Genomic DNA, 220547 nt, shown 5'->3' with positions numbered 1-220547 from the left:
GTGATGGCAGCCACGCCGGCACCGGCCTCACGCCGCACATGCTCAAACTCGATGCCGCGACAACCATCTATGGCTGCAGCTGTGGCAGCAGCAACACCAAACCCTTCTGCGATGGCAGCCACGCGCGCTGATCGCTGCTTTCCTTCGCCACAACCATCCTCCATTCATCACCCTCCGGCGAGCTGAACACCATGGTCAGCACTATTCATCCTGCCCAGCAACCAACAGCAACCACCCCCAATCTGCTCATCCGCCCGGCGGCCGAGCGGTTCCACAGCCGCCACGGCTGGCTCGACAGCTGGCACAGCTTCAGCTTCGCCTCCCACTATGACCCTCGCTGGATGGAATTCGGGCCGCTGCGTGTGATCAACGACGACATCTTCGGGGCCGGAGGTGGATTCGGCATGCACCCGCACCGCGACATGGAAATCATCACGGTGATGGTGGAGGGAGCGCTGAAGCATCAGGATTCGATGGGCCACACCGGCCATCTGCGCGCTGGCGAGGTGCAACGGATGACCGCAGGCACCGGCGTGATTCACAGCGAGATCAACGACAGCAGCGAGCCCTGCCGTCTGCTGCAGATCTGGCTGGAGCCACAGGAGCGTGGCCTCAGGCCCGAGTACGAGCAACGCCTGTTCACGGTCGCGTCGGAATGGACACCGCTGATTCATCCCGAGCGCATCGATGGCGCCATGGCGATCCGGCAGAACGCCGCGCTCTGGCGCGCCCGCCCGGCAGCAGGGGAGACGCTGCAGCTCCCCGCAACGCCATCAGCACAGCGCTGGATCCAGATGATCGATGGTGCAATGGAGCTCGACCTCACCGGCAGCGACGCCCGCACGCTGCTGCGCAAGGGCGACGGCATGGGCATCACAGGCCCTGCGAACGGCTCGCTCGCAGCGGGGCCCGAAGGAGCAGATCTGCTCCTGTTTGATCTCGGTTGACGCCACCACCCTCTCCGACTCCCATGGCCATGACGGCTTCGATCCATTCCTGGCCCGAGTTGTCCTATCGCCGGCACCGGGACACCTACGACACCGTTCATCTCTGGACGCAGATCGTGGGGAAGATCCGCCTGGCGCTCACGCCCTGGCTGAACCACTCCTGGCATGTTCCCCTCTACGTGAGTGCCACCGGCCTGACCACATCCCTGATCACGCATCACGAGCAGGGCTTCGAGATCCGCTTCGATTTCATCGACCATCGCCTGTGGCTCCACAGTTCATCCGGAGCGCATCAGTCCTTCGCGCTGGAACCGATGTCCGTGGCGACCTTCTACCGCCGGACCATGGAGGCCCTCGCCCAGCTGGGACTGCAACCGGCGATCACTCCGACACCGGTGGAACTGCCGGACCCCGTGCTTCCCCTCCCCAGTGATGAGGAGCATGCGTCCTATGACGCTGCGGCCATGACGCGACTGTTTCAGGCGCTGCTGCAGAGCCATCGCGTGCTGACGCTGTTCCGTTCACGCTTCCTCGGCAAGGCCAGCCCGGTGCATTTTTTCTGGGGGGCATTCGATCTGGCCGCGACCCGCTTCTCGGGCCGGCCGGCGCCACTGCATCCCGGCGGCAGCCCCCACTGCGCCGACTGGATCATGCAGGAGGCCTACTCACACGAGGTCTGCAGTGCCGGCTTCTGGCCCGGCGCGGGGCTGGGGGAGGCCGCCTTCTATGCCTACGCCTACCCGGAGCCGACCGGCTTCAGCGCATGGCCGGTGGAACCGGCACCGGCGACCTACAACACGAGTCTGGGGGAGTTCATCCTTCCCTACGAGGCGGTGCGCTGTTCGGCCGACCCCGATGCAACGCTGCTCCGCTTTCTGGAGAGCACCTACGCCGGAGCCGCCACTCTGGCGGATTGGGATCGCCAGGCCCTGGAGCGGGCTGAGAGTCCCGGGCTCGACCGGGGCTGAGGCCATCAGGCTGATGGCACGGCCGCCAGATAGGGCTCGAGAAACGCGAGGGGCTGGTGCATCGTTTCGGAGAAGCCGAGGATGCCCCGATCGCGATGCTGGTACAGAAGGGTGTCGTCGGCATCGAGCAGGAAGGTGCCTCCCCGCTGGGTGAGGTGGTCGTCCCGCGGCACGTAGGTGCGCCAGTGGCGCAGCACCTCGTTCATGTTGCGCAGGCGAACCGTGGCCAGCTCGAAGGGCCTCTGGAAGCCGCCACCACCGGCATTGCGGAACATCGCCCCGCGAATCGGCGGCAGCACGCCGGTTCGGATCGTCTCGTCGTCGGCGATGCGCTGGGGCGCCCGGCGATCGCCGGTGTAGCCGCGGAGCACTTCCCCCAGGGTGCCGGGCGACCCGATCCCCGCGCACATCAGCAGCAGTGCCGGCCAGGGACCGCCGGGGGTCTCCAGCCCGCTGTAGAGACCCAGCGACCGATGCAGCGCTGCATCCGGCACCACCTCGAGGCTGGCCCTGGGAAAGCCCGTGAAGCCGCAGAAGCGATCCGCTCCGCTCGAATCTCCGATGCCGATGGCGAGCAGGCCGATCGCCGCGGCTTCCAGCTGGGGCAGCACAGACACCAGAGCCTGGGCGTACTCGAGAGAATCGAAATCGCCCAGCTGCCCGAAGAGCAGCACCAGGCGCCGGCGGCCGGGCGCCATCGATGGCCGCCCGGAGAGGGTGTCGAGCAGTTCAGCCGGCGCTTGCATGGCGCAACCCTACCGATCGCAACGGCCAGGCCCGGCCCCCGCGGCCGGCTAGACAGTGAGCTGTGGAAGCGATCGAGCAGTGTCGCCCGCTGGATCGCGTCCATCGCGATGCTCACCCTCACGGTCCATGGATGAGCGCGACACACTCCCCGACGACCGCCAGGCCTTCCTGGACCGGTATCGAGATTCCGCCCGAGCTCTGCTGCTGTGCGCACTGAGGAAGGTGCTGATCTTCGGGCAGCTGACGCCGGATGAGATGGACCGCGTGCTCAGTGAGGCCGAAGCCGGCACCTTCAACCTCCCCCGGGATCTGCAGCCGGCCGAGATGACAGCGGCTCAGGCCCTGATGGCGGAAGTGGTGGGCGATGCGGTGGATCGCATCACCAATGAGCTGCTGAGCCGCGGACGGAAGCCCCGGCTGCCGGAAGGCTGAGGAGGACGTCGACCCCAGACCCCTTCGAACCTCATGCCTTGACACTCACAGGCGTCTGATCGGCTGGTCAGGCGCGTGGGATGACCGGAAACAAGAGCGCACATACCCTTGGGGTCTGGGGGGTGACGCTCGGAGTGAAGCATGAGGGAGCATCAGGGAACCCTTGGTCCCTACGCATCGGACATTGTGATCTCGCGTCAGGGAGTCGGGAGTTTCAAGGTCGTGAGCTGCTTTGGCAGTGTCATCAGAGACATCCTGCTTGAACATGGCATCGACCTGGATTCAGAACGAGAATGGTTCCCTTTCCAGGATTACCTGGACGCCATCTGGGAGGTTCGAGACCGCTTCGGCGATGCCACCATGTTTTCCATCGGTTGCAATGTGTCGAGTGAAGCCCTCTGGCCAGCTGGCATTGACTCGCTAGGGGCTGCACTCGCGTCGATCGATGCGGCCTACCACCTCAATCACAGAGGCGATGCCGACATCGGCTTCTACGCCGCCAGACAGCTTTCGCCGGATCACCATGAACTGACCTGCCACACTCCCTATCCGCCCTATCTGGATCTGGGGATCATCAGGGGAATCTGCAAGACGTTCGCCCCGGAGAACGAGCCCTGGGCGATCAGCCAGCCGTCTCCTGATGACAGCGGTGACTGCCCCCATCGGTTCGTGGTTGGTGTCAGCACGAGCAATGGGGCCAAACCCCGTCATGCGTGGATGAACAGCGAATCAGCCCTGTTGCAAGCTGTTCTCGAGGAAGCCTACAGCGTCATGAATGATGTCGCCGAGACGCTGACTCAGCGAACCATCGAGATGCAGGGCTCAAGAGATCAATACAAGCGTCTCATCAACAATCTCGGCGAACGCTTCGCCGTATTCAGCGAGAGCCTGGAGACCAGAGAGCTCCTGTATATCAGCTCAGGTTGCGAGCAGATCTTTGACCTCCCTTCCTCGTCCGCCCTGGCGCATCGCCTGGAGGACGTCATCCGCTGGAGCGACGACAGCAGGCGGCTCATGCGAGAGAATCACAGGAAGACGACAAGCGGGGAGGCGTCTCATCAATGCCACGAATACAGCTTTCATCATTCCAGCGGCCACCTGCGGCACGTCGAGATCACGAGTCGCATCGCCAGAGATCTGGACGGCTCACTGGTGAATGAGGGTATCATTCAGAACATCACCTATCGAAAGGAACTGGAGCTGGAGCTCCAACAGGCCGCAACTCACGACCCACTGACGTCACTGCTCAATCGAGGCGAGTTTGAACGGCGTTACAGCAATGAATACCAGCGCTCACAACGCTACAAACGCCCTCTTTCAGTGATCATGTTGGATCTTGATCACTTCAAGCTGATGAATGATGCGCATGGCCATCAGGCCGGCGATGCCGTCCTCAGAGCCGTTGCAGACATCGTCCTCTCGGAGACACGCCAGTCTGATGTCTGCGGTCGCTACGGCGGCGAAGAAATTGTGATGGCACTCCCCGATGCGCCGCCCGCGGATGCGGAGCGATTCGCAGAACGTGTTCGCCAGCGCATCCAGGGCCAGAGGATCCCTTACGGACAACAGATGCTGCAACTCACCGCGAGCCTTGGCGTGGCCACATCCGATCCAACGTGCCCGTCTGCAGCTGCGCTGATCTCATGGGCTGACCAGGCTCTGTATGCATCCAAGGCAGCGGGTCGCAACTGCACGACCGTTCACCGCCCGGCCAGGCATGACGCCGCGTCCGAGCGACCAGAGCGGTCAGGCGAAGACCGCCTGAGCCATTTGGCCTGATGGGTGTGCCGATGAGGCTCAACGCTGAACGACGCTCAGCAAGGAGGTGGGGCGCAACCCTGATCAGGCGCGTCAGAAACGCTGATCCGGCACACAGCCACAGAACAGCGCTCGTGACCTGAGGCCCATCACAAAGCCGCGCTGCAAGGCCCGGCTGGATTGAGAAGCAGGTTGGTGGTGAATGCGAGGAGCTCTGGCCAAGGCGCATGCCCGGCCAGAGCCACGGGCGAATGGGACTCTGTGAGATGAGTCAGAGGAAGGTGATGGGATTGGCAGCCTCGAAGGCTGCCAGGCTCACATCGAGCAGGGTCGTGGTTCCGAAGCCATCTCGGATGATCTCAAGGTCGCTTCCGACCTGGTTGAGCCTGAACTCCTGACCGCTCACGATGGCGATGAGGTCTCCTTCAGCGAAGCTGAAATCGGTGATCACATCGTTGCCCTTGCTCAGGCGGAACTGGTCAGCGCCGGCACCGCCGGTAAGACTATCGGCACCGACATTGCCGTTGAGGATGTCGTCACCATCACCGCCGATGACACTATCGGAGCCGAGGTCGCCGAGGAGCTGGTCGTCACCGGAGTTGCCGGTCACCACATCTCGACCCTGACCACCTCGAACGAAGTCGTTGCCACCTCCGCCGTCCAGGTTGTCGTCACCGGAATTGCCACGGATGTCATCATCCGATCCACCGCCAGTGATGGCGTCGTTGCCAGCACCACCACCAAGGAAGCTGCTCTCGACACCACCAGCGATCGTGTCATCGCCGGAACCAGCGACGATGCTGTTGGCGATGCCTGGAATCGGGCTGTTCGCCGGAGGGCCGCTGGGTGAGCTGTCGTCCGGAGCGGACACCTCGCCACCACCACTGCTGCTGTCGTCACCACCGCCGGTTGGGGGTGTCAACGGGGGTGCTGGCGGGAAGACGCTGTCGGTGCTGAACTCCAGGTTCTGGATGCGCTCATCAGAATCAGGTCCCACATCCTCCTGATCGAAGGCATTGGCTGAATCAGGGAAGTTGTCGAGGAGGAATTCAGCGAGGGCATCCTGCTCGGTGCCGTCGTCGGCAAAGGTGGCATCCCCGGTCTGCACACCCTCCTGTTCAAGCGCCACCGGATCGATGCGGTCCAGATCCTCCTGAGAGGCCACCTCTCCAAGGCTGGGATCGGTGTTGAAGTTGGGGAGGGGATAACCGTCACCGGCGCCGATGAAGGCACCATTGTCGTCAAACCGGGGGCGGGCGAGAAAGTCGAGGGTGACGATCCGGAAGGCCTGCTCGGGATCACCCACCAGCTCGCCCGATTGAACCAGCGGCGTGACGATGGCACCGTTCTCATCGACGATGACCGCACTCTCGATGCGATCACCATCCGCCTGGGCCGGATCAAAGGAAAACTCGACACCCGCGATCTGCGGGAAGCGACCGGAGACATCGGGGAGAGCACTCACGCCGTGCTCAAGCGCGGCAACGAGCTCCTCCTTGGTCAGGGTCAGCAGGGTGAGACCGTTGTTGAAGGCCAGGGTGGTCTGGATATCAGTCTGGGAGATGCCGCCCTCGGGTTTGATCACAATGCCGTCGCCATCGACCAACTCGGGGTTGGGTTGGCGAACGGCCTCGCTGCCACCGGGCGGCACCACCGTTTCTCCGATGGAGGCGCGGATGCCACCACCGTTCTTGAGGGAGACGACAACCGTGTCGTCGATCGCCTGAGCGGCAGCCAGATTCGCATCAGCAGTGAGGTTGCCCAGGTTGGTCTCCTGGGTGCGCACACCGTCGGGATCGTCGGCAGCAAAGGTGCCGGAGCGGTTGCCATTGAGGAACACATCGCTCACACCGAGAACGTTGCCCTCGGTGGCGATGATCTCAGCCTCAATACGATCAACGATATCCTGGACTTCGGGATCGACCAGCCCCGATGCATTGAGGTCGGCGACACCCTGATCATCGGTGGCATACGCACCGGACACATCAGGGTCGTACGACTGGGGCACGATGTTGCCATCGGCGTCGAAGTCGATCACGAGGCGGCCCACATACTTGTAGGAACCATCCGTGTTCACCACGGCTGTCTGGCTGCCACCAGCATTGGTGATGAAGGTGGGGTACTCACCCTGAGCGCTGTCACCATCGCGCAGACGGTCGTTCTCATCAACGAGGCGCGTGTTGGAGCCACCCGCCACGATGATGTCGACCTTCTCAAGGCGTGCAGCCAGGGCCTCCTCGATCGCGATCTGCTGCATGTGGCCAAGCAGCACAATCTTGTTGAGGGAGGGATTCACGCTCAGCAGAGCGTCCACCTCGCTCTGGATCTCAGCAGCCAGCGCATCCAGCTGCGCGTCGGTAAGGTTGGGGTCGAAGGGTGTGGGACTGATGCCGACCTGACCGGGGCTGGAGATGGATGCCAGGGTGGGGGTGGTGGCACCAACCACGCCGATGGTCTCGCCGTTGACGTCGATCAGCGTGGAGGAGGTGACCACATTGCCCTGAGGAGCCTGACCACCGGCTGTTTCCAGAGGAGCAAGGTTGGGGTCGCTGGAAAAGTCGAGGTTGGTGGCGAGGTAAGGGAAGTCGGTGCCGTCGAATCCAGCAGCGGCCGAGCCATCGATCAGACCGGCCAGGAACTCGGTGCCGAGGTCAAACTCGTGATTGCCCAGCGCGATGGCCTGGAAGCCGAGTTCGTTCTGAATCTCGATGTCAGCCACACCGGCCGCACCGAAAACGGCCTCGGAGGCATCGAAGAACACCCCGGGAATGAAAGCATCACCAGACGACAGGGTCAGGGTGTTGTCGACCAGGCCGTCGTTGCCGAGATCCTCATTCCGGAGGGCGTTCAGAACGGCAGAGAGGTTGGGGGCGTCAACGATGGCATCACTGCCGGCCTCCTGGTCCGTGACGTGCAGGAGCTCCAGGGTGAAGGGAGCCGCCGGTGTGTCGTCATCAGCTGAGGGGAAAGAGAAGAAATCGAGCGTGCCACTGTCCTCATTGGCCACCATCAGGAATCCGGGTTCCCCGTTGCTGCCAGGAAGGAACTCAAGGCCTTCAGGTCGCTCGGAGTCGGTGCTGATGAACACGTCCTCCAGAGTCACGTTGTAGGGGTCGGTCACGTTGAAGGCGACCGACACGGCATCGGTGCGCTCAAGCCCGACGAAAGCGAACGTCTGGGCGTCGTCCCCTTCTCCGATCACTGTGGTGGCCACACCCTCGGGTTCGGTGCCCTTGTCGTCGCTGCGGCCATCGCTGTACAGACCGGCTGAAATGGCCACCTGCGCCAACAGATCGCCGGAGTCGTACACAACGTTGCCGTTGGAGTCATAGATGGTGATCGAGCGGCCGCCGAAGCCGTAGAGACGGTCCGCCGTGTTGAGATCGGCGATGGTCTTGAGGCGCCCCTCACCGTCGGCGCTCACGATGGGATTGTCGGAAGGCTCGTCGAGCTTGCCAGCTCTGACTTCATCGCTGTAGAAGTCGTCGTCGGCCACAGGGCCGTACTTCAGCGTGACGAAGAATTCGTCTTCTTCTTCTGCCTCGAAGGATGTGGAGCCCGCCACCTCCATATCGGTGATGAACACCGTGCTGGTCCCGTCGAGTGGATCGGTGAACTGCTTAAGGATGGCCGCCTCATCCACAGGAGCCGTGGTGCCGTAGTAGTAAGTCCCATCTGCCGGGGCCTCGAAGTTCACCTCATCCGGCCGCACACGTCCGTCACCTTCGTTGGCCGTGACCGTGAACACCTCGCCATCAGCCACGAAGGTGGCAATGGAATCGGGCATGCGCAGGCCGTAGAAATCGCGCGGACCGGGATTGATCGCGCCATCGCGATCGGACGTGTCGACCTCCAACGGATCGAAGCGGATCACACTCAGCTGGTTGTCGGGCCGCCCATCGGCCCGCAGGAAGTCGTTGTCGTAGCCGACCACCAGACTGCCGTCGGGCAGCAGAGCCAGACCCTCCGGCTTGTCAAACGCGGGGTTCGCGCCGATGGAGGGAAGGTTGAACAGGTCGAGCTGGGCCACCGGATTAATGCCGGCGGCGTCCAGAGCCTGCGAGAGCTCCTCCGGGCTGCCGAACAGCTCGGGCTGCGCCGCGCCGATGGCATCGGTCCAGCCATCTCCTGTGGTGAGCGGCAGCACATCGGTGGCGCTGGAGAAATCCAGCTCCAGCACCGACTTATTGGAAGTGCGAGCGGTGCCACTGTCGCGGTCGATTGCGTAAAAGACACCGCGCTCGGCGTCATACACCGCATCACCGATCTTGTCCTGATTGGAGGCGCCCACCTGCACATACACGTACTCAGCCTGGGGTGTCCCACTCAGCGGGTCGATCGCCAGAACACGGCGCACTTCACTCTGAGTCCGGCTCCCGCCCACCGACATCGGGCTCTGGATGAAGGCGTAGAGCAGCCCATCGTCGCTGTTGTAGACCATGCCTTCGAAGCCCCGGTTCCCGCGGCGCTCGGAGTACACCTCCGGAAGGGTGGTGAGGGTGAAATCGGCCACATCACCACGGCCGGCTTCATAGTCGATGGCGGAATAATCCGTGCCCATGGGCACGATGCGCTGCACCAGGTTCCCGGTTTCCGCATCGAAGAAGGCCACCTGGGGGCGGTATTCATCGGAAACAGCGAAGACCGGGTTGCCCTCATTGAGCCCCTCAATGCTCAGGCGCAGCACCGATTCGGTATCGAGGCCAAAGGCATCGGGGCTGACGGGAACATAGCCACCGCTGCCATCGGGAGTGAAGGCGGCATCATCAGGGCCGCTGATCGTGCCATTGACCGGATCGATCGTGAACAACTGACCGATGCCGGTGCTGGGACGGAAGCCACCACTGCCATCCGGCACGTTCAGAACGATGGAATCCGTCTGCTCAAGGCCATCGCCGTTGCGGGTCAGCTCATAGATGGTGATCGGGTACTCAGGGTCGTTGAAGACCTTCTCCCCTTCAAAGGCGAAGCCCTGACCCTCTGGGATGTCCTGGGCCTGTGGTCCCCGGTCACTGATGGTGTAGTAGCTGCCGGCGCCGGGGTCGTACCAGAGACCGGAGAGGCCACCTGCGATGATCACGTCATCCGGAAAGTTCGGATCCGCGAGCTGCGTCGGGGCCTCAACACCGCTTTCCCCGGGGTAGGTGATGGAGAAATCGATGTTCTCAACTGTTGGAGTGCCGCGGAACCAGTCCTTGATGCCGAGGCTCCGGATCTCCGAAATCGTGTTGGTCTGCAGATCGACAACGACCACAGCGTTGTTCTCCTGCAGCGTCACGAAGGCCTGATCCCCGTAGATGGCCACGTACTCGGGCTCCAGATCGGTGGAGGCATCCGTGCCATCCACACCACTGATCCGAACGCCGCGGGCCTGCAGCCATGCGGTCTGGGCCGCATCGAAACCGAGGTTCGTCACCAGGGAGTTGGCCGGCGTGGTTCGGTCCACATCGATCACCGAGATCGATCCGGGCGGATCCACCCCGTCGTCGGTGCCGTAGAAGTCGTTGGGCTCGCCTTCGTTGGCCACCACCACCTTGCTGCCGTCGGCGTTGAAGGCGAGGGAATCGGGAAGGTTGCCCACCTGCACCGACCCGGCCGATTCCAGGGTTGTGTCCCCGCCGCTTCCGGCCAGACGGAAGAACTCCACCGTGCCGGGCTCGGTGCGGGCATCGTCGGGGTTGGCCACGGCCACGGCCGCCAGGTCACTGGCCACATCCACGCTCTGGGCATCGCCCGGCAGGGTCTGCTCCTGGTCGGTGAGCTCGACCGGAGCGGTGGGGTCACTGATGTCCACCACCTTGAGGGTCTCACCACCGGTGATCACCAGCGCCGCGTCGTGATCCGGTGAGTTGACGGCGATTTCGGCTCCACCGAGATCGATGCTGGAGTCGGGAGAAGCGGCCATGGGGAAGGCTGAAGGAGAGGTGGCAGGGCCTGGAACGCGCCTTGGAGGCGTGATCCAGGCCCGGGCGCCATCACCCTGACGAGTTCCGTGCATCCGGTCGGTTCCCCGCATCACGTGCGGGCGTGCGCTCCGACACACGGCCATCGCCATGGAAGCCCGACGCGCCGAATGTGATGGACGGAACAAGAGCCGCAGGGCAGACCCCGAGCAAGGGTTCCAGCGGAGATCCAATCAGCGCGATGGACACCATCAGGCGCCAATCAGGCCTCTACACAGCAACACCAGAATCTGGTTCCATCAGAGAGTGAAGCCAGTCATCATGGCGATGTGTCCTTGACACCGGCCGGTTGACAGACGACAACATGGTCCCCGCCGTTGCGTCATGGCTCGCCTGGAATGGACCACTCGACAGGTGCTCGAACACGCGGGCCAGGTTGTGGAGGCTGCGGAGGATACGGCTGCAGCCTTCCTGGCTCTGAAGAACGCCACGACAGCTGAGCAACGGGCCGACATTCGCAAGGCTCATCCACTGCTGCCTGATCTGCTGAATGCGGCTGCAACCCTGCAGACAGTGCTGGACTCTGATGAGCAGAAAGGTCCAGTCTGAAGGCAATCCTCAGCCTCACCTCAAATGCTGACAGCCAGCGCTTCGGGCCCATCAATGGCGCACCCTTGCTCAGATACACTGCTCGATATGCAGACAACGATCAGCAGGTCATCAGCAAGAAACCTAATCAACGAGTCGGGCCGCAACAATCCAAGCCACAAGATCTCTAGCCTCCTGATTCTCGAAACGGCACGGGACGGCGGCACGCGGGCGTCTCGCAAGGCAAGCTCAAGTTGCACTCTTCTGATTCTGTGGCCATAATCAACTCAACTCAGCCACGAGATGGATCTTACCAACTACATCCCAAGGGTTCCGCGACTCCTGGACGATGTTGACGACATCCTGGGAGCATCAACCATCGTGATGTGCTTTGGTCACCTCAAGTGGCTTGGCGGGTTCATGTGCATTCCCCCGATCACCAAGCGACTGACCGGAGCCGCCACAACCGAAGACGAGGGCTTCATCAGGGTTGAGCAGTCGCGTCCCGACCTCCTGATCTCCAGTCAGTTTCTGGAAGCAGGCTCGGGACTCTCTCTGCTGAAACAAGCGAAGGCGACCAACCGACGGATCAAGACGATCCTGGTCGTGGAGAATGACGACATCTTGACAGCCGAAGAGGCTCTCAGGCTTGGCTGCGACGGCATTTGTCGCATGACAGACAACCTGACGTATGCCATTCGCGTCGTCATGGGCGGAGGCGTCTATTACTCCGGCAAAGTGAAAGGGACCACATGGTCCGAGAGCGACGAGGAACACATCGGCGCCATCAACGGCCTGGACGAGATTGAGCTTGAAGCACTCAGAGGGATGATGCTGGGTCTGCCGAAGGCGACTGTGGCCGCCAGGCTGGGGATCTCATTCGACGCTCTGACAACAACCGAGGCACAAGTGCTGGCCAAACTCGGGGCCACGACTCAGACCCAGGCTCTCCGCAAAGCCATGCAGGCTGGAATTCTGACCATGGCCTCCGCGATCACCGGCCGCATGAAGGATGAGGATGGCTACTCCATCGCCGCACGGACGAATGGGTCGAGGGGTCTGGCTTGACCAGGAGAGGGTGAAGTGATCCCTACCAGTGCCCATCGGCTCTGATGTCACGATCGCGACGCGTCACTGCCTCCGGGCGTGCCTGAGTCCTGTCCATATCATCCAGCAGCTCAATGAGCTTGCTGGCCGTCAGCGAGAGGCCCTCATCACGCAGCTCTTCCACAGCCGGCTGCAGATGGCGGCAGCGCATGTCGACCAGAGGCTCCCCTCCAGGTCCATTCGCCCGGATCCATGCCGCTCCGCCGCGGCGATCCGGGGTGTCCCACATCAGGAAGCAACAGCCTGCGCACGTTGGGCGTCCATCGGAATCCGGTTCAAGCGGTGGTGTTGACCAATGACTGATCCAGGGGTTTCTGGCCACCAGCCTTGGGAGATCCTCACGGATCAGTCTGGCCATGGCTGTGCTGGTCGGTTCGTTCTTCGTCTCTCGGTCTGCCTTGTCAGGTGGGGGCAGTGATGGCTCAGTCGTGGGGGTCTGGTCCGGGGGAGAGAAGGGCGGCAGTTCATGGCCGAGGGCGCGCACGATGGCGACCGCCTCATCCGTCTGCTCAGGGCTGAGCTGGAAGTAATCGCTGCCGGGAAGCTGCTGATCCTGGTAGCGCTCGTGCAGCTCAGCCTCGAGCTCCAGCATGTCCCCGACCGTCACCGCCGCCAGCTGATCCGTGCTGAGACCCACCTTGAGAGCCTTGGCACGAAGGAGCCACAGCCCAGCGGAGCCGATCTTGACCATGCCGGAGTCGCGGTGACGAATCACGTAGACGGTGCCTTTCATCAGAGTCCTCAATCCTGCGACGGATCCACCCCTGTCCTGGTGTGGCTTGGGGGACCCGCCCGCCCCAAGGGCTGCTCAGCTCCCCAGGCCTCGCGATCACCCTCACACCTAGTCCATCCAGGGCGGTTGAGGTTGATGCGGATTCCTCCGGCCTCTCCACTGGCCGAGCACGTCACGGCAGATGTGGTCGGCAGATCCCAGCCGATGCGAGAGGTCGTCGCTGGTGTCTGAACGTGACCCGCCTCCCCTGTTTGCCCTCTGCAGCGAGGCAGACAACGGAGCGGTCCGCGTTCTGCTGGGAACGGGTGGTGACGCCGCGCTGATCGTGCTGGGCCTGAACCCCAGCACGGCCGATCAGCACCGCAGCGATCCCACGGTGCGGAGAGTGGCGGCCGTGGCGACCGGCAACGGCTTCAACGGCTTCGTTCTCGCCAACCTTTACCCGCTCCGGGCCACCGATCCCCGGGATCTGCCGCAGCAGGCGGATCCGCGCCTGCTCGCGCACAACCAGCACTGCATCGACGCGCTCGTGCGCGCGAACCGGGAGCGGGTGATCTGGGCGGCCTGGGGAGAAGGGATCGCATTGCGCCGCTATCTGGCCGACTCCCTCGCAGCACTCGCCTGCCGGCTCAGGCCTTTGAGCTGCCGCTGGATCCACCATGGCCCGATCACGCGCCACGGCCACCCCAGACACCCGGCCCGCCTGGCCTACCGCTGGGCCTTCTCCCCGTTCAACGTCCAGAGCTACGTGGAGCATCTCGGCCGCAATCGATCCGCCGGCGGCCCCGGTGACACCCCTTAGCGTCCAGCCACTGGGCCCGCTTCCTCATGCTTTCGATCGGTTCCGCTGCGGTGCAACGGATCGGCTACGGCGCCATGGGCCTGGAGGGCTACTACGGTCCCTCGGACAGGGACACAGCCCTGGAGACCCTGATCGGTGAGGCCATCCGGCAGAGCGGGCGCGACGCCTGCGTGGCCACCAAGCTGGGCATCGTGTTCGAGCCGGATCAGAGCGGCAGCCAGCTGGACACGGGCTGGGGCTTCCCGCTCACCATCAATGGCAGCACCGCCTACGTGAGCAGGGCGATCGACAACAGCCTGCAGCGGCTGCGCCTGGAGGCCATCGATCTGCTCTACGCCCACGATCCGGACCCCGGCACACCGCTCGAGGAAACGGTGGCCGCGATGGGGGCAGCGGTGGCCGCCGGCAAGGTCAAGGCGATCGGCCTCTCCAACGTCACCGCCGAGCAGGTGCTGCAGGCCCATGCCGTGCACCCGATCGCAGCGGTTCAGTACGAGTACTCCCTGTTCCGCCGCGAAGCGGAGCAGAGCCTGCTGCCGGCCATCCGCAGCATCAGTGCCCTGATGGTGTGCTGGTCTCCCCTGGGAGCCGGCGTCCTCACAGGGCAGCTGCCCGAACTGACGTCAGAGGACTTCCGCCGCTTCAACCCGAAACTGCAGGACGAGAACCTGTCGGCGAATCGGGAGCGGCTGGAGGGGATCCAGGCGTTGGCCCGCAGGCTGGCGATCACTCCCGCCCAGCTGGCCCTGGCCTGGCTGCTGGCTCAGGGCGACACGATCCTGCCGATCCCGGGAACCCGGCACGCCTCCCGGATCGACGAGAACCTGGCTGCTCTCACCGTGCAGCTCTCCGAGGCTGATCTGAGGGAACTGGATGCACTCGCGCCGGTCGGCGCCTTCCGGGGGGCCACGCTGGTATGAGCAAGACCGCATCCGATCCGGAAGCCATGGACCCGACGGCGCTGCTGGTGGATCTGTACCGGGGTCAGGAGCGTCTCGGCCCCGGTGGGGTGGAGGAGAGCCGCCTGGCCCTGGAGCTCTCCGGCATCCTCCGCGCCACGGCCCAGCCGCTTCAGGTGGCCGACATCGGCTGCGGCACCGGCGCATCCACTCTGCTGCTGGCGCGCCTGCTCAATGCACAGATCACCGCCGTGGACCTGATGCCACCGTTCCTGCGGGAACTGGAGCAGCGGGCCGAGGCCCGGGGGCTGCGCGAGCGCATCACCACGCTGTGCGGTTCGATGGATGCTCTGGAAATCGAAGCCGGCACGCTGGATCTGATCTGGTCGGAGGGCGCCCTCTACAGCGTCGGTTTTTCCAGAGCCGTGGCCGCCCTCCGGCCCTGCCTCAGGCCCGGCGGAGTGCTGGTCGCCTCCGAGCTGAGCTGGACCACGGCCAGGCGCCCGCCGGAGATCCAGGAGCACTGGGAGCGGGAGTACCCGGAGGTGGCCTGCACCTCCAGCAAGCTGGCGGTGCTCGAGCAGAACGCCTTTCAACCGATCGCCACGTTTCTGCTGCCGGCGCGGTGCTGGCTGGAGAACTACTACCGCCCCCTGCAGGCCGGCTTCGCCGCTTTCCTGGAGCGCCACGATCACAGCGAAGCAGCCCGGGACATCGTGGCCGAAACGGAGGAGGAGATCCGGCTGTATGAAACCTACGGCGATGTGTTCGGCTACGTCATGTACATCGCCCGGGCGGTGGAGCCCACGCTCTGATGCTCAGGGCGGCCACGCTGCGGATGGGTCAGTCGCGCGTCACATGATCTGAGAGAACACGAAGTCCGCCCATCAACCGCTCCATCGCCTCGGTGAACTCGCGCATCGTCAGAATTCCGTAGCTGACGCGAAAGCTGCTGGAAGCGATGCCGAAGCTGGCGCCGCTCACCACTCCCACGCCGAAGGATTGAACCAGGGTTGTCATCAACCAGTCCGGATCCTCACCCGCGAGCCGGGCGGACGGATCGCGCAGACCGATCAGGCCGTAGAAGGCTCCGTCACAGTCACACAGCAACTGCCAGGGGGTGTCCGCTCGCCCGATCAGCTCGCGCAGGTGGCGTCGCTTCGGTTCGAGCGTCTGCACCTGCTGCGCCACCCAGGCCTGGGGCACCTGCGCTGCGGCGAGGGCTGCGCGCTGCAGCGGCCGGCTGGGGCAGATGAGGATCGTGTCCTGCACCTTGGCCAGCGCCGGCAGGAGCTGCTCGGGAGCGGCCAGATAGCCCAGCCGCCAGCCCGCCAGGCCGTGGCTCTTCGAGAACGAGCCGAGCGTGACGGTGTGCCGACCGCTGCCCGCCAGCGAGCCGGGGCTCCAGTGCGGTGTGGCGCCATGGCAGAAGGCGGCATAGGCCTCGTCGTGAATGTGAAACAGCCCGTGGGCCGCGCAGAGGCGGTTGATGGCCTCCAGCCGCGCGGCCGGTTGCACGGCCCCGCTGGGATTGCCGGGCGAGATGGTCACAATCGCCCGGGTGCGCGGCGTGATCGCGGCCGCCAGCCGCTCGGGGTCGAGAATCAGACCCGCATCGATGGCCCGCGGCTGGCCCCCGGCCAGCTGCACCGCCATCACGTGATTGAAGTAGTAAGGCTTCGGCAGGATCACCTCATCGCCGGGATCGCAGATCACCTGGGCGATGGCGTTGAAGGCCATGTTGCTGCCGGCGGTGGCCAGCACGCCGCTGCCATCGAGATCGAGGCCGTGCCGGCCGCGCAGCAGAGCCCTCAGGCCCTCCAGCACCTCGGGATCCCCGGCCATCGGGCCGTAGCGATCGCAGGCGCCGGGCTGCAGACACGCCTCCGTCAGGGCCGTGCGCACCCCCGCCGGCGGGCCCCACGACACCATCCCCTGACCCAGAGAGAGCGCCTCGGGGTGCGCCGCCAGCAGATGGCCCAGGCGGGGGATCACCGGATCGAGCACCCGGCCCAGACGCGCAGCGGCGGCAGGTGGTTCCATCAGCAGGGGGCCTTGAGAAGGGAGTGGCCAAAGCGATCGACAGCGCTCACCGCCTCGGCCCGGTTGCCCGCTTCGCTGAGGCCGGAGCGCCGGCTGGGCTTGAAGCTGTGATCGCCATCCGTGATCCAGTGCAGCGTGACCCGATCGCTGAGTCCGTAGGCCTCCACCTCCGAGCGCCGGCCCATGCCGTCACGCTCGCCCTGCACGATCAGGGTGGGGGTGCGCAGCGGCTGCAGATGCTCCAGGCGGGTCTGCTGGGGCTTGCCGATCGGGTGAAACGGGTAGCCCAGACAGCAGCAGCCGAGCACCCCGGCGCCGACCGCCAGCTCATCGGCCAGCAGGCTGGCGACCCGCCCGCCCATCGACTTGCCGCCGATGATCAGCGGCGCGCCCCCCTGCTCCAGTGCGACCTGCTGGCGGAAGGCCTCCATCAGCTTCGGCATGCGATCCGGTGCCGCCCGCCGGCCGCTGAGCCGCTGCCGCGTCATGTAGGGGAACTCGAAGCGCACCACCCTCCAGCCGAGGCCCGCCAGGCCCTCGGCCATGCCCGCCATGAAGGGGCTGTCCATCGGAGCGCCGGCGCCATGCGCCAGCAGGAGAGTGGCGGGGGCCTGCTCGGGGCCATCCACCAGACGGGAGGCCGTCAACTGGCCGGGTTCAGTCATCGGCCCATTCTCAACAGCCTCAACGCGCGCGATCGGGAGGAACACCTTCCAGCCAATGGCGGCTCAGCTCGTCGATGGTGCCGTCGAGACGGCGCAGCTCGATCCAGGCATTGACCGCCCGCAGCAGGTCGGGATCGTCGCCGGCGACCGTCCAGCCCACGGGGACCTGAATCAGCGGCCGGGGGATGGCCATGCTGAACCTCGGATCGAGCACGGTGAGCGACGCCCCGCTTTCGGCGGCGGTGAGCAGCGCATCGAGCCGGCCGCTCTTCACCTGCTCCATCAGTTCGGCCACGCTCTCGCTCTCCACGAAGCGGGCATTGGGCAGCAGGTGGCCCATCCGCTGCAGGCCGAAGCGGCTGGCGTTCACCAGTCCGATGCGCAGCGGCCCGCTGGCGGCCAGCGCAGCAATCGAACTGAACCGCCCCACCTCCTGATCGGTGACCAGAAACGCCACGGTTTCCTTCCGCAACGGCCTGGACATGCGACGGGCCGCAGCCCGCTCGGGCGTGATCACCAGCGAGATCGCCTCCACAGCGCAGGGTGCCTTCGCCGCTGCCGGCCCCGGGTGCAGGAGCAGCGGCCGGCCCAGGTCGGCGGCCATCAGACGCGCCAGCTCCACATCCAGGCCCACCCGTTCCCCGGCACGGTTGCGATACGACAGGGGCACGCTCTCCTCCTCCAGGCAGACCCGCAGGGGAGCGGTGAGCACGCCGGAAGCCTCGGCAGGAGGCGTGGTCAGCACGGGCGCCAGCTCGCCCGGCGCCAACGCGAAGCCCCGGCCAGCCAGTTCCTCGCCCTTGATGTAGGGGTCGCTGGCCAGACGCTGAAAGCCCTCGCGGGTGGCCAGGATCACCGAGAGCAGCAGCAGCACGCTCAGGCCGATGAACCGGGCCAGATGCCGTCCGGGCCGGCGGCAGGTGCCCCGGATGGCGCTGGTACCGAGAAGGGCCAGCGTCACGGTGGACATGCCCGCCAGAAGTGTGCCGAATCGTGCGGCGGAGACCTGATCGATGGTGATGTAGAGCTCCACCAGATCGGCCGGCATCGAAAGGATGCCGAGCAGATAGCGCATGGCGAGGATGCCATCGCCGAAGAAACTCGCCAGACCGGTGATCAGAAACACCGGCACACTCTCCGGCGGCAACGTCTGGCCGGTCGTCCAGGCTGCGTAGGGGATGAACGCCAGCGACAGAAGCTTCCCCATCGTGGGAAACACGAACGACAGGGGGATCAGCAGCTCCACCGGTGCGGCGATCGCTGCCCGTCGCGCCCCCGGGTCCTGCTCCTCACTGCCGCTCCCCGGGTCGGGCAGCTCCTCCAGCAGGAGGATGCAGCGATCCGCCAGCAGCGGCAACACAATCAGCAGGTTGCCGGTGGCGAAGGCGGTGAGCAGGGGTGCCCGGAACGCCCTCAGCAACAGCCCGTAGCGCAACCGTGTGAACGTGGCGACCGCCGCGGGAAGCACCCACAGACTCAGGCTGAGGGCCAGCAGGGCCTGCAGCACCACATAGACCTGAATCCGACCGAAGGCCTCCGTGGGCAGGGTGCCCACGGCTCGGGCCACGATCGCGAACACACCGACCGGAGTGAACCGGGCCACCACCTGGGTCACCTTGAGCAGCGCGTCCCCCGTGCGCCGCAGCACCTCGATGGTGGTGTCCTTGCCCTCCACACCGATCAGTGCCACGCCGACGGCGATCGAGAACAGCACCACGGAGGGCACCACCGCCTCCGCCAGGGCGTTGAAGGGATTCACCGGAATGAACAGCTCCACCAGATCCAGATCCGGTGGCGGCTCCAGCTGACTGCTGCTGAAATACGTGGCGGATTGCCAGTCCGGGAAGGCGGCAGGAACAGCCACCACCAGCAGCAGGCTCACGGCCCACATGCCGAGCAGCACCCCGACGCTGCCGAGGAAGGTGGCACGGGCCTGCTGCCGCTCGAGCCTGCCGATGCTGCAGATGATCGACACCACGATGTAGGGGATCACGGGCATCTGGAACAGCCGCAGGAAGGCGTTCCCGATCGGCGCCAGTGCGTCGGCCCGTTCCCGCAGCAGCAGGCCCGCGATCACTCCCGAAACGATGCCGATGAGGATCTTGCTGCTCAGAGGAGCGGCGGAGTAGCGATGCCAGAGCGAACGGATCACAGGGCCGGGCAGGACAGAGGTGCAGCTGAAGCGGACTCATGCTTCCAGACCTTCAGCACCGGTTCCGTCACCCACGCGTAAGGTCTGGCTCGACCGTTCTCAGGCGCATTCCATGGCTCGGACCTCCGGCATCCGGCACCAGGCCCTCTGGGGCCTCGCCCTGGCTGCAACAGCCGGCGTGCTGCTCTCCCTGGTGAAGGGCGGATCAAGCCCCGCCGAAGCGCGTGGCGGCACACCTTCCGAGAACAGCACCAGCAGCCTGGGAGAGGCGCTCAACCCCTCCACTCCGGAGCAGAAGGCGCTGGTGGAGCACCTGCGCAAGAGCGGCGCTCTGTTCTATGGGGCCTGGTGGTGCCCAGCCTGCTTTCAGCAGAAGAATCTCTTCGGCAAGGAGGCCGGCAACAGGCTCCCCTACGTGGAATGCGACAAGACGGATGCAGGCCGCGAGCGCTGCCGTGAGGCCGAGATCCGCGCGTTCCCGACCTGGATCCTGAGCAATGGAGAGCGGCTTGTGGGTGTGCAGTCCCTCGAGGATCTGATGCAGGCAACGGGCTTCCAGGGCAACTGAGGCCCTTCGAGGAGCCTCTGGCCGTTCAGGCCGCAGGGCCGCCGGTGGCCCTGTGCTGCACGCGTTGACATGCCTCCTCCGCCAGCCGCTGCCGGTCGAACTTGCCGGTGAGGTTGCGGGGCAGATCATCCCGGATCAGCAGGGCCACCGGATGACGGTCGGCCGCCAGGCGTGAGCGGAAGTGCGGCTCGAGTTGCTCCAGAGTGGGGGGATCGGCGGGATCGGCCGGCACCACCCAGGCCACCGGCACCGCCCCATCCCTGGGATGGGGCACACCCACCACCACCGACGCATGGATGGCGGGATGGTCGTCGAGCACCTCCTCCACCTCCGCCGGGGCGATGTTGGAGCCGCGGCGCACGATCATCAGCTTGGAGCGGCCCACGAACCAGAGAAAGCCGTCGGCGTCCCGGCGGGCCAGATCGCCGGTGAGCAGCCAGCCGTCGCTGAGGCTGGCTTCGGTGGCATCAGGGTCCTGCCAGTAGCCGAGAAAGAGGGACTCGCTCTGCACCGCCACCTGGCCGGCGGCCTGGGATCCATCGGGCTCGCCCGCCAGGTCGACTCCGCTCGCATCGAGAAGGCGCACACGGGTCCCCGGCGTGGGCCGGCCGATCGAGCCGAAGCGGCGTGGACCCTCCAGGGGCTGCATGGCGTAGTAGCCACCCACCTCGGTCATCCCGCAACCCTCGAGCGCGGGCCAGCCGAACCGCGCCTGGAACCGCTCCTGCAACTCATGGGGAACGCTGTCGCCCGAACCGATCACGGTGCGGAGGCTCGGCAGCCGGGTTTCCGTGACCTCCAGGTGGTCGACGAAATCGAGCAGGTCACTGGCGAGAAGGCCGTACTCGCTCACCTGATGGCGCTGGATCAGAGCCACCGCCTCGGCCGGACTGGGCCGCATGGTCAGCACCACCCGGGCACCGGCCATGAGTGCCGGCAGCAACTGGGTCTGCAGCCCGCCGGCGTGGGACAGGGGCTTGCCCACCAGAACCACGTCCTCCTCAGTGAACCCGAGGGCCTGCCGGCTAGTGTCGATCGAGGTCCAGCAGCTCCTGTGGCTGTGCAGCACGCCCTTGGGCTGCCCGGTGCTGCCCGAGGTGAACAGCAGCAGAGCGGGATGATCCGGCGGAACGTCGGCGGCCGCCCAGCGGCGCTCCGACCGCTGGGCCTCTGCGATCAGCGCATCGGCATCGATCACCGCCGAGGCGGGCAGGGAGAGCAGCGGGCTGAGGACCTGCCGGCGCTCCGGGGGCACCAGCACCAGAGCCGGCTGGACCCGCTTCACGATGGCGGCGATCTCCACCGCCGTGAGCCGTGTGGCCACCGGCACCGCCACCGCTCCGAGGCGATGGCAGGCCAGGGACAGCAGCAGCGCCGGATGACCATTCACAAGGCTCCAGAGCACCCGGTCCCCGGGCATCACGCCGCGTTGGCTCAGCCCGGCTGCGACGCCATCCGCGAGCCGGTCGAGCTCCGCGAAGGTCCAGCAGCCCTGGTTGGTGCGCAGCGCTTCCCGGTCCGGGCTGTGGTTGAGCCCGTTCTGGAGCAGATCCTGCAGCTGCGTGCTCATTCCAGCTGCAGCACGTCGCGGGTACGGGCGCGCCGGATGGCGTCCTGCTGCTGATACGCCGTCAGGCAGCCGTCCTGCAGCACCAGCAGGCAGTTCACGTAGTCGGCGCCATCGATCAGAGCCGCACGGATGGCCTTGGCCGCCGGGGTGCGGTTCGCCTCGCTCGAGGATTCCTCGTAACTGAAGGTGGCCGCGGCACCAAGGGCATAGGCCCCGGTTCCCGATGCCCGCGTGAGGCCGCCGACCAGGCCGGCGAGGGGAAGCAGGGAGCCGCCCGAGTCCTTCTCCTTGGCGGTGCTGGTGGCCCTCCCCTCCACAGTCCGGGCGCCCACCACCTCGCCGGTGCTGGCATCCACCACCCGCAGATCCATCGAGACGTAAGCCTTCGCCTCCGACACGGTTTTGGAGCCACCGAAGCCCAGGAAGCGCAGGCCGCTGCCCGACTGCTTCTGCTCCACACCCTCCTCATAGCCGTTGATGCGGCCGAGAATGATGTACTGGGCGCCGGTCATCTGGCCCGACTGAGCCGCTGCCCCATCGGGGCGAACGATTCCCAGCTCCGCCAGCTCCTGCTCCGAGAGCACCTCCTTGAGGTTCTGGCGTTCCACCACCCGCAGCCCGCCGGCATTGGTCAGCTCGTTGGAGAGGGCATCGGCCAGCTGTCGGCTCACCCGGGGGCTCCACCAGACCAGGCTGCCCACCTCATTTTTGAAATCGGGGACCGAGACGCTGGGGCTCGCCAGGGCCGGCATCGGCAGCAGCGCCGCTGCCACGAGAAGGGCATGACGCCAGCGACTCGATCGCCGGCACGCCGATCGCCCCGATCGCCCCGATCGTCCCGAGGCGGAAGCACGTGGAGGAAGCAGGCGCATGACGCTGACGGTGGACCGAAATCTGCCGGAGAGTATGGGTGCTTCATCCAGGTGATCCAACCCTCACCTCCCCCGTCGCTCAGACGTTGTCGCGATGCCCGACGCCCTGAACGCCTTTCCGGAAGGGAAGGGACCGGAGCCGGCCGAACCGGCCTTTCTGAAGGTGCGCGTCGGCGACACGGTGCGCATCGCCGGGGCCGAGCGTTCCAGCTGGCTGGGCACGGTGCTGCACACCGAGGGCGGGGCCCGCGGGCCGGAGGTCAGCTTTCTGCAGGTGGCCTGCCAGGACACGGGGATCGTCCACACCCTCAGTGCCGACGCGGTGCTGGACATCCTTCCCGGCTGAGCCGGTTCTCTCGGCGGCCGGCAAGCGCCATGGCTGGGTTGGAAGGAGGTTTCTAGCCTGAACAGTGAAGACTGCTTGCGCTGCCATGGGCGCATCGTGCGGCAAGAGTGCCGGCACCCTGCCGGAAGCCGGAGAGAGTCACAGAGCCCTGATCCGGCTGCTGGAGCGGCGCCATGCCCTGCTGGCCGAACGCCTGAACGGGCTGATGCCGGAGTTGCTGGCCCCCCCTCCGAAAACGGCTGAGAGCGAACAACTGGAGGCCGATCGTCATGCCGTGCACCAGTTCCGCACCAGCCTGCGTCGGCTGCGATCGATGGCGGAGGCCTTCCCCAATCACTGGCACTGGGCCGGAGCATCCCGGCTCGGACGGATGGCCAGGCTGGCCGGTGCGGTGCGCGACCTCGACGTCCTGCTGGAAGAGCTGGAGACCTGCCGAACCACCAACGGCACCGCCATGGCCGACGCCGAGCGGAGCCGGCTGGACAGGCTGCTGCGCACGCTTGGGAAGCGGCGTCGGCGGGCCAGGCGCCGGCTGGCCAGGCATCTGCAGCGGCCACCCGCCTGGTGGAGCCGGCTGCTGCAGAGCGACACCACTCCAACCATGCCCGGTGATCTGGCCCCGTCCGTTCCGCTGCTGCAGGCGGCCCTGATGGCCCAGATGGCCCGCATCCGGCTCGCCAGCGGCTGGGGCGACGGCCAGCGGCCGGCCCCCGGCAGCCCGGAGGAGCTGGCCCTGCATGAGCTGCGCAAGGCGTTCAAGCGGCTGCGCTATCAGCTGGAGATGTGGGAGGCGGTACGGCCCGATCTGCGGGACCGACTGCTGCGGCTCAAGCGGGTTCAGGACGCACTCGGAACCCTGCAGGACCTCGTGATCTGGAAGGAGCTGCTCGAAGGCAGCCAGGGCCAGCGGGCCGATCCACGCCCGCTGGCCTCACGCTGTCCGACGTTGATCGGGCTCTGGCAGGAGCGCCTCGATCTGGCCTGGGCGGACTGGTGCGACCAGCGGCATCTGTGGCTCGAAACGGACTCCGGCTTCCCCGAGTGGTGGCGCTGGTGCTTGCAGAACCCGGGCGGCGTCGCCACGCTGCAGCCATGAGCATCGCCTTGTTGCTTCTGACCCTGCTGGCCGCGGCGCCGGCCGTGGCGGACACGCCACAGCCGCGCCCGAAGCGGGCGATCAGCAGCGAGGAGCTGGAGGAGCTGATCCGCAACCAGAGCGACGCCGATCTCGATGCCACGATCCGGCGGGAGTTCGAGGCCAGCGAGCGCAGCCTGCGCCAGCTGGGGATCGCCGAACCCACCACCGAATCGATCATCCGCGAGTGGCAGGGCCAGCAGAGCGGCAGCACCGCTCCCACAGCAGGACCGTGATTCCCCTCCTCTCAGACGCCATGCGATCGGCAGCACCCGTCCAGGTCCCGCACCCTTTTCTCTCCAGGGAGGCCTGCCGCATCGGTGCGCTGGCGGCGGCTCTGCTCACAGGCCTGCTCACTGGGCCGGGCGCCACGGCTCAGGAACGCCCCATTCCACCGCCGCCCAACCCGGAGGGCTCAGGCTCCTACACGATCCGGACCCGCTCCACCTCACCCGGAGCGGGCGCTGTGGAGATGCAGGACGACCAGGGCCACGGTGAGCGCTGCCGTTTCCGCCTGGGAGACGGCACCCGTTCCAGGATGGACTGCATTCAGCAGTAGCCCTCATGCCCGCCTCGTCAGGCTCCACTGTCATGGTGACCGGGGCCAACCGGGGCATCGGCCTGGAGCTCTGCCGGCAGCTCAGCGCCCGCGGTGACCGGGTGGTGGCGATCTGCCGGCGGAGCAGCCCGGAGCTCAGGGATCTGGGCGTGACGCGCATCGAGAGCGTGGATGTGAGCAGCGACGCGGGCGTGGCCGCCCTGCCGGCGGCGCTCTCCTCAGCCGGGATCCAGTCGGTCGACCTGCTGATCAACAACGCCGGACTGCTCGAGTCGGATGCCTGGCCCGGGATCGACAGCGCCAGCCTCCTTCGCCAGTTCGAGGTCAACGCCATCGGCCCGCTGCGCGTGACCGAAGCCCTGATGCCGCTGCTGCGCCGCGGCGCGAAGGTGGGCCTGATCACGAGCCGCATGGGCTCGATCGCCGACAACGGCAGCGGGGGCTACTACGGCTACCGGATGTCGAAGGCGGCGCTGTGCATGGCCGGCAAGTCCCTGTCGATCGACCTGAAGGGGAAGGGCATCGCGGTGGCGATCCTGCATCCGGGCATGGTGCGCACCGAAATGATCGGCTTCAGCCCGAGCGGCATCCCGCCGGCACAGGCCGCTGAAGGCCTGCTGGCCCGGCTCGATGCCCTCACCCTCGCCAGCAGCGGCCGCTTCTGGCACGCCAACGGCGAGGAGCTGCCCTGGTGACTGCTGGAGCCAATTCCACCGTCCGTAGCAAGCGCTGCCAGGCAGAGGAGGCTCCCGTGATAACGGGATGTGTTGTGCTGCTAAGAGCCTGAGCTGCCGCCGTTCACTGGTGGTATGACGAGATCAGAGGTTCGGAGGCAGCCATGTTTCATGTGTCCTTTCATGGCGTGGACCTGAAGGAGGTCACCCTGGATGCCAAGGAAGAGCAACAGGCGGTCTGCCAGGCCGTGACCCAGGGCGGGCGCACCCTGCACCAGATGCCCACGCTCACCGGCCGCTCGCCCACCGGCGCGGAATGCTGGTATCGCATCAGCCTCGAACCGGATGCCGCCCATCGACCGGCGTCAGCCGCGGCCACCGCCGCAGCCACCGGCCAGGCTCACGTGCGGGTGATCTGACGCACCAACCTGATCGACTCTGACTCCGGTCCGACTGACAACCAACCCATCCGCGTCTGCCAGGAGGTCCCGGACAGAACGAATGGGTTGGCTTCTCACAAGCAGCCGCAGGCGGCTCCCGCGTCAGCCAGCCACCTGGACAGCCACGGATGTCACGGACTGGGCCTTGGGAGCCACAACCGTGAGCACACCATCGCGATAGATGGCGCTGATCCCATCGCGCTGGATCGCCTGCGGGAAGCGGAAGCTGCGGCCCCATGTGCCGTAGCGGAACTCGCTGAGAATCACGGCGTCCTGTCCTGCGGCCTGGCCCTTGCCCGGCTCGCAGGCGGCCTCGGTGTCTGATGGATTGCGACGCTCGGCGCTCACCACCAGGCTGCGGTCGGTGGCCTGGACATCGATGGCATCGCGCTGCACACCGGGCAGTTCCAGCATCAGCTCATAACGCTCACCGTCTTCACGCAGCTCGGCGGCCGGCAGACGCTCGGCACTCTGGAGTTGGTGCTGGAGCTGCTGCTCGAGCCGATCAAAGATGGCGATCGGCGATGTGGATCGAAGACTCATCATGGTGGGATCAACGGGTCAGTGAAACGACCAGGGATCAACCCCGGTGCAGACACTCTCCCTGCTGCATTCCTGCGCTGGAAAGGGGAGAACCGACCGGATCGATTCGGCCCTCACCACTCCATTCGGCATACCGGAATGCCCGTTAGTGAAAACCGATTCATCATGGAATCGAACGGCCGCACCGCTCCACCATGGCTTCGATCGGTTCACCATCACCCCATCGGCACCGGCTCCTGCACCGCAGGCTGGCCGGTCTGGTCGTGCTGGGCCTGCTGTTCCCCGCTGCCGCGCCGGGCCTGGCGGAGGGCAGCGGCACGGTGACCCGTGAATCCAACGGCCCGAAATCCCTGGCGGTGACACGGGCCCGCTCCGCGGTGCCCCGCGGCTCCACGGTCGATCGCGTCACCTGCCAGACCGTGGATGTGGGCTGGGGCAACACCCGCTACCGCTGCACCGCCCACTACACGACCGGCGCTCCCGCTCCATCGGCCGAAGCGATGGACGACGCACCCGCCGCTGAGCCGGCTCCGGACTCCTGAGGCTGGCGATTGAACGCGGCAGGCCTTCAGCCTTCCTCCGGGCACGTGGGAGACATCCTCCAGAACCCCTCCGCCGCCTGGATCAGGGTCGGCTCCCGCCGCAAGCGCTGATCGCCCCGATACCAGAGGGCACTGCCCAGCCCGGTGATCAGCAGCCGATCGGCGGCCGGGCCGGGGGAGGGGAGGCTGCGCAGGGGCTCCGGCCCGCGGAACCAGACCACGCGGTCGCCGCGGCCCTCCGACTGCGGTGTGAGGCCCCACCAGCTGGTCCCGTAGCCCAGGGAGGTGCCCACCTCAAAACCGCTGACGCGCCGGCGGCGGAAGAAGAGCTCCCCCCGCCTCAGGCCGGGCTGGGTCTGGGGCTGAAAGCGAATCAGGGCCTCCGGGCTCACCTCACTGGTCCAGATGCAGGGACCCGGACCGAGCTCGGCGGCCCTCAGCCCGCCGGGAGCGAACCCGGACACCGCGACGGCAGCCGCCGCGGCCAGCAGTGCGGGACGCCGTCCGCCCCTTCCGGCCTGAGCGGCATCCTCCCTCGGCTGACAACGGGACATGGGAACCGGCACACAACCCGCTCCAGTCTCCCCGGCACCGGCGCGGGCCCCAGGGATCAAGCCTGGGCGCGAACGCTGCCGCTGGCTTCCAGCGCAGCGGTGGCCGGAGCGGAGCCACCGGCCACCACCACGGCGGCGATCACCAGGCCCGTGCCCAGCAGCACCGGCAGGCCGAGGGGCTCTCCCAGAAGCAGGGCGGCACTGAAGACCGACACGGCGATCGAGAGGGATCCCACGATCGACACGCGCGCGACGCTGAAACGGCGATAGGCGAGCCGCAGGCTCCATTCGCTGCCGAGCACCAGGGTGATGGCGTAGAGCCCGATCACCCCCGCCACCCACCAGAGCTGCAGGTGCACGAAGTGCTCAGCGCCGAAGAGCACCAGCCCGATCACCAGAAACACCAGGGCCCCCAGCAGCGAGGGCAGGCCGCTGGTGAGGCCGATGCCCAGACCCTGCTGGCCGAGCAGACGGGCGGTGACGGCGCTGGCCGCGAACCCCAGAACGCCCACCGCACCCCAGAGCAGGCCGGCCAGACGGTGCATTCCTCCGGCGGCCTCGCCCCCCAGGGCCACCAGCAGCAGACCGACGGCGATCAGCAGGCAGGTGAGGCCGAAGCGACGCGGCAAGGGCTCCCGCAGCCAGAGCCGGGCCATCCCGGCAGCGGCCGGGAGCACCAGGCTGAAGACCAGGGTCTTCTCGATCACCGAGAGCGACTCGATCGCCATGTAGCTGCCCAGGGGGCCGAGCAGGCTGCCGCTGAGGCTGTCGAGCAGGAGCAGCAGCAGCTGCCGGGGACCCAGCCGCGGCAGCTCTCGTCGCAGCGCCGTCCGGTCCGCCAGCACCAGGCTCAGGCCCACCACCAGCAGGGCGAAGAAGAACAGGTTGCAAGCACTGATGGGATTGAGCCCATCCACCGGATGGCTCATGCCGAAGCGTTGCAACCCCCGCACGCTGGTGTTCTCCAGCCCCTTGAGCAGCACGTAGGCCAGCAGCGGCAGCAGAGCCATGCCGATCACCCTCAGGCGAGAAAGAGGATGGCGGCGAACAGGCCGCAGCCCGCAAGAAACGACCGGTAGCAGGTGTGATTCGCTTCGGGCAGTTCACGGCGCAGCACATTGAGAATCACGCTGCCGGCGAGAAAGGACCACACCACCGTCAGCAGCGCACTGTCCGGCGGTGCCAGCAGACCCAGCAGCGAGCCCAGCAGCACCGCCCCCGCCAGCAGCCAGCGGCCGTAGCGGTGGAACAGGCGCGCATCCACCTCCTGAACGGAGGTGTCGATCACGAAGAAGTGCAGCACCACCGCCAGCACGAAGAGCCCGCAGCTCAGCAGGCTCAGGTGACTGACCTCATCGAGCAGCGCCCCAAAGATCAGATTGAGCACCGCGAAGGCCGTGATGCGGATCCAGAACGTCGCGCGCACCACGGTTCCCTCCGGGACCACCTGACCCGCCGCGGCCTCGGCCCGCCGCTGGCGGAGGCGGAAGATGTCGAGCGAGTAGAAGCTCACCAGGCCGGCGAGGGCCATCAGATAGGTGTGGTTCTCGAGGAAGCCCGGCGCCAGCCCGCTCTCCAGCAGATGGGCCTGATGGGCCGCCAGTTCCGGAAACACCTCGAGGAACACGTAGGCGAGCGACACGCCGCCGGCGAAGGAGGTCCAGCGGTGCAGGGGCACCACGCGGAACAGGGGCAGTCGCGTTCCCACCAGATGCACCAGGGCCAGGATCAGCGCCAGCAGGAGGATCGTGCCCGGGCTCGTCACGGCGGCGGCGTGGGCTCCAGCAGCGTGGGCTCCAGCGGCAACCACTGCCGGCAGGTCGATCAGAGGCATGGGGCGGTCACTCAGGCCCGGTGCTCGGGATTGGCACGGCCGGCGTGGCAGCCGGCGTCCCACTGGGACGGCACGTTGCCATGGGCGGGGTAGCCACCGGCATCCTTCAGGAGCCGGGCCAGGTGCAGGCAATTCCAGGCCAGGAAGGTGGTGTTGCGGTTGGTGAAATCGTTCTCCGGTCCGCCCGAGCCCGGGTCCATGTAGGAGGGGCCCGGCCCGGCCTCTCCGACCCAGCCCGCATCGGCCTGGGGAGGCACCGTATAGCCGATGTGCGACAGGGAGAAGAGGATGTTCATGGCGCAGTGCTTGATGCCATCCTCATTTCCCGTGATCAGGGTGGCTCCCACCTTGCCGTAGTCGCGGTACTGGCCCTTGCTGTTCACCAGGTGGGTGTAGCCGTACATGCGCTCAAGCACGCGATTGCACACCGAGGTTTTCTCTCCCAGCCACACCGATGTGCAGAGGAGCAGGATGTCGCAGGCATCGATCCTGGCCTGGATCTGCGGCCAGTCATCCCGATCCCATTCCGGTGTTGCACTCATGTCGGTGCCCAGGCCGGCCGGAATCTCAAAATCCACCGGCCGGATCAGCTCACAGCTGGCGCCCACCGATTCGAACACCTTCAGAGCCAGGTGGATCACACCTTCGGTGTGGGAGAGCACAGGTGTGCGGTTGAGGGTGCAATTGAGCGCCAGAACCTTCAGGTCGCCGTACCGCTCCGGTGCGGATCCGCTCAGCTGATCAATCAGGCCGGAACACTGCGCGCTGCTCATGACCGGGACGGCATCACGCTGTCAGCCTAGGTGTCACCTCCCACCGGGGGCAGCGCCTGAGACCGGGGCCACGTCCAGAGATCTCGCTGACACCATCCGCTTGCACTTCAGTAGCGCCGGCAGACGATCCGCGCTCCCGTACTGCGCAGATGCGCAGGAAAGTCGAAGACGAACACGACCACACCTCGGGCATTGGTGAACGATTCACCCTGGCACTCCACAGGCCCGGGACTGTTGAAGCGCTGTGAGACGAAGAAGCGGATCCCCGGCCAACGGTCTCCACACCGCTGCCGCCGGCCGCTGCTGCCGGACACGGGATTGGTCAGTGCCACGCCCGAGCCATCGCGATCGCCCAGGTTCAGCACGGCACATTCCTTGGCCACAGAAATCGTCTCCGCCACCTTCGCCTTCCGGTCGGAACGATCGACCACACCCAGGTACTGGGGAATCGCCACGGCCGAAAGAACGCCGAGGATGGCCACCGTCACCACCAGTTCCACCAGGGTGAACGCCTGCTGCTTGCCGCGGCTGTCGTGGCCCAAGCCCACTGAAGTGGCGCGTCTGAAGCGATCCATCACCCACCTCCTGCAGTTGGCCGCAAGCCGGTGACGACCAGCGGCATCCGTCCTTCACCCCAGCCTTAGCCAGGCCTTCGCACGGTGTCCATGGGACTCCACGCTGGCACTCCCGCAGGGAAGGGGCCTCGTCACGAGGCCCGGCAGAGCAGTCGTGTTCGGAAATGTCGCTGGGTGTTCCGATCGTTCATCACAAAGATCAGCACACCTCTGGCATTGGCGAATGCTTCACCCATGCAGGTCACAGGGCCAGGCGAATTGAAGCGCTCCGAGATGAAGAACTGAAAACCCCGCGGGGTGGTTCCGCCACACGTCTGGAATGGAGTGTTGTATCCCCGGAAGGGATTGACCAACGCCACCTGCCTGCCTGCTGGCCCCCCAGCATTCAGCGCGGCGCATTCCTTGGCCACAGCCACCGTCTCCGCCACCTTTGCCTTGCGGTCAGACCGGTCCATCACTCCCAGATACTGGGGAATCGCCACGGCCGAGAGAATGCCGAGGATGGCCACCGTCACCACCAGTTCCACGAGGGTGAACCCCTCTGGCTTGCTGCCGTGGCTGTGGCCGGAGCCCGTCCGGCTGCAGCGGGTCGAACCCGCTGCAAGGAAACCTGTGAAGCGATCCATCACCCACCTCCTGCAGTACACCGGAGCTCGGAACCGGCCCACGGCATCCGTTCATCACCCCAGCGGTAGCCACGACCGGGGTCACCGTCCAGGAGCCGATCCGGGTCAGGCAGCCGCAGGCGACTGGGCCGCCTGACAAGCAATGCTCAGCTGATGCTCCAGATGGGCGACAGCACCGATGCCCGATCGCAGGTTCCCTGAGACCGGAGCCGTGAGGCGGGAGCAGGGGGCTGCCACCAGGGCGATGTGACGGTCGGCCACCGCCAGGCCATGGGTGGGGTCATAGCCCCGCCAACCGCCCCCGGGGAGATACACCTCCACCCAGGCATGGAGGTGGCGGTATTCCCAATCGGGGTCTCCTTCCTGGTAGCCGCTCACGAAACGACAGGCCAGGCCCATGGCCCGGCACACGTCCATGAAGAGCACCGCCATGTCGCGGCAGGAGCCCTGGCGGGAGCTCCAGGTGACGGAGGGGGGATAGGGGTCCCCCTGGTGGCGAACCTCATGGCTGCAGCGATCAAAGATGCGCTGGTTCAGTTGCCAGAGGAAGGCCAGGGGGTCAGCGGCCGTCTCGTGCCAGAGCTCATGAGCCAGTTGCACCGCCACCGGGTCCAGCGCTGGAAAGTTCGCCGCCCCCCCCCGAGATACGGCAGCAGTTGCTGCTGCAGGGGGGCCGAGGCCTGCAACGGCAGGCGTGTGGCCCAGGGCTCCAGAAGGAAATCGAATGGATTGCTGCGCAGGGTTTCCACCTCACAGCGCATCTGCACCCGCAGGCTGGTGAGCGGTGTGTCGGGGAAGAGAACACGCGTGACGGTGTTGCCATCGAGATCGATGGTCTCGATGCAGCGGGTGGGCGAAGGATCCAGCGTCAGCAATGCGTTGAGGACCCGCTGGGTCGGGTCCGTGCGGGGCTGCAGCCTGAGCAGGTGGGGCGACAGGGTGACCGGCCGGTCGTAGCGGTAGGTGGTGACGTGATCAATCTGAAACCGCACGGGTTCTGGCCTGAAACGGATGAGTGCCGCGAGAGGTCTGGCCGCACTCTGCACCACACGATCGTATCGGGATGCGGCCGTGGACCCGGATGCTGATGAGGGCGGAGACATCCGCAGCATCGAGCCGCCGTACTCACGCCGCAGCGAACCCGGAGCCCCGGCCTCAGGCAGAGCGGAGATGGGCCGTTGATTGATGACCACGGCGGTCGATCACGTCTCAATGCTTGAGAGAGATCCAAGCGACGCGATCACCACACCATCCAGATGCCGCCTACAGCCCATGGTGCTGCACTGCCAGCTCAACATCACCTGGCTGATGTCCTTCGCTGAATCGCGACAGGACGCCGTGATGGCACCGCGACCGGAACGAACGACTGCCCGGCGCCGTTGCCCATGAAGGAATCGCTCAGACCCATTGGGGGTTGAGCCACAACGTTCCTAGGTTTCAGACAGGCGAAGGATGACGTCATGATCGAACTGATGCAGGATCTGCCGGGGGGAACGCTCGGCTTCGTGTTCAGCGGCGAGGTTCGCGGTGAGGACTACGACACCGTGCTGGTGCCGGCCCTCGAAACGGCATTGCACGAGCACGACCGGGTGCGGATGCTCATGTGCTTTCCCGACGATTTCCAGGGCTACGCCCTTGGCGCGGTCTGGGACGACATGAAAACTGCCGTGCACCACTGGCGCGGCTTCGAGCGGATCGCCGTGGTCACCGATGTGGGCTGGTTGAAGACAGCGACGCAGGCCATGGCCGCGCTGATGCCCTGCCCGATGCACTGCTTCCCCACCGACCAGGCAACGGATGCCCGGCGCTGGCTGGCGGAATCCCTGGGCACGATCCATCTGGACAGCAGCGACGGCGTGGTGCGACTCCGCCTGATCGGCCAGCTCGAGAGCAGCAGCTACCAGCGCATCGACCGTGAGCTGGCCGCCGAGTTCAGCCACACCGAGCCGGTTCGGCTGCTGATCGATCTGCGGGAGTTCGATGGCTGGTTCGGACTGGGCGCCATGGCGGACCACCTCAGCCTGTTCCGTGAACACCGGCACATCCCAAGGGCCGTGGCGGTGGTGGGGTCCCGGCGCTGGCAGAAGGGTCTGGAGCGCCTTCTCTCCCGCTTCACCGAGGCGGACACGCGCTTCTTCGAGGAGGCCGATGTCGCATCGGCCGATCAGTGGCTGCATCGGACTGTTCCCGACTCCAGCGCTGCCCGGGGTTGAACAGAGATCTGCTCGCATCCGGGTCCATCACTTGAGCCACGGCTCTCAGGGGGACAGTGCAACCACAGTCGATCGAGGGCGCGAGGCACGGCATCCATGTCCTGCGATGCCGGCCTCTCGGTCAATCTGGAGCGCCATGATGGAGCCCAACGCGTTGCGACGCTCTGCAACAGGATGGTGGGCATTGCGCTATCCAACGTCGGTTCCGTGGTGCTGCGACGCACCGATCCCAACAGCCTGATCAGCTCGACGGCAGGTCGTTCTGATGCATGGGCCTGTCATCGATGGAGCGCATGAATGCGCTGACGCACGAGTTGCATCGCATTGATCAGTGTGCGTTGCAGTGCGTCAGGCGCCGGGACCTCCTCGGGGCCGACGGGTCGGGAGCCTGCTGAAGAAGGCGCCAGGTTCAGCAACTCCACCATCAACGCCCTGGAACGCCTCTCCGATTCACTGAAGCTTGCGGTGGCTTGCATCGATGAAAGAACCTGAACGGTGAGAGTCTCAAGAACGGTCGGGCTCGGCCATCGAGAGACGGCCGCGGTCTTCCGGTCCTCAGGGCCCTCACGCGTCTGAGAGGCGTCTCGCTCCGGGGAGGGGTCGGATTGAGGTTCGGCTGTCTCGGCAGAAGCGCCAGAACGCGTGGAGGACGGCGCTGGAGCAGCCCTTCCCGGCTGGCTCTGCGTTGCCTGCGGGTCCAGTTCGGGCTCGGCGAGGGCGAGCTCGCTGGTACCGAGTTGCAGCGACAACGGCGGGGCCACCGGACGCTCAACCGCAGTCCTTCTCGCGGCGACCCTGGGCCCAGGCGGAGTCCCGGGATCGGCCGTCGGTCTGTTGAGGGATCGTGGTCTGCTCTGGGTTTCCGCCAAGGCTCCCCGCGTGACTGCCTCACCAACCCCTTGTGGCTTCGACCGCGGGGGCTGTTGTGGAACAGGCCCGGAAGGTCGCTCGTCCCTGCCTGCAGGACGAAACCGCGGTCCTCCTGACCGATCTGCGGCATTCATGGTCCGACGGGGAAGCCTGCCTCCCGGAGTCGGCGACGACCTGTTGTCCGATTCCCTTGTGGGTTGCGTGGAGCCTCCATCTACGCCAGAGCCTGCGCCGTCAACGAGATCGGGACGACCGAAGCCTGGTGAAGGAGGGAGAGGTGGCTGAGCTGGCCCCCCGGGAGAATCACCTTCCTGCGGCGGCCTCTGAGTCATTCCCGCCAATGGCGCCGGAGGGGGAACGGGGCTGGGTGGAGAGGGGGTGGGAGGGCTGCCGTTCTCGGGAGCCACGAGCAGAACGAGCGACCGGGGTGCGGCCTGAGGACGCAGTTGGCTGGAGAGGCCCGCAGGCAGGGACTGCGACGACCACTCACCGCGTACGCCTCCACCGCTGTTCAGAACGACGAACTGATCGCCCTCCTGCGGCTGATAGCCCTTGGCCAGAGACACCGAAAGCTCGCCTGAAAGGGTGGCATGCCCTCCCACAACAACTCGATCGGAGGCGCCTTCCGACGTGCCGCCAAGATCAAGCTGCAGTGTCCCAGAAGGGCTCTGCACGTAGTGCCCTCTCAGACTCAGGGTGCCAATGGCACCGGTTTCCACTCGACGTGGTGGCCCGGGAGAAAGAACTCCATGGTTCAGGAGTGTTCCTCCCTGCAGATCCAGGCGACCTGTACCGACGATGGTCCCGGAATTGGTAAAGCCTCCACTGACCAGACGCGCAGCGGCACCGATGAGCTCCACTCGCCCCGCCTGGGTGAACCGCGTGCCTGAGCCGATGGTGACCGGTCCCGAATGAATCGAGATCGTTCCCTCCTTGATCACCACCTCAAGCTCGTGGAGATCCCCAAGCAAGAGATCACCCGCTCCCCGTTTCTGAAGAGTCCCGTGGACCAGCACCCTGCCGCGAGATCCCCTCTCATGGCGGATCGTCGTGATCTGGCTCTCTGCCACCTCTGCAATGAGCTCGGCGCCAGGCTCGATCCGGAACAAAGCATTGCCGTCAAGGGTGAGAGAAGCTCCGGACGCCATCACAGACCCCCCAGACCGATCCGCATGGCTGAGCTGGACACCATCGAGGCGGTTCGTGCCGGAGATGGAGAGCGGTCCATCCACATCAATCGTCGCCACTCCTTCCAGGACGAGATCTGAGAAGGCCGTTGGACCATTGAGACGAATCAGGCCCTCTCCACCAATGGTCGCGGCCTCTGCCACAAAGGTCCCGGAGTTGGCGTACTCCCCGTCAACACGCAGGCTGGCCTTCAGGAGTTCAGTTGAGGCCGCCTTCACTGTTGTGCCGCTGGCGACGGCAGCCTGGCCTGCCCAGATCCGGACGTCTCCGCTGGGCTCAGCCGTCAGGCCATTGAACACACGGGCCTCGCCGCCTCTGAGATCAAGAACGGCATCCCCCCATCGAAGCCCGGCAGGACCGCGCGGGCTGTTATCGGCATTGGTGGTGAATGCCACCTGCAGCGGCGAGCCCGTGGAACGGATATCAGCATCAAGATGAATCAGGCCATCCGCGATGAAGACCAAGTCAGCACCATCCTGACCGGATGACGTGACAATCGGAGCTGAGATAATGATATCACCGCTCTGAAGGCCTGATCCGATCGTATCGATCACCACTCGACCGCCGGCATCCAGCGAACGAGAGAGTTCAGCAGCACTGATCAGACTGGGGGAGGCCGTGGCGTTCACCACCTGATTCCCGTTGCCATCGACACCAGTACGCACATTCGAATTGACTCGATCAGCAATAATGATGTCGTAGGGATCAATGAGCCATGTACCTGCATTGCCGTTGGCGGCTGATGTATCCGGTGCCTGGGTGACACTGAGGAGTCCGGCGGAGGTTTCAATGAAGCCGCCGTCACCGGAGTCGGCACCGCCTGTGGCGGAGAGCTGCGCATCGATGGAGGCGACGTCTGAGGCATAGAGGATCAGCTCACCGCCATCGCCAGCGGTTGTGGCCTCAACGCTGATGGTGGTGTCGGCACTGGCCGTGAGGGTGGAGGCATTGCGGATGGAGGTGTCCTCACCGCGCCGTCCGCCACCGATCTGGATGTGGCCACCACCGGTGGTGCCACTGGCATCGATGGAGCTGGCGGCCAGGGCGATGGCGTCTGCTTCCAGGAGGATCGAGCCGCCGCGGGCCTGGGGCCCTGAGCCGCTGGCGGTGAGGGTGGCGCCGGTGAGGGTGAGGGTGTCTGCGGCCTGGAGGGTGATGTCACCACCGCCGGGCAGCGGTTGGGGTGCCGCCATGGCTGCGGCGGGCGTCGGTGCTGCCGCTGCTGCTGTTGTTGTTGTGGTTGTTTCGTCTGAGCCGGCCGGCTGGGCAGCGGGCGGGGTTGCCGGGTCTGAGCTGGCTGCAGTGGCAGTGGCAGTGACTGGAGCGTCTGGTGCAGGTGAGGCGGTCTGCTGCTGCGAGGGTGCTGCCGGCATGGCGTCACCACCGACCAGGGTGTCTGCAGTGAGGGGCTCTGCCGCGGCGGGATCGGGCACTGCGGGACGGGCGTCCTGCTGGCTGAGGGCCTGATCCATCTGGCTGACCAGACCGGTGCTCTGGAGCGATCGGCTCCAGCTGCCGGCGGTTGTGGTGTCGGTGCGGACGGCGCCGCTGCCGGTGCTGCTGGTGCCGGCGGTGGCGCCGGAGGCGTCGAGGCGTCCGCCGGAGATGGTGATGTCAGCGGCAGCGATGGCGATGGATCCACCCGGCGCGGAGGCGGTGGCCGGGGGCGCGGCGGTCGCAGGAGCGGCAGCAGAGCCGGTTCCGCTGCCGGGGTTGTGTCCAGCCTCTGCGGTGAGGCCCATCCCGTCTGCAGCGTCTGCAGATGCTGCGGCAGCGGCTGAGGAGAGCTGAGCGGAGTCCGCGGCGCCCGGGTTGGTCTCTGGCTGTGTCTGAGCGTCTGCCGCTGGCTGTGGGATCTCGGCACGCTCTGCTGCGGCGGGGTCCCCACCCCCGGTCGTTGTCGCCGCGGTGGGTTCCACGGCCAGCGCATCGTTCTCTGTCGCCTGTGCCGGATTGGCGACGAGAGGTTCTGCGGTGTCCGGTGCCGCCCCTCCTGCCGGTTGCCCGCCGCTGCTGCCCTCTCCACCACTGCCATCCCCTCCGATGGCGGTCAGATCGGAATCGCTGAGGTTGACGCTGCCCGTGGCGGCGATGGAGATGGAGCCGCCGGCGGTGGCGCCACTGGCGTTGATGGAGCTGGAGGCGATGACGATGTCAGCCGCATCGATCGACACCAATCCACCGCTGCCGATGTCATTGCTGACATCGAGGCTGGAGGACTCGAGCGAGACGGAGCGTCCGGCCAGGGCGATCGTTCCGCCGTCTGCGGAGAGGCTGCTGGCGTTAAGGAGGAGATGACCGCCCTGTGAATCGAGGAGGAGGGAGTGATCAACGGTGAGCAGGCCATCGTCGATGGTCAGGTCTCCGTTGGCCGAGAGGCCGATGGCGGAAAGGCTGGCGGGATCGGTGCTCAGGCCAGGTGAGCCTGGGATGGGGATGCCGCGGAGACCGGCGACCTGTGAGGCGGTGCTGCCGTAGACGTCAAAGAAACCGGAGCCGACGGCGAGTGTGGTGGCGGTGCTGAGCTGGAGTGTGGCGACGTTGGTGAAGCCGCCACCGGCGGTGAGGGAGATGCCGCCGGGAGAGAGCCAGAAGAGATTGCCCTTGCTGGAGAGGGCGACCATCTTGTTGATGAAGCTGCCGGCGGGATCGATGACGCCGACGATGACGTTGGAGAAGGAATCGTTGTTGATCGAGGCACCGCTGATGGCGCCGCGTGTGTCGAATTTTTCGAAACGGTGAAAGAGGTTGCTGCCGGCGCCGGTGCCACCGGTGATGGAGCAGTGACCGGCGGTGCAGGAGCCGTTGCGGATGCCGTTGATGACCGAGCCGAGACTCTGGAGGCCGGAGGCACCCTTGATCTCACCGGCCCGGGCGACACCGCTGCCGAGGCTGGCGGCCAGGAGCAGGGGCGCGAGACCAACGGGGATGGCCAGGCGCTGCAGGGTCTGCCGGCTGGCCAGAATCAGCATCGCCTCACCAGCGGCAGGGTGGAGGCCCGGGCGATCGCAACAAGAGCCGACACGACCAAGTCGACGGTGGGCATGATTCTCGACATCCCAACGGGCGCGGAAGGCTGAGCCACGTGACGTGCTGACGCCAGCCCTAAAAAGAGATCAAGCGACATGTCGAGATGGGAACTGGTACGTCACAATCCGCTGCAGCACTGGCGCCATTCACATCAGGAGCGTCAATGAGGCATTTTTGCACTGCCGAAACGGAGTTCACCCACCTCCTATCGCCGAAGCAGCAATACAATACAGATGATTGGCCAGCGCCACATAAGATGATGAAAACAGAGTTCAATCACGCGCCACCAGCCTGAGTCGTAGGGATTAGATCAGATAGAGTCAATCCATCAAGCGATTCCCGCTCCACTCTTGCGCTCTTGAAACAGGAAGCCCCTCATCCGTAGGATGGCCAGGCAAGCACAAATCCTTGCAGTCATTGGTCCACCCGACCCGAGTCTTCACTCCATGACGCTCGTTCAGCATCACGACGACCTGATCGCAACCGCTGCGGCCATCGCCTTGCCGGGGAAGGGACTTCTGGCGGCGGATGAATCCACACCCACCATCGGCAAGCGGCTGGCCGGGGTGGGCGTGGAGAACAACGAGGCGATGCGGCGGGCCTATCGCTCCCTGCTGGTGACCACGGACGGCCTGGCCGACTTCATCAGCGGCGTGATTCTCTACGAAGAAACCCTGTTTCAGGATGCTGATGACGGGCTCCCGATGGTGGAGCACCTGCAGAAGCGGGGCCTGATTCCCGGCATCAAGGTGGACATGGGCGTGCAGCCCCTGGCCGGTGGTTGTGCGGGAGAAACCTGGTGCACGGGTCTGGCCGGTCTGCAGGATCGGGCCGCCCGGTACTACGCCCGAGGTGCCCGTTTCGCGAAGTGGCGGGCCGTGCTGCGGATCAGCGAGGCCGGGGCGCCATCGGAGCTGGCCATCCGTGAGAACGCCTGGGGCCTGGCCCGCTATGCGCGTACCGTGCAGGAGGAAGGGCTGGTTCCGATCGTGGAACCCGAGATCCTGATGGATGGTGATCACGCGATCGAAACCACGGCGGCCCGGCAGGAAGCCGTGCTGAAGGCGGTGTATGCGGCTCTGGCGGAGAACGGCGTTCTTCTGGAAGGCAGCCTGCTCAAGCCCTCCATGACCACGGCCGGAGCCTCCCATCACGCCCTGCAGAGCCCCCGGCAGGTGGGGCGGATCACGGTCCAGACCCTGAAGCGGGCCGTGCCGGCGGCGGTGCCCGGCATCCTGTTTCTCTCGGGCGGGCTGGGCGAGGAAGAGGCCAGCGTCTACCTCGATGCCATCAACCGGGAGGGCAGGCGCAGCCCCTGGCACCTGGGCTTCTCCTATGGCCGTGCACTGCAGCAGTCCTGCCTCAAGCACTGGCACGGCAGCGACGTGGCCGCGGGGCAGGCAGCCCTGCTCGCCCGGGCGCGCGCCAACTCCGAGGCCAGCCTCGGTGCCTACCAGCCCGGCTCCCAGCCATCAGATGGGGACAGCCTTTTCGTGGCGGGCTACAGCTACTGACAGGCGAACCCGGGCGACTGGTTGACCGGCTCCAGGTAGCGGGAGAGCGTCTCCTTCTCGGCGTCGAACCAGGCGCGCGCCTTCCCGCTCCAGCCGGTGCCGGCGCAATAGGGGAAGGATGGTTCGATCACGTCGGCGACAAACCGCCGGCGCAGGGGAACCTCCCCCTGCTGCAGGGTCTGGTGGATCTCTCCGCTGCCGACGGGGATGGTGAAGCCATCCATCGCCAGCAGCGGGGCTCCGACACGCTCCGGAACCGTGGAGGCGCTCACGCGGAAGCCGGCAGCGAGGCTTCCCTGGCCAACCGAGGCCTCGAACGCGAACACCTGCTCGAGGAAGGCCATGTCCCCGGCCCGGTCCTGCACCAGATCTCTGAGCTGCCGGGTCCCGGCCTGGGAGGGAAGAGGGGCAGGGCGTCCCAGAACGAGTCCCGCCCAGGTCCCGTTGACGATCAGGGCACCGTCCCGATGGGTCACGGCACCGGTGCGCAGGTCGGTTTCATCCAGCAGGCGCAGGCCCAGCAGGGGCCCCGGCTCGCGGGAGAGCAGGCGCCAGTCCTCCACATAGGCGGAACTCGGGGCGAACTCGATCATGCAGTCGCCAACGCGCCGCAACTGGGCCGGCTCGGGCCAGCGATCGTGCAGCTGGAACGAGGCTCCGAGCGACCAGCTCAGGCTGCTGCCGCTCCAGTGGCTGGCGGCAGACCAGCCTTCGACATTGGCCCGGCAGCGCAACGCTTCCGGCGAGCATCCCGCCAGGGAGAACTCCCCGGGCTGATCCGCGTCAGCGGGCAGCCGCAGATCAATGGTGAGATTGCGGCACTGCAACCAGACCACGCGGGTGCGGCCATCGGTGAGGCCGCTGGCGAAGGTGATCGATCGCCGCCGGAAGCAACCCACCATCCAGTCGGGAACTGACTCCTGCGGCGTGGTCGGGCACGCCTCAATCAGCTCGCGCAGGTGCATGCGCCCTGGTCATCTGCGTCCAGGCTGACCGACTGTGGGGCGACTGACCGCGCTGCGGCAGGGGCAGCCCAGATCGTGCCGGGCGGCGCGTCAGGAGCCGCAGCTGCAGCCGCAGCCCTGGCCGCCATGACAGGGCTCGTGGTTGGGGTGACCGGTGGCACAGGCCTCGGAGCAGTAGGCGCGTCCATCGCGGCTCACGGCCGTCGCCGGATCGACATCACAGCTGCACTTGGCGCAGGCGCACTTGACCAATGTTGCAGGCATCACCAGACATTCATCTCCTTCCGTTCTACTTGAGCCAGGTGATCTCGACAAGGACACCGACAGCATCCGGATCGAAGTCGAGAGTCGTTCTCACTATCAGAGTCAGCAACAGCTGCACTCCTGCTTTCTACATTCCGCCGTCGCTTCACACCGCCTGCCTTCATCCCGCGCCCAGACCTGGTCCTCCCAGCCACCGACCGTCGACAGCCTCCCCCAGATGCTGACCGTGCGTCGGCCGAGCTCTGCAGCGAACCCGGCCCGGGCGTCCTGTGGCTGACAACCCGCCGGCCCACAAGGCACAATGAGAATCGTTCTCGGAGGGTTCAGATCGTGCCGTCGCCGGCTGCTCAGGTGAGCCGTCCCACGAGTCCGGTGCCCGTCACCGTGCTCACGGGCTTCCTCGGCTCGGGCAAGACGACCCTGCTGAACCACATTCTCAGCAATCAGCAGGGCCTGCGCAGCGCTGTTCTGGTGAATGAATTCGGCGAGGTCGGCATCGACAACGAGTTGGTTGTCTCCACCAGCGACACGATGGTGGAACTGAGCAATGGCTGCATCTGCTGCTCGATCAATGGAGAACTCCAGGATGCGGTCCAGCAGGTGCTGGCCCGGCCCGATCCCATCGACATGATCGTCGTGGAGACCACCGGGCTGGCGGATCCCCTGCCCGTGGCGATGACATTCTGCGCCGGCGATCTGCGCGATCGTCTGCGACTGGATTCGATCATCACCCTGATCGATGCGGAACACTTCAATGCCATCGCGCTGGAGAGTCCGATTGCACGCGCTCAGGTTCTCTACGGCGACATCCTTCTGCTCAACAAGTGCGATCTCGTCGACGAGGCTCGCCTGGATGAGGTGGAGGCCAGTCTGCGGGCAGTGAAGAACGAAGCCCGCATCCTGCGGGCCGATCACGGGGTGGCGCCTCTGGGCCTGCTGCTCAGTGTCGGGCTGTTCGAAACCGATCGGCTGGCAGCCCTAAGGGAAGAGGCCAAAGACAGGCCGGCATCAGAACACGATCATGCCCATGGTCATGACCACCATCACCACCACGGGCATGATCACGGCCACGATGGACATCACCATCACAGCCATGACCACACCCCCGAGATGGAGGGCTACAGCTCGGTGAGTCTTGCCGTGAAGGCACCCTTCGACCTCAGGCGCTTCCAGTTCTTCCTCGACAACCAATTGCCCGAGTCGGTGTTTCGCGCCAAGGGGGTGCTCTGGTTCCGGGAAAGCGAGCGGCGCCATCTCTTCCACCTCTGCGGCAAACGGTTCACCATCGATGCCTCCGACTGGCCGGAGGACGGCGAACGGCACACCAAGGTCGTGGCCATCGGCAAGGAGCTCGACGAGCCCACCCTGAAGGCGCAACTGGAAGCCTGCGTGGCAGACGGATGACGCGGACCGTCCTCATCACCGGGCCACCCGGCTGCGGCAAGACGACCTGGATCCTCCAGCAGCTGCGCAGCCACACCGGATCCCGCGGCTACATCCGCCTGGAGGGAACCCAGGAGGACGACCGACCGATCCATGCCGACGACGGCGGCATCGATCTCGCCGTTCTGCAGGACCAGTGCGACGGACTGCGTGATGGCAGCCAGGCCGATCCGGGCGCAACGGCCGGGACCGACTCGCTCCTGGTGCTGATCGAACGGCCTCAGTTCCAGCGCCCCTCCGCACCCGGCCTGGACGGTATGGATCCCCAGCTGCGGAGCCAACTGCAGGAGCTGGGTCTTGTGCCCGATCAGCACCTCCATTTCGGGCGCGACCCCGAGCTTCCGGCTCAGGACACACTGGATTTCACGGAGCTGGACACCTGGAGCCACGATCTGAGCGGTTGTGTCTGGGACGCCAGCAGCCTGAGCAGCTTCTGGTTCGAGCTGGTCAACGGCGCCTATGGCGATGTGTACCGGGCCAAGGCGCTGATGAACCTGCCCGATGGCCGCGGCTTCTTCTTCAACTGGATGGTGAGCCAGAACGGCTCCCAGTACCTGCCCCTGGAGAGCGTGGCCCCACCCCATGGCCGACCCGGGCGGCTCTCCCGGCTCGTGGTTCAGGGCAGGGGACTCGATCCACCGGCCATCACAGCCACGATTGAGGACTGCCTGCTCAGTGATGCCGCGCTGGAGCTCCAGCAGGCCCCGCTCCGAGACACGCCCTCACGCGCCACGCCGTCCACCTGATCCATGCCCCACGCCGTCATCTCCTGTCTGCACGCCAACCTGGCGGCGGTTGAAGCCGTCCTGGCGGACATCGATCGCCTCGGCATCGACACCATCACCTGCCTGGGCGATCTGGTGGGCTACGGCCCCCAGCCCAATGAGGTGGTGGAGCTGGTGCGGGAGCGGGGCATCCCCAGCTGTCAGGGCTGCTGGGACGAGGACATCATCGAAGGCCTGAACGCCTGCGAGTGCAGCTATCCCTCCCAGCTGGCCGAGCGTCGCGGGCACCTCGCCCACCACTGGACCGCCGCCCAGCTGACTGACGAGAACAAGGACTTCCTGGCCAGCCTGCCCACCTCGCTGCGGCGGGATCGCTCACTGTTCGTGCACGGCAGTCCGAACAGCCAGCACGAGTACCTACTGCCGGACATGGATGCCTTCGCGGCGCTGGAGCGCGTGGAAACCGCCGGCGCCGACACCCTGTTCTGCGGCCACACCCACAGGCCCTACGTGCGGGATCTGAGCAACGGCAGCATCCGGGTGCGCGTGCGCGGGCCGCAGGGCTCAAGCCAGCCACAGCAGGAGCGGCAGATGCAGCTGCCCATGCGCCGCATCATCAACGCCGGATCTGTCGGCGAACCGCGCCACGGCAGCACCAGGGCGACCTACGTCGTTCACGATGCGGAGTCGGGTGCCGTGGACATCCGCGACGTGCCCTACGACGTGGAGCGCACCTGTCAGGCCATCCTGGAAGCCGGCCTGCCGCCGATCTTCGCCTGGCGCCTCAGCCACGGATTCGAGTACGCCGAACGGGCGGACGATGCCAGCCACGTGTGTGAGCGCTGAGCATGGTGTGGGCACTGATCAGTGGGCTGCGCGGCGATCTGGAGGCCTACGACGCCGTTCAGAAGGATCTGCGCCGCCAGCGCGATGTGGATTCTCTCTTCGTGCTCGGCGATTGCATCGGCCCGGAGCGTGACTGCAATCCCCTGCTGGACCGGCTGCAGTATCCGCGTCGCGGCGAACTGACGGCGGATTGCATCTATGGCTGGTGGGAGGAGCAGCTCCTCGCCGAGCACGGGTTCCGCGGCGAGCGCCGTGCGGACGTGGAGGCGATGGAGAACGGGCAGGCGACGGTGACGGCACTGATGAACGCCGTGGACCCGATCCATCTGAGCTGGCTGGCCACGCTTCAGTTCGGAATCATCGAGCTCGACTGCGCGCTGCTGCATGGCAGCTCCACCGATGTGGGAGATCATCTCAGCGCCGACAGTTCACCGCTGCTGCTGCTCGATCGCCTCACGCGCATGGACGTCAACCGACTGTTCACGGCCCGCAGCGGCGAGCAGTTCTGCGCCGAACTCTGCGGTGGCGGCATCGACTCCCGCGTGCGCGATCTGGAGGGCGAGCAGGACCGCCGGCAGAGCGTGCCCCAGCGCAAGGTGATCGGGGTGGGCGCCGGCGTGCATTACACCCTCTACGACCCCGGAACCGACAGAACTGTGTTCTGCAACGCCGGGACGGCCCATCAGCGCGCGGGACGAGGGTTCGGCTGAGAGGCCCTCCACCGCCGCTCGGCAGCGCGAGAACAGCGTGCACGGGAGGGGAGGCGGCTGAGCTCCTCCCGGACACCGGCCACACGCCCGTAGCAAGCGCAACAGATCTCTGAATCCGGACTGGGCACCGCCGCAAACGGTCGCATGGGAGACAAACGCGGGGAACCTCAGCAGGCGAGGGTGATTATCGTTCTCGTTCTCAGTTCATGGCCAGCACAGGCAGCGTCAGCTCGTGGGATGAATCCTTGCTCGTTGCAATGATTCAATACCCCGTTCCGGTCATCAATGGTCCGGCGGACATCCAGACGCAGGTCGACCAGATCTGCAAAGCCGTCGCAACAACAAAAGCCGGTTACCCGGAAGCCGATCTCATCGTGATGCCCGAGTACTCCACTCAAGGGCTGAACACCAAGATCTGGACCTATGACGAGATGCTCCTGCGGATCGACTCACCAGAGATTGATCGCTTCCGCAACGCCTGCAAGGAGAACGACGTCTGGGGCGTTTTCTCTCTGATGGAGCAGAACGATGATCCGAGCCTGCCACCATTCAACTCGGCCATCGTCATCAACTCAGATGGCGAGATCGCGCTTCATTATCGCAAGCTTCAGCCGTGGGTCCCGATCGAGCCCTGGTCTCCGGGGAACTACGGCATGCCGGTCTGCGATGGCCCCAAAGGCTCGAAACTCGCTGTCTGCATCTGTCATGACGGCATGTTCCCGGAGCTGGCACGTGAGGCTGCCTACAAGGGCGCGAACGTCTACATCCGCATCTCGGGTTATTCAACGCAGGTCAACGACCAGTGGATCTGGACCAATCGGACCAACGCCTGGCAGAATCTCATGTATACGATTTCTGTCAACCTGGCCGGCTACGATGGAGTTTTCTACTACTTCGGAGAAGGAACGGTCTGCAACTACGACGGCAACGTCATCCAGCAGGGACACAGGAACCCCTGGGAGATTGTTACGGCTGAACTCTTCCCGCGCCTCGTGGACAAAGCACGCGAGAACTGGGCCCTTGAAAACAACATCTTCAATCTTGGCTGCAGGGCCTATGTCGGCAAGCCTGGTGGGGAAAAGGAGAACTATCTCACCTGGGTCAGGGATCTTGCCAACGGCGAATACAAGCTGCCCTGGGACAGCAGCATTCGTGTGCGTGACGGCTGGAAGTACTACCCCGATGGTGTGAAGCTGGGACCCATGCCATCCAACGGCGTCACCGCAGCGGCGCCAGTGACCACGACCGTGTGACTCGGGCCCTCGCCAGCTGACGAGGACTGATCAGTCTGAGTCGCTGCCGGAGCAGGAGCCATCCCGCTCCCGCTCCGGCACCTCCACCGGCCACAGCCACCAGCGGCCCCGGGCATCGCCAGCCGCCAGGTGCCAGCCATCCGGACGCCAGGCCAGGGCCTGGAAGGCCGCGTCCTGCCCCTCAAGGGGTTCGAGCAGATCGCCCGTCCCGTCCCAGAGCGCCACGGTGCCATCGCTGGAGGCACTGGCCAGCAGGGTGCTGCCAGGCGAGAAGGCGAGTGCGTTGACCCGCTGCTCGTGCCAGAGCAGCGGTTCCGGCTTCCAGGCACTGGAGCCTTGATTGGTCTGCGTCCAGAGGATCACCACCTCGGCGGAGGCGCTGGCCAGCAGCGGCGCCAGCGGCCCCGGCCGATCACTCCAGGCCAGGTGCCGGACCTTGGCGGGAAATCCGTTGAACTGCCACGGGGGGCCATGGCAGTCGCGGGGCCAGACCAGCAGGGAGCGATCCAGCAGCCCGCAGGCGAGATGGCCGCCGGGGCCGGAGAAGACCAGCCCAAGCCCGGCCGAGAGCAGGCTTTCCCTGCGGGGAAGCGGTACCGGATATCCCAGGCCGGGCTCCCAGATGGCCAGCTCGCCGTGGCAGCCGGCAGCCAGCCGTGTGCCATCCGCACTCCAGGCCAGGGACTGAATCGTGCCGGGATGCTCCAGCGGCGCCTCAGTCCACTGGCGGCTGGCGCTGTTCCAGAGGTGCAGCTGCCGCCCGGCGGCCACCGCGAGGAACGGCCCGCCCGGCTGCCAGGCCGCCGCATCGATCCAGCCACCACCGAGATCCACGGGATCCATGGCCAGCGGCCGCATGCCGCTGTCTCCGAGCTCCCAGAGCAGCAGCTCGCCGGTCTGACCAGCGGCCATCAGAAACTGGCCGTCGTTGCTGAAACCCACCACATCCAGGCTGCTGTCGCGATCACCGCGCAGCAGGTCCTGAGCACCGGCGCGGAAATCCAGCAGCAGCAGTTCACCTCCGGCACTGGCCATCGCCAGGAACTCACCATCCGCTGACCAGGCCAGAGCCGTGATCGCCTGCTGGAGATCGCCGCAGAGCTGCTCGCGGACGAGGGAGCCGGGCTCAGCCCCTTCCATCTCAGGCGACGCAGGCGGAGAAGCCGGCCTGCAGGGCGTCCGCATCAAGGTTGCGGCCGATGATCACGAATTCCGTGCGGGGACATTCATCCTCCAGCCAGGGACGATCGAAATCGCCATCGAGCAGCATGTGCACCGACTGGAAGACATAACGCGACTGTTCACCAGCCAGGTTGAGAATTCCCTTCATCCGGAACAGGTCGGGGCCACGTTCGGCCACCAGATCCGACAACCAGATGCCGATCTTGTCGAGGTCGATCGGACGATCCTCCACCAGAGCGAGCGCGCGAACGGGATCCCTGTGGGTGTGCTGGTGCTGCTTGGTGAGGAAGGTCGGATGCAGGTTCAGGGCCCGTTCCAGCTCGAAGGCCTCAAGGCCGAGCACCGACTCGAGCGGCACCTGTGCCCGCGTGCTGGTGAGGATGGTCGCCACAGGGTTGATGGCGCGCACACGCTCCTCAATCGCCCGTCGTTCGCTGTCGTCCACCAGATCGGCCTTGTTGAGCAGCAGCACATCGGCCATGGCCAGCTGCTGCTGCAGCTCCACGGCGTCCCAGTGCTGCTCCACATGGCGCAGGTCCACCAGGGTGACCACAGCATCGAGAAGGAGCTCATCCCTGAGGTCATCGTCCATGAAGAAGGTCTGAACGACGGGTGATGGGTTGGCCACGCCGGTGGTTTCGATCACCAGATGGTCAAAGCGGTCGCGCCGCTTCATCAGGTTGCCGATGATGCGAATGAGATCACCACGAACAGTGCAACAGATGCAGCCGTTGTTCATCTGGAAGATCTCTTCATCGGTCTCAACCACCAGCTGGTTGTCGATGCCGATCTCGCCGAATTCGTTCACGATCACCGCCACCCTCAGGCCGTGATCCTGGGTGAGGATGTGGTTGAGCAACGTGGTTTTGCCCGCGCCGAGAAAGCCGGTCAGCACGGTCACCGGCAGACGCTCAGCGGCAGGCACCGGACTCGTGAACACCATGACCGAACGGCACGGAACTCCGACCCAAGCCTATGTGAGAATGGTTCTCGTTTCAGGGAGAATCCCGCGCGGGATCCGCAGCCGTGCCGACCGCCAGCCCTGCCAGCACCGAGAGGCCGCGGCCTCCGGCGGATGTGGTGATCGCCGGGGCCGGCCCTCAGGCCCTCACCCTCGCCTGCCTGCTGCTGCAGAAGCGGCCGCGCTGTCGCCGCCATCTGCGCGTGTTCGATCCCAGCGGCACCTGGCTGCACGGCTGGCATCGCCAGATGGAGCGCCTGGGCATCCCCCAGCTGCGCTCGCCGTCACCGCACCATCCCCACCCCAACCCGAACGCGCTGCGGACCTACGCCCAGGAGCATCAGCGCAGCCGTGAGCTGGAGGGCCCCTACCTGATCCCGCACACCGCTCTGTTCCAGGCCTTCTGCCGGAGCGTGGTGCAGGAGTTTGAGCTCACCGACCGGGTGCAGGCCGCCTCTCTGGAGACGGTTGAGCTGCGGGGGGAGCCATCCGACGGACTGAATCTGGGCCTGAGCGACGGTTCCCGGCTCCAGGCCCGGCGGCTGGTGATCGCCACCGGCAGCGGAACACCCCAGCTGCCGCCGTGGGTGGAACGGATCGGTGGCCCCTATCCCAGCCACGCCCTGGCCCACAGTCAGACCATCGATCTGGCCAACTGCCGGGACCTGGCCGACCGGCACGTGCTGATCGTGGGCGGCGGCCTCACCAGCGCCCATCTGGCCGTCGGCGCCATCCGGCGCGGCGCCAGGGTGACATTGCTCTGCCGGCGCCACCTGCGCAGCAAGCTGTTCGATGCCGATCCGGGCTGGCTGGGGCCGAAATACCTGAAGGCGTTCCAGAGCGAGCCCTGCTGGCAGCGGCGGCGGCACCAGGTGCTGGCAGCGCGCGACGGCGGTTCGATCACCCCTCAGCTGGCCATGACCCTGCAATGGGAGCGTCAGCACGGGACCCTGCAGATCCAGGAGCAGTGCGAGGTGAGCGATGCGCACTGGTGCGATGGCCACTGGCAGGTGCGCTGCCGCACTGGCAGCGCCCTGGTGGCCGATCGCATCTGGCTGGCCACCGGTCATCAGCTCGGTGTGAGCCACCACCCGCTGCTGCGGCAGCTCCGTCGCCAGACCCCACTCGAACTGGTGGACGACTGGCCCGTGCTCACGTCCGACCTGCGCCTGCCGGGAACGGCGGTGCACGTGATGGGTGGACTGGCCTCTCTGCGCCTCGGACCGGCGGCCCGCAACCTCTATGGCGGCCGTGCCGCGGCACGGGAGATCAGCCGGGCCCTGATCAAGGGCTGAAGGATGGAAAGGGCCCTTCCAGGCCCCATGGGTCATTTGGGTGATAAGGCTGACCTCACCCCATCTCCCTTAGAAGGTCAGGCCAGCACAGGGGCGGGCTGACGGGAGAAACGAACGATGTTGTTCGCTGTTACGGGTTTGCTCTCACCGAGCAGGCTTCAGTCACCCTCCTCATGCCCCGTCGAAACCATGGCAGCCCCGGGATGGCCCTGGATCGGGCCGGAGAATGGAGCTGAGCGGAATCGAACCGCTGTCCGAAACACTGGTGTGGATCACCTAGTCCACCACTGGTGGACGTATTCATTCTGACAGAGCTGCCCGCTGGTTGGCTCCTCACCGCATGATCAACGCCGTTGCTGTGGTGCCTCCCGGCCTGGAGCCGGTGGCCGCTGAGGAACTGGAGGAGCTGGGCGGCAGCGCCATCCGGGTGCGACCGCAGGCGCTGGCCTTTCAGACTGATCTGGCCGGGCTCTACCGGCTGCATCTGAGGGCACGGCTGCCCTTCCGCATCCTGCGGGAACTGGCCCGCTTTCCCTGCGCTGGCCGGGCCGATCTGCGAGAGGGAATTCAGCGTTCGGTGGACTGGGGCCGCTGGCTGCCGCCGGAACTGAGTCTGCGTGTGGATGTGAGCGGCCAGGCCCCGGGCCTCAACCACAGCCACGTCACCGCGCTCCAGGTGAAGAACGCCGTGGTGGAGGAGCAGATGCGGCTCCGGGGCCGGCGCTCCAACGTGGATCTGAGCCAACCCGACTGCGGCCTGCACCTGCACCTGAGCCACGGCACGGCGGTGCTCAGCCTCGATGGCTCCTGCGGCAGCCTGCATCGCCGCGGCTGGCGCCAGGCCGTGGGCAAGGCGCCCCTGAAGGAGAACCTGGCGGCCGGCCTGATCGACCTGACCGGCTGGGACGGGTCCTGTCCCCTGGTGGATCCGCTCTGCGGTTCGGGCACGCTGCTGCTCGAGGCCGCCTGCCGCCACTGGGGACGCGCCGCCGGACTGCTGCGGCAGAGCGGGCTGCAGCACTGGGCGGATTTCGATGCGGCGCTCTGGCAGCGGGAGCGGCAGGAGGCGGAAGCCATGGCGCGGGCGATCGAGCCCGGCCGCCCGCCGCTCATCGGCCTGGACCGCGATCCCGACGTGCTGGCGCAGGCCGAAGCGAATGCGCAGCGGGCCGGCGTGGCGGAGGCCATCTCCTGGCGCGCGGCTGACCTCGAGCAGTTCGTTCCACCCCGGGAGAGCGGTGTGCTGGTCTGCAATCCCCCATGGGGCGCCCGGCTCGGAGCAGACGACGGCGAAGCCCTTGAGAAGCTCTACGACCGTCTGGGCCGGGTGGTGCGCGAGCGCTGCGGTGGCTGGCAGCTCTGGCTGCTGAGCGGCAACGCCGGTCTGACGCGGGCCCTGCGGCTCAAGGCAACCCGACGGATCCCCGTGAGCGCCGGCGGGATCGACTGCCGCTGGCTGCACTACGCGATCCGCTGAAGCGGAAGCGGCCTCAGTCGCGGCCCAGCAGAACCTTGGAGGTGCGGGCCAGCCCGGCTGTGGTTTCGGGCAGGTAGGGACCGCTGAGGTAGGCCCCACCCACCCGAAGCATCAGCCCCGCCAGGACAAGGTCTCCGACCGCCAGGGCCAGCGACGCCTGCAGCCAGCTCCAGCCCCAGCTCTGACGCATCCAGAGCAGCAGCGCCAGCTCGGCGGCCACCAGTGCCAGAAGCATCAGCGTGCCACCGGTGGCCAGCAGCAGGGCGCCGCTGATCAGGCGGCGTTTTTCCCGGTCCACCTCCTGCAGCGCCAGACGCACATGCAGGTCCATCACCGAGCCCATCAGGGCGGCCACCCGGCCCATCGCCTTGCGCGCCATCGCCATGGACGTCAGGAGGAGCGGCGCCGGGCCGGCGACAGCAGCAGTCCGGCCACGAAGCCGGCGCCGGCGGCCAGGGCCACGGCCAGGAGCGGGCGACTGCGCACGGGTCGCTCGATACGGGGGCGCAGGGTGCTGTTCAGCTCATCGAGCAGCTGCTCGAGCTGACGCTCCAGCGGCTCCAGATTGCCGGCTAGGTCCCTGGAGCCACTGGCTGCCGACTGGAGCAGGTCATGCAGTTGGCCGCGGATGCGACCGGCCTGATCGCCCGTGCGACCTGCGATCAGACCCGCCACCTCATCCAGGCTGCCGCGGGTGGCCTCCAGGGCCTCGCGGGCCACACCGGGCCAGCGCTCCTGAATCGTGGGCAGGAGAGCACTGAACTGCTCACGGAACCGGCCGGCCAGGCCGCCATCACGGCCCTGTTCGGCCGCGCGTGAGCCCGCATCGGAACCGGGGCTGGCCTCAGCGGGAGCATCGGCCGCTGCCGCCGACCCGGGCGGCGCCGCATGGGAATCGTCGGCCATGGCTGGAGCTGCAGCAAAGGAGTGGTTTCAACGTAGGGAGGGCCCTTGTGGCGCGTCACGCTTCCGCTACATTTCGCCGGCACGTCTCAGAAGACCTGCGGTGCGCATCGACCGGGTCGAGCTGAGACAGTTCAAATCCTTCGGCGGAAGCGTCGCTATTCCGCTGGAGCCCGGCTTCACCGTGGTGACCGGCCCCAACGGCTCCGGCAAGAGCAACATCCTCGACGGCATCCTCTTCTGCCTCGGCCTGGCCACCAGCCGCGGCATGCGGGCCGAGCGGCTGCCGGATCTGATCAACAGCGGAGCGACCCGCCAGGGCAAGGGCTCGGAAACGGAGGTGAGCGTCCGTTTCGATCTGAGCGGCTGGCAGCCGGACGCCGCCGAGGAGGGTCTGGAGCGGCCGGCGGAGGGACCCTGGATCGCCAGGGATCAGACCAGCTGGACCGTGAGCCGGCGCCTGCGCCTGGCACCCGGGGGCACCTACAGCAGCACCTACAGCGCCGATGGCGTGCCCTGCACGCTGCCCCAGCTGCAGGCTCAGCTCAGGCGGCTGCGGGTGGATCCGGAAGGCAGCAACGTGGTGATGCAGGGCGATGTGACCCGCATCGTCTCGATGGGGTCGCGGGAACGGCGCGGTCTGATCGACGAACTGGCGGGGGTGGCTCTGTTTGATGCCCGCATCGAACAGAGCCGGGGCAAGCTCGATGAGGTGCAGGAGCGGCAGGACCGCTGCCGCATCGTGGAGCAGGAGCTGCTCAGCGCCCGCCAGCGGCTCGAGCGAGACTGTGCCAAGGCCCGCAGCTACCAGGCTCTGCGCGAGCAGCTGCAGGAGGGCCGGCTCCAGGAGCAGCTCCTGAGCTACGAGCAGGCCTGCCGGGAACTGGAGCAGCTCGTCCAGCGCCGGCAGACCATCGCGACCGACGTCGAGCAGCTCGGCCGCGGCATGGAGGAGCGCCGGCAGCGGATCACGGAGGCCGCCGCAGCCCTGCAGCAGCTGCAGGCGGAGGTGCGCGCCCTGGGCGAGGAGCAGCTGCTGGCCGTTCAGGGCGAGATCGCCGGGCTCGATGCGAGCGAACGGGAGGTGGGCCGGCGCAGCGCGCAGCTGCAGCAGCGCGGCCATGGCCTGGCGGGTGACAGGCAGCGCTGGCAGACGGAACGGCAGCGGCGTCTCGAGGAGCGCCGGCGGCTGGAGGAAGTGGATGACGGCCCCCTGCTGGAGCAGGCGGAAGCGACCTGCCGAACCAGGGCGTCGGAGGTGGACCTGGCCCGGCGGCGGCTGAGCGACGTGGCCGGGCGCTCCGAGGCCTGGCTGGAGGAGATCCAGGAGCGGGCCGCCCGCCGCGACGCGCTGCAGTCGCGCATCACCCCCCTGCAGCAGGAGCAGGAGCGCCTCGATGAGCGGCTCAGCCAGACGCGGCAGCGGATGGAGGATCTTCAGGGTCAGGCGCGTGACCAGCAGGGGCGCGGGCAGCGCACGGACACGCGGCTGCAGGAACTGGAGCAGCAGCTCTCGAGCTGCCTCAGCCAGATCACGGCCGGGCAGAAGCGGTTCCAGGAGGCGGCCGCTGAGCTGGATCTGCAGCAGCGCACGCGCCAGCGGCTCGAACGGGAGCAGCAGGGGCTGGAGCAGCAGATCGCACGGGCGGAATCGCGCCGCGCCACCCTGCAGGAGCAGCGGGGGACCAACGCCCTGCGGACCCTGCTGGCCTCCGGCCTGGAGGGGGTGCACGGTCCGGTGGCCCAGCTGGCGGAGGTGGAGGAGTCGCTGCGACTCGCTCTCGAGGTGGCCGCCGGAGGACGCCTGGCCCAGGTGGTGGTGGACGACGACGGCATCGCCGCCCGGGCGATCGAACTGCTGAAGAGCCGCCGTGCCGGCCGGCTGACCTTCCTGCCGCTCAACAAGCTGCGGGCCCGCAGCGGCGGCGATGTGCTCGCCCGCGGCGCCCTGAGCCGGGGCACCGCCCAGGGCCCGGACGGGCTGGTCGGACGGGCGGTCGATCTGATCCGGTGCGAAGCGGTCTACGAGGCCGTGTTCCAGCACGTATTCGGTGACACGCAGGTGTACCGGGATCTGGCCAGTGCCCGCCGCCAGCTCGGGCGGGTGCGGGCCGTGACCCTGGAGGGGGAGCTGCTCGAGCGCAGCGGCGCCATGACCGGCGGCAGCCTGGCCCCCCGATCGGACCGACTCAGCTTCGGCAGCCGCTCCGACGAGGACAACGCCGAGCCCCTGCGTCGACGGCTGCTGGAGCTGGGCGAGGCGCTTGTGGCGGGACGTCAGAAGGAGCATCGGCTCTCGGAGCTGGTCGACACGCTCCGGCCCCGGCTGCAGGAGCTGGAGCGGACCACCGCCGCTCTCGAAGCGGAGCGCAGCGCCCTGAAACGCGATCAGGCCCCGGCGGATGCCCGCACCCAAGCGCTGGCCGATCAGCTCACGGCCCTGGCCGCCGACCGGCAGCGGGGCGAGAGCCGGCTGGCGGAGATCGCTGCAGGCCTGGCGCCCCTCCTGGAGGAGATGGGAGCCCTGGATCAGCGGATCCAGCAGGACCGGGAGCGGGATCGCACCCAGCCCTGGACCGTGTTCCAGGAGGAGCTGGAACGGGCGGATCAGGCGCTGGAGACCTCACGTCAGCAGCGCGATGCGCTCCTCTCCCGTCGCCGCGAGCGGCAGCTGGCCCTGGACGGGCTCAGCACACAGGATCAGCAGCAGCAACAGGAGCTGCACCGCCTTGAGCAGGCAACCGCCGCCCTGGCCGCGGAGCAGGCGGAGGCGGCCGAGGAGCTCGAGCGCATCGACACCCAGCGCCGCAGCCTGACGGCGCAGCGCGATGCCCTTCAGACCCGCTTCGGCGAACAGCGGCGGGCCAGGGATCAGGCGGAGGCCCACCTCGCTGGACTGAACCAGCAGCAGCAGCAGGACCAGTGGAACCTGGAGCGGCTGAAAGAGGAGGACCGGGCCCTGGAGCAGGAGGGCGACGCGCGCCGGAGCCGATTGCTGGAACTGGAGCGGGCGCTGCCCGACCCCCGGCCCGTCGTCCCCGAGGAGCGCCGCCAGGCGGGGCTGGCCGCCCTGGTGGCCGAGCTGGGCCAGATCCAGCGCCGCATGGAAGCCCTGGAACCGGTGAACATGCTGGCCCTGCAGGAACTGGAGGAACTGGAGGAGCGCCTGCAGGGCCTGGCGGATCGCCTGGAGGTGCTGGGCCATGAACGGGAGGAACTGATGCTGCGCATCGAGACCGTGGCCACCCTCCGTCAGGAGGCCTTCATGGAGGCCTTCCAGGCGGTGGATGGCCATTTCCGGGAGATCTTCGCCGCGCTATCCGACGGCGATGGCCATCTGCAGCTCGACACCCCGGAAGATCCGCTGGCGGGGGGTCTGACCCTGGTGGCCCATCCCCGGGGCAAGAGCGTGCGGCGGCTGGCCTCCATGTCGGGGGGGGAGAAGTCCCTCACCGCCCTCAGCTTCCTGTTCGCCCTGCAGCGCTTCCGGCCCTCACCCTTCTATGCCCTCGATGAGGTGGACTCCTTTCTCGATGGCGTGAACGTGGAGCGTCTGGCGGGCCTGATCCAGCGCCAGGCCTGCGAGGCGCAGTTCCTGGTGGTGAGCCACAGGCGTCCCATGATCGGGGCCGCGGAGCGCACCATCGGTGTGACCCAGGCCCGTGGCGCCCACACCCAGGTGGTGGGGCTGCCGGCGGCGGCGTGATGCGCCAACAGCCCCGCCCCGCACGGGTGCCTTGCGTCACAATGACCCCCAATTCCTGACCCCTCGGCCGGCCGCGCTTGCCCTCCTCCCCCGCCACTGACCCTGCCCCCGCGACGCCGCCCGATCGGCTCTGGCTGCGCTCGGAACTGATGGGGACCCAGGTGATCACCCGCGACACGGGCCGGCGACTGGGCGTGGTGGGGGAAGTGGTGGTGGATGTGGACCACCGGGAGGTGGTGGCCCTGGGTCTGCGCGACAACCCGCTCACCCGCTTTCTGCCCGGACTGCCGCGCTGGATGCGCCTCGATCGCATCCGTCAGGTGGGCGATGTGATCCTGGTCGACACGGCCGATGCCCTCGACGAGGGCTTCAACCCCGAGCGCTACAACCGGATCATCAACTGCCAGGTGATCACCGAATCCGGTCAGCAGCTCGGCCGGGTGCTCGGCTTCAGCTTCGACATCGAGACCGGCGAACTCGTCACCCTGGTGCTCGGATCCCTCGGGGTGCCCCTGCTGGGCGAGGGCGTGCTCAGCACCTACGAGCTGCCGGTCGACGAGGTGGTGAGCAGCGGGCCCGACCGGATCATCGTCTACGAGGGAGCCGAGGACAAACTCCGCCAGCTCGGCAGCGGCCTGCTCGAGAAGCTCGGGGTCGGAGGCCCCAGCTGGGAGGAGGAGGAGCGTGAGCGCTACCGCATCAACATGGTGCCGGTGGAGAACCAGCTGCCCGCCGGCACCGCCTCCGCGCCGGAGAAGCGCCGCATCGCCCCGGCCACGACGCAGCGGTTCGAGGCGGAGGAGGACATGGAGTATGTGGAGCTGGAGGAGCGGCGCCAGGCCCCCATGCGCCGGCAGCGTTACCTGGATGAGGACGAGGAACCGGAGCGGCCCCGCTGGCGGGACGAACCACTCGACGATCCCCGTGACGAGCGGTTCGAGGAGGTCAGACCCGCAACGCGCCGCCCGGCCTCCCGCAGCCGCGATCCGCTCGATGTGGAGCCGTTGCCCTCATCGAGGGGACGGCGGGAGAACTGGAGCGCGTCGGAGCCGATCGGCGGCGGCCATCAGTCGGGTTCGCGTCCCCTTGGCCGGGCCGGCAGCGAGCCGATCCCGGACGTCGGGGCCGACGATCTCGACGACCCCTGGTCCTGAGGGGGAACCTCAGCCGGCCGTGCTCGCTGAGGAGCCACCCGCAGGGATGAAGTCGAGCGAGGCGCTGTTCACGCAGTAGCGCAGGCCGGTGGGACGCGGCCCGTCGCTGAAGACGTGACCGAGATGGGCATCACAGCGGGCACAGCGGATCTCGGTGCGGCTCATGCCGTGGCTGCTGTCGGTGTGGGTCGTGATGGCCTCGGGCTTCACCCCTTCCCAGAAGCTGGGCCAGCCGGTGCCGGAATCGAATTTGGCCGATGCGTCGAACAGTTCGGCGCCACAGCACACGCAGCTGTAGGAGCCGGCCTGCTTGTTGTTCCAGTAGGCGCCGGTGAAGGCGCGCTCGGTGCCCCCCTGGCGGGTGACCAGGTACTGCTCGGGGCTGAGCTGCTCGCGCCATTCCGCATCGCTGCGGCTGACGCGATCGTCTCCGGCGACGCTGGAGGGGGCCGACTGGCTCATGGCAAACGAACGGACAATCAGGTCCTGAACGCTAGGGACCGGCCGCAGCCGGCGGCAGAAGCTCCAGCACCATCTGCCGAAGGGCCGCCACGGCGCCCGGCTGCCCCCTCAGGCTGCGCAGGTCATCGCGCATGCCCTGAAGTCGGGCTGGTGCGGAGAGCCAGTCATCGGCTTCGGCTGCGATCTGTTCCGGAGTGATGGCCCCGACCCGCTCCGGCACGACCATGCGCCCGGCGGAGATGTTGGGCCAGGCCAGGAGCCCGCGATGGCGCATCCGCCAGGCGGTGAGGGCCACTCCCAGCAGTCGCCGCAGCAGAGGCAGGCGGGCGATCAGCCCCAGCCAGCCATCCCAGGCCTGCATCACCTCCAGATGCTGGGTCGGGACCAGCACCAGCATCGGCACCCCCAGCGCCCCCAGCTCAGCGGTGTTGGCGCCGACCGTGGTCAGGGCCAGGGCACACTGGCTGAGGGAGGCATGGGCCGGATGGCTCCGGATCACGTGCACCGTGGTGCCCGCGGCCGTGCGCAGGAGCAGGCACCAGGGCATCGCTCCATCCGGCTGCAGCGGACCGGTCCCATAGGCGCGGGCGATCGGGTTGGAGGGGCCGGCCTGCTCGAGCAGGTCCTCCACTGCCACCGTGGGCGCCAGAGGCAGGAGAAAGCGGCAGCCCGGCCGGCGGGCAGCGAGCCGGTCGGCGGTCTCCATCAGGAAGGGCACGCCGACCCGGAGCTTGGCTCGCTTGGAACCGGGGAGCAGGGCCACCCATTCCCCCTCGGGCAGGGGCTGGGAGCGACGGGCCGAAGCCGGCAGATCCGCCATCAGATCACCCACCACCGTGCAGCGGTTCCGCCAGCGCGGCGGCAGTCGCTGCTGCGCCTGGCTGCTCATGGCCGCGATGCGGTCGTTCCAGCGGGGCCAGCGGGCGATCCATTCCGCGTAGGTGAGGTGGCGGTAGCCGAGCCGGGCCGAGAGGAGCACGGTCCAGAACTGGTCACCACCGAGGAACACCACCACTCCATGCCGGGGCCAGGGTCCCCAGCGGCCGGGGCGGCAGAGAAGCCGCCAGAACACACGCGCCGGCGTCACACGCCGGAAGAGGCCCATGTCTGACGCCACATGGTGCTCCCTCCCCGTGGCATTGGGACAGGGCACCAGCACCAGATCCAGGGCCAGGGAAGCCTGCTCAGCGCGCGGCCGAAGGGGCATGGCCTCATGCAGCGCCTCGGCCAGGGGCCGCACCCAGGTGCTCAGCTCGCCAGGGCCGTTGCAGACCAGGCAGACCGAGCCTCCGGGAGGAAGTGTCGACAAAGCGCTGGCGGCGGAACCACTCACAACGCTCGTCTGGGATGAAACCAAAGTGCGGATGGCGAGACTTGAACTCGCAAGACCGAAGTCACACGCCCCTCAAACGTGCGTGTCTACCAATTCCACCACATCCGCGTGGGGCGACCGTGCTCAGCAACACCCGCCGCGACAGATCATACCGACGCACAGACTCGCTCTCCCAGGCCGCCGGCGGGGCCCGGCAGCGCTGATACAGTCCGCAGCGGCCTGCTGCGCGACTGGATGCCTATCAGCAAGTTGCTGATCGCCAACCGCGGCGAAATCGCCCTCCGCATCCTTCGCACCTGCCGTGAACTCGGCATTGCGACCGTCGCCGTGCACAGCACCGTGGATGCCGACGCGCTGCACGTGCAGCTGGCGGACGAAGCGGTGTGCGTGGGCGAGGGCCCCAGCAACCGCAGCTACCTGAACATTCCCAACATCCTCGCGGCAGCCACCTCGCGGGGAGCCGACGCCATCCATCCCGGCTACGGGTTCCTGGCGGAGAACGATCGCTTTGCGGAGATCTGCACCGCCCACGGCATCACCTTCGTCGGCCCATCGGCGGACTCGATCCGCTCCATGGGAGACAAGGCCACCGCCAAGGCCACCATGCAGTCGGTCGGTGTGCCGACCATCCCCGGCAGCGAGGGCCTGCTCGACGGCGTTGCGGAGGCCGAGGCCCTCGCCCGCAGCATCGGCTTTCCGGTGATGATCAAAGCCACCGCGGGGGAGGAGGCCGCGGCATGAGGCTGGTGCGCCACGCCGATGAGCTCCCCTCCCTGTTCCGGGCCGCCCAGGGCGAGGCGGAGGCCGCCTTCGGCAATGCGGGCCTCTACATGGAGAAATTCATCGAGCGGCCCCGCCACGTCGAGGTGCAGATTCTGGCCGACCGGCACGGCAAGGTGGTGCACCTGGGCGAACGGGACTGCTCCATTCAGCGGCGCCACCAGAAGCTGCTGGAGGAGGCCCCGAGTCCGGTCCTGACCGAGAGCATCCGGGAGCGGATGGGTGAGGCCGCCATCGCCGCCGCCCGCAGCATCGGCTACGAGGGTGCGGGCACGGTGGAGTTTCTGCTCGACCGCAGCGGCGCCTTCTATTTCATGGAGATGAACACCCGCATCCAGGTCGAACACCCGGTCACCGAGATGGTGACCGGCATCGATCTGATCGCCGAACAGCTCCGCATCGCCGGTGGTGAGCGGCTGGCCCTGCGTCAGGACGCGATCCGCCTGCACGGGCATGCGATCGAGTGCCGCATCAACGCCGAGGACCCGCGCCACGGCTTTCGTCCCGCACCCGGTCGGATCACGGGCTGGCTGCCGCCGGGTGGCCCCGGCGTGCGCATCGACAGCCACGTGTACACCGGCTACGAGATCCCACCCTTCTACGACTCACTGATCGGCAAGGTGATCGTGTGGGGGCCCGACCGTGAGGCGGCCATCGCACGCATGCAGCGCGCCCTCGAGGAGTGTGCCGTGACCGGGATCGCCACCACGATCGGGTTTCACCTCTCCCTGCTGCAGCGGCGGGAATTTCGCTGCGGCGAGGTGCACACCAAGTTCGTCGAGCAGGAAATGCTGGCGGCGCCGGCTCCGGCTCGCAAGACTCAGCCGGCCGGCGAGCCTGCCGCCAGAGTCGCTCCGATGCGCAGCTGAACGATCAGCCCCTGCTGCCCGACGAGCACCTCCCTGAGCAGGCTGACCAGACCGACCCAGATCACCGGGGTCACGTCGACCCCTCCGATCGGCGCCACCCAGCGACGGGTCGGCGCGAGCAACGGTTCGGTGCAGCCATTCACCACGGCCAGCGGCCCGCGCGTGCGATCCACGGCGGGGTACCAGGTGAGGACGATGCGGCAGAGGAACATCAGCGTCCAGACCGCCAGAGCCAGTGCGAGGCCCCGTTCGAGCCAGATGAGCAGCGGCGCGAGCGCGGTGGGTGACAGCACGAGGGGAGACGAGGAATGAGCTGAAGCGGTGAAGGCCGCTACAAAACCCTACGGCGAGGGTCCGGGGAGCTGCCGTTCCTCCGGCCACGACTAGGATCGTGTCTCCTCAGTGACCGCCCGGACGAAACCGTCATGACGTCTTCCCTCTCCAACTTCCTGAGCAGCCTGGCCTGGGGAGCGGTGATCGTCGTGGTGCCCGCCACCATCGCCCTGATCTTCGTGAGCCAGGCCGACCGGGTCGACCGCAAGCTCTGACGCCTTCCGGCTTGCACTCTCAAAGGCCAGATCCAGCCGGAGCCCGGGTGGCTTGATCGCCTCCGGGCTCTTTAAACTGGCCCGATGTCCTGGCGGGTCGCGGCAGCGTCTCGCCTTCGCTGCCGGGAGCCGTGGTCAACGCAAGTCTCAACTGGGCCAGCATCGTCGGCATTGTGCTGGCCGTCGGTGGTGCGCTGCTCTATTTCATGCGCAGCTTCCGGCCGGCACTGGCCCGCGATTACGACGTCTTCTTCGCGGCGGTCGGTCTGCTGTGCGGCGGCATCCTCTTCTTCCAGGGCTGGCGCCTGGACCCGATCCTCCAGTTCGGCCAGTTTCTTCTCGCCGGGACCACCGTCTTCTTCGCCTACGAAAGCGTGCGCCTGCGGGGGGTCGCCACCGAGCAGGCGCGTCGGGTCTCTTTCTTCGAGGAGGAGGAGTCCCCCATGGGTCCGCGTCCCGGACTCGGAGGATCCCGGCGCGACTGGGATGAGCGCGACCGATTCGATGAACCCAGGCCCCTGCGTCGCCGGCTCAGCAATCGTTACGACGACGACGACCGCTACGACGAACCGCCCGAGCGTGAAGACGAGGGCCGCGTCCGCAGACCGACCCGGGCCATTCCCGAGCGTGCGGCCAGCCGTCGCTTCCGCGACGCCGACGACGGCTGGGACAGCCCGGATTCTTCCCGGCCGGATGGAGCTCGCCCCGATCTGCGCCGCCGGCGTCCCGATCTGAGGGCCGGCTCCGGTGAGACCTCGCCGGCAGAAGCGTCCCGGTTCGGGACACGCCGCAATCAACGGGCCGACGCCCGCCGTGGCAGCCGGCCTGTGGGACGCGCTTCGGACCGCAGTGCCCCAGCGGCCTCGATCGACGTCGAACCCCTCGGGGAGAGCGGCCCTGTCGGTCGCCGCACCACCGAGCGGGCCGCAGGGTCCTCCACCGTGGAATCAGAAGCACCCGCCCCTGACTCGGGCAGCAGCTACTCCCTCAGCGGCTCGTCCGGCAGGTCCCGATCCGGTCCATCCAGCCGCGACAACTCCTCCCGGTTCGACGACTGAGCGCCGGCACCGACCCGCCGACCTCCAGAGCAGCGTGGTTCCTCGCCCTGCCGCTGCTGACGTCGCTGTTCCTGCTGCCGGGCTGCAGCCTCTCGAGGCGATCCGCCACCGCCGAGCTGCCTCCCGGCACCTCTCAGCGCCAGCCGGCGCTCAGCGGTAACGGCCGTTACCTGGCCAGCGTGGTGGATCTCCAGGGCAGGCCGAGTGTGGCGCTGCAGGATCTCGATCAGGGCCGGCGGGTGCCCCTGCCGCTGTTGCGGCGTCACCGGCCTCACAGCTCACCGTCTCTGAGCTGGAACGGCCGCTACCTGGCCCTGATCACCCAGCAGGGCAGGGGCCGGCTCGCCCTGGTGCATGACCGTCGCACCCGCCGGCTGCATCCCCTCCGCCTGCCCCCGGCGCACGAGCCGGTGAGCCTCAGCCTGGCCCCGGATGCCGGCAGCGTCGCGCTGCAGACCCTCCATCGCGGTCGCTTTTCGGTGCTGCTTCTCGATCTCAGCACCCTCCTGGAGCCGGACCGACCACCCGGCAGCCGTCTGGGCCTCCCGGAGGGCACGGCCGGCACGTCACCATGAGCAGGCGACGGCCGGGATGGTTGGCGGGAGCCGCCGCCCTGCTGCTGAGTCTTCTGCCACTGACGGCCGGATGCCGCCTCGGCGGCAGCATGCCGCGGAGCGCTGAGCTGCGGGCCGCGTTCGCCGGCACGGACAGTCAACGGGACCCGTCGCTCGGGGGCAACTGGCTGGCGGCGATCGTGCAGCGCCGGGGACGGGACGCCGTGGTGCTGCTGAATCTGAAGGACCGCCGACCAGTGCCCCTGCCGGGCCTCAACCGGCCCGACGCCCAGCCGGTCGCCGTGGCCGTGGATGCGCGGGGCTCCCGTCTGGCCCTGATCCGTCGGCGTCAGGGTCGGACCGAAGTGGTGCTCTACCGGCGGGAGGCGGCGGCAGCCGTACCGATCGCGCTGGAGCCAGACGGTGTGCCTCGGGCCCTGAGCCTCAGGGCGGATGGCCGGCAGCTGGCAGTGCAGGTCAGCCGGGGCGGGCGCTGGCAGGTGGATCTGATTGCGCTCCCCTGAGGCCGTGAGCGGAGCCAGCGGAGGGCATCGGTCCTCGTTGCCCTCCCGGCCCTCAGCCGGGAACGAGGCCGGCCCAGTGCAGGAAGGTCTGACCGCTGAGCCCCTCGATCAGCAGGATGGCGGCGAAGCCGACCATGGCGAAGCGGCCGTTGACCCGCTCGGCGTAGGCGCTCCAGCCGAAGTCGGGCACATCGCCGGTGGTGGCACTGGTGCTTGGGGACGGCGGTGCAGAGCTCATCGACGGCGCTCAGGTGGTTTCAAAGTCATAGCTGGCGGCCGGAAGCAGACGCCAGCCGCCATCCCCCACCAGTTCGAGCACGGTGTGGTGGAAGCTCACCAGGGTGGGGCGGTGTCCGACGCTGATGAAGGCCATCTCCCGCTGGCGCAGGAGACCGTAGAGATGGCGTTCCGTGGCCACGTCGAGGGCACTGGTGGCCTCATCGAGCACCACGAACTTGGGAGAATTCAGCAACAGGCGCGCAAAGGCCAGGCGCTGCTGCTCCCCCAGGGAGAGCAGCCGGGGCCAGTCCTGCTTCACATCCAGATCGGGATAGCGCTGGACCAGATCCGGCAGACACACCTGCTCAAGCACGGAGCGAAGATGCTCATCGCTGAAGCGATGGGGCTGCTGGGGATAGCAGAGCTGCTCCCGCAGGCTGCCCAGGATCATGTAGGGCTTCTGCGGAATGAACAGCAGCTCGCCCACCGCCGGTCGCTGCACATCGCCTGAGCTGACCGGCCAGAGGCCGCTGACCATGCGCAGGAATGAGGTCTTGCCGCAGCCGCTCGGGCCCACCACCAGCAGCCGGTCGTGGCTGTCGAGCGAGAGGCTGAGGTCCCGGATCAGCAGGCGCTCGCTCTCCGGTGGGGTGAGATTCACGTGGCGCACCACGATCGCATCGCCGCTTGCGGCTGGGCTCTCGGCCGGAGGGAGCTGCTCGACCTGGCTGCGGCCGATTCCATCGACGCGCCCCTGGAAGCCCTCGAGACGGCTGATGCTGGCGGAGAAGGCCGCCAGACGGTCGATGTTGTTGACGATGTAACTGACCGAGAACAGCACCTGGGAGAAAGCGATGCTCGACTGACCGAAGACGCCAAAGTCAACCTCCCGTGCGAAGTAGATCGGTGCGATCACCAGCCAGGGCAGAAAGCGTGAGAAGTAGTCGTAGGAGCGCTGGATCACACTGATCATCGCCTCCCAGATGATCAGCCGGTCGTAGTTGCGGATCGCGCCGTCCAGGCGACGCTCCGCCTCCTTCGACTCCTGCCGCTCACCTCGGTAGAAAGCGATCGATTCGGCGTTGTCGCGAATGTGGACCAGGCCATAGCGGAAGTCGGCCTCCAGCTTGAGCTGCTGGTAGTTGAGCGCCACCAGACGGCGACTGGCAAAGACGATCAGACCCGTTCCGATCACGGAGTAGGCAAGCAGCAGCAATGCGAGGCGGCCGTTGATGTTCCAGAGAACGATGATGAAACTGAAGAAGGTCAGCAGCGCCGCGATCACCTCCACCAGCACCGACAGACTCGTTCCGGTGAAGCTGCGGGTATCGTCCGAGATCCGCTGGTCGGGGTTATCGATGTCCGATGAGGACTCGTCGTTCGGGTTGAGGATGTAGTAGGCCCGATTGGACATGTAGCGGGCCAGCAGCCGCCCGCTGAGCCATTCCCGCCACAACAGGCCGAGTTTGGGGATCAGATAACTCTGAAGCGCTCGGATCGGCAGCGCCAGGACGAGACAGAAGGCATAGATCGCCACAATCTTCCAGAAGCCCTCCTCGTCAAAGGCCACCAGGGTGTTATCAACGTTCCGCGCAATGAAGCTGATGCCCACATTGATGCCGTTGATCACCAGGATCAGCAGCGTGATCACGCCCATCAGCAGCCAGGGCAGCCAGCGGCCCTGACGCAATTTGGTGCGCATGGACAGGAAGGCCACGAACCCGCCGGCCATCAGCGCCATCAGCACCAGCCCGAGGGGAGAGCCCCAGAGGGAGGAGATCCGATCCGGGATGCCGGGCAGGAACCGGGCACTCAGAACGGGCAGGAAGCGGCCCGCCGCCGCCACCGATGCGGTGAGGATCAGAACGGTCACCCCCACCACGATCGCGAGCAGGGAGAGAACGAGAAGGAAGAACTGGGCGCCGCTGGTCTCCTCAATCGGGAGGAAGTAGGGCTGAGCCAGTCGCTGCAGCTTGCCGAGCTGGTTGCGGAAAGCCGTCAGGGGGCCCATGGGGTTCAGCGGAAGCGGGCATTCTCGCGCTTCAGCCCGGTGGCCACGCGAGCGATCGGCCACCGATCACATGCACATGCAGATGAAAGACGCTCTGGCCGGCCTCGGCGCCGTTGTTGATCACCGTGCGCCAGGCCGTGAGCCCCTCCTGACGCGCCACCCGGGCCGCCACCAGCAGCAGATGCCCCAGCAGCGGCGCATCGGCGTCCTCCGCCTCATTCAGGTTCACGATCGGGCGGCGGGGGATCACCAGCACATGCACGGGCGCCTGGGGCTGGATGTCCCGGAAGGCCAGGCAGCGCTCATCGCCGTAGACCTCATCACAGGGAATCTCCCCGCGCAGGATGCGGGAGAAGATCGTCTCGTCAGCAGGCATGGCTCGCCGGGGAAGAGCAGGGGTCGGGCGAGCGTGACAGGGGTGGCATGAACCGATGGCACCCGCCTGAGATCGATGCTGGCACGCTGCCGAAGTGCCTCCCTGCTGGGCCTGGAGGCCGCACCTGTTCTGGTGGAGGTGGATCTGGCGCCCGGCCTGCCGGGCCTTCAGCTGGTGGGCCTTCCCGATGCCGCCGTTCAGGAAGCGCGGGAGCGAGTCCGGGCGGCACTGCGCAACAGCGGCTTCTCCCCCCCTCTGGTGCGGGTGGTGGTCAACCTCGCGCCCGCCGACCTGCGCAAGGAGGGGCCGTCCTTCGACCTGCCGATCGCCCTGGCCCTGTTGGCCGCCAGCGGACAGGTGCCGATGGAGGCCCTGCAGGGTCTGTGGTGCGTGGGGGAACTGGGGCTGGATGGAAGCGTCAGGGCGGTGCGCGGCGCCCTGGCGGTGGCCATCGCCGCACGAGAGCACGGGGCCGATCGGCTTCTGGTGCCTGAGGCCAACGCCGCCGAGGCGGCACTCGTTGGGGATCTGCCCATCGCCGGCGCCCTGAGCCTGCGGCAGGTGGTGGAGGTCCTGACCGGGCTGAAGTGCTGGCCGAGCCCGGGCCGCACCGGATCCGTCGACCTCAGAGCCGATGAGGAAGGGGCGCCGGATCTCGCGGATGTGAACGGTCAGGCCATGGGCCGCCGCGCCCTGGAGGTCGCGGCGGCGGGCGGGCACCACATGCTGCTGGTGGGTCCACCGGGATGCGGCAAGACCATGCTCGCGCGGCGGCTCGCCGGTCTGCTGCCGCCACTGGGAAGGGAGGAGGCGCTGGAGATCACCCGCATCCACTCCGTGGCGGGCCTGCTCAGCGGAGATGGAGGGCTGATGCGGCGGCGTCCCTTCCGCGCCCCGCATCACAGCGCCACAGCCCGATCCCTGCTCGGCGGGGGTGCGGTTCCCAGGCCGGGGGAGATTTCACTGGCCCATGGCGGTGTGCTGTTCCTCGATGAGCTGGCTGAATTTCCCCGCAGCGTTCTCGATCAGCTGCGCCAGCCGCTGGAGGACGGGCGGATCGCCATCTGCCGGGCCCGCCACCGCTTCAGCTTCCCCTGCCGAATGGCCCTGATCGCGGCCACCAATCCTTGCCCCTGTGGCTGGTACGGAGATGGCCAGCGTCCCTGTCGCTGCGGCCAGGCGCAGCGGGAGCGGTACTGGTCGCGCCTCTCCGGGCCGCTGCTGGACCGGATCGATCTGCAGGTGGTTCTGCGTCGACTGCCGGCTGAGGCCCTCACCCTCGCAGCGCCACATCCGGACCTGTCCGGAGACATCCGGCCGAACGGAACAACCGTCCGCAACGGCCCTGTCGTCTGCGACGGACACGACACAGCGACTGCTGCAGACCGGGTGAGCCGGGCCAGGGCACGGATGGTGGCACGCAACCCCGGCGGTGTGGCCAATGCCCAGATCGAAGACCGCCATCTCCAGGGTCTGGCCGGCCTCAGCAGTGAGGCCGGCCGGCTCTGGAGCCTGAGTGTGCAGCGCCGGGCGATGAGCGCACGCTCGGCGACCCGGCTGCTCCGGGTGGCGCGCACCCTGGCGGACCTCGATGATGCCTCAACCGTGGAGGGTCACCACATCGCCGAGGCTCTGAGCTTCCGGAGCTTCGATCTGCCGATGGACGGCTGAACGAGGCCAGCGGCGTCAGGCTTTGTGGGGATGGTCGGGATAGGGCTGGGCGCCGACAGCGGGGGGCTGGTGCGCTTTCTCCTCGCGGGGATTGCCGAGTGCGTGGCTGAGGCTGTCGCCGAGCCAACGCAGGAACGAACTGAGCCTGGCGGACATGGGAACCTCCCTTGGGCCTGCTTCCATCATTGGGAGCATCGCGGCCACGGGGAGGCCCCAAACACAAGCCGTAACGACTCGGTAGCCCTTGTTACACAGCGCTTCCGGAGGCGCTCAGCGGCGGCGGCGGCGCTGCTGCTGCTTGCGCTTGTACTTCTCAACCGGAGTCTCGTGATGACGCAGGCGCTTGAGATCGGCGAAGATGCCGGCCTTCGACACCTGGCGCTTGAACCGGCGCAGTGCCGATTCAATGCCTTCGTTCTCACCGACGGTGACCTGGGTCATCAAGCGCGGGGCCAATCACAGCCCACCACCTTACCAATCCCCCCTCAACCACCGGCTGGCGGCTCAACCGCGCCAGCCGGCCAGTCGTCCCGGTACACGTAGATGTGGCCGAGGGCACGATCGCCGTAGGTGCGGCGCATCAGCTTCCAGCCCGGCTCCAGCTGAAGCTGCAGGAAGCCGGGAGCCTGCCCGCCTGTGCGGGCCACCACCGCCTCCGCCGTGGCCGCCCCACCGGAGGGAACCGCCAGCAGTTGCATGTCGCCGCCGCGCCGGACGACGCTGAGGCGGTAGCGGGTGCCGAAGTCGCTGCCACCGATGCGAAGGGAGTAGCCGTTGCCATCGATGTAGCGGCTGCAGACCCCGGTGAAATTGAAGGTGGCCAGCAGGGGGTCCACGATGCCTGGGTTGGCACCGGAGACGGCGAAGCAGGGGCGCTGATCGCCGCGCTGCTCGTAGATGTTGAGCTGGTAGCGCTCACCGCTGCCGATGGGGGCAGCCACCATCAGGAAGCGGCTGGCATCCACCTCCTGGGTCCCGAACAGGGAGGCCTGGGCCGGGACCGCTGAAGAGGCGGCCAGGAGGGCGGCGCTGCCGGCGAGCAGGGAGGGCGCAACCGTTCGGAGAAGCATGCTGACGCTCGGGTGGACCCGGATCGTAGAAGCCCGTTCCGGGGGAGGCTCGGGCTTTCAGGAGGGCTTGTTGAAGCGAATCGCGACCAGAAGTGACACGACCGTGCCCGGAAGAGACAGGCCCAGGATCAGGCGCGTCAGGCCGACGCCCAGGTCGGGCTCGCCGTAAGCGAGCTCGAAGACCGAACCGGTGGCGGCGATTCCAAGAACACAGGCCAGGGCCAGGAAAACCCCTGCCAGCGGGTGCATCGGCATCGGTCAGCCCACCGCCCGGACGGCGGCCCGATCGAAACCGTGCTCGCGGAGTTCCTCGTTCAGGGCCAGTTCATCGGTGACCCGGTCCACGAACAGAACGCCGCGCAGATGGTCCATCTCGTGCTGGACGCAGCGGGCGAGCAGACCATCGGCCTTGCGTTTGCGCGGGCGGCCGAACTCGTCGCGGTAGCTCAGCTCGATTGTGGTGGGGCGCACCACATTCAGGTAGACGCCGGGAATGCTGAGGCAGCCCTCCTCGTAGGTGTCGACGGAGGCTCCGCTGGCGGTGATCTCGGGGTTGATCAGCACCAGTGGAGGCGTGGCGGCGTTCTCCGGGTCGAGGTCGATCACCAGCAGCTGCTTGTGAATCCCCACCTGAGGGGCGGCCAGGCCGATCCCACGGGCGCTGTACATCGAGCGCAGCATGTCGCGGGCCAGATCGCGCACGCTTTCATCAACCCTGGCGATGCGCCGGGCCGGGGTGCGCAGCACCTGATCGCCGAGGGTGTGAATCTCCAGCGGCGGGTCGCTCTGGGGCTGCTTGGACACCTGAACGGCGCTGTTGGTGCGCTCGGCCGTCCGTGCCAGTTGGGCGAAGCTGCGAGCCAAGTGCACCATGCAAATCTGCATCGAGCTTAGGGGCGACGCCCTGATGGAAGGCCTGCCGATGTCCGCCCCCACCCCTCCTCCTGCGACGGGGCCCGACCCGCTGGACAGCGCCCTGGCCACGGGCCGCTGGCCATCGATCCGCGAACCGCGTCTGCTGGCCTCGCGCCTCTACTGGCTCGAGCAGCGCCCCGGGGAAGGGGGCCGCACCACCCTGATGGCCCTGCCGCTGGCCTCGGTACCGGTCGGTGACGGGCGCCGGCTGGATCAGCTGCCCGCCCAGGAGATCACTCCCGCCCCCTGCGATCTGCGCAGCCGGGTGCACGACTACGGCGGCGGCGTGGTGGCACTCCACCAGAACGGAGCCGGCACCACCGTGGTCTGGGTCGACGACCGCGACGGCTGCCTCTGGAGCAGGACGCTGGAGTGGCCGGTCGGATCAGGTCCCTGCAGGCCCGGCGACGAACGGCGCCTGTGCGAGCCGGCGGCACGGCAGTTCGCCGATGGCCTGATCGACGACCGGCGGCAGCGCTGGATCGGTGTGATGGAAGCCGGCGGCAGCGATGCCCTGGTCAGCGTGCCGCTCAGCGGCGGCGAACCCGAGCTTCTGAAACGGGGCGAGGCCTTTCTGGGCTACGCCGCTCTCAGCCCGGATGGCAGCCGGCTCTGCTGGGTCGAGTGGGCATCGGATGCCATGCCGTGGGAACGGAGTCGGCTGCACCTGGCCCGCATCGGCAGGGACGGTCGGCTGGAGGGCGACTGTGTGATCGCCGGCGATCAGGCCGCTCCCTGCTCCCTGTTCCAGCCCCTCTGGCTGGGGAGCGGGGATCTGGTGGTGGCCTCGGACCGCTCGGGCTTCTGGAATCTGGAGCGCCTCGAGGGTGCCCAGAACTGGAGTCCCATCGGCGACTCCGACGGCACCAGCGGAACGACCTGGCAACCCCTGATGCCGGCGGAGGAGGAGTTCGCCATGCCCCAGTGGGCCTATGGCATGCGCACCACCGCCTGGGACGGCGAGCAGCTGATCAGTGCCTCGTGCCGGCAGGGACGCTGGCGACTGGGGGCGATTGCGGCACCGAGCCAGTGGCGGGAGCTGGCCACGCCCTTCGATGACCTGGCCTGGCTGGACGGGGAGAACGGATCGGTGGTGGCGGTGGCGGCCTCCGCCCGCACCGCGCCGGGGCTGCTGCATCTGCGCACCCGGAACGGAACGCCAGGATCCCCTGCCGGCCGCTGGACCCATCTCCCCTGCGCCGATCTGCCCGTGGCCGCCGCCGCGATCCGGGAGCCGGAGGTCCTCTGGTTTTCGGGCGCCAGCGGGGCCCGGACGCAGGCCTGGTACCACCCGCCGGCCACTCCGGCCACAGGTCCCGCCCCTCTGCTGGTGAAGGTCCACAGCGGCCCCACCTCCATGGCCCGTCCCTCCTTCAGCCCCCTGATCCGCTTCTGGACCAGCCGCGGCTGGGGGGTGGTGGATGTGAACTACGGCGGTTCCACCGGGTTCGGTCGCGCCTACCGGGAGCGGCTCGATGGCGGCTGGGGCGTGGTGGATGTGGCGGACTGCGCCGCCGCCGCCCGGGCTCTGATCGACGCCGGCCGGGCCCATCCGGAGCGGATCGCCATGGAGGGTGGCAGCGCCGGCGGTTTCACCACCCTGGCCTGCCTTGCCTTCACCGGCCTGTTCCAGGCGGGGGCCTGTCGCTATCCCGTCTGCGATCCGGCGTTGCTCGCCCAGGCCACCCACCGCTTCGAGGCGCACTACCTCGATCGGCTGATCGGGCCCTGGCCGGAGGCCCGCTCAATCTATGAAGCCCGCTCACCCCTGCACCAGGTGGAGCGGATCACAGCGCCGGTGATCCTCTTCCAGGGGCTGAGGGACCGGGTGGTGCCGCCCGAGCACAGCGAGCGGATGGCCGCAGCCCTGCGGCAGCGAGGTGTGCCGGTGGAGCTGCACACGTTTGCCGATGAGGGTCACGGCTTTCGCGACAGCCGGGTGCAGCAGCAGGTGCTGGAGGCCACGGAAGCCTTCTTCCGGCATCACCTTGGCCTGGACGGCTGATCCCCGCGGGCGGCGCTGCGGCGGCAGTGCTCAGCCGCGGAGCATGGCGATGGTGCCCTGAAGCTCCTCGGCGAAGCGGTCGATATCGGCCGGGGTGGTGGTGAAGCTGAGGCTGGCGCGTGCGCTGGCCGGCAGACCCAGGAGCCGGTGCAATGGCTGGGTGCAGTGGTGACCGCTGCGGATGCAGATGCCCTGCACATCCAGCAGTTCGGCGATGTCGTTGGCGTGGAGACCCTCCACGACAAAGGCGGCCAGGGCCCCCCGGTGGGGCTGCTGAGCCGGGCTCGGGCCGAGGACCGTCAGGCCGTCGATCGCCTCGAGACGCTCGAACAGGTGAGCGGTGAGCTGCTGCTCCCAGAGGTGAATCCGCTCGAGGCCCAGAGCCGAGAGGTAATCGATGGCCGCCGCCATACCGATGGCCTCGCCGATGGCCGGGGTGCCGGCCTCGAACTTGTGGGGCAGCCCGGCCCAGGTGCTGTGATCGAGGAACACCTCATCGATCATCTCGCCGCCGCCCAGGAAGGGCGGCATGCTCTCGAGCAGCGCCTCGCGGCCCCAGAGGAAGCCCATGCCGGTGGGGCCGCAGAGCTTGTGGGAGGAGCCGACGAGGAAGTCGACATCGAGCTCCGTCACGGTCACGGGCTGGTGGGGAAGGCTCTGGCAGGCATCCGCCAGCACCAGTGCCCCGGCCCGGTGGGCCATGTCGGCGATCTCCGAGATGGGATTGCAGGTGCCGAGGGTGTTGCTCACGTGCACCAGGCTCACGAGCCGGGTGCGGGGGCCGAGCAGGGAGCGGAACTCGGCGAGATTGAGCCGGCCGCTGGCGTCGATGCCCACCGGCCGGAGCACGCAGCCGGTGCGCTGGGCCAGAAGCTGCCAGGGAACGAGGTTGCTGTGGTGCTCCATGACGGAGACCACCACCTCGTCGCCGGGCTGAAGGCTGGCATCACCCCAGGTGCGGGCCACCAGGTTGATGGCCTCGCTGGCGTTGCGGGTGAAGACGATTTCCCGTGGTCCGCCGGCCCCGATGAAGCGGCTGACGGTGGAGCGGGCGTTCTCGAAGCCTTCCGTGGCGCGGGCGCTCAGCTGGTGCGCGCCCCTGTGCACATTGGCGTTGTCGTTGGCGTAGTAGGCCGAGATGGCCTCCAGCACCTGACGGGGCTTCTGGCTCGTGGCGGCGTGATCGAGGTAGAGCAGGGGCCGGCCGTCGGCGGTGGTCTGCTCAAGGATCGGGAAATCCGGCCGGGTGCGATCGGCCAGGGTCAGGGATGAACTGGCCGGCGCAGCGACGGTGTCGGCCGGGATCGCGTTCAGGATCGACATCCGCTCGGGCGGGAGGGAACAGGGGGATCAGGCGGGGAGCGTGATCGGTGAGCCGGCGCTGAGCACACGCTCCAGGGGTTGCCATGCTGCCGCGGCCGCGGGGAGGTCGGAGAGGATCTCCTGGCAGTAGCCGCGCCGAAGCAGACGACTGGCGGTGGCCGCATCAATGCCGCGGCTGCGGAGATAGAAGAGCTCCTCCTGACGCAGGCTGCTCACGGTGGCGCCGTGGGTGCAGCGCACGTCGTCGGCGACGATCTCCAGCTGCGGCTTGGTGTCGATGCGGGCCCGCGACGACAGCAGCAGGCTGCGGCTCAGCTGGGCGGCATCGGTGCGCTGCGCGGCACGGGGCACCTGAACGGCACCGTTGAAGATCGAATGACCCCGATCGTCAGCCAGGGCCTTGTGCAGTTGGTCCAGTCGCCCATCGGGTCCACCGAACTGCATCTGGGCGTGGGTGTCGATCTCGTTGTCGGCGTCCGCCACCTGCAGGCCCCGCAGCACGGTTTCGGCCGCACCCGACACCTGGGTGACCCTGGGCTCGAACCGGGCCAGGCCCCAGCCCCTCAGGGCCGAGACGCCCCGGTAGACGCTGCCCGGGTCCTGTTCCACGGCCACATCCGCGAGCAGCGCGGACTCCGCCTCCCCCAGAGCCAGCAGGGAGTGATCCAGCCGGGCCTCCCGGCCGAGATGGGCCTCCACCACAACGCTGGTGAGACCGGCGCCCCGGCCGATGACCACCTGAAGCACGCTGAGGTGAGCTCCCTTGCCGAGAAGCAGCAGGAGCCTGGGAGCACGCAGGGCGCCGCCGCCGGAGACGGTGATCAGCTCCAGCGTGGGAGCCACAGGGCCGGTGACCCGCAGGGCCAGGCAGTGAGAGGCCACCGCGTGGTTGAGCTCAACGGGCCAGTGGTGCTCGCAGCCCGTGCTGGCCAGGGTGTGGCCCAGGGCCTGATGAACCTCGGCATCGGTGAGCAGCTCAAGCCCGTCCGGAAGGGGCCCTGGCGAAACCGGCCGGCCATCACCGCTGAGGATGAGGCGATGGGTGCCGGGCGAGGCCGGCGGCACCACCGCGTCCGGCAAAGCGTCGTCCGCTGCCTGCCCGGAAGGGGAGGAGAGGGTCTCCAGCAACCGCTTCAGCCTGGGCACATCGGTGAAACGCCAGGGCTCCAGGCCGGAATGCGGCACCGGCAGATCCAGCAGGGCTTCACGACCCCGGCGCTGCACCTCGGCCAGGGGACCTGAGGCCGGCGGCAGCGATTCGATCAGTCGCAGAGTCATGCTGAGGCCTGCTCCAGAAGGGCCAGCTCCTTGTCGACCCAGTCGTAGCCGGAGCGTTCCAGCTCGAGCGCCAGGCTGCGGTCGCCCGTGCGCAGGATGCGACCCGCCGCCATCACATGCACGAAGTCCGGTGTGATCTCATCCAGCAGACGCTGGTAATGGGTGATCAGGAGCATGGCGTTGTCCGGACCGGCCAGCTGATTCACGCCGGCGGCCACAACGCGCAGCGCATCGATGTCGAGGCCGGAATCGGTTTCATCGAGGATGGCGAGATGGGGCTGCAGCAGGGCCATCTGGAGAATCTCGTTCCGCTTCTTCTCACCACCTGAAAAGCCCTCGTTCACGCTGCGCTCGAGGAATGCCGGATCCATCTGCACCACCTCCAGCCGTTCCTGGATGTGATCCTCGAAGGAGAACGTGTCCAGCTCATCCAGGCCCTGCTGAGCGCGGCGGGCATTGGTGGCCACTCTCAGGAACTCGAGATTGCTGACCCCGGGAACCTCGACGGGATACTGAAAACCAAGAAAGACCCCGATCCTGGCCCTCTCCTCGGGCTCCATCTCCAGCAGATCCTCCCCCTGGTAGCGCACGGTGCCGGAGGTGACCGTGTAGGCGGGATGGCCGGCCAGCACCTTGGACAGGGTGCTCTTGCCGCTGCCGTTGCGACCCATCACGGCATGGATTTCGCCGCGGTGCAGCGTCAGCGTCACCCCCTTGAGGATGGGCTGGCCGTCGACACTGGCATGGAGATCGTGGATGTCGAGAAGAGGAACGGCGTCGGTTCGGGTCACGGACTGGGGCAGGGAAGACGGCAGGACAGGCCGGGCGCACCGCGCCGGCGGATGGGAAACGGAGACGGAAGGCCAGGGAGAACTCAGCCCACCGATCCCTCGAGCTTGAGGGCGAGCAGCTTGTCGGCCTCGGCGGCGAACTCCATGGGCAGCTGATTGAACACATCGCGGCAGAAGCCGCTGACCATCATCGAGACGGCCTCCTCGAAGGCGATGCCGCGGCTCTGCAGATAGAAGAGTTGATTCTCCGAGAGCCGGCAGGTGCTGGCCTCGTGTTCGATGTTGGCGTCGGGCTGCTGAGAGCGGATGTAGGGGAAGGTGTTGGCGGCGGCACGATCCCCGATCAGCATCGAATCGCACTGGCTGTAGTTGCGTGCCCCGGTGGCCTTGGGTCCAACCTGCACCAGACCGCGATAGCTGTTGGCGGAGCGGCCGGCGCTGATGCCCTTGCTGACGATGGTGGAGCGGGTGTTCGGCCCGACGTGAATCATCTTGGTGCCGGTGTCGGCCTGCTGGCAGTTGTTGGTGAGCGCCACCGAGTAGAACTCGCCGACGGAGGACTCACCCTGCAACACACAGCTGGGGTACTTCCAGGTGATCGCCGAGCCGGTTTCCACCTGGGTCCAGCTGATGTGGCTGCGGGCGCCGCGGCAGAGGCCGCGCTTGGTGACGAAGTTGTAGATGCCTCCGCGACCTTCCTCGTCACCGGCATACCAGTTCTGAACGGTGGAGTACTTGATCGACGCATCATCAAGAGCGACCAGTTCCACCACAGCGGCGTGCAGCTGGTTGGTGTCGAACATCGGCGCTGTGCAGCCCTCGAGGTAGCTCACCGATGAGGACTCCTCGGCGATGATCAGGGTGCGCTCGAACTGGCCCGTGTCGCCGGAATTGATGCGGAAATAGGTGGAGAGCTCCATCGGGCACTCCACGCCTTTGGGGATGTAGACGAAGGAGCCGTCGCTGAAGACCGCGGAGTTCAGGGCTGCGAAGTAGTTGTCGCTGATCGGTACCACGCTGCCGAGATAGCGCTCGATCAACTCCGGGTGCTCCTTCACCGCCTCACTGATCGAGCAGAAGACAACGCCGTGCTCAGCCAGCTTCTCCTTGTAGGTGGTGGCCACGGAAACGCTGTCGAAGACGGCGTCCACAGCCACGTTGGTCAGCCGCTTCTGCTCGTTGAGGGGGATGCCGAGCTTGTCAAACGTCTCCAGGAGCTTGGGATCCACCTCGTCAAGGCTTGCTTTCTTGCCCTCGGGCTGCCTGGGCGCCGCGTAGTAGACGATGTCCTGATAGTCGATGCGGGGATAGCCGAGGGCAGCCCAGTCGGGCTCGCGCATGGTCTGCCAGTGCCGGAAGGCCCGCAGCCGGAACTCCAGCAGGAAGCTGGGCTCCTCCTTCTTGGCCGAGATCCAGCGCACCACGTCCTCGCTCAGACCCTTGGCGATCTTGTCGGTCTCGATGTCGGTGACGAAGCCGTACTTGTAGGGCTGACTGACAAGGTCTCCAACAGCGGGGGTGGCAGTCATGAAGAGGGGCTCGGGATCGGAGTGGACGGCGAAGCCTGGCGCCGCCTGGCTGGCCGGGTTGCGAAACAGATTGGTTTCGTTACCAGACCTTAGATGACTGTTCCCTGTCAGCGGCGAGCAGGCGGCGCGCGCCCTTCGTCAGCAACCGGAGGAACGTGGCATGGTGTGGAAACTCTTAGGAGCGTATGGCCACCACCGCTCAGCCAGCAACACGGGATGCAGTCCTGGCCGTGCTGCTTCGGCTGGGTGAGTGCAGTGCGGCGGATCTCGCCAGCGAGTTGGGCCTGTCTGTTCAGATCCTGCGCCGCCACCTGCGCAGCCTGCAGGAGTCCGGCCTTGTGGAGAGCACCCCGACCCCGACCGGTCCTGGCCGTCCCTGCAACCGCTGGACCCTGACCCGTCAGGGTCGCAGCCGCTTTCCGGATGCCAGCGAAGCCTTCGCCCTCGACCTGCTCGATTCACTGGTCCAGCACCTGCCGAAGTCCACGCTGCAGGGTCTGCTGGAACAGCAGCTGCACGACAAGGCCCTCCACTACAGCCGGGCCATCCCGAGTGGTGATCTCGAATCCCGCGTCCAGCAGCTTGTGCACCTGCGCCGGCAGGAGGGACATCTCTCCGAAGCCAGCCCGGAACCCGATGGCCCCGGCTGGCGCATCAGTGAGATGCACTGTTCGGTGGCCCGCATCGCCGAGCAGCACCCGATCATCTGCGACCTGGAGCTGAAGCTGATCCGGGCCCTCTTTCCCGACTGCCGGGTCGAGCGCGTGCACTGGCGGCTTCAGGAGGGCCATTCCTGCGGCTTCCGCCTCACCCCGTCAGCCCCGGTTGCGGCTGATGCCAGCCTCTGATTCCGGCGCCTCCGCCGGCGGCGGACCTCTCGATGCGGCCAGTGTGCAGAGGCTGGACGCCACCCTGCTGCCGGCTGTTCAGCGTCACGCCCTCAGGGTGCTGGCCCACAGCCTGGCCACGTTTCAGCAGATGGCGGATTCGGAGAGCGCTGGCACGCTGCCGGATGACGGCCGTCGCCTGGAGTGGTGCCGGAACCAGCCTGTGCTGCGGGAGGACCCGGCCTTCACCCGGCAGTTCCTCGATCAGCTCGCGGTGGCCGGACGCCAGCTGGAGCGACTGGCCGATCAGCGCGGGCTGCAGCCCCTGGAGCTCAGCCTGGACGTGCTGATCGAGGATGCCGAAACCACAGCGCGGGCACTCATCGAAGCGCCAGAGCCACCCCCGTGACCGACAGCAGCGAGGCCAGCACCCCCTCCCGTCGCGGCGCGTCCCCCTCGCGATGCGCCACCGCCAGAGCCATCACGGGCGCCGTGCTCAGCAGGGTCACCCCCGGACCGACGGCAAGCTGCTGAAACACCACCTGCTGCAGAAGGATCCCGAGATTGGTACCCAGAAAGGTGGCCAGACCCACCTGCAGCCAGCGGCGCTGGCCGGCACCGGCCCTGCGCCCGCGCCGCAGGGCTGAGCCACACCAGGGCAGGAGCAGCACCAGTCCGCCGAGCAGGCGGATGGCAGAGGTCTGAAGCGGAGCCAGATCTCCGCCGGCGAGCACCGCCCGCGAGAGGCCCGCCCCGATCAGGCCGCAGACCACGGCCATCAGCGAACAGGCCAGGCCCCACAGGCGGGAGCGCGGCGACGCGGGAAGACCGCCGCCCGGACTGCCGCCGGCCTGGGAGGCCACCAGCACCACCGCGGCGGTGACCATGGCCGCCCCCAGCCAGGCGGAGCCGGAGACCGGCTCGCCCATCAGCCAGAGGCCGCCGACGCTGGCCAGCAGGGGGGCCAGAGCCTCCACGGTGAGGGTGCGGCGGGTGCCGAGCCGCCGCAGGGCCGCGAGATAGAAGCTGTCGCCCAGGCTGATGCCCACGACGCCGCTGAGCAGCAGCAGAGCGATCGAGGCGGACTGATCCCGCCAGGGCAGCGCCAGCAGAACGGGCAGCAGCAGCAGCGTGGCCAGGCCGTTCTTGAGGGCATTGAGCTGGATCGCCGAGAGCGACGTGCTCAGGGTGCGCCAGATGCTGCTGGCCAGAGTCCAGGAGAGGGCGGCGCCCAGCGCGGCCACGACACCCACCAACGGACCGGTTCCGGCGACTGCCATCATCGCCGCATCGGAATCTGTGCCGTGAGTCTCTCGATCCCGGACGCCCTGAGCTTCTTCCAGCTGAGCTGCGGCCGCTGGCGCTCCCAGCGCAGCAGCCATCACCTGCTGCACCGGCGGGCTGAGGCGGGCGGCTCGCTGATCGTGGTGGACCCGCTCGAGCGCGGCGGCGAGCTGCTGCGGCGGGTGGCGGAGATCCATGGCCAGGACCCCGAAAGGGTGGTGGGGGGCTGCCGGGTGCGCTGGAGCGGATCGATGGCCTGGGATCAGGCCGGCGAGGCCCACGAGGGGGAATCGGTGTTCGGCCTGATCCCGACCGATGAGCGTGGCCGGGAAGGCCTGTTGCTGCGGGATCGGGGCTACGCCGAAACCGCCCCGGTGGCCGGACGGTTCCGCATGGACGATCGGGACGGCCTGGTGCTCAGCACGGCCTACGAAATGATGGAGAGCCTTGAGCGGTTCTGGTTCCGGGGACCCGACGTGCGGCTGCGCACCAGCACGGTGGAGGGTCTCTCCAACACCGCCTCCTTCTGCATGGAGACCCGCTGCGTGGCGGACGCGCGGGCTGCTGTGGAGTCACCGGCGGAGCAGGACGTCGCATCGGCAGCGAGCGCCGGTGCAGGCCTCTCGAGCTTCGGCTGGTGAACGGTCGCGAACGTTACGGACTGTGATCGGTGGGCCACCCCGTTCAGTGCGGCGATGGCCTCACTTCTACGATCCAGACCGTCGGATGCTGAAGCTCGAGTGGCTCTTCCCCTTCTGAAGTACGCCCCCACCACCCAGAACTCCCGGGTGGCTCCTCTGCGCGTGGGCTCGGATGAGGACCCGAAGGCCGCTTCCATGGACAAGGCCATGGATCGCGAGGACCAGAACTTCGTGATCGAGGCGGCCTACCGCCAGATCTTCTTCCATGCCTTCAAGGTGGACCGGGACCGGACGCTGGAATCCCAGCTGAGGGACGGCCAGCTGACGGTGCGGGACTTCATCCGCTCCCTGTGTCTGTCGGACACGTTCACCCGCAGCTTCTACAACCTCAACAGCAACTACAAGGTTGCCCGCCACCTGGTGGAGAAGCTGCTCGGCCGCCAGACCTACGGCAAGTCCGAGGAGATCGCCTGGTCCGCCGTGCTCATGACCCGCGGCGTCAAGGGAATGGTGGATGACATCCTCGACAGCGAGGAGTACCTCAACGCCTTCGGCTACGACACCGTGCCGTACCACCGCAACCGTGTGGTCGGCTCCCGGGAGGTGGGAGAAACGCCGTTCAACATCACCTCGCCCCGCTACGACGCCTACTACCGGGGCATCCTGGGCTTCCCCCAGATCGTCTTCACCGGCCAGGCCCGCACCCTGCCGGAGCGCGCCAGCCAGCGTCGCGGCGGCTTCCCTCAGGACTACCTGCCCTGGGTCCGGAGCCTTCCCGCCCTGCGCAGCGCACCGGTGCTGGGCAACGCGAGCATGGATTACCTCAGCAAGGTTCCCTACCGGAGCGTCGGTCGCTGAGGCGTTCGACACCGCAGCGCCGCTGCGGCCGTTCCGATGACGCGGCGGTGATCCCGCCGCTTTTTCATGCGTCCCAGTGCTGTCCGTGGTTCCTGACGACAGACCGGATCGGGGACTCGGGGGCAGGATTTGCCAGCAAACTGATCCCGAAGAAAAACGGGAACGTTCGACTGTGAGCAAGGCTCTCTCCTCTCTGGCCCGCCTGACCCTGCGCCAGCTCCGCCAGATCGCGAGCGATCTTGGAGTCACGCTCTACAGCCGCAAGTCCAAGGAGGACCTGGTCAGCGCGATCGAGAGCGAGCAGCAGCAGACCGGGGCCGACATGCTGGCTGTGGAGGCCGAGCTCACCCCCGCGCCTGTCGAACCCGACGCCCCCACCCGGGTGGTGTTCCTGCCCCGGGATCCCCAGTGGGCCTACGTGTTCTGGGAGATCTCCGAGAGTGAGCGCAGCGAGGCTCAGCAGAGCGGTGCGACCCAGCTCTGCCTGCGCGTGGCCGACGTGACCGGCCTTCAGGACGGCTCGGCCCACCCCCACACCCTGCAGGAGATCCCGGTGGAGAGCCACGCCACCGAGTGGTACCTGCCCGTGCCCCTGAGCGATCGGGACTACCGGGTTGAACTGGGCTACCGCAGTAACCAGAAGGGCTGGATCTCCCTGGCCTTCTCCTCCGTGGCACGGGTGCCCGCGCTGCACCCCAGCGATCAGATTCTCGACCAGTTCGTGCCCTTCTCCCTCGAGACCGCCCCCGCTCCCGCCCCGGCACCGGAAGCCTCGGTTCCCGCGGCCGCCCCTCCGAGCGACACGGGCCTGCACGAGCGCCTGTACCAGACGGCCACCAACCGCTGGCGGCGCATCGGCCGTGGGTCGGAGGCCTTCCACGAACTTGAGGATTCCGCACAGGGCGGCCTCAGCGAGGGCTTCAGCGATTCGGCCCAGGGCCTCTGGGCCAGTGGCCGCAACGAATCCGGCATCGGTGGCGTGGCCCCGCGCCAGCGCTCCTTCTGGCTCGTGGCGGATGCCGAGCTGATCGTCTACGGCGCCACCGATCCCTCGGCACGCCTGACCATCGGCGGTGAGGATGTGCCCCTCTCCAGCGATGGCACCTTCCGCATCCAGGTGCCGTTCCGCGATGGCCAGCAGCTCTATCCGATCGAAGCCGTGGCTGCCGACGGCGAGCAGAAGCGCAACATCACCCTCCGTTTCGAGCGGGTCACCCCGGAAGACAACAGCAACCCCAGCCACGAAGCCGTGGCCGAATGGTTCTGATGGCCGCTGAGCCCTCCACCAGGGTCCGCACACTGCGTGCCCTGGTGGCCTTCACGCCGCTGCTGGGCACGATGCTGGTGCCCCTCGTCGTCCCTCTCACCATGAAGCACATCGGCATCGCCACCGGTGTGGGAGTGGCCCTCCTGGTGAGCACCCTCTGGTTCGCGGTGATGCTGCGAACCTCCGAGATGCCGGAGCCCGAAGGCGAGTCCGGCCACTGATCGCCAGCCTCCGGACCGGGGAATCCTGCTGGGGTTGATCCCCTCCCCGACGCATGGCCCGACGCCCGGAACCAGGAGCGGTGTGGCCGCGGTTCCAACCCCGGTGGACCGGGCCTCTGGCGGCCGCCATGAGCGCGGCTCTTCTCAGCGCCTGCGCCCAGCCGGGCCGGATTCTCGGCACTGCTCAGGGCGATCTGGCCCTGCCCGAGGGCTTCGAGGTGGCCTTCAACCACCGCAGCGACCGCCGCTACCGGAGCCCGCTGACGGGGCAGCAGCGCCCCGGCGATGACCTTGAAGCCTTTCTGCGCAAGGCCCTGCTGGAGGCCCGGCAGGAGGTGCTGATGGCGGTTCAGGAGCTGGCGTTGCCTGATCTGGCCGACACGCTGATTGCCCTGCACCGGCGCGGGGTCACGGTGAAGGTGATCCTGGAGAACACCTACAGCACCCCCTGGAGCCGCACCCATGCCGCGGACCTCTCCGAGCATGGCCGCAGGAGGCTCGATCAGCTGCGCCGGCTCGCGGACCGCGACGGCGACGGGCAACTGAGCCTGGAGGAGCGGCGCCGGGGGGATGCGGTGGCACTGCTGCAGCGGGCGGGCGTGCCCCTGATCGACGACACCGCGGACGGCAGTCGCGGCAGCGGTCTGATGCACCACAAGTTCGTGGTGATCGATGGCCGGATCGTGGTGACCGGCAGCGCGAACCTCACCGCCTCGGGGCTGCATGGGGACGCCGGGGCCCCGCGCAGCCGGGGCAACGTGAATCACCTGCTGCAGATCCACTCGGCGGAGCTGGCCGGCCTGTTCGCCGAGGAGTTCGCCCTGATGTGGGGGGATGGCCCGGGTGGAGCCAGCGACAGCCGCTTCGGCAGGGGCAAGCCGGAACGACCGGCGCGGCGGGTGATGGTGCACGGCACCCCGGTGGAGGTGCTCTTCGCGCCCCACTCGCCGCGGGGGGAGCGCCATGGCCTCGCGCTGATCGGTACGACCCTCGCCGCCGCCGAGAAGGAGATCGACATGGCACTGTTCGTGTTCTCGGCCCAGTCGCTGACCGAGGTGATCGCCGAGCGGGTGAGCCGCGGCGTGCGGGTGCGGCTGGTGGCGGATCCCGGCTTCGCCACCCGCAGCTTCTCGGAGGTGCTCGACCTTCTGGGGGTGGCTCTGCCGGACCGGCGCTGCGCGATCGAGGCCGGCAATGCGCCGCTGCAGCGTGGGCTGCAGGGGGTGGGCACGCCCAGGCTGGCCCGCGGCGACAAGCTGCACCACAAGGTCGCCGTGGTGGACGGGAGCCGCGTGATCAGCGGCAGCTTCAACTGGTCTCCCGCAGCGGCGCACACCAACGACGAGACCCTGCTGGTGATCCACAGCCCGCTCCTGGCGGCGCACTTCACCCGCGAGATGAACCGCCTCTGGAGTGGCGCCGATCTGGGCATCTCAGCAGCGCTCCGCCGCCGGATGGACCGCGATCGCCGCCGCTGCGGCAACGCCGGCGCACCCTGAAGGTCGGCGATGATGGCAGGACCGGTTCATGGTTCATGGCAGCGCTCCTCCAGCAGGTCTCCCGTGTTCGGGTGAGCGGCCGCCTCGCCGCCGCCCTGCTGGGGGGGAGCCTGCTGACGGGGGGCTGGCTGGCGGATGGCCTCGTCCCTGCCGTCCGCGCCGGCCAGGAGCCGCCGCGCTTCCCCACCCCGGCTCAATGGCGTGAGCTGCAGCTGCAGGCGCTGGCCTGCTCCCGCGAGAACAGCGACGCGCCCTGCCTCGAGACGCGCCGCACCGCCGACGATCATCTCGACAACATCCTGTTGACCAGCTCCTGCAAGGACGTGCTCTGGGAGCTGACCCAGGTGGCCACAGTCCAGGCGAACAACAGCTTCCAGCGGCGCGACCGCATCGACGCCGCCGCCGCCCGGCTCCCACTGGTCTGCCGGCAACCGGACAAGCGGCGACAGCAGCCGCCCCGACGACCCAGCGGGCCGGCCCAACCCGGCGCCCTCAATCCGGCCGCCGGCTGATCGCCACAGGCTGGGGGGAGTCGGAGAAGCCGCGGGCTCAGGGGGCGCTGATGCCGAGAATCTCCTCCGCCCGGGCGTCCATTTCATTCAGGCTGAGGGGCTGCAGACGCACCGCGAGGGAATCGGCCAGCTGGCAGAGCGGCGTGGCTTCGCCGGAGGCCTCGCAGCTTGCCGACATCAGCAGCATGGCGTTGCTCAGCTTGCCCCGCAGGCAGGCCTCGTCACCGGAGCGGGCCAGCACCGCTTCAGCGGCCTGACGGGCCTCCTGCACGGCCTCGCCGTAGGGCACCCGTTTCGGACCGCCCTGTGTGGAACAGGCGGCATCGGCGCGCGGGGCGTCCGCCAGCAGCAGCAGCGGCGATGCCGCGAACAGAGCGATCAGCGAAGCGAGGCGCACGGGAGGGCAGCGCAGTGGAAGGCAGGCTAGGCGGGTCGAGCGAACGGGCCGGCGCCGTTTGCCAGGACCAGGACCAGCCATCGGTAACTTGGCCAGGCGCACACAGGAGTCCACCTCATGAGCAGCGGTGCCCCGGTGATCACGATTCCCCTGTCCAGTCCGTTCCAGGATCAGAAGCCTGGCACCTCAGGCCTGCGCAAGAGCAGCCGTCGCTTCGCCGAGCCCCACTACCTGGAGAGCTTCATCGAGGCGGTGCTGCGCACGCTCCCGGGAGTGGCCGGAGGCACCCTCGTGGTGGGCGGCGACGGCCGCTACGGCAATCAGCGCGCCATCGAGGTGATTGCCCGCATGGGAGCCGCCCATGGTCTGGCCCGGATGGTCACCACCACCGGCGGCATTCTCTCCACACCGGCCGCGTCGCATCTGATCCGCCAGCGACAGGCCATCGGCGGCATCATCCTCTCCGCCAGCCACAACCCCGGCGGACCGGAGGGCGACTTCGGGGTGAAGGTGAACGGCAGCAACGGCGGCCCGGCCCCCGAATCGCTCACCTCCGCCATCCACGCCTGCACCCTCACGCTGGATGGCTACCGGATTCTCGAAGCGGGCGCGGGCGCAGCCGGCGTGAGCCTGGCCGCCCCGGGCATGCAGACCATGGCGGGGCTGACGGTGGAGGTGATCGACGGCGTGAGCGACTACCTCGCGCTGATGGAGAAGCTGTTCGATCTCGATCGCATCGCGGAGCTGCTTCGCAGCGATTTCCCCGTGGTCTTCGATGCGCTGCACGCGGTGACGGGCCCCTACGCCACGCAGCTGCTGGAACAGCGGCTGGGGGCGCCGGCCGGAACGGTGCACAACGGCATCCCCCTCGAGGACTTCGGCGGCGGTCACCCCGACCCGAACCTCACGTATGCCCACGAGCTGGCGGCCCTGCTGCTGGATGGTGATCGCTACGCCTTCGGCGCCGCCTGCGACGGGGACGGCGACCGCAACATGATCCTGGGGCGCGGCTGTTTCGTGAATCCCAGCGACAGCCTGGCCGTGCTCACCGCCAACGCCTCGGTGGCACCGGCCTATGCCGGAGGGCTGGCCGGCGTGGCCCGCTCGATGCCCACCAGCGCCGCGGTGGATGTGGTGGCGAAGGAGCTGGGCCTGACCTGCTTCGAGACGCCCACGGGCTGGAAATTCTTCGGCAACCTGCTCGATGCCGGCCGCATCACCCTCTGCGGCGAGGAGAGCTTCGGCACCGGCAGCGACCACGTGCGCGAGAAGGATGGTCTCTGGGCGGTGCTGTTCTGGCTCCAGATCCTGGCTGAGCGGCGCTGCTCCGTGGGCGAGGTGATGGCGGGCCACTGGGCCCGCTTCGGGCGCCACTACTACTCCCGCCACGACTACGAAGCCATCCCCAGCGAGGCCGCCCACGGCCTCTACGACCGGATGCAGGGGATGCTCGCAACCCTGAGCGGGGAGGCCTTCGCCGGCCGCCGCATCGCCACCGCCGATGACTTCCGCTACGCGGATCCGGTGGATGGCTCCGTGAGCGAGCACCAGGGCCTGCGTCTGCTGCTCGACGACGGCAGTCGCGTGGTGCTGCGCCTGTCGGGCACCGGTACCCAGGGCGCCACCCTGCGGGTGTATCTGGAGCGCTACGAGCCGGCCAGCGGCCAGCTCGGCCTCGATCCACAGGCGGCCCTCGGCGATCTGATCGCAGCCATCAACGCCCTGGCGGAGATCCCGGCGCGCACAGGCATGGACCGTCCGACGGTGATCACCTGAGTCTGGGTGATCAGTGGATCAGGGTGATCGGTTGAATCAGGATCCGGGTCCGGGCCGAGTGGGATCCGGATCCGACTCCGGCTCCACCTGAGCGGAGGGCTTCCCCCCGCTTCCGAGGCGGGAGCGGTAGCGATGGGTCATGAACGTGTCGTGCTCGTAGCCCTGGCTTCGCTCGAGCTGCTTCATCGACTGGGTCGCCACACCCCAGAGGGCGCCGACGCCGCCCAGGAGCACAAACCACCAGTAGTAGGTGCTGGTCCGGACCACGGCCGGGGTGTTACGGATCAGAGCCCGCAGGAAGAAGGCCACGCCGAGGCCCACCGCCCCACCGATCAGGCCGGACAGGGTGACAGCAGCTCCGTTGAATCGGGCACGCATGGCTCAGCTCGCGGGCAGCGCCGGGGTGCTGGGGTCTTCTCCGCCCGGACCGGGATCTCCGGTGCCGCCCTGCGGTGGAGCTGAGCTGAAGAACTGCTTCATCACCACATAGAAGACGGGCACCACGAACAGGGAGAGGAAGGTGGCCACCAGGAGGCCGCCGAACACCACGGTTCCCAGCGACGACTGGCTGCGGGCCCCGGCGCCGGAGGCCAGCACCAGCGGCAGGAAACCGAACAGTGAGGAGATCGCCGTCATCAGGATCGGCCGCAGGCGTGACTGGGCCGCGTCACGGGCCGCGGCGATGGCCGTCGCCCCTTCCGCCATGCGCTGATTGGCCAGGTCAACGATCAGGATTCCGTTCTTGGCCGCCAGGCCGATCAGCATCACCAGACCCACCTGGGCATAGATGTTGAGCACCTCGCCCCGGATGGCCAGGAAGATCAGGGCCCCGAGCATGGCGGTGGGCACCGTCATCAGGATGATCAGGGGGTCGGTGTAGCTCTCGTACTGGGCTGAGAGCACCAGGAACACCACGAGGATCCCGAGGGCGAAGATCACGATCGCCAGTGCACCGGCCTTCACCTCCTCGCGTGAGATCCCGGTCCAGTCAAAGCCGAGGCCGGGGACGTTCAATTTGTCGAACTGGGCCTGAATGCCCTTGATCGCATCACCGGAACTGCGGCCCTGGGCCGCTGAACCCTCGATCTTGATCGAGCGGTAGAGGTTGAAGCGGGGGATGATCGAGGGACCGGAGGTGGTGTTGACGGTGAAGATCTCCGAGAGGGGCACCTGTTCGCCGCTGCCGTTGCGCACATAGAGCTCGGTCAGATCTTCCGGCGTGGAGCGGAAGGCGTCATCGGCCTGGATGTAGACGCGGCGCACCTTGCCTTCATCGAAGGTGTCATTCACGTAGGACCCACCGAAGTAGAAGCTGAAGGTGCTCATCGCATCGCCGTAATCGATGCCGAGCGCCGCCATGCGATCCCGATCCACGAGCACCTCCAGCTGGGGGCCCTCGGGCGAGAACTGGGTGAAGACCTGGCTGAAGATGCCGGTATCGAGAGCATTGCGGATCAGGGCGCCGGCCTGTTCGGCCAGCTGGGGAAGGGTGAAGGCCCCGCCGCTCTGGTCCAGCAACTGGAACTCGAAGCCGCCGCCGGTTCCATAACCGGGAATGGCAGGAGGCTCCACCACGAAGATCCGGGCACCCTCCACGGCCTGCAGCTTGCGGTTGAGCCGGGCCACGATCGCCCCGACGCTGCGTTCGGGGTCCTCACGCTCGCTCCAGTTCTCGGTGCCGAAGAAGAAGAGGCCCTTGTTGGGGGAGTTTCCATCGAGGCTGGCACCGCTGAAGATGGCGGCATTGCGGAGGCCGTTCTCCTTCTCGGAGCGGAGCACTTCGGCCACCTCGAGGTTGATGGCTTCGGTCCGCTCCAGTGACACCCCATCGGGGGCCTGAACGAAGCCGATGCCATAACCCTGATCCTCGATCGGCACGAAGCCGGAGGGCATCGAGTTGAAGGCGAAGCCCGTGAGCACGATGCCTCCAGCCAGCACCCCCATCACGATGGACCGGTGGCCGAGCACCCAGCTCAGCATCGATTCATAGCCGGTCTCAACGCGCGCGTAGCCACGGTTGAACACGGCGAAGATGCGCTCAAGGAAGAAGCCCACCACCAGACCGATGGCAGTGAAGATCAGCACCGGCCAGGGATTGGGCACATCCGCGAAGATCAGGCCCGCCGCGGCGCCCGCCAGCGCGAATGGAAGCCGCAATGGCAGCCGAGTGACCAGCTTCAGGCCGTAACCGATGAGCAGACCCGCCAGAGTGGCCAGGAGCACCGGCACGGCTCCGCCGCCGGCCGAGAGCAGGCCGTAGACGAATCCGACGCAACCGCCAGCGATGAAGTACACCCGCTGCGACGGTTGTCGGGTGTCCATGCTCAGCAGCAGGCCGGAGAGCATGGGCGAGAAGGTGAGGGCGTTGAAGGTGGAGACCGAGATCGAGAAGATGATCGTGGCCGCGAACTGCTTGTAGATCGTTCCCGTGGCCCCTGGGAAGAACAGCACCGGCACGAACACCGCGAACAGCACCAGGGAGGTGGCGATCACAGCGGAGAACAGCTCGTCCATGGTGGCCTTGGCCGCCTCGATCGCCGTCAATCCCTCACCTTTTTTGGTGGAGGTGTCCTCAATCACAGTGATGGCATCGTCCACCACCAGACCCGTGGCCAGAACCAGGCCGAACAGGGTGAGCTGATTGAGCGAGAAGCCGGCAGCCAGAACACCGGCAAAGGTGCCGATCAGGGCAACGGGGATGGCGATGCCGGGAACCAGGGTCGACTTCCAGTCCTGCAGGAACAGGAAGAGGATGAGCACCACGAGAACCACCGCATCACGCAGGGCATTGGCCACACCCTCGATCGAGGCATTGATGAAATCGGTGGTGTCGTAGATCTTCTCGACCTTGACCCCCGGTGGCAGGGTTGTGATGAAGTCATCGATCACTTTCTTGACCCCGTCCGACACCTCCACCGCGTTGCTCCCGCTCAGCTGATAGAGAGCCATGCCCACGGAGGGCACGCCATTGAGATCGGTGGCGGCGATGTTGAAGGTCTCACCACCGAGCGTCACCCGTCCCACATCACCGAGGCGGATGAGCGAGCCGTCATCCATGCGACGCAGGATGAGGTTCTCGAACTCCTCAACCGTGCGCAGACGGCCCTGAAGCTGCACCGTGAAGGTGAACACCTGGCCCTCGGGCGAGGGCTCACCGCCGACCTGGCCGGCGGGCACAAGGCGGTTCTGGCTCTGAAGGGCGGCGCGAACGTCGGCCGAGGTGAGCCCGGAGGCTGTCAGACGGTCGGGATCCAGCCAGAGGCGGAAGGCGAGTTTGCGATTGCCGAAGTAGGTGAGCTTGCCGACGCCGGTGACGCGTCGGATCGGGTCGGTGAGGCGCTGATCGAGAAGACCGGAGAGGAACTCGACGCTGTAGGGGTTGTCCGGGTCCTCGGAGGTGAAGTTGTAGACGAGCAGGACCGAGTTGGAGGCCTTCTCGACCGTGATGCCGGTCTGCCTCACCTCCTGCGGCAGCTTCGGCTCGGCGAGGGAGACCTTGTTCTGAACGTTGACCTGGTTGATGTCGCCGTCGGTGCCGCTGTAGAAGGACACCGTGATGTTCGAAACCCCGTCAGCCGAGCTGTTCGAGGTCATGAACTCCATGTCCTGTACCCCGTTGATCTCCTGTTCGAGAACCGAGGTGACGCCCTCCTCGACGGAAATCGCATCAGCGCCGGTGTAGGTGGCCCGCACGGTCACGGTGGGCGGGGCGATATCGGGCAGGTTCTCAACCGGGAGCACCGGGATCGCGATCAGACCGACGATCACGATCAGCAGACTGCAGACCGTGGTGAGGACCGGTCTGGAGATGAAGTTATTGGAGGGAGACATCGATCAGAACCTCACTTCACCTCGACCGGCGTGCCGTGCCGAAGTTTGAGCAGGTTGGTGGTGATCACCTGTTCGCCGCTGCTCACGCCCTTGATCACCGGATAACTGTCGCCCTGCACGAAGCCGAGCTGCACGGGTGTCTGCAGCGCGAAGGTGCCGTCTGCAGGGAGCTGGGCCAGTTGCTCCTCGCTGAGCTGGCCCGGCTGGGCCCTGAGGTCCTCCAGGCTTCCCAGCCGGAAGATGAAGCTCTGGCCCGAGGTCTGGATGACGGAATTGAAGGGGACAGCAAGCTGCTCGCGCGTGTCGAACACGAGTCGGGTGCGGAGCCGCATGCCGTTGCGCAGGTCCTGACCAGGGTTCGGGAATTCGCTCATCACGAGCAGGCCCTGGGTGTCGGCCACCACGTTGGGGTCCACGAAGCTGACGCGCCCCGAGGCCAGGGTGCCGCCGCCGCCGGGCGACTGGATGTCCACCGTCTGACCGATCCGCACCCGGGGCGCGTACACCGCCGGCACGTCCACGCGGGCCTGAAGCCGGTCGTTGCGGATCAGGCGTGTGAAGGGGGTGCCCTCACTGATCACATCGCCCACCTTCACGTCCACGTCGCTGACCACGCCGCTGATCGGGGCGCGCAGATCCTTGAAGGCCAGGTCGGCCTCGCTGGCGCGCACCTGCTCGCGCGACTGGATGAAGGCCTCCCGGAAGCGGTCGCGCTGGAAGTCGCTGGCGGCACCCTGCTGGGCCAGCCACTGGAAGCGTTTGTAGTCGAGCTTGTTCTGCTCCATCGTGGCCCGCGCCGCCGCCAGCTGGGCCTGGGTCTGGGTCTGATCGAGCACCACCAGCAGCTGTCCCTGCTGCACCGCATCGCCCTCCTGGACCAGGATGCGTTCGATGCGGCCGCCGGCACGGGCAGCCAGAGCCACCTTCTCCACCGATTCCAGGGTGCTGACGGTGTTCAGCTCCTCGGTGAAGCGCTCTTCCGCCACGACTGTGGCTTCCACCGGCAGGGCCGCCGGGGCCTGGGCCGTGCCCGAATCACCGCAGGCCACCAGCGCCGGGACCAGAGAGGCCGTGATCGAGAGGGCGGCAACCCGTTGAATCAGCACGCAGGATCGGCAGACCCGGCCATTTTGATCACCGCCGCGGACGATGGCGACCCCTTCCCGGCCAAGCTTGACCCCGCGGTGCCGATCGGCGGATGAGCGATCTGTTCAGCCAGCAGGCGGAGGCGCGCCGGGCCGCCCTGGCCCCCCTGGCGGATCGCCTGCGGCCACGCAACCTGGAGGAGTTCGTGGGCCAGGGCGGGATCCTCGAACCGGGCCGGCTGCTGCGGCGCGCCATCGTGGCCGACCGGGTGGGCAACCTCATCCTTCACGGCCCGCCGGGCGTGGGCAAGACGACCCTGGCCCGGATCATCGCCAACACCACCCGGGCCCGCTTCCGCAGCATCAACGCCGTGCTCGCCGGTGTGAAGGATCTGCGGGCGGAAGTGGAGCAGGCGCGCGAGCGTCTGGGCCAGCACGGCCTGCGAACGATCCTGTTCATCGATGAGGTGCACCGCTTCAACGCCGCCCAGCAGGACGCCCTGCTGCCCTGGGTGGAGAACGGCACCCTCACCCTGATCGGGGCCACCACGGAGAACCCCTACTTCGAGGTGAACAAGGCACTGTTGAGCCGATCACGCCTGTTCCGCCTCCAGCCGCTGCTCCCATCCGAACTGCGCCGGGTGCTGCAGCAGGCCCTGCAAGACCCGGAGCGGGGCTACGGCCAGCGCCGGGTGGAGGTGAGCGAGGCCGCGGCGGACCACTGGATCCAGACCGCGGCGGGGGATGCCCGCTGCCTGCTCAACGCCCTGGAGCTGGCGGTGGAGAGCACCCCGAGCGATGCCGCGGGAGCGGTGCGGATCGATCTGGCCATCGCCGAGGATTCGATCCAGGAGCGGGCGGTGCTCTACGACAAGCAGGGCGACGCCCACTACGACACGATCAGCGCCTTCATCAAGTCGCTGCGGGGCTCGGACCCGGATGCGGCCCTGTTCTGGCTGGCTCGCATGGTGGAGGCGGGAGAGAACCCACGCTTCATCTTCCGCCGCATGCTGATCGCCGCCGGGGAGGACGTGGGGCTGGCCGATCCGATGGCGGTGGTGGTGGTGGAGGCCTGCGCCGGAGCCTTCGAGCGGGTCGGCCTGCCGGAAGGGCTCTTTCCCCTGGCCCAGGCCGCTCTCTATCTGGCGGGCGCCGAGAAGAGCAACAGCGCTCTGGGAGTGTTCGACGCGCTCAAGGCGGTGCGGCAGGCGAGCGATCAGGAGGTGCCCTCGCCGCTGCGGGACGCGAACCGCGACAGAGAGGGCTTCGGGGATGGCGTGGGCTACCGCTATCCGCACGCCTACACCGATCACTGGGTGGCGCAGCGCTATCTGCCGGCCGGACTGGCCGAGGAGGTGTTCTGGCAGCCGGGCCGCCTCGGCTGGGAGGGCCAGCTGCGTGATCGCCTGCAGGAACGGCGCGCCGCCCAGCTCGCCACCACCACGGAGCTGGAGGCCGAACAGCCCCTGCTGCTCAGCCACGGCCCCGAGGATCCCGGCATCCTGCGCTGGATCAGCCGCCAGCTGGCCAGTGAGGGCGACCGGTTGATCCGCCTGAAGGAGCGCCTGTGGCAAGGAGCCCGCTGGCGGCGGCACGACCGGGTGCTGATCGTGAACAGCCCCTCCCTGCTCTGGGCCCTCGACCCCCTGGCCCACACGCCCGAGGGCGGCGTGACCATCGGCTGCGCCGACGCGGCCGGCCGAGAGCGGCTCCGGGATCAGATCAGCCTGCTCGACCCCCTGCAGCAGCCGGCCCTGATGCTGATGGAGGCCCGCTCTGCCGGAGTGCCCGGCTTCTCTCCGGCCCTGGATCCGGGCACCCGGTTCGAGTGGCTGGCGGGGCGTCAGCTGCTGGTGGATCCTGCGGCGATCGGGCAGACGCCGCCCCTGAACGGACTGAGAGACCTGGCCGCGCCCGACGCGGAACTGCGGCTGCTGGACAGTGCGGCGGTGCTCGGCCCGGCGCAGGCCCTGCTGCAGGAGACAGCTCCTCTGCAGGCCACAGCGCATCTGAGCCGCGATCACCTGGAGGTCATCGCCGCCATCGAAGCGGACTGGCTGAGCCGGCGGCGGCCAGCACCGGAACGGATGGGGCTGCTGGAGCAGGAGGGCTGGGAGCTGCAGCAGGAGGAATGGAGCGAGACCCTGCGCCTGCCGATCGAAGGGGCACTGCTGCGCCGCTGGTTCCAGCCGGGCAGCACCTACCGCCACCTGCTGGAGAGCCACGGCATCGCCGCCGAAACGGTGAGCGCACTGAGGGATCAGCTCAGGGACCGGCAGGGTCAGAGCCTGCGGCAGGAGCTTCGGCACTGGCTCACCCGCGCCAGGCTCAGGTCTCCTCAGGCATGAGAAAACCCCCGGGGTGACCCGGGGGTTGCAGGGTCCGCCGCGGTTGGGCGGCAGCGCCGGATCACCAGAGGCCGCGGATCGGCATCGGGGCCGGAGCGGGGGCGGGAGCCGGACGGGGGGCGGGCTCGGCCATCGCCACCTGGTTGGCCTGGATGCAGGCCGGCAGGAAGACGTACCAGGACAGCAGGGAGGTGCACTGGGCGTCGCCGGAGCACTGGCCCTCAGCGCAGACATTCTGGGCGCCGGTGTAGGTGCCGCAGGTGTCGGCCAGGCGGAAGTTCACCGGCAGGTTGGACATGATGCCGGCGGAGGAGATGCTGCCGTCGGCGGCGTCAGCGATGATCGCCGAACGCAGGGCCACGACGGAGGTGTCCGTCATCGCCCAGTAGGGGAAGTAGCTGGTGGTCTGGTTCTTGAGGAACTTCACCCCCTCATCGGAGTAGAGGAAGCGTGAGACACCGATGAGATCCACGTCGTAGGTCTTGCTCAGACCGGAGCGGACTTCCTCGTGGCTCCAGCCGGAATTGTTGAGGCCGGAGAGGAGGGCGCGGTCTTCGATGTCGCCGGTTTCCAGGAAGGTGGCGAAGTCATCCATGCTGGTGGACCAGACCGCACCGCCGGTGTTCCAGCGAACGGGGTACTCAGCAGGCATCAGGGGACCAGCCATGGCGGAGGCGCCAATAGCCGAAATAGCTGCACCGGCAAAGGCGCCGGCAGCGAGACGGGTCAACACGGACGGCGAAAAAAAGACGTCAACTCCAACCTAGTCACCGGGGTCACATCCGCACACATTCGTGTCACAGGTGCGAAACCGGACAGGACCTCAATCGAATGCAACTGTGTCGCATCTTGCGACATGAACAATGTGTCTCAGCTCGCGACAGTCAGGCTCTGTTGATTCGCCCGCCGGGAGAGTGTCGGCTCCTCCGTCGCGCTGCACAAGCGCCGCTCAGGAGCCCGCCACCTGAAGCGCAGCCTCCTCGAAGGGCTCCCAACCGGCCGGGCAGCCCGGCTCATCCAGGCCCGACTCCCAGCCATCGGCGCTTCCGGCCTCGAGGGAGCGCCGGCACAGCACCACCGAGGTGCGCTCGTTGACCCGCTGCACCTTGCCCAGGTAGCGGCTCGAGCCGGCATCCGGCAGCACGGTCAGCTCGGCCGTGATGGGGGAGGTGCGCAACTGAGGCTGCAGATCCCTGTGCTGGGCGATGTCGAGGGTCTCCAGGCTGCTCACCCAGGTTCCCCAGTACTGACTCACCAGCTGGGCCCCGGCGAAGCGATCCAGAAGCTCAGCCACCCGCCTCTGCTGATCGGCCTGTCGCTCCAGGGCGTCCGCCGTTTCCAGCTCAGCGGCCCCGGAGACCGGACCGGGAGGTGCCGGCGCCATCGTCGGGGCACGGTGGAACCAGCCCGTCAGACCGATGGCCGCCAGCGGAATCCACACCAGCAGGCGCGGCAGCAGGGATGCAGGCAGGGCAGGCGCCACGGGGACCGGAAACGGCGTCCCCATGCTGGCGGAGAACCGTTCCCGGCCGTCAGCTCACTCCTACGCTGAGTCCTCCTGTCACACCGCACCGATGGAGCTGCAGATCGGCGATCCGGCACCGGCTTTCAGCCTGCCCGATCAGAGCGGCACGGCCATCAGCCTTGAATCGCTGAAAGGCCAGCGTGTGGTGATCTACTTCTATCCGAAGGACGACACCCCCGGCTGCACCAAGGAAGCCTGCAATTTCCGCGATCAGTGGGGCCTGTTCGAACGCCATGGCATCGCGGTGCTGGGCATCAGCAAGGACGGCGCCGCCAGCCACGAGAAGTTCATCAACAAGTACGACCTGCCCTTCACCCTCCTCAGCGACCCGGAGCCCTGCCCGGTGGCCACGGCCTACGGCAGCTACGGCCTGAAGAAGTTCATGGGCCGTGAGTTCATGGGGATGATGCGCCACACCTTCGTGATCGATGCCGACGGAGCGATCGAGCGCATCTACCGCAAGGTGAAGGCCGCCGAGATGGCCGATCAGATCCTCAGCGACCTCGGCCTGAGCTGAGAGCGGTCAGCCCCGCAAGCCACAACACGGACGCAGCCGGATCAGACCCTCCATCACCAGGTGATCCGCCCGGATCAGCCAACCCGGAACCGCGCCGTCAGGGCCGCCGAGCAGCGGTGCGATCCATGCGGCATCGCCGCCGGTGAGCCAGAGGCGGCAGGTGCTGTCCTGCCGGCGGGCGCGCTGGTGGGCGGCCTGCACGGCTCCTGCCAGGCCCCGGAGAACCCCCTGCAGCATGGCGTCCGCCGTCCGCACGGGCCACTCGTGAGCAGCCAGAGGCTCCTCTGCTGCCGGCCCCTGCACCAGCGGCAGCCCGGCGGTGCCGTGGCCGAGGGCCCGGAGCTGCATCCGCAGCCCGGCCTGGATCAGCCCCCCGGCGAAATGCCCCTCGCCCTGCACACGCGTGAGGCTGAGGGCCGAGCCGGCATCCGCCACAAGCAGCGATCGGGCGGGCGATGGAACAGGGCCCGCCCCGGGATCCGCGACCTCACGCTCCAGCGTGCGCCGCCAGGCCTCCCAGGCGGCCAGAGCCCGGTCCACCCCGATCCAGGGCGGCAGCTGCTGCAGCGGCACGTCCCCGGTGCTGACCCGATGGGCCGGGGGCAGCGGTGTGGCGGCAGGCAGAGGGCCCACCGCGGCCCAGGCCGTGAGGGCCCGGGGTGAGCTCCCATCGGGCCAGACGCCTGGCAAGCCATGCCAGAAGCGGGTCGTGTCGCCACCCTGACGGGCCCAGTGCCAGCGGCTGTTGCCGATCAGAAGGTGGCTGGCGGCCCGGGGCTGATCCCTCAGATGCCGTCTCCCATCTCACCGGGAAGGTGGATGCCGCACTCCTGCTTGAGCCCACCGAAACGGGTGTCGCGACCGCTCGCCGTACCGGTGTCCGGCCCGCTGGAGTGCCAGTCGCCGACGGTGGAATAGCCCTTCTCGAACAGGGGATGCTGGGGCAGACCGTGACGCTCCATGTAGTAGTAGACGTCGCGATTGCTCCAGTCGAGCAGGGGGCGCAGCGACCATCGGCCCCGCACACGGTCCAACGGCTTCATCGCGCTGCGGTGATCGGTCTGTCCGCCGCGCACCCCGCTGGCCCAGCAGCGCAGATCGAGCCGCTGGAGCAGACCGTCCAGGGGTTCGACCTTGCGCATGCGGTGGTACTCCTCAAGGTCCTCCACCCGGCCTGTGGCCCAGAGCCTGCCGTGCAGGGCCTCCATCCGGGCCGGGCTCACGGAGCTCTGAGCGACCTCGAGCCGGAAGCCCAGCTTCTGCCGGAGGGTCTCGGCGTAGCGGTAGGTCTCAGGGGGCAGGTAGCCGGTGTCGACCCAGAGCACGGGAACATCGAGCTCCAGGCTGCTGGCCATGTGGAGCGACACGGCCGACTGGATGCCGAAGCTGGTGGTGATGGCGAAGCGGCCGGCGAAGGTGCTGGCGCCCCAGCGCAGGCGTTCCTCGGCCGGGAGCCCCAGGAGATGCTCGCAGGCCGCGCGGAGATTGCCGAGCTCACCCAGCCCGGGCTCATCCGTGGCGCGAAGCGATGCGGGCTCCAGGGAGGTCTGGCTCATCCCGTCATTCTCCATCCGCCCGCTGCCCGCTCGATGCAACCGGAGCGGTCTGGGTAGGGTTCGGACACAGCATCGTCCCGGGCGAACCCCCATCTGATGAGCCCACATCCTGACTCCGAAGCGGCGCTGGTGGTGGTCGGGGGGGGCTTCGCCGGCCTGTTCACCGCACTGCAGGCCGCACGCCAGGACGCGGGCTCGCGCGTGGTGCTGGTGGAACCCAACCCCAGCTTCGTCTTTCTGCCCCTGCTCTACGAGCTGCTCAGCGGTGAGCTGGGCGCCTGGCAGGTGGCACCCGGCATCGCCTCGCTCCTGGCCGGCAGCGGCGTGGTGCACCTGCGCGAGCGCGTCACGACCATCGACCACCGGCGCCGGCGCGTGAGCCTCAGCGGCGGCGGCAGCCTGGGCTTCGGCACCTGCGTGATCGCCACCGGGTCCGTGCCCCATCACTACGGCATCCCGGGTCTGCCGCAGCACGGCCTCGGCTTCCACACCCTCAGCGATGTGGCGGTCCTGCAGCAGAAGCTGCATGAGCTCAGGGCCGAGCGGCCCATCCATCCCCGGCTGGTGGTGGTGGGCGGCGGCCCCACCGGCGTGGAACTCAGCTGCAAGCTGGCCGATCTACTGGACGGGGCGGCGGAGCTCGAACTGATCGAGATGGGCGACGACATCCTGCCCCGGGGCAAGGCCTTCAACCGGGAACAGGCCCGCTCCGCGCTGCAGCGGCGGGATGTGAGGGTCCGCCTGCAGACGCGCGTGCTGGAGGCTCTGCCGGGAGCCGTGCGGGTGAGCAGCCGTGTGGATGACAGCCACCGCAGGGAGGAGACCCTGCCGCACCACGGACTGATCTGGGTCGCCGGAGTCAGGCCGCGCCCCCCCGTCCTGCAGCCGCCGCTCCCCCTGGATGGCCAGGGGCGTCTGTGCTGCGGCGCCGATCTGGCCGTGCAGGGGACGGACGATCTCTTCGCCCTCGGTGACGTGGCCACGATCAGCTCGGACGACGAACCGCCGCCGCCCGCCACTGCCCAGGTGGCCTTCCAGCAGGCCGCCCTGATGGCCAGGAACCTGCAGCACCGCGCTGCGGGCGAGCCCACCCGCGCCTTCCGCTGGAACGATCTCGGCGAAATGATCAGCCTCGGCATCGGCGATGCCGCCATCACCGGGCTGGGTCTGACCCTGGCCGGTCCGCGGGCCTTCCAGCTGCGGCGCCTGGCCTACCTGACCCGCCTGCCCGGCCTGCCGCTGCAGCTGCGCGCCGCCGCCGGCTGGCTCAGCTCGGCCGTGGCGAGCCGTTGAAGCAGGGCTGCCTGGCGGGGCGCGTCCGGGGCCTGCGCCCGTCGGAGTCGCGCCGCCTCGAGCGCCTGCTGCACCAGCGGCACCCCCAGATTGACGGCCTGTCCTGCGGATGCCTGGAGCGGCTGGCGGAGCTGTGCCGAGACCTCGGCACTCCGCTGCATCTGGTCATCGATGGCCGCGGCCTGAGCCGGCTGCTCTGGGTCGGCCCCCTGGACCGCTCGGGCCAGCTGCTGGAGCGGCTGCCCGGGTCCCGTCGCACGGAGGCCCAGGACTGGCGCATGGTGAGCTGCCTCAGCGCCGGAGCGGGCGCGGACCTCTCACCGCGCGGGGGCGAGGGCCTGGTCGCCCATGATCTGCATCCCGACCACTGGCTCCGCTTCACGGCCACAGCCGCTGCCGGCGGCGGCTGGCGCGCTGCCCTCTACACCCCGGACTGGAGTGCGGGCGGGGGCTGGCAGCTGCACGCGGAGGGACAGCTGCTGGATCTGTGCGACAGCGGAGCATGGGCCGCTGCACGGGGTGAGCCGCCTGCGGGAGCCGGACGCCCGCCGGCCGGAGGCACGCAGCCCGAACGGGTGCTGCTGCTGACCATGGCTTCGGAGGACGGCACGGCGTCCGCCCGGGCCCTCGCGGAACTGGAGGGGCTGGTGCGCAGCGCCGGAGGCCTGCCGGTCGGCGTGGTGAGTCAGCGGCAGCGGCAGATCCATGCCCAGACCCTCTGGGGCATGGGGAAGCTGAGGGAGGCGGGCCTGGAGGCACGACGCCTGCAGGCCTCGCTGGTGGTGACCGACCGGGAACTGACGCCGGTGCAGTGCCGCAACCTGGAGCGCGCTGTGGACCGGCCGGTGAGCGACCGCAGCGAGCTGATCCTCGACATCTTCGCCCAGCGCGCCGGCAGCGCCGCGGGCCGGCTCCAGGTGGAACTGGCGCAGTTGCGCTACCGGCTGCCCAGGCTCCAGGGCCGCGGTCAGGCCCTCTCCCGGCAGGGGGGAGGCATCGGCACACGGGGGCCGGGGGAAACCCAGCTGGAACGGGATCGCCGCGTGATCAGCCGGCGCATCGGTCGGCTGCAGCAGCAGGTGCGACAGCTGGGTGAGCACCGCGGGCGCCTGCGCCGGCAGCGTCAGACCTGCTGGAGGGTGGCCCTCGTCGGGTACACCAACGCCGGCAAATCGTCCCTGCTCAACGCCCTCTGCGCCACGGACCCGGATCGGCGGATCGCCGCGCGGGACCGGCTGTTCGAAACGCTCGATCCCACCACGCGGCGGCTTCCGGCGGCGTCAGCGGATGGTGTGTCGATCCTGGTCACCGACACGGTGGGGTTCATCCGCGATCTGCCTCCGGATCTGATCGAGGCCTTCCGCTCGACCCTGGAGGAGGCCCTGGCCGCGGATCTGCTGCTGCTGGTGGTGAATCTGGCCGATCCGGCCTGGAGTGATCAGCTCCGCGCCGTGCATGAGGTGCTCGATCAGCTGGGCAGCACCGTGCCCCGCCGGGTGGTGGCCAATCAGATCGATCGCTGCCCCGCGCCGGCCCTGGATGAGGCCGCAGCCCTCACGCCGCCGCCGCTGTTCGTGTCCGCCACCTGCGGCGACGGCCTGAAGCGGCTGCGACGGCATCTGGAGGAGCATGCCGCGGCCCCTACAGTCCGCCGATGAGCCACCGGTCTCCAGGTCGTCGCATGGCAGGTCCGGGCAGGTCGTGAGCCGCAACCCCATGAGCAGCGCGGCCGCCGCACCGCTGGTGCGCACCGCCCTGCCCGGATGGCACCGCAATCTCACCGTTCCCCAGTTCACGGTGATCACCGGTCTGCTGGTGATCCTGCTGGGCACGGCACTGCTGGCCACACCGCTCTGCTCCAGCAGCAGCGTGGGGCTGTGGGAGGCCCTGTTCACCGCCACCTCGGCCCTCACCGTCACCGGTCTGTCGATCATCGACATCGGGCGGGATCTCACGGGCGTCGGCCAGCTGGTGCTGGCGGTGCTGATCCTGATCGGCGGCCTGGGCCTGATGGCCATCACCACCTTTCTCCAGGGTTTCGTGCAGCGGGGGGCCTCCCTCCGCCGCCGGCTGGACCGGGGTCGGACCCTCGATGAATTCGGCGTCGGGGGCATCGGGCGCACCTTCCGGGGCATCGCCCTCACCGCCGCCCTCGTGATCCTGGCGGGGGCGGGGCTGCTCTACGCCTTCGGCCTCACCGACATCGACGACGGGCGGGAGCGGCTCTGGGCGGCCCTGTTCCACAGCATCAGCGCCTACAACAACGCCGGCTTCAGCCTCTGGAGCGACAGCCTGGTCTCCTACCGCAGCAACGGCGTCGTCAACCTGGTGATCATGGCCCTGATTCTGCTGGGAGGGCTGGGCTGGCGGGTCACCAACGACCTCTGGATCCACCGCTCGCGGCCACGCCTGAGGCGTCTGAGTCTCCACACCCGCCTGGTGCTCCGCACCAGTGCCGTGCTGGTGCTCGTCGGCGCGCTGGGCCTGCTGCTCACCGAGCACCTCTCACCAGGTGGGGTGATCAGCGGCTACGGCTGGCTTGAGCGGTTCCAGACCGTGCTGTTCCAGTCGGTCACGGCCCGCACCGCGGGCTTCAGCACGATCCCCCTCTCCCTGGAGCAGCTCTCCGATTCCGGGTTGCTGCTGATCATGGCCCTGATGTTCGTCGGTGCCTCCCCGGGCGGAACCGGCGGTGGCATCAAGACCACCACCCTCGCGGCCCTGATGGCCGCCACCCGCTCGACGCTGCGGGGCCAGGAGGATGTGGTGATCCGGGATCGGCGGATCGACGACAAGGTGGTGCTGCGGGCCGTCGCCATCACCCTGTCGTCGCTGCTGTTCGTGCTGCTGATGGCCCTCCTGCTGGAGCTGGAGCCCGCACAGAGCAGCGGCGGCGGTGCCTCCCTCGCCGACGTCAGCTTTCTCGAGATGCTGTTCACCTGCATCTCCGCCTTCGCCACCGTGGGGCTGGATGTGGGGGTCACCGCCGGCCTCAGCCGGCTCGGGCAGAGCGTTCTGCTCGTGGGAATGTTCGTGGGTCGCCTCGGCATCCTGCTGCTGCTGAGCGCGTTCTGGGAAACCCTCAGGGCCGGCCGGCCACCCCGGCACAATCGCATCGGATACCCGCGCGAGGATCTCTATGTGTGATGCGGTGGCGCCGTGAGCCAGTGGTGGCAATGGCAGCAGCAGGGGTCCCGCCTGGAGCGCAGCTTCGGTGTGGTGGGCGTGGGTCGCTTCGGCACCGCGGTCTGCCGCGAGCTGATCAAGAAGGACAACGTCGAGGTGCTGGCGGTCGACCGCAAGGAACGGGCGATCGAGGAGCTGCGTCAGATCGATCCCTCGATCGAGGCCCGCGTGGTCGACTGCACCGAGGAGGACTCCCTGCGGGCGGCCGGCATCCTCGAGATGGCCACGGTGGTGGTGGCCATCAGTGAGCCGATCGAGGCCAGCATCACCGCCACCCTGATCGCCAAGGACGCCGAGGACAGCCGCGTGGAGCGGGTGATCGCCCGGGCCACCAGCGACCTGCACGAAAAGATGCTCAAGCGGGTCGGCGCCGACAAGGTGATCTTCCCCTCACGCATGCAGGGTGAGCGCCTGGGCAGTGAACTGGTGCGCCCCAACCTGCTCGAGCGCCTGCAGCTGGATGCCCACAACTGCATTGAGGAGATCACCGTGCCGAACCGGTTCGTCGGCAGCTCCCTGCGTGAGCTCAACCTGCGCAAGGACAAGCGGGTGAGCGTGCTGGCCGCCGGGCCCGCCCGTGCCCTCGTGGTGAACCCTCCGGCCACCTACCGCCTCGAGGAGGGGCACGTGCTGGTGGTCATGGGCCTGGCGGAGGACCTGCGCGAGCTCACCACCCAATGAATCGCCCGGTGCTGGGCCTCATGAGCGGCACCAGTGCCGACGGGGTGGATGCGGTGCTCGCGGTCTTCCGCGGTGCTCCCTCGCGGCCGCGCTGGCAACTGCTGCACCGGGCCGAGCTGCCCTATCCCCGGGCCCTGCGCAGCGCCCTGATCGAGCTGGGCCAGGGGGCAGCCATGCGGGCCGAGCGGATTCTGGAGCTGGCCGACGCCCTCACCCGCGTCCAGGCGGAGGCGGCCCGCCGCTGTGATCCCGGGGGTCAGGCCGTGCTGGTGGGCTGCCATGGACAGACCATCTGGCACCGCCCGCCCCTGGGAGAGCGGGGAGGTCTGAGCTGGCAGCTGCTGCAGGCACCCCTGCTGGCCCATCTGCTGGAGCGGCCGGTGGTGCATGACTTCCGGGCGGCGGATCTGGCGCTGGGCGGCCAGGGGGCACCCCTGGTGCCCGCCACGGACCTGGCCCTGCTGGGCCGCATCGGCGGCTGGAGGGCGCTGCTGAACCTGGGCGGGATCGCCAATCTGACCGTCCTGCCGCCCCGCAGCGGACCGGAGCGCCGGGCCGCACTGACGGGCTGGGATTGCGGGCCGGGCAACACCCTGCTGGATCTGGCGGTGAACCGCTTCAGCGACGGGCGGCTGAGCTGCGACGAGAACGGGGCCTGGGCCGCGCGGGGGACGCCCTGTGAGCCCCTGATCCGCCGCTGGCTGCAGGAGCCCTACTTCGCCTCGGAGCCACCCAAGTCGACGGGGCGTGAGCTCTTCGGCAGCGCCGACCTGGAGCGACGGCTGAGGGATCTGCGGGAGGCGGCGGATGCGGGGGTGGACCAGGGGCGATGGGAAGCGGATGCCCTGGCCACGCTCACGGCCTTCACGGCGGCGGCGGTCGCCGCCGATCTGGAACGGGGCACCCGGCCCGTGGAGCTGGTCGTGGCCGGCGGAGGCGGCCGCAACGCGACCCTGATGACCCAGCTGCGCCGTCGCTGTCTGGGCATGCGGCTGCGCACCAGCTCGGAGCTCGGACTGGACCCTCAGGCGCGGGAGGCCCTGGCCATGGCGTTGCTGGCCTGGTGGCATCAGCGGCGTCATCCCGGCTCGGTGATCTCGGTCACCGGTGCCAGCCGGCCCAGTGTGCTGGGAACCCGGGTGGAGCCTCCCGGTGCGGGCTGCCGCGGAGCGGTTCAGGGCCGCGGCCGCTGAAGCCGCAGCCGCCTCGGGGCGCCACGGAGCCGGCCGGTGGGCTGGCGCTCCAGCGTGCTGCGCACGGACTCGGGATCCCGCCGCTGCTCCAGGCCCTGCTTGATCAGCACCATCGCCATGTTGCTGACGGTGCGCGACTCGGCAGCCGCCAGCTCGGCCAGCCCCCGGCAGAGGGCTTCGGGCAGCACCACCTGAATTCTCGGGGACTTGGGCCGGCCGCTGCTTGAGGTCTGACGGGTGGGCACAGCGACGGATCGCCCCGGGTCACACCGAATATAGACAGATCGTTCCGGATAGTATCCAGCACTATGGTTGATGGATGGGTCCACTCGGTTCGCACCCGGCCGGACCCGACGCGAGACCGTCAGAGATCTCGCGAACTCCCGTCGCCCGCTGAAGCCATGCCGCGCGCCTCGCGATCGCCCTCCCGCCGTCCCGGCCCCCGCAGTGCCGCCGTCCATCGGGGCGAGAGCAGCGATGTGCAGGTCTCGGCGGTCATCAGCACCTACCTGCTCACCCACCTGCACCACGTGCTGCAGCGGGCGGAATACGGCGCCGCCAAAGACGGGCGGACCTCCCTCGCCGCCAACTACGCCCAGCTGCGGAAGGTGCTCTGCATGGAGGCCCGCAGCCTTGAGGGACCGGCCGCGACGGGGGCCGGCGACCACGACCCCCCCTGCGCGGCCTGAGCGGCGGCCGACTGCGCAGCCCGGGCGTCCCGGGACCCGGCCGGCGGCATAAGGTCAGATCCGGCACTCCTGCCCGGTTCGTCGTCCCCAGCCCACCATGTCCTCCAGCGCCAGCCCCGACGCCAGCGGCGGCACGAATGCCTCCCGCCTCTATGAGCGGATCAGCGCCGATGCCCCGCTGACCCAGGAACTGTTCCGCCGAGCGCTGCAGGATCCCAAGGGAGCCATGGACCAGATCTGCGCAATCGGCGATGAGCTGGGCCTGCCGGTGACCGCCGAGGAGGTGCGCCTCCACATCGACAGCCTGGAGGACATGGACACCAAGCGCTGGATCAACAAGGCGCGCGGCGGTCTGTAGAGCCATCCGCCGCAGTCATCGGGCCGATGGCCGCCCTGTCGCGCCGGTCGCGGGCCGGAGGGGGGGTTCCCTCCACTCCGGCCCAGCTGAAGAACAGCCAGTAGCTCACGATGGCCAGGCCTGCGGCCACCACCAGCGCGGCGACCTGCTCAAGACGACGAACCATGGACTGCCCTGGCTGAACCGCCAGTCTGGTGGGTGGGAGCGCCGCGAAACGTTACATTTGCCAGTGGACCCTTCCCGGTCTCACCGATCTTTCTTTCCGGGCGTCCGTCTCCTCTCACGTGTGGTCGGCGTTCCAGGTCCCGGCCCGTGAGGCCAGCGCGGCCTCAAGGCCCAGCGCTGGAGCTCCGCCCACGCCCGACCGTCTCCAACCGCCGTGCTCCGACTCGACCGTGTGTCCAAGGTCTACCCGACCGGCGAGGTGCTCAGGGATGTGAGCTGGGAACTCCTGCCGGGCGATCGGATCGGTCTGGTGGGGGTGAACGGGGCGGGCAAATCCACCCAGCTGCGTCTGATCTGCGGGGAGGAGGAGCCCAGCTCGGGCTCCATCGTGCGCCAGGGCGACCCGGCCATCGCCTACCTGCGCCAGGAATGCGATGTGGACCCCTCCCGCACGGTGCGGGAGGAGCTCTTCCAGGCCTTCGGGGAAGCCGCGGCGGTGCTGGCCCAGCAGCGGGAGCTGGAGATCGCCATGGGGAGCGAGCGGGCCAGCGAGGACCCGGACCATCTCGATGCGCTCATCCACCAGCTCGGACAGCTGCACAACCGCTTCGAAGCGCTGCACGGCTACGAACTCGATTCACGGATCGAACGCCTGCTTCCGGACATCGGGTTCAGCCTCGAGGAGGCCGACCGTGCGGTGGGCGACTATTCCGGTGGCTGGCAGATGCGTCTCGCCCTGGGCAAGATCCTGCTCCAGGAACCGGATGTGCTGCTGCTGGACGAGCCGACCAACCATCTCGACATGGCCACGATCGAGTGGCTTGAGGGCTATCTGAAGGGGCTCACGATTCCGATGGTGGTGATCAGCCACGACCGCACGTTTCTCGATCGCATCTGCACCAAGATCGTGGAGACCGAGCGCGGGCAGGCCCGCACCTATCTGGGCAACTACTCGCAGCACCTGGAGCAGAAGGCGCTGGAGCGTTCCGCCACGGCTGCGGCCTTCGAACGTCAGCAGAAGGAGCTCAGCGCCCAGCAGGCCTACATCGATCGCTTCCGCGCCAGCGCCACCCGCAGCACCCAGGCCAAGAGCCGGGAGAAGCAGCTGCAGCGGGTCGAGCGGATCGAGGCTCCGCTGGAGTCAGCCAGCGGGCCACGCTTCCGCTTTCCCCCCGCACCCCGCTCCGGCCGACAGGTGGCCCTGATCGAGGACCTGAGCCACAGCTACGGCGATCGCATCCTGTTTCTGGGCGCCAGCCTGGAGATCGAGCGCGGCGATCGCATCGCCTTCCTCGGGCCCAATGGCGCGGGCAAGTCGACCCTGCTGCGCCTGCTCCTCGGCATGGAGCAACCCGATGACGGGGTGGCCCGGCTCGGGGACCACAACGTGCTGCCGGGGTACTTCCAGCAGAACCAGGCGGAGGCCCTCGATCTGGAGCGAGCGGTGATCGACACCCTCTTCGAGGTGGTGCCCGACTGGACCCAGACCCAGGTGCGCTCCCTGCTCGGCCAGTTCTGCTTCAGCAACGATGCGGTCTTCAAACAGGTGGGGCAGCTGAGCGGAGGTGAGAAGGCCCGCCTCGCCCTGGCCTGCATGCTGCTGCGCCCCTGCAACCTGCTGGTGCTCGATGAACCCACCAACCATCTCGACATCCCTGCCAAGCAGACCCTGGAGGCGGCCCTGAAGGAGTACGACGGGGCCGCTCTGCTCATCTCGCACGACCGCTACTTCCTGGCGGAGGTGGCCAACAAGATCGTCGAGTTGCGCGATGGCGAGCTGCGGCTCTACCGCGGCGACTACTCGTATTACCTGGAGCGGCGCGCCGAGGAGGAGGAGCAGCGTCGCGAGGCCGAACTGGAGCGCCTCCGGCAGGACAAGCGCCAGGCGAAACGACGCAAGGAGACGGAGCGCCGCCAGCGCAGAGCGAAGGCCGCCTGATCGGCACGCCCCCGGGCCCGCCGACACGGAACTTCACCAGTCCTTAGGCAGGACCACTCATTCCAGTGGTGTCAAGCGTTTGATCTCCATAAGCTGACACCACCAGCTCCCGAGGCCAGCGCCATGAGTCCCTCCCTCGCCCACCACCCCGCATCCGGCCACACCGCGCAGACCGGAAGCCCTGGTGAGAGCACGGCTGTCTCCGGTGCCGCCGAGTGGATGGAGACCAGCCATGAGCAGAGCTGGGATTCGGTGGAGAGCTACTTCGAGTGCATCACGACCTGCTCCCTCGATGACGGCGAGTGCATCACCCGCTGCGTGGAGGAACTGCGGGAACAGCACTGAGGTCCGGGCAGCGAGTCGCGGCGGAAGGGCTGGACAGCCGGCCGTGACGGCGATCTACGGACAGTGGGGCGGCACTGTCCGCCATTGCTGACGCATATACCTTTTGTGCCTTCCGCTACGTGACGTCCCGAAACATTCCGTAGCTTTTGGCCAGTTCGCGCCAATCACGATGTCGTCGGATGCCATCGCCCTCACGCTGGGCCAGAAATTCGAGGTGGAGCGGATGACCCGCGCCATCGACGCGACACTGGATGCCAACCGCCTGCAGGAGATCGCCAAGCAACTGCTGATGGCCTGGCAGACCCAGAAGGCCGCCACCCAGTGGGTGGTGCAGCAGCAGCTGGGCTCGGGCCCCGCGATGAGCGGCGAGGCCATCAGCAAGCTGGGTGACCCTCAGGGCCTGGCCTGACGAGCCTGACGGCGCACAGCGCCGAGGTCCCTCGGGGTGACGGCCACCTCGAGGGAGCGTCCGGAGCGGATCAGGCGGAGGGTGATCGGTGTGCCGACCCCATGGTCTTCGATCCGGCTCACCAGTGCGCCGGGGTCCGCCACAGCAACGCCACCGGCGGCCACCACCACATCACCCGGCTGAATCCCGGCACCGGCGGCGGGGCTGCCGGGCAGCACCTGGGCCACCAGGGCCCCGGAGGTGGTGCCGTTCTCTTCGCCGGCCCGCGTGAGGCTGATGCCGATCACCGGATGCACCACCCGGCCCCGGTCGATCAGCTGGGAGGCGATGGATCGGGCCCTGTTGATCGGAATCGCGAAGCCCAGCCCGGCGCCCGGTCCTGAACGCACAAGGGTGTTGATGCCCACCACGGCGCCGTCGGCATTGAGGAGAGGGCCTCCCGAGTTGCCGGGGTTGATGGCGGCATCGGTCTGGATCAGATCGAGCCGCTTGTCCGAGATCCCCAGCTGGGACACGTTGCGGTTGAGGTTGCTGACGATTCCGAGCGTCACCGTGTTCTCCAGGCCGAAGGGGTTCCCCACGGCGATCGCCCAGTCACCGACGCGGAGGCGATCGGAATCACCCAGCGGAGCCAGTGGCAGCCCATCACTCGCCTGGATCCGCACCACCGCAAGATCCGTGAGGCTGTCGAGCCCGACCACGTCGCCCTGCAGGCGGCGACCATCCCGAAGCCCGACGGTGACCTGATCGCTCTTCTCCACCACATGGGCATTGGTGAGCACGAAGCCCTGATCGCCCTTCACCTCGACGATCACGCCACTGCCCTGGCCCCGCTCGGTGCGGCGGCGCGATGGTGAGCCCGACTGGGGCAGCCCGAAGAACTGCCGGAAGAACGGGTCACGCATCAGCCCCGGGGGGAGGCCACCGCCGCGGACATTGACCGTGCGCTCGGTGTCGATGGTGACCACCGCCGGGCCGGACCGGGCCACGGCCTCGGCCACGAAGCTCTGACGGGAGAGGAGGGCACCGGCCGCACCGCTGCCGCTGGAGGAGGGGCGGGCCCGCACCAGGGCCGGCAGCGAGGAGCCGATGGGGATCAGGGCCAGCGCCGCCAGAACGGCGGCCAGGCGGGCGGATCGTGGAGCGGACGAGGAGATGACCATCACTGACGGAGCGGAACGGGGCTGGAGGGGATGGAGCTGGGCAGTGCCAGGAAGCTACGCAGATGGAAGGCTGCGGGCGAGTGCGGCGATGCCGCCAGATGCGCACGGATGTGTCCCGTCGCCAAGCCAGACACACTCGCTATGGTTTGAAAAGTTTTATTGCAGGCAATGGACACCTCTGCTCTCCTGATCGCCTTCCTCGCCTTCGGCGCCGCCTGCAGCAGCATCTGGGCCTACCGGCTCTCCACCTCTGCTCAGCAGGGGCGATGATGGGCTAGGCCCGAGCCGCAGCTGAGATGGTCCTGCTCGCCACGCGTTTGTTTCCGCTCCTCTACGGCCTCTGCTTCGCCTTCCTGCTCTGGCAGGCCTTCCGGGTCATGGCCCGAGGATTCCGGGCCGCCTCGCAGGAGAATTCGCGTCAACGTCCGGATGCCATGTCGATCGAGGCGCGGGGCGACCGCACCGGACAGGTGACCGTTCACCCGGAACTGCTCGACTCGGAGGGGCGCCTGACCAAGGAGGATCTGCTCACCGTGCGCTTCGGCGGTGACGAGGGGAGCGAAGCACGGCCCGAGCCCCCGGAGACCGCATCCTGAGCGAACGGCGGGGGCTGCGCCATACCGTGGTTCCAGTCACACGAACCGGCCCAGGATGGAGGTCATGGATCCACGCACCCGCATCGTCGCCGCCGTCCTCAAGGCCACCAAGCTGCCTCCCCGTTTCCGTCTGCGTCTGGTGAAGGAGGACCCGGTCCGACTCGAACTCAGCATCACCCCCTCCTACGGCAAGCAGCCCATCCTGGTCGGCCTGGTGGAGTCACAGGACCTGGTGGCACGTCGGGACCGCGAGGGACGCATCCCCAGGGACCTGCAGGGGACATGGGACTGGACCGTGCGGCACGGCAAGGTGAGCACCGGCGGCTGGAACCCCTACCTGAAGGAGGCTCTTCAGACCATGTTCGAGACCGGGCTGCCGGCGATCGTCTACGAGGAGACGACCGGCGAGCTGTATCACCCTGTGGACGGCGTTCGTCATGTCCGCTGAGGCCGGTCCGGGCGGACCGATGACGTCCAACGTCCTGTGGGCGGGTGCCCACAGGAGATGCGAAGAGGTGCGAAGCACAACAGTTCTGACGGGACGCTGCCGCTAGAACGAGAACACCGACCTCTTCAGGTTTTCTTTATGTTTGCCCCGTCCGGGGCCTTCGGCCCTCTGGTACAGATGCTGCTGGGCCTGGGTCTGCTGAGTTCGCTTCTGCTGGTCACCTGTCTGAACTTCCTCGCCTGAGCCTGCCGATCGATCCGCTCCTGCCACGGATCGTGAACAACCTCGGGCCCGGAGCCGTGATGCTCCTGGAAGCCCCGCCCGGCGCCGGAAAAACCACGAGGGTGCCGCCCGCGCTGCTGGAGTCCATGGGCAGACGGGATGGCTCGGTGCTGATGATCGAGCCGCGCCGCATCGCCGCCCGTTCCGCCGCCGCCCGGATGGCCGGCGAACGGCAGGAGAGCGTGGGCGGCACCATCGGCTACAGCATCCGCCACGAGCGCCGCATCAGCAGCGACACCCGCATCGAAGTGGTGACCGACGGGGTGTTCCTGCGGCGGCTCCAGAACGACCCGGCCCTTGAGGGTGTGGGCTGCGTGATCGTCGATGAAGTGCACGAGCGCCGCCGCGACAGCGATCTCGCCCTGGCCCTGCTGCAGGAGGCGCGCCGGGAGCTGAGGCCGGACCTCCGCCTGATGCTGATGTCGGCGACGCTGGACCAGGAAAGCCTCAGCGAGGTCCTGCCGGAAGCCACCGTCCTGCGCAGCCCGGGTCGCTGCCATCCGGTCGAGACCATCCATCAGCCGCCGCGGCGGGACGAGTCCATCGAGCGTCAGGTGCTGCGGGCTCTGGACAGCGAGCGCGACACCATGGGAGCCGGCGGCACGGCGCTGGTCTTTCTTCCCGGTCTGGGTGAGATCCGGCGGGTGCAGCGGTGGCTGGAGAGCAGTGCCGGCATGGAGGGCTGGGAGGTGGTCCCCCTGCATGGCCAGCTGAGCCTGGAGGCCCAGCGGCGCGCCCTCGCACCGGCGAAGCGGGACTGTGAGGGAAAAGTGGTGCTGGCCAGCGCGATCGCCGAGAGCTCACTCACGATCGAGAACGTCAGGCTGGTGATCGACAGCGGCCTGGCCCGGCGGCAGCGCCACGACAGGGCCACCGGCATGGATGGCCTGTTCACCGAGCCCTGCAGCCTGGCCAGCGCCGACCAGAGGCGCGGTCGGGCGGGCCGGCAGGGGCCGGGGCGATGCGTTCGGCTGTGGTCGGCCGCTGATCACGGGCGACGTCAGGCCCATGCCCCACCCGAGCTGCTGGAGGCCGACCCCCTCCCGCTCGCCCTGAATCTGGCCGAATGGGGGGCCGGTCTCGGCGAGACCCTCCGCTGGCTCACCCCGCCCCCCCGGCAGGCACTCGAGGAAGCCAGTCGGCTGCTGGAGGCGCTCGACGCTCTCGATGGCGAGGGCCGGATCACAGCCCATGGACGCAGCATGGCGCGCCTGGGCCTTCACCCCCGGCTGGCCCACATGCTGCTCAGCGTCCGCAGGCCGGAGGACACCCCGAAAGCCTGCGCGATCGCCGCCCTGCTCAGCGAACGCGACCCGTTGTCCCACGCGGAGGCCGGCTCGGATCTCGACGCGCGGCTCCAGTGGCTGGCGGCATCGGCGCGGGATCTTAGAGCCCAGTCCATCCGGCGCCTGGCCGGGCAGCTTCGCCGGCAGCTCGCAGTGCTCAGCCGGGGTGAGCACACCAGCCCGGGACTCGGGCTCCCCCCGGATCCTGCCACCGGCGAGCTGGTGGCCCTCGCCTATCCGGAACGGGTGGCTCTGCGGCGTGAGGGACATCCGCCGCGCTTCCTGATGCGGCAGGGGCGCGGCGCCCGGCTGACGCCGCAGGATCCGCTCGCCTCCTGCGAGGCCCTGGCCATCGCCGCAGCCGATCTGGGCCAGGCGGAGGCCCGCGTTCTCCTGGCGGCGCCGCTGAGCCGCCGTGACCTCCAGGCCATCGGCGAACGCGAGGGCCAGCTGGAGCAGACCGTGCATTGGGACGCAGCGCTCGGGCGGGTGCGGGCGGAACAGCAGCGCCATCTGGGGGCCATCCCACTGGACAGCCAACCCTGGCCGGACCCACCGGCCGAGCGGGTGGCGACCGCACTGCTCGAGGCGATCCGCGCCAGCGGGATGACCCTGCTGCCATGGGATCGATCCACCCGGGCGCTGCAGGCCAGGCTCGGGTTCCTGCACCGCCGCCTCGGGTCGCCTTGGCCGGATCGGAGCGACCCAGCCCTGCTGGCAGATCTGGAGCTGTGGCTGCTGCCGATGCTGCACGGGCTGCGGAGGCCGGCGGACCTGGAGGCCCAGATGCTGCGCGAGGCGCTCTGGAGCGGACTGCCCTGGAGCCTGCGGGAGCAGCTCGACCAGCTGGCTCCGGCGCGGTTGCGGCTGCCGGGCGGGCGCGAACACCGCCTCGAGTACGCCAGCGGCGAACCCGTGCTGGCGGTGAAGCTGCAGGATCTGTTCGGCTGGCAGGACGGCCCCAGGGTGCTGGGCGGCCGGGAGAGCGTGACCCTGCATCTGCTCTCACCGGCCGGCCGCCCCCTGCAGATCACGCGGGATCTCAGGGGGTTCTGGCTGGGGAGCTACCGGCAGGTGCGGCAGGAGATGCGGGGGCGCTACCCCCGGCACCAGTGGCCCGAGCACCCGCTGGAGGCGGAAGCGGTCAGCCGAACAGGGGGCCGAACCCGAAATGGTGCAGGCCCTCGATGATGCCGGCGCAGCCCTCACCCGCCGCCACGTAGACGTTCTTCCGGCCCTGCAGTCGCTCCAGCAGCGCCGCCTCGGCGTTGCCGACGGCCACGCCACGCAGGCCCGTGCGGAACATCGAGTAATCGTTGAGCGTGTCGCCGGCTGTCACCACCCGCTCATGCGGATGACCGAGCCGCTCGAGCAGATCGAGCAGGGTGCTGCCCTTGTTCACCCCGGCGGGCAGCACATCCAGGTAGCGGTTGTCGGAGAGGAGGCAGTCGGCCCCCGCCGCCTCGATCGCCTCGACCAGAGAGGCCTCCACCTGTTCGGGGTCGTAGTAGTAGGCCAGACGCCGGGTGGTCTCCAGCGGCTGCGACGTGATGCCCGGCCGCCCGTTCAGCACGGGTGCCAGCCGTTCGGCCACGCCGTCCCAGGCCGCCTCGATGCGCGCCAGGGCGGCGGGCAGGGGCCTGAGGCTTTCGCCGCAGGCCACGGTGCAGCCCACGTCGCAGATCACGAGATGGGGCGCACGCAGGCCGATGGCTGCGTCCTGCTCCAGCTGGCGGGCGACGGAGTCGAGGCTCCGTCCCGTGCAGAAGACATGCAGCACCCGATCCCGCCGGTCGTTCAGCCAGGCGTAGAACCGGCGGCGAACCTCGAGGGTGCCGGCCAGCAGCGTCCCGTCGAGATCTGTGACCAGGATCAGGTCCGGATCGTCAGGCAGCTCGGCCCTCACCTCGAGCCTCAGGCCGGAAGCCGGCGATGGGGGTGCCTCGGTCATCGGGATCTCGGCCGCGGGATTGCACCGCGACACGGCTGCGGGGCGCCCACTCTGTCGCAGCTCCGCGATCAGCAGCCGTGCAGAGTGGGCCCCATGCCAGAACCCCCCGCTGCGGAATCCGTTCACCGGCCGGCCCGGGGTCCACGGAAACCGGCGCTGTTCCCCTCCAACCGCAGGGATGGCGCACGCCTGCTGAGCACGGCGGTGATCGTTCTGGTGTCCGCGCTGGTGCGCTGCGACACCCTGGCCGGCAGGATCCTGGCGATGCTCAGCGCACCGATCGCCCTCTACTGGTGGATCTGCTACCGGCGCCTTGACCACTGACTCCCCTCCCGGCCGCCGCCGCAGCGAAGCGGGCATCCAGCGCTATTCCGTCTCGGAGCTGAACCGGGCCATCGGCGCGCTGCTGGAGCGCGGGTTCACGCCCCGCTTTCTCCTGGACGCCACGGTGACGCGTCCACAGCTCAAGAAGGGCCACCTCTGGATGACCCTCGGTGACGGGGACTCGAGCATCGGCGCTGTGGCCTGGGCCTCCAGGCTGGCGCGGCTGACCTACCGCCCCGCGGATGGGGATGGCGTCACAGTGGTCGGCAGCCTCAATTTCTGGGCGGCGCGCGCCAGCCTGACGGTCCAGATTCTCGACATCCGCCCGAGCCTGACGACGGTGCTGCGGCGCTTCGAGCGGGTCCGCGCCCTGCTGGAACCGGAGGGCCTCTTTGCGGCAGAACGCAAGCGACCGCTGCCCCCTTATCCACGGACGGTGGCCGTCCTCACCAGCGCACCGAGCTCCGCCCTGGCGGACATGGAGCGCACGGCGGCGGAACGCTGGCCGCTCGCCCGCCTGCTGGTGGTGGCCATTCCCGTTCAGGGAGAAGGTGAGCGGCAGATCTGCGATCGCCTCGAATGGCTCAGCGCCCGCGCGGAGGATCTGGAGCTCGAGGCCCTGATCCTGGCCCGCGGGGGCGGCAACCGGGAGGACCTGGCCCTGTTCGATGGCGAGCGCCTGGCCCGCTGCCTGGCCCGCGTCCCCGTGCCCGTGGTGACGGGCATCGGCCATGAAGACGACACCACCATCTGTGATCTGGTCGCCGATCACCGGGCCGCCACACCCACCGGCGCGGTGGTGGCGCTGCTGCCGGACAGGGCGGCGGAAGCTCTGCATCTCAGCCAGTGCCGCGAGCGACTGCAGCAGCGGGTGCGCTGGCGGCTCCAGATGGAACGGCAGCAGCTGACGGCCCAGCGGAGCCACCTCGTACGACTCGATCCGGGCATTCTGCTGGCCCGCGAGCGGGAGCGGCTGAGGCAGCAGCGGCAGGTGCTTGCCGCACTGTCCCCGACCCGGGTGCTGCGCCGCGGCTTCAGCCTCGTCCGCGACGAGCAGGGTCGGATCGTTCGCTCCGCTCAGGGCCTGAACCCGGGCCAGCTGCTGAGGCTGCAGCTGGCGGATGGCGCCGCGGAGGTCCACGTGGCGCCCGGAAGCTGACGGGCGGGGCGGAGGGAGCGGATCGGTAGGGTCGACACCCTGCCGGCAGGCCGGAATCTGCTCGTTGTACCCCACAGCTCCGCATGGCGCGCAAGAGACCAGCCGAGAAACGGGAGCCGGACCCAGCCACCAGCGCCGAGGGGCTGCGCTACGCCGAGTGCCGCACGGCCCTGGAGCTGACGCTCACGGCCCTGCAGTCCGAGGATCTGGAAGTGGAGGACATGGCTGCTCTCCATCGGCAGGCCACGATCTATGCCGATCACTGCGAGGCGATCCTGCAGTCGGTCGAGCAGGAGATCCTCACCCTCGACGCGGAAGACGCCCAAGACGCCGAAGCTCCGGAGCATCCTGAGGCCCCAGATGACCGGGACGCCGGCAGGGATGCATCCTCGGGGTCCTGAATCAGCACCATGCCCATGACGCCTCCACCCGAATCCGTCAGCGCCGGCACCCCTGAGGGACGGTTCAACGGCAGTGTGTTTCGCCAGATCACCTACCTGGTTCTCTGCGTCGCCGGACTGATCCTGCCCTGGAAAGCCAACCTGGAGTTCATCCAGGAGTACGGAGCGGCCTTCGACATCACCCTGTTCATCAGCCTGGCCAACGTCAACGCAGCGGCGCGATCGCTCAGCAGCGATCTGCTGGTCGGTTCATCAGCGGTGCTGATCTGGATCGTGCACGAGGGCCGGCGACTGAAGATGCGCTCATTGCCGTTGGTGCTGCTGAGCGCCGTGACCATCGCCTTCGCCTTCGCAGCCCCACTGTTTCTGTTCCTGCGGGAGCGACGGCTGCAACAGTTGGCCAGTGGCGAGGAACCAGCGCAACAGGCCACCTGAATCAGGCTGTGCGGCCGCAGCCGTTGGCCCCCTTCAGCGGCCACTCAGCCATCGCTGATGTCCTGCGCGTCGACTTCAACGGTGGCCCTGCTGGCATCCACGGGCACAGGCCCCGGGGTGGTGGCGTTGGAGGCGCCGGCGAGGTTGTGGCCGCAGACCACACACACCGTTGAGCCAAGATTGAGCGCGCCGCAGCTCGGGCACACCGATGTGCGCCTCCGGAACGAGCGCCAGGCGAGCAGACCTCCGATGGCGGCCAGCACCCCCAGAAGCAGCAGAAGGAGGCCGAGAGCCCCGATCAGTTGCCCCACAAAGCGGATGGTCGGCCCCGGCGCCACGACCAGCAGTAGGACCAGTGCGATCCAGGCCCATGGCACTCGCTGCCGTTGCATCTGGGGAGGTCCGGCAGCGGGCCAGGCGGGAAGGCCTCCGGAAGGCCCTTTCGGTCCCGGTGGAGGTCCGATATTCATCGCCGAAAGCGGGGATCCCGCTCAAGCCATCGCTCAAGGGCGGCCAGCCCTTCGATCCCGGCCCAGATGGACACTCCGAGCAGCAGCAGTCCGCCAACCACCAACCCGATCGAGAGGACCATCGGGATCGCGGCCAGCAGAATCAGGGGGATGACCACCACCAGTCCGATGGCCGCCAGGACAAGCACCGGTGCCATCACCGCGGGAGGCGGTCCCGGACGGGCGGGCTGAATGGAACCTCGGGGCAGCACCGGCACGGACATCGTCCCAATCTGAATCCATCCTGCCGCGTCCTTGATGAGGGTGATCACCGGGCTCATTCAGCCTGACTTCAGGGCGCTGGACGCGCATCAACGCCTGGTATCTCAGCAGCGGCCTGGTCAGGTCCGCGAGGCAGGGCCAGCGCCACGCTCAGGCACTGACCGAAATACACCGCCAGCCCCAGGATCCAGACCCAGAGCGTGAGGACCAGCACCCCACCCACAACGCCGTAGGCCTGGAAACGGGTCCCGAGAGAGAGGAGGCTGCGGGTGAGGGCACTGTTGAGGATGCTGATCGAGAGCCCGATGAACAGAGCTCCCGGCACAAGTGGACGCCAGCGCACGGTTCTTGACGGCAGAAGGCGCATCAGGAGAAGCATCAGAAGCGAATAGCCGAGGCCACTGCTGAAGGCCGACACTCCAGGCGCGAGCAGAGCGAGGTCCGCGAGCCATGGCTGGTTGCGCAGGGTCTCCGCCAACCAGCTCGCTCCACTGAAACGCCTGAGATTGGCCAGCAGCTGATCCGCCACCACCAGAACACCGAGCACGGCCACAACGGCAAACGCTTCGAGGCGCGCAGCCAGGAAGGCCCGGATGTGACGCCGTACCGGCAGCTGACGGCTTCGTCGAGGGAGGGCTGAGCTCCAGAGACGGTCAGCACCGCGCTGCAGGCTTAGATAAGCATTGGTGGCTGAGATCGACAGGAAGAACAAGCCAAACAGGCCGGCACCCTTGCCCTGACGGACGAGGTCGCGAAGAGTGCTTTCGACCAGCCCGAGAACGGATGGAGGCAGCACAGATTTCAGAACAGCCAGGATTTCATCCACACGATCCGCTTCCTGGCCAAGCAGCTGCGATGCCATGGCCAGAGCAATCAGCAGGATGGGGAAGAAAGACTGAAGCGTGTGATAAGCGAAGGCCGCACTCAGATCGACACAATCGTGTTCACCCCAGAGCTGTGCAGCCCGGACGATCACACGCACGACTCGCCAGCGCCTGGGCTCCTTGCGGACGAGATCGCTGCCAGACCCGTCTGAATGCGCCCTCACGCGTTAAAAGCACCGAGATTGATGCCATGGACACGAGAGCATCACATCAATGGACACATCAATGGAATGCTAGCCGCCGCTTCGATCCAGATCCAGGACACCCCCGGCCCCCACCGGCGGATCGAACGCCTCGATCAGCTGCTGCTCATGCCATGACCGGTGCGACCCCTCGGGCCAGCACAACGGCAGGCAGGTAGGCAGGCAGGGGCGACCATGAAAAAAGCCGCCTCGAAAGGCGGCTTTCTCATCACTCAAATCAAGAGGTTTAACCTGGCATCGAGCTATTTTCTCAGGGGGCTACCCCCCAACTATCGTCGCCGCTGCTGCGTTTCACAACCGAGTTCGGGATGGATCGGTGTGGGGCCACAGCGCCATGGACACCAGGTAAAAACCAACTTGTCTGAGGATCAGGTCGGAAACCAACAGACGCATCCATTGGCTTCAGAACCCTGAAAGCTGCATAGGTATGAACCAACCGTCTGGGTTCCACCAGAAGGAATGGTTTCTCGCCTGAAAACAAGCTCTCACGTGCTTGCGTCACGTCCCCATTGGGGATTGGTCAAGCCCTCGGTCTATTAGTACTCCTCCGCTTCACTTGTTGCCAAGCTTCCACGTAGAGCCTATCAACGGGTGTTCTTCCCGTGACCTTACTGGCTTATGCCATGAGAACACTCATCTTGAGGTGGGCTTCCCACTTAGATGCTTTCAGCGGTTATCCGCTCCACACATGGCTACCCAGCGTTTACCGTTGGCACGATAACTGGTACACCAGAGGTGTGTTCCTCCCGGTCCTCTCGTACTAGGGAGAAATCCTCTCAATGTTCTTGCGCATGCACCGGATATGGACCGAACTGTCTCACGACGTTCTGAACCCAGCTCGCGTACCGCTTTAATGGGCGAACAGCCCAACCCTTGGGACCGACTTCAGCCCCAGGTTGCGATGAGCCGACATCGAGGTGCCAAACCTCCCCGTCGATGTGAACTCTTGGGGGAGATCAGCCTGTTATCCCTAGAGTAACTTTTATCCGTTGAGCGACGGCCCTTCCACTCAGAACCGTCGGATCACTAAGGCCGACTTTCGTCCCTGTTCGACTTGTAGGTCTCACAGTCAAGCTCCCTTCTGCCTTTGCACTCGTCGGCTGATTTCCAACCAGCCTGAGGGAACCTTTGCGCGCCTCCGTTACCTTTTAGGAGGCGACCGCCCCAGTCAAACTGCCCACCAGATACTGTCCCCTTCCCGGATAACGGGTAAGGGTTAGAACCCTAGCTCTGAAAGAGTGGTATCTCACCAGTGACTCACCATCACCCACAAGCAATGGTTCAACGTCTCCCACCTATCCTGCGCATTCAGAGCCCGGGCACAATACCAAGCTACAGTAAAGCTTCATAGGGTCTTTCTGTCCGGGTGCACGTAGTCCGCATCTTCACAGACAATTCTATTTCGCCGAGCCTCTCTCCGAGACAGCGCCCAAATCGTTACGCCTTTCGTGCGGGTCGGAACTTACCCGACAAGGAATTTCGCTACCTTAGGACCGTTATAGTTACGGCCGCCGTTCACCGGGGCTTCAGTCGCTCGCTTCGCTTACGCTGACAAGCTTCCTTAACCTTCCGGCACTGGGCAGGCGTCAGCCCCCATACATCGTCTTGCGACTTAGCGGAGACCTGTGTTTTTGGTAAACAGTCGCTTGGGCCTCTTCACTGCGACCAGCTCTCGCTGGCACCCCTTCTCCCGAAGTTACGGGGCCATTTTGCCGAGTTCCTTAGAGAGAGTTACCTCGCGCCCCTCGGTATTCTCTACCACCCCACCTGTGTCGGTTTCGGGTACTGGCAGTTATGCCTTAACGGGTATAGGGCTTTTCTTGGAAGCTTGACATCACCAACTTCGCTGCCGTAGCAGCTCGTACTCACGCCTCAGCTCAGAGTGTTTTCTCCACTCCTCAACGCCTCGAACGCTTGAACCAGTAACCAACATCTGGCTTGGCTAGCCTTCTCCGTCCCCCTTCCCAAAACATAACCGGTACAGGAATATTAACCTGTTGTCCATCGACTACGCCTTTCGGCCTCGCCTTAGGTCCAGACTAACCCTCCGCGGACGAGCCTGCCGGAGGAACCCTTAGGGTTTCGGGGCATGGGATTCTCACCCATGTTTTCGCTACTCAAGCCGACATTCTCACTTCCATGCTGTCCACGCCCGCTTACGCTAACGCTTCACCCTACATGGAACGCTCCCCTACCATTCAATGAATCCGCAGCTTCGGTAGAACACTTAGCCCCGTTCATTTTCGGCGCAGGATCGCTCGACCAGTGAGCTATTACGCACTCCTTTGAGGATGGCTGCTTCTAGGCAAACCTCCTGGTTGTCTGTGCAATCCCACCTCCTTTATCACTTAGTGTTCATTTAGGGACCTTAGCTGGCGGTCTGGGCTGTTTCCCTTTCGACCATGGAGCTTATCCCCCACAGTCTGACTGCCTGGCTTCACACAGGGTATTCAGAGTTCGTCTCGATTTGGTACCGCTCTCGCAGCCCGCACCGAAACGGTGGCTTTACCCCCCTGCTGGAGCACCAGACGCTACGCCTCAACGTATTTCGGGGAGAACCAGCTAGCTCCGGGTTCGATTGGCATTTCACCCCTAACCACAGCTCATCCGCTGATTTTTCAACATCAGTCGGTTCGGACCTCCACTTGGTATCACCCAAGCTTCATCCTGGCCATGGTTAGATCACCCGGGTTCGGGTCTATAAACACTGACTAACGCCCTATTCAGACTCGCTTTCGCTTTGGCTCCACCATTTTCGGTTTAACCTGCCAGTGCCTATAAGTCGCCGGCTCATTCTTCAACAGGCACACGGTCACCCGATCAGTCGGGCTCCCATTGCTTGTAAGCTCACGGTTTCATGTTCTATTTCACTCCCCTCCCGGGGTTCTTTTCACCTTTCCCTCGCGGTACTGTTGCGCTATCGGTCACACAGGAGTACTTAGCCTTACGAGGTGGTCCTCGCTGATTCACACGGAATTCCACGTGCTCCGTGCTACTCGGGATCCAGCTAGGCCTGTTCGGTTTTCGCGTACGGGGCTTTCACCCTCTCTGGCGCGCCTTTCAAACGCTTCCACTAACCTCCCAGGTCCATGTCGCTGTCCCACAACCCCAATGCTCGAAAGCATTGGTTTAGGCTCTTCCCCGTTCGCTCGCCGCTACTGAGGGAGTCGTTTTTACTTTCCTTTCCTCCGGCTACTAAGATGTTTCAGTTCGCCGGGTTGGCTCGTTCCACCCTATGGATTCAGATGGTCGTACTAGGGGTTGCCCCATTCGGAAATTCCCGGATCAAAGCGTACTTCCAGCTCCCCGAGACTTATCGCAGGTAATCACGTCCTTCATCGCCTCTGTGTGCCTAGGTATCCACCGTGAGCCCTTTGTAGCTTGACCATTCCGCTCCATCATCTCTGATGAAGCTCATGGAGACTCAACTCAAGAATTTGATGCTCCGTTCTCAACTTTAGAAACTTTGATCAGCGAATTGCTTCGCTGATCGCTATCCCCCAAGCCGTCAACAGAACACCTTCCATGAGATGCTTGTTTCCAGACTCACCTATGCAGTTGTCAAGGTTCCGCTGAACTAAACTCTGATCGCTTGCGCAACCAGGCAGAGTCCAGCATTCTTCCAACCCTCTCAGGCATGGAACAATGCTGAATTCCTTCTCAGCTGTCCACCTGTCTCGTCACCCTACGTTTCCTCCACACTCACGCGCGGCGGTCAAGCGTCAGTGGAGGTTAGCGGACTCGAACCGCTGACATCCTGCTTGCAAAGCAGGCGCTCTACCAACTGAGCTAAACCCCCAATCACGAATGGGCCATCCTGGACTTGAACCAGGGACCTCACCCTTATCAGGGGTGCGCTCTAACCACCTGAGCTAATGGCCCAGGAGGACCCGTTGCGGGGTGACCTAGACGAAGTTCAGGAACTGATCATGACTCACTCATGCAAGTCATGCTGAGGTACCGATCGACCTAAGGTGACACGATCATGGTCAGTACAAAAACGACTGACATCACGATCTTGTTTGTCTCCCTGTTAGGAGGTGATCCAGCCGCACCTTCCGGTACGGCTACCTTGTTACGACTTCACCCCAGTCATCAGCCCCACCTTCGGCGTCCTCCTCCACAAGGGTTGGAGTAACGACTTCGGGCGTGGCCAACTTCCATGGTGTGACGGGCGGTGTGTACAAGGCCCGGGAACGTATTCACCGCAGTATGCTGACCTGCGATTACTAGCGATTCCTCCTTCACGTAGGCGAGTTGCAGCCTACGATCTGAACTGAGCCACGGTTTATGGGATTTGCTGACTCTCGCGAGTTCGCTGCCCTTTGTCCGTAGCATTGTAGTACGTGTGTAGCCCAGGACGTAAGGGGCATGATGACTTGACGTCATCCACACCTTCCTCCGGTTTATCACCGGCGGTCTCTCTAGAGTGCCCAACTGAATGCTGGCAACTAAAGACGTGGGTTGCGCTCGTTGCGGGACTTAACCCAACATCTCACGACACGAGCTGACGACAGCCATGCACCACCTGTCACTGCGTTCCCGAAGGCACCCTCCGGTTTCCCAGAGGTTCGCAGGATGTCAAGCCCTGGTAAGGTTCTTCGCGTTGCATCGAATTAAACCACATACTCCACCGCTTGTGCGGGCCCCCGTCAATTCCTTTGAGTTTCACACTTGCGTGCGTACTCCCCAGGCGGAACACTTAACGCGTTGGCTACGACACCGAGGGGGTCGATTCCCCCGACACCTAGTGTTCATCGTTTACGGCCAGGACTACAGGGGTATCTAATCCCTTTCGCTCCCCTGGCTTTCGTCCATGAGCGTCAGTTATGGCCCAGCAGAGCGCTTTCGCCACTGGTGTTCTTCCCGATATCTACGCATTTCACCGCTACACCGGGAATTCCCTCTGCCCCTACCACACTCAAGCCCAACAGTTTCCACTGCCATGATGGAGTTAAGCTCCACGTTTTAACAGCAGACTTGAAAGGCCGCCTGCGGACGCTTTACGCCCAATAATTCCGGATAACGCTTGCCACTCCCGTATTACCGCGGCTGCTGGCACGGAATTAGCCGTGGCTTATTCCTCAAGTACCGTCAGATCTTCTTCCTTGAGAAAAGAGGTTTACAGCCCAGAGGCCTTCTTCCCTCACGCGGCGTTGCTCCGTCAGGCTTTCGCCCATTGCGGAAAATTCCCCACTGCTGCCTCCCGTAGGAGTCTGGGCCGTGTCTCAGTCCCAGTGTGGCTGATCATCCTCTCAGACCAGCTACTGATCGATGCCTTGGTGCGCTCTTACCACACCAACTAGCTAATCAGACGCGGGCTCATCCTCAGGCGAAATTCATTTCACCTCGCGGCATATGGGGTATTAGCAGTCGTTTCCAACTGTTATCCCCCTCCTGAGGGCAGATTCCCACGCGTTACTCACCCGTCCGCCACTAACCCGAAGGTTCGTTCGACTTGCATGTGTTAAGCACGCCGCCAGCGTTCATCCTGAGCCAGGATCAAACTCTCCGTTGTAAACTCACATCCCTGCACCAAATTCAACCAATCACTCACTCAGCCTTTCGGCTCAATCAGTGCTCGATCAACCTCGGCTCGATGTGGCCGGCCTTCCACCCATCACGGCTGCTCCAAAAAGCAACATGATAGTTGTCGCCTAAACTCTCCATCATTATTCTCATAACAATGGCTACAACAGCATTCCAACCAGTTCAACTCTCGCTCAACTGATCATGCTTGACCCGGATCTCAGATCCGGTTTGATACCTCCGCCTCGCACCATTATCTCGCTACCGACTGATCGTGAGAACCAGCTCAGCAGCAGGTGCAACGCGGCAATATCGCGTTTCTTTCTTGACGGGACCTCACACCTCCACCGCATTCTCATCACAGCTCCCTCACCACACAGGTCAGAGGCCATGACGCGGTAGAAGCGTCAGTTCCTAAACTTCTTGGTTGTCCAGGTGCGCCACGCTCGCCTGCTCTCCAGGCTCCCGTGGCTCGGACCGGTCATCCCGGTCGCTTGTAGAACCTACAACACCGTCGCGCTCGCTCTCGCTCGCTTGTCCGGCTCGCAGGCCCAGGAGCACAACCGAACCGCCCTCACAGGCCATTCCATCGGCTCCCGTCTCCCAGAACCGCTCGCAACGCTCCTCCGCCTCTCAGCGGTCACCGTCACTCACAATCCAGAGAGCTGCTCTCAAGCTCAGAACCTCGCGGCTCCTCGCTCTCGCGCAGACCCAAGAACATAACACCATCACCCCCGCTACCGCAACAACACACACCCCCACATGCCCCGGGACAAGTCAGATGGCAGCAATACCTCCGGCTGGAAGGCTGGCCTGGGTAGCAGCCCTGGGACCGGGACGGGGTCAGCCGCTCAGGGCGTTCGCCCAGGGAAGGAAGCGCTGCTCGACCTCTGCGGTCCTGGAGACCAGCACGGGGTAATCGCCGGCCCCGACGTCCTCTCCCTGCCGCTCCTGTCCCGGGACCCGTGAGAGCCATCGCACCTGGCATCCCACCTCCAGCAGCACCAGCCAGGCCGCAGCGATGTCCCACAGCCTTGGCGACGCCTCGAGAGCCGCGACCGTCTGGCCCATGGCCACGCTCACCATGTTGAGGCTGGCCACTCCAAGGAGCCGGATCTTGCCGGGGAAGCGCCGCTCCGGAAGCGCCTGCAGCACCCGGATGGAACGGCTGCAGAGCGACGCGCAGGCGGTGCCGGAGGGCGTCAGGCCCGGTCTGGGGATGGGTTTGCCGTTCCGCCAGGCGCCCTCACCACGGATCGCCACGATCCGCTGGCGCAGGGGCGGGATGTCGAGCACGGCCTCAACCGGCACGCCATCGCAGAAGCGGGCGAGGGAGATCGCCCAGTAGGGAATGCCCGCGGCGAAGTTGGTGGTCCCATCCAACGGGTCCACAACCCAGTAGCAGTCACTGCCGGGGATGGTGTGCTCACCCTCCTCACTGAGCACCCCCTCGCCGGGATGCAGGCGCCGCAATCCCTCCACCAGGGTCTGATCACTCCAGCGATCGCAGGCCGTGATCAAGGTCCCATCCGGCTTGACCTCCGAGACCAGGTGGCCGAAGTCCTGGCGCTGACGATCACCGACCCGGTCGAGCAGGGCGTGCAGAGGGTCCGACGGTCCGCTGCGGGTTGGTGAGACGGTGGTCATCCCAGCTCGTGGCTCAGCACTGTGCCAAGGCTGGCAGATGCGTCCGAGCGGAACCGGGACAGGCTGAGCCGGGCCAGAACCGCCAGAGCCAGACAGCCCATCAGAGCAGCGAGCCCGAGCACGAAGCCGTAGGCCACCACAGGCGCGGCACCGGGAAACAGCGCCCGTCCCACATCCAGCATCGAACCTCCGGCCAGCTTCGCCCCGGCCCGGGCGTAGGCCTGGCCGAGCCCCCAGACGCCGACGAAGGTGCCGGCCGCAGCCGGCAGGGTGAAATCGAGCATCAGGGTGAGGGCACTGCTGGTGGCCACACCCACCGCCAGACCGAAGCTCACGATCGAGGCGTAGAGCAGGGGCACCTGAACGAAGAGCCCGGCCGCGATCAGGAGCACCAGGCTGGCGACGATCGCGCGACAGCCCAGGCGCGCCGCAGCGAACTTGCCGAGCCAGGGGATGAGCCAGAACCCGCTCAGAAGAAGACCGGCCAGGGTCGCCAGGCCCCAGTAGGCATTGAGGCTGGCCGTGGCCGGGATGGACAGGCCGAAGACCTCGGCGCCGAAGCTCTCGAGGATGGGGTCCTGCAGGAACACCGCCAGGGTGAACAGCACCAGGAAGGCAAAGAAGGTGAGCACCTGGGCACTGGAGCGGATCAGCCTCCAGGCGGCAGGCAGGGTCATGGAATCCTCCCGGTCCTGCGAGCGGCTCAGCTGCGAGCGGCTGGGCTCCATGCCCCAGGTGGCCAGCAGCGTGAGCAGGACCACGCCCACGGCGACACGCTGCATGAAGCGGCTGAGCACCGGTTCCAGCAGTGCGGGGTCGCTGACCCCGACCAGAGACCTCAGGGTGAGGTTGATCGTGATGGCGCCGACGACGATCCCAACGGTGAGCATCGACCAGATCAGTCCGACGGCACGGGACCGTTCCCGTTCTCCGGTGCGGTCGATCACGAGCGCCAGATAGGGGGTGGAGGCCATCGAGATGGCCAGGCCGTAGAGGGCGAACAGGGAGCAGAGGGCGGTCACGGCCACAACCCTGGTGGCGAAGGGGCCGCCCTGAAGAGTGCTGTGGACCCGGAACGTGAGGGGAACCACGAGCGAGGTGAGCAGGGCGAAGGCCGCGGTTCCGATCCAGATGTAGGGGAGCCTGTGCAGGCCGGCGAGGGGCCGGCTGTCCGACAGACGTCCGAACAGGATCCGGCTGGCGGCGACCAGCTGCTCAAAGGCCAGGGCACCGCCGACCAGCCAGCCGGGGAACGAGAGCTCCGTCAGCATGACCCGGTTGAGCATGCCGGCGTAGACGACCGCCAGAAAACCCAGGCAGCCCTGGAACAGGCCCAGACGGAGGACCGCGACGGTCCCCAGACCGGGCCGCTCAGTGATGGCTGCGGAGGAACTCAGAACGGCTGGGCAGCGAGCTGGCAGGCGGGCTGCAGCGGCCTGGGTTCAACGGGAACGGTGTCGGCCTCATCCACCACGGGGCGCTCAGCCGGCAGGTTCTGGGGCACGCAGAGCTGGATCTGATCCAGGCCGGTGCGGCGACGCAGCTCGGCAAGACTGATGTTGTAGGAGGCAACGGCGTTGGCATACCGAACCTCGGCCTGGGTGAGGTCGCGCTGGTTGTCGACCACCTCTCTCTGGGTGGTCACCCCGGCCTGGAAGCGCAGACGGGCCAGTCGGAGGGACTCACGCGCCGAGGTGACCTCACGGGCCGCGGTGGCGATGTCTTCGGTGTTCTGCTTGAGCGTGAAGAAGCTCGTTTCCACCTGCTGCCGGATCGAGTCGCGCTGCGTGGCGAAGTTGAAGGTGCTTTCCTCGGCCGCATACTTGCTGGCCCGGTAGAGAGCCCGTGCCCGTCCGCCGTCGAAGATGTTCCAGCTCAGCTGCAAACCCACAGTGTTCTGGGCGGACCAGGTGTACGGGGCGTAATCGATCGTGTCGCGGGTGGTGTTGGACTGACCGACGGATCGGCTGGAGGAGAAGGTGTTGACGATGGTCAGGAAGGGCTGGACCGCACCGATCGCCGAGTTGGCGTTGCTGTTGGCGATCGAGATGTCGAGGATGGCCTGGTTGAGCTCTTCGCGGAAGGCATAGGCGGCAATGATGCTCTCCTGCAGCGAGGGCATCCAGGCGCCGACCACCTTGGAGGGCTCCTTGGCAGTGGGGGTCACGTTCGACGGCAGATCGAGCAGACCGGCCAGGCTGCGGCGGCTGATGCTCTGGGCGGCCTCCGCATTGGTGAGCAGCTGCTGGTCCCGGGCCAGCTGGGTCTCGGCCTCCAGCACCTCGAGCTTGGTGGCCACGCCGGCCTGGAAGCGGGCCCGGGCATCCTTGAGGCTCACGAGTGAGGCCCGCACGGACTGCTGGCCGATGCGGACCTGCTCATCGGCCTGCTGCAGTTCGAAGTAGGCCTGATTGGCCTGCAGACGCAGCTCCCTCAGGGCGATCAGGTAGGCATTGCGCGAACGTTCGAAGCTGTCACGGGCCGCCGCGATCTGAGGCACACGCTGAGGGTTGATCAGATCCCAGTCGACCTGAACACCCACGCCGATGTCATAGGTGCCGGTACGGGTGTAAGTCTCGGTGTTGGTGGTGGTGGGAAGCCCGGTGAAGGGGTTGCTGTCGATCCCCGCCGGGGCGAAGGTGAAGGCATCGCCCCGCGTGTAGGAGGGGAGGCTGTCGGAAAAGATGTTGACCTGGGGATACCAGGCGGCCTCGGAAGCTCTCAGTTCAGAGCGGGCCTGCTCCACCTGGGCGGCCACGGCCTTGAGGTTGGGGTTGTTGACCTCGGCCAGGCGCTCCACCTCGATCAGGCCCAGAGGACGGAGTTCGGTGATGGTGACCTGGTCCGGGCTCGTGGGCAGGGCCAGCGATGGCGGGGAATTGAGTCCCTCAAGGGCGGGGGTGAGGTCCGTCGCCGCCGGAGGCAGCAGGGAGGGGTCGGCCTGGGGGCGCTCGCCCTTCACCTCCGGGGCCAGGGGAACACGGGTCGGGACCGATACGGCGTCCTCAGGCGCCGCCTCGGCACTGTCGGTTTCCGGGGGCGTCGAACCGGCAGGAATCACATCCAGCGGTTCGGCGGACTGGGCGAGCTGACTCTGCTCGGCCGGGGAGTGGGAAGGGCTCGTGCTCGCAGGGAGTTCCTCGGCCCTGACCGGGGCAACGGCGCAGAGGAGCCCAGCCGCAGCCAGCCATGCGAGGGATGGTTTCCCCACGAAATCAACTTCCAGATCGCGCTGAGCTTAGTCAGCTCAGCGGGTTTGACCACTGCAGGCGGACACGATCTCAGCCGCCCCACCCACAACCTCGATCGGCACCGACAGCTCCGCCTGCACATCGCTCAGGGTGCGGTCGTCGAGGAACACCGGATCGCCATGACGGAGCATCACCGACGGCAGCAGCAGCGCGTCGCCGAGATCCCGGCCCCGCAGGCCCTCGATCAGATCGCTGCCGGTGAGCAGGCCGGTCACCACCTGATCCTGTCCCCAGTACGGGCTCGGCAACCCGTGCAGGATCAGCTCCAGCCCATCAACGGCATTGAGGCGATCCACCACCGGCTGAAGCGCTTCGGCCACCAGGCGTCCCACCACCCAGCTGCGGCGCCGGGGGGCCGGCAGCCTTCCGGGCAGATCGGTGGTGGCCGCGTCGAGCTGCTCCAGAAAGGCGCGGATGCTGCCCACCCCGTTCTCCTGCTGGGGCAGATCCTCATAGGCGCGCCGCTCGGGCAGTGGCTGGCCGGCGATCAGGTACCACTCATCCGAGAGCCAGGCGAAGCGCGTGTCCAACGAGCGTTCGAACCGGGCCTGCAGCCGCTCCACCCGCTCGATGGTGCGCCGGGCGCAGGCCGGATCCACCGGCAGCAGCCCGTCATCGGACGGGCGGAAGCGGGTCAGGCCGACGGGCACGACGGCGGCCGACAGCACAGCCGGCCACTCCCCTCCCGCGAAGGCCGCCAGGTCGGTGAGGGTGCGTTCCAGGTGGTCCTCATCGTTGAGCCCGGGGCACACCACCACCTGGGCGTGGATCTGGAGGCGCCGCTCGCGGAACCATCGCAGCTGGTCCAGCAGGGCGCCGGCGCGGGGATTCTTCAGCAGCCTGCTGCGCAGTTCCGGCTCCGTGGCATGCACTGAGACAAAGAGAGGTGAAAGGCGCTGCGCCTCGATGCGGCGCCAGTCGGACGGATTGAGATTGGTGAGGGTGAGGTAGGAGCCGTAGAGAAAGCTGAGTCGGTAGTCGTCGTCCTTGAGGTAGAGGCTTCCCCGGCGCCCCGGCGGTTGCTGGTCGATGAAGCAGAAGGGGCAGCGGTTGTTGCACTGCCGCAGACCATCGAACAGCGCTTCGCTGAAGGCCAGACCCAGTCCATCGTCGATCTCCTTCTCGAGGGCCACCCGATGCAGGGCTCCGGAGGCGTCCTGCACCTCGAGTTCCAGCTCATCGGTGCCGATGAGCAGGCGGAAATCGATCAGATCCCTGGGGCGGACGCCGTTGATGCTCAGCAGACGATCGCCGGGTTCGAACCCCAGGTCCTCGCCGATGGAACCGGGTTCGACGGAAGACACCAATGCCGGCTGGGGCAGGCGCTCAGCGCCGTCGCTGAGAACGGCCACGCCCGCCGGGGGTTCACGCCACACCGGGGGGAGAGAGGTTGAACAGTCCTGCCATCATCGCGGCGCGCGCGCCGCGGCGGCCAGAACCACGATCCCGAAGAGCAGCCGGTAGATCACGAAGACCCAGGTGGAGTGGCGCTGCAGGTAGCGGAGCAACCAGTCGATCGCGATCCAGGAGACCACCGCCGCGGAGAGCACCCCCACCAGCATCGGCAGCATCCCGTCGCCGCTGGGGCTGGCGATCAGTTCGCGCAGTTCCACCAGTCCGGCCAGGGTGATGGCGGGGATGCCCAGGAGGAACGAGAACCGGGCGGCATCGGACCGCGTCCATCCGGCAAGCAGAGACGCCGTCAGCGTGCTGCCGGAGCGGGACACTCCCGGGATGATCGCCAGGGCCTGAGCCAGTCCAACCACCAGACCATCGCCCCCGCTCACCTGGCTCAGCTTCCGCACCCTCGGGCCGAGCCACTCGGCCAGGGCCAGCAGCAGGGCCATCACCATCGAAACGATGGCGATGGAGGTCAGGCTCCGCAGCGGCGAGGTGTCGTAACCCGGCCAGAACAGCTTGATGGCCATGCCCGCGATCACGATCGGCAGGGTGCCGAGGGCCACCGCGAAGCCCAGGCGCGCCTCGGGATCCGACCAGCGGCCCTGTCGGATCGCTCTGGACACACCCCGGATGACGCCGCGCAGGTCACTGCGGAAATAGGCCACCACAGCCGCGATGCTTCCCAGCTGGATCACCGCGGTGGCCGAGACGCCGGGGTCACCCCAGCCCAGCCAGACCGGAACCACCTTGAGGTGGGCGGTGCTGCTGATGGGGAGGAATTCCGTCAGACCCTGGACGGCACCGAGGACCAGCTGCCGCCAGCACGCTTCCATCAGATCGGCGGCGGGTCGGCCGCCCCCTGCTGCGATCTCGGCCAGGGGTTGAGGCAGCATCAGTGGGTCGGGTGGGGCCGTGACCCCCTGCAGACTGAAGCCCACGCTCCCACAGCCGGCAAGCCTAAGGTCGGAGCCCTCCCAGTGGCCTCGGCGTGATCGGTGTTCCCTCGACGAACCTCCGCAGCGCCACTCTCGACACCAGTCTGAGCAGCCGAATCAGCGCGGCGGCCATCGAGACCCCGGTCATCGGTCTCAGCGCTGCTCTGGTGAGCATCCCCGTTTTTCTGGAGGCCCCCCTGGTGCGGCTGTCTCCGGCAGGGGCGGTCGCTCTGACCGTTCCGCTCGTGGCTGCTGCCCTGCTCCTGGCACGGCGCAGCGATGCCATCGGCTCCGTTCTCGCTCCTCTGTTGCTCGGCTTCAGCGGCAGCTGGCTGGCGGGGGCCGTGTTCTGGGGCTGGTTCCGCATGGCTCCCATCTGGCATCTGCCGATCGAAGCCTTCGCCCTGCCTCTGGCGATCGCCGGGCTCGGAACCCGCTGGCGTCTGGCGGGGGCTTTCTACCTGGCTTCCCTGGTGGGCACCGCCTGCACGGACGGTGCCATGGCCCTGGCCGGCGTGATGCCGCACTGGCCCGCTGTTCTCGGCGCGCCCAGCGCGGAACTGCCCCAGCGCCTGAGCGATGCCGCGGCCGCCTGCCTGCAGCTGCGGGGGCTGCTGAGCATCGCCTTCGGCGCCACGGTGCTGATCAACGCCAGCGATCGGCTTCTGGCACGGCGCAGCACGGCCACCGCCGTGGCGGGTGCCGCCCTGATGACCACCATCGCCGTCGACGGTCTGTTTCTGCTGCTGGCAGCCCTCAGCCCCAGACTGAGCGGACTGATCTGAGAATCACCGGCGGCGGAGTGAAACGATCTGCAAAACGCCAGCGCTGGCGGGGGTTCTGGTGCGCCTGCGAGCTGTAGGTTGGCTCGCAACACATCACGGCTTCACCGTCTCTGTCTGTGTCTCCCTCCCTGCATTGCCCGCTGCTCCGCTCCTCCACAACGGCCTCGCAGCATGGCCGGGCTGGGGCCGGAGCGTGGACGAGCGCACTGATGGGCCGCGTCGCACGGCTGGCCCTCGGGCTGGTGCTGGTGCTGGTGCTCTGGTTCCCGGGCGCGGCGCTCGCTGACGCACCGAGGAACATCGCCGACGACAAGATCGCCGAGCGGGGAGGGAAGGTGGACCTCAACAATTCCTCAGTGCGTCGCTTTCAGCAGTTCCCGGGGATGTACCCGACCCTGGCGGGCAAGATCGTGCTGGGCGGCCCCTACGACAGTGTCGATGACGTGCTCAAGCTGGATCTGAGCGAGCGTCAGAAGGAGCTGTTCGAGACCTACCGCGATTCCTTCATCGTGACGGAGCCGGAGATCGCCCTCAACGAGGGCTTCGACCGCATCAACGACGGTCAGTACCGCTGAGCCTCGCTCCCCTGGCCCTCCTCTCAGCATCCCCGGCCGGAGCCCAGGAGGCTTCTGAGTCGGCCTGATCCCCGGCGATGGTCGCCCCTGCCCCAGCCCCCGTGCTCGACGACAGCTGGGATGTGATCGTGGTCGGCGGGGGGCCGCCGGGCTGATGAGCTGCCTGGAACTGCCGCAGGGGCTCAGAGTTCTGCTGCTCAACAAGGACGCGGGACCGAGGTCCTCCAGCCGCTGGGCCCAGGGGGGAATCGCGGCCGTGACCCGCCCGGAAGACAGCCTCGCGAGCCATCGCGACGACACCTTCCGCGCCGGTGCGGGGCTCTGCGACCCCAGCGCGGTGGAGCTGCTGGTGCGTGAGGCACCGGGCTGCGTGCAACGCCTGCTGGCGCTGGGCATGGAGTTCGACCGTTCCGGGACGGGCCTGAGCACGACCCTGGAGGCCGCCCACAGCCACCACCGTGTCCTGCACGTTCAGGACCGGACCGGCAAGGCCCTGGTTCAGGCGCTGGCCGAGCGCGTCCGCGCCCGCCCACTGCTGACGCGGGGCAATGGCGTGCTGGCGCTGCGGCTCTGGCAGGACGGCGGGTGCTGCCGGGGCCTGCTGGTGCTGGAGGGTGAGCGACTGCGCTGGCTGAGCGCCAGAGCCGTGGTGCTGGCCACGGGGGGTGGGGCCCACCTGTTCGCCAACAGCACCAACCCACCGTCCTCCAGCGGCGACGGCATCGCCATGGCCCACCAGCTCGGTGCCGGCATCAGCGATCTCGAATTCGTGCAGTTTCACCCCACGGCTCTGATGGTGCCGGGTGCGCCCCATTTCCTCATCTCCGAGGCGGTGCGGGGGGAGGGAGGGCGCCTGCGTCACCCGGACGGCACCAGCCCGGTGGCCTCACTTCCCGGCGGCGATCTGGCTCCCCGGGACCAGGTGAGCCGGGCCCTCGTGCGTGCGATCCGGCGCTCCGAACGCCTGGCGATCGGCCTCGATCTTGGGGGCATCGAGGACGACCGCCTGCAGCGGCGCTTCCCCACGATCCTGCGTCGCTGCCGGGAGTACGGCGTCGACCCGACCCGCCAACCGATCCCGGTGGCCCCGGCGGCCCACTACTGGATGGGTGGGGTGCGCACCGATCTGCGGGCCGCCACCTCCGTACCCGGGCTCTACGCGGTGGGCGAGGTGGCCTGCACCGGGGTGCACGGCGCCAACCGATTGGCCAGCAACTCCCTGATGGAGTGTCTGGTCTTCGCCAGAGCGCTCAGGAGGATCGACCTGCTGCCGGCGGCCGCCCCTCCCTGGCAGGCGCGGCAGGAACAGTGTGATGCCGGCACCCTCCAGCTGCACCCAGGAGACTGGGAGGCCCCGGAGCAGGTGCTGAACCGGATCGAGGATCTGCGGCAGCTCTGCTGGCAGGTGGCCGGTGTGGAGCGGAGCGGACGGGATCTGCAGCGGGCGCTGCCCCGGCTCGCCCGACTGCAGGAGCAATGGAACGCCAGGCCGTTGCCGGCGCTGGTGGCGGCGCTGCCGGTCGGGCGGGATGTGGCCCTGCCGGCGGACGTCGCGGTGTCCCTGGCGGTGAGCGTGGACTACAGCCACCGCTTGACGGTGAGCCGGCTGCTGCTGGAGGCCTGCGCCTTCCGGGCTGAGAGCCGGGGCGGTCACTTCCGCGAGGACGCCCCGGGGACGCAGCCGCACTGGCAGCGGCACAGTCTTCAGAGACGAGGGCGGCCCATCAGCACCCTGGCCATCGACCCGCCGAAGGTGCCGGGACCTAGCGGAACTCCCTCGATCCCTCGTAGCCGCTGAGGTCGGAGAGCGTCTCGAGGGACTTCACGCCGGAATCGAGCGTGCCGTTGATCTCCCAGCTGGGAAAGCCCAGCAGCCCCTTGCTCTCGCACAGCTCGCGCTGGCTGTTGAGGCCGTCCTCGGCACACTCGATGATCGTCAGCCGGCTCGTGGCCTCCGTGCCGAACAGTTCCTTCTGGTCGTGGCAGTGGGGGCACCAATAGGCCGAGTACATCACCGCCCCCTGCTCCTGCAGATGGTCCGCCAGGGCGATCGAGGCCGGGGTGCTGGTGCTGGTGACCGGTGGTGGGCTGTTGGGGGGCCTGGAGAGCTGGGGCGATCGCGCCGGATCCACGGCGCTGGCCCAGGCGGCGCCCACCAGTCCCACGGCGATGGCGGTGATGAGAGCCCGGAAGACCACCGGCCCGGGCTCGCTCCAGCCGCCACCCAGCAGCGTGAGCACCAGCAGGGCAATCGAGAGCAGGGCCGAGAGGACGCAGAAGAAGCAGAAGGCCTGGATCTTGAACACCAGCAGCCCCATCAGCAGCAGGCTGAACACCGCCATGCCGGCGCTGATCAGCAGCAAAGCCATCCAGCTCAGTTCGGAGGCCCGCCTGCGGGACTCCGCCGGCAGCACCAGCGGCAGCAGCGCGAGCACGAGCACCGCCCCGTAGGCCAGGAGGCCGAGCAGAGAGAGCGGCTGTCCCAGGACGCTGCCCCAGGCGCTGTTGAGAACCCTGTCGCAACCGCCTTCGCTGCCGCCCGGGCAGCTGAGGCTTCCGATCCAGCCCCAGCGAGTGAGGGTGATCGCGCCGGTGTCGATGACCCCGATGGTGGCCAGCACGGCCATGCTCACCCTGGCCCAGCGCTTACCGGGATCACTGCGGCGGCGACTGCCGAGTCGGCTGGTGCTCACCCTGACGATGCTGCTGGGGCGATTGTGGCAGCTGAAGACGGAGCCGTTCCATAGGGTGGAGGCCCACGGATTGATGGACTCGGCTTCCGTCACCGGAACGGCCAGAGACCCATGACATCCGCCACAACAGCACGGCCCACGGTGGCCTTCGCCCACCTGGGCTGCGAGAAGAACCGGGTGGACACCGAACACATGCTCGGCCTGCTGGCCGAGGCCGGCTACGGCATCAGCGCCGATGAGCGCGATGCCGCCCTGGTGGTCGTCAACACCTGCAGCTTCATCCAGGACGCCCGGGAGGAGTCCGTGCGCACCCTGGTGGGTCTGGCGGAACAGGGCAAGGAGCTGATCATCGCCGGCTGCCTCGCCCAGCACTTCCAGAGCGAGCTGCTGGAGGCGCTGCCGGAAGCCCGGGCCGTGGTGGGAACCGGTGACTACCAGCACATCGTGGAGGTGCTGCAGCGGGTGGAGGCCGGCGAGCGGGTCGAGCGGGTGAGCAGCGTGCCGACCTTCGTCGGCGACCACACCCTGCCCCGCTACCGCACCACGCCGGAGCCGGTGGCCTACCTGAAGGTGGCCGAGGGATGCGACTACCGCTGCGCCTTCTGCATCATTCCGAGCCTGCGGGGCAACCAGCGCTCGCGGCCGATCGAGTCGATCGTGAGCGAGGCCCACGAGCTGGCCGCCCAGGGGGTGAAGGAGCTGATCCTGATCAGCCAGATCACCACCAACTACGGACTGGATCTCTACGGTCGCCCCCGGCTGGCCGATCTGCTGCGCGCCCTCGGGGAGGTGGCCATTCCCTGGATCCGGGTGCACTACGCCTACCCCACCGGTCTGACCGATGAGGTGCTGGCGGCCTTCCGGGACGTTCCGAACGTGCTCCCCTACCTGGACCTGCCGCTGCAGCACAGCCATCCGGAGATCCTCCGGGCGATGAACCGGCCCTGGCAGCGGGATGTGACGTCGGCGGTTCTGGATCGGATCCGCGAGCAGCTGCCCGACGCGGTGCTCCGCACCACGCTGATCGTGGGCTTCCCCGGTGAGCGCGACCACCATTTCGATCACCTGCAGGAGTTCCTGCGGCGGCAGCGCTTCGATCACGTCGGCGTGTTCGCCTTCTCTCCCGAGGAGGGCACCGCCGCGGCATCCCTGAGCGACCCTGTGGACTCCGCCATCGCCGCCGAGCGCCGCGATGCCCTGATGCGCCTGCAGCAACCCATCGCCGCCGAGCGCAACAGCGCCTGGGTGGGCCGCACGGTGGATGTGCTGGTGGAGCAGGAGAACCCCGTCAGCGGCGCGATGATCGGTCGCTGCGCCCGCTTCGCGCCGGATGTGGACGGTCTGGTGCGCCTGAGCCCCCGGACCGGAGCGCCGGGCGCGGCTCCGGGCTCGATGGTGCCGGCACGGATCACCGCCGCCGATGTCTACGACCTGGAGGCCGAGCTGCTGACGGACGAGCGGTTGACAGGCGTGCGGCTGACGGGCGAAGGGCGGACGCCCGGAACGGACTCCGCCCATTGACGGCGCCATCTCGACCCCTTCTCACGCCGCTGCGACAGCGACAGCTGTTCCTGCTGGTGTCCGGGCTGAGCACGGCGGGGTCCTTCGCCGGCCTGACGGCGAAGGGATGGGTGCTGATGGAGGGCACCGACAACGCCTTCGTTCTGGCGCTCCACTTCGGGGCCCTGGCTCTGCCCTCGCTCCTGGTGAGCGGGCCGGCCGGCGTGCGCACCGATCGGCTCGGCTGCGAACGCGTGCTGATCCAGGCGCAGTGGGCACTGCTGGCGGCGGGTCTGCTGGCGGCCCTCGCGATCCCCCTGCTGACGGGTCGGCCCCAGGTGATCCTGCTGCTGGCCTCCACCCTGATGGTGGGCATTGCCGGGGCCTTCGAGCTCAGTGCGCGCAACAAGTACTGCTCGCTGCTGGTGGAGTCGCCCGAGCAGCTTCCCGGATACCTCACCAGCTTCTCGGTGGTGTTCAACGTGGGCAAGCTGATCGGGCCGCCGGTGGGAGGCTGGCTGGTGGCGGCTCTCGGTCCCGCGACCGCCCTCAGCCTGGACGCGGCCAGCTATCTGCTGCCGATCATCAGTGTGATCTGGCTGCTCACTCCCCGGCGTGAGCTGGAGCGACGCAGTGCGGCCGGGTCCGCCGGAACGCTCGGAGCCGCCTGGATCCTCTGCGGCGCTCCGATGCGCCACGTGCTCCGCTTCACCGGTCTGATCTGCCTGGTGGGGTTCTTCCACCCGGGCCTGACCCCCCTGATCGCGCGGGAGGTGATCGGGCCGGGGCCACAGGACCTCGGACTCTTCACCAGCGTGCTGGCCGCCGGCAGCATCGCCGGTGGGCTGGTGCTGCAGCGTCAGAGCCAGCGCTTCAGCCGCTGGCCGATGCGGACGCTCGCCGGCTTCGCGATGGTCACGGCCATCGGCCAGCTGGGCATGACCGCCGGTGGCCAGGGTGGCCTGCACTGGCCGATGACGCTGCTGATCGGCGCCGGCACGGCCGGGATGATCGCCAGCTGCAACGTGATCACCCAGGTCGGATCGGATCAGGCGCTGCGGGGGCGGATGGCCGGACTGAGCCAGATCGCCGTCCTGGGGGCGGTGGCCTGAGCGGATTGCTCGCCGCGAGCCTGGTGAGTGCGATGGGTCTTCCCCTGACCTTCGCGGTGACAGGAGGCCTGGGATCCCTGCTGGCCGGCTGGGAACTGGTCCGGAGGGGCTCAGTTCGCCTGCCCAGCGCCAGGCCGGCCTCGGTCTGACACGAGGTGTGGAGCCGACGCGGGCTTTCAGATCAGCTTGATGCCCCTGAGAAGGGTGGTGAGCACGAAGGCGGCGACCAGGCCGGCGGCGACCAGAGCGAAGTAGATCGCGATGCCCATGCAGCTCCAGGAGGTGGCCACCATTACAGCAGAGCCGGGGGCAGAGAGGCCCTGATGCCCTTAAGGTTCACCCAACTCCATTGTTCGCCGGTCCCCTCCCTTCCATCCACCTGCCAGCCGATCGCGGCTTTCGAACGCCGGACACGTCCGGCCGCGTGATGCGGACCGAGGTCCAGCTTTCCTTCTCTCCTCCTTCCCGCTCACCATGCGTGCCCTGTTCGTCTACCCCGAATTTCCCAAGACCTTCTGGAGCTACGAGAAGATCCTGGAGCTGGTGAACCGCAAGGTGCTCCTGCCGCCCCTGGGCATGGTCACGGTGGCGGCGATGCTGCCGGAGAGCTGGGACATCCGCCTGGTGGACCGCAACGTGCGCGAGGTCACCGAGGAGGAATGGCAGTGGGCCGAGCTGGTGGTGATCTCCGGCATGATCGTCCAGAAGGACGACATGCAGCGGCAGATCAGCGTTGCCAAGGCGCACAACCTGCCTGTGATGGTGGGCGGCCCGTTCGCAACCTCCACACCGCACGCGCCGGAGATCGCCGAGGCGGATTACAAGGTCCTCGATGAAGGGGAGATCACCCTGCCGATGTTCCTGGAGGCGCTCGAGCGCGGCGAATCCTCCGGCACCTTCCGCTCGGGTGGCGACAAGCCGGATGTCACGGCCACGCCGATCCCCCGCTTCGATCTGCTGGAGCTGGATGCCTACGACTCGATGTCGGTGCAGTTCTCACGCGGCTGCCCGTTCAACTGCGAGTTCTGCGACATCATCGTTCTCTACGGCCGCAAACCCCGCACCAAGAGTCCCGAGCAGCTGATCGCCGAACTGCAGGCCCTCTACGACCTGGGCTGGCGGCGTTCCATCTTCCTGGTGGACGACAACTTCATCGGCAACAAGCGCAACGCCAAGCTGCTGCTCCCGGCCATCCGGGCCTGGCAGGAGGAGAGGGGCTATCCGTTCAGCTTCAGCACCGAGGCGTCGGTGGATCTCGCCTCAGACGAGGAGATGATGCGGATGATGCACGATGCGCGCTTTGAAAGCGTGTTCCTCGGCATCGAAACTCCGGACGAATCCAGCCTGGAGACGGCCCGAAAGGTTCAGAACACGCGCAACCCCCTCGATGAGGCGGTGGACCGGATCACAGCCAACGGCCTGCGCGTGATGGCCGGATTCATCATCGGCTTCGATGGCGAGAAGAGCGGCGCCGGTGACCGGATCGTCGACTTCGTGACCCGTACCGGCATCCCGGCCGCGATGATGGGCATGCTGCAGGCTCTGCCCAACACCGCTCTCTGGCATCGACTGGAGAAGGAGGGCCGGCTGATCCAGGACAAGGAAGCGGCCAAGGGGGTCAATCAGACCAACCTGCTGAATTTCGTTCCCACCCGGCCGATTCGCGAAATCGCCACGGAGTACGTGGACGCCTTCTGCGCCCTCTACGAGCCGCGGGCCTACATGGACCGCGTCTACAGCTACTACCTCAAGATCGGTGCACCGCGCTGGAAGGCGAAGGCCAAGCTGCCCAGCTTCACCGACATCCGTGCCCTGGCCATCGTGACCTGGCGTCAGGGGATCAAGCGCAACACCCGCTCCCGGTTCTGGCGCTACATGTGGGGCATGGCCAGACAGAATCCGGCCATGCTGGAGCAGTTTCTGGTGGTGCTGGCCCACAACGAGCACTTCCTCGAATACCGCGGCATCGTCCAGCAGGAGATCCGCGATCAGCTGGCGACCCTGGAGAAGGAGGAGCAGCGCCTGGAGCAGGAGAAGCGCACCGCCGCTGAACCCGAACTGATGACGGCCTGAGTCGCTCGTCCCTTCCGCAGCGGCTCCCGGCCCGGGGGCCGTTAGTCCTGGATGTAGCGGCGCCCCTCACGCAGACAGTGCTCGGCCCGCTGCAGCTCTCGGCCGAGGTACACGGCGTGGTCGAGGCAACTGATCGGGTGGGGCCCCTCGCCCTCGGAGATCTGGATGCCCACCTCCTTGGCGGTGCGTCCGCGGTAGGTGCGGACCGGCGTGCGGGGCCCGGCACCGCTGCAGCGGAGCACCTCTCCGGTCTCCGGATCAGTGGCACGGCCCCGCTCGTCGATGCCGTTGCTGTAGTGCTCGAGAACGAGATCCCCCGCCTCGCCGTCCACACGGATCAGGAAGTAGCCGAGGGGGTCGAGGGCGATGAACCGCTGGGACAGGCGAGCGTCCAGCGCATCAAGAGCCGCCAGTCGGTCGCTGGCGAGGGGCGCGAGGGTCTCCAGGTGCTGTCCTTCCGGTCTGCGGAGCGAATCTAACCAGCACCACCGGGGGCTCCCCCGGCGCTGAGATCCGGCAGCTGGGCGCGGTAGGGGAGCTCCTGGTTCACCGCTTCGATCTCCTCGAGCATCAGGGCATTCGCCCTGGGCAGCCACTGGCGCACCAGCCGATCGAAGCCCGGGTCGTACCAGCGATGCAGACTGGCGTGAGGATGGGCGAGGAAGCCCCGGCGACGCTTGTGGCCACCCCCGGCACCGGGATCGAAGCAGCGGATGCCCCGCTCGATCGCCCAGGTGATGGGGGCGTAGTAACACACCTCGAAATGAAGGCAGTCGACCTCCTCATCGCTGCCCCAGTAGCGCCCCCAGAGATGCTGGGCATCGTGCACGCACAGCGACATGGCCACGGGGTCGCACGGGTCACCGCGATGGGCGCTGAACAGCACCACATGGCGCCGCAGCTCGGGTTCGGCCAGATGGGAGAAGAAGGCCTCGCTGAGGTACTTGCTGCCCCAGGGGCCCCAGCGGGAGCAGTGATCGGCGTAGAAGCGGTGCATGCGGCTGAGCAGGGCCGGGTCGAGGGCGTCACCGCTGAGGGGCGTCACGCTGAGGCCGGCCTTGCTCACCGCCTTGCGTTCGCGCCGGATGTTGCGCCGCTGGTTCGCGTTGAAGCGCTCCAGGTAGGCCTCGAAGCTGTCCAGATCCTCGCCATGCCAGAGGCTCTGCTGATTGAGCCAGGTGGCGCACCCCGCCGCTTCGGCCAGCGGCTGCCAGTCGCGATCGACATAGAGAAAGTTGCAGCTCAGAATTCCGTGCTCGCGGCAGAAGCGATCGATCTCCGCCATCAGCAGGGCCGTGATGCGCGCGGGGTCCTCACCGTCGGCGATGAGAAAGCGGTAGCCCCGGACCGGGCTCACCGGGCTCATCCCCAGCAGCTTGGGGTAGTAGCGGAGGCCCAGATCGGAGGCGAGTCGGGCGAAGCTCTGATCAAAGACGAACTCCCCGTAGCTGTGCCCCTTGAGGTACAGCGGGGCCAGGCCCAGCAGGGCATCGCCCCGCCAGAGAGCCAGGTGGAGGGGCTGCCAGCCCTGACGACCCGTGGTGCTGCCGGAGCGCTCCAGGGCCTCCAGCCAGCGCCAGCGGTAGAAGGGGATCGCATCGGCTCCGACCAGGGCCTCCCAGGCGTCAGCCGGAATTTCCGCAATGCTCTGATGCCAGCGGCAGGTGAGGGTGGTCACGTCGCGGCAGGGCGCAGGCCTGGTGCGGAACGCTAACCAGCCCGGTGCCTCCGGCAGGCTTTGCCAGAGTGTCCCCCTTGCAGTGGCGCTTCCGCAGCACGGCGATGGAGAACGGCCGACGTGGAGCATCGATGCGGACGCTCGCGCTGGGCGCGACGCCGCTGATCGCTCTGGCGACCCTCGCCGCACCCGCCGCCCGGGCCAGCCTCCTGGCTCCCGTGCTGCAGCTGATGCGGCCGCGCCTGGAGCGGCATCTCAGCGAGCAATGCACCCGTCTGGTGAGCGATGGCGATGCGGCGATCGGTGAGGCCGCAGCCGAACCCTGCCGGGCTCTGGCGCGGCCGGCGAGCGAATGCCTGATCCGCCAGACCAGCCGCAGCGGTCGGGAGCTGGGGGTGATGCGTGAGCTGATGGCCGGGCGCATCGGCGACGACACCGAGGCGGTGATCAAGCTCTGCGCGGCGGAGCTGCTGGGCCTGCCGGCCGAGTCGCTGCAGGCCCTGCCCCTGGATCAGCTGCTGCCCCGGGATCGGCGATAGCGCAGCAGCACCTCCCCCTCCCCCAGCGCGCGGGCCGTCTCCAGCTGCCAGTGCTCCGGGAGCAGATGTCCCGCGGGCATCCAAAGGTGCGGCCCGCCCAGCAGGCGGGGGCACACCGTGAGCTGCAGCGTGTCGAGCAGATCCTCGGCCAGAAGGGTGGCGGCGAGCTGCGCGCCCCCGAGCACCAGCAGCCGGCTCAGGCCGCGCTGCCTGAGGACCCGGAGGGTCTCGGGCCAGGGCGACCAGGGCAGACGCTCATCGAAGCCCGGCAGCGGCGCTGCGGACGGGTCACCCCCCGGCGGTTCCTGTCGGTCGAGCCACCAGCGCTGCAGGGGCTGGTGGAAGAAGGGCAGGTCGGGCGGAATCCGTCCGCTGCGGCTCACCACGAGGGCCGGGGGCTGGGGGGAGCGGCCGCCGCGGAAGCGTTCGTCGAGCAGATCGGGCCGCCGGATCAGGGCCGTGCCGCCATGCAGGCGAAGCGTGGTGGCACCGATCAGGGCAGCATCGGCCCAGGCGAGGGCCTGCTCCAGCACCACGCGGTCGGGTGCACCGCCGATGCTGGCCGCCCCGCCAGCAGAGGGGGCCAGACGGCCATCGATGCTGACGGCGAGAACGAGGCGGACCTCGGGTCTCACCGATGCGGCGTCAGGAGACAGCCAGAGCCTCCAGAGCCCGGGCCGGGGACATCTCGAGCTGAGGGGTCTCGGCGTAGACCTCGGCGGCGTTGTTGGGGCTCTCCTGCAGGCGGATCTTGTGGAGCGTGGCCCCGATGGCCCGGATGGGCGTGCTCAACCGATCGGCGATGTGAAGGGCGATGTTCTCCGCTGTGGGAACGCAGTCGGCGAAGTGGGGGACGTCCTTGTTGAGGAAGGTGTGATCGAAGGGTTCGACCACCAGATCGTCCACCAGGCTCTGCAGGGCGGCCAGGTCGCAGACCATGCCGGTGCGGGGATCGATCGGGCCGCGCACCGTCACATCCACGAGGTAGTTGTGGCCGTGGCCGTGGGGCCGGGCGCACTTGCCGTAGATGCGCTCGTTCTCCTCCTGACTGAGCTCCGGGCGGGCCAGTCGGTGGGCAGCCGCGAAATGGGTGCGGATGGTCAGGAAGGCATCCATGGTGTGTCCGAGGTAGTCGGCCCAGAGCTTGGGGTGTTCGTAGAGACGCAGCGCCACCAGGGGAAGGTGGGACTGCAGGCGCTGCCAGATGACACGCACCAGCGCTTCGGTGGTGGGCAGGCAGCCGTCGGGGCGGGAGACATCGAACTCCGGCCAGGCGCTGTTGAGGAAGCGGTAGGCGAGCTGGTCGGTGACCTGGTCGCGGATGGCGTGCTTGACCTCGGAGAGGTTCAGCACCATGCCGTCCTCATCCAGAGGGCCGCCCATGGCCACCACGAGCTCGTAGTTGTGACCGTGACCCGGCTCCAGGGAGCAGGCTCCGAAGCGGGCGGCGTTCTCATCGGCGTCCAGCTCGGGGAGCCAGTAACGATGGGAGGCGCTGAACTCGGCCCGGCGGGTGATCACACAGCCGCGGCCGCGTCCGTGGGGCGCTGTCGTGCTGGCGACGATCATGGGTTGCGTCAACTGGTGACATCCTAAAGAAATGCAGCAGGTCAGCGCTCTGCGGTCCCGACTGGGGGGGCGCAACCTGTATCTGGTCGGAATGATGGGCGCTGGCAAGAGCACGGTGGGGCGTCCCCTGGCCGAGCAGCTCGGCTACGGCTTCGTGGATGCCGACAGCACGATCGAGGCCTGCAGCGGCCGCAGCATCAGCGCGATCTTCGCCGAGGACGGAGAGCGGGGCTTCCGCGCCATCGAGACCGCCGTGCTCAATCAGATCGCCTGCCGCCACTCCCTGGTGGTGGCCACCGGAGGCGGGATCGTCACCGAAGCGGTGAACTGGGGCCACATGCACCAGGGCCTGGTGCTCTGGCTCGATCCCGACCGCAATGTGCTGCTGCAGCGGCTGCGGGAGCAGCCCGGGGGGCGGCCGCTGCTGGCGGGGGAGGGGGATCCGGCCGCGCGTCTCGATGCCCTGCTGGAGGCCCGGCGTCCGCTCTACGCCCAGGCGGACGTGCACCTGGCGATCACGCAGGAGACGCCGGAGCAGGTGGTGAGCGCGCTGCTGGAGGCCATCGCGGCGCGGCTTCAGGCACCGGGGCTGGGAGGTTCCAGCCGCACGGCGAACCACTGAACACTGGCTCCGCCCGGCAGGGCCAGCTCACAGGCCGTCTCGAGCAGCCGCAGCGCCCGGCTCCGCTCATCCGGGCAGTGCCGCAGATCCTCCGGCGGCTCCGGCAGGGCCGCGAGCACCCCGCAGAGCCACTCCAGCGTTTCGGCGGCGCTGAGGATCCGCTCGCCGCGGCCGGCCTCGAGCACCACGTAATGATCGAGCTCGCGGATCAGGGGATCGGACATGGCGGCGCTGGCACTGGCCTGGCTGACGGGGATTCTGCTGCTGCTACCGCAGGAGGCGCTCGCCGCACCGCCGGACCTGGCGGCCCGCGCCGCAGCCTGGCCGGACTGGCAGCTGCCGGCACCGCTGCAGCAGCCCGGCCAGTCCGATCTGGTCTATCCCGACTGGCTGGCGGGCGAGTGGCAGCGCTGCCCGGCCGGACCATCGGATCCCTGCCAGCGGTTGCGGTTCCGGCGCGACAACCGGGAGCGGGTGGTGGGCGATCGGGCCTTCAATGCCCTGATGGCCGGCCGGGCGGTGCTGGGGGAGGATCTGCTCTCGGTGAGCACGGATCCGGCCAACCCCAACCGCCAGCTGGCCCGGCTCCGGGGCGAGGTGCGGCTGGAGTCCAGCGTGATCGGCCGGGCCAGCCGGAACCTGCCCGCAGGCCGCTTTCTCTGCGACGAGCTGGCCCTGCAGGTGCTGCACCCGCCCCCGGCTGCCGGCGGGGATGGCACCGCACCCCGGGTCAGCCGGGTGGAGACCCTGACCCGGCTCACTCCCACGCCGGTGGATGGGGAGAGCGGTGCCGGCGGGGTTGCCGGGCCGGTGCAGACGGTGCTGGTGGAGCAGTGGCAGGCCACCTATCCATCGCCGTCGGAGGGCCTGGCGGCGGTGGCGATGCGGAGCGAGCACGAGAGCTTCACCCTCGAGCGACTCACATCGGAGCCTGGTCCGGGTCCGGCGTGAGCGAGGCCTCGATGGCGTCGCGCCACTCGAACAGCGGCTGGAGCTGGGGGTGGTCGTGCAGACCGGGGACACCGCGGCCGGCGAGTGAGGCTCCGGCGGAGGCCGGGAAGCGCAGCAGAGAGAGCTGGGCGGCCACCGCCAGATCCGCCAGGGAGAGGGTCGCCCCCACCAGATGGGCGCGCCGGGCGGTCAGCGCCGCCAGCTGCTCGAGGCTTTCCATCAGCAGCTGCCGCTCGCGGGCCGCCACCACGTCACCCAGATCGGAGGCCCACCCGGCGGGGATCGCCCCCACCGCCCGACGCAGTGGCTCGGGTGTGACCTCGGGCAGCAGCGCCTCGCGCAACACCGGATCGCGGCCCATGGTCTGCAGCAGAGCCAGCCGCGCCCGCTGGGCCAGGGTGGTGTCGGCCCAGTCCTCCAGGAGGAGCACCTCGGCGCGCTGAGCCGGGTCGGCGGGCAGCAGCGGTGGCTCCGGCACCGTCTCCTCCAGGTGCAGGGCGATGGTGGTGGAATCGCTGATCACCCTCTCGCCGTCCACCAGCACGGGCACCTGGCGCTGACCCGAGAGGCGGAACAGGTCGAGCTGACCGAGTCCGGGCGTGACCTCGACCACGCTGAAACTGAGCCTCTTGGCGCGCAGCACCAGGCGCACCTTCTCGCAGAAGGCGGAGTGGCGGAACTGATGGAGCTCCAGCATCGGCGGGGCCGCCCGTCAGCCGGCAGAGTACTTCCATCACCCATGCACCGGTCTGCTGATGCGGGAGTTTCTGATCAACGTCACCCGTTATCCGCGCTACTTGGTGGCGTTCAGCCTCGGCGTGATCGAATCGGTGGTGGGTCCGATGGCCCGGCGCCGCAGCAATCCCGTCACGGCGGTGGCGCTGGTGGGGGCCCTGATCAGCGGCGGGGTCAGCCTGACCCTGGTGCTGCGGGCGATGGTCACCGCTCCGGTCAGCTGAGCATGGCTCCCCAGCGACGCAGCCAGAGGGTGGCGGCCCTGATCCGCCGTGAGGTGAGCGACATGCTGATCAACGGCATCCGCGACGACCGGGTCCGGCAGGGCATGGTCAGCCTCACGGACGTGCAGGTGGCCGGGGATCTGCAGCACTGCCGCATCCACGTGAGCATCTACGGCGACGGTGCCGACCGGGAGGCGGTGATGGAGGGGCTGCGCTCAGCCGCCGGCTACGTGAGGGGGGAGCTGGGACGCCGCCTGCAGCTGAGGCGGGCTCCGGAGGTGGTGTTCCGCCTCGATCGCGGCCTGGAGCAGGGCTCCGATGTGCTGGGTCTGCTCGGCCGGCTGGAACGGGAGCGCGACGAGAAAGCGGGCGCCCCCGCCGCCGCGGAGCCCGAACCGGCTGAGCCGGACCCCGGGAGCTGACGGGCGGCAGTGGAGAGGCTGAGCCTGCGAGAGCGCATCGCCCGACTGCTGGTGGTGCGGGCCAGCGGTCATCTGGCCGACGGCCAGCGCCGCTATCCCCGCTGGGAGCTGGACAACGGCGAACTGCAGCAGCTGCTCGAGCTCGGGGTGGGCGGCGTGATCCTGCTGGGAGGCAGTGCCGCCGAGCTGGCGCTGCGCTGCCGGATGCTGCGCCGCTGGGCCGGCGGCCGGCGGCTGCTGCTCTGCGCCGACGTGGAGGAGGGCGTGGGTCAGCGGTTCGAGGGAGCCACCTGGCTGCCGCCGCCCCTCGGTCTCGAGCGGCTCTGGCAGAGCGCTGCCGGCGAGGAAGCCCGGGAACTGGCCGCACGCTACGGAGCCTGCACCGCCCGGCAGGCCCGTGCGGTGGGGCTGAACTGGCTTCTGGCACCGGTGTGCGACGTCAACAACAACCCGGCCAATCCCGTCATCAACGTGCGGGCCTGGGGCAGCAGCAGCGCCTGCAGCGCCGAGCTGACCAGTGCCTTCATCCGCGCGGCCCAGGCCGGGGGCGTGCTGTGCTGCGCCAAGCATTTCCCGGGCCACGGCGACAGCGACGTGGACTCCCACCTGGATCTGCCGGTGCTCCCCCACGACCTCGCCCGACTCGAGGCGGTGGAGCTGCCGCCCTTCCGCCGGGCGATCGCAAGCGGTGTCGCCAGCGTGATGACAGCCCACCTGAGCCTTCCCGCCCTCGATCCGGAGCAGCCCGCCACCCTCTCCCGGGCGGTGCTGCACGACCTGCTGCGGCAGCGCCTGGGCTTCCAGGGGCTGGTGGTGACCGATGCCCTGGTGATGGAGGCCATCAGCGCCCGCCATGGCCCGGGGGAAGCCGCCGTGCGGGCCTTCGCCGCCGGCTCCGACCTGCTGTTGATGCCGGCCGATGCCGGCGCCGCCCTGGAGGCCCTCGAAACGGCCTTCCTGACTGGCCGCCTCTCGACGGACGACCTGGAGGCGAGCCTGCAGCGGCGGCAGCGGGCCCTTGAGCAGCTGCCGCACGAAGATGACGACGGGCCGGACCCGGAGCGCCTGGCGACCCTGGAGCAGGGGGAGGACCGGGCGCTGCGGCAGAGCCTGCTGCTGCGGAGCCTGGAGCAGAGCGGCTCGAGCGGTCCCGCCCGCGGGCCGGGGCTGAATCTGATCCGCGTCGACTCGACGCTGCAGTGCCCGCCCCTGGCCGGACTGGCCCCGGCCGTGATCTGGCCCGAGCGCGACGGCTGGACCACGCGGATCATCGATGGGCGCAGCCCCGATCCCTGGACCGACCGCGAGGAGCGGCCCCTGGCGAGCGAGCGTCTGCCGGAGGGGCCGGTGCTGCTGCAGCTCTTCATCCGGGGCAATCCCTTCCGCGGCCGCAGCGACGCGCAGCGGCGCTGGAGTGCCGTGGTGCGGCAGCTGCAGCAGGAGCAGCGACTGGCGGCTCTGATCGTCTACGGCAGCCCCTACCTCTGGCAGGCGCTCAGGCAGGAGCTGGCGGAGGGGGTGGCCGGCGTGTTCAGCCCGGGCCAGATGCCTGACGCCCAGGCCCTCTGCCTGCAGCGGCTGGGCTGGAGCAGCGCAGCGGGACCCGACGCCGGCTTCACCGACTGACTCCGGCGTGGCGGGATCGCTCCTCCGGTCCGCCTTCTACCCTCCCCGCAGCGGAGCCGGGCCGGATGCTGAGCCTCTCGATGATCGTGCGCGATGAGGCGGAGCGACTGGAGGGCTGCCTGCAGTCGGTGCAGGGCGTGGTGGACGAGATGGTGGTGGTGGACACCGGCTCGCGCGATGCAACCGTGGCCATCGCCCGTGCCGCCGGCGCCACGGTGCACACCATCGCCTGGCCCGGGGATTTCGCTCCGGCCCGCAACCAGGCCCTGCAGTGGGTCCACGGCGACTGGGTGCTGGTGCTCGATGCCGATGAACGCCTCCGGCCCGAGGTGGTGCCCGCCCTGCGGGCCCTGATGGCCGAGCCCGATCTGCTGCTGATCAACCTGATCCGCGTCGAACTGGGGGCGCGGCAGTCGCCCTACTCAAGCGTCAGCCGCCTGTTCCGGCGCCATCCGGAGCTGGCCTGGAGCCGCCCGTACCACTCGATGGTGGACGACAGCGTCCGTGCCTTGATCGAACGGGAACCCCACTGGCGGGTTGCTGACTGCCCGGAACCGGCGCTCCTGCACGACGGCTACAGCCCGGAGCAGCTGGCGGACGGCGCCAAGGCGGCCCGGCTGCGCGACGCGATGCAGGCCGAACTGCAGCAGACCCCAGCCGATCCCTACGCCAGCGCCAAGCTGGCCGGGCTCGAGATCAGCGCCGGCCGCATCCAGCAGGCCCTCGAGCTGATCCGAGCGGCACTGGAGCACTGCCCCCGGGAGCGGAGCAGCGAGCGCTACGAACTGCTCTTCCACCGCGGCCTGGCCCTGGCGGAACGGGATCCCGCCGCTGCCGCCGCCAGCTACGCCGAAGCCATCGACCTGCCGGTGCCGGCGCGGGTCAGTGTCGGGGCCAGGCTCAACCTCACGGCCCTGCTGCTCCGCAACGGCGACAGCCGGCAGGCGATGGCGATCGCCGAGGAGACGAGCCGCGTCGCTCCTGACCTGGGGCTGGCCTGGTTCAATCTCGGGCTGATCCGACGCCAGGCCGGCGATCTCAGCGGCGCGACCGCCGCCTACACCCGGGCCGCCGCATGCGACCCGGAGCATGCCGAGACCCACCAGAACCTGGCCGTGGCCCAGCTCCTCAGCGGCGAGATCCAGGGCGCCCGGCGCGGCTTTGCCACCGCCATCGCTCTGCTCGAGGCCCAGGGCCGCAACGGGGAGGCCCATGCCCTGCGCCAACGGCTGGAGGGTCTGGTGAAGGTGGCGCCATGACCCGCCCCCTGATCGGTGTCACACGGGCGGCCGGCCAGCTGTCCCAGGCGCGGCGGCTGTTCGAGGCCGCCGGCGCCGATGTGCTGGATCTGCCGGCCCTCGAGATCGGCCCGCCCGACAGCTGGGGCCCGCTCGATGACGCCCTGGCCGAGTGGGATCAGTTCCACTGGATTCTCTTCTCCAGTGCCAACGGCGTGGAGGCGGTGGAAGCCCGTCTGGCGCGGCAGGGGCGGAGCCTGAGCCGCCGGCCCCGGGGGCTGCGCCTGGCGGCGGTGGGTCGCCGCACCGCCGAGGTGCTCGAGGCGCAGGGGGCCGCCGCCGATTTCGTGCCGGCCGATTTCGTGGCCGACAGCCTGATCGACACCTTCCCGGTGTCGGGCTTCGGGCTGCGGATGCTGCTGCCACGCGTGCAGAGCGGCGGCCGCACCCTTCTGGCCGAGGCGTTCGGTGAGGCCGGCGCCCGGGTGGTGGAGGTGGCGGCCTACGAATCGCGCTGTCCCCGGGCCTGGCCCGAAGCGACGGTGACGGTCCTGAGGGAGGGGGCGCTGGCGGCGATCACCTTCAGCAGCGGCAAGACGGTGCGCCACAGCGTCGCCCTGCTGCAGCAGCACTTCGGCGAGCACTGGCGGGAGCCGCTGCGGGACACGGCGCTGGTGTCGATCGGCCCCCAGACCAGCCGGACCTGCCGGGAGCTGCTCGGGGAACCGGACGCGGAGGCCGACCCCCACGATCTGAACGGACTGCTGGCCGCCTGCCGGCGGGCCACGCCGCACCGGGACTGGGGCTCAGCTGCGGGCGGCGGGGGCTGACCCCCTCTCGACCAGATCGCGGAAGCGGTTGAGATTGGCCTGGAGCTCACGGTTGACGATGCCGCCGAGAGCCTTCGGCTCCATCAGCGGGGCCAGGATCCCGGGCAACTCGTAGGAGACGGTGAGCTTGACCGCTGTCCGCTGCGGCGTCATCGAATAGAAGCGGACGGCGCCGCGGGTGGGCAGACCGCCCACGGAATGCCACTGGAGCCGCTGGGCCTCCACCCGATCGCTGATCCGGGCCTTCCAGGAGAAGCGGAACCCCTGAGCCGCCAGATGCCACTCGGTCAGATCGGGATCCTCAAGGGTGGTGACCGATTCGATCCAGCGCATCCAGCGGGGCATCGCCTCGAGGTCGCTCCACACGGCCCAGACCTGCTCCAGAGGAGCCTGAACCTCGGTGGTGACCGTGTGTTCCAGCCAGCGTCCCATGGGCGTTCAGGCCGCGGCGGCGTTGCGGGCCAGCTGGGCCTCGCGGCCGAGAATGGCAGCGGCGGCGAGACGTCCGCTCATCGTGGCTCCTTCCATCGAGTCGATGTAGTCCTGGCGGGTGTAGCTGCCGGCGAGGAAGAGGTTGGGCACCGGAGTGGCCTGTGCAGGACGGTAGGGCTCCATCCCCGGGGCCTCTCGATAGAGGGACTGGGCCAGCTTCACCACGTTGCTCCAGGTGAGGGTGAGATCCCGGGCCGAGGGGAAGAGCTCACGCACCTGGGCATCGGTGTGGGCCACGATCTCCTCCTTGCCGCGACTGATCCAGGGGTCTCCGGGGGTCAGCACGCACTGAAGCAGAGAGCCCTGACCGGGGCGGCGGTAATCGACCGGGCTGGCCAGCGCCAGATCCGCGAAGCAGCTGAAATCGGCATCCGCGGTGTACAGGAGGTTGTCGAGCCCGGCCGGTCGGTCCAGGTCACGCCGCCGCTGGCCCGAGGCGGCATCGTCGCCCAGTTCCGTGACCCAGCCGTCGTATCGGAGCTGCACCGTGGCCACCGGCACGGCCTCCAGCTCATGAATCCTCTGGAACTGGGGATAGCGGTTCCACTCCGGCGGCAGGACCCGCTGAATTCCGGGCACATCGCAGGCGAGCAGGTAGCGATCGGCGGCGATCTCCCGGTCGCCCTCCGGAGTGCCGAGGGTCAGGCCCACGACCGTCGGCGCGTCGCTGCCCTTGTCGTCCTCGTGCCGCAGCTGCTTGAGGCGGTGGCGGAGGTGCAGCCGTCCGCCGCGGGCCTGGATGTAGTCGAGGATCGGGCCGGTGAGCCAGCGGTGCGGCGAACCCTGCAGCAGGTTCAGGCGGGAGGCTTCGGTGCGTGCCGCGAACATCATGAAGATGGTGAGCATGCAGCGGGCCGAGATGGTCGCGCAGTCGATGAAACCCAGTGCGTAGGCGATCGGGTTCCACAGACGCTCGATGCTGCGCTCGCTGCCGCCATGGCTGAGAAACCACTGGCGGAAGCTGACGGAATCAAGCCTGCGGATCGTCCCCATGGCGCCCTCGTAATCGACCAGACCGCGCACGATCGGGGAGGTGCCCAGGGCCAGGGCGTTGCGCAACTTGTCCACCCAGCTCAGCTGAGCGGTGGTGAAGAAGGCCTTGAGGCCGTTGAACGGCGCCCCGACGGGGAAACGGAAATCAAGGGCGCGCACATCGGCCCCCTTGTTGACGAAGAGGTGGTGGTGCTCCTTGGGTAGCAGGTGATCGCGAGCCCCCACCTTCTCCATCAGCGCGAAGAGGTTGGCGTAGTTGTAGAAGAAGACGTGCAACCCCATTTCGATGTGGTTGCCCTGGGGGTCCTCCCAGCTGCCCACCTTGCCTCCGGGAAACGGACGGGCTTCGTAGAGGTCCACCTCATGACCGTTGTCCACCAGATCAACGGCCGCGGCGAGGCCCGCCAGACCGGCACCAATGATCGCGACGTGCACGCTGACACCCGACAGTGACGGAACTCTATGGAGCCGTGCCGGCAGGGCGCGACGCCGGGGGAGGGCGGATGTTGCGGCAGGCTCCGTTCACGCTGCATAGGATCGTCCCAGCACGATCCGCTCCGTCGGATCACTCACCAATCCCTGCCCGCCATGGCGACTCAGAGTCCTGAAGCCGCGCCGTCCGCCCTGACGGGCGAAGCCAAAGCGCAGGCCCCCGCAGCGGCCGGCCACACCGGCACCGACGGCAAGGGGATCCTGATCACCGACGCCGCCATGCAGCAGCTCGCCCGCCTCTGCAGCGAGCAGGGCGAGAACAGCGTTCTCAGGGTCGGGGTTCGCTCCGGAGGCTGCAGCGGCATGAGCTACACGATGGATTTCGTGTCCGAAAGCTCGATCCAGTCCGGCAGCGACGAGGTGTACAGCTACGCCACGGCCGACGGTCAGCAGTTCCGCGTGGTGAGCGATCCCAAGAGCCTGCTCTACATCTACGGCCTGCAGCTCGACTTCTCATCCGCCCTGATCGGCGGTGGCTTCAACTTCACCAATCCCAATGCGAGCCAGACCTGCGGCTGCGGGTCCAGCTTCGCGGTCTGAGGAGCGGGCAACGGACGCCATGGGAGGCTGACCCCCACACCCGCCGGCCGCCATGCCCACCAGCTGCGACTCGCTCTTCGAGCAGGCGCTTGAGCGCTACCGCAACGGCGCCGAGGCCTCTGCGCTTCTGCCCGATTTCGAAGCCATCACCAGCCAGGCCCCCCGCCAGGCCTCGGGCTGGATCTGCCTGGCGTGGCTGCAGCTGCTCACCGGCGATGGCGAGGACGCCCTGCGCTCGGCCCGCACCGGCGTCCGGCTCAGTCCCCAGGATCCCCAGGCGCGCATCAACCTGGCGCTGGCCCTCCTGGCCACCGGTGCGGCCGGCGTGCGCGATCAGATCCAGGTGGTGCAGCGCATCCTGTCCATGGCCCCCGATCTGGGCACTGAGCTGCGGGAGTCCATTGAGGACGGCCTGAAGCGGCGCCCCGACTGGAAGGAGCTGATCAAGGTGAAAACCTGGCTGGACCTTTGAGCGCCATCCTGCTGCTGAGCAACGGTCACGGAGAGGACCTCAGCGGCAGCCTGATCGGCGCGGAACTCCAGGGGATGGGCCATCGCGTCTCGGCCCTGCCCCTGGTGGGCACCGGTGAGCCCTACCGGCGCGCCGGACTGGCGGTGCTGGGCCGGCCCCGCTCCTTCAGCACGGGCGGGCTCGGCTACACGAGCTGGCGCGGCCGCCTGACCGAGCTGCGTCAGGGCCAGGTGTTTCACCTGCTCGACCAGGCCCTGCTCCTCCTGCGCCGGCGCCACGCCTTCGCGCTGGTGGTGGTGGTGGGGGATGTGATCCCGGTGGTGCTGGCCTGGCTGAGCGGCAGGCCCGTGGCCACCTACCTGGTCGCCTACTCCAGCCATTACGAAGGCCGGCTGCGGCTGCCGTGGCCCTGCGCCCCCTGCCTGCGCAGCCGGCGGGTGGCGCGCCTCTTCTGCCGCGACGCCCTGACGGCGGACGATTTGAGTGGGCAGCTGAGGCGCCGCTGCGATTTCCTGGGCAATCCCTTTCTCGATCCCGTCTGCCCGCCGGCCGCTGCGGCGGTCACCGCGCGCCCGGGCCGTCTGGGCCTGCTGCCGGGCAGCCGGCTGCCCGAGGCCGGCGCCAACCTGATGGAACTGCTGGCGGTGCTCGAGCACCTGCCGGCTGAACGCTCCTCGCAACTGGAGATCGAAGCCGCCCTGGTGGGCGATCTCACGGGGGCCTCGCTCGCGGCTCCGGCGGCGGATCGGGGCTGGCAACTCCGGCAGGACGCCACGGGGACCCAGCTGGAGCGCCCGGGCTGCCGGGTGCATCTGCGCTGGGGGGCGTTCAGCGACGTGCTGGGCCGCAGCACACTCCTGCTGGCGATGACCGGAACGGCCAGCGAGCAGGCCGTGGGACTGGGCCGGCCGGTGCTCCAGGTGCTCGGTCATGGCCCCCAGTTCACCGCCGCGTTCGCCGACGCGCAGCGACGCCTGCTCGGCCCCACCGTGGTCTGCGCCGCAGGAGAGGCTGGCAGCGACGGGCATCACCGGGCGAGCGCCCAGCTGCTGCTGTCGCTGCTGGACGCGCTGTCAGGGGAGAAATCCGGTGCACTGCAGCAGCGCTGCCGCAGCATGGCGGCGCAGCGGATCGGCCCCCCCGGCGGCAGCCGCAGAATGGCCGAGGCGATTCACTCCCTGCTGGCTGAGCCTGCCGACCATGCCTGACGACACGTCCCCCGGGCCCCTGACCGTCGCCCGCACGCTGCTGGACCGCGTGCTGGTGGCGGATGTGTTTCTGGTGCTGGGCGGGGCGGTCTGGTTCCTGATCGCGGTGCTGCTCCACGCCCGCGCGATCGATGCGCCCCTGACCCTGTTCAAGAGCCTCTGGGAACCGCTGTTCACCCCGGCGATCGGGCTGCTGATGGCGGCCAGCCTGATCAGCGGTGCTCTGGGCTGGTGGCAGCGGCGAGGGCCTGGTCGATCCCGGGAAAGCGGAAGCTGAAACCGGTCTCCGGCAGCCGCTCGGAGGCCACCTGCTGCCCTTCCAGAACCACCCGGGCGCCATCCCCCAGCAGAATCCTGAGGATCGGGGCCGGAACCGGCAGCAGGCTCGGGCGCGAGAGGGCTGCCCCCAGCCGGCGAGAGAGGGTGGCCATGGTCACCGGATCGGGGGCCACGGCGTTGTACACCCCCCGGAAGATGTCCTCCTTCAGGGCGGCGATGATCAGGCGGCAGAGATCCGTGCGGTGGATCCAGCTCATCCACTGGGATCCGTCGCCCACCGGTCCGCCGAAGCCGGCCCGGAACACCGGCAGCATCTTGCCCAGCGCCCCCCCGTCGGGCCCCAGAACGATGCCGATGCGCAGCAGCACGACCCGCGTGGCCTCGGGGGCGGCCGTGGCGGCGGCCTCCCAGCGGCTGCAGAGGTCGGCGAGGAAGTCGCCCCCCGCTGGGCTGGATTCAACGAACCGCTGCTCGGGATCGGTGCCGTAGAAGCCCACTGCCGAGGCGTTCACGAGCACAGCGGGCGGGGTCTCCAGCGAGGCCATCGCCCGGCAGAGGCCGGCGGTGGTGCGCAGGCGGCTGTCCTGAAGGCGCTGCCGGTGGGCCGGCGTCCAGCGCTGCTCGGCGATCGGTTCACCGGCCAGATTCACCACCCCCTCGGCCTCCGCCAGGGCGCTCTGGAGGCGCGGATCACTCCAGCTGGCCTCCTCCGCCGGGTCCAGCTGCAGGCAGCGCAGGCCGGGGTGCTCCAGACCGGCGGGATGGCCGCTCCGCCGGCTGATCAGGGTGATCGTGTCACCCGCCTCCAGCAGCATCGGCACCAGCTCACGGCCCACGAAACCGCTGCAGCCGATCAGGAGAAGACGCATGGGGGCAGCCAGACAGGCCCAACGCTAGGGGTGGGGTGGTTCCGGCCGGGGTTGCGGCAGCGGCGCGGCCAGCCCGAGCCATTCGGCCAGGGGGACCAGGGTGAACCCCTGGATCAGCAGCCCGAACAGCACGACCGTGAGGGCCAGGGCGGGCATCCAGGCTCCCCAGGGAATCGAGCTGTCGGCGGCCTGGATCGCCACGGCGATCGGCACCGCACCCCGCAGGCCCACGCAGCAGGCGAAGTGGCGCTCCGGCACGGAAAAGCCGGCCCCCATCAGGAGTCCATGCACCATCACCAGGCGCACCAGCAGCAGGAGCACGAACAGCCCCAGGCCCATGGGCAGCAGCCGCACCACATCCGGGGGGGCCACCACCAGCCCCATGCAGAGGAACAGCAGCAGCTCGGCCATCTTGGCGAAGCCCGCGTGGGCCTCCTCGAGCACCCCCCGGTCCAGCCGGCTGCTGTTGCCGATCACCAGGCCGGCGATGTAGGCCGCCAGCAGTCCGCTGCCGCCCAGCGCCTCGGTGCCACCGGCGATCAGCATCAGCAGCGCCAGGCTCACCACCGCCAGCAGGGATGAGTCGCTGATGGAGGGGCGGCTCAGCAGAAGCTGGTGGGCCAGGGTTCCGCCGAGGAAGCCGAGCAGGATCCCGAGCAGGAACTGGCGCAGCACCGCTGCCACCAGCACCGCCGGCTCGGCCGAATCGCCGCCGGCCAAGGCCAGCGCCAGGCCGGCCAGCACCACGGCCATCGGATCGTTGAAGGCCGATTCGGCTTCGATCAGATCAAGCAGGCGCTTGGGCAGGCGATCGGTGAGGGGCCGCAGCAGGGCGAGCACCGCGGAGGCATCGGTGCTGCAGAGCATGGCCCCCACGAACAGGGCCAGGGGCAGATTGACCGGTCTCGAGAGCAGGGGGCTCTCCATGGCCGCCAGGATCACCACGGTGATCAGCAGAGCCGTGAGCAGGGCGCCGGCTGTGGCCAGCCGGCTGGCGGGCCGCAGCACCGAGCGCATCTGGCGCCAGTTGGTGGTGAGCCCACCGAAGAACAGAACCAGCACCAGGGCCACCTGGGTGATCTCCTGAGCGTGGGCGAGGGTGAGCAGGGGCTCCACCGGACTGGGCTCCGCCGCTGTGTGAGGAACCGCCAGATCCACGCGGTTGTCCACCAGCAGGCCGAGCACCAGCACCATCAGGATCCCGGGCAGGCGGATGCGGGCGGCGATGTCATCCAGGAACACCGCCACCACCAGCAGGGCACCGAAGGTGGCCAGGAACAGGGCCAGGGTTGCGTCCACGGGCGCCGCTTCGATGGGTGGGTTCTAGCCTGCCGCTGCCGCGAGAACCCGTCATGGCCGATCCCGCCCCCGCCAAAGCCCCGGCCCTGCGCAAGGGAGCCCTGGTGCGGGTGAATCGCGAGGCCTACAACGGCAGCATCGAGGCCCGGGCCAGTGATCCCATCCCGCCGGCCTACATCTTCGAGGGGCCGGGCGAAGTGCTGGTGGTGAAGGGTCCCCACGCCCAGGTGCGCTGGCGCCTGCCGGTGCCCGACGTGTGGCTGCCGGTGGCTCAGCTGGAGGCCTGCCCGGCCGCCTGAGTCGGCCGGGCCGCCGGTTGCGGGTCCGTTTCACCCGCAAGGGCGCGCTCCACCGAGGCCGCCGCTTCGGGGATGGCGCGGCGGGCCTGGGGCAGGCGCCAGAGCCGACCGCTCAGCACCGCAGACAGCTCCCGCAGTCCGCGCAGCACCGGCTCGTCCGGGGCCTGGCGGCTGCCGCGATCCGCGGTGGCCAGCGCACGCCAGGGGTTCCAGTCGGCCAGGGCCACCACAGCGCCGTAGGCGCTGGGCCAGGGGGAGGTCCTCTCAATGGCCTCCAACCGGGCGAAGGCCGCGCCGGCTGCGGTGGGGCGGTTGTCGAGCACGGCCAGAAGGGCCAGCTGCCAGAGCGCATCGCGATCGGCCGGATCCCGCTCCAGGCGGGCACGGGCCGACTCACGCACCGCTTCGCGGTAGGTCCTGTGGCCATCGACCATGTGCTCGACGGCCACTTCTGCGAACACGGGCTCCAGACCCGCCGGCCCGGCAGCCATGCCGGCGGCCAGTCCGCGGAAGCGCTCCGCGAAGACCGGCGGGTCCGGTGCCTCATCGCGGCGGTGCCAGAGCTCGTAGGCCCCGCCCTCCGGCCGCGGCCATCGGCCCTGCAGCTCGAACAGGCCGCTCTCGCGCACAGCCCGGCTCAGCTCCAGGGCGGCCTCGGAGACCGATCCCTGGTCGCCTTCGGCCAGCACCAGCCATGTGCTGCGCTCCAGCGCCGGAGCGATCTCGCCCTGATGGCTGCCCAGCTGACGACCGACCAGCCGCCCGCCGGAGCGGCGACCGAAGTAGCTGACGTTGTGCTGGTTCAGATCCGGCGTGCTCGGCACGACAATCAGGGTCCGCGGCGGCCGCTGCGGATCCGCTCCGCCGGCCGCCGCCACGATCGCTTCCAGCGGTCCGCGGGGCCGGTCCTCGAGCCGCACGAGCTGGTTGCGGAGGCCGGTCCAGGCGGACGCCAGCAGGGCCGCCGCCAGGGCCAGGACCGGCAGAGGCCGGCCGAGCCGGCGAAGCGGCGGGCCCCAGGCCCACCAGCCGCGGGCCAGCAGGATGACGACCAGCGGCAGCAGGGGTGCGATGTAGCGGTCGCTCTTGTTGGGGCTGAGGGTGGTGAGCAGCCAGCCACCGGCGAGGCAGCCCAGCAGCCACCACCAGGGCGAGTCTCGATCGGGAACCACGGCGCACAGCCGCCCCAGGACTCCCTCGAGGCCGGATCGACGCCAGCGGATCAGGCCCAGGCCGATCAGGCCCGCGAGGCCCACCAGGAGCATGGAGACGCCCACCTGCTCCGGCAGCAGACGGGCGTACCAGAGCCAGCTCTCCAGCGAGAGCAGGGAAGGGTCACCCTCCCGCGCCGCCGACTCGATCACCGCTCGGTTGGTGCCGCCGAGCGTGGTGATCCAGTTGTGATGGAGCCAGGGAACGAGCGCCGCGAGCACCAGCAGCAGGCCGGCGGCGATCTGGCGCCGGCCGGCGGGCCGACGGGCGGCTGCGGTGCAGGACCAGAGCAGGGCCGGCAGCAGGGGCAGGAGGGCGCTCTGCTTCACCAGCAGCGCCGCCGCGACCGCCGCGGCCGCCGGCAGCGCCTGGTGCCAGCGGCCGCCGGAGAGCGGTGACCACCACGCCCCGAGGCGCCAGAGGGCCAGCACCACCAGCGCCGTGAGCGGGATCTCCAGGACGTAGTCGCTGCGGAGGGCCAGCAGCGCCGGGGTGAGGGCCACCAGGGCGGTGGCCAGCAGGGCGAAGGCCCGGCCGGCCAGGGCCCGGCTCCAGCCGGCCACCACCACCAGCAGCAGGGCGTTCCAGAGGCTCAGGCTCCAGGCCGCCTGGGAAGGGTGATCGCCGGCCGCCGCCATCACACCGGCGTTCACCAGCGAGGCCAGGGGGGGATCTTCGGGGAGAGATCCAGGAGCGCATCCCACCCCTGCCAGCCACCGCCGGGCAGCCAGCCCAGCGCCCGGCCGTGATCCAGGGCACTGTTGAGGTAGTCGGCCTGATCCCAGGCCGGCAGTCCGGTGCTGGCCTGCCACCAGAGGCGATCGGCGGCCGTGGCGATCAGCACGATCGCCATCACGGCGAGCGGGAAGGCCCATGGGCGCTGGGAGCGGACCCGGTCGGGGGTGGATCGCGGGGAGGTGCTGCGCATGGATGGTTCCGCTCCGCCTCAGGCGCCCTGCAGACGGCGGCGCTCGGCCTTGAGCTCACGGCGGCGGCGGCCGGCCTCGCGCAGCATCTCGCGACCATCGCGCAGGTAGCTGTCCACGTAGCCCATCGTGTAGCGGTCCAGCTCCACCAGGGCGTCCTTCACCTGGGCGAGGCAGTGGTACAGGCTCAGCCCGAATCCGCGCGCCGCCGGGGGCGTGGGTGTGGAGCGGAACAGGGTCTCCACGGTCTCCAGCTTGCGCTGGCTCTGCTCCAGGTAGCTGCAGAAGGTCTCCATCAGTCCGTCGTCGTAGGGATCGGCGGCCAGGTCCCGCAGGTGAGCGGGGAAGGGATTGATCACCTGGCCCAGCAGGCGATCGATCGGGGCGTACACCACCCGCAGCCAGCGGACCAGGTCCGCATCCTGCTCCGCCCGGGCGCGCGGACGGCTCCGGACGGACGCTCCGGCGGCGCCGGCGGGAGCATCAGCACGGGACACGGCGCCGGCGGGCGCCGAACGGCGGTCGTAGGCCCGGCGGCGGTCGCCATCGCCGAGCACCTCCCAGGCGGCGTTGATGGCGAGCATGCGCTGCTCATCACCGCCGGCATCGGGATGATGGCGCTTCACCAGCGACCGGTAGGCGGCCTTGATCGCCGCGCCGCTGGCGCTGCGGGGCACACCCAGCACGCGATAGGGATCGGGCAGCGGCGCCGGGGCCATCAGAGCAACGCTCCCGCCGCAGGGCTCAATGGAGCGTCGCTGAACATCGGCGTGGAGAGATAGCGCTCCCCGAAGCTGGCGAGAATCACCACGATGCGGCGACCCTCCATGCCCTCACGGCAGCCCACGGCCAGGGCCGCCGCCACGGCGGCACCGCTGCTGATGCCGCTCAGCAGCCCCTCCTCCCGGGCCAGTCGGCGTCCGATCTCCATCGCCCGCTCATCGCTGACGGTCACGATCTCATCGATCAGGCTCCGGTCGAGCACCGGCGGAACAAAACCGGCGCCGATGCCCTGAATGCGATGGGGACCGGCCGGGCCACCGGAGAGCACGGCGCTGGCCTCCGGCTCCACCGCCACCATGTGCAGCGCTGGACGGCGCGCTCGCAGCACGCCGGCGCAGCCGGTCAGGGTGCCGCCGGTGCCCACGCCCGCCACCAGGGCATCGAGCTGCCCGTCGCAGTCGGCCCAGATCTCCTCGGCGGTGGTGGCCGCGTGCACGGCCGGATTGGCGGGATTGGTGAACTGCTCCAGCTGCACGGCTCCCGGGATCGACTCCACCAGCTCGCGGGCCCGCTCGATCGCGCCGGCCATGCCGTCCTGGCCGGGCGTGAGCTGCAGCTCGGCTCCGTAGGCCCGCAGCATGGCCCGCCGCTCCACGCTCATCGTGTCGGGCATGGTGAGAATGAGCCGGTAGCCCCGCGCGGCGGCCACCATGGCCAGAGCAATGCCGGTGTTGCCGCTGGTGGGCTCCACCAGCACGGAATGACCCGGCAGGAGTCGTCCCTCCCGCTCCGCCGCCTCCACCATCGCCCCGGCGATGCGGTCCTTCACCGAGGCGGTGGGATTGAAGCTCTCCAGCTTGGCCACCAGTTCGGCCCGGCAGCCTTCGGCGGCGGGAATCCGGTTGAGGCGCACCAGCGGCGTGCGGCCCACCAGAGCCGTGATGTCGGAGGCGATGGCCATGGTCGGGTCGTGCGGGACACCGGGGGAATAGCGGTGGGGCCGGAGGAACGGGGACCGGGCGATCAGAACCGGAAGACGGTCTGCACCAGGCCCCCGAACACCGAGAAGCGGTTCCGGCCGGCCGGTCCGGTCAGATTGCCCTGCGGACGGCTCAGATAGAAGAGGGCCGGTGTGAGCGAGATGGCATCGGAGATCTGGATCTGGTACCAGAGCTCCCAGGCGGTGTTGCCATCGAAGGGCGTGCCGCCCCCCTTCAGCCGGGTCACGAACTGAGGCTGGCCCACGGCGAGCCCCAGATCGTTGCCGCTGGCGAGCACATCCCGCCACTGCAGGCCGACCATCCAGCTCTGGAACTGAGCCGGCACCCGCCCTTCGAGATCGGAGCTGGACAGTGTCGTGCGGCGTCCGTTCAGATTGAGGATTTAGCGATCCTCCTGGAGGTCCAGCTGCCGCCCGGAGAGCGAGGCCAGGGCCCAGCCGGCGCTGACGGAGGGGATCCAGCCGGCCCGTTCCGGCTGCCAGTACGCGTTCAGCGCCACGCTGTTGGATCGGGCGCCACTGCGGCCCTCACGCTGCAGCGCCTGCACTGTGCCGTCGGCAGCGATGGCGAGGTCGGTGATCGTCCGGCAGTCCTGCCAGAAGCTGTTGGCCGCGGCGAAGTCGGTGCCGGTGCGGAACGACGACTCGCACTGGCCGTGGCGGTAGCCGGCCGCGATGCCCCAGCGGCTGCCCCCGTAGGCCAGCTGCGCCAGCAGGGAGGCCGCCGCGTTCTCGCTGAGAACCCCTCCAGAGCCGGACTCCCCCCGGCTGGCGCGGTTGCTCGGCGTCACGACATTGGCCGACAGACTCCAGCCCGGCTGGCCTGCGGTGACGGGCTGCTCCCAGCTGAGGCCGATCAGGGCACCGGTCGCCTTGTTGTAGACCGCAGGCGCCCCCCAGACTCCGCCGAAGAAGTCGAGAATCCTCTCTCCGTTCTTGCCATAGACGGACGGAATCAGGGCGATCGATTCGGTGTTGCGGGCCCGGGCACCGACATAAGCGGTGAGCGTGTCGTTGAGGGGCACGGTGTAGTGCAGGCGGTTCACCTTCACCACACCCTCGGTGTCATCCGAGACCACCAGATTCGTGAGCCGGCCGGGCAGCCCCCGACCGTTGAAAGCGTTGTTGAAGTTGTTGGCGTGCATGCGGAAGAGGAGCCGGTCCCTTCCGCTGAAGCTCGTGGTCTGCGTGATGCTCAGGTCGGTGCTGAACACCAGCGCACCCTCCTCCGCGTTGTAGGCCGAGGCCCCCAGGGCCGGGAACAGCTCCGATGGCACGCTCCCGGCCGGCAGCGCGCTGTCGAGTCGACCCCGGGGGTCGTCGCCCGACGCCGACACCGCCCCGAGCACGCCGCTGGTCGAAGCATTGAGAACAGTGGTGGTGGAGAACCGGCTCGCCTCCAGTTCACCCAGGCGCGCGTCGAGACCGTCCGCCCGGCCCCTGAGGATCGCCAGTTCCGGCTCGAACGCACGGATCAGGGGCCTGAGGTCGTCCGACACCGCGGCGATCTGAGGCAGGCAGACGTTGAGGACGGCCGCGGCCTCGAAGCGGGTCAGGGCACGGCCATCCCGGCCGGGGCCATCCGGGAGGCGGGCCGCGCAGCCACTGCGCTCGATCAGGCGGGTGAGGGCCTGCTCGTCCGAGGCGCTCAGCCGCCGCTCGCCGGAAGTGCGGGAGGCCGCATCCGGCTCCGGAGGCCCGGCATACGTCTCGATGGCACTCAGGTTGAGCTCCCTGGCCCCAGCCTGCGGCAACAGGGCCAGAGCCAGCACGGCACCAGCCCACAGAGGACGGATGGGACCAGGCAGACCCGGGCCCGCAGCCGCTGCATCGGGGACGGCGCCTGCCGCTGTCATGGCACGCCTGGCCAGAACTCGGGCCCATGCTGCGCCACGTGCCTGGAGGGCGCCAAGAAAAAGCCCCTCCACGAGGGAGGGGCCGGTGTGTGTGAGGAGGGTTCAGGAACCGCGCTTCAGAACTTGAAGGTGGTCTGAACCAGGCCGCCGAAGACGGAGAAGTTGTTGTCGTAGGTGGGGCCGGTGAGGTTGCCCTGCGGGCGGCTCAGGTAGAACAGCGCCGGAGTGATGGCGATGTTGTCGGTCACCTGGAACTGATACCAGAGCTCCCAGGCGTAGTTGCCATCGAAGGGGGTGTCACCGCCCTTGAGCGAGGTCACGAACTGGGGCTGACCCACGGCGAAGCCGAGGTCGTTGCCTTCGATGAACACGTCGCGCCACTGCAGGCCGACCATCCAGCTCTGGAACTCGTTGGGCACGCGATCCTCGATGTCATCGGCATCCACCGTGTAGCTGGTGCCGTTGAGGATGTAGGTATAGCTGTCGGAATCCAGATCCACCTGCTTGCCGTTGAGCGAGGAGATGGCCCAGCCGACGCTGATGGAGGGAATCCAGCCGGCCTCCTTCGGCTGCCAGTAGGCGTTCACCGCGAAGCTGTGGGAATCGGCGTCGCTGCGGCCGCCCCGCTCGAAGCCATCGAAGTTGCCGTCGGCATCCACCGTGATGTCGGTGATCTTCTCGCAGTCCTGCCAGAAGCTGTTGGCCGCCACGAAGTCGGTGCCGTTGCGGAACTTCGCCTGGCACTGGCCGTAGCGATAGCCCAGGGCCAGGCCCCACTGCTTGTTGCCGTAACCCAGCTGGGCAAGGATGTTGCCCTCGGAGTTATCGGTCATGAAGCCGCCGGTGTTGGGGTTGCCGTCGCTGGCTTCACCGCTGTCGGCCACGTAGTTGACCGACACGCTGAAGGCAGGATCTCCCTTGTCGACCTTCTGCTTCCAGTAGGCACCGATCAGGCCACCGGTCTCCTTGTTGTAGACACCGGGGGTGCCCCAGGTGCCACCGAAGAAATCAAGGATCTTGTCGCCCTTCTTGCCGTAGACCGACGGCTTCATGGCCAGGGATTCCGTGTTCCGGGCCACCGGGCCGACGATGGCCGTGAAGGAATCGCCAAGCGGGAACTTGTAGTATAGACGGTTGATCTTGACGGTATTGCTGGTGTCGTCCGCGATGTCCAGCTTGGTCAGGTTGCCGGCCAGACCGTCGCCGTTGAAGGCGTTGTCGAAGTTGTTGGCGCGCAGGCGGGTGAACAGCAGGTCCTTGCCGGTGAAGCTGGTCTTCAGCTCGATGCGGGCGTCGTAGCTGAAGGTGAAGGCGCCTTCCTCCGCGTTGTACTCATCCGAGCCCACCGCAGGGAAGAGTTCCTCCTGGCGGCCACCGGCCAGCAGGTAGCTGTCGAGGGTGCCATCGGGGTTGTCGCCCGAGCCGTTCACCGCACCCATCACAAAGGTGTTCTTGCCCTTGAGCACGGTGGTGGTGGAGAACTGGGTGGCCTCCAGCTCACCCACGCGGGCCTCGAGGCCGTCGACGCGGCCCTTGAGGATGGCGAGTTCCTTCTCGAACTCCTTCATCAGGCGCTTGAGTTCGTCGGTCACCTCAGTGATCCGATCCAGGCAGGCGTTCAGCAGTGCCGCCGCCTCGAAGCGGGTCATGGCACGGCCGCCGCGGTAGGTGCCGTCCGGATAGCCGGCCACGCAGCCGTAGCGCTCGATCAGGTTCGAGAGCGCCTGGTAGGCCCAGTCGGTCGGGTAGACGTCCGAAAACTGGGAGATGCTGGTGACCTGGTCGTATTCCAGATCCTCCTCGTCAACACTGTAAGCACTGACTCCATCGAGGTTCAGCTCACCGGCGGAAGCGGCACTGGGCAGCCCGGCCGCCACGGGAGCCAGCAGGCCCAGGGCAGCGGGAGCAACCAGCAGACGCTGGAAGAGTTTCATTGGGTCCTCACACCAATTGAAGATTGCGGGCAAAAATGCCCGCCAACACCTTATCTGGAATAACAAAGATTGCAGGCATTCCAGCTGAGACTGCGTCCATCAAGAACGCACAAACTCATCTTTAACTGGCCTTAACTTCTGATTCCTTGAAGTCTGCCACGTGCCGCAGACTGTCAACTGAAGCAGACTCAGAATGGAGCCAAACAGCAAGGTCGTCAAGCCGCCCAGGCTCAACGCAAGCAACAGACTGGGCATTCGATCCAGGCCAACAGAAAAGCCCGGCGATTGCCGGGCTCATAGTTGATCGAACGGTGATCAAGAGCAGGGCAATGCTGCTCTTGGTCCGGTGATGATCAGAACTTGAAGGTTGCCTTCACAAGGCCACCGAAGTTGTTGAAGGTGTCGTCGCGATCACCGTCAATGGTGCCGTTGGTCAGCTGACCGTAGGGGCGGCTGAGGTAGTAGATGGCGGGGGTGAGCGAGATGTTGTCGGTCACCTGGAACTTGTACCACCACTCCCAGGCGTAGTTGCCGTCGCCAGCCCAGTCGGTGAGGACATCGTCGAAGTCGTCGTCAACTTCGAGGTTGGTGACGAAGGTGGCCTGACCCACAGCCATGCCAAGGGTGTTGCCCTTGAGGAAGGCATCCTTCCACTGGAGACCCACGTACCAGGACTGGGACGTACCACTGTCGATGATGGTACCGAACGCGGTGTCGTCGTTGGTGTCGACACTGTTCAGACCCCAGCCTGCGCTGATGCCAGGGATCCAGCCCGGGTTCTCGGGCTCCCACCAGGCGCTCACACCAACGGCATTGGTGCGGCCAGCGGCCGAAAGGGTGTTGGCCAGAGGAGTGCCGTTGCCTGCGTAGATGCCGGCGCCATTGTCGCCGGAGCTGTAGGTGTAGGCCGCAGCCAGTCCCCAGTTGCTGGGTGCATAGGCCAGCTGAACGGTACCGGTGCTGGCAGCGCCGTCCGTGGCGATACCGCCGGTGTTGGGGTTGCCGTCGTCGGCGTTACCCGACACATACAGGGCGCTGATGCTGAAGTCGCCGCTCTCCCACCAGAGACCACCGCCTCCGCCGAGGGTCAGGTTGTAGGCACCCGGAGCACCGGCGTAGGTGAAGATGTCGAGGATGGTGTCATCGGGGTAAGCCGAAGGCCACACAGCCAGCATGTCGTCCTGACGGACACGAGCACCGGCCGTCACCGTCCAGTTCTCACCGACGGGGAACTGGTAGAAGAGGCGGTTGATGTTGACGGTGTCGTCGCCGTCTTCCTCAAACGCAACCTCCATGCCGGTCAGGCCCACATAGCCGCCGCCACCGAAGGGAGAGTCGCCGAAGTTGCCGGCGCGCAGACGGGTCCGCAGCAGGTCCTTACCGGTGAAGCTGGTGTCCAGATCGATCCGGAGGTCGTAGTTGAAGACCGTGCCACCGGAGGCAGCAGCGGCAGCCTCAGCACGATCGGAACCAAAGCCTTTGGTCACGAAACCACCATCGCCATCAGAGGCGTTGGTGCCGAGGACGAGATCTCGCGCGCCTTGCTCAGCGTCACCGCCGAAGCTGTTGGCGCCGATCACCATGTAGGCGACACCATTGAGTTTGGTGGTGGTGGAGAACTGGTTGGCCTCCAGCTCACCCACGCGGGCCTCGAGGCCATCGACGCGGCCCTTGAGGATGGCGAGTTCCTTCTCGAACTCCTTCATCAGGCGCTTGAGTTCGTCGGTCACCTCGGTGATCCGATCCAGGCAGGCGTTCAGCAGTGCCGCCGCCTCGAAGCGGGTCATGGCACGGCCGCCGCGGTAGGTGCCGTCCGGATAGCCGGCCACGCAGCCGTAGCGCTCGATCAGGTTCGAGAGCGCCTGGTAGGCCCAGTCGGTCGGGTAGACGTCCGAGAACTGGGAGATGCTGGTGACCTGCTCACGGGAGCTGGAGTAGTCGCCGACGCCGTCCAGGTTCAGCTCGGAGGCGTTGGCGCTGCCGGCCACACCGGCGGCCACAGGAGCCAGAAGGCCCAGGGCCGCAGGTGCCACCAGCAGTCGCTGGAAGAGTTTCATGGGGTCCTCACACAGAAGTGGCGCATGGCGCCGACACAAATGTTGCGGACGGAGACCCGGGTCGGCAGAGGGTCTGTGCCACTAGGCACCTTGGCCGGTCGTCAAAGGCACACCCCCGGGTGCAGGCCCCGGGCGAGAGAAGCTGGGGCCCTTCCGTACCCGAGCCGTGGCCGTGGCGAGCGCTGAACCAGCCCAGCCGGCCTGCTCGCTGGTCCCGGGCCTCCTGCTGCTGTGGGTCGTGGGCTGCCTGCTGGCGCTGCCGGGCCTGGGGGATCCGCCGCTGCGCGACTGGGACGAGGCCACCGTGGCGCGGGTGGCGCTGGAGCTGAGCCGCACCGAGGGCACGGCGGTGCTGTTGCCCACCCTCTGGGACCAGCCCTACCTCAACAAGCCCCCGGGCCTGCACGGACTGATTGCCCTGCTGCTGCGGGCCTGGCCGGGCCTGGAACCGCCGCCGGAGGGATGGGTGCGGCTGATCCCGGCCCTGCTCTCAACCCTGGTGGTGCCGCTGGGCGGCCTGATCCAGTGGCGGCTGCGCCCCGGTGAGCGAGCAGCGGCACTGGCCACGGCCGCGATCCTGCTCACCCTGCTGCCGCTGGCCCGCCACGGCCGGCTGGCCATGCTCGACGGCACGCAGCTGAGCCTGATCGGACTGCTCTGGTGGCAGCTGCTGAGCATCGATCGCTCGCGGGCGGACCGGCGGCGCGCCCTGACGGCCGGCCTCGCGGGCAGCGGCATGCTGCTGCTCAAGGCACCGCTGCTGCTTCCGGTGGCCGTCGCCGCGGCCCTGCCCCTGCTGGCCAGCGGTGAGGAGCGCCGCCGCTGGCGGCCGCAGGGGCTCGGCTGGCTGGGCGCCGGGCTGCTGCCCGGGCTGGCCTGGCACCTCTGGCATGGAGCGGTGCGGGGGGGCGATGCCCTCTGGCTCTGGGGCGGCGACGGGGCCGGCCGGGTGCTGCTGGATGCCGGTGAGGGCAGCGACCTGGGCTGGCGCGTGCCGCTCACCGAACTGCTGGAGGGCGGCTGGCCCTGGCTGCTGCTCTGGCCCGTCGCTCTGGCCTGGGCCTGGCAGCAGCGAAACAGCCGCTGGGGCCGCTGGGCCCTCGCGCTGCAGATGGTGCTGGCGGCGTCGATCCTGCCCCTGAAGACCCAGCTGCCCTGGTACAGCCATCCCCTCTGGCTCCCCTTCGCAGTCCTCTGCGGCCCTGTGCTGGCCTGGCTGATCGAGCAGCCACATCCACCGGCGGCTCCGCCCTGGCGCGGACTGCTGCTGCAGGTGCCAAAGGTGTGGCTGGGCCTGGGCGTGCTGCTGCTGCTGGCCGCCGCAGGCACAGGCCTGGGCTGGATCCCACTGCCGGGTGAGCTGGTCGGCGTGGCCCTGGCCTGCGGCCTGGGCTGGAGTTCCGGCGGCCTGCTGCTGCTGGCCAACCGCCTCAGCCGTCGCCGCATCGGCGCCGCCGCCCTGACGGGTGGCAGCGTGCTGGGGCTGGCGGTGCTGCTGCAGGGGCCGCTGTGGCTCTGGGAACTGCAGGAGACCTGGCCGGTGCAGGCTCCGGCGGCGCTGGCCCTCAGCGTGAAGGAACCGGTGGCCCTGCTGGGCCACGATGAGCGCCCGAGCCTCAACTGGTATGCCGGACAACGGATCCGCCGCCACCGTCAGAGCGAACCGGCGGCCTGGCTGCTGATGGGGCCGGCCGGCACCGATGAGGATCCCCCGAAGACTGCCTGCCGGTGGCCAGCTCGGGCGGGTGGGAGCTGCTGAGCTGCGAGGGTGCCACCGCTCCCCCGCTGCCCTGAGGCCATGGCCCCTTCGGATCCAGGCGTTGGAACGCGGGTATCGATCGTGCTGCCCACCTACAACGAGCGGGCCAACGTGGCCCCGATCGTTGAGGCCCTGGCCTACCTGCGGCGGCGCTGGCAGCTGGAGCTGATCTTCGTCGACGACGATTCCAGCGACGGCACTGCCGATCTGGTGCGCCGCATCGCCCATGACGACGACCGTGTGCGGCTGGTGCTGCGGCTGGGCCGCAGCGGCCTGGCGGGGGCGATCAAGGAGGGCCTGCTCAACGCCAGCGGTGACTGGCTGGTGGTGATGGACTGCGACGGTCAGCATGAGCCGGCGGCGGTGGAGCAGGCTCTGGACGCCCTGATCAGGGGCGGGCCGGAATCGGCCGCACCCGATCTGGTGGTGGGAAGCCGCTTCCATCCCCGGGCCAGCCTGCAGGGGCTGAGCCGGCAGCGACAGGCCAACTCACGGCTGGCGAACCGGGCCGCCCGCTGGACCCTGCCGGCCTACAGCGGCGTCTCTGATGCCATGAGCGGGTTCTTCGCGCTGCGGCCGTCCCTGTTGCCGCTGGTGCGGCGGGTGGACGTGCAGGGATTCAAGTTCCTCTATGAGCTGCTGGCGGTGAGCGGCGGCCGGCTGCGGGTTGAGGAGATTCCGCTTCAGTTCGCCCCGCGGCAGGAGGGGGTCTCCAAGCTCGACAACGCCGTGGTCTGGGATCTGGCCGTGTCGATGGTCCACAGCCTCTGCCTGCGGCTGATTCCGCGCCGGGCGGTGAGCTTCGGACTGGTGGGTCTCAGCGGTGTCGCCGTGCACCTGCTGATCTTCGGCCTCGTCTACGGCCAGGTGCAGCAGAGCGGCCAAAGCAGCGTGCATGGGGCCTTCCTCACGGCTCAGATCTCGGCGGTGATCGCCGCCGCCAGCTCCAACTACCTGATCAACAACGCGCTCACGTTCCGGCGCCTGCGCCTGAAAGGACGAGGGCTGCTGATCGGACTGCTGAAGTTCCTGCTGGTGAGCTCGCTTGGCATGATCGCCAACATCAGTGTGGCCAGCGTGGTGTTCGAACGCTTCAGCGGTGCGGCCCTGCTGGCGCTGCTGGCCGGGATCACGGTGGATTTCGTCTGGAAGTACGCCGCCTCCTCCCGCTTTGTCTGGCACCAGCCATGAGCCCCGCGTCCCGAGGCACCGCGCCGCCGCTGTGGATCCCGCTCGGTCTCGGCCTGGCGCTGCGGCTGGTGAACCTGCAGGCGCCGATCCTCGGCGTGCACAGCTGGCGGCAGGCCGACACCGCCGCCATCGCCCGCAACTATCTCGAGCAGGGCATGGCGCTGTGGCTGCCCCGTGTCGACTGGAGCGGAGCCGGGCCGGGATTCGCCGAAACCGATTTCCCCATCTACTCGTGGGCGGTGGCCCTGCTGTACCAGCTGAGCGGCGTGCAGGTCTGGCTGGCCCGGGGGCTCTCGGTGCTGGCCAGTGTGCTCACGATCGTTCTGGTGGCGCGGATCGGGGAGCGCCTGCTGGGGGCACGGGCCGGCTGGTGGGGTGCCCTGAGCTATGCGTTCCTGCCGATCCCGGTGTTTTACGGACGCACCGTGCAGCCGGAGGCCACCCTGATGCTGCTGGCGGCCTGGTGCCTGGAGCGGGCGCTGGCCTGGAGGGATCGGGGCCGGCGCCGCGATCTGCTGTTCTGCTGGCTGGGCTTCAGCGGCTGCCTGCTGGTCAAGCTGCTGCCCGTGGTCTGGCTGGGGCTGCCTCTGCTGCTGTTGCTCAGCTGGGATGCGCCCTCCTGGCGCCGCATCCCGCTGCGGCCGCTCCCCTGGCTGTTCGGTCTGAGCGCCGCCCTCGTCACCGCCGCCTGGTATGCCCATGCCCACCAGCTGGGGCAGAGCACGGGCCTGAGCTTCGGGTTCTGGGGCGCCGAGGCGAACCGCTACAGCTGGATCGATTTAGCGTCGCCTCGCTACTGGGGGGACCTGCTTCTGCGGATAACGGTGCGCAACCTCGCCGTGATCGGCCTTCCCCTGCTGGGGCGGGGATCCTGGCTCCCCTGAGGCCGCTGGGCCCGGGGATCGGAGCGTCGGGATCGCGGGAGGCCAGGCGGCTGCTGCTGGCCGGGATGGCGGCGGTACTGGCCGCCGGGGCCCTGGCACCCGAATCCAGCGCTGTGCATGAGTACTACCAGCTCCCGCTGATGCTGTTCGCCTGCCCCCTGATCGGCCTCGGCTGGCTGCGCTGGCAGGCGCTGGCGGCCGCACGGGGTTTACGCCGCGGCCCGGCGCTGCTGCTGGGGGTCTGGCTGCTGATCAGCCTCACCATCCTGACCATCGACTACTGGCGGGTGGAAGCACCCCAGCGGCAGCCCGTCTGGCACAGCGCAGAGCTGATCCAACACCACACCGCCCCCGACGAGCGGATCGTGAGCGTGACCGGCAGCGATCCCACGTTGCTGTACCTCGCTCACCGCAAGGGCTGGCTGACCCGGGCGGGCCGGGTCAGCCCCGACCGACTGCAGGAGTGGCAAGAGGCCGGCGCCACCCACATCGCCGGCAGCTGGGAGGTGCAGGAAAGCCATGCCCCTCTCGACTCCGGCCAGCGCAGTGAGCTGCGGGACCTGCTCTGCCCGGAGGGCGCCGCAGCACCGGGTTGCGCGGCGGAGGACCGCAGCTACGTGATCCCTCTGGCGGCGGCGGGTCGGCCATGAGGGACCCGGCGACCGGGACCGGGCTGGAACGGCAGCGCGAACGACGACGGGTCTGGCTGGTGGCGGCCCTCTTCGCGATCACGGCCCTGGCTCTGCACTGGTGGCGGCTGCAGGTGCTCACGGCCAGCTACGACCAGGGCATCTTCCTCCAGGTGCTCTGGAACACGGCCCGGGGCCACTGGTTCGAGAGCACGCTCTCGTCCCAGCTCTCGACACCGGTGGTTCACGACGGAGCCCTGCCTGTGCTGGGCTACCGGAGGCTTGGCCAGCACTTCACACCGATGCTGGCGCTCTGGGCGCCGCTGGTGGCGCTGCTGGGGGCCTGGGCCCTGCCGCTGGTGCAGGTGGGTCTGATCACCGGGGCGGGCCTGGTGCTGCACCGGCTGGCCGAAATCCTGTTGGCCCCTGTCCTGGCCCGCCTCGTGGCCTGGTCGTACTTCGGCGCCAACGCCCTGATCGGGCCCACCCTCGGCAACTTCACCGACCTCTGCCAGTTGCCGCTGGCCTTCTTCGCCCTGATGCTGGGCCTGCGCCAGCAGCGCACCTGGCTCATCGCCATCGCAGCGCTGGTGATCCCTCTGATCCGGGAGGACACCGGCGTGCTGCTGGTGGCCGTCGCCATCTGGATGCTGGTGCGGCAGCGCGAGCGCTGGCGGCTGGCTCTCCTGCTCGCCCTCTACGGAGGTGGCTGGGTGCTGCTCTGCACCACGGTGCTGATGCCCCTGTTCAGCGAAGACAGCTCGCGCCGCTTCATGGTCGAGAACTTCGGCCAGTACCTGGGCGAAAGGGATCAGGCCAGCAGCCTGGAGGTGCTGGGCCACGTGCTGGCACAGCCGGTGCTGGTGCTGCGGGAGCTGGTGTCGCCGCCGCTGCAGACCCTGCTCTATCTGCTGGGCCAGAGCCTGCCGCTGGCGCTGGTGCCGCTCGTGTCGATCGACAGCTGGCTGCTGGCCGGCCCCAGCTTGCTGGGGCTGTTCCTGGCCCAGGGGGACAACGACCCCCTCTCGATCAACATCCGCTACACCCTGCTGGTGGTGCCCGGCCTGTTCAGCGGCACGGTGTTCTGGTGGCACCGCCGCGGCGGCAGGGTCCCGGCCCGGCGCTGGCGTTCGCTGTGGCTCGGCTGCATCGTTCTCTCGCTGCTCTTCACCCTCACCAGCAACCCGAACCGCAGCCTCTCGTTTCTGATCCCCGACAGCATCCAGCCCTGGGTCTACAGCTCACCGGCGCGCCAGTGGCAGCACGGCCGGGCGGCACAGCGGGCCCTGGCGGTGATCCCGCCGGACGCCTCTGTTTCGGCGAACACGCCGCTGGTGCCCTGGCTGGCGCAACGGCCGGCCCTGGTGCGCTTTCCCCGTGGACACCGCTATCGCGACCGGCAGGGCATCGAGCGGGAGGTGGACTGGATCGCCGTGGATCTGGGCTGGCTGCGCCATTACGGCCGGGCCTTCCCCAGCGACCGACGCAAGCTGGAGAGGGCGATCCGCACCCTTGTCGAGTTGAGCGACCGTTACCGGCCGCTGCGCGTCGAGGACGGCGTGGTGGTGCTGCAGCACCGCCGCCATCCGCCGGACGACGCCGAAGCCGGGCAGGCGGACGCGGATCTGAAGCGATTGCTCTCTCGGCTTCAGGCGGAGGTCTGATCCCCGCTGCAGCGTGAACGGCTCACAGCGAGACGGCCCGGCAGCAAGCCTCTGGGAATCGGCGGTTGACCTCAGGGGACGTCAATCGGTCGAACCACTGCCCCCTGATCAGCCAAAACGATGCCCCCTGATCCAGAGGACCAGGGGGCTCTCGCCGGGTCCGCTATGGCACGGAACCGAATGATCGAAGGACTCGATGCCGTGGTCAGACGGCGTTCTCCGCGATCAGCAGACCCTGCTTGCAACAACTGTGACTCACGGGCACCTCCTCCAGATTGGGAATGAATGACAGCCGGCGGAGCGTGCGATCAGGCCCCGGGGGGTCGGATCACTCCACTGCTGACGGAACCCGCTCAATGTAACGGAAGTGGCCGTAGGGCGCGTCAGGTGCCGGGTGGGGCCAGCGCCCGGTCAAGGCAGGTGGCGGGCGGCGGATCAGACACCGGTTCCCGGCTCAGCACCAGGGCACCGTCCTTGCAGTAGGCCAGCTGATAGTCACCATCCCTGAGCGCTGCGCGAATCCGCTCGCCGATGCGCTTGAAGGCCTGGGTTTCGTCTCGGAACAGGGGCATGTAAGGCCTGTAGAAGCCGGGAAACGCCACCACCCAGTCCACATAGTGAGGCACGCCCTCACGGTCGCGATAGCGGGTGAACTTCGGGAACCGAATCGCCACTTCGCGTTGCGCCAGCAGCGGCAACAGCGGCGTATCGGCCGAAACGCTGGCCTGCCGGGGGATCGTGGCCACCGCGTCAAGCGCAGCAGCGCGCCGTTGGAGCATGTCGGCCGGCGTGATGTGCACCCAGGGCGAAAAACTGTCCGGAACCAGGGCAGAGAAGCTTCGATTGGGGTTCCCGACCACCGTCAGAACCAGCCCAAGGGAGAGGAGCCCGGTCCAGCAGCGGCGGATCCAGCGCCGGGACCAGAGCGCACGATGGCGCTGCCACCAGAGGATGGCGCCGAGATAGAGCCCCGGCACCACGGCCATCACGTACCGCAGCGTCGGAGACAGGGCCGAACGCCCCTGCGACACCAGAGCAATGAACAGCGGGGCCGCCACAAGCAATGCCGAATCGATCGAGAGCAGCGGGATGAACAGCAGCGGCAGGGTCAGCGCGAGAAGGAAAGCGAGCGTCGCCCCGGGCGGGGAGCCCAGGGTCTTCAGCAGAGCCAGAGGGTTCCGAACCATGCCGAGCAGCACCGAGAGGGTGCCGCCCGACACGTCCTCCACCAGATGCCCGAACTTCTCCTGAAGGAAGCGATCAGACAGCGAGGAATCGACCATCGGCTGGATCCAGCCCGTGACCAGCACCACCCAGAGAAAGGCCGCCACCATCAGGCTCATTCCCATCCGGCGCTCCCCCGGCTGACGCACCAGAGCCCAGAGCCCAATGGAGAACAGCACCAGGCCGCTGTCTTCCCGCACCAACAGAAGCAGCAGCGCGCTGATGACCACCTGCCGGTGCTTCCGTTCCAGCAACCCCTCCACCACAAGGAAACCGAACAGAGGCAGCCAGATGAGATCGTGGAAGTTCTCGATCGCCGGACCGATCACCGCTCCGCTGAGGAAATAGGCGGCCGTGATCCAGAGGGCAAGCGATTCAGGCAACCGCCTGGCAGCGATCCGCCAGAGCACCAATCCTGACGCCGTCAGCACGGTCACCTGCGTCAACGGCAGCGCCCAGGCACCGAGCACCACCACCAGCGGCGCCACCAGCAGCGTGAGGACGTTGGAGTGCTGGCCCAGGTGGAGGTAGCCAACCCAGGGAAGATCACCACCAAGCTTCACCGGTGCCGACAGCACGGATGACAGGGTGCTCTCAAAGGGACGCCCCTGGGCTGTGGACCAGAGTTCCTGCAGGAATAGCGCCTGGTCGTAGGTGGCCGTGAGGCTCTCAAGACGCCAGATCTGAATCGCAAGGCAAAGCAGAAAGAACGCTCCCGCCATGGCCATCACTGGAGCAGGCAGGCGCCAACGCCGGTTCACTCCTGATGGGCTGGGGTCGTTCATGCAGACCTGACTCAAGGTCCGAGCAGGATAGGGATGGTCTGGAACGGACTTGGTTGGACATCGGCTCAACAGGCTCGAGGCGAGTGTGGAAGCACAGCAGCAACGACAGGCAAGCGAATGAGGCGATACGACGTCATCTCGTCTACGCGGTGACGTGCTGAGGCTGCATCGGGACGATTGCTGTGACAGCTCGAGAGAGCGAGAAAGCGCGTTGGCATCACGCAGCGAGCCCAGCTGCAGTTTCCTCCAGCGCTTGGTCAGGAACGATCCAAGCTCCATGACCATCTCTGTCGCCGTCGTCTTGCTCTCAGGCGAGAGGCATACCCATCAAGTCTAGGATCAGTAAGCGCCTACCGTTCTGACTCCAGAGCTGGGAATCATGGCACTCTCTGATCCAGGTTGCCCCGATGATCAGGGCGATCACCCGGAGAAACTGGCAACAGACCTGATCTCGATCATTGTGCCATGCTTCAACGAATCCAGGAATCTGCCCCACTTGTTCCAGCGGCTGAAAGCGGCCTGCGCCTTGGTGGACGACTGTCGCTGGAGGCTGCTTGTGATCAGCGATGGAAGCACGGACGATACGTATTCTGAAGCCATCCGCCTGTTTGCCCTTCATCACGCATGGTGCGAGGGAACCGCCCTTGAACTCTCCAGGAACTTCGGCAAGGAGGCGGCACTGCTTGCCGGGTTGGACAGAGCATTCGACGACGCCTGCATTCTTATTGACGCCGACCTTCAGGATCCACCTGAGATCATCCCCGCAATGGTGTCCATGTGGAGACAGGGGACGCAGGTCGTCAATTGCGTGCGCTCCAACCGGGAATCGGACACTTGGCTGAAGCAGCTGACGGCAAAGATCTTTTATCGACTCTTCCGATCGACCTCGAAGCTCAGCATTCAGCTTGACTCCAGCGACTTTCGCCTGCTGGACAATCGAGCCGTCCAGGCGATCCGCTCGTGTCGCGAGAGTGTTCGCTTCTCAAAGGGCTTCTTCGCATGGTCTGGCTTCAGGCAGGACCCTCTCTATTACAAAAGAGACCACCGAGCCCATGGATCAGGAAAGTGGGCGTACTGGAAGCTGTGGAACTACGCTCTTGACGGACTGTTTGGCTTCTCGACGTCAGCACTGAGAGTATGGAGCTATATCGGCCTCCTGTTCACGGTCATCTCGTTCACCCTTGGCCTGAATGTCACCATCCAGACGCTGCTGAGTGGGCGCGATGTTCCGGGCTACGCCTCAGTGTTCACAGCGGTCACTTTTCTAGGGGGACTTCAGCTTCTGGGGATTGGCATCCTGGGAGAATATGTTGGCAGAATATTCATCGAAGTCAAGCAACGCCCTCACTACGTCATCAGCCAGGCCTTCCCGGAGGCTGAAGGATTTCGCCCAAGCGCCAGCGACAGACGATGACACTGCCCTGCGAGTTTGACGCAGTGAGACGTGCTGAGCGCCCCTGCACAACAATGAGAGCCGTCGGCTGGAGATGACTCACTTAGTGGTGCGTTGACAGCGCCTGCCATGAGCCGTGTTGCTGGCATACCAGCCGGTTGTGCAATGGCCAAGGCCTGATGCCTCACCTGGAACTGCACTCACTCAGCGGACCGATTCATCCCACCCAACAAGATGTAGCCTCGAAGAGAGGCCAATGCGAGCACAAGATAAAAGACCAACTCGGCCCACTCCTGATCACGATTAAAGATGATTGTTGGCGCGCCTTTACTGGCGACGAACAGGGAGATCAGGACTGACACCAGGCCAAGCGGCCAGAAGTAGCGTGGAGGCAAAAGGAGAGCACCCACGGCTTTGGGACTGAGACCATCCTGAGACGTCGGGTATGAACCGAAAGGCTGAACCACGATGACAATCAGGAGCGCAAGCATCAACAGAAAAAAGGAGACGTCCAGGGACGACTGAAAGACGTCAAGATTATGGAATGTTGTTTGATTCTGCGCATTGACATTGGCGATTCCCTCCGGAGTCTGCCAGCCAAACAAGACTTGCCCCCATGCCAGCTCCTCCATCACGAGAAAAGCAAGGCCAAACGATGCAACGGCGCTGGCCGTCCCCAAGGCCCGCAAGCCAAGTCGGCGGAAACAGTCTTTGGCAATGAGAGCGGTGCACCAGGCTGACGCAGCCAGCAGAAGAACCTGGCCGTACTCAATCAAGCCGCCCTCGCCAAGCAGGCGCTTGTATCGAGAGACACTGCCAACAGAGAGCTTCATGCCAACCATGCATGCCACCAAAGCCACCGCGACCACCGCGACCACGAAGGCCCTTCTCTTGCGCGCCCGCCTGCTCAGGCCCCCAAGCAACAGCGCCAGCTGTCGTGATCGGCCTGCACCGATCCCCAGCGACACGACCACCGTTCCGGCGATCGCGAGGGGAACTTCTCCGGTCCAGGGAAGGCCCTGCGTGATCGACAACATCGCTTTCACGCCAGAGGCCACAACAAGAGCGCTGCCACCGAAGCACAGAACCAAGCCGATCAGACGCTGAACGAGTCGCTGCCGCCGGATCAACTCCCCGGGAGCAGCAGATCGCTCCGGCGGCTGGCTGGAGCCGTAGACATCGAGCATGGGAGGCTCACCCAATCAAGCAGTACAGGCTGTTCTCGGACGCTACTGCAAACGGCCTTGTTCACCCTGGAGCGATTTCCGGGGTGCACGTCACCCCGATTTGGATCAGCCAACAAATAAGCCCCCTTACGGGGGCCGAGAGAACGGAGTTGGACACTCTCTGGTGATCAGAGGGCGTTACCGCGGGGCAGAACCTCTTCAGGGAAGACGAAGTTTTCGTGCGGTTGGTCCGCTGGTGCCATCCAGGCACGCAGACCTTCATTCAGCAGAATGTTCTTGGTGTAGAACGTCTCGAACTCAGGATCCTCTGCTGCACGGATCTCCTGCGACACGAAGTCATACGCACGCAGGTTCAGCGCCAGACCGATGATCCCGATCGAGCTCGTCCACAGGCCCATCACAGGCACGAACAGCATGAAGAAGTGCAGCCAGCGCTTGTTCGAGAACGCAATCCCGAAAATCTGGCTCCAGAAACGGTTGGCCGTCACCATCGAGTAGGTCTCCTCCTCCTGCGTCGGCTCGAACGCCTTGAAGGTGTTGGCCTGCTCGCCGTCCTCGAACAGCGTGTTCTCCACCGTGGCTCCGTGGATCGCGCACAACAGCGCGCCACCCAGAATGCCGGCCACGCCCATCATGTGGAACGGGTTCAGCGTCCAGTTGTGGAAGCCCTGCAGGAACAGCAGGAAGCGGAAAATCGCCGCCACGCCGAAGCTCGGCGCGAAGAACCAGCTGCTCTGGCCCAGCGGATACATCAGGAACACGCTCACGAACACCGCGATCGGGCCTGAGAAGGCAATCGCGTTGTACGGGCGGATGCCCACCAGACGGGCAATCTCGAACTGACGCAGCATGAAGCCGATCAGCGCGAAGGCGCCGTGCAGCGCCACGAAGGCCCACAGGCCTCCCAGCTGGCACCAGCGCACAAAATCGCCCTGGGCCTCAGGGCCCCAGAGCAGCAGCAGGCTGTGGCCCATCGCGTCGGCCGGTGTGCTCACCGCCGCGGTCAGGAAGTTGCAACCCTCCAGGTACGACGACGCAATTCCGTGCGTGTACCAGGAGGTCACGAAGGTCGTGCCGGTCAGCCAGCCGCCGATCGCCAGGTAGGCGGTCGGGAACAGCAGGATGCCGGACCAGCCGACAAAAACAAAGCGGTCGCGCTTCAACCAGTCATCGAGGACGTCAAACCATCCCCGCTGTGGCGCGCGCCCTACAGCGATCGTCATGAGTGAGCTTCATGAAGCTTTACAGCGGTGATACTAGAGAGCTGAGCGGGGCCGTGCAGGGCTGCCGCCCTTCCGCCGGCCCCGATGAGCAGAAGTACTCAGCCGGCTTCCCGCGCGATGGCCTGCCGGTGATTCGCCAGAGTGGGCGCCCCCTGCCGTGGACGCACCGTGTACGTCATCGAGATGAGCCTGAAGCTCAGTCCCATGCCCTTCTCGGTGCAGCGCAAGGAGCGGGACGCCGCCGAGGGGCTGTTCGCCGAGGTCCGCCAGGCCCTCGAGAACCAGCAGCCCCGCCTGCTGAACCTCAGCTGCGAGAAGGACGAGGAGAAACGGGTCTGCCTGCTCAGCAGCGAGATCGTGGCGGTTCAGATGTACGAGAAATCCAGCACCGGTGGCGGTGTGCGCCGGCCCGGCTTCAGCCTCGACAGCTGAACCGTTGACCTCAGCCGCAACCGCTCCGCTCGTACTGGAGTCGGTGACGTTCCACTGGCCATCGGGTCGGCCCGCCCTCTCCGGCTGCAGCACCCGCCTGCCCGGCCCCGGCCTCTGGATGATCGTGGGCCGCAACGGCTGCGGCAAGAGCACGCTGTTCCGGGTGATCGCCGGCCTGATCAGCCCCGATGCGGGCACGGTCCACTCCACAGGCAAGCCCGCTCTCGTCTTCCAGAATCCCGATCACCAGCTCCTGCTCCCCACCTGCAGCAGCGACCTGCAGCTGGGCATGCCAGCCACGCTTTCAAGACATGAGACGGAGGCCCGGGTGAGCCGGGCCCTGGCGGATGTGGGCCTGGCCGGCTTCGAGGAGCGACCGATCCACACCCTCAGCGGCGGGCAGAAGCAGAGGCTCGCCATCGCCGGAGCCCTGGCCGGGGATGGCGATCTGCTGCTGCTCGACGAGCCGACCGCCCTGCTTGACCCGGAGCACCAGGGCGATGTGCTCGATGTGATCCTGGGCCTGTGTGAACGGGGGGACCACCCGATCACGGCCCTCTGGATCACCCATCGCCTGGAGGAGCTGGACCGCTGCCACGGGGCGGCACTGATGGAGTCGGGACGGCTGGGGCCATGGCGAAGCGGCGCCGCGCTGCGGAGCGGCCTGAAGCGCCCGGGGGGCTGAGCCCACGGGCTGGAGGCGCACCGCCAGGAGGTATCATTGGCCACGCTGATTCCTCGGTAGCTCAGCGGTAGAGCGGTCGACTGTTAATCGATTGGTCGCAGGTTCGAATCCCGCCCGGGGAGTTGCAGTTGCAGGCCACGGCTCCGCCGTGGCTTTTTTCTTGGGCGAGCCCGGCGAGCGTCGGCGGAGCGCGGCCCGCACGTTTCAGGTCGCTGCAGGATCGGGCTGAAGCGAAGAGAATGAAGGGGTTTGCCAGACCCCCCGGCCAGGGGCATCAGCCATGAAGCCCTCGATTCTGCTGATCGAAGACGACAAGGACATGCTGGAGCTGGTCTCGGGCCATCTGCAGCACAGCGGTTTCGACGTGCAGAAGGCCGATGACGGCATCAAGGGGCAGGCCCTGGCGCTGCAGTTCACCCCGGATCTGATCCTGCTCGACCTCATGCTGCCCAAGGTCGACGGGCTCACCCTGTGTCAGCGGCTGCGGCGCGACGAACGCACATCACGGATTCCGATCCTGATGCTGACCGCCCTCGGGGGAACGAAGGACAAGGTGAGCGGCTTCAATTCCGGTGCGGACGACTATCTGACCAAGCCCTTTGATCTCGAGGAGCTGCATGTGCGGATCAAGGCGCTGCTGCGCCGCAGCGAACACGCCCCCCTGGCCGCCAGCCACAGCGAGATCCTCAGCTACGGGCCTCTGACGCTGGTACCCGAGCGGTTCGAGGCCATCTGGTTCGACGCCCCGGTGCGTCTCACCCACCTGGAATTCGAGCTGCTGCACTGCCTGCTGCAGCGCCATGGTCAGACGGTGGCCCCCTCCCTGATCCTGAAGGAGGTGTGGGGCTACGAGCCGGACGACGACATCGAGACGATCCGGGTTCATGTGCGGCATCTGCGCACGAAGCTGGAGCCCGAACCGCGCAAGCCCCGCTTCATCAAGACCGTCTACGGCGCCGGCTACTGCCTCGAGCTCCCCACGGGAGAGGCCCTGATCAGACAGGCCGAGGCGGTGCAGCGGCAGCGCCTGGAGAACACGAAGGCCAGCGCCTGATCAGGGCGGCCACCTCGAGCGCTGCCACCTCCCAGGCCAGCCGGGGCTGCACGTAGGCCCTCAGGTGACGCTGCAGCCGCTGCAGGCGGAGCTGCACGGCCGGATCGGCCTGGCGCGTCCAGAGCCACCAGCGCCACCACTCCACCAGCCAGAGCTGGGACTCCACATCCAGGGCATCGCTCACCGCCGCCGCCAGCCTCAGGGCATCGCTCCGGCTGGCGCCGAGAGCGCAGAGCCCCGTCACCAGCTCGGGGGGCAGCTCATGCCAGTGCTGCCGGTGGGCGAGCAGGGCCCCGGGGGAACCGGCCGCCATCCGCTCCAGCAGATCCCGGTGGAGGTCGGCATCCTCCCCGCTCGCCTGGTCTGAAGCAGGGTCACCATCGGGCATCGGCAGGCGATCCAGCACCGCCTGGAAGCTGGCCCGGTCCAGCGGCCGGAAGGGAATCGCCTGGCAGCGGGAGCGGATCGTGCTGAGCAGCTGATCCGGCGCCGCGCAGATCAGCAGAAGACAGGCCGAGCCGGGCTCCTCCAGCGTCTTGAGCAGCGCATTGGCCGCCGCCTCCGCCATCGCCTCGGCCCCCTCGAGCACCACCAGCGAGCGTGCAGCCTCCAGCGGCGGCCGGGCCACCGCTGCAGTGATCTGCCGCACCTGCTCCAGGCGGACCTGGGGCTCGGCCCTGCGGCTCACACCCTCCTCGAGGGCCCGGGAGCGCGGGATCAGCCGTCCCTGAACCTGGTAGGTGGGTTCGACCCAGAGCAGGTCGGGATGGTTGCGGGCCCGCAGGCGGCGGCGGACGCGGGGGTCCTCCTGCCCGCCGGTGACGATGCCTTCCAGGAATCGCTCCGCCGCGAGCGTGCGCCCCACGCCCTCCGGCCCCTGGAAGAGGTAGGCCGGGGCCAGCCGTCCGCTGCGGAGGGCGGAGGTGAGCAGGGAGACGGCCAGAGGCTGGCCGAGCAGGTCACGGAACAGGCTCATCAGCGGCTGGGGATGCCGGGGCCAGCACGCGGCGCAGGACGGCCCTGGCCGCCTCCTGAACCCGGTCGGGGGATGCGCCGGCATCGAGACGCTGCCAGCGATGTTCACGGCTCAGGGCCTCGAAGCCCTCGCAGACCCGCGCCAGAAAGGCCCGGCCGCTGGCCTCCATGCGATCGGGCTCACCGGACCTGCGGCCGCGCCGCTCCAGAGCCGCCTCCAGCGGCAGATCCAGCCAGAGGGTCACATCGGCCCCGAGCCCCTCGGTGGCGATCGCCTGGAGCTGGCGGATGTGATCGATCGCCAGACCCCGTCCCCAGCCCTGATAGGCCAGTGTGGAGCCGGTGTAGCGATCGCACAGCACCCAGTCGCCGCGCTCGAGGGCCGGCCGGATCAGACCGTTCACGTGCTGGGCGCGATCGGCGGCGTAGAGCAGCAGCTCAGTGGACGGGGCGGGGGCCTGATCGGCCGGGGGGTGCAGGAGCAGCTCCCGCAGCCGCACACCCAGCGCGGTACCGCCCGGTTCGCGGGTGAGCACCAGGCGGGCTCCCGCTGGCATCAGACCGCTGCCCGGCAGCCAGCGGTTCAGTGCGTCGATCTGGGTGGTCTTGCCGGCCCCGTCCACACCCTCGACCACCAGAAAGCAGCCGCGACGGGTGCTGGGCGGGTCGCCGGCAGAGTCGATCACACTGCGCGCCTCTGCGGCGGAGCCGCGAGGCTGAGGGCATTGAGCACCACGGTGATCGAGCTGAAGGCCATCAGCAGGGCCGCCAGCGGGGGCGAGAGCAGCACACCGGCCCCGGGCAACAGCACACCGGCCGCCAGGGGGATGGCGATCAGGTTGTAGCCGAAGGCCCACCACAGGTTCTGGCGGATCCGCCCCATCGCGCGGCGCGCCAGGCCGATCAGTTCGGGCAGATCGGCCAGCCGGTCCCCCAACACCACCACATCGGAGCTGTCCTGGGCGATCTGGGTGCCGGTGCCGACCGCGATCCCCACCTGTGCCCGGGCCAGGGCGGGGGCGTCATTGATGCCGTCGCCGACCATCGCAACGGTCTGCCGCTGCTGAAACCGCTCGATGGCCGTGAGCTTGTCCTCGGGGCGGAGCTCCCAGGCCAGTTGGTCGGGGTCCAGGCCGATGGCCGCCCCCAGCCGTTCCACCGAAGCCTGCCGGTCGCCGCTGAGGACACCGGAGGCCAGCCCCATGCGCCGCAGGCTGGCCACGGTCTCCGGCGCATCCGGCCGCAGGGTGTCCTCGACAGCGATCAGCCCGATCAGGCTGGGGCCGGCGGACACGGCCAGGGTGCTTACACCCCGCTGGTCCCAGAGATCAAGTGAGGCGCGCCAGGCCGGGTCCACCGGCACGCCCTGCTCCTGCAGCCAGTCGAGCCGGCCCACCCGGATCGGAAGCGAGGGCTGGGAGGGGAGCCGGCCGATCACCCCGCACCCGGCGATGGTCTGCACCTCGCTCGGAGCCTCCAGCGACAGATCACGGCTGCGCGCCTCCTGAATCAGGGCGTGGGCGAGGGGATGGCGGCTCTGCTGCTCGAGGCTGGCGGCAAGCCCGAGCAGGTGCCGCTCCTCACGCGCGATGGTCGCGGCGTCGGAGCCGGGGACCAGGGACCCGGCGGTGGCCAGCGCGCTCACCAGCGGCCGGCCCCGGGTGAGGGTGCCGGTCTTGTCAAAGAGCACCCGGTCCACCGTTGCGGTGGCCTCGATCACATCGCCGCCGCGGAACAGCCAGCCCCGCCGCGCCGCCAGGCCGGAGGCCACGGTGATCACGGTGGGGGTGGCGAGTCCGAGCGCGCAGGGGCAGGCCACCACGAGCACGGCGATCGCCAGCTGCAGCGCCAGGGCGATCGGGGTGTCGGCCGCAGCGCCCAGGGGGACATGGCCGCCGTGGGCGTGAGCGGACGGTGCCATCTGCAGCACCTGCGGCCACCAGCGACTGCCGAGCTGCCACCAGAACAGGAATGTGGCCAGGGCCAGGGCCAGCACCACCACGCAGAAGCGCCCCGAGACCCGATCCGCCAGGCCCTGGATGGGGGCCTTGCGGGCCTGGGCTTCCTCCACCATGCGGATGATCCGGGCCATGGCGGTGGCCGAACCGGTGCGCTCCACAGCCAGCACCAGGGTGCCGCTCAGATTCAGGCATCCGGCCGACAGGGGAGCCGCGACGGCCACCTCCACGGGCATCGGCTCGCCGGTGAGGCTGGACATGTCGATGGAGGACGTGCCCTCCAGAACCACGCCATCCACCGGAATCCGGTCGCCGGCCAGCAGCTGGATGCGATCCCCGGGCCGGAGGCCTCCGGGACGGACGCTGCGCACGCTGCCATCGGCCATCAGCAGGCGGGCGGTGTCGGGCTGCAGGCGGGCCAGCTGCTCGAGCGCCGAACCGGTGCGGCGGCGGGCCCGGTCCTCGAGGAAGCGGCCCAGCAGCACGAAGCCCAGCAGCATCACCGGCTCGTTGAAGAAGCACTGCCAGCCCACCGCGGGCCAGATCCAGGCCACCACGCTGGCGAGATAGGCACTGCCGACCCCCAGCCCCACCAGGGTGTCCATGCTGGGCATGCCCGCCAGGGCCGCCCTGACCCCACGAACCAGGATCGGGCGGCCGGGGCCGGCCAGAGCGACTGTGGCCAGCAGCGCGTGGAAGCTCAGCGACCCCAGAGGACCGGCAGGACTCAGATGACCGGCGCCGGAGAGAAGCAGCAGCACCAGGGCCACCACCAGCTGCCGCCAGCTGCTCCACCAGCCGGGGGGCGAAGCGGAGGCGTGGGCGGGAGCCTGGCCATCGGCTTCGCTGCGGGCGCTGGCGCGGAAGCCGAGGCCGGCCAGAGCATCCAGCAGGCCCTGCACGTGGTCGGAGGGAGGTGGAGCGGGGTCCTGCCCATCGGCTGCCGGCTCCAGCCCCACCCAGGCCGTGCGGGTGAGCAGGTTCACGCTCGCCTCACGCACCCCGGGCTGCTGCAGCAGGGTCCGTTCCGCGGCCCGCACGCAGCCGGCGCACTTCAGACCATCGATGTCGAGCAGCAGCGGCTGCACCGGACGGGGGGCCCCGGCGTGAGCGGCTGGACCGTCGCTCGCCGTCGCAGGGGGCGCGGATGGTGGGGTCATGGCGGCAAGGCTAGGTGCGCCCAAGTCGGGCGCACCTCGGCAGGATGGACCGCAAGACTTCCGAGCAGGACCCGACGGTGCCGCGCAGCCAACGCAACGACAACTTCATCGACAAGAGCTTCACGGTGATGGCGGACCTGATCGTCAAGCTGCTGCCGATCGATGCCAAGGCCAAGGAGGCCTACGTGTACTACCGCGATGGTCTCTCGGCCCAGAACGACGGCGACTACGCCGAAGCGCTGGAGAACTATGAGGAGAGCCTGAGGCTCGAGGCCAATCCGATCGACCGGGGCGAGACCCTCAAGAACATGGCGATCATCTACATGAGCAACGGCGAGGAGCAGCGGGCGCTCGACACCTACGCGCGGGCTCTGGAGGAGAACCCGAATCAGCCCTCCTGCCTGAAGAACATGGGGCTGATCTACGAGAAGTGGGGCCGGCTGGCCGAGGAGAGCGGCGAGCGGGACGAAGCCGATCGCTGGTTCGATCAGGCCGCCCAGGTCTGGACCCGGGCGGTGCGGCAGAACCCCGGCGGCTACCTCGACATCGAGAACTGGCTCAAGGCGAGCGGCCGCAGCAACGTGGACGTCTACTTCTGATCCCAGTCCGCCGGGGCAGGGGCCAGATCCGAAGCCTCGACCTCCAGCGCCGCCACCATCGCCTCCGCCAGGGTGCGCACCGGCAGGCAGGCGAGGCCGTCGACGGATGAGATGGCCGTGGCGGTGCCGGCGCGGGGGATGATCGCCCGGCGGAAACCGAGCCGTGCGGCCTCCTGGAGCCTGAGTTCGAGCTGGCTGACCGGCCGGATCTGGCCGCCCAGGCCCAGCTCGCCGATCAGCACCGTTCCAGCCGGCAGGGTGAACGTCCTGCAGCTGGCCAGAACCGCCGCGGCCACACCCAGATCGGAGGCGGGTTCCTCCACCGCCAGGCCGGCGGCCACCGCCAGATAGCAGTCGTAGCGCGAGAGGGGCAGGCCGAGATGGCGCTCCAGCACGGCCAGGATCTGGTGGAGCCGATTGGTGCCGATGCCGGTGGCGGTTCGGCGGGGGCTGGCATAGGCCGTGGTGTTGACCAGCGCCTGCAGCTCCACCACCAGCGGCCGCGTGCCCTCGCAGGCCACGATCGTCGCCACCCCACAGGCGGCGCTGTCGTCGCTGAGGAAGAGCTCGCTGGGGTTGCTCACCTCCTCAAGACCACCGGAGCGCATCTCGAACACACCCAGCTCATGGGTGGCGCCGTAGCGGTTCTTGACCGCCCGCAGCAGGCGGTGGCTGGCGAACCGATCGCCCTCGAAGGTCAGCACGGCATCCACCAGGTGCTCCAGCACCTTGGGCCCCGCCAGAACACCGTCCTTGGTGACGTGACCCACCAGCAGGAGCGCCGTGCCCTGACGCTTGGCCAGGCGCTGCAGGGCCGAGGCGCACTCCCGCACCTGGGCCACCGAGCCCGGGGCACTGCTCAGAGCTTCGTCGCACAGGGCCTGGATGCTGTCGATGATCGCCACGGAGGGTCGGAGGCTCTGAAGCTCCTCGAGCACGCGGTCGAGATCGGTCTCCGCCAGCAGGCGCAGCCGGTCGCCGGCCGCGTCCGGATCCGGGCCGCCATCACCTGCGGGGCGCTCGTCGGCTGGACGCTCCATCAGGCGGCGCCAGCGCAGGCGCACCTGCTGGGCCGACTCCTCGGCGCTCACATAGAGCACCGGATGGCCGGCGGCCATGGCCGTGGCGCTCTGAAGCAGCAGGGTCGACTTGCCGATGCCGGGATCCCCCCCGACGAGCACCAGGGATCCCGGCACGACACCGCCGCCGAGAACCCGGTCGAACTCACTGCTGCCGCTGCTCAGCCTCGAGAGCGGCGGACCCGCCACCAGGTTGATCGCCTCGGAGTGGCGGGGACGGGGCTCAGCCGCAGGCCCGCTCGCAGCGGGCTGCCCGCGCGGTCCCGACCGCTCCTCCACCAGGCTGTTCCACGCCCCGCAGGAGGGACAGCGGCCGAAGAACTGACGGGCCTGGGCGCCGCATTCCCTGCAGCTGTAGACGGTGACAGGACGCGGCACGCAGATTTATAAAGAATGGTGGCTTTCGGTGAACCAATGGCCCCTCCGGCCTTTTCGATGGTCGGGCTTCGTAGCACTCGCCACCGTTGGTGATGACGGCTTCCGCCCCCGCGAAAGAATCGATCCTGGTCGTCGATGACGAGGCCAGCATCCGCCGGATCCTGGAGACGCGGCTCTCGATGATCGGCTACCAGGTGGTGACCGCCAGTGACGGTGAGGAGGCGCTGGAGGCGTTCCATCGCGCTCCACCCGACCTGGTGGTGCTGGACGTGATGATGCCGAAGCTCGATGGCTACGGCGTCTGCCAGGAGCTCCGCAAGGAGTCCGACGTCCCGATCGTGATGCTCACCGCCCTGGGCGATGTGGCCGATCGCATCACGGGTCTGGAGCTCGGCGCCGATGACTACGTCGTCAAGCCCTTCAGCCCGAAGGAGCTGGAGGCCCGCATCCGCTGCGTGCTGCGTCGGGTCGACAAGGACACCCCCGCCGGCATCCCCAACTCGGGTGTGATCCAGGTGGCTGATCTGCGCATCGACACCAACAAACGCCAGGTGTTCCGCGGTGATGACCGCATCCGCCTCACCGGCATGGAGTTCTCGCTGCTGGAGCTCCTGGTCAGCCGCTCGGGTGAGCCGTTCAGCCGCAGCGAGATTCTCAAGGAGGTCTGGGGCTACACACCCGAGCGCCACGTCGACACCCGGGTGGTGGACGTTCACATCTCCAGGCTCCGGTCCAAACTGGAGGACGATCCGGCCAATCCGGAGCTGATCCTCACGGCTCGCGGCACCGGTTACCTGTTCCAACGCATCGTCGACGCCGTTGCCTCCGAAGGATCCTGACGCCAGAGCCGGCTCGCTCCGGCGGCCCCGCTCCAGCCGGGCCATCCGGCGTCTGGTGATCTGGTATCGCCGCAATGCGGCCGTCACCAGCCTGGTCGGGACGGCCACCAGCTCGGCCACGGCTGCGGGGTCCATGGCGGGTTCGGTGCTGCAGCCTCTCGTGCTCGATCCCCTGCGCCGGCTTCAGGGGGAGGGGGTGGACGACGCGGCCGCAATCGATCCGGCGGAGCGCGTCTGGGTGGCGGTGGACGGCATGGGCGGGGACCACGCCCCGGGCCCGATCCTCGAAGGCTGCCTGCTGGCCGTGAAGCGGCTGCCGCTGCGCATCCGCTTCCTCGCGGAACCGGAGGTGCTGCAGCGGGCCGTGCGCGAGCTCGATCTGGCCGACGGCCTCGAGGACGCCCAACGGGAGGGACTGCTGGAGCTGGTGGACAGCGGCCCGTCCGTCGGCATGCACGAGGAGCCCACCGCGGTGCGGCGCAAGCGCTCCGCCAGCATCAACATGGCCATGGACCTGGTCAAGCGAGGCGAGGCGAAGGCGGTGTACTCGGCCGGGAACTCGGGCGCCGTGATGGCCTCCGCGATCTTCCGCCTGGGCCGACTGCCCGGCATCGAGCGGCCCGCCATCGGAGCGCTCTTCCCGACCAAGGACCAGGGACGGCAGGTGCTGGTGCTCGACGTCGGGGCGAACACCGACTGCAAACCCGCCTGGCTGCATCAGTTCGCCCTGCTCGGCAACATCTACAGCCGCGATGTGCTGGAGGTGGATCGGCCGCGGGTCGGCCTGCTCAACATCGGCGAGGAGACCTGCAAGGGCAACGACCTGGCCCTGAAGACCCACCCGCTCCTGGCGGCCGACGATCGCTTTCACTTCGCGGGCAACTGCGAGGGCCGCGACGTGCTCTCGGGTGCGTTCGATGTGGTGGTCTGCGATGGCTTCACCGGCAACGTCCTGCTCAAGTTCCTCGAATCGGTCGGGACCGTTCTGCTCGGCGTTCTCCGGGCCGAGCTGCCCCGCGGACGCCGGGGCAAGGTGGGATCCGCGTTTCTGCGCAGCAATCTGGTTCGGATCAAGAAGCGGCTTGACCATGCCGAGCACGGCGGGGCGCTGCTGCTGGGCGTGAACGGGATCTGCGTCATCGGCCACGGCAGCAGCCGGGCGCTCTCCGTGGTGAGCGCTCTGCGCCTGGCCCACACCGCCGCCAGCCACGATGTGATGGGCGATCTGGCCCGGCTGAACCCGACCCACGAAGCCGGCGGCGCCATGGCTCCGGTCGGCTAGCTGCCGCCCCGGAGACGCACCTGTGATTGACTGAGCCCCCGTGATCGAGGCTGGTGCACGTGAGCCTTGGCGCCATCAAGTCGGGGCTCCCGCTCGCCGGTGTTGCGCTGCGAGGCTGCGGCAGCGCCCTGCCATCCCAGAGCCTGAGCAATGACCAGCTCAGCGGACGGGTCGACACCTCGGACGAGTGGATCCGCAGCCGCACGGGCATCCGGCGCCGCCGGGTGCTGGGGGCCGGCGAACCGCTCCAGGGACTGGCCGCCGCCGCCGGTCGCGCCGCGATCGCGCATGCCGGCTGGTCGGCGGACAGTCTCGACCTGGTGCTGGTGGCCACCTCCAGCCCCGATGATCTCTTCGGAATGGCTCCGGCCGTCCAGGCGGGAATCGGTGCCGACCGGGCCGTGGCCTTCGACCTCACCGCCGCCTGCAGCGGCTTCCTCTTCGCCCTGGTGACCGCGGCCCAGTACCTGCGCAGCGGTGCCATGCGCCGGGCGCTGGTGGTGGGAGCCGATCAGCTCAGCAGCTGGGTGGACTGGGATGACCGGCGCACCTGCGTGCTCTTCGGCGACGGCGCGGCGGCGATCGCCATCGAGGCCTGCGAGCCGGAGCAGGACGGGCTGTGCGGATTCCGGATGCGATCCGACGGCCGGCGCGGTGCCGTGCTGCAGCTGCCGCGTCAGAGCGGGGACGAGCCGCTGGTGGCAGGGGCACGCTGGCAGCCGGGCGGGTTCAGCCCGATTCACATGAACGGCCAGGAGGTCTACAAGTTCGCGGTGCGGGATGTGCCCGCGCTGCTCAGGGAGCTGCTCGAGGAGACGGGCACGGATGCGGCGTCCGTGGACTGGCTGGTGCTTCATCAGGCCAACCAGCGCATCCTCGACGCCGTGGCCGAACGGCTGGGCATCCCCACGGATCGTGCCCTGAGCAATCTGGCCGAGTACGGCAACACCTCAGCGGCCACGATTCCCCTCATGCTCGACGAGGCGGTGCGGGATGGCCGGATCCGCTCCGGCCACCTGATCGCCAGCGCCGGCTTCGGAGCGGGGCTCAGCTGGGGCGCCGCTCTGATGCGCTGGCAGGGTCCCGGGAACGTGCCCGCCTGACCGCCGAGGCGTACGCTCCAGCCTCGCCGCATCAGCTGTCATGGCCGTCGCCTGGGTGTTTCCGGGACAGGGTTCCCAGCATCCCGGCATGGCTGATGGAGTGCTCGCCTGCCGCGACGCCAGGGAGCGCTTCAGCCGGGTCTCCGAACTGCTGGGCCGCGATCTGCTGGCGATCTGCAGCGGCGAGGCCGCGTCGGAGACCTCTCCCTCCGATCTCAACGACACGCGCAACACCCAGCCGGCCCTGTTCACCGTCGAGAGCCTCCTGGTGGATGCCCTGCTGGAGCAGGGTCGCCAGCCGGCGCTGGTGGCGGGCCACAGCCTGGGGGAACTGGTGGCGCTCTACGCGGCGGGTGTGCTCGACCTGGAGAGCTCACTGCAGCTGGTGCACCGTCGCAGCGAGCTGATGGCCGCCGCCGGCGAGGGCGGCATGTGTGCGGTGATGGGCTTCGAGCGGGAGCGGCTGGAGCAGTTGGTGGCCCAGCAGGAAGATGTGGTGATCGCCAACGACAACAGCGCGGCCCAGGTGGTGCTCTCCGGTTCCAGAGCGGGCCTGGAGGCGCTCTGCGAGGCCCTCAGCCCGCGCCGGAACGTCACGCTTCCGGTCTCCGGTGCATTCCACTCCCCCCGGATGGCGACCCCGGCGGCCGCGCTGAGCGAGCTGCTGGACAGCCTGGAGTTCCGTCCCGCCCGGTTCCCGGTCATCAGCAACAGCGACCCCACACCGAGCAGCGATGCCGCCGTGCTGCGCGAGCGCCTGAGGCAGCAGATGTGCTGCGGTGTGCGCTGGCGGGAAACCATGCAGGCGATGGAGCAGGCCGGCATCTCCACCGTGGTGGAGGTGGGGCCCGGCAAGGTGCTGAGCGGCCTGGTCAAGCGGAGCATGGAGGATGTGACCCTCTCCCAGATCTCCGGACACAGCGATCTGGGCCTCTGAACCGGGCGGATGCCAGCAGCCAGCGAACCGGGCGGGCCTCTCCTGCTCACACCGAAGCCGAGCCTGACCTACCGGATGATCAGTGGTCTGCTCGTCTTCCCCGTCTACCGCCTGCTGTTCCGGGGCTGCACGATCGGTGTGGAGCGTGTGCCGTCAACGGGCCCCCTGGTGGTGGTGGCCAACCATGGGTCCGATCTGGATCCGCCTCTGCTGGGCCATGCCCTCGGCCGGCCCGTGGCGTTCATGGCGAAGGAGGAGCTCTTCCGCATTCCCCTGCTGGGCCGCCTCATCCGCGCCTGCGGGGCCTATCCGGTGCGACGGGGCGCCAGCGACCGCGAAGCGATCCGCACCGCAAGCGAGCGGCTGCAGCGCGGCTGGGCAACGGGTGTGTTTCTCGATGGCACCCGCCAGAGCGATGGCCGGGTGAACGATCCCAAGCCCGGCGCCGCCCTCCTGGCGGCCCGCACCGGAGCCCCCCTGCTGCCGGTGGCGATCGTGAACAGCCACCGAGCCCTGGGCCTGGGACGACGCTGGCCGCGCTGGGTCCCGATCCAGATCCGCATCGGCGAGGCGATCCCGCCACCGGCCAACCGGTCCCGCGGGGATCTCGACCGGGTGACCCGGCTCTGCGGGGAGCGCATCAACGCCATGCTTGATGCAGGGAGCGGGGACTGAGGGCCTTGAGGTCCCGGCCCGACAGCAGCCAGATCGCGGCCCGCAGGCCGTCTCCCCAGATCTTGAGCCGGCGTTCCGGCTGACAGTCGGGGTCACAGGGCACCGGAACCGGTGACAGGCGGATGCCGCGGCTGCCGGCCACGAGACGTCCCACGAGCAGAGCTCTCGGCATGTGATCCGTGCTGGTGACCAGGAGGGCATGGCGCACCCGGGCCCGCTGCAGCTCATCGACGACGGAGGTGAAGTTGCCCAGGGTGTCGCGGGCGCGATAGTCGAGCTTCAGCTGATCGTGGGGAACGCCGGCGCGCCGGAACAGCCAGCGGGCGTATTCGGGGTTGCTGCCGCCGCTCACCAGCACGGGCAGGCGGTGGTTCCGGGCCAGACGGGCGGCATGCTCCTCCCGGGCGATGTCCCCACCCAGCACCAGGATCAGCTGCGCCGGTGCCGGCGCGAACCCTCCGGTGCGGACCCACCAGATCCCGCCGACTCCGGCCACAGACAGCAGGGAGACCAGCAGCAGCCGCCGGACCAGCGGCATCAGAGGCCGCCGACAGGGCTGGTGGGGTAGATCGGCAGCACAGGGCCCCAGGCAGCCGGCTGCCCGCCCTGATGCGCCCGGCGTGCCCGTTGCAGCAGGCACGTCACATCACGGGGCACCGCATCCAGGAAGGGGTGGACCGGCTCGCCATGGTCCCGCCAACCGGCCTCCTGCTCCAGGGGAACCAGATGTGGCACCGATAGTTCCACGGGATCCTCGCCCCCATCAGGACAGCCGTACCGTCCCACCACGAAGCCGCGGCGGGGCAGCTCCTGCCGGATCCAGAACGGTCCGGGGCCGGAGCGGCCCTCGGCGATGAGGCGGTGGGCCATCAGGAGGAAGCTGCTGATGCCATTGAGCGGGCAGCCGAGCTGCTGCGCCAGGGTGCGCGCCATCACAACCGTCAGCCGCGTCCCCGTGAATCCCCCGGGCCCGGTGGCGACCGCCAGCCGGACCAGCCGCGGCCAGCGGCCGGCCGGCAGCACCTCCTCCACGCAGTGCAGCAGGGACGTGCTCAGGGCTCGCCCCAGCGGGAAACAGCGCACCCGCTCCCCGCCCTCTGGCGGCCAGGCCTCTGCGCAGGCCACGCCGAGGCTGCTGCTGCTGCTGTGCAGCGCCAGGATCAGGCCATCCGGTGCCGGCGCCGCAGCGGAGGGGGTCATGCCGGAACCGCCTGGCCAGGCCGCAGCCGACGCCAGCGGCCCCACTCCGGCCGGTAGCTGCCGCAGCCGCGCACATCCCATTCGATCCCCACCTGACCGGCGGAGAGATCGATCACCTGCACATGGATGCGGGGAGAGGCGGGCCGGAAGTCAGGGCTCGCGCAGAGGTGCGGCACGCCGTGCTGCCGCTCCACCGCGTGATAGGCCTGACAACGGTCCACCCAGGTGCAGTCCACGCAGATGCACATGCTCTCCCGATCGTGGGGCGCTCCATTGTGACGACCACCCTGGCCCGTGAACTCTGGAGTCGTCTGAGGCCCGGCCAGTGGCCGGTACCGCCCGAGGCCTTCCCGGCAGGCAGCGCCCTGGTGGGCGGGGCCGTTCGCGACGCCCTGCTGGAGCGGCGCCTGGAGCGGCCCGATCTCGATGTCGTGGTGCCGGTGGAGGCGGTGGCCCTCTGCCGCGGCCTGGCCCGGGACTGGGGCGGCACGGCCGTGGTGCTGGACGCCAGCCGGAGCATGGCCCGGCTCGTGCTGGGCGACTGGACGATCGACATGGCCCGGCAGGAGGGGCCCTCCCTGGAGCATGACCTGCGTCGACGCGATTACAGCGTCAATGCGATCGCCGTGCGGCTGCCGCCTTCCCAGCTGAGTGTGGTGGACCCCTGCAACGGACTGCAGGACGGGCAGGCCCAGCGACTCCGGGCCGTCAGCCAGGCGAACCTGATGGACGACCCGCTCCGCCTGCTGCGCGGCCTCCGGCTTGCCGCTGAGCTGAGCTTTTCGATCGAGACCCGCACCTGGCGCTGGATCCGGATGGGCGCCTGCCACCTGCGGCGCACCGCACCCGAGCGGGTGCTGATGGAACTGCAGCGCCTGGTGGCCGCGCCCCTGCCCGCCTCCGGCATCGGCCTGCTGATCCGTTCGGGTCTGCTGCGGCCCTGGGAGCGGCGGCACACCCTCGCGATGGCCGGCCGGCTTGATGCAGCCGGGGCGCTCGAGCGCGGTCTGCAGCCGGTGGAGATCGCCTCAGCCCTGCCCCTGGCGCGGCTGGCTCTGATGCTGAGCGGGGAAGGGCTGAGCCGGTTGAAGGCCTCGCGGCGGCTCCAGCAGCGCTGCCGGGCACTGCAGCGGTGGCTTCCCTCACGGGAGGCTGACGCCTGGAGCACGGGGCTCGAAACCGACCTGGCCGGCTGGGAGGACCAGCGGCGCCTGAGGCTGCAGCGCGAGCTGGAGCAGGATCTCCCCGCCTGGCTGCTGCTGGCCCCGACAGCGATGGCGCGCCGCTGGATGGAGCGCTGGCGGGACGCCGGCGACCCCCTGTTCCACCCCGGCTCACCGCTCGACGGCCGTTCCCTCCAGGCGAGCCTCGGCCTGGAACCCTCACCACGCCTGGGCCAGGTGCTGGACCATCTCACGTTGGAACGGGCCTTCGGCCGCATCCGCGAACCGGCGGAGGCCCTGCTGGAAGCGCAACGCTTTCTGGACCGGCAGAGCGGGAGCACACCCGCCGCGGGGTGACCCCACCGGAGCGTTATGGTTTACTTCATGTTGCATCAGCGGCTACAGGCCAGCTGATTGACCTGCAGCGCAGTCGAATCAACCGAGTTTCAGGGGCGAGGACGCAGCCAAGTGAGGTCCTTCCCGTTCCACTCACCGACCTCCCGCAGGAGACATGTCTTTTCTTCCTGACCCCTCACCATGAGCGCACGTCTGTACGTCGGCAACCTGCCGCAGAGCTTCGAGACCAGTGACCTCGATGCCCTGTTCGCCAGCGTTGCCGAAGGCCTCCGCTTCAAGCCGGTCATGGACCGCGACACGGGTGCCTCCCGCGGCTTCGGCTTCATGACCGTGAACGACGAGGCCGTGGCCGACGCCATCATCGAGCAGCTCAACGGCGTTGAGTTCGGCGGCAACAGCCTCCGGATCGAACGCTCCGAGCGCCGTGACAGTCGCGATGCCGGCCAGCGGCGCCCCCAGTCCGCCTCGGCGGGTCGTCGCCCGAGTGTCCAGAAGGTCGTCCACAGCGACGCCAACGATCAGGAGGCCCCGGACCCCCGCTGGGCCGGTGAGCTGGCCAAGCTCAAGCAGCTGCTCGACGGTCAGAAGGCCGCCGTCTGATCCAGGGCCTGCACTGCATCAGGAGGCGTCCACGGTGTCGCCTCCCTCCTGCAGCCGTTCTGTCCATGGTTGCAGGAAGCCGGGTCAACGCATCTGACTGACCAGGTATGAGAAGGGCAGATCCAGCAGTTTTCTGGCTCTGGGAACGTAGGCGCGCTTGTTGAAGACGTCGTAATCCAGCGCCTCGATCCGATCGAGAATGCCCCGATACAGCCGCAGGGATGCCCAGACGGGCCAGCGGGCGTCGGCGGACAGCCAGCGCACGCCTGCTTCCGAGCGAGCGAACCAGTCGCGGGCGCGCTGGAGCTGGAAGCGCATCAACGCCGTCCAGCGTTCATTGAGCGAGCCGGCCATCAGATCCGCCTCGCTGTAGTCGAACCGTTCGAGATCCTCCTGGGGCAGATAGATGCGGCCCCGGGCACGGTCCTCTCCCACATCCCGCAGGATGTTGGTGAGCTGATTGGCGATCCCGAGCGCCACGGCGGCTTCGCTCGGGTCAGGAGCGGCGCTCCAGGGCGCCGAGGTGTAGGCCGGATCGACGCCCATCACCTCCTGGCTCATCAGGCCGACAGTGCCGGCGACCCGATAGCAATAGAGCTGGAGCTGGTCGAACGTGGCATAGCGGTGCTGGGTGAGATCCATCCGCTGCCCCTCGATCATGTCGAGGTAGGGCTGGATCGGCTGAGAAAAGCGCTCGATCGTGTCAGCCAGCACCAGATCGAGTGCGGTCCGCACCTGGCCGCCGAAGAGGGCGCGCGTGTGCTCCTCCCAGGAATCCAGGCGCCGGGCCAGGGCGTCGCCTGGCAGCGCTTCGGCCTCGGGACTGTCCATGAGTTCGTCGGTCCGGCGGCACCAGACGTAGATGGCCCAGATGGCGCGCCGCTTGGCCGGCGGCATCAGCAGGGTGCCGAGGTAGAAGGTTTTGGCCCACCGCTCAGTCTCCCGCCGGCAGGCTTCGAAGGCCGCATCGAGGTCGGGGAGAGAGCCGAGGACAGGCCGGGTGATCGAGAGGGCCATCCCGGCGTCAGGCGGCGACGCCGCCCGAGACCACCGGTCGATCGGCTCCTTCAGCAGCCACTGCAGCACCGGGTTGAACTCCTGCTCGGCTGCCATCGACGGTGGCGGCACAGAGCTTGCCGCTGAGCACGGCTCCCTCCATCGAGGCCAGATAGCGCTGCATGGTGTAGTCGCCGGCCAGGAAGAAGTTCCGGATCGGCGTGGCCTGAGATGGACGCAGCTGCTGGCAGCCCGGAGTGGTCTTGTAGACGGAAAGAGGGGTCTTCACCACCTTCGCCTTCCTCAGCAGGGCGGGGTCCGGCCCTTCGAAATGATTGGGGAAGAGCTTGCGGAGTTCACCCATGGTGGCTTCGATGATGGCGTCGTCGCTGCGACCGATCCAGTCCTTGGCCGGGGCAAAGACCAGCTCCAGCATCGAGCGGTTCGGATCCTCGTACTCACGGCAGGTGTTGCTCATGTCGGCATAGACACTGAGCAGGTCGGAACGGCTGAACAGGAGATGGTCGATGTCGGTGAGTTTGCGATCGAACCAGAGGTGGATGTTGATCACCGGGACTCCGCGCAGACCATCCAGCTTCTTGAAGAAGGGCATGGCTGACCAGGACTCCGGCAGGAGCAGCTTGAAGGGATCCACCGGCAGAGCACTGACGTAGGCATCGGCCTCGATCACACAGCTGCCCGCATCGGCAGCCCCACCATCACCCAGTTCAGCGATGCGGAACCCCGCCACGCTTCCGTCGTCCGCCAGGAGGATCTCCCGCAGTGGCCGGCGCAGATGCACCTCACCGCCCCGTTGGCGAACGGAATCCACGATCGGCTGACAGAGGCGTTCGGGGGGTGCACCATCGAGGAAGGCCATGCGGGAGCCGTCCTTCTCCTGCAGGAAGCGATTGAGGGCCGTGAGCACAACCGTGGCGGAGATCTCATCGGGATCGATGAAATTGAGCGCCTTGCTCATGGCGATGAACACCTCATCGTTCACACGCTCGGGGATGTTGTGCAGCTTCAGCCATTCGGTCCAGGAATACTGATCACACTCCTCCACATAGGGCTGACCCCTGAGCATGGCCGGCACGAGCCCGAGGCCGAAAGCGATCTTCTCGCCCCAGGTCAACATGTCGTTGTTGCCGAGAATGGCTGCAACACCGTTCAGCGGGGCCGGCAGATCGGGAAAGTCGAAACGGCTGTAGGTGCCCGGCTCATCCGGCTGATTGAAGATCATCGAGTGGCTCTTCCACTGCAGCCGGTCCAATAGGCCCAGCTCGCCCATCAGCTGCAGCATGTTCGGATAGGCGCCGAAGAAGATGTGCAGACCGGTTTCATACCAGTCGCCGTCCTCATCCTTCCAGGCGGCCACCTTGCCCCCGAGCACATCGCGGGCTTCGAGCACGATCGGCGTGTGTCCGGCGTCGGCGAGGTACTTGGCACAGGACAGGCCGGCCAGACCGGCTCCTGCGATGGCGACGCGCATGGACTCAGACAAACCAGAAGCAACCTTAAGAGAGCTGACCGCCGCGGGAGACCGTCGCACCCGTACGGCTTCCTACAGTCGGGTCCGACCAGCGCAGCGCTGCCGTCATGGCCGAGACCCTGCTCAAATCCACCACCCGTCACATCCGCCTGTTCACCGCGCGGGTGGAGGGAGATGATCTGGTGGCCGATCGCAGCCGCCTCACGCTCGATGTGGACCCGGACAACGAGTTCATCTGGGATGAGGCCTGCCTGCGTGAGGTGCAGGACCATTTCCGCCGCCTGGTGGCGGACCATGCCGGGGCCGACCTCAGCGAGTACAACCTGAGACGGATCGGCTCCGACCTGGAAGGCACGATCCGACAGCTGCTGCAGCAGGGACGGCTCCGATACAACCCTCAGGCCAGGGTGCAGAACTTCTCCATGGGGCTGCCCAGGACCCCGGAACTCCTATGAGCCGTAACGACTGGAGCCGCTCCCGTCCCCCGCGCCGACCACGCTCCTACAGCGAGCGGGCCTACAGCGAGCGGGAGGCCTATCCGCATCGGGACGCCCGACAGGCCACCTACGACGATCGCGGCCGCGAGTCCCGTCCACCGGGCCGTGGCAACGGAGCCGGCCGCGGCAATGGTGGCGGTCCGGATGGCGGCCAGGGCGGTTTCCAGTTCAATCTGGCCACCGCGTCGGTTCTCGCCGGAGTCCTGATCCTCGGCATCGGCATCGGCACCAGCCTCTCGAGCAACCGACCGGGCGATCAGGGCAACATCGCCAGCAGCCAGCAGCTCGACCTGGCCGTGCCCGATCCGGAGTTCTGCAAGCAGTGGGGCGCCAGTGCCTTCGTGATGGACGTGGAGATGTACACCACGCTGAACCCGAGCACCAGTTTCGTGACGCAGCCCAAGCTGCAGCCGGGCTGCGTGATCCGTCGCGAGAACTGGTCGGTTCTGCAGAAGGAGGGCGCGATCACCGCTGCGCAGATGCGGGAGTGCAAGCAGCGCATGAACACCTTTGCCTACATCGGTTCGGTCCGCGACAACCCGATCGTCCGCTGCGTCTACCAGACCGACATCAGCGAGAACAAGTTCCTCACCCCGGGCGTGGCCGACGACAGTGTCGGCATCACCCCCGAAGGTGATCGCTTCTGATGATCAGGCGCCGGCGCCGAGGCGCTGGGTCTGGCGCAGGGGACTGTCGGGACTGGCGAAGACCGGCAGCACCTCGCGGCGGAAGGCCTCGGCCGCCCGCGAGCAGTAGCGCGCCGGGTGGCTGATCAGCTTGAGCTGGCGGCGCACCTGCAGATCGGCCAGCAGCGGCCGATGCACGGAACCGGCGGCGAGTTCGCGCTCGATCGAGACCACCGGCACGAAGGCCGCGCCGAGGCCGGCCTGCACGGCATTCTTGATCGCTTCGAAGGAGTTCAGCTCCATCTCGATCCGCAGGCGCTGCACATCGAGGCCGGATCGGGCCAGGAGGTGGTCCACCATCTTGCGGGTGGTCGACTGGGCGTCGAGGCAGACGAAGCCCAGGCGATAGAGATCCTCCTTGGAGAGCTCCACCAGTCGGGAGAGGGGATGCTTGACCGGCATCACCAGCGCCAGTTCGTCGTTGGCATAGGGCACCACCTGCAGCAGATCATTGAGATCCGCCGGCAGCTCGCCGCCGATGATCGCCAGATCCACCTGACCGTTGGCCACGCTCCAGCCGGTGCGGCGGGTGCTGTGCACCTGCAGCTGCACCGCGACGTTCGGATACTTCTGGCGGAAGAGCCCGATCATCCGGGGCATCAGGTAGGTGCCGGTGGTCTGGGAGGCACCGACGACCAGTGAGCCGCCCTTGAGGTTGTGCAGATCATCGAGCGCCCGGCAGGCCTCCTGGCACTGGCTCAGGATCCGGTCGCAGTAGCTGAGCAGCAGGTGGCCGGCCTCGGTCAGCTGGGCCTTTCGGCCGCCACGGTCGAACAGGGAAACCTCCAGCTGCTTCTCCAGGTTCTGGATCTGGAGGCTGACCGCCGGCTGGGTGACGTACAGGCTGTCGGCGGCCTTCTTGAAGCTGCCTTCACTCGCGATCGCCCGCAGGATGCGCAGCTGATCAAGGGTGAACGGCAGGTCTGCCATGGATCGCCCTGCGGCTGCGGACTGCGTGGCCTGGGGACTCTAGGCCGGTGCGGGGAGCCGCCCACCGAGCAGCCGGCTGGGCAGAATCGCCCCTGCCTCACCGCTGCGGTTGCCCGTCCTCCCGTCCAGCTCCCCCCACCACAGCAGCGCCGTGATGGCTCTGCTGCTGCTCGGATTCGCAGTCCTTCACAGCGGCGGGGCCTCGCTGCGCAGCTGGGGGGAAGCCCGCATCGGCGCCAGAGCCTGGCGGCTCCTGTTCGCGGCCCTGAGCATTCCGGCCGCCACCCTGCTGATCGGCTACTTCATCAGCCATCGCCACGACGGCGTGCGGCTCTGGAACCTTCAGGGGGTTCCCGGAATGGTGCCCCTGGTGTGGGCGGGGACGGCCGTGAGCTTCCTGTTTCTCTACCCCGCCACCTACAACCTTTTGGAGATCCCGGCGGTCCAGAAACCGCAGGTGCGGCTGTACACCACCGGCATCATCCGGGTCAGCCGACACCCGCAGGCGGTGGGCCAGGTGCTGTGGTGCACGACTCACCTCCTCTGGATCGGCACCAGCTTCATGGTCGTGACCTGCGTGGGTCTGATCGCCCACCATCTCTTCGCGGTCTGGAACGGCGACCGGCGACTCAGGCAACGGTTCGGAGCAGCCTTCGAGGATCTCGCTTCCCAGACCTCCGTGCTCCCCTTCGCGGCGATTGCCCGGGGACAGCAGACCCTGGTGTGGCGCGAGTTTCTCCGGCCGTCCCAGCTGGGCATCCTGATCGCCATCGGGGTGCTCTGGTGGAGCCATCGCTGGATTCCTCTGGCGGCGGCAGGGTTCCGGGCGAGCGCCATCGAGCGATTTCTCGCCTGAACGCACAGCGGTCCCGACCGTGCTGCCTACACTCCCTGAGCTCGCCCGCCCAAGTCTCGGATGATCGCGGCTGCCGACCTCGCCTGGCTGATCCCGGTGCTTCCCCTTGCCGGAGCCTGCCTCACCGGACTCGGCCTGATCAGCTTCAACCGCACCGTCAACCGCCTCAGACGGCCCGTGGCGGCGCTCCTGCTGACCTGCATCGGAGCCGCTGCGGTGCTCAGCCTGGCGGTGCTGCGCGAGCAGCTGGCCGGTGCCCCTCCGGTGGAGCATCTGTTCACCTGGGCCAGTGCCGGCAGCTTCAACCTGCAGATGGGCTACACGGTGGACCCTCTGGGTTCCGTGATGCTGGTGGTGGTCACGGTGGTGGCCCTGCTGGTGATGCTCTATTCGGATGGCTACATGGCCCACGACAAGGGCTATGTGCGCTTCTTCACCTACCTCGCGCTGTTCAGCAGCTCGATGCTCGGGCTCGTGCTCAGCCCGAATCTGCTTGAGATCTACGTCTTCTGGGAGCTCGTGGGCATGTGCTCCTACCTGCTGATCGGCTTCTGGTACGACCGCGACAGCGCGGCCCATGCGGCCCAGAAGGCCTTCGTGGTGAACCGGGTCGGGGATTTCGGCCTGCTGCTGGGCATTCTCGGTCTGTTCTGGGCCACCGGCAGCTTCGATTTCCAGACCATCGCCTCCCGCCTCGGCCAGGGGCTGGCGGACGGCAGCATCGCGGGCTGGGCTGCCCTGATGCTCTGCGTGCTGGTGTTCCTGGGCCCCATGGCGAAGTCGGCCCAGTTCCCGCTGCACGTCTGGCTGCCCGATGCCATGGAGGGCCCCACGCCGATCTCGGCCCTGATCCACGCCGCGACCATGGTGGCCGCGGGCGTGTTTCTGGTGGCCCGCCTGCAACCGCTCTACGAGCAGTTCCCCGCCATGCAGGTGGTGGTGGCCGTCGTCGGCACGATCACGCTGTTCATGGGTGCCTCCATCGCCCTGACACAGATGGATCTGAAGAAGGGTCTGGCCTACAGCACCGTTTCCCAGCTCGGCTACATGATGCTGGCCATGGGCTGCGGCGCCCCGTTGGCCGGGATCTTCCACCTGGTGACCCATGCCTTCTTCAAGGCGATGCTCTTCCTGGGCTCAGGCTCGGTGATCCATGCCATGGAGGAGGTGGTCGGTCACGACCCCCTTCTTGCCCAGGACATGCGCCTGATGGGAGGCCTGCGACGCAAGATGCCCATCACATCCACCACCTTCCTGATCGGCTGCATCGCCATCAGCGGCATCCCCCCCCTGGCCGGCTTCTGGAGCAAGGACGAGATCCTCGGCCAGGCCTTCGGCAGCTTCCCGGTTCTGTGGTTCGTCGGCTTCCTCACGGCCGGCATGACCGCCTTCTACATGTTCCGGCTCTACTTCCTGACTTTCGAAGGGGAGTTCCGCGGTCATGACAGCGCGATCCGCAGCCAGGTGCTGGCGAGTGCCGGCCGCAGCGACGATGAGCACGGCCACGAGGGCGGGCATCTGCACGAGTCGGTCTGGACGATGACCACCCCCCTCGCCGTTCTGGCGGTTCCCTCGGTTCTGATCGGCCTGCTCGGCATGCCATGGAACAGCCGCTTCGCGGCCCTGCTGGACCCGGAGGAAGCCGCGAAGATGGCCCACCATTTCTCCTGGTCCGAGTTCCTGCCTCTGGCCGGGGCCTCGGTGGCCGTCTCGACCGCGGGCATCACGCTGGCGGTGCTGGCCTACGCATTGAAGAAGATTGATCTGGCCACAGCCGTGGCTCAACGATTCAGCAGCATCAATGCCTTCCTCGCCAACAAGTGGTATCTCGATGTGCTGAACGAGAAGCTGTTTGTTCGCGGCAGCCGCCGGTTGGCCCGGGAGGTGCTGGAGGTGGACGCGAAGGTCGTCGACGGGATCGTGAATCTCACTGGACTCCTCACCCTCGGCAGCGGCGAGGGATTGAAATACTTTGAAACCGGGCGAGCCCAGTTCTACGCCCTTGTTGTGTTCGGCGGCGTGATTGTGCTGGTGGTTCTGTTCGGCAGTCTCTGAACAGCCGGGAATCCAGGCTCCTGAGGGACGTCAGCGAATGCGCGCTTCCGCGCCGGCTGTGTGACAACACCGACCGGATGCGGGCCTCACGCGGCACGATTTCTACACTTCCTCTGTGGTGATCCGGCTGCCGTGGCATTCCCCTGGCTGAGCGCGTCCATCCTGTTTCCGATCGGGGCGGCGCTGTTCATACCCTTCATTCCCGATCCGGGCAATGGCCGCCAGGTTCGCTGGTTCGCCCTCGGGGTGGCGCTCACCACCTTTCTGATCACCGTCGGGGCCTATCTGAACGGCTACGACCCCGGCTCCAGCGAGCTGCAGCTCGTGGAGCGCGTCTCCTGGCTGCCGGACGTGGGCCTGGCCTGGTCCGTCGGAGCCGATGGCCTCTCGATGCCGCTCATCCTGCTGACGAGCTTCATCACAGCCCTGGCGGTGCTGGCCGCCTGGCCGGTCACCTTCAAACCGCGCCTGTTCTATTTCCTGATCCTGGCCATGGATGGTGGCCAGATCGCGGTCTTCGCCGTTCAGGACATGCTGCTCTTCTTCCTGGCCTGGGAGCTGGAGCTGCTGCCGGTGTATCTCCTCCTCGCCATCTGGGGCGGCAAGAAACGCCAGTACGCCGCAACCAAGTTCATTCTCTACACGGCAGGCAGCTCGCTCTTCATCCTTCTGGTGGCCCTGGCCATGGGTTTCTTCGGCGGCGGCACCCCGAGCTTCGAGTACACCGAGCTGGCCGTGAAGAGCTTCGGCCGAGGCTTCCAGGTGCTCTGTTACGCCGGACTCCTGATTGCCTTCGGGGTCAAGCTTCCGATCGTGCCGCTGCACACCTGGCTGCCGGATGCCCACGGCGAGGCGACCGCTCCGGTTCACATGTTGCTGGCCGGCATCCTGCTGAAGATGGGGGGTTATGCCCTGCTTCGCTTCAACGCTCAGCTTCTGCCTGAGGCGCACGCCCAGTTCGCCCCACTGCTGGTGGTGCTCGGCGTGGTGAACATCATCTACGCCGCACTCACCTCTTTCGCCCAGCGAAATCTCAAACGCAAGATCGCCTACAGCTCCATCAGCCACATGGGCTTCGTGCTGATCGGGATCGGCAGCTTCAGTGACCTCGGCACCAGCGGCGCGATGCTGCAGATGATCAGCCACGGCCTGATCGGCGCCAGCCTCTTCTTCCTTGTCGGGGCCACCTACGACCGCACCCACACCCTCCAACTCGATGAGATGGGCGGCGTGGGCCAGAAGATGCGCATCATGTTCGCGCTCTGGACGGTGTGCGCCCTGGCGTCGCTCGCCCTTCCCGGCATGAGCGGCTTCGTGTCCGAGCTGATGGTGTTCGCCGGATTCGCCACCAGCGAGGCCTACAGCCTGAGCTTCCGGGTTGTGATGGCCATCCTGGCGGCTGTGGGAGTCATTCTGACCCCGATCTATCTGCTCTCCATGCTGCGGGAGATCTTCTTCGGCCGGGAGAATGCCGAACTGGCCTCGCACACCAACCTGGTCGATGCCGAGCCGCGTGAGGTGTACGTCATCAGCTGTCTGCTGGTGCCGATCATCGGCATCGGTCTCTATCCACGTCTGATGACCGACAGTTACAAGGCGTCGATCGAGGCTCTGGTGGCGCGCGATCGGATCGCCTACGCCCAGGTCGCTCCCGGGGCGGCCCCGGGGCTGATCCGGCCGGCGGCGCCGCTGCAGGCTCCCGCGCTGAGCTGAGCGAGGGGCAGTGGCCGTCGCCGGGCCTGGCTGCTCGGCGTACGCTCGTGGGCTGAAGGCCGTCGATCCAGCGATCGTCACCCAACCATGCGCCAGATCAACTTTCTGCTGATCTTCAGCTTCGCGCTCGCCGCGGTGATGTTCGCCCTCGAGAACAGTGAACCCACCACGGTGACGCTGCTGCCGGGGGTGAGCTTCACCCTGCCGCTTGCGGTCATGCTGCTGGTGGTGATGGGTGTGGGGGCCACGGCCGCCTGGATCTTCGCCGTCTGGACGATGGTGGTGAGCCGGGTCGAGACCGCTCGGCAGGCCGACGGCGAGCAGGCCTCCCAGGTGCGGATCGAGGAACTGGAACGCGATCTCGATCGCTACCGGGCCACGGTCGATGCCCAGCTGGGGCTGCTGCCGGCCGTGGGAGGCACAACGGCGGGCAGCGAGGCCTCACCGAATCCGGCCGCAGCGGCGTCCACCGACTGATCGCAGCAGCGGAGACTGGCCCAGGCCAGGACGGCCGACTGGACCGTTGAGGATGCCACCGGTACCGTGCGGCCAGAGGTGAGAACGGCTTGGCGGAGGCTGGCAGCGACTCCGGGGCACGGCTGGCCATCCGAATGCTGCAGGAGGCGGTGGAGCGCGGTGAGCTCGACCCCTGGGAGATCGACGTGATCGCCGTGGTGGACGGTTTTCTGGACCGTCTCCAGCAGCGCTGCCGGTTGCCGCAGGATCGGCCGGCCGGCAGCGGTCCCGCCCGGGGAGGGCGATACGAGCAGGATCTTGCCGAGGCCAGCGAAGCCTTCCTGGCCGCTTCCGTGCTGGTGTCGATCAAGGCGGAGGTGCTGGAGGCCAGCACCCTGCCGCCGGCGCCGATCGAGCCGGAGGACTGGGAGCCCGATGCCGACGAGCTCGGCGGTGCCGGTCTGCTGGTGCTGCCGGCCCGCCCCGAACGCCACCTGCTGCGGCGGCCGGTGGCCCCTCCTCCCCTGCGGCGCAGTGTGAGCCTGGGCGAGCTGATCCAGCACCTGGAGGACATCGCCGATCGACTGGAGGCGCAGGAGCGCCACCTGCGTCAGGGCCAGCGGGCCAGGCGCTACAGCCAGAGCGCCGCCATCGCTCAGGTCCGCCATCTCGCGCACCGGGAATCCCTGCCGGAAACCACCGCCGCTCTGCGGGCCTTCGTGGCGGAGCGGATGGAGCTGGACTGCTGGCTCGACTTCGAGGAGCTCGTGACGGCCTGGGCCCGCGAAGCCCCCAGCCACCTGGATCAGGATCGGGTGGGGGTGTTCTGGGCGCTGCTGTTTCTCTGCTCCCAGGGCAGTGTGGCTCTGGAGCAGCCCGATGGCCTGCACAGGCCGCTGCGGCTCTGCCGGCTGCCGGCCCCGGGCGGATCATCGGCCCAGCCCACACCGCTCCATGCGCCGGCGACCCTTGTGGCGGCCGCCTGACGCACGGGGGCAGAGGGCATGAGCCGACACCGAGAGTGGGGCCTGCCTGGGATAAAATCCCGCCCATGAAGGCAATGATCCTCGCGGCAGGGAAAGGAACACGTGTGCGCCCGATCACGCACATGATCCCGAAGCCGATGATTCCGATCCTGCAGAAGCCGGTGATGGAATTCCTGCTCGAGCTGCTGCGCGAGCACGGCTTCACCGAGATCATGGTCAACGTGTCTCATCTCGCCGAAGAGATCGAGAATTACTTCCGCGATGGCCAGCGCTTCGGCGTTGAAATCGCCTACAGCTTCGAGGGCCGGATCGAGGATGGCGAGCTGGTCGGGGACGCGGTGGGTTCAGCCGGCGGTCTGAAGAAGATCCAGACCTTCCAGCCCTTCTTCGATGACACCTTCGTGGTGCTCTGCGGTGATGCACTGATCGATCTCAATCTCAGTGAGGCGGTGCGCCGCCACAAGGAGAAAGGGGCGATGGCCTCCCTGATCACCAAGCGTGTCCCCCTCGATCAGGTGAGCAGCTACGGCGTCGTGGTCACCGATTCCGAGGACCGTGTTCTCGAGTTCCAGGAGAAGCCGTCGGTGGAGGAGGCGCACAGCGACATGATCAACACCGGCATCTACATCTTCGAGCCGGAGGTGCTCAAGTTCGTGCCCGAGGGCCAGTCCTTTGACATCGGCAGCGATCTGTTCCCCAGGCTGGCTGAGGCCGGAGCCCCGTTCTACGCGCTGCCGATGGAATTCGAATGGGTGGACATCGGCAAGGTGCCGGACTACTGGCAGGCGATCCGCAGTGTGCTGCAGGGTCAGGTACGCCAGGTGCCCATCCCCGGCAAGGAGGTGCGTCCTGGTGTGTACACGGGCCTGAATGTGGCCGCCAACTGGGACCGGATCACCGTGGAAGGGCCGATCTACGTCGGCGGGATGACCCGCATCGAAGACGGCGCCACACTCATCGGTCCCTCGATGATCGGGCCCAGCTGCCAGATCGGCGCCAACGCCACCATCGACAATTCGATCATCTTTGACTACTCCCGCATCGGACCGGGGGTGCAGCTGGTCGAAAAGCTGGTCTTCGGCCGCTACTGCGTCGATCGGAACGGCGATCACTTCGACCTGCAGGAGGCCGAGCTCGACTGGCTGATCACCGATGCCCGCCGGCAGGACTTCTCCGAACCCTCGCCCCAGCAGAAGGCCATGGCCCAGCTTCTGGGCAGCGATCTGGCCCGTTCAGGCCGCGAGGCAGGCCGCTGAGCCCTCACCACCACCCAGCTGACCACTGGAGCTGATCGGTTCCACCCCGGCCCGATCCAGGATGGCCGGAATGCGCTGCTCAGCCTTCACCGCCATCACGTGCACGCCGCGCACGATCCTCAGGAAGCTGCGCACCTGCTCCGAGGCGATGGCAATGCCCTCGTCCGCCGGGTCGGCGGCAGCAGAGAGGCGGTCGATGATCGCCTGGGGGATGCAGGCACCGGGCACCACCCGATTGATGAAGGCCGCATTGCGGGCCGATTTGAGCAGAAACACCCCGGCGAGCACCGGGAGCCCGAGGGGGCTCGCGATCTCCTCCTGGAACCGGCGCAGCACGGCCGCGTCCATGACCATCTGGGTCTGAATGAAGCGGGCACCGGCCTGCTGCTTGCGGCGCAGCCTGGACCGCAGCCCCGACCAGCTCGGGGAGTGGGGATCGGCCGCCGCCCCCGCCAGCAGATGGGTCCCGCCATCCGGCAGCTCTCCCTGAATCGGATCCGCCCCGCGGTTGAAGGCGGAGACCTGCTGCAGCAGGCGCACCGAATCGAGATCGTGCACCGGGCGGGCCCCCGGCTGATCCCCGGCCCGGACGGGATCTCCGGTGAGGCAGAGCACATTGCGAATGCCGAGGGCATGGGCGCCGAGCAGATCCGCCTGCAGGGCGATGCGGTTGCGATCGCGGCAGGCCAGCTGCAGCACTGGCTCGTGACCACGGTCCAGCAGCAGCCGGGCCACGGCGAGGCTGCTCATCCGCATCACGGCACGGCTGCCATCCGTCACATTGATGGCGTGCACGCGGCCGCGCAGCCGTTCCGCATGCTCCAGGGTGAGGGCCGCATCACTGCCGCGCGGCGGCATCACCTCGGCGGTGATCACCGGGGTCCCCGCCTCCAGCGCCTGCAGCAGCCTCACTCACACCGTCCGGAAGGACGACCATCATCCGTGATCGTGGCCACGGAACCCGCCTATGCTGCCATCCATGGAGCCGTTGCCTGATGTCGGCAAGCACAGAGCCTCCCTCCACACGGATTGCCCTGTCGGAGCGTGAGATCGAGATCATTGAGCTGGTGGCCCTCGGGCTCACCAATCAGGAGATCGCCGAACGTCTCACCATCAGCAAGCGCACGGTCGACAACCACGTCAGCAACGTCTTCAGCAAAACGGGAGCCAAGAACCGTGTCGCCCTGCTCAACTGGGCCATGGACAACGGCAAGATCTGCCGCGACGGCTTCAACTGCTGCTCCCTGAACGAGTCGGACGATCCAGAGCCGTCGCTCCGCTCTCCTGCATGACGGACCAGCTGCCCGGCGCCAGCCCGAAGAGGCTGGCATAGGCCTCACAGGCTTCCCCGTCGCTCCCGAGGCAGCGAAGCAAGCCGTGCTGGTCGTACAGGGCGTAGAGCGGAGCAGCGCCCATGGGCAGCGGGGACGCAAAAGGCGAAGAAATCCTAAACCCTGTCCTGTTCCGTCGGGATCGCTACGGCACGGCGCTGCTCTTCCGTCCACGACTTCAGCGGATGCTCAGCCAGCGCCGCATTGCTCAGGTCGCGGCGGCCGCTGATCTCCGGGCCGCACCATTCGGGAAGGGTCAGCGGCGCCCGCGGGTCCTCCGGCTCCACCTCGCACAGGATCAGGGGCGCATTCGCCCCGAGGAACTCGTCCACAACCCACTCGCCCCCAGGCCAGGCCAAGGTGTGGCGCACCTTCTCAAGGCGGCAGGAACTCAGCTCGAGCAGATCCGCCGCATCGGCCGCGGGGATGGTGTATTCGAATTCCTGGCGCGCCAGGGCGGTTCCGAAGGCCGATCGCTCGGCATCGCCGCCGGAGAAGCGGGCCTTGATCGTGAGCCAGGCGCGGCCGGCATCCCCCAGCCGCACCCTTAGGCTCACGGGTTCGCGCACCAGATAGCCCTGGTGCAGGTGGTCCCGGTGCCGGACGTGGGCTCTCCAGCCATCGGAGCGGACCAGAAAGCGGCGTTCGATCTCAACGGCCATGACGGTGATCAGTTGTGGGCGTGTTCTCCGAAGGCCAGGCTCCCCGCCCAGTGCAGCTTGCGCCGCAGAACGCGGTAGTAGGAGGGGCGCTGCTCCAGGACCACGAAACGGGCATCGCAGGGAGCACGCTCAACGACGCATCGGTCACCGGGATCAAAGACGCTGGCTCCCGCGCCATCGGTCCAGAGCTTCACCCGGCGGCGGGGATCGCCGAGCGCCCACACCACCAGCCGCGCCCTCGGCGGGACCACCAGAGGGCGACTCGACAGGCTCATCGGACAGATGGGTGACACCAGAATGGCGTCCAGCCCGGGGTGGAGGATCGGCCCGCCCGCCGCCATGGCATAGGCGGTGGAGCCCGTGGGGCTGGCCATGATCAGGCCATCGCCCCGGTAGTGGTCCACCACCTCACCATCGATCTCCAGTTCCAGTTCGCAGGTGGGCGAGGTGTTCTCCAGATAGGCGCGCAGATAGAGATCATTCAGGGCCAGGTGCGGCCCATCGCCCCCCTCCACGGTGGCCTGGAGCATCATGCGCCGCTCCACGGCGTAGCGGTCCTGAAGCAGCCGCTCCCAGAGGGTCGAGCCCTCCCCCTCACCCTCGGCGGACGGGTCATCGCGGAGCATGGTGCGGTCGTGGGCGAGAAAGCCCAGGTGGCCGCCCACGTTGAAGGCCAGGATCGGGATGCGCAGCGGAGCCAGGTGTCGGGCCGCACCCAGGACCGAGCCGTCCCCGCCGAAGACCACCGCCAGATCGGGGCGGCTGCCCTCGCAGGCCAGCAATCCCGGATAGGGGTTGGTGGACGCACCGGCCATGGCCAGCACGACATGGGCCCCCAACGAGCGAAGGGCCTCGGCACTGGCCCGGGCCTGATGCTGGGCGGCCCGACTGCCGTCCCGATGGATCAGCCAGACGTGGTCAAGCCGCATGGGGTGCGCTCACCAGCGCAGGAGGTTGAAGCGCTCCATGTCCACGGTCTGGCGGTTGCGGTAGAGCGACAGCAGGATCGCCAGCCCCACAGCCGCCTCAGCGGCGGCAACCGTGATCACGAAGATGGCGAACACCTGGCCGCGGATCAGATCGCCATCGAGGAAATTGGAGAAGGCCATGAGGTTGATGTTCACGGCATTGAGCATCAACTCGATGCTCATCAGCACCCGCACGGCATTGCGGCTGTTGATCAGACCCCACACCCCGATGCAGAACAGCACAGCCGCCAGAACCAGGTAGCTCTGCAGGCTCGTCGCCAGGCTCATGACCGGCAGGGGAAGATCGATCGGCATCGGCGGCAGCGTGCGAACGGAGGTGCTCTGGGTCGGCGTGGGGAGGGATCAGACGCCGGAACGATCCACCAGCAGGGGGGTGCGCTCCTTTTCGATCAGGCCCTGATCGGCGGGCTGACCGGTGATCACATCCTCGCTGAACACGTCCCGGCGGGCCAGGACGATGGCCCCGATCATGGCCATCAGGAGAAGGACCGATGCCAGTTCGAAGGGAAGCAGGTAATCGGTGAAGAGGTGCTCCCCGATCCGCAGCGTGGCCTCCTCACCCACGGGAACAGGACCCGGCGTCACCCAGGGGGTGGTGACGGCGACACGCAGCAGCAGCAGAAACAAACCGGCACACACACCGCCCGAGAGCAGCCGCCTGACGATCAGGCCGCTCACATCGGGCATGGGCTCGCGCTTGTTGACGAGCATGATCGCGAACAGGATCAGGACGTTGACCGCGCCCACGTAAACAAGCACCTGGGCGGCGGCCACGAAACTGGCGTTGAGGAGCAGGTAGAGCCCGGCCACCGAGAGAAACACCCCTCCCAGCAGGAAGGCGGAGTACACGATGCTGGGCAGCAGCACCACGCCCAGAGCTCCGAGCACGAGGGCCGCTGAGAGGGCGAGGAAGCAGACGGTCTGGGTGGTGGTGGCGATGCTCATGCAGCCCCGTCCTCACGTGCAGCGGAATCTGACGGGGATTCTCCCGCAGACCCGGAACCCGCGGATCCGGACGCGGCCGCCTCCGACTCGGCGAGCACCTCCGAGGGAAGGCGGCCGGCCCGGGGGCGATCCGCGGCCACGCCGTGGGGATCCATCTCTCCCTTGGGCAGGTAGGCCAGCTCCCGCAGGGGCTGGACGGAGGGATCGGTGGTGACGCTCGTCGGCAGACGACCGAGCGCGACGTTGTCGTAATTGAGGCTGTGGCGGTCGAAGGCCGCCAGCTCGTATTCCTCAGTCATCGACAGGCAGTTGGTGGGGCAGTACTCCACACAGTTGCCACAGAAGATGCACACACCGAAATCGATCGAGTAGTTGCGCAGCTCCTTCTTCTTGGTCTCCTTGTTCATCACCCAGTCCACCACCGGCAGGTTGATGGGGCAGACCCGCACACACACCTCGCAGGCGATGCACTTGTCGAACTCGTAGTGGATGCGGCCCCGGTAGCGCTCCGATGGGATGAGCTTCTCGTAGGGGTACTGCACCGTGACCGGTCGGCGCTGGAGGTGGTCGAATGTGACCGCCAGGCCCTGGGTGATCCCCTTGGCCGCGTCAACCGCGTCGCGGGTGTAGTCACCGACCTGCTTGAGGAAGCCGAACATCGGATGGGGTGGGTTGGGACGGAACGTGAGGGGCCAATGATGGCCCGGATCGTGATCAGCCGCCGAAGACGGCCGGGAACGCCAGCTTGAGCGCGGCGGTGACCAGAAGATTGACCAGGGAGATGGGCAGGAGGAATTTCCAGCCCAGGTCCAGCAGTTGGTCGATGCGCACCCTCGGCACGGTCCAGCGCAGCAGGATGGCGAGGAAGACCAGCAGGTAGGCCTTGAGCACCGTCATGACGATGCCGACGGAGCCGGTGATCACCTGCACCAGGGGAGCATCGACCGACTGACCGAGCAGCGAGGCCAGCCATTCGACCGGCACCGGGAAGCCCCAACCGCCGAGGAAGAGCACCACCACCAGAAGGGCGGAGAGCACGAGGTTGATGTAGCTGCCCAGGTAGAAGAGGGCGAACTTCATGCCCGCGTATTCGGTCTGGTAGCCCGCCACCAGCTCCTCCTCCGCCTCCGGCAGATCGAAAGGCAGGCGTTCGCACTCGGCCAGGGCACAGATCCAGAAGATCAGAAAGCCCACGGGCTGGCGCCAGATGTTCCAGCTCAGAATGCCGGCACCGGTCTGCTGCTCGACGATGTCGACGGTGCTGAGGGAGTTGCTCATCATCACCACCGCCAGCACCGAGAGAGCGAGGGGGATCTCGTAGCTGATCGACTGGGCCGCGGCCCGCAGCCCGCCGAGCAGCGAATATTTGTTATTGCTGGCATAGCCACTCATCAGCAGACCGATTGGCTGGATGCTGCTGAGGGCGATCCAGAGGAAGATGCCCAGCCCCACGTTGCTGATCAGCAGGTTCTGGCCGAAGGGCACCACCAGCCAGGAGAGGATCACCGGGATCACCACCAGCACCGGACCGAGCGTGAACAGCAGGCTGTCCGCCCTGGCGGGGATCACATCCTCCTTGGTGAGCAGTTTGAGGCCGTCGGCCAGCGGCTGAAGCACCCCGAGCGCACCGGCGTATTCTGGACCGATGCGCTGCTGCACGGCGGCGGAGATCTTGCGCTCCAGCCACACGGTGACCAGCACGCCCACCACAGCGGCCACCAGCACCAGCAGCATGGGAAGCGGCAGCCAGAGCAGGTGGGCCGCTCCGGGGCTCAGACCGAGGCCCTGGAGCACTTCGGTGAAACCGAGTTCCAGATCGAGGCCGGGGCTCACCACCGCGAGATCGGGCATGGGGAGGTCGTGGATGGGGAAAACTTAGGTGGCCGCAGCGGCGGAGCGATCATGCAGCGGCCGCCAGTGGCGCCCGGAGCGGCCGGTGTAGATCTGGGTCGGACGGTAGATGCGGTTGGCGCCGAGCTGCTCCCGCCAGTGGGCGAGCCAGCCGGCCACACGGGCGATGGCGAAGAGGGGCGTGAACAGATCCCTCGGAATGCCCAGCTTGCGGTACACCAGGCCGGAATAGAAATCCACGTTCGGATAGATGCCCTTGGGGCCGAGCCGGACCGCCGCCACCTCCTCCAGCCTGCGGGCCACGTCGTACATCTCGTCGGCACCGAACTCATCGAAGAGCCGCTCGGCCAGCCCCTGCAGGATCACCGCCCGGGGGTCCTTCACCTTGTACTCCCGGTGACCGAAGCCCATCACCTTGCGCTTCTGGGCGATCGCCTCATCCAGGAAGGCCTCGGCCCGATCGGGAGTGCCGATCGCCTCCAGCATCGAGAGCACGTCCTCGTTCGCGCCGCCGTGCAGGGGACCGGCCAGGGTGCCCACGGCCGACGCCACCACGGCATAGGGGTCGGTGAGGGTGCTGGCGGTCACCCGCGCGCTGAAGGTGCTGGCGTTGAGGCTGTGCTCGGCGTGAAGGATCAGGCACACGTCGAGGATGTGGGCGGCGAGCGGGTCCGGCTCCCGCTCGGTCAGCATGTAGAGGAAGTTGGCGGAGTAGGCCAGATCGTCTCTGGGCTGGATGGGGTCCTGGCCTTTGCGGATCAGCTGAAAGGCCGCCACCATCGTGGGGATCTTCGCCAGCAGGCGCACGACCGCTCCGTAGATGTACTGGGGGTCGTCGATCGCACGCCGCGAATAGAAGAGCCCGAGCGAGGCGGCGCTCGACTGGAGGGCATCCATGGGATGCCCTCCCGAGGGAAAGCACTTCATCATGTCGCGCACTCGGAAACTGACCCGCCGGTGCATCTGCACCTCGTGCTCGAAATGGCGCAGCTGGTCCGGGGTGGGCAGCTCGCCCCAGATCAGCAGGTAGGTGGTCTCGAGAAAGCTGCTGTGGGCCGCCAGGTCCTCCAGGGGGTAGCCGCGATAGCTCAGGCATCCCCGCAGGCCATCGATGTCGCAGATGGCGGACTGGGTGGCCGGCACCCCTTCCAGTCCGGGGCGAAAGGGAACCGTGCCGGGGGCCGCTGGGCCGGTCGCTGTGCTCTGGGGATCCGCCATGGCTGGCCTGCTGCCGCTCGCCAGGCAACCTAGTGGTCCTCTCCGGGGCGTCTGTGTTCAGGGCAGCAGGATGCGTGGTGGAACCAGCGCCTGCAGACTCGCGCGGGCGCAGGACTCCACGCCGGCCGGGCCGGCAGGCGACGCGCCGCCCGGCAGGGGGGTGAGCGCAAGCAGGATCACACCCGCCTTGCGCAGGTCGATGGCACCCGGCGGAGCGCCGAGCAAGCGGGCGGCCAGCCCGCTGAGGTCGGGTTCATGGCCCACGAGCCCGATCCGCATCGGAGAACCCGGCCGCAGAGCCGTGATCAGCGCCAGAAGCAGGGGCCAGGGATCGCTGCCGGGCCTGAGGGCATCGCAGGGGCGCAACTCCGGCGCCAGCCCTTCCCGGACGGCGATCTCGGCGGTCTGATGCGCCCGCAGCAGTGGACTGGCGAGCAGAGAGTCGCAGACCAGGCCGAGCCGGCGCAGGCGGCGGCACACCTTGCGGGTGCGGCGCCGGCCCGCCTCGGTGAGGGAGCGCTCCGGGTCGGGGCGGAGGCCGCCGCGCTCCTCGGCGATGCCGTGGCGCAGCAGCAGCAGCGAGCAGGCCGGGCCGGCAGCGTCCGTCATCCGCTGAACCGGAGTCGGGCCTGCAGTTCAGCCAGCGGCCGCTCAGCGGCGTCCGGCTCCAGAGGTTCGAGCACCAGATCGAGGCCCTCCACCACCGGGGCCAGCGGCTGGGCCGCCAGTCCCTGAAGCAGGGTCCAGGGGAGCCAGCGGCTCAGCAGGCTGGTGGCGACGGGGTTGGCCAGGGTCAGAGCGACGGGGGCGCGCTCGGCATCCAGCGCCTGGAGACGACGGACCTCAGGCCCGGGCTGGGAGGGCTGGAGGCGGTGATCCCGCAGCAGTTCGAGCCGGTTGCTCCACCAGGCCTGACGCCCCTCGCCCTCAAGCCGTGCGCCCACGAGGCTGGCATCGAGTTCGCCCAGGCGGCCGGAACGGCCGGGAGCCGCCGCAAGGCGGCTCCAGATGCGCAGCGGCACCTCGTCGAGGACGAGCGGCGATTCCGCCAGTCCGTCCAGACGTAGCCGTTCCGAGAGTTCAGCCAGGGGCGGCTGGTCCCTGTCGGTGCCCACCAGCCAGCCGTCCTGCCGCCAGGCGAGCAGCAGCGGTCCGGCATCGGCCCGGGCCAGGCGCTGCAGCAGCGGGCCGGCCTCGCGATCGAGCACACCACGCAGAATCGGCCCCAGCCCCTGCACCCATGGGGAGGGCACCCCGGGGCGGCCGTCCGGGTCTCCTGCGGCGGTGGCCTGGAGGAGGGCCGCTGGCTGGTCGATCAGGGCCAGGGCATCAAATCCCCGCCCGGCTCGCTCCAGCAGCTCCGCCGAGGTCACCATCGTGGCGGCCGGCTTCGTGGCTGGAGCGGCGGAGGGGGACGGGCTGAGCGCCGGGGAGGGCTGTGCCGGCCAGGGCAGCAGGACCCGGGCGGCCAGCGTCCGGTCCTGCGGCTGGATGGCCGCCACCAGGGACGCCTGCGGGCCGCGGTCGCTCAGCGTGGAGGGAACGGCCAGCCAGCGATCCAGGCCCCCACCACGGGCCGTGAGCAGGCCGACACCACTGCCGAGCCGCTCGACCGCGGCGCCGAGATCGGGGTCGGCGGCGAGGTTGAGCTCATCGATCTGGGAGACATCCAGGGCCTCCTCCAGAACACCGCGCCCGGAGGCGATCAGCACCAGCCGGTCGTTGATCAGAGCGGTGGCCAGGGGCCGGGGGGGAGAGCCCAGCAGGGAGCCCCGACCGCTGATCAGCCCCATGCCCCGGTAGCTGCTCACCGTGAGATCGGCCCCGGCGAGGCTGCGGATCTGCCAGAAGCGCTGCAGGAAGCGACGGGCCCCCTCCTCATCCCGACTGCGCAGGGCCAGCAGCCAGCCGCTGGGGGCATCACCCTCGCGGGGCTCCAGCACCGAGAGGCTCACCTCATCGCCCAGCCAGCCGGCGAGTTCCGAGCCGTAGTCCAGTCCGGCGCTGGCGAAAAGGCCATCCCGCAGGCGACGCAGGGCGTCGGCCGCCTGCTCCCGCCGCCGCGTCGGCGCCACGCTGGCGGCGTAGCGAGCCGGCCAGTCCGCGGCGGTGAACCAGTGCAGCGTCAGCGGGGCGCGGCGGGGGATGAAGCGGGCCGCCTCGGGCACCGAAAGGGCCTGGCGGGCCTGGTGCAGAGGGGACTGACGCAGGGCCAGGAGCCAGCCGCCCGTGCCCAGGCCCAGCCCGACCAGCGCCACGGCCAGCAGGGTCGCCAGAAACCGACGCGCCGCCATCCCCGCGAAGATGTACAACCCTCATCTTCCGCCATGACTCCGACGCCGGCCCGCCTCAGCGCACGCGAGCTGCAGGAGCGCCTCGCGAGCGGCGAACGGCTTCAGCTCGTGGACGTGCGGGAAGACCAGGAACTGGAGATGGCCCGTCTGAACCACCCGGTGCTCCATCTGCCCCTGAGCCGTTCTCAGGACTGGCTGCCGGCCCTGCCCGACTCCCTGGACCCGACGACCCCGGTGGTGGTGCTGTGCCATGCCGGAATGCGGAGCTGGCAGTTCGGCTGCTGGCTGCTGGAGCAGCAGGCCCACAGCGAGGTCTGGAACCTCGAAGGCGGCATCGACGCCTGGAGCGTGGATGTGGATCCCTCCGTCCCCCGCTACTGAGGCGCGGCGGGCCGGCAGCCGTTGACCGGCCTGCGTAACATCGCTGTCCCACGTCACCACCGGCCCCGTGCATCCGCTGCCCGAGCGTCAACGGCAGGTGCTTCAGGCCACGGTGCGTCACTACGTCGACACCACCGAGCCCGTCGGCAGCAAGACCCTGGTGCGGAGGTTTCAGCTCCAGGCCAGCCCCGCCACGGTCCGCTCGGCCATGGGCGCTCTCGAGCAGCGCGGACTGCTGATGCAGCCCCACACCTCCGCCGGCCGCATCCCCAGCCAGCAGGGGTACCGCCATTACGTGGACTGCCTGATGCCCGCCCCCGGAGGCGGTGCCCGACGGCTGGAGGGTGAACTGGCCGGGCTCACGCTGCGCTGGGCCTCCCTGGACGACCTGCTGCTGCAGCTGGCCCGGCGGCTGGCGGATTTCACCGGGCTGCTGAGCGTGATCACCAGACCGAGGCCGACCTCCTGCAGGCTGCAGGCGGTGCGCCTGGTGGCGAGCGGCGAGCGCCTCACGGTTCTGCTGGTGGAGGAGGCCACGAGCGCCCGCCCTCTCAACGTGCGCCTGCCCCGCAGCGCCAGCGACGAGGTGCCCGCCCTGGAACGCTGGCTCAGCGACCAGCTCGATTCCAATGGCCGCCAGCCGATCGACTGGGACGCCCTGCCCCGCCATCTGCGCACCAGCGGCGCGGTGCTCCGCCAGGCGCTGGACAGTGACCGGCAGGCCGCGGGCAGCGACGGGCCCGGCGCGATCAGCCAGGGACTCAGCGGACTGCTCTGCCAGCCCGAGTTCCAGGACCCCCTGGATCTCCGCCGCCTGGTGGCCCTGCTGGAGGAGTCCCCCCATCAGCTGGTACCGCCGCCACTGGCACCGCTCGGAGGCATCTGGATCGGGGAGGAGCACCCCCTGGCCGATCTGCAGCACTGTTCGGTGGTTCAGGCCCCCTACTCCTGCCTGAGAGCCGAACCCGATGGGACGGACGCTGCGGTGGGCCAGGTGGCCCTGGTCGGCCCGATGCGGATGGCCTACGCCACCGCACGCGCCGCCGTGAGAGCCGTTGCCGGGACGCTGACGCGGCTGCTGAGTTAGGAGGAAGGGAGACCGGGCCGCACCGATGACCTACTGCGTCGGCTTCCTGCTGGATGGTGGCCTGGTCTTCGCCTCCGATTCCCGCACCAATGCCGGGGTGGATTACATCTCCACCTACAGCAAGATGCACGTGTTCCAGCCAGCGGACGATCGGCTGTTCGTGCTGCTGGCCGCCGGCAATCTGGCCACCACCCAGTCGGTGCTGAACCGCATCCAGCGCGACCTGGAGCACAACGGCGGGCGAACGGAGGAGGGCGGGGCGGCGGAGCCGTCCGGTTCAGAGACGACGAGCAGCAAGGGCGGCGGCCGGGATCTTCTCTCAGCCCGCTATCTGTTCGAAGCGGCGGAGTACGTGGGCCGGGTGAGCGTGGCGGTGCAGGAGCAGCACCGCGAGTCGCTGCATCAATCGGGAGCCAGCGCCGAAGCCAGCTTCATCCTGGGAGGACAGATCCGCGGCGAAGCGCACGGTCTTTACCTCGTCTACTCCCAGGGCAATGCGGTGATGGCCACCGCCGACACCCCCTTCCTCCAGATCGGGGAGAGCAAATACGGCAAGCCGCCGCTGGACTTCGTCGGCCACTGCGGCCTGAGCCTCGAGGATGCCGCCCGGCTCTGCCTCATCTCCCTGATGATCACGCGGCGCTCGAACCTGACGGTGGGCCCTCCGTTCGAACTGGCGATGATGCCGGCCGATGAGCTGCGCATCTCCCGCCGCGTGAAGCTCGACAAGGGGGCCCCGGAGATCAGCCGCTCGATGGAGGTCTGGGCCGGCTGCATGCAGGATGGTTTGCAGCGCCTGCCGCGCTTCGCCTGGGAGGAACAGCCGCTCTGACCCGGTGCTGACCCCTCAGGCTCAGCCGGCCAGGTCACCCCCCAGGCGCTCGGCCACCGTGTTGACGTCCTTGTCCCCCCGGCCGGAGAGGTTCAGCACCACTTCCGTGCCCGGAGCGAGGGTGGGGCAGAGCTGCTCGAGATGGGCGAAGGCATGGGCCGTCTCGAGGGCCGGGATGATCCCCTCGAGCTGGCTGAGGCGCTGCAGGGCCTCGAGGGCCTGGGCATCGGTGACCGCCACGTAGTCGACGCGGCCGATCTCCCGCAGGTAGCTGTGCTCGGGGCCCACACCCGGGTAGTCGAGGCCGGCACTGATGGAATGGGCTTCCTGCACCTGGCCGTCGTCGTCCTGCAGCAGCAGGCTCATGGCGCCGTGGAGCACACCGGTGCGTCCCTCCGTGATCGTGGCCGCGTGGCGCCCGCTGGCCACCCCCTCGCCTGCCGCCTCGACGCCGATCATCCGCACGGAGGTTTCCGGCACGAAGGGGTGGAACAGGCCCATGGCATTGGAGCCCCCGCCCACGCAGGCCACCAGCACATCCGGCAGACGCCCGAAGGCCTCCTGGCACTGGCGGCGCGTCTCCTGGCCGATGACCGCATGGAAATCGCGCACGAGCATCGGGTAGGGGTGAGGCCCGGCCACCGACCCGAGGATGTAATGGGTGGTCTCCACATTGGTCACCCAGTCCCGGATCGCCTCGCTGGTGGCGTCCTTGAGGGTGGCCGTTCCGGCGGTGACCGGCTGCACCCGCGCTCCCAGCAGGCGCATGCGGAAGACGTTGAGCGCCTGCCGGCGCATGTCCTCCGCGCCCATGTAGATGACGCACTCCAGCCCGAAGCGGGCACAGACCGTGGCGGTGGCCACACCGTGCTGTCCGGCACCGGTCTCGGCGATGATCCGCTTCTTGCCCATCCGGAGGGCGAGAAGCGCCTGGCCGAGGGCGTTGTTGATCTTGTGGGCGCCGGTGTGGTTCAGGTCTTCCCGCTTGAGCCACAGGCGCGGACCACCCTCCGGACGGCGGTAGTGGGCGGTGAGACGCTCGGCCTCGTAGAGCGCCGTGGGACGGCCGACGTAACTGGCCAGAAGCCGGTTCAGCTCGCCGGTGAAGGCCGGATCGGCCCAGGCCCTGGCGGCGGCGGTCTCCAGCTCGGCCAGGGCCGGCATGAGGGTTTCCGGCACGTACTGGCCGCCGTAGCGCCCGAAGCGACCCTGGGGACCCGGGCGCGCGGCCGGAGCGAGAGCATCGGAGCCCGCGTCGGTGCTGGTGTTGGGAGGCAGGGTGCTGGTCACGGAGCGGTCGGCGGCGGGCCTGCGGACGTGCCGTCAGCGTAGGCAGCCCGGCCGGCGGGCCTGCAGGAGGATGCGCTCAGACAGGCGGACGCCGGGGCGGAGACCATGCCGAAGGGAGGCTGGCGGGAATGGAACGACCCGGCACTGGAGCGCGGCGTCACCCGGTCCGGTGCCCCAGCGGCTGGTGGAGGGGGCTCCACCACACCGAAAGCGCAGCAGACGGTGCGGGTGCAGCCCACCCGCGCGGGCAAGGGAGGCAAGACGGTGACGGTCATCCGCGGGCTGGAGCTGACCGACAGCGAGCGCAGGGCACTGCTGAAACGGCTCAAGGGGCGCATCGGCAGCGGCGGCACCCTGCGGGAGGACGCCCTGGAACTGCAGGGGGATCGGGTGGACCAGGCAATCGCGCTGCTGGAGGAGGAGGGCTTCCGCCCGAAACGCGCCGGCGGCTGAACGCTGGTCAACACATGCGGAGGCGGGGCTGTCGGGACCGCAGGAGAGAATTCAAACCGTTTGATCGAGTTGCGATGACCGCCACACCGGCTGGTGACACCACCGTGAAGGCCACCAACGTCGTCTGGCATCAGCACGCGGTGAACCGCGAGGACCGGGCCCGCCAGCGTGGGCACCGCAGCGCCATCCTCTGGTTCACGGGCCTGTCGGGCTCGGGCAAGAGCACCCTGGCCAATGCCGTGAACGCTGAGCTGTTCCAGCACGGGCTGGCGGCCTACGTGCTCGATGGCGACAACATCCGCCACGGGCTCTGCAAGGACCTGGGCTTCTCCGATGCCGACCGGGAGGAGAACATCCGTCGCATCGGCGAGGTCGCCCGGCTGTTTCTGGATGCCGGCGTGATCGTGCTGACGGCCTTCGTCTCCCCCTTCCGCAGCGACCGCGACCGGGCCCGCTCCCTGGTCGCCGACGGTGATTTCGTCGAGATCCACTGCGCCGCCTCCCTCAGCGTGTGTGAGGAGCGGGATCCCAAGGGTCTCTATGCCAAGGCAAGAGCCGGAGCGATCAAGGATTTCACCGGTATCTCCAGCCCCTACGAGGAGCCGGAGTCACCGGAACTGCGGCTCAACACCGGTGAACAGGATCTGGCGAGCTGCGTGGCCAGCGTGCTGGACCACCTCAGGGCGAAGGGGATCCTGCCTGCGGCGGACTGAGGGCAGCCGCCCCGCGGGCGGGTTCTGAACGGGCCGCATCGATCAGGGTCTTCAGAGAGCTGGCGGCCGGCACCGCCAGCAGCAGACCCAGAAGCTGCCCGAACCCGAAGAGGTCGCCGAGACGGGCGCCAAGAGGCAGGCTGATCAGCAGCCAGGCCGGCTGCAGACCGACGATCTTGCCCATCAGGCGGGGCTGCACCACCTGATCCACCACCTGGCCGACCACGATGGCGGCCGCGAGGATCTCGAGGCCGGTGCGCGGATCCTCAAGGGCCAGCAGCAGGCTCACCAGCACGATGGTGAAGGCACTGGCATAGGGGATCAGGGTGGTGACACCGATCGCCACGGCGAACAGCACGCCGTAGGGGATGCGCAGCAGGGTGAACACCAGGATCTGGCCGAGGCTGAGGATCAGCGCCAGCAGCACCTGACCGGCGAAGTAGCCCCGGAAGGTCCTCTCCAGCGTGCCGGTGACCCGCTCCCGCCAGGGGGGAGGCAGCCATCCCGCCAGCCCTGCGGCGATCGACTCTCCGCCCAGCAGCAGGAACACCGCCAGCACCAGGACGATCACGGTGTTGATCGTGACTCCCAGCGTGGCTCCGAGCACGCTCAGCAACTGCTGGCTGAGCTGGCTGATCACCCGGCTGGTGCGTGTGATCAGATCGCTGCTCAGGTCACCGAACTCGGTGGGGAGACCCCGGCCCTGGGCCCAGACCTGCAGCTGGTTCACCCAGCTCTCGGCCGCCACCAGCCAGCGGGGCAGAGCGCTGATCAGCTGGCTGAGCTGGTCGATCAGCCGCGGCACGAGTGTGATGGCCGCCAGCAGCAGCGCCAGAACGGCACTGAGCACCACCAGGCTGATGGCCAGCCAGCGGGGCAGGCCCCGGGCGCTGAGCCAGCGGCAGGGCAGATCCAGCAGGAAGGCGATCAGGGCCGCGGTGA

219 protein-coding genes, 4 tRNA genes, 3 rRNA genes and 2 pseudogenes (2 of these 228 only partly in view) are annotated in these 220547 nt (G+C 68.0%); 117 read left to right on the top strand and 111 right to left on the bottom strand.

The window, feature by feature from the left end:
* The 3 genes in view from EVJ50_RS13190 to EVJ50_RS13180 are tightly spaced (at most 60 nt apart) and all read left to right on the top strand, a layout consistent with a single transcriptional unit that may run on beyond the window.
* Positions 1-131 carry the 3' portion of a CDGSH iron-sulfur domain-containing protein gene (locus EVJ50_RS13190; RefSeq protein WP_225322955.1) on the top strand. It extends 82 nt beyond the left edge of the window, so 131 of the gene's 213 nt are visible here — the last part of the coding sequence; its start codon lies off the left edge, out of view; the stop codon is at positions 129-131.
* Positions 132-191: 60 nt separating this feature from the next.
* The gene (locus EVJ50_RS13185; protein ID WP_150884483.1) at positions 192-947 is read left to right on the top strand and encodes a pirin-like bicupin family protein; all 756 of its coding nucleotides are present in this window, start codon (positions 192-194) and stop codon (positions 945-947) included.
* Between the two features lie 23 nt (positions 948-970).
* Positions 971-1915 carry a DUF5996 family protein gene (locus EVJ50_RS13180; protein WP_150884482.1) on the top strand — a complete coding sequence of 315 codons (945 nt, stop codon included), beginning with the start codon at positions 971-973 and terminating at the stop codon, positions 1913-1915.
* A 5-nt stretch (positions 1916-1920) separates the two neighbouring features.
* Here EVJ50_RS13180 and EVJ50_RS13175 read toward each other — a convergent pair whose 3' ends face one another.
* Positions 1921-2661 (bottom strand): peroxiredoxin-like family protein, encoded by a 741-nt coding sequence (locus EVJ50_RS13175; RefSeq protein ID WP_150884481.1) that lies wholly within the window; start codon positions 2659-2661, stop codon positions 1921-1923.
* A 127-nt stretch (positions 2662-2788) separates the two neighbouring features.
* Here EVJ50_RS13175 and EVJ50_RS13170 point away from each other — a divergent pair, with 127 nt between their 5' ends.
* Together EVJ50_RS13170 and EVJ50_RS13165 are read left to right on the top strand one after the other, a co-directional pair.
* A complete protein-coding gene (locus EVJ50_RS13170; protein WP_150884480.1) occupies positions 2789-3094 on the top strand; it encodes a hypothetical protein in 306 nt (101 codons plus the stop codon).
* 141 nt (positions 3095-3235) lie between these two features.
* Entirely contained in the window at positions 3236-4873 is a 1638-nt protein-coding gene (locus EVJ50_RS13165; protein WP_150884479.1) for a sensor domain-containing diguanylate cyclase, read from the top strand.
* Positions 4874-5123: 250 nt separating this feature from the next.
* On the opposite strand, the gene EVJ50_RS13160 is transcribed toward EVJ50_RS13165, so the two are convergent.
* Positions 5124-10757: an esterase-like activity of phytase family protein gene (locus tag EVJ50_RS13160; protein ID WP_191964788.1), complete on the bottom strand. Its 5634-nt coding sequence runs from the start codon at positions 10755-10757 to the stop codon at positions 5124-5126.
* A 382-nt stretch (positions 10758-11139) separates the two neighbouring features.
* Here EVJ50_RS13160 and EVJ50_RS13155 point away from each other — a divergent pair, with 382 nt between their 5' ends.
* Both EVJ50_RS13155 and EVJ50_RS13150 read left to right on the top strand, forming a co-directional pair.
* Positions 11140-11364 (top strand): hypothetical protein, encoded by a 225-nt coding sequence (locus EVJ50_RS13155; RefSeq protein ID WP_150884477.1) that lies wholly within the window; start codon positions 11140-11142, stop codon positions 11362-11364.
* Positions 11365-11646: 282 nt separating this feature from the next.
* The gene (locus tag EVJ50_RS13150; protein ID WP_150884476.1) at positions 11647-12411 is read left to right on the top strand and encodes a response regulator transcription factor; all 765 of its coding nucleotides are present in this window, start codon (positions 11647-11649) and stop codon (positions 12409-12411) included.
* Between the two features lie 22 nt (positions 12412-12433).
* On the opposite strand, the gene EVJ50_RS13145 is transcribed toward EVJ50_RS13150, so the two are convergent.
* A complete protein-coding gene (locus tag EVJ50_RS13145) occupies positions 12434-13183 on the bottom strand; it encodes a GIY-YIG nuclease family protein (protein ID WP_150884475.1) in 750 nt (249 codons plus the stop codon).
* Positions 13184-13406: 223 nt separating this feature from the next.
* Here EVJ50_RS13145 and EVJ50_RS13140 point away from each other — a divergent pair, with 223 nt between their 5' ends.
* The 3 genes from EVJ50_RS13140 to EVJ50_RS13130 are packed head-to-tail and all read left to right on the top strand — an operon-like array spanning position 13407 to position 15699.
* Positions 13407-13985 carry a DUF1643 domain-containing protein gene (locus tag EVJ50_RS13140; RefSeq protein WP_191964787.1) on the top strand — a complete coding sequence of 193 codons (579 nt, stop codon included), beginning with the start codon at positions 13407-13409 and terminating at the stop codon, positions 13983-13985.
* 26 nt (positions 13986-14011) lie between these two features.
* Complete coding sequence (locus EVJ50_RS13135; RefSeq protein WP_150884473.1) at positions 14012-14905, top strand: aldo/keto reductase; 894 nt, start codon at positions 14012-14014, stop codon at positions 14903-14905.
* Positions 14902-15699: a class I SAM-dependent methyltransferase gene (locus tag EVJ50_RS13130; RefSeq protein ID WP_225322954.1), complete on the top strand. Its 798-nt coding sequence runs from the start codon at positions 14902-14904 to the stop codon at positions 15697-15699. Before EVJ50_RS13135 ends, EVJ50_RS13130 begins: the two co-directional genes overlap by 4 nt.
* A 28-nt stretch (positions 15700-15727) precedes the next feature.
* On the opposite strand, the gene EVJ50_RS13125 is transcribed toward EVJ50_RS13130, so the two are convergent.
* From EVJ50_RS13125 to EVJ50_RS13115, 3 genes are read right to left on the bottom strand one after another with little or no spacing between them, the layout of a single operon-like run.
* A complete protein-coding gene (locus tag EVJ50_RS13125; protein WP_150884472.1) occupies positions 15728-16927 on the bottom strand; it encodes an aminotransferase class I/II-fold pyridoxal phosphate-dependent enzyme in 1200 nt (399 codons plus the stop codon).
* Positions 16927-17574, bottom strand: coding sequence for an alpha/beta family hydrolase (locus EVJ50_RS13120; RefSeq protein ID WP_225322953.1), 648 nt, complete (start codon positions 17572-17574; stop codon positions 16927-16929). Before EVJ50_RS13120 ends, EVJ50_RS13125 begins: the two co-directional genes overlap by 1 nt.
* 37 nt (positions 17575-17611) lie before the next feature.
* Entirely contained in the window at positions 17612-19744 is a 2133-nt protein-coding gene (locus tag EVJ50_RS13115; RefSeq protein WP_150884470.1) for a cation:dicarboxylate symporter family transporter, read from the bottom strand.
* Positions 19745-19856: 112 nt separating this feature from the next.
* Here EVJ50_RS13115 and EVJ50_RS13110 point away from each other — a divergent pair, with 112 nt between their 5' ends.
* Positions 19857-20312, top strand: a complete 456-nt coding sequence (locus tag EVJ50_RS13110) for a thioredoxin family protein (protein WP_150884469.1) — start codon at positions 19857-19859, stop codon at positions 20310-20312.
* Positions 20313-20337: 25 nt separating this feature from the next.
* Here the strand turns inward: EVJ50_RS13110 and EVJ50_RS13105 are convergent, their stop codons facing one another.
* Both EVJ50_RS13105 and EVJ50_RS13100 read right to left on the bottom strand, forming a co-directional pair.
* Positions 20338-21882, bottom strand: coding sequence for a class I adenylate-forming enzyme family protein (locus tag EVJ50_RS13105; RefSeq protein ID WP_150884468.1), 1545 nt, complete (start codon positions 21880-21882; stop codon positions 20338-20340).
* Entirely contained in the window at positions 21879-22655 is a 777-nt protein-coding gene (locus EVJ50_RS13100; protein WP_225322952.1) for a CsgG/HfaB family protein, read from the bottom strand. Before EVJ50_RS13100 ends, EVJ50_RS13105 begins: the two co-directional genes overlap by 4 nt.
* A 193-nt stretch (positions 22656-22848) precedes the next feature.
* Here EVJ50_RS13100 and EVJ50_RS13095 point away from each other — a divergent pair, with 193 nt between their 5' ends.
* From EVJ50_RS13095 to EVJ50_RS13070, 6 genes are all read left to right on the top strand, one after another.
* Positions 22849-23100, top strand: a complete 252-nt coding sequence (locus EVJ50_RS13095; protein ID WP_150884466.1) for a DUF3104 domain-containing protein — start codon at positions 22849-22851, stop codon at positions 23098-23100.
* 85 nt (positions 23101-23185) lie between these two features.
* The gene (locus tag EVJ50_RS13090; protein WP_150884465.1) at positions 23186-24196 is read left to right on the top strand and encodes a CHAD domain-containing protein; all 1011 of its coding nucleotides are present in this window, start codon (positions 23186-23188) and stop codon (positions 24194-24196) included.
* Positions 24193-24471 carry a hypothetical protein gene (locus tag EVJ50_RS13085; protein WP_150884464.1) on the top strand — a complete coding sequence of 93 codons (279 nt, stop codon included), beginning with the start codon at positions 24193-24195 and terminating at the stop codon, positions 24469-24471. Before EVJ50_RS13090 ends, EVJ50_RS13085 begins: the two co-directional genes overlap by 4 nt.
* On the top strand, positions 24468-24794 hold the full coding sequence (locus tag EVJ50_RS13080) for a hypothetical protein (protein WP_150884463.1): 327 nt from the start codon (positions 24468-24470) through the stop codon (positions 24792-24794). Before EVJ50_RS13085 ends, EVJ50_RS13080 begins: the two co-directional genes overlap by 4 nt.
* Positions 24795-24826: 32 nt before the next feature.
* Positions 24827-25489 (top strand): SDR family oxidoreductase, encoded by a 663-nt coding sequence (locus EVJ50_RS13075; RefSeq protein ID WP_255452564.1) that lies wholly within the window; start codon positions 24827-24829, stop codon positions 25487-25489.
* A gap of 143 nt (positions 25490-25632) precedes the next feature.
* On the top strand, positions 25633-25887 hold the full coding sequence (locus EVJ50_RS13070; RefSeq protein WP_150884461.1) for a hypothetical protein: 255 nt from the start codon (positions 25633-25635) through the stop codon (positions 25885-25887).
* 123 nt (positions 25888-26010) lie between these two features.
* On the opposite strand, the gene EVJ50_RS13065 is transcribed toward EVJ50_RS13070, so the two are convergent.
* Positions 26011-26454: an Hsp20/alpha crystallin family protein gene (locus EVJ50_RS13065; protein WP_150884460.1), complete on the bottom strand. Its 444-nt coding sequence runs from the start codon at positions 26452-26454 to the stop codon at positions 26011-26013.
* A 191-nt stretch (positions 26455-26645) separates the two neighbouring features.
* Here EVJ50_RS13065 and EVJ50_RS13060 point away from each other — a divergent pair, with 191 nt between their 5' ends.
* Positions 26646-26993: a hypothetical protein gene (locus EVJ50_RS13060; RefSeq protein WP_150884459.1), complete on the top strand. Its 348-nt coding sequence runs from the start codon at positions 26646-26648 to the stop codon at positions 26991-26993.
* A gap of 26 nt (positions 26994-27019) precedes the next feature.
* On the opposite strand, the gene EVJ50_RS13055 is transcribed toward EVJ50_RS13060, so the two are convergent.
* From EVJ50_RS13055 to EVJ50_RS15125, 8 genes are all read right to left on the bottom strand, one after another.
* Entirely contained in the window at positions 27020-27547 is a 528-nt protein-coding gene (locus EVJ50_RS13055) for a hypothetical protein (protein ID WP_191964786.1), read from the bottom strand.
* Between the two features lie 56 nt (positions 27548-27603).
* Positions 27604-28557: a DMT family transporter gene (locus EVJ50_RS13050; protein WP_150884457.1), complete on the bottom strand. Its 954-nt coding sequence runs from the start codon at positions 28555-28557 to the stop codon at positions 27604-27606.
* Positions 28558-28568: 11 nt separating this feature from the next.
* A complete protein-coding gene (locus EVJ50_RS13045) occupies positions 28569-29381 on the bottom strand; it encodes a hypothetical protein (RefSeq protein WP_150884456.1) in 813 nt (270 codons plus the stop codon).
* Positions 29382-29392: 11 nt separating this feature from the next.
* The gene (locus EVJ50_RS13040) at positions 29393-30154 is read right to left on the bottom strand and encodes a flavodoxin family protein (protein WP_150884455.1); all 762 of its coding nucleotides are present in this window, start codon (positions 30152-30154) and stop codon (positions 29393-29395) included.
* Positions 30155-30261: 107 nt separating this feature from the next.
* Complete coding sequence (locus tag EVJ50_RS13035) at positions 30262-30696, bottom strand: type IV pilin protein (RefSeq protein WP_191964785.1); 435 nt, start codon at positions 30694-30696, stop codon at positions 30262-30264.
* A gap of 164 nt (positions 30697-30860) precedes the next feature.
* Positions 30861-31355: a type IV pilin protein gene (locus EVJ50_RS15280; protein ID WP_191964927.1), complete on the bottom strand. Its 495-nt coding sequence runs from the start codon at positions 31353-31355 to the stop codon at positions 30861-30863.
* A gap of 105 nt (positions 31356-31460) precedes the next feature.
* A complete protein-coding gene (locus tag EVJ50_RS15130) occupies positions 31461-31955 on the bottom strand; it encodes a transglutaminase family protein (protein ID WP_225322951.1) in 495 nt (164 codons plus the stop codon).
* Positions 31889-32347, bottom strand: coding sequence for a transglutaminase N-terminal domain-containing protein (locus EVJ50_RS15125; protein ID WP_225322950.1), 459 nt, complete (start codon positions 32345-32347; stop codon positions 31889-31891). The genes EVJ50_RS15130 and EVJ50_RS15125 overlap by 67 nt, the downstream gene beginning before the upstream one ends.
* A gap of 19 nt (positions 32348-32366) precedes the next feature.
* On the opposite strand from EVJ50_RS15125, the gene EVJ50_RS14740 reads away from it, so the two are divergent.
* The 3 genes from EVJ50_RS14740 to EVJ50_RS14735 all read left to right on the top strand — a co-directional run bounded on the left by EVJ50_RS14740 (position 32367) and on the right by EVJ50_RS14735 (position 33865).
* The gene (locus EVJ50_RS14740; RefSeq protein ID WP_191964784.1) at positions 32367-32537 is read left to right on the top strand and encodes a hypothetical protein; all 171 of its coding nucleotides are present in this window, start codon (positions 32367-32369) and stop codon (positions 32535-32537) included.
* Between the two features lie 278 nt (positions 32538-32815).
* On the top strand, positions 32816-33568 hold the full coding sequence (locus tag EVJ50_RS13020; protein WP_150884452.1) for an STAS/SEC14 domain-containing protein: 753 nt from the start codon (positions 32816-32818) through the stop codon (positions 33566-33568).
* Between the two features lie 96 nt (positions 33569-33664).
* Positions 33665-33865 (top strand): hypothetical protein, encoded by a 201-nt coding sequence (locus EVJ50_RS14735; RefSeq protein WP_191964783.1) that lies wholly within the window; start codon positions 33665-33667, stop codon positions 33863-33865.
* Here EVJ50_RS14735 and EVJ50_RS13015 read toward each other — a convergent pair.
* Positions 33847-38598 carry a hypothetical protein gene (locus EVJ50_RS13015; RefSeq protein ID WP_150884451.1) on the bottom strand — a complete coding sequence of 1584 codons (4752 nt, stop codon included), beginning with the start codon at positions 38596-38598 and terminating at the stop codon, positions 33847-33849. The genes EVJ50_RS14735 and EVJ50_RS13015 overlap by 19 nt on opposite strands.
* A gap of 504 nt (positions 38599-39102) precedes the next feature.
* Here EVJ50_RS13015 and EVJ50_RS13010 point away from each other — a divergent pair.
* Positions 39103-40170 carry a class I fructose-bisphosphate aldolase gene (locus EVJ50_RS13010; protein ID WP_150884450.1) on the top strand — a complete coding sequence of 356 codons (1068 nt, stop codon included), beginning with the start codon at positions 39103-39105 and terminating at the stop codon, positions 40168-40170.
* On the opposite strand, the gene EVJ50_RS13005 is transcribed toward EVJ50_RS13010, so the two are convergent.
* Together EVJ50_RS13005 and EVJ50_RS13000 are read right to left on the bottom strand one after the other, a co-directional pair.
* Positions 40164-41135, bottom strand: coding sequence for a hypothetical protein (locus tag EVJ50_RS13005; protein WP_150884449.1), 972 nt, complete (start codon positions 41133-41135; stop codon positions 40164-40166). The genes EVJ50_RS13010 and EVJ50_RS13005 overlap by 7 nt on opposite strands.
* A 90-nt stretch (positions 41136-41225) precedes the next feature.
* A complete protein-coding gene (locus EVJ50_RS13000; RefSeq protein ID WP_150884448.1) occupies positions 41226-41399 on the bottom strand; it encodes a metallothionein in 174 nt (57 codons plus the stop codon).
* A gap of 351 nt (positions 41400-41750) precedes the next feature.
* Between EVJ50_RS13000 and EVJ50_RS12995 the strand changes: the two genes are divergently transcribed.
* The 5 genes from EVJ50_RS12995 (at position 41751) to EVJ50_RS12975 (ending at position 46376) form a co-directional block, all read left to right on the top strand.
* Entirely contained in the window at positions 41751-42803 is a 1053-nt protein-coding gene (locus EVJ50_RS12995; RefSeq protein WP_225322948.1) for a GTP-binding protein, read from the top strand.
* Entirely contained in the window at positions 42800-43588 is a 789-nt protein-coding gene (locus tag EVJ50_RS12990) for a GTP-binding protein (RefSeq protein WP_150884446.1), read from the top strand. Before EVJ50_RS12995 ends, EVJ50_RS12990 begins: the two co-directional genes overlap by 4 nt.
* Positions 43589-43591: 3 nt before the next feature.
* On the top strand, positions 43592-44413 hold the full coding sequence (locus EVJ50_RS12985) for a metallophosphoesterase (protein WP_150884445.1): 822 nt from the start codon (positions 43592-43594) through the stop codon (positions 44411-44413).
* A gap of 2 nt (positions 44414-44415) precedes the next feature.
* Positions 44416-45123, top strand: coding sequence for a phosphoesterase (locus tag EVJ50_RS12980; protein ID WP_150884444.1), 708 nt, complete (start codon positions 44416-44418; stop codon positions 45121-45123).
* Positions 45124-45329: 206 nt separating this feature from the next.
* On the top strand, positions 45330-46376 hold the full coding sequence (locus tag EVJ50_RS12975) for a formamidase (RefSeq protein WP_150884443.1): 1047 nt from the start codon (positions 45330-45332) through the stop codon (positions 46374-46376).
* A 30-nt stretch (positions 46377-46406) separates the two neighbouring features.
* Here EVJ50_RS12975 and EVJ50_RS12970 read toward each other — a convergent pair whose 3' ends face one another.
* On the bottom strand, positions 46407-47516 hold the full coding sequence (locus EVJ50_RS12970) for a WD40 repeat domain-containing protein (RefSeq protein WP_191964782.1): 1110 nt from the start codon (positions 47514-47516) through the stop codon (positions 46407-46409).
* A 1-nt stretch (position 47517) separates the two neighbouring features.
* The gene (locus tag EVJ50_RS12965; RefSeq protein ID WP_150884441.1) at positions 47518-48501 is read right to left on the bottom strand and encodes a GTP-binding protein; all 984 of its coding nucleotides are present in this window, start codon (positions 48499-48501) and stop codon (positions 47518-47520) included.
* An 83-nt stretch (positions 48502-48584) separates the two neighbouring features.
* Here EVJ50_RS12965 and EVJ50_RS12960 point away from each other — a divergent pair, with 83 nt between their 5' ends.
* Positions 48585-49814 (top strand): FAD/NAD(P)-binding protein, encoded by a 1230-nt coding sequence (locus EVJ50_RS12960; RefSeq protein ID WP_191964781.1) that lies wholly within the window; start codon positions 48585-48587, stop codon positions 49812-49814.
* 340 nt (positions 49815-50154) lie between these two features.
* Complete coding sequence (locus tag EVJ50_RS12950; protein ID WP_150884440.1) at positions 50155-51291, top strand: class I SAM-dependent RNA methyltransferase; 1137 nt, start codon at positions 50155-50157, stop codon at positions 51289-51291.
* 13 nt (positions 51292-51304) lie between these two features.
* Here EVJ50_RS12950 and EVJ50_RS12945 read toward each other — a convergent pair whose 3' ends face one another.
* Complete coding sequence (locus tag EVJ50_RS12945; protein WP_370455644.1) at positions 51305-51670, bottom strand: phage holin family protein; 366 nt, start codon at positions 51668-51670, stop codon at positions 51305-51307.
* A gap of 11 nt (positions 51671-51681) precedes the next feature.
* On the bottom strand, positions 51682-52197 hold the full coding sequence (locus tag EVJ50_RS12940; RefSeq protein ID WP_225322947.1) for a hypothetical protein: 516 nt from the start codon (positions 52195-52197) through the stop codon (positions 51682-51684).
* Between the two features lie 100 nt (positions 52198-52297).
* Here EVJ50_RS12940 and smc point away from each other — a divergent pair, with 100 nt between their 5' ends.
* Positions 52298-55900: a chromosome segregation protein SMC gene (smc, locus tag EVJ50_RS12935; protein ID WP_225322946.1), complete on the top strand. Its 3603-nt coding sequence runs from the start codon at positions 52298-52300 to the stop codon at positions 55898-55900.
* Positions 55901-55977: 77 nt separating this feature from the next.
* Positions 55978-57054 (top strand): PRC-barrel domain-containing protein, encoded by a 1077-nt coding sequence (locus EVJ50_RS12930; protein WP_370455513.1) that lies wholly within the window; start codon positions 55978-55980, stop codon positions 57052-57054.
* A gap of 9 nt (positions 57055-57063) precedes the next feature.
* Here EVJ50_RS12930 and msrB read toward each other — a convergent pair whose 3' ends face one another.
* The 3 genes from msrB to EVJ50_RS12915 all read right to left on the bottom strand — a co-directional run bounded on the left by msrB (position 57064) and on the right by EVJ50_RS12915 (position 58957).
* Complete coding sequence (msrB, locus tag EVJ50_RS12925; protein ID WP_150884437.1) at positions 57064-57516, bottom strand: peptide-methionine (R)-S-oxide reductase MsrB; 453 nt, start codon at positions 57514-57516, stop codon at positions 57064-57066.
* 31 nt (positions 57517-57547) lie between these two features.
* Positions 57548-58825 (bottom strand): glycosyl transferase, encoded by a 1278-nt coding sequence (locus EVJ50_RS12920; protein WP_150884436.1) that lies wholly within the window; start codon positions 58823-58825, stop codon positions 57548-57550.
* 50 nt (positions 58826-58875) lie between these two features.
* Positions 58876-58957, bottom strand: a tRNA-Leu gene (locus EVJ50_RS12915).
* A 126-nt stretch (positions 58958-59083) separates the two neighbouring features.
* Here EVJ50_RS12915 and accC point away from each other — a divergent pair.
* Positions 59084-60498: pseudogene (accC, locus tag EVJ50_RS12910) on the top strand (acetyl-CoA carboxylase biotin carboxylase subunit).
* Here accC and EVJ50_RS12905 read toward each other — a convergent pair.
* Entirely contained in the window at positions 60450-60791 is a 342-nt protein-coding gene (locus EVJ50_RS12905; RefSeq protein WP_225322945.1) for a YggT family protein, read from the bottom strand. The pseudogene accC and the gene EVJ50_RS12905 sit on opposite strands and share 49 nt — an antisense overlap.
* 132 nt (positions 60792-60923) lie before the next feature.
* Between EVJ50_RS12905 and psbX the strand changes: the two genes are divergently transcribed.
* From psbX to EVJ50_RS12885, 4 genes are all read left to right on the top strand, one after another.
* Positions 60924-61046: a photosystem II reaction center protein PsbX gene (psbX, locus tag EVJ50_RS12900; RefSeq protein ID WP_150884435.1), complete on the top strand. Its 123-nt coding sequence runs from the start codon at positions 60924-60926 to the stop codon at positions 61044-61046.
* A gap of 131 nt (positions 61047-61177) precedes the next feature.
* Positions 61178-62104 (top strand): Ycf66 family protein, encoded by a 927-nt coding sequence (locus tag EVJ50_RS12895; protein ID WP_150884434.1) that lies wholly within the window; start codon positions 61178-61180, stop codon positions 62102-62104.
* 182 nt (positions 62105-62286) lie between these two features.
* On the top strand, positions 62287-62679 hold the full coding sequence (locus tag EVJ50_RS12890) for a hypothetical protein (RefSeq protein ID WP_225322944.1): 393 nt from the start codon (positions 62287-62289) through the stop codon (positions 62677-62679).
* On the top strand, positions 62676-63182 hold the full coding sequence (locus tag EVJ50_RS12885; protein ID WP_150884432.1) for a hypothetical protein: 507 nt from the start codon (positions 62676-62678) through the stop codon (positions 63180-63182). Before EVJ50_RS12890 ends, EVJ50_RS12885 begins: the two co-directional genes overlap by 4 nt.
* Positions 63183-63234: 52 nt before the next feature.
* On the opposite strand, the gene EVJ50_RS12880 is transcribed toward EVJ50_RS12885, so the two are convergent.
* From EVJ50_RS12880 to EVJ50_RS12870, 3 genes are read right to left on the bottom strand one after another with little or no spacing between them, the layout of a single operon-like run.
* A complete protein-coding gene (locus EVJ50_RS12880) occupies positions 63235-63420 on the bottom strand; it encodes a chlorophyll a/b-binding protein (protein WP_150884431.1) in 186 nt (61 codons plus the stop codon).
* Positions 63421-63429: 9 nt separating this feature from the next.
* Positions 63430-65412 carry an ABC transporter ATP-binding protein/permease gene (locus tag EVJ50_RS12875; protein WP_150884430.1) on the bottom strand — a complete coding sequence of 661 codons (1983 nt, stop codon included), beginning with the start codon at positions 65410-65412 and terminating at the stop codon, positions 63430-63432.
* Between the two features lie 31 nt (positions 65413-65443).
* On the bottom strand, positions 65444-65788 hold the full coding sequence (locus EVJ50_RS12870) for a histidine triad nucleotide-binding protein (RefSeq protein ID WP_150884429.1): 345 nt from the start codon (positions 65786-65788) through the stop codon (positions 65444-65446).
* A 75-nt stretch (positions 65789-65863) separates the two neighbouring features.
* Between EVJ50_RS12870 and EVJ50_RS12865 the strand changes: the two genes are divergently transcribed.
* On the top strand, positions 65864-67459 hold the full coding sequence (locus EVJ50_RS12865) for a YifB family Mg chelatase-like AAA ATPase (protein ID WP_150884428.1): 1596 nt from the start codon (positions 65864-65866) through the stop codon (positions 67457-67459).
* A gap of 15 nt (positions 67460-67474) precedes the next feature.
* On the opposite strand, the gene EVJ50_RS14730 is transcribed toward EVJ50_RS12865, so the two are convergent.
* The 5 genes from EVJ50_RS14730 to def all read right to left on the bottom strand — a co-directional run bounded on the left by EVJ50_RS14730 (position 67475) and on the right by def (position 69393).
* Positions 67475-67615 carry a hypothetical protein gene (locus EVJ50_RS14730; RefSeq protein ID WP_191964780.1) on the bottom strand — a complete coding sequence of 47 codons (141 nt, stop codon included), beginning with the start codon at positions 67613-67615 and terminating at the stop codon, positions 67475-67477.
* A gap of 114 nt (positions 67616-67729) precedes the next feature.
* Entirely contained in the window at positions 67730-67900 is a 171-nt protein-coding gene (rpsU, locus tag EVJ50_RS12860) for a 30S ribosomal protein S21 (protein ID WP_150884426.1), read from the bottom strand.
* A 44-nt stretch (positions 67901-67944) separates the two neighbouring features.
* Positions 67945-68529 carry a DUF3747 domain-containing protein gene (locus tag EVJ50_RS12855; RefSeq protein WP_150884425.1) on the bottom strand — a complete coding sequence of 195 codons (585 nt, stop codon included), beginning with the start codon at positions 68527-68529 and terminating at the stop codon, positions 67945-67947.
* A 57-nt stretch (positions 68530-68586) separates the two neighbouring features.
* A complete protein-coding gene (locus EVJ50_RS12850; RefSeq protein ID WP_150884423.1) occupies positions 68587-68784 on the bottom strand; it encodes a hypothetical protein in 198 nt (65 codons plus the stop codon).
* A gap of 3 nt (positions 68785-68787) precedes the next feature.
* Positions 68788-69393, bottom strand: coding sequence for a peptide deformylase (gene def / locus EVJ50_RS12845; protein WP_150885040.1), 606 nt, complete (start codon positions 69391-69393; stop codon positions 68788-68790).
* 7 nt (positions 69394-69400) lie between these two features.
* Here def and EVJ50_RS12840 point away from each other — a divergent pair, with 7 nt between their 5' ends.
* On the top strand, positions 69401-71449 hold the full coding sequence (locus EVJ50_RS12840; protein WP_225322943.1) for a prolyl oligopeptidase family serine peptidase: 2049 nt from the start codon (positions 69401-69403) through the stop codon (positions 71447-71449).
* A 30-nt stretch (positions 71450-71479) separates the two neighbouring features.
* Here the strand turns inward: EVJ50_RS12840 and EVJ50_RS12835 are convergent, their stop codons facing one another.
* The 4 genes from EVJ50_RS12835 to sufB form a co-directional block, all read right to left on the bottom strand.
* On the bottom strand, positions 71480-72772 hold the full coding sequence (locus EVJ50_RS12835) for a SufS family cysteine desulfurase (RefSeq protein WP_150884421.1): 1293 nt from the start codon (positions 72770-72772) through the stop codon (positions 71480-71482).
* Positions 72773-72799: 27 nt separating this feature from the next.
* The gene (locus EVJ50_RS12830; protein WP_150884419.1) at positions 72800-74050 is read right to left on the bottom strand and encodes a SufD family Fe-S cluster assembly protein; all 1251 of its coding nucleotides are present in this window, start codon (positions 74048-74050) and stop codon (positions 72800-72802) included.
* Positions 74047-74841, bottom strand: coding sequence for a Fe-S cluster assembly ATPase SufC (gene sufC, locus EVJ50_RS12825; protein ID WP_150884417.1), 795 nt, complete (start codon positions 74839-74841; stop codon positions 74047-74049). The genes EVJ50_RS12830 and sufC overlap by 4 nt, the downstream gene beginning before the upstream one ends.
* 83 nt (positions 74842-74924) lie before the next feature.
* Entirely contained in the window at positions 74925-76370 is a 1446-nt protein-coding gene (sufB, locus tag EVJ50_RS12820) for a Fe-S cluster assembly protein SufB (protein ID WP_150884415.1), read from the bottom strand.
* A gap of 185 nt (positions 76371-76555) precedes the next feature.
* Here sufB and sufR point away from each other — a divergent pair, with 185 nt between their 5' ends.
* Both sufR and EVJ50_RS12810 read left to right on the top strand, forming a co-directional pair.
* The gene (gene sufR, locus EVJ50_RS12815; protein ID WP_150884413.1) at positions 76556-77218 is read left to right on the top strand and encodes an iron-sulfur cluster biosynthesis transcriptional regulator SufR; all 663 of its coding nucleotides are present in this window, start codon (positions 76556-76558) and stop codon (positions 77216-77218) included.
* Positions 77205-77606, top strand: coding sequence for a hypothetical protein (locus EVJ50_RS12810; RefSeq protein WP_150884411.1), 402 nt, complete (start codon positions 77205-77207; stop codon positions 77604-77606). Before sufR ends, EVJ50_RS12810 begins: the two co-directional genes overlap by 14 nt.
* Here the strand turns inward: EVJ50_RS12810 and EVJ50_RS12805 are convergent.
* Positions 77578-78480, bottom strand: coding sequence for a DMT family transporter (locus EVJ50_RS12805; RefSeq protein WP_225322942.1), 903 nt, complete (start codon positions 78478-78480; stop codon positions 77578-77580). The genes EVJ50_RS12810 and EVJ50_RS12805 overlap by 29 nt on opposite strands.
* Before the next feature lie 21 nt (positions 78481-78501).
* Here EVJ50_RS12805 and EVJ50_RS12800 point away from each other — a divergent pair, with 21 nt between their 5' ends.
* The 6 genes from EVJ50_RS12800 (at position 78502) to EVJ50_RS12775 (ending at position 83479) form a co-directional block, all read left to right on the top strand.
* Positions 78502-79122: a phycobiliprotein lyase gene (locus EVJ50_RS12800; RefSeq protein WP_150884409.1), complete on the top strand. Its 621-nt coding sequence runs from the start codon at positions 78502-78504 to the stop codon at positions 79120-79122.
* A gap of 99 nt (positions 79123-79221) precedes the next feature.
* Positions 79222-79980 (top strand): phycobilisome rod-core linker polypeptide, encoded by a 759-nt coding sequence (locus tag EVJ50_RS12795; RefSeq protein ID WP_150884407.1) that lies wholly within the window; start codon positions 79222-79224, stop codon positions 79978-79980.
* Positions 79981-80152: 172 nt separating this feature from the next.
* Complete coding sequence (locus EVJ50_RS12790) at positions 80153-81247, top strand: DUF4912 domain-containing protein (RefSeq protein WP_150884405.1); 1095 nt, start codon at positions 80153-80155, stop codon at positions 81245-81247.
* Complete coding sequence (locus EVJ50_RS12785; RefSeq protein ID WP_370455511.1) at positions 81247-81468, top strand: hypothetical protein; 222 nt, start codon at positions 81247-81249, stop codon at positions 81466-81468. Before EVJ50_RS12790 ends, EVJ50_RS12785 begins: the two co-directional genes overlap by 1 nt.
* Positions 81469-81596: 128 nt before the next feature.
* Positions 81597-82967 carry a phosphatidylserine/phosphatidylglycerophosphate/cardiolipin synthase family protein gene (locus tag EVJ50_RS12780; protein ID WP_150884401.1) on the top strand — a complete coding sequence of 457 codons (1371 nt, stop codon included), beginning with the start codon at positions 81597-81599 and terminating at the stop codon, positions 82965-82967.
* A 35-nt stretch (positions 82968-83002) separates the two neighbouring features.
* Positions 83003-83479, top strand: a complete 477-nt coding sequence (locus EVJ50_RS12775; RefSeq protein WP_150884399.1) for a hypothetical protein — start codon at positions 83003-83005, stop codon at positions 83477-83479.
* A 37-nt stretch (positions 83480-83516) separates the two neighbouring features.
* Here EVJ50_RS12775 and EVJ50_RS12770 read toward each other — a convergent pair whose 3' ends face one another.
* Positions 83517-83876, bottom strand: coding sequence for a hypothetical protein (locus EVJ50_RS12770; protein ID WP_150884397.1), 360 nt, complete (start codon positions 83874-83876; stop codon positions 83517-83519).
* Positions 83877-83993: 117 nt separating this feature from the next.
* Between EVJ50_RS12770 and EVJ50_RS12765 the strand changes: the two genes are divergently transcribed.
* A complete protein-coding gene (locus EVJ50_RS12765) occupies positions 83994-85652 on the top strand; it encodes an alpha-D-glucose phosphate-specific phosphoglucomutase (RefSeq protein WP_150884395.1) in 1659 nt (552 codons plus the stop codon).
* Between the two features lie 36 nt (positions 85653-85688).
* Here the strand turns inward: EVJ50_RS12765 and EVJ50_RS12760 are convergent, their stop codons facing one another.
* From EVJ50_RS12760 to EVJ50_RS12750, 3 genes are read right to left on the bottom strand one after another with little or no spacing between them, the layout of a single operon-like run.
* On the bottom strand, positions 85689-86030 hold the full coding sequence (locus tag EVJ50_RS12760) for a hypothetical protein (RefSeq protein WP_150884393.1): 342 nt from the start codon (positions 86028-86030) through the stop codon (positions 85689-85691).
* Between the two features lie 3 nt (positions 86031-86033).
* Positions 86034-89483, bottom strand: coding sequence for an efflux RND transporter permease subunit (locus tag EVJ50_RS12755; protein ID WP_150884391.1), 3450 nt, complete (start codon positions 89481-89483; stop codon positions 86034-86036).
* Between the two features lie 11 nt (positions 89484-89494).
* Positions 89495-90589, bottom strand: coding sequence for an efflux RND transporter periplasmic adaptor subunit (locus EVJ50_RS12750; RefSeq protein WP_225322941.1), 1095 nt, complete (start codon positions 90587-90589; stop codon positions 89495-89497).
* 92 nt (positions 90590-90681) lie between these two features.
* Between EVJ50_RS12750 and EVJ50_RS12745 the strand changes: the two genes are divergently transcribed.
* On the top strand, positions 90682-92916 hold the full coding sequence (locus EVJ50_RS12745) for an AAA family ATPase (RefSeq protein ID WP_150884390.1): 2235 nt from the start codon (positions 90682-90684) through the stop codon (positions 92914-92916).
* A gap of 61 nt (positions 92917-92977) precedes the next feature.
* Here the strand turns inward: EVJ50_RS12745 and EVJ50_RS12740 are convergent, their stop codons facing one another.
* Positions 92978-93649 carry an alpha/beta hydrolase gene (locus EVJ50_RS12740; protein ID WP_225322940.1) on the bottom strand — a complete coding sequence of 224 codons (672 nt, stop codon included), beginning with the start codon at positions 93647-93649 and terminating at the stop codon, positions 92978-92980.
* Between the two features lie 216 nt (positions 93650-93865).
* Positions 93866-94399 (bottom strand): hypothetical protein, encoded by a 534-nt coding sequence (locus EVJ50_RS12735; protein ID WP_150884388.1) that lies wholly within the window; start codon positions 94397-94399, stop codon positions 93866-93868.
* 91 nt (positions 94400-94490) lie between these two features.
* Between EVJ50_RS12735 and bcp the strand changes: the two genes are divergently transcribed.
* On the top strand, positions 94491-94958 hold the full coding sequence (bcp, locus tag EVJ50_RS12730; RefSeq protein WP_150884387.1) for a thioredoxin-dependent thiol peroxidase: 468 nt from the start codon (positions 94491-94493) through the stop codon (positions 94956-94958).
* Positions 94959-94964: 6 nt separating this feature from the next.
* Here the strand turns inward: bcp and EVJ50_RS12725 are convergent, their stop codons facing one another.
* Together EVJ50_RS12725 and EVJ50_RS12720 are read right to left on the bottom strand one after the other, a co-directional pair.
* A complete protein-coding gene (locus EVJ50_RS12725) occupies positions 94965-95591 on the bottom strand; it encodes a type III pantothenate kinase (RefSeq protein ID WP_191964779.1) in 627 nt (208 codons plus the stop codon).
* Positions 95592-95743: 152 nt separating this feature from the next.
* Complete coding sequence (locus EVJ50_RS12720) at positions 95744-96514, bottom strand: phosphoadenylyl-sulfate reductase (RefSeq protein WP_225322939.1); 771 nt, start codon at positions 96512-96514, stop codon at positions 95744-95746.
* 96 nt (positions 96515-96610) lie between these two features.
* Here EVJ50_RS12720 and EVJ50_RS12715 point away from each other — a divergent pair, with 96 nt between their 5' ends.
* From EVJ50_RS12715 to EVJ50_RS12695, 5 genes are read left to right on the top strand one after another with little or no spacing between them, the layout of a single operon-like run.
* A complete protein-coding gene (locus tag EVJ50_RS12715; protein WP_150884384.1) occupies positions 96611-97807 on the top strand; it encodes an NAD(P)/FAD-dependent oxidoreductase in 1197 nt (398 codons plus the stop codon).
* Positions 97804-99465, top strand: coding sequence for a GTPase HflX (gene hflX, locus EVJ50_RS12710; RefSeq protein ID WP_150884383.1), 1662 nt, complete (start codon positions 97804-97806; stop codon positions 99463-99465). Before EVJ50_RS12715 ends, hflX begins: the two co-directional genes overlap by 4 nt.
* A 58-nt stretch (positions 99466-99523) precedes the next feature.
* Entirely contained in the window at positions 99524-100954 is a 1431-nt protein-coding gene (locus EVJ50_RS12705; protein ID WP_150884382.1) for a TrkH family potassium uptake protein, read from the top strand.
* A gap of 12 nt (positions 100955-100966) precedes the next feature.
* Complete coding sequence (locus EVJ50_RS12700; protein WP_150884381.1) at positions 100967-101674, top strand: TrkA family potassium uptake protein; 708 nt, start codon at positions 100967-100969, stop codon at positions 101672-101674.
* Positions 101671-102867, top strand: a complete 1197-nt coding sequence (locus tag EVJ50_RS12695) for an anhydro-N-acetylmuramic acid kinase (RefSeq protein ID WP_225322938.1) — start codon at positions 101671-101673, stop codon at positions 102865-102867. Before EVJ50_RS12700 ends, EVJ50_RS12695 begins: the two co-directional genes overlap by 4 nt.
* Here the strand turns inward: EVJ50_RS12695 and EVJ50_RS12690 are convergent.
* The gene (locus EVJ50_RS12690) at positions 102849-103112 is read right to left on the bottom strand and encodes a hypothetical protein (protein WP_150884379.1); all 264 of its coding nucleotides are present in this window, start codon (positions 103110-103112) and stop codon (positions 102849-102851) included. The genes EVJ50_RS12695 and EVJ50_RS12690 overlap by 19 nt on opposite strands.
* Before the next feature lie 156 nt (positions 103113-103268).
* Here EVJ50_RS12690 and EVJ50_RS12685 point away from each other — a divergent pair, with 156 nt between their 5' ends.
* Positions 103269-103556, top strand: coding sequence for a hypothetical protein (locus EVJ50_RS12685; protein ID WP_150884378.1), 288 nt, complete (start codon positions 103269-103271; stop codon positions 103554-103556).
* Positions 103557-103653: 97 nt separating this feature from the next.
* The gene (locus tag EVJ50_RS12680) at positions 103654-103914 is read left to right on the top strand and encodes a hypothetical protein (protein ID WP_150884377.1); all 261 of its coding nucleotides are present in this window, start codon (positions 103654-103656) and stop codon (positions 103912-103914) included.
* Here the strand turns inward: EVJ50_RS12680 and EVJ50_RS12675 are convergent.
* A complete protein-coding gene (locus EVJ50_RS12675) occupies positions 103889-104080 on the bottom strand; it encodes a hypothetical protein (protein ID WP_150884376.1) in 192 nt (63 codons plus the stop codon). The genes EVJ50_RS12680 and EVJ50_RS12675 overlap by 26 nt on opposite strands.
* A 213-nt stretch (positions 104081-104293) precedes the next feature.
* On the opposite strand from EVJ50_RS12675, the gene EVJ50_RS12670 reads away from it, so the two are divergent.
* The 3 genes from EVJ50_RS12670 (at position 104294) to EVJ50_RS12660 (ending at position 106772) form a co-directional block, all read left to right on the top strand.
* Positions 104294-106018: an ABC-F family ATP-binding cassette domain-containing protein gene (locus EVJ50_RS12670; protein ID WP_150884375.1), complete on the top strand. Its 1725-nt coding sequence runs from the start codon at positions 104294-104296 to the stop codon at positions 106016-106018.
* A 123-nt stretch (positions 106019-106141) separates the two neighbouring features.
* A complete protein-coding gene (locus tag EVJ50_RS12665) occupies positions 106142-106363 on the top strand; it encodes a hypothetical protein (RefSeq protein WP_150884374.1) in 222 nt (73 codons plus the stop codon).
* A 169-nt stretch (positions 106364-106532) separates the two neighbouring features.
* Positions 106533-106772: a hypothetical protein gene (locus EVJ50_RS12660; RefSeq protein WP_150884373.1), complete on the top strand. Its 240-nt coding sequence runs from the start codon at positions 106533-106535 to the stop codon at positions 106770-106772.
* Here the strand turns inward: EVJ50_RS12660 and EVJ50_RS12655 are convergent.
* Positions 106757-107935, bottom strand: coding sequence for a trypsin-like peptidase domain-containing protein (locus EVJ50_RS12655; RefSeq protein WP_150884372.1), 1179 nt, complete (start codon positions 107933-107935; stop codon positions 106757-106759). The genes EVJ50_RS12660 and EVJ50_RS12655 overlap by 16 nt on opposite strands.
* A gap of 296 nt (positions 107936-108231) precedes the next feature.
* Between EVJ50_RS12655 and EVJ50_RS12650 the strand changes: the two genes are divergently transcribed.
* The 3 genes from EVJ50_RS12650 to hrpB all read left to right on the top strand — a co-directional run bounded on the left by EVJ50_RS12650 (position 108232) and on the right by hrpB (position 111738).
* Complete coding sequence (locus EVJ50_RS12650) at positions 108232-108531, top strand: DUF2973 domain-containing protein (protein ID WP_150884371.1); 300 nt, start codon at positions 108232-108234, stop codon at positions 108529-108531.
* Positions 108532-108595: 64 nt separating this feature from the next.
* Positions 108596-108979 carry a hypothetical protein gene (locus tag EVJ50_RS12645; protein WP_150884370.1) on the top strand — a complete coding sequence of 128 codons (384 nt, stop codon included), beginning with the start codon at positions 108596-108598 and terminating at the stop codon, positions 108977-108979.
* Positions 108980-109254: 275 nt separating this feature from the next.
* Positions 109255-111738, top strand: a complete 2484-nt coding sequence (gene hrpB / locus EVJ50_RS12640; protein ID WP_255452561.1) for an ATP-dependent helicase HrpB — start codon at positions 109255-109257, stop codon at positions 111736-111738.
* On the opposite strand, the gene EVJ50_RS12635 is transcribed toward hrpB, so the two are convergent.
* Positions 111692-112498, bottom strand: a complete 807-nt coding sequence (locus EVJ50_RS12635; RefSeq protein ID WP_150884368.1) for an HAD family hydrolase — start codon at positions 112496-112498, stop codon at positions 111692-111694. The two genes, hrpB and EVJ50_RS12635, sit on opposite strands and share 47 nt — an antisense overlap.
* A gap of 93 nt (positions 112499-112591) precedes the next feature.
* On the opposite strand from EVJ50_RS12635, the gene EVJ50_RS12630 reads away from it, so the two are divergent.
* The 4 genes from EVJ50_RS12630 to EVJ50_RS12615 all read left to right on the top strand — a co-directional run bounded on the left by EVJ50_RS12630 (position 112592) and on the right by EVJ50_RS12615 (position 114817).
* Positions 112592-112822 (top strand): hypothetical protein, encoded by a 231-nt coding sequence (locus EVJ50_RS12630; protein ID WP_150884367.1) that lies wholly within the window; start codon positions 112592-112594, stop codon positions 112820-112822.
* Positions 112812-113981 (top strand): exodeoxyribonuclease VII large subunit, encoded by a 1170-nt coding sequence (xseA, locus tag EVJ50_RS12625; RefSeq protein ID WP_150884366.1) that lies wholly within the window; start codon positions 112812-112814, stop codon positions 113979-113981. The genes EVJ50_RS12630 and xseA overlap by 11 nt, the downstream gene beginning before the upstream one ends.
* Before the next feature lie 83 nt (positions 113982-114064).
* Complete coding sequence (gene xseB / locus EVJ50_RS12620) at positions 114065-114382, top strand: exodeoxyribonuclease VII small subunit (protein ID WP_150884365.1); 318 nt, start codon at positions 114065-114067, stop codon at positions 114380-114382.
* 15 nt (positions 114383-114397) lie between these two features.
* On the top strand, positions 114398-114817 hold the full coding sequence (locus EVJ50_RS12615) for a DUF2834 domain-containing protein (protein ID WP_150884364.1): 420 nt from the start codon (positions 114398-114400) through the stop codon (positions 114815-114817).
* 44 nt (positions 114818-114861) lie between these two features.
* On the opposite strand, the gene EVJ50_RS12610 is transcribed toward EVJ50_RS12615, so the two are convergent.
* From EVJ50_RS12610 to EVJ50_RS12550, 13 genes are all read right to left on the bottom strand, one after another.
* The gene (locus EVJ50_RS12610; RefSeq protein WP_150884363.1) at positions 114862-115209 is read right to left on the bottom strand and encodes a hypothetical protein; all 348 of its coding nucleotides are present in this window, start codon (positions 115207-115209) and stop codon (positions 114862-114864) included.
* Between the two features lie 74 nt (positions 115210-115283).
* Positions 115284-115484: a glypican gene (locus EVJ50_RS14725; RefSeq protein WP_191964778.1), complete on the bottom strand. Its 201-nt coding sequence runs from the start codon at positions 115482-115484 to the stop codon at positions 115284-115286.
* A gap of 134 nt (positions 115485-115618) precedes the next feature.
* Positions 115619-116530: a YihY/virulence factor BrkB family protein gene (locus tag EVJ50_RS12600; protein ID WP_150884362.1), complete on the bottom strand. Its 912-nt coding sequence runs from the start codon at positions 116528-116530 to the stop codon at positions 115619-115621.
* A 334-nt stretch (positions 116531-116864) separates the two neighbouring features.
* Positions 116865-116981: ribosomal RNA gene (gene rrf / locus EVJ50_RS12595) — 5S ribosomal RNA — on the bottom strand.
* A gap of 170 nt (positions 116982-117151) precedes the next feature.
* Positions 117152-120022 (bottom strand): 23S ribosomal RNA (locus EVJ50_RS12590).
* A gap of 339 nt (positions 120023-120361) precedes the next feature.
* Positions 120362-120434: transfer RNA gene (locus tag EVJ50_RS12585), tRNA-Ala, on the bottom strand.
* A gap of 9 nt (positions 120435-120443) precedes the next feature.
* Positions 120444-120517 (bottom strand) — tRNA-Ile (locus EVJ50_RS12580).
* A 151-nt stretch (positions 120518-120668) separates the two neighbouring features.
* Positions 120669-122153: ribosomal RNA gene (locus EVJ50_RS12575) — 16S ribosomal RNA — on the bottom strand.
* The 16S, 23S and 5S rRNA genes sit together here with 2 tRNA genes alongside, the layout of an rRNA operon.
* A gap of 854 nt (positions 122154-123007) precedes the next feature.
* Positions 123008-123811 carry an inositol monophosphatase family protein gene (locus tag EVJ50_RS12570; protein ID WP_150884361.1) on the bottom strand — a complete coding sequence of 268 codons (804 nt, stop codon included), beginning with the start codon at positions 123809-123811 and terminating at the stop codon, positions 123008-123010.
* On the bottom strand, positions 123808-125082 hold the full coding sequence (locus EVJ50_RS12565) for a BCD family MFS transporter (RefSeq protein WP_370455509.1): 1275 nt from the start codon (positions 125080-125082) through the stop codon (positions 123808-123810). The genes EVJ50_RS12570 and EVJ50_RS12565 overlap by 4 nt, the downstream gene beginning before the upstream one ends.
* A 122-nt stretch (positions 125083-125204) precedes the next feature.
* Positions 125205-126872, bottom strand: a complete 1668-nt coding sequence (locus tag EVJ50_RS12560) for a TolC family protein (RefSeq protein WP_225322937.1) — start codon at positions 126870-126872, stop codon at positions 125205-125207.
* Positions 126873-127058: 186 nt separating this feature from the next.
* Positions 127059-128438: a TIGR03279 family radical SAM protein gene (locus EVJ50_RS12555; protein ID WP_150884359.1), complete on the bottom strand. Its 1380-nt coding sequence runs from the start codon at positions 128436-128438 to the stop codon at positions 127059-127061.
* 30 nt (positions 128439-128468) lie between these two features.
* Complete coding sequence (locus EVJ50_RS12550) at positions 128469-129356, bottom strand: undecaprenyl-diphosphate phosphatase (protein ID WP_150884358.1); 888 nt, start codon at positions 129354-129356, stop codon at positions 128469-128471.
* Between the two features lie 95 nt (positions 129357-129451).
* On the opposite strand from EVJ50_RS12550, the gene EVJ50_RS12545 reads away from it, so the two are divergent.
* The 3 genes from EVJ50_RS12545 (at position 129452) to nadB (ending at position 132556) form a co-directional block, all read left to right on the top strand.
* Positions 129452-130183 (top strand): DUF3120 domain-containing protein, encoded by a 732-nt coding sequence (locus tag EVJ50_RS12545; protein WP_225322936.1) that lies wholly within the window; start codon positions 129452-129454, stop codon positions 130181-130183.
* 209 nt (positions 130184-130392) lie between these two features.
* A complete protein-coding gene (psbU, locus tag EVJ50_RS12540; RefSeq protein ID WP_150884357.1) occupies positions 130393-130758 on the top strand; it encodes a photosystem II complex extrinsic protein PsbU in 366 nt (121 codons plus the stop codon).
* Positions 130759-130912: 154 nt separating this feature from the next.
* Positions 130913-132556 carry an L-aspartate oxidase gene (gene nadB, locus EVJ50_RS12535; RefSeq protein ID WP_370455508.1) on the top strand — a complete coding sequence of 548 codons (1644 nt, stop codon included), beginning with the start codon at positions 130913-130915 and terminating at the stop codon, positions 132554-132556.
* On the opposite strand, the gene EVJ50_RS12530 is transcribed toward nadB, so the two are convergent.
* Complete coding sequence (locus EVJ50_RS12530) at positions 132522-133451, bottom strand: vitamin K epoxide reductase family protein (RefSeq protein ID WP_150884356.1); 930 nt, start codon at positions 133449-133451, stop codon at positions 132522-132524. The genes nadB and EVJ50_RS12530 overlap by 35 nt on opposite strands.
* Before the next feature lie 111 nt (positions 133452-133562).
* Between EVJ50_RS12530 and rimO the strand changes: the two genes are divergently transcribed.
* Positions 133563-134972, top strand: a complete 1410-nt coding sequence (rimO, locus tag EVJ50_RS12525; protein ID WP_150884355.1) for a 30S ribosomal protein S12 methylthiotransferase RimO — start codon at positions 133563-133565, stop codon at positions 134970-134972.
* Positions 134969-136212 (top strand): annotated as a pseudogene (locus EVJ50_RS12520) (MFS transporter). The gene rimO and the pseudogene EVJ50_RS12520 overlap by 4 nt, the downstream one beginning before the upstream one ends.
* Before the next feature lie 27 nt (positions 136213-136239).
* On the opposite strand, the gene EVJ50_RS12515 reads toward EVJ50_RS12520, so the two are convergent.
* Positions 136240-136356 carry a cytochrome B6 gene (locus EVJ50_RS12515; protein WP_225322935.1) on the bottom strand — a complete coding sequence of 39 codons (117 nt, stop codon included), beginning with the start codon at positions 136354-136356 and terminating at the stop codon, positions 136240-136242.
* 181 nt (positions 136357-136537) lie between these two features.
* On the opposite strand from EVJ50_RS12515, the gene EVJ50_RS12510 reads away from it, so the two are divergent.
* Positions 136538-138136 carry a B12-binding domain-containing radical SAM protein gene (locus tag EVJ50_RS12510; protein WP_150884354.1) on the top strand — a complete coding sequence of 533 codons (1599 nt, stop codon included), beginning with the start codon at positions 136538-136540 and terminating at the stop codon, positions 138134-138136.
* 41 nt (positions 138137-138177) lie between these two features.
* Here the strand turns inward: EVJ50_RS12510 and EVJ50_RS12505 are convergent, their stop codons facing one another.
* Both EVJ50_RS12505 and EVJ50_RS12500 read right to left on the bottom strand, forming a co-directional pair.
* Positions 138178-138549 carry a DUF4346 domain-containing protein gene (locus tag EVJ50_RS12505; protein ID WP_150885028.1) on the bottom strand — a complete coding sequence of 124 codons (372 nt, stop codon included), beginning with the start codon at positions 138547-138549 and terminating at the stop codon, positions 138178-138180.
* Positions 138550-138611: 62 nt separating this feature from the next.
* Positions 138612-139814: a GNAT family N-acetyltransferase gene (locus EVJ50_RS12500; protein WP_150884353.1), complete on the bottom strand. Its 1203-nt coding sequence runs from the start codon at positions 139812-139814 to the stop codon at positions 138612-138614.
* A 131-nt stretch (positions 139815-139945) separates the two neighbouring features.
* On the opposite strand from EVJ50_RS12500, the gene EVJ50_RS12495 reads away from it, so the two are divergent.
* The gene (locus EVJ50_RS12495) at positions 139946-140353 is read left to right on the top strand and encodes a hypothetical protein (protein ID WP_150884352.1); all 408 of its coding nucleotides are present in this window, start codon (positions 139946-139948) and stop codon (positions 140351-140353) included.
* Here EVJ50_RS12495 and EVJ50_RS12490 read toward each other — a convergent pair.
* Positions 140326-140988 carry a dihydrofolate reductase family protein gene (locus EVJ50_RS12490; protein WP_150884351.1) on the bottom strand — a complete coding sequence of 221 codons (663 nt, stop codon included), beginning with the start codon at positions 140986-140988 and terminating at the stop codon, positions 140326-140328. The two genes, EVJ50_RS12495 and EVJ50_RS12490, sit on opposite strands and share 28 nt — an antisense overlap.
* A 10-nt stretch (positions 140989-140998) precedes the next feature.
* A complete protein-coding gene (locus EVJ50_RS12485) occupies positions 140999-141922 on the bottom strand; it encodes a 6-carboxytetrahydropterin synthase (RefSeq protein ID WP_150884350.1) in 924 nt (307 codons plus the stop codon).
* Between the two features lie 31 nt (positions 141923-141953).
* On the opposite strand from EVJ50_RS12485, the gene EVJ50_RS12480 reads away from it, so the two are divergent.
* The gene (locus EVJ50_RS12480) at positions 141954-142544 is read left to right on the top strand and encodes a shikimate kinase (RefSeq protein WP_150884349.1); all 591 of its coding nucleotides are present in this window, start codon (positions 141954-141956) and stop codon (positions 142542-142544) included.
* On the opposite strand, the gene EVJ50_RS12475 is transcribed toward EVJ50_RS12480, so the two are convergent.
* Positions 142499-142768 (bottom strand): chlororespiratory reduction protein 7, encoded by a 270-nt coding sequence (locus EVJ50_RS12475; protein WP_150884347.1) that lies wholly within the window; start codon positions 142766-142768, stop codon positions 142499-142501. The two genes, EVJ50_RS12480 and EVJ50_RS12475, sit on opposite strands and share 46 nt — an antisense overlap.
* Between EVJ50_RS12475 and EVJ50_RS12470 the strand changes: the two genes are divergently transcribed.
* Positions 142767-143495 (top strand): DUF6816 family protein, encoded by a 729-nt coding sequence (locus tag EVJ50_RS12470; RefSeq protein WP_191964776.1) that lies wholly within the window; start codon positions 142767-142769, stop codon positions 143493-143495. The genes EVJ50_RS12475 and EVJ50_RS12470 overlap by 2 nt on opposite strands.
* On the opposite strand, the gene EVJ50_RS12465 is transcribed toward EVJ50_RS12470, so the two are convergent.
* The gene (locus tag EVJ50_RS12465) at positions 143464-144192 is read right to left on the bottom strand and encodes a glutathione S-transferase family protein (RefSeq protein WP_150884345.1); all 729 of its coding nucleotides are present in this window, start codon (positions 144190-144192) and stop codon (positions 143464-143466) included. The two genes, EVJ50_RS12470 and EVJ50_RS12465, sit on opposite strands and share 32 nt — an antisense overlap.
* A gap of 58 nt (positions 144193-144250) precedes the next feature.
* On the opposite strand from EVJ50_RS12465, the gene EVJ50_RS12460 reads away from it, so the two are divergent.
* The 5 genes from EVJ50_RS12460 (at position 144251) to EVJ50_RS12440 (ending at position 148570) form a co-directional block, all read left to right on the top strand.
* On the top strand, positions 144251-144454 hold the full coding sequence (locus EVJ50_RS12460; protein WP_150884343.1) for a DUF751 family protein: 204 nt from the start codon (positions 144251-144253) through the stop codon (positions 144452-144454).
* A gap of 2 nt (positions 144455-144456) precedes the next feature.
* Positions 144457-144876 carry a 30S ribosome-binding factor RbfA gene (gene rbfA / locus EVJ50_RS12455; RefSeq protein ID WP_150884341.1) on the top strand — a complete coding sequence of 140 codons (420 nt, stop codon included), beginning with the start codon at positions 144457-144459 and terminating at the stop codon, positions 144874-144876.
* Between the two features lie 9 nt (positions 144877-144885).
* Positions 144886-146502, top strand: a complete 1617-nt coding sequence (locus EVJ50_RS12450) for a glycoside hydrolase family 3 N-terminal domain-containing protein (protein ID WP_225322934.1) — start codon at positions 144886-144888, stop codon at positions 146500-146502.
* A gap of 65 nt (positions 146503-146567) precedes the next feature.
* Positions 146568-147761: a glycosyltransferase gene (locus EVJ50_RS12445; protein ID WP_150884339.1), complete on the top strand. Its 1194-nt coding sequence runs from the start codon at positions 146568-146570 to the stop codon at positions 147759-147761.
* Positions 147758-148570 carry a uroporphyrinogen-III synthase gene (locus EVJ50_RS12440; RefSeq protein ID WP_150884337.1) on the top strand — a complete coding sequence of 271 codons (813 nt, stop codon included), beginning with the start codon at positions 147758-147760 and terminating at the stop codon, positions 148568-148570. Before EVJ50_RS12445 ends, EVJ50_RS12440 begins: the two co-directional genes overlap by 4 nt.
* On the opposite strand, the gene EVJ50_RS12435 is transcribed toward EVJ50_RS12440, so the two are convergent.
* Together EVJ50_RS12435 and zds are read right to left on the bottom strand one after the other, a co-directional pair.
* Positions 148547-149002 (bottom strand): SRPBCC family protein, encoded by a 456-nt coding sequence (locus EVJ50_RS12435; RefSeq protein WP_150884335.1) that lies wholly within the window; start codon positions 149000-149002, stop codon positions 148547-148549. The genes EVJ50_RS12440 and EVJ50_RS12435 overlap by 24 nt on opposite strands.
* 6 nt (positions 149003-149008) lie before the next feature.
* Positions 149009-150490: a 9,9'-di-cis-zeta-carotene desaturase gene (gene zds, locus EVJ50_RS12430; RefSeq protein ID WP_150884334.1), complete on the bottom strand. Its 1482-nt coding sequence runs from the start codon at positions 150488-150490 to the stop codon at positions 149009-149011.
* 153 nt (positions 150491-150643) lie between these two features.
* Between zds and EVJ50_RS12425 the strand changes: the two genes are divergently transcribed.
* Genes EVJ50_RS12425 through EVJ50_RS12410 form a run of 4 tightly spaced genes read left to right on the top strand, consistent with a single transcriptional unit; the run spans position 150644 to position 153044 of the window.
* Positions 150644-151087 (top strand): iron-sulfur cluster assembly accessory protein, encoded by a 444-nt coding sequence (locus tag EVJ50_RS12425; protein ID WP_150884333.1) that lies wholly within the window; start codon positions 150644-150646, stop codon positions 151085-151087.
* A 52-nt stretch (positions 151088-151139) separates the two neighbouring features.
* A complete protein-coding gene (locus EVJ50_RS12420; protein WP_150884332.1) occupies positions 151140-151559 on the top strand; it encodes a M48 family metallopeptidase in 420 nt (139 codons plus the stop codon).
* Positions 151556-152767, top strand: coding sequence for a lipid-A-disaccharide synthase-related protein (locus EVJ50_RS12415; RefSeq protein ID WP_150884331.1), 1212 nt, complete (start codon positions 151556-151558; stop codon positions 152765-152767). The genes EVJ50_RS12420 and EVJ50_RS12415 overlap by 4 nt, the downstream gene beginning before the upstream one ends.
* Complete coding sequence (locus EVJ50_RS12410) at positions 152760-153044, top strand: hypothetical protein (RefSeq protein WP_150884330.1); 285 nt, start codon at positions 152760-152762, stop codon at positions 153042-153044. The genes EVJ50_RS12415 and EVJ50_RS12410 overlap by 8 nt, the downstream gene beginning before the upstream one ends.
* Here the strand turns inward: EVJ50_RS12410 and EVJ50_RS12405 are convergent.
* Entirely contained in the window at positions 152980-153915 is a 936-nt protein-coding gene (locus tag EVJ50_RS12405; protein ID WP_150884329.1) for a TIGR01777 family oxidoreductase, read from the bottom strand. The two genes, EVJ50_RS12410 and EVJ50_RS12405, sit on opposite strands and share 65 nt — an antisense overlap.
* 24 nt (positions 153916-153939) lie before the next feature.
* Positions 153940-155214, bottom strand: coding sequence for a cation:proton antiporter (locus EVJ50_RS12400; RefSeq protein WP_150884328.1), 1275 nt, complete (start codon positions 155212-155214; stop codon positions 153940-153942).
* Between the two features lie 53 nt (positions 155215-155267).
* On the opposite strand from EVJ50_RS12400, the gene EVJ50_RS12395 reads away from it, so the two are divergent.
* A complete protein-coding gene (locus EVJ50_RS12395; protein ID WP_150884327.1) occupies positions 155268-155513 on the top strand; it encodes an NAD(P)H-quinone oxidoreductase subunit O in 246 nt (81 codons plus the stop codon).
* Here EVJ50_RS12395 and EVJ50_RS12390 read toward each other — a convergent pair.
* The 8 genes from EVJ50_RS12390 to EVJ50_RS12360 all read right to left on the bottom strand — a co-directional run bounded on the left by EVJ50_RS12390 (position 155486) and on the right by EVJ50_RS12360 (position 165221).
* Positions 155486-157378 carry a 4-amino-4-deoxy-L-arabinose transferase gene (locus EVJ50_RS12390; protein ID WP_370455504.1) on the bottom strand — a complete coding sequence of 631 codons (1893 nt, stop codon included), beginning with the start codon at positions 157376-157378 and terminating at the stop codon, positions 155486-155488. The two genes, EVJ50_RS12395 and EVJ50_RS12390, sit on opposite strands and share 28 nt — an antisense overlap.
* Positions 157375-157653 carry a hypothetical protein gene (locus tag EVJ50_RS15415; RefSeq protein ID WP_370455503.1) on the bottom strand — a complete coding sequence of 93 codons (279 nt, stop codon included), beginning with the start codon at positions 157651-157653 and terminating at the stop codon, positions 157375-157377. The genes EVJ50_RS12390 and EVJ50_RS15415 overlap by 4 nt, the downstream gene beginning before the upstream one ends.
* 18 nt (positions 157654-157671) lie before the next feature.
* Positions 157672-158370, bottom strand: coding sequence for a J domain-containing protein (locus tag EVJ50_RS12385; RefSeq protein WP_191964775.1), 699 nt, complete (start codon positions 158368-158370; stop codon positions 157672-157674).
* On the bottom strand, positions 158370-159335 hold the full coding sequence (gene cysK / locus EVJ50_RS12380) for a cysteine synthase A (protein ID WP_150884326.1): 966 nt from the start codon (positions 159333-159335) through the stop codon (positions 158370-158372). The genes EVJ50_RS12385 and cysK overlap by 1 nt, the downstream gene beginning before the upstream one ends.
* A gap of 62 nt (positions 159336-159397) precedes the next feature.
* The gene (locus EVJ50_RS15410) at positions 159398-159700 is read right to left on the bottom strand and encodes a carbohydrate porin (RefSeq protein ID WP_150884325.1); all 303 of its coding nucleotides are present in this window, start codon (positions 159698-159700) and stop codon (positions 159398-159400) included.
* A 57-nt stretch (positions 159701-159757) separates the two neighbouring features.
* Positions 159758-161146, bottom strand: coding sequence for an iron uptake porin (locus tag EVJ50_RS12370; protein WP_191964774.1), 1389 nt, complete (start codon positions 161144-161146; stop codon positions 159758-159760).
* 200 nt (positions 161147-161346) lie between these two features.
* Positions 161347-163164 (bottom strand): iron uptake porin, encoded by a 1818-nt coding sequence (locus EVJ50_RS12365; protein WP_150884323.1) that lies wholly within the window; start codon positions 163162-163164, stop codon positions 161347-161349.
* Positions 163165-163517: 353 nt separating this feature from the next.
* Positions 163518-165221 (bottom strand): iron uptake porin, encoded by a 1704-nt coding sequence (locus tag EVJ50_RS12360; RefSeq protein ID WP_150884322.1) that lies wholly within the window; start codon positions 165219-165221, stop codon positions 163518-163520.
* A gap of 166 nt (positions 165222-165387) precedes the next feature.
* Between EVJ50_RS12360 and EVJ50_RS14720 the strand changes: the two genes are divergently transcribed.
* The 5 genes from EVJ50_RS14720 (at position 165388) to EVJ50_RS12335 (ending at position 171348) form a co-directional block, all read left to right on the top strand.
* On the top strand, positions 165388-166980 hold the full coding sequence (locus tag EVJ50_RS14720; RefSeq protein ID WP_191964773.1) for a glycosyltransferase family 39 protein: 1593 nt from the start codon (positions 165388-165390) through the stop codon (positions 166978-166980).
* Positions 166981-167019: 39 nt separating this feature from the next.
* A complete protein-coding gene (locus tag EVJ50_RS12350; protein WP_150884321.1) occupies positions 167020-168171 on the top strand; it encodes a glycosyltransferase family 2 protein in 1152 nt (383 codons plus the stop codon).
* Positions 168168-169055, top strand: a complete 888-nt coding sequence (locus EVJ50_RS12345) for a glycosyltransferase family 39 protein (protein WP_150884320.1) — start codon at positions 168168-168170, stop codon at positions 169053-169055. The genes EVJ50_RS12350 and EVJ50_RS12345 overlap by 4 nt, the downstream gene beginning before the upstream one ends.
* Before the next feature lie 65 nt (positions 169056-169120).
* Positions 169121-169705, top strand: a complete 585-nt coding sequence (locus EVJ50_RS12340; protein ID WP_150884319.1) for a hypothetical protein — start codon at positions 169121-169123, stop codon at positions 169703-169705.
* Positions 169702-171348, top strand: a complete 1647-nt coding sequence (locus EVJ50_RS12335; RefSeq protein WP_150884318.1) for a DUF2079 domain-containing protein — start codon at positions 169702-169704, stop codon at positions 171346-171348. Before EVJ50_RS12340 ends, EVJ50_RS12335 begins: the two co-directional genes overlap by 4 nt.
* Before the next feature lie 383 nt (positions 171349-171731).
* Here EVJ50_RS12335 and EVJ50_RS12330 read toward each other — a convergent pair whose 3' ends face one another.
* Positions 171732-173294, bottom strand: a complete 1563-nt coding sequence (locus EVJ50_RS12330) for a DUF2079 domain-containing protein (protein WP_225322933.1) — start codon at positions 173292-173294, stop codon at positions 171732-171734.
* Between the two features lie 442 nt (positions 173295-173736).
* Between EVJ50_RS12330 and EVJ50_RS12325 the strand changes: the two genes are divergently transcribed.
* Positions 173737-174771, top strand: a complete 1035-nt coding sequence (locus EVJ50_RS12325; protein ID WP_150884316.1) for a glycosyltransferase family 2 protein — start codon at positions 173737-173739, stop codon at positions 174769-174771.
* A 179-nt stretch (positions 174772-174950) separates the two neighbouring features.
* Here EVJ50_RS12325 and EVJ50_RS12320 read toward each other — a convergent pair whose 3' ends face one another.
* Entirely contained in the window at positions 174951-175937 is a 987-nt protein-coding gene (locus tag EVJ50_RS12320; RefSeq protein WP_150884315.1) for a pectate lyase, read from the bottom strand.
* A 167-nt stretch (positions 175938-176104) separates the two neighbouring features.
* Positions 176105-177160 carry a photosystem II D2 protein (photosystem q(a) protein) gene (psbD, locus tag EVJ50_RS12315; RefSeq protein WP_006041823.1) on the bottom strand — a complete coding sequence of 352 codons (1056 nt, stop codon included), beginning with the start codon at positions 177158-177160 and terminating at the stop codon, positions 176105-176107.
* Positions 177161-177328: 168 nt separating this feature from the next.
* On the opposite strand from psbD, the gene EVJ50_RS12310 reads away from it, so the two are divergent.
* The 4 genes from EVJ50_RS12310 (at position 177329) to EVJ50_RS12295 (ending at position 179331) form a co-directional block, all read left to right on the top strand.
* Positions 177329-177592, top strand: a complete 264-nt coding sequence (locus tag EVJ50_RS12310; protein WP_150884314.1) for a hypothetical protein — start codon at positions 177329-177331, stop codon at positions 177590-177592.
* Positions 177593-177596: 4 nt separating this feature from the next.
* Positions 177597-178277, top strand: a complete 681-nt coding sequence (locus EVJ50_RS12305; RefSeq protein WP_225322932.1) for an ABC transporter ATP-binding protein — start codon at positions 177597-177599, stop codon at positions 178275-178277.
* A gap of 50 nt (positions 178278-178327) precedes the next feature.
* A tRNA-Asn gene (locus tag EVJ50_RS12300) sits at positions 178328-178399 on the top strand.
* Positions 178400-178557: 158 nt separating this feature from the next.
* On the top strand, positions 178558-179331 hold the full coding sequence (locus EVJ50_RS12295; protein ID WP_150884313.1) for a response regulator transcription factor: 774 nt from the start codon (positions 178558-178560) through the stop codon (positions 179329-179331).
* Here the strand turns inward: EVJ50_RS12295 and EVJ50_RS12290 are convergent.
* The 3 genes from EVJ50_RS12290 to EVJ50_RS12280 are packed head-to-tail and all read right to left on the bottom strand — an operon-like array spanning position 179273 to position 183424.
* Entirely contained in the window at positions 179273-180307 is a 1035-nt protein-coding gene (locus tag EVJ50_RS12290) for a DNA polymerase III subunit delta' (protein ID WP_370455502.1), read from the bottom strand. The two genes, EVJ50_RS12295 and EVJ50_RS12290, sit on opposite strands and share 59 nt — an antisense overlap.
* Entirely contained in the window at positions 180291-180989 is a 699-nt protein-coding gene (tmk, locus tag EVJ50_RS12285) for a dTMP kinase (protein ID WP_150885023.1), read from the bottom strand. The genes EVJ50_RS12290 and tmk overlap by 17 nt, the downstream gene beginning before the upstream one ends.
* Positions 180989-183424, bottom strand: a complete 2436-nt coding sequence (locus EVJ50_RS12280) for a cation-translocating P-type ATPase (RefSeq protein WP_150884312.1) — start codon at positions 183422-183424, stop codon at positions 180989-180991. The genes tmk and EVJ50_RS12280 overlap by 1 nt, the downstream gene beginning before the upstream one ends.
* Positions 183425-183501: 77 nt before the next feature.
* Here EVJ50_RS12280 and EVJ50_RS12275 point away from each other — a divergent pair, with 77 nt between their 5' ends.
* A complete protein-coding gene (locus tag EVJ50_RS12275; protein ID WP_150885022.1) occupies positions 183502-184023 on the top strand; it encodes a photosystem I assembly protein Ycf3 in 522 nt (173 codons plus the stop codon).
* On the opposite strand, the gene radA is transcribed toward EVJ50_RS12275, so the two are convergent.
* A complete protein-coding gene (gene radA / locus EVJ50_RS12270) occupies positions 184014-185480 on the bottom strand; it encodes a DNA repair protein RadA (protein ID WP_150884311.1) in 1467 nt (488 codons plus the stop codon). The two genes, EVJ50_RS12275 and radA, sit on opposite strands and share 10 nt — an antisense overlap.
* Positions 185481-185572: 92 nt before the next feature.
* Here radA and rpaB point away from each other — a divergent pair, with 92 nt between their 5' ends.
* The 5 genes from rpaB to EVJ50_RS12245 are packed head-to-tail and all read left to right on the top strand — an operon-like array spanning position 185573 to position 190316.
* The gene (gene rpaB / locus EVJ50_RS12265; RefSeq protein WP_150884310.1) at positions 185573-186319 is read left to right on the top strand and encodes a response regulator transcription factor RpaB; all 747 of its coding nucleotides are present in this window, start codon (positions 185573-185575) and stop codon (positions 186317-186319) included.
* A complete protein-coding gene (plsX, locus tag EVJ50_RS12260; protein WP_150884309.1) occupies positions 186300-187601 on the top strand; it encodes a phosphate acyltransferase PlsX in 1302 nt (433 codons plus the stop codon). Before rpaB ends, plsX begins: the two co-directional genes overlap by 20 nt.
* 59 nt (positions 187602-187660) lie before the next feature.
* A complete protein-coding gene (locus EVJ50_RS12255; RefSeq protein WP_370455643.1) occupies positions 187661-188704 on the top strand; it encodes a beta-ketoacyl-ACP synthase III in 1044 nt (347 codons plus the stop codon).
* 40 nt (positions 188705-188744) lie between these two features.
* Positions 188745-189641 carry an ACP S-malonyltransferase gene (gene fabD, locus EVJ50_RS12250; protein ID WP_150884308.1) on the top strand — a complete coding sequence of 299 codons (897 nt, stop codon included), beginning with the start codon at positions 188745-188747 and terminating at the stop codon, positions 189639-189641.
* A 9-nt stretch (positions 189642-189650) separates the two neighbouring features.
* Entirely contained in the window at positions 189651-190316 is a 666-nt protein-coding gene (locus EVJ50_RS12245; protein WP_150884307.1) for a 1-acyl-sn-glycerol-3-phosphate acyltransferase, read from the top strand.
* Here EVJ50_RS12245 and EVJ50_RS12240 read toward each other — a convergent pair.
* Genes EVJ50_RS12240 through EVJ50_RS12230 form a run of 3 tightly spaced genes read right to left on the bottom strand, consistent with a single transcriptional unit; the run spans position 190282 to position 191764 of the window.
* The gene (locus tag EVJ50_RS12240) at positions 190282-190854 is read right to left on the bottom strand and encodes a YdcF family protein (RefSeq protein ID WP_150884306.1); all 573 of its coding nucleotides are present in this window, start codon (positions 190852-190854) and stop codon (positions 190282-190284) included. The genes EVJ50_RS12245 and EVJ50_RS12240 overlap by 35 nt on opposite strands.
* Complete coding sequence (gene tsaB, locus EVJ50_RS12235; protein WP_150884305.1) at positions 190854-191516, bottom strand: tRNA (adenosine(37)-N6)-threonylcarbamoyltransferase complex dimerization subunit type 1 TsaB; 663 nt, start codon at positions 191514-191516, stop codon at positions 190854-190856. Before tsaB ends, EVJ50_RS12240 begins: the two co-directional genes overlap by 1 nt.
* On the bottom strand, positions 191513-191764 hold the full coding sequence (locus tag EVJ50_RS12230) for a Ycf34 family protein (protein WP_150884304.1): 252 nt from the start codon (positions 191762-191764) through the stop codon (positions 191513-191515). The genes tsaB and EVJ50_RS12230 overlap by 4 nt, the downstream gene beginning before the upstream one ends.
* A gap of 12 nt (positions 191765-191776) precedes the next feature.
* Between EVJ50_RS12230 and EVJ50_RS12225 the strand changes: the two genes are divergently transcribed.
* On the top strand, positions 191777-193036 hold the full coding sequence (locus EVJ50_RS12225) for a CCA tRNA nucleotidyltransferase (protein WP_225322930.1): 1260 nt from the start codon (positions 191777-191779) through the stop codon (positions 193034-193036).
* A gap of 180 nt (positions 193037-193216) precedes the next feature.
* A complete protein-coding gene (locus tag EVJ50_RS12220; protein ID WP_150884303.1) occupies positions 193217-193636 on the top strand; it encodes an RNA-binding protein in 420 nt (139 codons plus the stop codon).
* A gap of 84 nt (positions 193637-193720) precedes the next feature.
* Here the strand turns inward: EVJ50_RS12220 and EVJ50_RS12215 are convergent, their stop codons facing one another.
* Both EVJ50_RS12215 and pds read right to left on the bottom strand, forming a co-directional pair.
* A complete protein-coding gene (locus tag EVJ50_RS12215; protein WP_150885019.1) occupies positions 193721-194653 on the bottom strand; it encodes a phytoene synthase in 933 nt (310 codons plus the stop codon).
* A 7-nt stretch (positions 194654-194660) separates the two neighbouring features.
* Positions 194661-196124: a 15-cis-phytoene desaturase gene (gene pds / locus EVJ50_RS12210; protein ID WP_150884302.1), complete on the bottom strand. Its 1464-nt coding sequence runs from the start codon at positions 196122-196124 to the stop codon at positions 194661-194663.
* 107 nt (positions 196125-196231) lie between these two features.
* On the opposite strand from pds, the gene ndhM reads away from it, so the two are divergent.
* Together ndhM and EVJ50_RS12200 are read left to right on the top strand one after the other, a co-directional pair.
* Positions 196232-196579: an NAD(P)H-quinone oxidoreductase subunit M gene (ndhM, locus tag EVJ50_RS12205; RefSeq protein WP_150884301.1), complete on the top strand. Its 348-nt coding sequence runs from the start codon at positions 196232-196234 to the stop codon at positions 196577-196579.
* Positions 196576-197268 carry a DUF3172 domain-containing protein gene (locus EVJ50_RS12200; protein WP_225322929.1) on the top strand — a complete coding sequence of 231 codons (693 nt, stop codon included), beginning with the start codon at positions 196576-196578 and terminating at the stop codon, positions 197266-197268. The genes ndhM and EVJ50_RS12200 overlap by 4 nt, the downstream gene beginning before the upstream one ends.
* A gap of 3 nt (positions 197269-197271) precedes the next feature.
* Here the strand turns inward: EVJ50_RS12200 and EVJ50_RS12195 are convergent, their stop codons facing one another.
* The gene (locus tag EVJ50_RS12195) at positions 197272-198237 is read right to left on the bottom strand and encodes a LysR family transcriptional regulator (RefSeq protein WP_150884300.1); all 966 of its coding nucleotides are present in this window, start codon (positions 198235-198237) and stop codon (positions 197272-197274) included.
* Between the two features lie 154 nt (positions 198238-198391).
* Here EVJ50_RS12195 and EVJ50_RS12190 point away from each other — a divergent pair, with 154 nt between their 5' ends.
* The 6 genes from EVJ50_RS12190 (at position 198392) to EVJ50_RS12165 (ending at position 205559) form a co-directional block, all read left to right on the top strand.
* Positions 198392-199093, top strand: coding sequence for an NnrU family protein (locus EVJ50_RS12190; RefSeq protein ID WP_150885017.1), 702 nt, complete (start codon positions 198392-198394; stop codon positions 199091-199093).
* A 60-nt stretch (positions 199094-199153) separates the two neighbouring features.
* Positions 199154-201148 carry an NAD(P)H-quinone oxidoreductase subunit 5 gene (locus tag EVJ50_RS12185; protein WP_150884299.1) on the top strand — a complete coding sequence of 665 codons (1995 nt, stop codon included), beginning with the start codon at positions 199154-199156 and terminating at the stop codon, positions 201146-201148.
* A 132-nt stretch (positions 201149-201280) separates the two neighbouring features.
* Positions 201281-202861, top strand: coding sequence for an NAD(P)H-quinone oxidoreductase subunit 4 (locus tag EVJ50_RS12180; RefSeq protein WP_150884298.1), 1581 nt, complete (start codon positions 201281-201283; stop codon positions 202859-202861).
* Positions 202862-202948: 87 nt separating this feature from the next.
* Positions 202949-203338, top strand: a complete 390-nt coding sequence (locus EVJ50_RS12175) for a LapA family protein (RefSeq protein ID WP_150884297.1) — start codon at positions 202949-202951, stop codon at positions 203336-203338.
* A 134-nt stretch (positions 203339-203472) separates the two neighbouring features.
* Positions 203473-204303 carry a segregation/condensation protein A gene (locus EVJ50_RS12170; protein WP_150885016.1) on the top strand — a complete coding sequence of 277 codons (831 nt, stop codon included), beginning with the start codon at positions 203473-203475 and terminating at the stop codon, positions 204301-204303.
* 65 nt (positions 204304-204368) lie between these two features.
* The gene (locus EVJ50_RS12165; RefSeq protein WP_150884296.1) at positions 204369-205559 is read left to right on the top strand and encodes an NDP-sugar synthase; all 1191 of its coding nucleotides are present in this window, start codon (positions 204369-204371) and stop codon (positions 205557-205559) included.
* Here the strand turns inward: EVJ50_RS12165 and EVJ50_RS12160 are convergent.
* Entirely contained in the window at positions 205536-206471 is a 936-nt protein-coding gene (locus EVJ50_RS12160) for a methylenetetrahydrofolate reductase (protein WP_150884295.1), read from the bottom strand. The two genes, EVJ50_RS12165 and EVJ50_RS12160, sit on opposite strands and share 24 nt — an antisense overlap.
* Before the next feature lie 83 nt (positions 206472-206554).
* Here EVJ50_RS12160 and EVJ50_RS12155 point away from each other — a divergent pair, with 83 nt between their 5' ends.
* Entirely contained in the window at positions 206555-206851 is a 297-nt protein-coding gene (locus EVJ50_RS12155; protein ID WP_150884294.1) for a response regulator transcription factor, read from the top strand.
* A gap of 155 nt (positions 206852-207006) precedes the next feature.
* On the opposite strand, the gene EVJ50_RS12145 is transcribed toward EVJ50_RS12155, so the two are convergent.
* The 9 genes from EVJ50_RS12145 to EVJ50_RS12105 all read right to left on the bottom strand — a co-directional run bounded on the left by EVJ50_RS12145 (position 207007) and on the right by EVJ50_RS12105 (position 214849).
* The gene (locus tag EVJ50_RS12145; RefSeq protein WP_150884292.1) at positions 207007-207552 is read right to left on the bottom strand and encodes a CYTH domain-containing protein; all 546 of its coding nucleotides are present in this window, start codon (positions 207550-207552) and stop codon (positions 207007-207009) included.
* An 8-nt stretch (positions 207553-207560) separates the two neighbouring features.
* The gene (locus EVJ50_RS12140; protein ID WP_150884291.1) at positions 207561-208481 is read right to left on the bottom strand and encodes an NAD(+) kinase; all 921 of its coding nucleotides are present in this window, start codon (positions 208479-208481) and stop codon (positions 207561-207563) included.
* A gap of 9 nt (positions 208482-208490) precedes the next feature.
* The gene (nuoK, locus tag EVJ50_RS12135) at positions 208491-208808 is read right to left on the bottom strand and encodes an NADH-quinone oxidoreductase subunit NuoK (protein ID WP_150885015.1); all 318 of its coding nucleotides are present in this window, start codon (positions 208806-208808) and stop codon (positions 208491-208493) included.
* 75 nt (positions 208809-208883) lie between these two features.
* A complete protein-coding gene (locus EVJ50_RS12130) occupies positions 208884-209486 on the bottom strand; it encodes an NADH-quinone oxidoreductase subunit J (protein ID WP_150884290.1) in 603 nt (200 codons plus the stop codon).
* Positions 209483-210145, bottom strand: coding sequence for an NAD(P)H-quinone oxidoreductase subunit I (gene ndhI / locus EVJ50_RS12125; protein ID WP_150884289.1), 663 nt, complete (start codon positions 210143-210145; stop codon positions 209483-209485). Before ndhI ends, EVJ50_RS12130 begins: the two co-directional genes overlap by 4 nt.
* A gap of 55 nt (positions 210146-210200) precedes the next feature.
* Positions 210201-211319 (bottom strand): NADH-quinone oxidoreductase subunit NuoH, encoded by a 1119-nt coding sequence (gene nuoH / locus EVJ50_RS12120; protein WP_191964924.1) that lies wholly within the window; start codon positions 211317-211319, stop codon positions 210201-210203.
* Between the two features lie 42 nt (positions 211320-211361).
* A complete protein-coding gene (locus EVJ50_RS12115) occupies positions 211362-212555 on the bottom strand; it encodes a citrate synthase (protein WP_150884287.1) in 1194 nt (397 codons plus the stop codon).
* A 57-nt stretch (positions 212556-212612) separates the two neighbouring features.
* A complete protein-coding gene (sixA, locus tag EVJ50_RS12110) occupies positions 212613-213164 on the bottom strand; it encodes a phosphohistidine phosphatase SixA (RefSeq protein ID WP_150884286.1) in 552 nt (183 codons plus the stop codon).
* Positions 213161-214849 (bottom strand): DUF3352 domain-containing protein, encoded by a 1689-nt coding sequence (locus EVJ50_RS12105; RefSeq protein ID WP_150884285.1) that lies wholly within the window; start codon positions 214847-214849, stop codon positions 213161-213163. The genes sixA and EVJ50_RS12105 overlap by 4 nt, the downstream gene beginning before the upstream one ends.
* Before the next feature lie 33 nt (positions 214850-214882).
* On the opposite strand from EVJ50_RS12105, the gene EVJ50_RS12100 reads away from it, so the two are divergent.
* From EVJ50_RS12100 to EVJ50_RS12090, 3 genes are all read left to right on the top strand, one after another.
* The gene (locus EVJ50_RS12100; protein ID WP_150884284.1) at positions 214883-215230 is read left to right on the top strand and encodes a rhodanese-like domain-containing protein; all 348 of its coding nucleotides are present in this window, start codon (positions 214883-214885) and stop codon (positions 215228-215230) included.
* A 67-nt stretch (positions 215231-215297) separates the two neighbouring features.
* On the top strand, positions 215298-216317 hold the full coding sequence (locus EVJ50_RS12095; protein ID WP_150884283.1) for a heat-inducible transcriptional repressor HrcA: 1020 nt from the start codon (positions 215298-215300) through the stop codon (positions 216315-216317).
* A 25-nt stretch (positions 216318-216342) separates the two neighbouring features.
* Positions 216343-217149 (top strand): 20S proteasome subunit A/B, encoded by an 807-nt coding sequence (locus EVJ50_RS12090; RefSeq protein WP_150884282.1) that lies wholly within the window; start codon positions 216343-216345, stop codon positions 217147-217149.
* Between the two features lie 21 nt (positions 217150-217170).
* Here EVJ50_RS12090 and trpB read toward each other — a convergent pair whose 3' ends face one another.
* A complete protein-coding gene (gene trpB / locus EVJ50_RS12085) occupies positions 217171-218439 on the bottom strand; it encodes a tryptophan synthase subunit beta (protein WP_150884281.1) in 1269 nt (422 codons plus the stop codon).
* A gap of 105 nt (positions 218440-218544) precedes the next feature.
* On the opposite strand from trpB, the gene EVJ50_RS12080 reads away from it, so the two are divergent.
* Both EVJ50_RS12080 and cysC read left to right on the top strand, forming a co-directional pair.
* Positions 218545-218892 carry a translation initiation factor gene (locus EVJ50_RS12080; protein ID WP_150884280.1) on the top strand — a complete coding sequence of 116 codons (348 nt, stop codon included), beginning with the start codon at positions 218545-218547 and terminating at the stop codon, positions 218890-218892.
* A gap of 74 nt (positions 218893-218966) precedes the next feature.
* Positions 218967-219605 carry an adenylyl-sulfate kinase gene (cysC, locus tag EVJ50_RS12075; RefSeq protein WP_150884279.1) on the top strand — a complete coding sequence of 213 codons (639 nt, stop codon included), beginning with the start codon at positions 218967-218969 and terminating at the stop codon, positions 219603-219605.
* Here cysC and EVJ50_RS12070 read toward each other — a convergent pair.
* On the bottom strand, positions 219571-220547 hold the 3' portion of the coding sequence (locus tag EVJ50_RS12070) for an AI-2E family transporter (RefSeq protein ID WP_150885014.1). Its footprint extends 94 nt past the window's final position; 977 of the gene's 1071 nt are visible here — the last part of the coding sequence; its start codon lies beyond the right edge, outside the window; it ends in the stop codon at positions 219571-219573. The two genes, cysC and EVJ50_RS12070, sit on opposite strands and share 35 nt — an antisense overlap.

Source organism: Synechococcus sp. RSCCF101, from assembly GCF_008807075.1.
In the GTDB taxonomy this organism is placed as follows: Bacteria; Cyanobacteriota; Cyanobacteriia; order PCC-6307; family Cyanobiaceae; genus RSCCF101.
Note: the sequence above shows the minus strand (reverse complement) of the source record. Positions and strands in the feature narration are given on the sequence as shown.

Excerpts from the sequence above, each read along its gene's own strand:
- EVJ50_RS13185 (WP_150884483.1), top strand. The coding sequence starts at position 192 with ATGGTCAGCACTATTCATCCTGCCCAGCAACCAACAGCAACCACCCCC.
- EVJ50_RS13180 (WP_150884482.1), top strand. The coding sequence starts at position 971 with ATGGCCATGACGGCTTCGATCCATTCCTGGCCCGAGTTGTCCTATCGC.
- EVJ50_RS13175 (WP_150884481.1), bottom strand. The coding sequence starts at position 2,661 with ATGCAAGCGCCGGCTGAACTGCTCGACACCCTCTCCGGGCGGCCATCG.
- EVJ50_RS13170 (WP_150884480.1), top strand. The coding sequence starts at position 2,789 with ATGGATGAGCGCGACACACTCCCCGACGACCGCCAGGCCTTCCTGGAC.
- EVJ50_RS13165 (WP_150884479.1), top strand. The coding sequence starts at position 3,236 with ATGAGGGAGCATCAGGGAACCCTTGGTCCCTACGCATCGGACATTGTG.
- EVJ50_RS13160 (WP_191964788.1), bottom strand. The coding sequence starts at position 10,757 with ATGGCCGCTTCTCCCGACTCCAGCATCGATCTCGGTGGAGCCGAAATC.
- EVJ50_RS13155 (WP_150884477.1), top strand. The coding sequence starts at position 11,140 with ATGGCTCGCCTGGAATGGACCACTCGACAGGTGCTCGAACACGCGGGC.
- EVJ50_RS13150 (WP_150884476.1), top strand. The coding sequence starts at position 11,647 with ATGGATCTTACCAACTACATCCCAAGGGTTCCGCGACTCCTGGACGAT.
- EVJ50_RS13145 (WP_150884475.1), bottom strand. The coding sequence starts at position 13,183 with ATGAAAGGCACCGTCTACGTGATTCGTCACCGCGACTCCGGCATGGTC.
- EVJ50_RS13135 (WP_150884473.1), top strand. The coding sequence starts at position 14,012 with ATGCTTTCGATCGGTTCCGCTGCGGTGCAACGGATCGGCTACGGCGCC.
- EVJ50_RS13130 (WP_225322954.1), top strand. The coding sequence starts at position 14,902 with ATGAGCAAGACCGCATCCGATCCGGAAGCCATGGACCCGACGGCGCTG.
- EVJ50_RS13125 (WP_150884472.1), bottom strand. The coding sequence starts at position 16,927 with ATGGAACCACCTGCCGCCGCTGCGCGTCTGGGCCGGGTGCTCGATCCG.
- EVJ50_RS13110 (WP_150884469.1), top strand. The coding sequence starts at position 19,857 with ATGGCTCGGACCTCCGGCATCCGGCACCAGGCCCTCTGGGGCCTCGCC.
- EVJ50_RS13105 (WP_150884468.1), bottom strand. The coding sequence starts at position 21,882 with ATGAGCACGCAGCTGCAGGATCTGCTCCAGAACGGGCTCAACCACAGC.
- EVJ50_RS13095 (WP_150884466.1), top strand. The coding sequence starts at position 22,849 with ATGCCCGACGCCCTGAACGCCTTTCCGGAAGGGAAGGGACCGGAGCCG.
- EVJ50_RS13090 (WP_150884465.1), top strand. The coding sequence starts at position 23,186 with ATGGGCGCATCGTGCGGCAAGAGTGCCGGCACCCTGCCGGAAGCCGGA.
- EVJ50_RS13085 (WP_150884464.1), top strand. The coding sequence starts at position 24,193 with ATGAGCATCGCCTTGTTGCTTCTGACCCTGCTGGCCGCGGCGCCGGCC.
- EVJ50_RS13075 (WP_255452564.1), top strand. The coding sequence starts at position 24,827 with ATGGTGACCGGGGCCAACCGGGGCATCGGCCTGGAGCTCTGCCGGCAG.
- EVJ50_RS13070 (WP_150884461.1), top strand. The coding sequence starts at position 25,633 with ATGTTTCATGTGTCCTTTCATGGCGTGGACCTGAAGGAGGTCACCCTG.
- EVJ50_RS13065 (WP_150884460.1), bottom strand. The coding sequence starts at position 26,454 with ATGATGAGTCTTCGATCCACATCGCCGATCGCCATCTTTGATCGGCTC.
- EVJ50_RS13060 (WP_150884459.1), top strand. The coding sequence starts at position 26,646 with ATGGCTTCGATCGGTTCACCATCACCCCATCGGCACCGGCTCCTGCAC.
- EVJ50_RS13055 (WP_191964786.1), bottom strand. The coding sequence starts at position 27,547 with ATGTCCCGTTGTCAGCCGAGGGAGGATGCCGCTCAGGCCGGAAGGGGC.
- EVJ50_RS13050 (WP_150884457.1), bottom strand. The coding sequence starts at position 28,557 with ATGGCTCTGCTGCCGCTGCTGGCCTACGTGCTGCTCAAGGGGCTGGAG.
- EVJ50_RS13045 (WP_150884456.1), bottom strand. The coding sequence starts at position 29,381 with ATGCCTCTGATCGACCTGCCGGCAGTGGTTGCCGCTGGAGCCCACGCT.
- EVJ50_RS13040 (WP_150884455.1), bottom strand. The coding sequence starts at position 30,154 with ATGAGCAGCGCGCAGTGTTCCGGCCTGATTGATCAGCTGAGCGGATCC.
- EVJ50_RS15280 (WP_191964927.1), bottom strand. The coding sequence starts at position 31,355 with ATGGATCGCTTCACAGGTTTCCTTGCAGCGGGTTCGACCCGCTGCAGC.
- EVJ50_RS14740 (WP_191964784.1), top strand. The coding sequence starts at position 32,367 with ATGAGTGCCGCGAGAGGTCTGGCCGCACTCTGCACCACACGATCGTAT.
- EVJ50_RS13020 (WP_150884452.1), top strand. The coding sequence starts at position 32,816 with ATGATCGAACTGATGCAGGATCTGCCGGGGGGAACGCTCGGCTTCGTG.
- EVJ50_RS14735 (WP_191964783.1), top strand. The coding sequence starts at position 33,665 with ATGTCCTGCGATGCCGGCCTCTCGGTCAATCTGGAGCGCCATGATGGA.
- EVJ50_RS13015 (WP_150884451.1), bottom strand. The coding sequence starts at position 38,598 with ATGCTGATTCTGGCCAGCCGGCAGACCCTGCAGCGCCTGGCCATCCCC.
- EVJ50_RS13010 (WP_150884450.1), top strand. The coding sequence starts at position 39,103 with ATGACGCTCGTTCAGCATCACGACGACCTGATCGCAACCGCTGCGGCC.
- EVJ50_RS13005 (WP_150884449.1), bottom strand. The coding sequence starts at position 41,135 with ATGCACCTGCGCGAGCTGATTGAGGCGTGCCCGACCACGCCGCAGGAG.
- EVJ50_RS13000 (WP_150884448.1), bottom strand. The coding sequence starts at position 41,399 with ATGCCTGCAACATTGGTCAAGTGCGCCTGCGCCAAGTGCAGCTGTGAT.
- EVJ50_RS12990 (WP_150884446.1), top strand. The coding sequence starts at position 42,800 with ATGACGCGGACCGTCCTCATCACCGGGCCACCCGGCTGCGGCAAGACG.
- EVJ50_RS12985 (WP_150884445.1), top strand. The coding sequence starts at position 43,592 with ATGCCCCACGCCGTCATCTCCTGTCTGCACGCCAACCTGGCGGCGGTT.
- EVJ50_RS12980 (WP_150884444.1), top strand. The coding sequence starts at position 44,416 with ATGGTGTGGGCACTGATCAGTGGGCTGCGCGGCGATCTGGAGGCCTAC.
- EVJ50_RS12975 (WP_150884443.1), top strand. The coding sequence starts at position 45,330 with ATGGCCAGCACAGGCAGCGTCAGCTCGTGGGATGAATCCTTGCTCGTT.
- EVJ50_RS12970 (WP_191964782.1), bottom strand. The coding sequence starts at position 47,516 with ATGGAAGGGGCTGAGCCCGGCTCCCTCGTCCGCGAGCAGCTCTGCGGC.
- EVJ50_RS12965 (WP_150884441.1), bottom strand. The coding sequence starts at position 48,501 with ATGGTGTTCACGAGTCCGGTGCCTGCCGCTGAGCGTCTGCCGGTGACC.
- EVJ50_RS12950 (WP_150884440.1), top strand. The coding sequence starts at position 50,155 with ATGATCAACGCCGTTGCTGTGGTGCCTCCCGGCCTGGAGCCGGTGGCC.
- EVJ50_RS12945 (WP_370455644.1), bottom strand. The coding sequence starts at position 51,670 with ATGGCGCGCAAGGCGATGGGCCGGGTGGCCGCCCTGATGGGCTCGGTG.
- EVJ50_RS12940 (WP_225322947.1), bottom strand. The coding sequence starts at position 52,197 with ATGGCCGACGATTCCCATGCGGCGCCGCCCGGGTCGGCGGCAGCGGCC.
- msrB (WP_150884437.1), bottom strand. The coding sequence starts at position 57,516 with ATGAGCCAGTCGGCCCCCTCCAGCGTCGCCGGAGACGATCGCGTCAGC.
- psbX (WP_150884435.1), top strand. The coding sequence starts at position 60,924 with ATGACGTCTTCCCTCTCCAACTTCCTGAGCAGCCTGGCCTGGGGAGCG.
- EVJ50_RS12885 (WP_150884432.1), top strand. The coding sequence starts at position 62,676 with ATGAGCAGGCGACGGCCGGGATGGTTGGCGGGAGCCGCCGCCCTGCTG.
- EVJ50_RS12880 (WP_150884431.1), bottom strand. The coding sequence starts at position 63,420 with ATGAGCTCTGCACCGCCGTCCCCAAGCACCAGTGCCACCACCGGCGAT.
- EVJ50_RS12875 (WP_150884430.1), bottom strand. The coding sequence starts at position 65,412 with ATGGGCCCCCTGACGGCTTTCCGCAACCAGCTCGGCAAGCTGCAGCGA.
- EVJ50_RS12870 (WP_150884429.1), bottom strand. The coding sequence starts at position 65,788 with ATGCCTGCTGACGAGACGATCTTCTCCCGCATCCTGCGCGGGGAGATT.
- EVJ50_RS12865 (WP_150884428.1), top strand. The coding sequence starts at position 65,864 with ATGCTGGCACGCTGCCGAAGTGCCTCCCTGCTGGGCCTGGAGGCCGCA.
- EVJ50_RS14730 (WP_191964780.1), bottom strand. The coding sequence starts at position 67,615 with ATGTCCGCCAGGCTCAGTTCGTTCCTGCGTTGGCTCGGCGACAGCCTC.
- rpsU (WP_150884426.1), bottom strand. The coding sequence starts at position 67,900 with ATGACCCAGGTCACCGTCGGTGAGAACGAAGGCATTGAATCGGCACTG.
- EVJ50_RS12855 (WP_150884425.1), bottom strand. The coding sequence starts at position 68,529 with ATGCTTCTCCGAACGGTTGCGCCCTCCCTGCTCGCCGGCAGCGCCGCC.
- EVJ50_RS12850 (WP_150884423.1), bottom strand. The coding sequence starts at position 68,784 with ATGCCGATGCACCCGCTGGCAGGGGTTTTCCTGGCCCTGGCCTGTGTT.
- EVJ50_RS12840 (WP_225322943.1), top strand. The coding sequence starts at position 69,401 with ATGCAAATCTGCATCGAGCTTAGGGGCGACGCCCTGATGGAAGGCCTG.
- EVJ50_RS12835 (WP_150884421.1), bottom strand. The coding sequence starts at position 72,772 with ATGTCGATCCTGAACGCGATCCCGGCCGACACCGTCGCTGCGCCGGCC.
- EVJ50_RS12830 (WP_150884419.1), bottom strand. The coding sequence starts at position 74,050 with ATGACTCTGCGACTGATCGAATCGCTGCCGCCGGCCTCAGGTCCCCTG.
- sufB (WP_150884415.1), bottom strand. The coding sequence starts at position 76,370 with ATGACTGCCACCCCCGCTGTTGGAGACCTTGTCAGTCAGCCCTACAAG.
- sufR (WP_150884413.1), top strand. The coding sequence starts at position 76,556 with ATGGCCACCACCGCTCAGCCAGCAACACGGGATGCAGTCCTGGCCGTG.
- EVJ50_RS12810 (WP_150884411.1), top strand. The coding sequence starts at position 77,205 with ATGCCAGCCTCTGATTCCGGCGCCTCCGCCGGCGGCGGACCTCTCGAT.
- EVJ50_RS12805 (WP_225322942.1), bottom strand. The coding sequence starts at position 78,480 with ATGATGGCAGTCGCCGGAACCGGTCCGTTGGTGGGTGTCGTGGCCGCG.
- EVJ50_RS12785 (WP_370455511.1), top strand. The coding sequence starts at position 81,247 with ATGGCCGCTGAGCCCTCCACCAGGGTCCGCACACTGCGTGCCCTGGTG.
- EVJ50_RS12780 (WP_150884401.1), top strand. The coding sequence starts at position 81,597 with ATGAGCGCGGCTCTTCTCAGCGCCTGCGCCCAGCCGGGCCGGATTCTC.
- EVJ50_RS12775 (WP_150884399.1), top strand. The coding sequence starts at position 83,003 with ATGGCAGCGCTCCTCCAGCAGGTCTCCCGTGTTCGGGTGAGCGGCCGC.
- EVJ50_RS12765 (WP_150884395.1), top strand. The coding sequence starts at position 83,994 with ATGAGCAGCGGTGCCCCGGTGATCACGATTCCCCTGTCCAGTCCGTTC.
- EVJ50_RS12760 (WP_150884393.1), bottom strand. The coding sequence starts at position 86,030 with ATGCGTGCCCGATTCAACGGAGCTGCTGTCACCCTGTCCGGCCTGATC.
- EVJ50_RS12755 (WP_150884391.1), bottom strand. The coding sequence starts at position 89,483 with ATGTCTCCCTCCAATAACTTCATCTCCAGACCGGTCCTCACCACGGTC.
- EVJ50_RS12745 (WP_150884390.1), top strand. The coding sequence starts at position 90,682 with ATGAGCGATCTGTTCAGCCAGCAGGCGGAGGCGCGCCGGGCCGCCCTG.
- bcp (WP_150884387.1), top strand. The coding sequence starts at position 94,491 with ATGGAGCTGCAGATCGGCGATCCGGCACCGGCTTTCAGCCTGCCCGAT.
- EVJ50_RS12720 (WP_225322939.1), bottom strand. The coding sequence starts at position 96,514 with ATGAGCCAGACCTCCCTGGAGCCCGCATCGCTTCGCGCCACGGATGAG.
- EVJ50_RS12715 (WP_150884384.1), top strand. The coding sequence starts at position 96,611 with ATGAGCCCACATCCTGACTCCGAAGCGGCGCTGGTGGTGGTCGGGGGG.
- EVJ50_RS12705 (WP_150884382.1), top strand. The coding sequence starts at position 99,524 with ATGAGCAGCGCGGCCGCCGCACCGCTGGTGCGCACCGCCCTGCCCGGA.
- EVJ50_RS12695 (WP_225322938.1), top strand. The coding sequence starts at position 101,671 with ATGAATCGCCCGGTGCTGGGCCTCATGAGCGGCACCAGTGCCGACGGG.
- EVJ50_RS12685 (WP_150884378.1), top strand. The coding sequence starts at position 103,269 with ATGCCGCGCGCCTCGCGATCGCCCTCCCGCCGTCCCGGCCCCCGCAGT.
- EVJ50_RS12680 (WP_150884377.1), top strand. The coding sequence starts at position 103,654 with ATGTCCTCCAGCGCCAGCCCCGACGCCAGCGGCGGCACGAATGCCTCC.
- EVJ50_RS12675 (WP_150884376.1), bottom strand. The coding sequence starts at position 104,080 with ATGGTTCGTCGTCTTGAGCAGGTCGCCGCGCTGGTGGTGGCCGCAGGC.
- EVJ50_RS12665 (WP_150884374.1), top strand. The coding sequence starts at position 106,142 with ATGAGTCCCTCCCTCGCCCACCACCCCGCATCCGGCCACACCGCGCAG.
- EVJ50_RS12660 (WP_150884373.1), top strand. The coding sequence starts at position 106,533 with ATGTCGTCGGATGCCATCGCCCTCACGCTGGGCCAGAAATTCGAGGTG.
- EVJ50_RS12655 (WP_150884372.1), bottom strand. The coding sequence starts at position 107,935 with ATGGTCATCTCCTCGTCCGCTCCACGATCCGCCCGCCTGGCCGCCGTT.
- EVJ50_RS12650 (WP_150884371.1), top strand. The coding sequence starts at position 108,232 with ATGGTCCTGCTCGCCACGCGTTTGTTTCCGCTCCTCTACGGCCTCTGC.
- EVJ50_RS12645 (WP_150884370.1), top strand. The coding sequence starts at position 108,596 with ATGGATCCACGCACCCGCATCGTCGCCGCCGTCCTCAAGGCCACCAAG.
- EVJ50_RS12635 (WP_150884368.1), bottom strand. The coding sequence starts at position 112,498 with ATGACCGAGGCACCCCCATCGCCGGCTTCCGGCCTGAGGCTCGAGGTG.
- EVJ50_RS12630 (WP_150884367.1), top strand. The coding sequence starts at position 112,592 with ATGCCAGAACCCCCCGCTGCGGAATCCGTTCACCGGCCGGCCCGGGGT.
- xseB (WP_150884365.1), top strand. The coding sequence starts at position 114,065 with ATGGCGCGCAAGAGACCAGCCGAGAAACGGGAGCCGGACCCAGCCACC.
- EVJ50_RS12615 (WP_150884364.1), top strand. The coding sequence starts at position 114,398 with ATGACGCCTCCACCCGAATCCGTCAGCGCCGGCACCCCTGAGGGACGG.
- EVJ50_RS12610 (WP_150884363.1), bottom strand. The coding sequence starts at position 115,209 with ATGCAACGGCAGCGAGTGCCATGGGCCTGGATCGCACTGGTCCTACTG.
- EVJ50_RS14725 (WP_191964778.1), bottom strand. The coding sequence starts at position 115,484 with ATGGCACCGGTGCTTGTCCTGGCGGCCATCGGACTGGTGGTGGTCATC.
- EVJ50_RS12570 (WP_150884361.1), bottom strand. The coding sequence starts at position 123,811 with ATGACCACCGTCTCACCAACCCGCAGCGGACCGTCGGACCCTCTGCAC.
- EVJ50_RS12565 (WP_370455509.1), bottom strand. The coding sequence starts at position 125,082 with ATGCTGACGGAGCTCTCGTTCCCCGGCTGGCTGGTCGGCGGTGCCCTG.
- EVJ50_RS12550 (WP_150884358.1), bottom strand. The coding sequence starts at position 129,356 with ATGCTGCCTCAACCCCTGGCCGAGATCGCAGCAGGGGGCGGCCGACCC.
- psbU (WP_150884357.1), top strand. The coding sequence starts at position 130,393 with ATGGGCCGCGTCGCACGGCTGGCCCTCGGGCTGGTGCTGGTGCTGGTG.
- nadB (WP_370455508.1), top strand. The coding sequence starts at position 130,913 with ATGAGCTGCCTGGAACTGCCGCAGGGGCTCAGAGTTCTGCTGCTCAAC.
- rimO (WP_150884355.1), top strand. The coding sequence starts at position 133,563 with ATGACATCCGCCACAACAGCACGGCCCACGGTGGCCTTCGCCCACCTG.
- EVJ50_RS12515 (WP_225322935.1), bottom strand. The coding sequence starts at position 136,356 with ATGGTGGCCACCTCCTGGAGCTGCATGGGCATCGCGATCTACTTCGCT.
- EVJ50_RS12510 (WP_150884354.1), top strand. The coding sequence starts at position 136,538 with ATGCGTGCCCTGTTCGTCTACCCCGAATTTCCCAAGACCTTCTGGAGC.
- EVJ50_RS12495 (WP_150884352.1), top strand. The coding sequence starts at position 139,946 with ATGCGGACGCTCGCGCTGGGCGCGACGCCGCTGATCGCTCTGGCGACC.
- EVJ50_RS12485 (WP_150884350.1), bottom strand. The coding sequence starts at position 141,922 with ATGATCGTCGCCAGCACGACAGCGCCCCACGGACGCGGCCGCGGCTGT.
- EVJ50_RS12480 (WP_150884349.1), top strand. The coding sequence starts at position 141,954 with ATGCAGCAGGTCAGCGCTCTGCGGTCCCGACTGGGGGGGCGCAACCTG.
- EVJ50_RS12470 (WP_191964776.1), top strand. The coding sequence starts at position 142,767 with ATGGCGGCGCTGGCACTGGCCTGGCTGACGGGGATTCTGCTGCTGCTA.
- EVJ50_RS12475 (WP_150884347.1), bottom strand. The coding sequence starts at position 142,768 with ATGTCCGATCCCCTGATCCGCGAGCTCGATCATTACGTGGTGCTCGAG.
- EVJ50_RS12465 (WP_150884345.1), bottom strand. The coding sequence starts at position 144,192 with ATGCTGGAGCTCCATCAGTTCCGCCACTCCGCCTTCTGCGAGAAGGTG.
- EVJ50_RS12460 (WP_150884343.1), top strand. The coding sequence starts at position 144,251 with ATGCGGGAGTTTCTGATCAACGTCACCCGTTATCCGCGCTACTTGGTG.
- rbfA (WP_150884341.1), top strand. The coding sequence starts at position 144,457 with ATGGCTCCCCAGCGACGCAGCCAGAGGGTGGCGGCCCTGATCCGCCGT.
- EVJ50_RS12445 (WP_150884339.1), top strand. The coding sequence starts at position 146,568 with ATGCTGAGCCTCTCGATGATCGTGCGCGATGAGGCGGAGCGACTGGAG.
- EVJ50_RS12440 (WP_150884337.1), top strand. The coding sequence starts at position 147,758 with ATGACCCGCCCCCTGATCGGTGTCACACGGGCGGCCGGCCAGCTGTCC.
- EVJ50_RS12435 (WP_150884335.1), bottom strand. The coding sequence starts at position 149,002 with ATGGGACGCTGGCTGGAACACACGGTCACCACCGAGGTTCAGGCTCCT.
- EVJ50_RS12425 (WP_150884333.1), top strand. The coding sequence starts at position 150,644 with ATGGCGACTCAGAGTCCTGAAGCCGCGCCGTCCGCCCTGACGGGCGAA.
- EVJ50_RS12420 (WP_150884332.1), top strand. The coding sequence starts at position 151,140 with ATGCCCACCAGCTGCGACTCGCTCTTCGAGCAGGCGCTTGAGCGCTAC.
- EVJ50_RS12410 (WP_150884330.1), top strand. The coding sequence starts at position 152,760 with ATGCCTGACGACACGTCCCCCGGGCCCCTGACCGTCGCCCGCACGCTG.
- EVJ50_RS12405 (WP_150884329.1), bottom strand. The coding sequence starts at position 153,915 with ATGCGTCTTCTCCTGATCGGCTGCAGCGGTTTCGTGGGCCGTGAGCTG.
- EVJ50_RS12395 (WP_150884327.1), top strand. The coding sequence starts at position 155,268 with ATGGCCGATCCCGCCCCCGCCAAAGCCCCGGCCCTGCGCAAGGGAGCC.
- EVJ50_RS15415 (WP_370455503.1), bottom strand. The coding sequence starts at position 157,653 with ATGCGCAGCACCTCCCCGCGATCCACCCCCGACCGGGTCCGCTCCCAG.
- EVJ50_RS12385 (WP_191964775.1), bottom strand. The coding sequence starts at position 158,370 with ATGGCCCCGGCGCCGCTGCCCGATCCCTATCGCGTGCTGGGTGTGCCC.
- cysK (WP_150884326.1), bottom strand. The coding sequence starts at position 159,335 with ATGGCCATCGCCTCCGACATCACGGCTCTGGTGGGCCGCACGCCGCTG.
- EVJ50_RS12365 (WP_150884323.1), bottom strand. The coding sequence starts at position 163,164 with ATGAAACTCTTCCAGCGTCTGCTGGTTGCTCCCGCTGCCCTGGGCCTG.
- EVJ50_RS12360 (WP_150884322.1), bottom strand. The coding sequence starts at position 165,221 with ATGAAACTCTTCCAGCGACTGCTGGTGGCACCTGCGGCCCTGGGCCTT.
- EVJ50_RS12350 (WP_150884321.1), top strand. The coding sequence starts at position 167,020 with ATGGCCCCTTCGGATCCAGGCGTTGGAACGCGGGTATCGATCGTGCTG.
- EVJ50_RS12345 (WP_150884320.1), top strand. The coding sequence starts at position 168,168 with ATGAGCCCCGCGTCCCGAGGCACCGCGCCGCCGCTGTGGATCCCGCTC.
- EVJ50_RS12340 (WP_150884319.1), top strand. The coding sequence starts at position 169,121 with ATGGCGGCGGTACTGGCCGCCGGGGCCCTGGCACCCGAATCCAGCGCT.
- EVJ50_RS12335 (WP_150884318.1), top strand. The coding sequence starts at position 169,702 with ATGAGGGACCCGGCGACCGGGACCGGGCTGGAACGGCAGCGCGAACGA.
- EVJ50_RS12330 (WP_225322933.1), bottom strand. The coding sequence starts at position 173,294 with ATGGCGGGAGCGTTCTTTCTGCTTTGCCTTGCGATTCAGATCTGGCGT.
- EVJ50_RS12325 (WP_150884316.1), top strand. The coding sequence starts at position 173,737 with ATGGCACTCTCTGATCCAGGTTGCCCCGATGATCAGGGCGATCACCCG.
- EVJ50_RS12320 (WP_150884315.1), bottom strand. The coding sequence starts at position 175,937 with ATGCTCGATGTCTACGGCTCCAGCCAGCCGCCGGAGCGATCTGCTGCT.
- psbD (WP_006041823.1), bottom strand. The coding sequence starts at position 177,160 with ATGACGATCGCTGTAGGGCGCGCGCCACAGCGGGGATGGTTTGACGTC.
- EVJ50_RS12295 (WP_150884313.1), top strand. The coding sequence starts at position 178,558 with ATGAAGCCCTCGATTCTGCTGATCGAAGACGACAAGGACATGCTGGAG.
- EVJ50_RS12290 (WP_370455502.1), bottom strand. The coding sequence starts at position 180,307 with ATGAGCCTGTTCCGTGACCTGCTCGGCCAGCCTCTGGCCGTCTCCCTG.
- EVJ50_RS12280 (WP_150884312.1), bottom strand. The coding sequence starts at position 183,424 with ATGACCCCACCATCCGCGCCCCCTGCGACGGCGAGCGACGGTCCAGCC.
- rpaB (WP_150884310.1), top strand. The coding sequence starts at position 185,573 with ATGACGGCTTCCGCCCCCGCGAAAGAATCGATCCTGGTCGTCGATGAC.
- fabD (WP_150884308.1), top strand. The coding sequence starts at position 188,745 with ATGGCCGTCGCCTGGGTGTTTCCGGGACAGGGTTCCCAGCATCCCGGC.
- EVJ50_RS12245 (WP_150884307.1), top strand. The coding sequence starts at position 189,651 with ATGCCAGCAGCCAGCGAACCGGGCGGGCCTCTCCTGCTCACACCGAAG.
- EVJ50_RS12240 (WP_150884306.1), bottom strand. The coding sequence starts at position 190,854 with ATGCCGCTGGTCCGGCGGCTGCTGCTGGTCTCCCTGCTGTCTGTGGCC.
- tsaB (WP_150884305.1), bottom strand. The coding sequence starts at position 191,516 with ATGACCCCCTCCGCTGCGGCGCCGGCACCGGATGGCCTGATCCTGGCG.
- EVJ50_RS12230 (WP_150884304.1), bottom strand. The coding sequence starts at position 191,764 with ATGTGCATCTGCGTGGACTGCACCTGGGTGGACCGTTGTCAGGCCTAT.
- EVJ50_RS12220 (WP_150884303.1), top strand. The coding sequence starts at position 193,217 with ATGAGCGCACGTCTGTACGTCGGCAACCTGCCGCAGAGCTTCGAGACC.
- EVJ50_RS12215 (WP_150885019.1), bottom strand. The coding sequence starts at position 194,653 with ATGGCCCTCTCGATCACCCGGCCTGTCCTCGGCTCTCTCCCCGACCTC.
- pds (WP_150884302.1), bottom strand. The coding sequence starts at position 196,124 with ATGCGCGTCGCCATCGCAGGAGCCGGTCTGGCCGGCCTGTCCTGTGCC.
- ndhM (WP_150884301.1), top strand. The coding sequence starts at position 196,232 with ATGGCCGAGACCCTGCTCAAATCCACCACCCGTCACATCCGCCTGTTC.
- EVJ50_RS12200 (WP_225322929.1), top strand. The coding sequence starts at position 196,576 with ATGAGCCGTAACGACTGGAGCCGCTCCCGTCCCCCGCGCCGACCACGC.
- EVJ50_RS12195 (WP_150884300.1), bottom strand. The coding sequence starts at position 198,237 with ATGGCAGACCTGCCGTTCACCCTTGATCAGCTGCGCATCCTGCGGGCG.
- EVJ50_RS12190 (WP_150885017.1), top strand. The coding sequence starts at position 198,392 with ATGGCTCTGCTGCTGCTCGGATTCGCAGTCCTTCACAGCGGCGGGGCC.
- EVJ50_RS12185 (WP_150884299.1), top strand. The coding sequence starts at position 199,154 with ATGATCGCGGCTGCCGACCTCGCCTGGCTGATCCCGGTGCTTCCCCTT.
- EVJ50_RS12175 (WP_150884297.1), top strand. The coding sequence starts at position 202,949 with ATGCGCCAGATCAACTTTCTGCTGATCTTCAGCTTCGCGCTCGCCGCG.
- EVJ50_RS12170 (WP_150885016.1), top strand. The coding sequence starts at position 203,473 with ATGCTGCAGGAGGCGGTGGAGCGCGGTGAGCTCGACCCCTGGGAGATC.
- EVJ50_RS12165 (WP_150884296.1), top strand. The coding sequence starts at position 204,369 with ATGAAGGCAATGATCCTCGCGGCAGGGAAAGGAACACGTGTGCGCCCG.
- EVJ50_RS12155 (WP_150884294.1), top strand. The coding sequence starts at position 206,555 with ATGTCGGCAAGCACAGAGCCTCCCTCCACACGGATTGCCCTGTCGGAG.
- EVJ50_RS12145 (WP_150884292.1), bottom strand. The coding sequence starts at position 207,552 with ATGGCCGTTGAGATCGAACGCCGCTTTCTGGTCCGCTCCGATGGCTGG.
- EVJ50_RS12140 (WP_150884291.1), bottom strand. The coding sequence starts at position 208,481 with ATGCGGCTTGACCACGTCTGGCTGATCCATCGGGACGGCAGTCGGGCC.
- nuoK (WP_150885015.1), bottom strand. The coding sequence starts at position 208,808 with ATGAGCCTGGCGACGAGCCTGCAGAGCTACCTGGTTCTGGCGGCTGTG.
- EVJ50_RS12130 (WP_150884290.1), bottom strand. The coding sequence starts at position 209,486 with ATGAGCATCGCCACCACCACCCAGACCGTCTGCTTCCTCGCCCTCTCA.
- ndhI (WP_150884289.1), bottom strand. The coding sequence starts at position 210,145 with ATGTTCGGCTTCCTCAAGCAGGTCGGTGACTACACCCGCGACGCGGTT.
- EVJ50_RS12115 (WP_150884287.1), bottom strand. The coding sequence starts at position 212,555 with ATGGCGGATCCCCAGAGCACAGCGACCGGCCCAGCGGCCCCCGGCACG.
- sixA (WP_150884286.1), bottom strand. The coding sequence starts at position 213,164 with ATGACGGACGCTGCCGGCCCGGCCTGCTCGCTGCTGCTGCTGCGCCAC.
- EVJ50_RS12105 (WP_150884285.1), bottom strand. The coding sequence starts at position 214,849 with ATGGCGGCGCGTCGGTTTCTGGCGACCCTGCTGGCCGTGGCGCTGGTC.
- EVJ50_RS12100 (WP_150884284.1), top strand. The coding sequence starts at position 214,883 with ATGACTCCGACGCCGGCCCGCCTCAGCGCACGCGAGCTGCAGGAGCGC.
- EVJ50_RS12090 (WP_150884282.1), top strand. The coding sequence starts at position 216,343 with ATGACCTACTGCGTCGGCTTCCTGCTGGATGGTGGCCTGGTCTTCGCC.
- EVJ50_RS12080 (WP_150884280.1), top strand. The coding sequence starts at position 218,545 with ATGCCGAAGGGAGGCTGGCGGGAATGGAACGACCCGGCACTGGAGCGC.
- cysC (WP_150884279.1), top strand. The coding sequence starts at position 218,967 with ATGACCGCCACACCGGCTGGTGACACCACCGTGAAGGCCACCAACGTC.